Origin of the sequence: Vibrio sp. NFR (assembly GCF_027587095.1) — a bacterium.
GTDB lineage: Bacteria > Pseudomonadota > Gammaproteobacteria > Enterobacterales > Vibrionaceae > Vibrio > Vibrio harveyi.
Genome location: NZ_JAPPTN010000002.1, coordinates 57,672 through 288,357, shown reverse-complemented (window position 1 = coordinate 288,357; position 230,686 = coordinate 57,672). Strand labels below are relative to the sequence as shown.

The 230,686-nt window shown below is 46.1% G+C and carries 214 protein-coding genes and 1 pseudogene (2 of these 215 only partly in view); 90 read left to right on the top strand and 125 right to left on the bottom strand.

The window, feature by feature from the left end; translation table 11 throughout:
- Positions 1-248, top strand: partial view of a GGDEF domain-containing protein gene (locus tag OH463_RS04905; protein WP_050907266.1) — the 3' portion only. Its footprint begins 907 nt before the window's first position; 248 of the gene's 1,155 nt are visible here — the last part of the coding sequence; its start codon lies off the left edge, out of view; the stop codon is at positions 246-248.
- Between the two features lie 88 nt (positions 249-336).
- Here OH463_RS04905 and OH463_RS04900 read toward each other — a convergent pair whose 3' ends face one another.
- Together OH463_RS04900 and ppnP are read right to left on the bottom strand one after the other, a co-directional pair.
- A complete protein-coding gene (locus OH463_RS04900) occupies positions 337-618 on the bottom strand; it encodes a hypothetical protein (RefSeq protein WP_005448987.1) in 282 nt (93 codons plus the stop codon).
- Positions 619-759: 141 nt separating this feature from the next.
- The gene (gene ppnP / locus OH463_RS04895) at positions 760-1,044 is read right to left on the bottom strand and encodes a pyrimidine/purine nucleoside phosphorylase (protein ID WP_005448986.1); all 285 of its coding nucleotides are present in this window, start codon (positions 1,042-1,044) and stop codon (positions 760-762) included.
- A 220-nt stretch (positions 1,045-1,264) separates the two neighbouring features.
- Between ppnP and OH463_RS04890 the strand changes: the two genes are divergently transcribed.
- Positions 1,265-1,768, top strand: coding sequence for a DUF2850 domain-containing protein (locus OH463_RS04890; protein ID WP_005448985.1), 504 nt, complete (start codon positions 1,265-1,267; stop codon positions 1,766-1,768).
- 348 nt (positions 1,769-2,116) lie between these two features.
- On the top strand, positions 2,117-4,657 hold the full coding sequence (locus OH463_RS04885; RefSeq protein ID WP_269990683.1) for a glycosyl hydrolase family 18 protein: 2,541 nt from the start codon (positions 2,117-2,119) through the stop codon (positions 4,655-4,657).
- A 119-nt stretch (positions 4,658-4,776) separates the two neighbouring features.
- Here the strand turns inward: OH463_RS04885 and OH463_RS04880 are convergent, their stop codons facing one another.
- A complete protein-coding gene (locus tag OH463_RS04880; protein ID WP_017818347.1) occupies positions 4,777-5,631 on the bottom strand; it encodes an alpha/beta fold hydrolase in 855 nt (284 codons plus the stop codon).
- Positions 5,632-5,753: 122 nt separating this feature from the next.
- A complete protein-coding gene (locus OH463_RS04875) occupies positions 5,754-6,344 on the bottom strand; it encodes a TetR/AcrR family transcriptional regulator (protein WP_005448982.1) in 591 nt (196 codons plus the stop codon).
- Positions 6,345-6,597: 253 nt separating this feature from the next.
- Here OH463_RS04875 and OH463_RS04870 point away from each other — a divergent pair, with 253 nt between their 5' ends.
- Both OH463_RS04870 and nhaD read left to right on the top strand, forming a co-directional pair.
- Positions 6,598-7,623 carry an acyltransferase gene (locus OH463_RS04870; RefSeq protein ID WP_050933250.1) on the top strand — a complete coding sequence of 342 codons (1,026 nt, stop codon included), beginning with the start codon at positions 6,598-6,600 and terminating at the stop codon, positions 7,621-7,623.
- A gap of 420 nt (positions 7,624-8,043) precedes the next feature.
- Positions 8,044-9,474: a sodium:proton antiporter NhaD gene (gene nhaD, locus OH463_RS04865; protein WP_009696610.1), complete on the top strand. Its 1,431-nt coding sequence runs from the start codon at positions 8,044-8,046 to the stop codon at positions 9,472-9,474.
- Between the two features lie 26 nt (positions 9,475-9,500).
- Here nhaD and OH463_RS04860 read toward each other — a convergent pair whose 3' ends face one another.
- A complete protein-coding gene (locus OH463_RS04860; RefSeq protein ID WP_050934874.1) occupies positions 9,501-9,896 on the bottom strand; it encodes a GFA family protein in 396 nt (131 codons plus the stop codon).
- A gap of 107 nt (positions 9,897-10,003) precedes the next feature.
- Between OH463_RS04860 and OH463_RS04855 the strand changes: the two are divergent.
- Positions 10,004-10,344, top strand: a pseudogene (locus OH463_RS04855) (transposase); the annotation flags it as partial.
- A gap of 117 nt (positions 10,345-10,461) precedes the next feature.
- Here OH463_RS04855 and OH463_RS04850 read toward each other — a convergent pair.
- Together OH463_RS04850 and OH463_RS04845 are read right to left on the bottom strand one after the other, a co-directional pair.
- The gene (locus tag OH463_RS04850; protein ID WP_269990681.1) at positions 10,462-12,195 is read right to left on the bottom strand and encodes a hypothetical protein; all 1,734 of its coding nucleotides are present in this window, start codon (positions 12,193-12,195) and stop codon (positions 10,462-10,464) included.
- Between the two features lie 9 nt (positions 12,196-12,204).
- A complete protein-coding gene (locus OH463_RS04845; protein WP_269990680.1) occupies positions 12,205-12,669 on the bottom strand; it encodes a CesT family type III secretion system chaperone in 465 nt (154 codons plus the stop codon).
- Between the two features lie 541 nt (positions 12,670-13,210).
- Between OH463_RS04845 and OH463_RS04840 the strand changes: the two genes are divergently transcribed.
- Positions 13,211-13,819, top strand: coding sequence for a YitT family protein (locus OH463_RS04840; RefSeq protein WP_005448966.1), 609 nt, complete (start codon positions 13,211-13,213; stop codon positions 13,817-13,819).
- 151 nt (positions 13,820-13,970) lie between these two features.
- Here OH463_RS04840 and OH463_RS04835 read toward each other — a convergent pair whose 3' ends face one another.
- The gene (locus OH463_RS04835) at positions 13,971-14,420 is read right to left on the bottom strand and encodes a DUF302 domain-containing protein (protein ID WP_005448963.1); all 450 of its coding nucleotides are present in this window, start codon (positions 14,418-14,420) and stop codon (positions 13,971-13,973) included.
- A 212-nt stretch (positions 14,421-14,632) separates the two neighbouring features.
- Between OH463_RS04835 and OH463_RS04830 the strand changes: the two genes are divergently transcribed.
- Both OH463_RS04830 and OH463_RS04825 read left to right on the top strand, forming a co-directional pair.
- On the top strand, positions 14,633-16,624 hold the full coding sequence (locus tag OH463_RS04830) for a peptidase U32 family protein (RefSeq protein WP_269990679.1): 1,992 nt from the start codon (positions 14,633-14,635) through the stop codon (positions 16,622-16,624).
- Positions 16,625-16,656: 32 nt separating this feature from the next.
- Positions 16,657-17,052: a hypothetical protein gene (locus OH463_RS04825; RefSeq protein ID WP_050934878.1), complete on the top strand. Its 396-nt coding sequence runs from the start codon at positions 16,657-16,659 to the stop codon at positions 17,050-17,052.
- Between the two features lie 123 nt (positions 17,053-17,175).
- On the opposite strand, the gene OH463_RS04820 is transcribed toward OH463_RS04825, so the two are convergent.
- The 10 genes from OH463_RS04820 to agaR (OH463_RS04775) all read right to left on the bottom strand — a co-directional run bounded on the left by OH463_RS04820 (position 17,176) and on the right by agaR (OH463_RS04775) (position 26,353).
- Complete coding sequence (locus OH463_RS04820; RefSeq protein ID WP_005448957.1) at positions 17,176-18,030, bottom strand: tagatose bisphosphate family class II aldolase; 855 nt, start codon at positions 18,028-18,030, stop codon at positions 17,176-17,178.
- On the bottom strand, positions 18,021-19,226 hold the full coding sequence (gene nagA, locus OH463_RS04815) for an N-acetylglucosamine-6-phosphate deacetylase (RefSeq protein ID WP_269990678.1): 1,206 nt from the start codon (positions 19,224-19,226) through the stop codon (positions 18,021-18,023). Before nagA ends, OH463_RS04820 begins: the two co-directional genes overlap by 10 nt.
- Positions 19,216-19,656, bottom strand: a complete 441-nt coding sequence (gene agaF / locus OH463_RS04810) for a PTS galactosamine/N-acetylgalactosamine transporter subunit IIA (RefSeq protein ID WP_005448952.1) — start codon at positions 19,654-19,656, stop codon at positions 19,216-19,218. Before agaF ends, nagA begins: the two co-directional genes overlap by 11 nt.
- 59 nt (positions 19,657-19,715) lie before the next feature.
- Positions 19,716-20,600: a PTS N-acetylgalactosamine transporter subunit IID gene (gene agaE, locus OH463_RS04805; protein ID WP_005448950.1), complete on the bottom strand. Its 885-nt coding sequence runs from the start codon at positions 20,598-20,600 to the stop codon at positions 19,716-19,718.
- The gene (gene agaW / locus OH463_RS04800; protein WP_005448948.1) at positions 20,590-21,366 is read right to left on the bottom strand and encodes a PTS N-acetylgalactosamine transporter subunit IIC; all 777 of its coding nucleotides are present in this window, start codon (positions 21,364-21,366) and stop codon (positions 20,590-20,592) included. The genes agaE and agaW overlap by 11 nt, the downstream gene beginning before the upstream one ends.
- Positions 21,367-21,382: 16 nt before the next feature.
- Positions 21,383-21,856 carry a PTS N-acetylgalactosamine transporter subunit IIB gene (gene agaV / locus OH463_RS04795; RefSeq protein ID WP_005448946.1) on the bottom strand — a complete coding sequence of 158 codons (474 nt, stop codon included), beginning with the start codon at positions 21,854-21,856 and terminating at the stop codon, positions 21,383-21,385.
- 22 nt (positions 21,857-21,878) lie between these two features.
- Positions 21,879-23,036, bottom strand: coding sequence for an SIS domain-containing protein (locus tag OH463_RS04790; RefSeq protein WP_005448944.1), 1,158 nt, complete (start codon positions 23,034-23,036; stop codon positions 21,879-21,881).
- Complete coding sequence (locus OH463_RS04785) at positions 23,033-24,343, bottom strand: D-tagatose-bisphosphate aldolase, class II, non-catalytic subunit (RefSeq protein WP_050921774.1); 1,311 nt, start codon at positions 24,341-24,343, stop codon at positions 23,033-23,035. The genes OH463_RS04790 and OH463_RS04785 overlap by 4 nt, the downstream gene beginning before the upstream one ends.
- An 8-nt stretch (positions 24,344-24,351) precedes the next feature.
- Positions 24,352-25,128, bottom strand: coding sequence for a transcriptional repressor AgaR (agaR, locus tag OH463_RS04780; RefSeq protein WP_005448941.1), 777 nt, complete (start codon positions 25,126-25,128; stop codon positions 24,352-24,354).
- Positions 25,129-25,582: 454 nt separating this feature from the next.
- Entirely contained in the window at positions 25,583-26,353 is a 771-nt protein-coding gene (gene agaR, locus OH463_RS04775; protein WP_009696595.1) for a transcriptional repressor AgaR, read from the bottom strand.
- Between the two features lie 235 nt (positions 26,354-26,588).
- Between agaR (OH463_RS04775) and OH463_RS04770 the strand changes: the two genes are divergently transcribed.
- From OH463_RS04770 to OH463_RS04740, 7 genes are all read left to right on the top strand, one after another.
- Complete coding sequence (locus OH463_RS04770) at positions 26,589-26,834, top strand: DUF3297 family protein (RefSeq protein ID WP_005448935.1); 246 nt, start codon at positions 26,589-26,591, stop codon at positions 26,832-26,834.
- A gap of 225 nt (positions 26,835-27,059) precedes the next feature.
- Positions 27,060-27,770, top strand: a complete 711-nt coding sequence (locus OH463_RS04765) for an ABC transporter ATP-binding protein (protein ID WP_005434248.1) — start codon at positions 27,060-27,062, stop codon at positions 27,768-27,770.
- Positions 27,757-30,282 carry an ABC transporter permease gene (locus OH463_RS04760; protein ID WP_269990915.1) on the top strand — a complete coding sequence of 842 codons (2,526 nt, stop codon included), beginning with the start codon at positions 27,757-27,759 and terminating at the stop codon, positions 30,280-30,282. The genes OH463_RS04765 and OH463_RS04760 overlap by 14 nt, the downstream gene beginning before the upstream one ends.
- Positions 30,282-31,406 (top strand): lipocalin-like domain-containing protein, encoded by a 1,125-nt coding sequence (locus OH463_RS04755; RefSeq protein ID WP_269990673.1) that lies wholly within the window; start codon positions 30,282-30,284, stop codon positions 31,404-31,406. Before OH463_RS04760 ends, OH463_RS04755 begins: the two co-directional genes overlap by 1 nt.
- Positions 31,407-31,488: 82 nt before the next feature.
- Complete coding sequence (locus OH463_RS04750; RefSeq protein ID WP_269990671.1) at positions 31,489-32,340, top strand: helix-turn-helix domain-containing protein; 852 nt, start codon at positions 31,489-31,491, stop codon at positions 32,338-32,340.
- An 86-nt stretch (positions 32,341-32,426) separates the two neighbouring features.
- Entirely contained in the window at positions 32,427-33,779 is a 1,353-nt protein-coding gene (locus OH463_RS04745; protein WP_269990669.1) for an MATE family efflux transporter, read from the top strand.
- A gap of 66 nt (positions 33,780-33,845) precedes the next feature.
- Complete coding sequence (locus OH463_RS04740; protein WP_005448923.1) at positions 33,846-34,112, top strand: DUF2999 family protein; 267 nt, start codon at positions 33,846-33,848, stop codon at positions 34,110-34,112.
- A gap of 189 nt (positions 34,113-34,301) precedes the next feature.
- Here OH463_RS04740 and OH463_RS04735 read toward each other — a convergent pair whose 3' ends face one another.
- From OH463_RS04735 to OH463_RS04725, 3 genes are all read right to left on the bottom strand, one after another.
- The gene (locus OH463_RS04735; RefSeq protein WP_050907250.1) at positions 34,302-35,123 is read right to left on the bottom strand and encodes a hypothetical protein; all 822 of its coding nucleotides are present in this window, start codon (positions 35,121-35,123) and stop codon (positions 34,302-34,304) included.
- 108 nt (positions 35,124-35,231) lie between these two features.
- On the bottom strand, positions 35,232-35,714 hold the full coding sequence (locus tag OH463_RS04730; RefSeq protein ID WP_269990666.1) for a methylated-DNA--[protein]-cysteine S-methyltransferase: 483 nt from the start codon (positions 35,712-35,714) through the stop codon (positions 35,232-35,234).
- Positions 35,711-37,078 (bottom strand): DNA-3-methyladenine glycosylase 2 family protein, encoded by a 1,368-nt coding sequence (locus OH463_RS04725; RefSeq protein ID WP_269990665.1) that lies wholly within the window; start codon positions 37,076-37,078, stop codon positions 35,711-35,713. The genes OH463_RS04730 and OH463_RS04725 overlap by 4 nt, the downstream gene beginning before the upstream one ends.
- 203 nt (positions 37,079-37,281) lie before the next feature.
- Here OH463_RS04725 and OH463_RS04720 point away from each other — a divergent pair, with 203 nt between their 5' ends.
- Complete coding sequence (locus OH463_RS04720; RefSeq protein WP_005448910.1) at positions 37,282-37,485, top strand: hypothetical protein; 204 nt, start codon at positions 37,282-37,284, stop codon at positions 37,483-37,485.
- A 349-nt stretch (positions 37,486-37,834) separates the two neighbouring features.
- On the top strand, positions 37,835-38,278 hold the full coding sequence (locus tag OH463_RS04715; RefSeq protein WP_005448907.1) for a DoxX family protein: 444 nt from the start codon (positions 37,835-37,837) through the stop codon (positions 38,276-38,278).
- A gap of 159 nt (positions 38,279-38,437) precedes the next feature.
- On the opposite strand, the gene OH463_RS04710 is transcribed toward OH463_RS04715, so the two are convergent.
- On the bottom strand, positions 38,438-39,331 hold the full coding sequence (locus OH463_RS04710) for a LysR family transcriptional regulator (RefSeq protein WP_009696587.1): 894 nt from the start codon (positions 39,329-39,331) through the stop codon (positions 38,438-38,440).
- Between the two features lie 148 nt (positions 39,332-39,479).
- Between OH463_RS04710 and OH463_RS04705 the strand changes: the two genes are divergently transcribed.
- Complete coding sequence (locus OH463_RS04705) at positions 39,480-39,833, top strand: DUF413 domain-containing protein (RefSeq protein WP_009696586.1); 354 nt, start codon at positions 39,480-39,482, stop codon at positions 39,831-39,833.
- A 146-nt stretch (positions 39,834-39,979) separates the two neighbouring features.
- Here OH463_RS04705 and OH463_RS04700 read toward each other — a convergent pair whose 3' ends face one another.
- Positions 39,980-40,231 carry a DUF3081 domain-containing protein gene (locus OH463_RS04700; RefSeq protein WP_009706732.1) on the bottom strand — a complete coding sequence of 84 codons (252 nt, stop codon included), beginning with the start codon at positions 40,229-40,231 and terminating at the stop codon, positions 39,980-39,982.
- 375 nt (positions 40,232-40,606) lie between these two features.
- Here OH463_RS04700 and nagB point away from each other — a divergent pair, with 375 nt between their 5' ends.
- The gene (nagB, locus tag OH463_RS04695) at positions 40,607-41,407 is read left to right on the top strand and encodes a glucosamine-6-phosphate deaminase (RefSeq protein WP_005448902.1); all 801 of its coding nucleotides are present in this window, start codon (positions 40,607-40,609) and stop codon (positions 41,405-41,407) included.
- A 117-nt stretch (positions 41,408-41,524) separates the two neighbouring features.
- On the opposite strand, the gene OH463_RS04690 is transcribed toward nagB, so the two are convergent.
- From OH463_RS04690 to OH463_RS04655, 8 genes are all read right to left on the bottom strand, one after another.
- Positions 41,525-42,391, bottom strand: coding sequence for a glycerol kinase (locus OH463_RS04690; protein WP_269990660.1), 867 nt, complete (start codon positions 42,389-42,391; stop codon positions 41,525-41,527).
- Positions 42,392-42,542: 151 nt separating this feature from the next.
- The gene (locus tag OH463_RS04685; RefSeq protein ID WP_005434695.1) at positions 42,543-42,971 is read right to left on the bottom strand and encodes a hypothetical protein; all 429 of its coding nucleotides are present in this window, start codon (positions 42,969-42,971) and stop codon (positions 42,543-42,545) included.
- Positions 42,972-43,154: 183 nt separating this feature from the next.
- Positions 43,155-44,036 carry an L-ribulose-5-phosphate 3-epimerase gene (locus OH463_RS04680; protein ID WP_199481754.1) on the bottom strand — a complete coding sequence of 294 codons (882 nt, stop codon included), beginning with the start codon at positions 44,034-44,036 and terminating at the stop codon, positions 43,155-43,157.
- Positions 44,037-44,044: 8 nt separating this feature from the next.
- The gene (locus OH463_RS04675; protein WP_005434690.1) at positions 44,045-44,692 is read right to left on the bottom strand and encodes a 3-keto-L-gulonate-6-phosphate decarboxylase UlaD; all 648 of its coding nucleotides are present in this window, start codon (positions 44,690-44,692) and stop codon (positions 44,045-44,047) included.
- A gap of 5 nt (positions 44,693-44,697) precedes the next feature.
- On the bottom strand, positions 44,698-45,519 hold the full coding sequence (locus tag OH463_RS04670) for a Cof-type HAD-IIB family hydrolase (protein WP_005434688.1): 822 nt from the start codon (positions 45,517-45,519) through the stop codon (positions 44,698-44,700).
- 4 nt (positions 45,520-45,523) lie between these two features.
- Positions 45,524-46,216 (bottom strand): L-ribulose-5-phosphate 4-epimerase, encoded by a 693-nt coding sequence (locus OH463_RS04665; protein WP_269990656.1) that lies wholly within the window; start codon positions 46,214-46,216, stop codon positions 45,524-45,526.
- A gap of 9 nt (positions 46,217-46,225) precedes the next feature.
- On the bottom strand, positions 46,226-46,702 hold the full coding sequence (locus tag OH463_RS04660) for a PTS sugar transporter subunit IIA (protein ID WP_009696580.1): 477 nt from the start codon (positions 46,700-46,702) through the stop codon (positions 46,226-46,228).
- A gap of 121 nt (positions 46,703-46,823) precedes the next feature.
- On the bottom strand, positions 46,824-48,584 hold the full coding sequence (locus OH463_RS04655; protein WP_269990654.1) for a PTS ascorbate-specific subunit IIBC: 1,761 nt from the start codon (positions 48,582-48,584) through the stop codon (positions 46,824-46,826).
- Between the two features lie 386 nt (positions 48,585-48,970).
- Between OH463_RS04655 and ulaR the strand changes: the two genes are divergently transcribed.
- Positions 48,971-49,726, top strand: a complete 756-nt coding sequence (gene ulaR, locus OH463_RS04650) for an HTH-type transcriptional regulator UlaR (RefSeq protein WP_005448893.1) — start codon at positions 48,971-48,973, stop codon at positions 49,724-49,726.
- Positions 49,727-49,850: 124 nt separating this feature from the next.
- A complete protein-coding gene (ulaG, locus tag OH463_RS04645) occupies positions 49,851-50,918 on the top strand; it encodes an L-ascorbate 6-phosphate lactonase (protein ID WP_005448892.1) in 1,068 nt (355 codons plus the stop codon).
- A 282-nt stretch (positions 50,919-51,200) separates the two neighbouring features.
- Here ulaG and gltS (OH463_RS04640) read toward each other — a convergent pair whose 3' ends face one another.
- Positions 51,201-52,427, bottom strand: coding sequence for a sodium/glutamate symporter (gene gltS, locus OH463_RS04640; RefSeq protein WP_005448891.1), 1,227 nt, complete (start codon positions 52,425-52,427; stop codon positions 51,201-51,203).
- 447 nt (positions 52,428-52,874) lie between these two features.
- Between gltS (OH463_RS04640) and OH463_RS04635 the strand changes: the two genes are divergently transcribed.
- The 4 genes from OH463_RS04635 to OH463_RS04620 all read left to right on the top strand — a co-directional run bounded on the left by OH463_RS04635 (position 52,875) and on the right by OH463_RS04620 (position 55,651).
- Positions 52,875-53,246 (top strand): GntR family transcriptional regulator, encoded by a 372-nt coding sequence (locus tag OH463_RS04635; protein ID WP_269990651.1) that lies wholly within the window; start codon positions 52,875-52,877, stop codon positions 53,244-53,246.
- A complete protein-coding gene (locus OH463_RS04630) occupies positions 53,243-54,100 on the top strand; it encodes an ABC transporter ATP-binding protein (RefSeq protein WP_269990649.1) in 858 nt (285 codons plus the stop codon). Before OH463_RS04635 ends, OH463_RS04630 begins: the two co-directional genes overlap by 4 nt.
- Positions 54,100-54,930, top strand: coding sequence for a hypothetical protein (locus OH463_RS04625; RefSeq protein WP_269990647.1), 831 nt, complete (start codon positions 54,100-54,102; stop codon positions 54,928-54,930). Before OH463_RS04630 ends, OH463_RS04625 begins: the two co-directional genes overlap by 1 nt.
- Before the next feature lie 202 nt (positions 54,931-55,132).
- A complete protein-coding gene (locus OH463_RS04620; RefSeq protein ID WP_005448887.1) occupies positions 55,133-55,651 on the top strand; it encodes an RNA methyltransferase in 519 nt (172 codons plus the stop codon).
- A gap of 90 nt (positions 55,652-55,741) precedes the next feature.
- Here OH463_RS04620 and gltS (OH463_RS04615) read toward each other — a convergent pair whose 3' ends face one another.
- Complete coding sequence (gene gltS, locus OH463_RS04615; protein ID WP_005428854.1) at positions 55,742-56,977, bottom strand: sodium/glutamate symporter; 1,236 nt, start codon at positions 56,975-56,977, stop codon at positions 55,742-55,744.
- Positions 56,978-57,537: 560 nt separating this feature from the next.
- A complete protein-coding gene (locus OH463_RS04610) occupies positions 57,538-58,170 on the bottom strand; it encodes a CatB-related O-acetyltransferase (protein ID WP_269990645.1) in 633 nt (210 codons plus the stop codon).
- Positions 58,171-58,368: 198 nt separating this feature from the next.
- Here OH463_RS04610 and OH463_RS04605 point away from each other — a divergent pair, with 198 nt between their 5' ends.
- The 4 genes from OH463_RS04605 to OH463_RS04590 all read left to right on the top strand — a co-directional run bounded on the left by OH463_RS04605 (position 58,369) and on the right by OH463_RS04590 (position 62,024).
- Positions 58,369-59,142, top strand: coding sequence for a DUF4344 domain-containing metallopeptidase (locus OH463_RS04605; protein ID WP_269990644.1), 774 nt, complete (start codon positions 58,369-58,371; stop codon positions 59,140-59,142).
- 41 nt (positions 59,143-59,183) lie between these two features.
- Positions 59,184-59,570: a thiol-disulfide oxidoreductase DCC family protein gene (locus tag OH463_RS04600; RefSeq protein WP_114092943.1), complete on the top strand. Its 387-nt coding sequence runs from the start codon at positions 59,184-59,186 to the stop codon at positions 59,568-59,570.
- A 175-nt stretch (positions 59,571-59,745) separates the two neighbouring features.
- Positions 59,746-61,407, top strand: a complete 1,662-nt coding sequence (locus OH463_RS04595) for a methyl-accepting chemotaxis protein (protein ID WP_269990641.1) — start codon at positions 59,746-59,748, stop codon at positions 61,405-61,407.
- A 122-nt stretch (positions 61,408-61,529) separates the two neighbouring features.
- Entirely contained in the window at positions 61,530-62,024 is a 495-nt protein-coding gene (locus OH463_RS04590) for a peptidylprolyl isomerase (RefSeq protein ID WP_053052521.1), read from the top strand.
- Positions 62,025-62,141: 117 nt separating this feature from the next.
- Here the strand turns inward: OH463_RS04590 and OH463_RS04585 are convergent, their stop codons facing one another.
- The 9 genes from OH463_RS04585 to OH463_RS04545 form a co-directional block, all read right to left on the bottom strand.
- Positions 62,142-62,792 carry a DUF2268 domain-containing putative Zn-dependent protease gene (locus OH463_RS04585; protein ID WP_269990639.1) on the bottom strand — a complete coding sequence of 217 codons (651 nt, stop codon included), beginning with the start codon at positions 62,790-62,792 and terminating at the stop codon, positions 62,142-62,144.
- 68 nt (positions 62,793-62,860) lie between these two features.
- The gene (locus OH463_RS04580) at positions 62,861-63,652 is read right to left on the bottom strand and encodes a LytR/AlgR family response regulator transcription factor (RefSeq protein ID WP_269990637.1); all 792 of its coding nucleotides are present in this window, start codon (positions 63,650-63,652) and stop codon (positions 62,861-62,863) included.
- A gap of 15 nt (positions 63,653-63,667) precedes the next feature.
- A complete protein-coding gene (locus OH463_RS04575) occupies positions 63,668-64,690 on the bottom strand; it encodes a sensor histidine kinase (protein ID WP_114320358.1) in 1,023 nt (340 codons plus the stop codon).
- On the bottom strand, positions 64,691-66,037 hold the full coding sequence (locus OH463_RS04570; protein ID WP_269990636.1) for a hypothetical protein: 1,347 nt from the start codon (positions 66,035-66,037) through the stop codon (positions 64,691-64,693).
- Positions 66,038-66,082: 45 nt separating this feature from the next.
- Complete coding sequence (locus tag OH463_RS04565; protein WP_025768721.1) at positions 66,083-66,868, bottom strand: outer membrane lipoprotein-sorting protein; 786 nt, start codon at positions 66,866-66,868, stop codon at positions 66,083-66,085.
- Complete coding sequence (locus tag OH463_RS04560; RefSeq protein WP_128812358.1) at positions 66,861-68,129, bottom strand: ABC transporter permease; 1,269 nt, start codon at positions 68,127-68,129, stop codon at positions 66,861-66,863. Before OH463_RS04560 ends, OH463_RS04565 begins: the two co-directional genes overlap by 8 nt.
- Positions 68,117-68,815 carry an ABC transporter ATP-binding protein gene (locus OH463_RS04555; RefSeq protein ID WP_269990634.1) on the bottom strand — a complete coding sequence of 233 codons (699 nt, stop codon included), beginning with the start codon at positions 68,813-68,815 and terminating at the stop codon, positions 68,117-68,119. The genes OH463_RS04560 and OH463_RS04555 overlap by 13 nt, the downstream gene beginning before the upstream one ends.
- 9 nt (positions 68,816-68,824) lie before the next feature.
- A complete protein-coding gene (locus OH463_RS04550; protein WP_269990633.1) occupies positions 68,825-69,493 on the bottom strand; it encodes a hypothetical protein in 669 nt (222 codons plus the stop codon).
- Positions 69,494-69,577: 84 nt separating this feature from the next.
- A complete protein-coding gene (locus tag OH463_RS04545; RefSeq protein ID WP_269990632.1) occupies positions 69,578-70,498 on the bottom strand; it encodes a LysR family transcriptional regulator in 921 nt (306 codons plus the stop codon).
- 119 nt (positions 70,499-70,617) lie between these two features.
- Here OH463_RS04545 and OH463_RS04540 point away from each other — a divergent pair, with 119 nt between their 5' ends.
- The 3 genes from OH463_RS04540 (at position 70,618) to rodA (ending at position 74,348) form a co-directional block, all read left to right on the top strand.
- Positions 70,618-71,667, top strand: a complete 1,050-nt coding sequence (locus tag OH463_RS04540; RefSeq protein WP_017818313.1) for an HlyD family secretion protein — start codon at positions 70,618-70,620, stop codon at positions 71,665-71,667.
- 10 nt (positions 71,668-71,677) lie between these two features.
- Positions 71,678-72,688 (top strand): DUF2955 domain-containing protein, encoded by a 1,011-nt coding sequence (locus tag OH463_RS04535; RefSeq protein ID WP_050908377.1) that lies wholly within the window; start codon positions 71,678-71,680, stop codon positions 72,686-72,688.
- A 577-nt stretch (positions 72,689-73,265) separates the two neighbouring features.
- Positions 73,266-74,348, top strand: a complete 1,083-nt coding sequence (rodA, locus tag OH463_RS04530) for a rod shape-determining protein RodA (protein ID WP_005428884.1) — start codon at positions 73,266-73,268, stop codon at positions 74,346-74,348.
- An 83-nt stretch (positions 74,349-74,431) separates the two neighbouring features.
- Here rodA and OH463_RS04525 read toward each other — a convergent pair whose 3' ends face one another.
- From OH463_RS04525 to OH463_RS04515, 3 genes are all read right to left on the bottom strand, one after another.
- Positions 74,432-75,148: a YebC/PmpR family DNA-binding transcriptional regulator gene (locus OH463_RS04525; protein WP_017189799.1), complete on the bottom strand. Its 717-nt coding sequence runs from the start codon at positions 75,146-75,148 to the stop codon at positions 74,432-74,434.
- 135 nt (positions 75,149-75,283) lie between these two features.
- The gene (locus OH463_RS04520; protein WP_005448858.1) at positions 75,284-75,493 is read right to left on the bottom strand and encodes a DUF3283 family protein; all 210 of its coding nucleotides are present in this window, start codon (positions 75,491-75,493) and stop codon (positions 75,284-75,286) included.
- Positions 75,494-75,587: 94 nt separating this feature from the next.
- Positions 75,588-77,513: an ATP-binding protein gene (locus OH463_RS04515; protein WP_269990631.1), complete on the bottom strand. Its 1,926-nt coding sequence runs from the start codon at positions 77,511-77,513 to the stop codon at positions 75,588-75,590.
- Between the two features lie 68 nt (positions 77,514-77,581).
- Here OH463_RS04515 and OH463_RS04510 point away from each other — a divergent pair, with 68 nt between their 5' ends.
- Complete coding sequence (locus tag OH463_RS04510) at positions 77,582-78,337, top strand: substrate-binding periplasmic protein (protein ID WP_017189801.1); 756 nt, start codon at positions 77,582-77,584, stop codon at positions 78,335-78,337.
- A gap of 95 nt (positions 78,338-78,432) precedes the next feature.
- Here the strand turns inward: OH463_RS04510 and ribA are convergent, their stop codons facing one another.
- Together ribA and OH463_RS04500 are read right to left on the bottom strand one after the other, a co-directional pair.
- Positions 78,433-79,491 (bottom strand): GTP cyclohydrolase II, encoded by a 1,059-nt coding sequence (gene ribA / locus OH463_RS04505; RefSeq protein ID WP_009696533.1) that lies wholly within the window; start codon positions 79,489-79,491, stop codon positions 78,433-78,435.
- Between the two features lie 166 nt (positions 79,492-79,657).
- Complete coding sequence (locus OH463_RS04500; RefSeq protein WP_005448843.1) at positions 79,658-79,855, bottom strand: PA3496 family putative envelope integrity protein; 198 nt, start codon at positions 79,853-79,855, stop codon at positions 79,658-79,660.
- A 361-nt stretch (positions 79,856-80,216) separates the two neighbouring features.
- Here OH463_RS04500 and OH463_RS04495 point away from each other — a divergent pair, with 361 nt between their 5' ends.
- From OH463_RS04495 to OH463_RS04485, 3 genes are read left to right on the top strand one after another with little or no spacing between them, the layout of a single operon-like run.
- On the top strand, positions 80,217-81,071 hold the full coding sequence (locus tag OH463_RS04495; RefSeq protein WP_038898413.1) for an ABC transporter ATP-binding protein: 855 nt from the start codon (positions 80,217-80,219) through the stop codon (positions 81,069-81,071).
- Entirely contained in the window at positions 81,068-82,000 is a 933-nt protein-coding gene (locus OH463_RS04490) for an ATP-binding cassette domain-containing protein (protein ID WP_029790507.1), read from the top strand. The genes OH463_RS04495 and OH463_RS04490 overlap by 4 nt, the downstream gene beginning before the upstream one ends.
- On the top strand, positions 82,000-82,467 hold the full coding sequence (locus tag OH463_RS04485; RefSeq protein ID WP_239211269.1) for a transcriptional regulator: 468 nt from the start codon (positions 82,000-82,002) through the stop codon (positions 82,465-82,467). The genes OH463_RS04490 and OH463_RS04485 overlap by 1 nt, the downstream gene beginning before the upstream one ends.
- Before the next feature lie 323 nt (positions 82,468-82,790).
- Here the strand turns inward: OH463_RS04485 and OH463_RS04480 are convergent, their stop codons facing one another.
- The gene (locus OH463_RS04480; RefSeq protein WP_005448836.1) at positions 82,791-84,761 is read right to left on the bottom strand and encodes a replication initiator protein RctB domain-containing protein; all 1,971 of its coding nucleotides are present in this window, start codon (positions 84,759-84,761) and stop codon (positions 82,791-82,793) included.
- A gap of 1,239 nt (positions 84,762-86,000) precedes the next feature.
- On the opposite strand from OH463_RS04480, the gene OH463_RS04475 reads away from it, so the two are divergent.
- The 3 genes from OH463_RS04475 (at position 86,001) to OH463_RS04465 (ending at position 90,337) form a co-directional block, all read left to right on the top strand.
- Positions 86,001-87,218: an AAA family ATPase gene (locus OH463_RS04475; RefSeq protein ID WP_005448834.1), complete on the top strand. Its 1,218-nt coding sequence runs from the start codon at positions 86,001-86,003 to the stop codon at positions 87,216-87,218.
- A gap of 7 nt (positions 87,219-87,225) precedes the next feature.
- A complete protein-coding gene (locus OH463_RS04470) occupies positions 87,226-88,200 on the top strand; it encodes a ParB/RepB/Spo0J family partition protein (protein ID WP_050937310.1) in 975 nt (324 codons plus the stop codon).
- A 115-nt stretch (positions 88,201-88,315) separates the two neighbouring features.
- Entirely contained in the window at positions 88,316-90,337 is a 2,022-nt protein-coding gene (locus OH463_RS04465; RefSeq protein ID WP_269990630.1) for a GNAT family N-acetyltransferase, read from the top strand.
- A gap of 105 nt (positions 90,338-90,442) precedes the next feature.
- Here OH463_RS04465 and OH463_RS04460 read toward each other — a convergent pair whose 3' ends face one another.
- The 10 genes from OH463_RS04460 to OH463_RS04415 form a co-directional block, all read right to left on the bottom strand.
- Positions 90,443-91,261, bottom strand: coding sequence for an energy transducer TonB (locus OH463_RS04460; protein ID WP_269990629.1), 819 nt, complete (start codon positions 91,259-91,261; stop codon positions 90,443-90,445).
- The gene (gene exbD, locus OH463_RS04455) at positions 91,258-91,689 is read right to left on the bottom strand and encodes a TonB system transport protein ExbD (protein WP_269990628.1); all 432 of its coding nucleotides are present in this window, start codon (positions 91,687-91,689) and stop codon (positions 91,258-91,260) included. Before exbD ends, OH463_RS04460 begins: the two co-directional genes overlap by 4 nt.
- A 3-nt stretch (positions 91,690-91,692) precedes the next feature.
- Positions 91,693-92,553 (bottom strand): tonB-system energizer ExbB, encoded by an 861-nt coding sequence (gene exbB / locus OH463_RS04450; protein WP_017818307.1) that lies wholly within the window; start codon positions 92,551-92,553, stop codon positions 91,693-91,695.
- Between the two features lie 154 nt (positions 92,554-92,707).
- Positions 92,708-94,186: a porin family protein gene (locus OH463_RS04445; RefSeq protein ID WP_269990627.1), complete on the bottom strand. Its 1,479-nt coding sequence runs from the start codon at positions 94,184-94,186 to the stop codon at positions 92,708-92,710.
- A 64-nt stretch (positions 94,187-94,250) separates the two neighbouring features.
- Positions 94,251-94,976, bottom strand: coding sequence for a Slam-dependent surface lipoprotein (locus OH463_RS04440; RefSeq protein WP_269990626.1), 726 nt, complete (start codon positions 94,974-94,976; stop codon positions 94,251-94,253).
- Positions 94,977-95,182: 206 nt separating this feature from the next.
- Entirely contained in the window at positions 95,183-96,595 is a 1,413-nt protein-coding gene (locus OH463_RS04435) for a PKD domain-containing protein (protein WP_009696523.1), read from the bottom strand.
- Between the two features lie 149 nt (positions 96,596-96,744).
- A complete protein-coding gene (locus OH463_RS04430; RefSeq protein WP_269990625.1) occupies positions 96,745-98,064 on the bottom strand; it encodes a PKD domain-containing protein in 1,320 nt (439 codons plus the stop codon).
- Between the two features lie 179 nt (positions 98,065-98,243).
- A complete protein-coding gene (locus OH463_RS04425; RefSeq protein ID WP_269990624.1) occupies positions 98,244-101,372 on the bottom strand; it encodes a TonB-dependent receptor in 3,129 nt (1,042 codons plus the stop codon).
- A gap of 69 nt (positions 101,373-101,441) precedes the next feature.
- A complete protein-coding gene (locus OH463_RS04420; RefSeq protein ID WP_009703531.1) occupies positions 101,442-102,380 on the bottom strand; it encodes a FecR domain-containing protein in 939 nt (312 codons plus the stop codon).
- A gap of 1 nt (position 102,381) precedes the next feature.
- Positions 102,382-102,900, bottom strand: a complete 519-nt coding sequence (locus tag OH463_RS04415; RefSeq protein WP_005450041.1) for a sigma-70 family RNA polymerase sigma factor — start codon at positions 102,898-102,900, stop codon at positions 102,382-102,384.
- Between the two features lie 530 nt (positions 102,901-103,430).
- Here OH463_RS04415 and OH463_RS04410 point away from each other — a divergent pair.
- Positions 103,431-105,110 (top strand): DUF342 domain-containing protein, encoded by a 1,680-nt coding sequence (locus tag OH463_RS04410; RefSeq protein WP_005450044.1) that lies wholly within the window; start codon positions 103,431-103,433, stop codon positions 105,108-105,110.
- Between the two features lie 75 nt (positions 105,111-105,185).
- On the opposite strand, the gene OH463_RS04405 is transcribed toward OH463_RS04410, so the two are convergent.
- Positions 105,186-105,839, bottom strand: a complete 654-nt coding sequence (locus OH463_RS04405; protein ID WP_172581247.1) for a CatB-related O-acetyltransferase — start codon at positions 105,837-105,839, stop codon at positions 105,186-105,188.
- A gap of 92 nt (positions 105,840-105,931) precedes the next feature.
- Between OH463_RS04405 and OH463_RS04400 the strand changes: the two genes are divergently transcribed.
- Together OH463_RS04400 and OH463_RS04395 are read left to right on the top strand one after the other, a co-directional pair.
- On the top strand, positions 105,932-106,831 hold the full coding sequence (locus OH463_RS04400; protein ID WP_009696518.1) for a LysR family transcriptional regulator: 900 nt from the start codon (positions 105,932-105,934) through the stop codon (positions 106,829-106,831).
- Positions 106,832-106,986: 155 nt separating this feature from the next.
- Positions 106,987-107,526, top strand: a complete 540-nt coding sequence (locus tag OH463_RS04395) for an outer membrane beta-barrel protein (protein ID WP_005450047.1) — start codon at positions 106,987-106,989, stop codon at positions 107,524-107,526.
- 84 nt (positions 107,527-107,610) lie between these two features.
- Here OH463_RS04395 and mpaA read toward each other — a convergent pair whose 3' ends face one another.
- The gene (gene mpaA / locus OH463_RS04390; protein ID WP_080994945.1) at positions 107,611-108,321 is read right to left on the bottom strand and encodes a murein tripeptide amidase MpaA; all 711 of its coding nucleotides are present in this window, start codon (positions 108,319-108,321) and stop codon (positions 107,611-107,613) included.
- Between the two features lie 171 nt (positions 108,322-108,492).
- Here mpaA and OH463_RS04385 point away from each other — a divergent pair, with 171 nt between their 5' ends.
- Positions 108,493-110,118, top strand: a complete 1,626-nt coding sequence (locus OH463_RS04385) for an ABC transporter substrate-binding protein (protein WP_079325254.1) — start codon at positions 108,493-108,495, stop codon at positions 110,116-110,118.
- 62 nt (positions 110,119-110,180) lie between these two features.
- Here the strand turns inward: OH463_RS04385 and OH463_RS04380 are convergent, their stop codons facing one another.
- The 8 genes from OH463_RS04380 to OH463_RS04345 form a co-directional block, all read right to left on the bottom strand.
- Positions 110,181-110,765 carry a flavodoxin family protein gene (locus tag OH463_RS04380; protein WP_009696515.1) on the bottom strand — a complete coding sequence of 195 codons (585 nt, stop codon included), beginning with the start codon at positions 110,763-110,765 and terminating at the stop codon, positions 110,181-110,183.
- 135 nt (positions 110,766-110,900) lie between these two features.
- Entirely contained in the window at positions 110,901-111,488 is a 588-nt protein-coding gene (locus OH463_RS04375) for a mechanosensitive ion channel family protein (protein WP_005450053.1), read from the bottom strand.
- A gap of 391 nt (positions 111,489-111,879) precedes the next feature.
- Entirely contained in the window at positions 111,880-113,994 is a 2,115-nt protein-coding gene (locus OH463_RS04370; RefSeq protein WP_005450056.1) for a type I secretion system permease/ATPase, read from the bottom strand.
- A 16-nt stretch (positions 113,995-114,010) separates the two neighbouring features.
- Entirely contained in the window at positions 114,011-115,924 is a 1,914-nt protein-coding gene (locus OH463_RS04365; RefSeq protein ID WP_026000294.1) for a bifunctional diguanylate cyclase/phosphodiesterase, read from the bottom strand.
- A gap of 5 nt (positions 115,925-115,929) precedes the next feature.
- Positions 115,930-116,613 (bottom strand): transglutaminase-like cysteine peptidase, encoded by a 684-nt coding sequence (locus OH463_RS04360; RefSeq protein WP_017189818.1) that lies wholly within the window; start codon positions 116,611-116,613, stop codon positions 115,930-115,932.
- A 115-nt stretch (positions 116,614-116,728) separates the two neighbouring features.
- The gene (locus OH463_RS04355; RefSeq protein WP_005449876.1) at positions 116,729-118,120 is read right to left on the bottom strand and encodes an HlyD family type I secretion periplasmic adaptor subunit; all 1,392 of its coding nucleotides are present in this window, start codon (positions 118,118-118,120) and stop codon (positions 116,729-116,731) included.
- A 113-nt stretch (positions 118,121-118,233) separates the two neighbouring features.
- Entirely contained in the window at positions 118,234-119,460 is a 1,227-nt protein-coding gene (locus OH463_RS04350) for a sigma-54-dependent transcriptional regulator (RefSeq protein ID WP_009696510.1), read from the bottom strand.
- Positions 119,453-121,381 (bottom strand): sensor histidine kinase, encoded by a 1,929-nt coding sequence (locus OH463_RS04345; RefSeq protein ID WP_269990623.1) that lies wholly within the window; start codon positions 121,379-121,381, stop codon positions 119,453-119,455. Before OH463_RS04345 ends, OH463_RS04350 begins: the two co-directional genes overlap by 8 nt.
- Before the next feature lie 128 nt (positions 121,382-121,509).
- Between OH463_RS04345 and pdxH the strand changes: the two genes are divergently transcribed.
- Entirely contained in the window at positions 121,510-122,145 is a 636-nt protein-coding gene (pdxH, locus tag OH463_RS04340) for a pyridoxamine 5'-phosphate oxidase (protein ID WP_005449881.1), read from the top strand.
- A gap of 68 nt (positions 122,146-122,213) precedes the next feature.
- Here the strand turns inward: pdxH and OH463_RS04335 are convergent, their stop codons facing one another.
- On the bottom strand, positions 122,214-122,933 hold the full coding sequence (locus OH463_RS04335) for a helix-turn-helix transcriptional regulator (RefSeq protein WP_009696508.1): 720 nt from the start codon (positions 122,931-122,933) through the stop codon (positions 122,214-122,216).
- Positions 122,934-123,707: 774 nt separating this feature from the next.
- On the opposite strand from OH463_RS04335, the gene OH463_RS04330 reads away from it, so the two are divergent.
- The 5 genes from OH463_RS04330 to OH463_RS04310 all read left to right on the top strand — a co-directional run bounded on the left by OH463_RS04330 (position 123,708) and on the right by OH463_RS04310 (position 131,091).
- A complete protein-coding gene (locus tag OH463_RS04330; RefSeq protein WP_005449884.1) occupies positions 123,708-124,520 on the top strand; it encodes an AraC family transcriptional regulator in 813 nt (270 codons plus the stop codon).
- Positions 124,521-124,920: 400 nt separating this feature from the next.
- Positions 124,921-128,052, top strand: coding sequence for a bifunctional proline dehydrogenase/L-glutamate gamma-semialdehyde dehydrogenase PutA (gene putA / locus OH463_RS04325; RefSeq protein WP_269990622.1), 3,132 nt, complete (start codon positions 124,921-124,923; stop codon positions 128,050-128,052).
- A gap of 11 nt (positions 128,053-128,063) precedes the next feature.
- Positions 128,064-128,771 (top strand): 1-pyrroline-5-carboxylate dehydrogenase, encoded by a 708-nt coding sequence (locus OH463_RS04320; protein ID WP_269990621.1) that lies wholly within the window; start codon positions 128,064-128,066, stop codon positions 128,769-128,771.
- Between the two features lie 137 nt (positions 128,772-128,908).
- A complete protein-coding gene (gene putP, locus OH463_RS04315; RefSeq protein ID WP_005449887.1) occupies positions 128,909-130,402 on the top strand; it encodes a sodium/proline symporter PutP in 1,494 nt (497 codons plus the stop codon).
- Between the two features lie 179 nt (positions 130,403-130,581).
- Positions 130,582-131,091 (top strand): MerR family transcriptional regulator, encoded by a 510-nt coding sequence (locus OH463_RS04310; protein ID WP_005449888.1) that lies wholly within the window; start codon positions 130,582-130,584, stop codon positions 131,089-131,091.
- 95 nt (positions 131,092-131,186) lie between these two features.
- Here the strand turns inward: OH463_RS04310 and OH463_RS04305 are convergent, their stop codons facing one another.
- Positions 131,187-131,717 carry a GNAT family N-acetyltransferase gene (locus tag OH463_RS04305; RefSeq protein ID WP_005449889.1) on the bottom strand — a complete coding sequence of 177 codons (531 nt, stop codon included), beginning with the start codon at positions 131,715-131,717 and terminating at the stop codon, positions 131,187-131,189.
- Positions 131,718-132,130: 413 nt separating this feature from the next.
- On the opposite strand from OH463_RS04305, the gene OH463_RS04300 reads away from it, so the two are divergent.
- Positions 132,131-132,370 (top strand): RNA recognition motif domain-containing protein, encoded by a 240-nt coding sequence (locus OH463_RS04300; RefSeq protein ID WP_005449890.1) that lies wholly within the window; start codon positions 132,131-132,133, stop codon positions 132,368-132,370.
- An 18-nt stretch (positions 132,371-132,388) separates the two neighbouring features.
- On the opposite strand, the gene OH463_RS04295 is transcribed toward OH463_RS04300, so the two are convergent.
- The 3 genes from OH463_RS04295 to OH463_RS04285 all read right to left on the bottom strand — a co-directional run bounded on the left by OH463_RS04295 (position 132,389) and on the right by OH463_RS04285 (position 133,909).
- Positions 132,389-132,835 (bottom strand): GNAT family N-acetyltransferase, encoded by a 447-nt coding sequence (locus OH463_RS04295; RefSeq protein ID WP_085319666.1) that lies wholly within the window; start codon positions 132,833-132,835, stop codon positions 132,389-132,391.
- Between the two features lie 275 nt (positions 132,836-133,110).
- Positions 133,111-133,560 (bottom strand): hypothetical protein, encoded by a 450-nt coding sequence (locus OH463_RS04290; RefSeq protein WP_009696503.1) that lies wholly within the window; start codon positions 133,558-133,560, stop codon positions 133,111-133,113.
- Positions 133,547-133,909 (bottom strand): hypothetical protein, encoded by a 363-nt coding sequence (locus OH463_RS04285; protein ID WP_005449894.1) that lies wholly within the window; start codon positions 133,907-133,909, stop codon positions 133,547-133,549. The genes OH463_RS04290 and OH463_RS04285 overlap by 14 nt, the downstream gene beginning before the upstream one ends.
- A gap of 533 nt (positions 133,910-134,442) precedes the next feature.
- On the opposite strand from OH463_RS04285, the gene OH463_RS04280 reads away from it, so the two are divergent.
- Entirely contained in the window at positions 134,443-134,691 is a 249-nt protein-coding gene (locus tag OH463_RS04280; protein ID WP_005449896.1) for a hypothetical protein, read from the top strand.
- A gap of 7 nt (positions 134,692-134,698) precedes the next feature.
- Here OH463_RS04280 and OH463_RS04275 read toward each other — a convergent pair whose 3' ends face one another.
- Entirely contained in the window at positions 134,699-134,866 is a 168-nt protein-coding gene (locus tag OH463_RS04275) for a hypothetical protein (protein ID WP_005449897.1), read from the bottom strand.
- 322 nt (positions 134,867-135,188) lie between these two features.
- On the opposite strand from OH463_RS04275, the gene OH463_RS04270 reads away from it, so the two are divergent.
- Complete coding sequence (locus OH463_RS04270; RefSeq protein WP_005449899.1) at positions 135,189-135,665, top strand: Lrp/AsnC family transcriptional regulator; 477 nt, start codon at positions 135,189-135,191, stop codon at positions 135,663-135,665.
- A gap of 100 nt (positions 135,666-135,765) precedes the next feature.
- Here OH463_RS04270 and OH463_RS04265 read toward each other — a convergent pair whose 3' ends face one another.
- On the bottom strand, positions 135,766-136,473 hold the full coding sequence (locus tag OH463_RS04265) for a DUF445 domain-containing protein (protein WP_005449901.1): 708 nt from the start codon (positions 136,471-136,473) through the stop codon (positions 135,766-135,768).
- A gap of 640 nt (positions 136,474-137,113) precedes the next feature.
- A complete protein-coding gene (locus tag OH463_RS04260) occupies positions 137,114-138,952 on the bottom strand; it encodes an ABC transporter ATP-binding protein (RefSeq protein WP_069217864.1) in 1,839 nt (612 codons plus the stop codon).
- A gap of 407 nt (positions 138,953-139,359) precedes the next feature.
- On the opposite strand from OH463_RS04260, the gene OH463_RS04255 reads away from it, so the two are divergent.
- Entirely contained in the window at positions 139,360-140,361 is a 1,002-nt protein-coding gene (locus OH463_RS04255; RefSeq protein WP_050902713.1) for an arginine deiminase-related protein, read from the top strand.
- A gap of 75 nt (positions 140,362-140,436) precedes the next feature.
- Here OH463_RS04255 and OH463_RS04250 read toward each other — a convergent pair whose 3' ends face one another.
- The 5 genes from OH463_RS04250 to OH463_RS04230 form a co-directional block, all read right to left on the bottom strand.
- A complete protein-coding gene (locus OH463_RS04250) occupies positions 140,437-141,144 on the bottom strand; it encodes a 3'-5' exonuclease (protein WP_269990620.1) in 708 nt (235 codons plus the stop codon).
- Between the two features lie 3 nt (positions 141,145-141,147).
- A complete protein-coding gene (locus OH463_RS04245; protein WP_188014433.1) occupies positions 141,148-143,019 on the bottom strand; it encodes a DUF294 nucleotidyltransferase-like domain-containing protein in 1,872 nt (623 codons plus the stop codon).
- 96 nt (positions 143,020-143,115) lie between these two features.
- A complete protein-coding gene (locus tag OH463_RS04240) occupies positions 143,116-144,861 on the bottom strand; it encodes a DUF4955 domain-containing protein (RefSeq protein WP_269990619.1) in 1,746 nt (581 codons plus the stop codon).
- 15 nt (positions 144,862-144,876) lie between these two features.
- On the bottom strand, positions 144,877-146,028 hold the full coding sequence (locus OH463_RS04235) for an anaerobic sulfatase maturase (protein WP_172581257.1): 1,152 nt from the start codon (positions 146,026-146,028) through the stop codon (positions 144,877-144,879).
- A gap of 75 nt (positions 146,029-146,103) precedes the next feature.
- Positions 146,104-147,351 carry a carbohydrate porin gene (locus OH463_RS04230; RefSeq protein ID WP_009696492.1) on the bottom strand — a complete coding sequence of 416 codons (1,248 nt, stop codon included), beginning with the start codon at positions 147,349-147,351 and terminating at the stop codon, positions 146,104-146,106.
- A gap of 328 nt (positions 147,352-147,679) precedes the next feature.
- Between OH463_RS04230 and OH463_RS04225 the strand changes: the two genes are divergently transcribed.
- The 7 genes from OH463_RS04225 (at position 147,680) to OH463_RS04195 (ending at position 154,479) form a co-directional block, all read left to right on the top strand.
- Positions 147,680-148,840, top strand: coding sequence for a glycoside hydrolase family 88 protein (locus OH463_RS04225; RefSeq protein WP_269990618.1), 1,161 nt, complete (start codon positions 147,680-147,682; stop codon positions 148,838-148,840).
- An 11-nt stretch (positions 148,841-148,851) separates the two neighbouring features.
- The gene (locus OH463_RS04220) at positions 148,852-150,609 is read left to right on the top strand and encodes a sodium:solute symporter family transporter (RefSeq protein ID WP_005449920.1); all 1,758 of its coding nucleotides are present in this window, start codon (positions 148,852-148,854) and stop codon (positions 150,607-150,609) included.
- 14 nt (positions 150,610-150,623) lie between these two features.
- Positions 150,624-151,457: a 5-dehydro-4-deoxy-D-glucuronate isomerase gene (kduI, locus tag OH463_RS04215; RefSeq protein ID WP_005449922.1), complete on the top strand. Its 834-nt coding sequence runs from the start codon at positions 150,624-150,626 to the stop codon at positions 151,455-151,457.
- 9 nt (positions 151,458-151,466) lie between these two features.
- Entirely contained in the window at positions 151,467-152,219 is a 753-nt protein-coding gene (gene kduD / locus OH463_RS04210; RefSeq protein WP_005449923.1) for a 2-dehydro-3-deoxy-D-gluconate 5-dehydrogenase KduD, read from the top strand.
- A 97-nt stretch (positions 152,220-152,316) separates the two neighbouring features.
- Positions 152,317-153,264, top strand: coding sequence for a sugar kinase (locus OH463_RS04205; RefSeq protein WP_269990617.1), 948 nt, complete (start codon positions 152,317-152,319; stop codon positions 153,262-153,264).
- A complete protein-coding gene (locus OH463_RS04200; protein WP_005449927.1) occupies positions 153,257-153,898 on the top strand; it encodes a bifunctional 4-hydroxy-2-oxoglutarate aldolase/2-dehydro-3-deoxy-phosphogluconate aldolase in 642 nt (213 codons plus the stop codon). The genes OH463_RS04205 and OH463_RS04200 overlap by 8 nt, the downstream gene beginning before the upstream one ends.
- Positions 153,898-154,479 (top strand): DJ-1/PfpI family protein, encoded by a 582-nt coding sequence (locus tag OH463_RS04195; protein ID WP_009696489.1) that lies wholly within the window; start codon positions 153,898-153,900, stop codon positions 154,477-154,479. The genes OH463_RS04200 and OH463_RS04195 overlap by 1 nt, the downstream gene beginning before the upstream one ends.
- 73 nt (positions 154,480-154,552) lie before the next feature.
- Here OH463_RS04195 and OH463_RS04190 read toward each other — a convergent pair whose 3' ends face one another.
- Positions 154,553-155,365, bottom strand: a complete 813-nt coding sequence (locus OH463_RS04190) for an AraC family transcriptional regulator (protein WP_269990616.1) — start codon at positions 155,363-155,365, stop codon at positions 154,553-154,555.
- Between the two features lie 136 nt (positions 155,366-155,501).
- Here OH463_RS04190 and OH463_RS04185 point away from each other — a divergent pair, with 136 nt between their 5' ends.
- The 4 genes from OH463_RS04185 to OH463_RS04170 all read left to right on the top strand — a co-directional run bounded on the left by OH463_RS04185 (position 155,502) and on the right by OH463_RS04170 (position 159,065).
- Positions 155,502-157,073, top strand: coding sequence for a sulfatase-like hydrolase/transferase (locus tag OH463_RS04185; RefSeq protein ID WP_230674918.1), 1,572 nt, complete (start codon positions 155,502-155,504; stop codon positions 157,071-157,073).
- A 55-nt stretch (positions 157,074-157,128) separates the two neighbouring features.
- Positions 157,129-157,485, top strand: coding sequence for a YidH family protein (locus OH463_RS04180; protein WP_005449936.1), 357 nt, complete (start codon positions 157,129-157,131; stop codon positions 157,483-157,485).
- Positions 157,469-157,786 carry a DUF202 domain-containing protein gene (locus OH463_RS04175; protein WP_005449939.1) on the top strand — a complete coding sequence of 106 codons (318 nt, stop codon included), beginning with the start codon at positions 157,469-157,471 and terminating at the stop codon, positions 157,784-157,786. The genes OH463_RS04180 and OH463_RS04175 overlap by 17 nt, the downstream gene beginning before the upstream one ends.
- Positions 157,787-158,435: 649 nt before the next feature.
- Positions 158,436-159,065: a putative adhesin gene (locus tag OH463_RS04170; RefSeq protein ID WP_005449940.1), complete on the top strand. Its 630-nt coding sequence runs from the start codon at positions 158,436-158,438 to the stop codon at positions 159,063-159,065.
- 55 nt (positions 159,066-159,120) lie between these two features.
- Here the strand turns inward: OH463_RS04170 and OH463_RS04165 are convergent, their stop codons facing one another.
- From OH463_RS04165 to OH463_RS04125, 9 genes are all read right to left on the bottom strand, one after another.
- Positions 159,121-159,516 carry a hypothetical protein gene (locus OH463_RS04165; protein WP_005429015.1) on the bottom strand — a complete coding sequence of 132 codons (396 nt, stop codon included), beginning with the start codon at positions 159,514-159,516 and terminating at the stop codon, positions 159,121-159,123.
- A 67-nt stretch (positions 159,517-159,583) separates the two neighbouring features.
- Positions 159,584-161,635: a glycoside hydrolase family 3 protein gene (locus tag OH463_RS04160; RefSeq protein WP_269990615.1), complete on the bottom strand. Its 2,052-nt coding sequence runs from the start codon at positions 161,633-161,635 to the stop codon at positions 159,584-159,586.
- A 319-nt stretch (positions 161,636-161,954) separates the two neighbouring features.
- On the bottom strand, positions 161,955-162,479 hold the full coding sequence (locus OH463_RS04155; protein WP_010453753.1) for a YgjV family protein: 525 nt from the start codon (positions 162,477-162,479) through the stop codon (positions 161,955-161,957).
- Between the two features lie 323 nt (positions 162,480-162,802).
- Positions 162,803-163,432 (bottom strand): bifunctional 4-hydroxy-2-oxoglutarate aldolase/2-dehydro-3-deoxy-phosphogluconate aldolase, encoded by a 630-nt coding sequence (locus OH463_RS04150; protein WP_005429019.1) that lies wholly within the window; start codon positions 163,430-163,432, stop codon positions 162,803-162,805.
- A gap of 9 nt (positions 163,433-163,441) precedes the next feature.
- Positions 163,442-164,419 carry a sugar kinase gene (locus OH463_RS04145; RefSeq protein ID WP_058666343.1) on the bottom strand — a complete coding sequence of 326 codons (978 nt, stop codon included), beginning with the start codon at positions 164,417-164,419 and terminating at the stop codon, positions 163,442-163,444.
- 3 nt (positions 164,420-164,422) lie between these two features.
- Positions 164,423-165,835: a glucuronate isomerase gene (gene uxaC, locus OH463_RS04140; RefSeq protein WP_104027294.1), complete on the bottom strand. Its 1,413-nt coding sequence runs from the start codon at positions 165,833-165,835 to the stop codon at positions 164,423-164,425.
- A 12-nt stretch (positions 165,836-165,847) separates the two neighbouring features.
- Positions 165,848-167,311 carry a mannitol dehydrogenase family protein gene (locus OH463_RS04135; protein WP_017818276.1) on the bottom strand — a complete coding sequence of 488 codons (1,464 nt, stop codon included), beginning with the start codon at positions 167,309-167,311 and terminating at the stop codon, positions 165,848-165,850.
- Between the two features lie 95 nt (positions 167,312-167,406).
- Positions 167,407-168,708, bottom strand: a complete 1,302-nt coding sequence (locus OH463_RS04130; protein WP_005449959.1) for a TRAP transporter large permease — start codon at positions 168,706-168,708, stop codon at positions 167,407-167,409.
- An 11-nt stretch (positions 168,709-168,719) separates the two neighbouring features.
- On the bottom strand, positions 168,720-169,235 hold the full coding sequence (locus tag OH463_RS04125; RefSeq protein WP_005449960.1) for a TRAP transporter small permease: 516 nt from the start codon (positions 169,233-169,235) through the stop codon (positions 168,720-168,722).
- 321 nt (positions 169,236-169,556) lie between these two features.
- Between OH463_RS04125 and OH463_RS04120 the strand changes: the two genes are divergently transcribed.
- The 3 genes from OH463_RS04120 (at position 169,557) to uxuA (ending at position 172,756) form a co-directional block, all read left to right on the top strand.
- Positions 169,557-170,540 carry a TRAP transporter substrate-binding protein gene (locus OH463_RS04120; protein ID WP_005449968.1) on the top strand — a complete coding sequence of 328 codons (984 nt, stop codon included), beginning with the start codon at positions 169,557-169,559 and terminating at the stop codon, positions 170,538-170,540.
- Between the two features lie 107 nt (positions 170,541-170,647).
- On the top strand, positions 170,648-171,439 hold the full coding sequence (locus tag OH463_RS04115; RefSeq protein WP_005449971.1) for an FCD domain-containing protein: 792 nt from the start codon (positions 170,648-170,650) through the stop codon (positions 171,437-171,439).
- 129 nt (positions 171,440-171,568) lie between these two features.
- Entirely contained in the window at positions 171,569-172,756 is a 1,188-nt protein-coding gene (gene uxuA, locus OH463_RS04110) for a mannonate dehydratase (RefSeq protein WP_269990609.1), read from the top strand.
- A 109-nt stretch (positions 172,757-172,865) separates the two neighbouring features.
- Here the strand turns inward: uxuA and OH463_RS04105 are convergent, their stop codons facing one another.
- Together OH463_RS04105 and OH463_RS04100 are read right to left on the bottom strand one after the other, a co-directional pair.
- The gene (locus OH463_RS04105) at positions 172,866-173,081 is read right to left on the bottom strand and encodes a helix-turn-helix domain-containing protein (protein WP_005429033.1); all 216 of its coding nucleotides are present in this window, start codon (positions 173,079-173,081) and stop codon (positions 172,866-172,868) included.
- Positions 173,082-173,092: 11 nt separating this feature from the next.
- Positions 173,093-173,620 carry a DUF2975 domain-containing protein gene (locus OH463_RS04100; RefSeq protein WP_005449975.1) on the bottom strand — a complete coding sequence of 176 codons (528 nt, stop codon included), beginning with the start codon at positions 173,618-173,620 and terminating at the stop codon, positions 173,093-173,095.
- 163 nt (positions 173,621-173,783) lie between these two features.
- Between OH463_RS04100 and OH463_RS04095 the strand changes: the two genes are divergently transcribed.
- The 5 genes from OH463_RS04095 (at position 173,784) to OH463_RS04075 (ending at position 178,364) form a co-directional block, all read left to right on the top strand.
- Complete coding sequence (locus OH463_RS04095) at positions 173,784-174,128, top strand: hypothetical protein (RefSeq protein ID WP_017818274.1); 345 nt, start codon at positions 173,784-173,786, stop codon at positions 174,126-174,128.
- Positions 174,129-174,287: 159 nt separating this feature from the next.
- The gene (locus OH463_RS04090; RefSeq protein ID WP_269990606.1) at positions 174,288-175,463 is read left to right on the top strand and encodes a MalY/PatB family protein; all 1,176 of its coding nucleotides are present in this window, start codon (positions 174,288-174,290) and stop codon (positions 175,461-175,463) included.
- 167 nt (positions 175,464-175,630) lie between these two features.
- Entirely contained in the window at positions 175,631-176,191 is a 561-nt protein-coding gene (gene sigZ, locus OH463_RS04085; RefSeq protein ID WP_005449981.1) for an RNA polymerase sigma factor SigZ, read from the top strand.
- Between the two features lie 236 nt (positions 176,192-176,427).
- Positions 176,428-176,970: a peroxiredoxin-like family protein gene (locus OH463_RS04080; RefSeq protein ID WP_038897660.1), complete on the top strand. Its 543-nt coding sequence runs from the start codon at positions 176,428-176,430 to the stop codon at positions 176,968-176,970.
- A gap of 155 nt (positions 176,971-177,125) precedes the next feature.
- On the top strand, positions 177,126-178,364 hold the full coding sequence (locus OH463_RS04075; RefSeq protein WP_269990603.1) for a DEAD/DEAH box helicase: 1,239 nt from the start codon (positions 177,126-177,128) through the stop codon (positions 178,362-178,364).
- A gap of 77 nt (positions 178,365-178,441) precedes the next feature.
- On the opposite strand, the gene ompV is transcribed toward OH463_RS04075, so the two are convergent.
- The 5 genes from ompV to OH463_RS04050 form a co-directional block, all read right to left on the bottom strand.
- Positions 178,442-179,218, bottom strand: a complete 777-nt coding sequence (gene ompV, locus OH463_RS04070; RefSeq protein ID WP_009695852.1) for an outer membrane protein OmpV — start codon at positions 179,216-179,218, stop codon at positions 178,442-178,444.
- A 200-nt stretch (positions 179,219-179,418) separates the two neighbouring features.
- Positions 179,419-179,628, bottom strand: a complete 210-nt coding sequence (locus tag OH463_RS04065; RefSeq protein WP_050904149.1) for a hypothetical protein — start codon at positions 179,626-179,628, stop codon at positions 179,419-179,421.
- Between the two features lie 119 nt (positions 179,629-179,747).
- Positions 179,748-180,254: a GNAT family N-acetyltransferase gene (locus OH463_RS04060; RefSeq protein ID WP_047514706.1), complete on the bottom strand. Its 507-nt coding sequence runs from the start codon at positions 180,252-180,254 to the stop codon at positions 179,748-179,750.
- Between the two features lie 200 nt (positions 180,255-180,454).
- Entirely contained in the window at positions 180,455-181,147 is a 693-nt protein-coding gene (locus tag OH463_RS04055) for an MOSC domain-containing protein (protein ID WP_050939193.1), read from the bottom strand.
- Positions 181,148-181,202: 55 nt separating this feature from the next.
- Positions 181,203-181,445, bottom strand: a complete 243-nt coding sequence (locus OH463_RS04050) for a hypothetical protein (RefSeq protein ID WP_269990598.1) — start codon at positions 181,443-181,445, stop codon at positions 181,203-181,205.
- Between the two features lie 84 nt (positions 181,446-181,529).
- Between OH463_RS04050 and OH463_RS04045 the strand changes: the two genes are divergently transcribed.
- Positions 181,530-182,345: an AraC family transcriptional regulator gene (locus tag OH463_RS04045; RefSeq protein WP_050904147.1), complete on the top strand. Its 816-nt coding sequence runs from the start codon at positions 181,530-181,532 to the stop codon at positions 182,343-182,345.
- A gap of 44 nt (positions 182,346-182,389) precedes the next feature.
- Here OH463_RS04045 and OH463_RS04040 read toward each other — a convergent pair whose 3' ends face one another.
- Positions 182,390-182,869 carry an Lrp/AsnC family transcriptional regulator gene (locus OH463_RS04040; RefSeq protein WP_069687944.1) on the bottom strand — a complete coding sequence of 160 codons (480 nt, stop codon included), beginning with the start codon at positions 182,867-182,869 and terminating at the stop codon, positions 182,390-182,392.
- Between the two features lie 121 nt (positions 182,870-182,990).
- Here OH463_RS04040 and OH463_RS04035 point away from each other — a divergent pair, with 121 nt between their 5' ends.
- Positions 182,991-183,590 carry a LysE family translocator gene (locus OH463_RS04035; protein ID WP_005429054.1) on the top strand — a complete coding sequence of 200 codons (600 nt, stop codon included), beginning with the start codon at positions 182,991-182,993 and terminating at the stop codon, positions 183,588-183,590.
- Between the two features lie 95 nt (positions 183,591-183,685).
- Positions 183,686-184,696 carry a zinc-dependent alcohol dehydrogenase family protein gene (locus tag OH463_RS04030; RefSeq protein ID WP_269990591.1) on the top strand — a complete coding sequence of 337 codons (1,011 nt, stop codon included), beginning with the start codon at positions 183,686-183,688 and terminating at the stop codon, positions 184,694-184,696.
- A 105-nt stretch (positions 184,697-184,801) separates the two neighbouring features.
- Here OH463_RS04030 and OH463_RS04025 read toward each other — a convergent pair whose 3' ends face one another.
- From OH463_RS04025 to OH463_RS04015, 3 genes are all read right to left on the bottom strand, one after another.
- Positions 184,802-185,887: a methyl-accepting chemotaxis protein gene (locus OH463_RS04025; protein ID WP_269990590.1), complete on the bottom strand. Its 1,086-nt coding sequence runs from the start codon at positions 185,885-185,887 to the stop codon at positions 184,802-184,804.
- Positions 185,888-186,077: 190 nt separating this feature from the next.
- The gene (locus OH463_RS04020; RefSeq protein WP_005450004.1) at positions 186,078-186,467 is read right to left on the bottom strand and encodes a VOC family protein; all 390 of its coding nucleotides are present in this window, start codon (positions 186,465-186,467) and stop codon (positions 186,078-186,080) included.
- Between the two features lie 60 nt (positions 186,468-186,527).
- Positions 186,528-186,932, bottom strand: a complete 405-nt coding sequence (locus tag OH463_RS04015; RefSeq protein ID WP_269990589.1) for a helix-turn-helix transcriptional regulator — start codon at positions 186,930-186,932, stop codon at positions 186,528-186,530.
- A 275-nt stretch (positions 186,933-187,207) separates the two neighbouring features.
- On the opposite strand from OH463_RS04015, the gene OH463_RS04010 reads away from it, so the two are divergent.
- A complete protein-coding gene (locus tag OH463_RS04010) occupies positions 187,208-189,241 on the top strand; it encodes a TonB-dependent receptor (protein ID WP_009695861.1) in 2,034 nt (677 codons plus the stop codon).
- Between the two features lie 95 nt (positions 189,242-189,336).
- Here OH463_RS04010 and OH463_RS04005 read toward each other — a convergent pair whose 3' ends face one another.
- Complete coding sequence (locus OH463_RS04005) at positions 189,337-190,032, bottom strand: VC0807 family protein (RefSeq protein ID WP_005450007.1); 696 nt, start codon at positions 190,030-190,032, stop codon at positions 189,337-189,339.
- Between the two features lie 473 nt (positions 190,033-190,505).
- Between OH463_RS04005 and OH463_RS04000 the strand changes: the two genes are divergently transcribed.
- Together OH463_RS04000 and OH463_RS03995 are read left to right on the top strand one after the other, a co-directional pair.
- Entirely contained in the window at positions 190,506-191,894 is a 1,389-nt protein-coding gene (locus tag OH463_RS04000; protein ID WP_199478893.1) for a carbohydrate porin, read from the top strand.
- Between the two features lie 95 nt (positions 191,895-191,989).
- On the top strand, positions 191,990-192,901 hold the full coding sequence (locus OH463_RS03995; protein ID WP_017189850.1) for a MalM family protein: 912 nt from the start codon (positions 191,990-191,992) through the stop codon (positions 192,899-192,901).
- 62 nt (positions 192,902-192,963) lie between these two features.
- On the opposite strand, the gene OH463_RS03990 is transcribed toward OH463_RS03995, so the two are convergent.
- The 4 genes from OH463_RS03990 to OH463_RS03975 form a co-directional block, all read right to left on the bottom strand.
- Positions 192,964-195,738: an amylo-alpha-1,6-glucosidase gene (locus OH463_RS03990; protein ID WP_017189851.1), complete on the bottom strand. Its 2,775-nt coding sequence runs from the start codon at positions 195,736-195,738 to the stop codon at positions 192,964-192,966.
- A 63-nt stretch (positions 195,739-195,801) separates the two neighbouring features.
- Positions 195,802-196,980 carry a maltose/maltodextrin ABC transporter substrate-binding protein MalE gene (gene malE, locus OH463_RS03985; RefSeq protein WP_005450011.1) on the bottom strand — a complete coding sequence of 393 codons (1,179 nt, stop codon included), beginning with the start codon at positions 196,978-196,980 and terminating at the stop codon, positions 195,802-195,804.
- Between the two features lie 255 nt (positions 196,981-197,235).
- Positions 197,236-199,041: an alpha-amylase family protein gene (locus OH463_RS03980; RefSeq protein WP_269990588.1), complete on the bottom strand. Its 1,806-nt coding sequence runs from the start codon at positions 199,039-199,041 to the stop codon at positions 197,236-197,238.
- Between the two features lie 41 nt (positions 199,042-199,082).
- The gene (locus OH463_RS03975; protein ID WP_050918585.1) at positions 199,083-200,717 is read right to left on the bottom strand and encodes a glycoside hydrolase family 13 protein; all 1,635 of its coding nucleotides are present in this window, start codon (positions 200,715-200,717) and stop codon (positions 199,083-199,085) included.
- Positions 200,718-200,835: 118 nt separating this feature from the next.
- On the opposite strand from OH463_RS03975, the gene OH463_RS03970 reads away from it, so the two are divergent.
- The 4 genes from OH463_RS03970 (at position 200,836) to OH463_RS03955 (ending at position 203,760) form a co-directional block, all read left to right on the top strand.
- Positions 200,836-201,756 carry a LysR family transcriptional regulator gene (locus OH463_RS03970; RefSeq protein WP_009695866.1) on the top strand — a complete coding sequence of 307 codons (921 nt, stop codon included), beginning with the start codon at positions 200,836-200,838 and terminating at the stop codon, positions 201,754-201,756.
- Positions 201,757-201,811: 55 nt separating this feature from the next.
- A complete protein-coding gene (locus OH463_RS03965) occupies positions 201,812-202,264 on the top strand; it encodes a GNAT family N-acetyltransferase (protein WP_009695867.1) in 453 nt (150 codons plus the stop codon).
- A 144-nt stretch (positions 202,265-202,408) separates the two neighbouring features.
- Positions 202,409-202,948 (top strand): CAP domain-containing protein, encoded by a 540-nt coding sequence (locus OH463_RS03960; RefSeq protein WP_047514724.1) that lies wholly within the window; start codon positions 202,409-202,411, stop codon positions 202,946-202,948.
- A gap of 194 nt (positions 202,949-203,142) precedes the next feature.
- Positions 203,143-203,760, top strand: coding sequence for a hypothetical protein (locus OH463_RS03955; RefSeq protein ID WP_005450025.1), 618 nt, complete (start codon positions 203,143-203,145; stop codon positions 203,758-203,760).
- A gap of 80 nt (positions 203,761-203,840) precedes the next feature.
- On the opposite strand, the gene OH463_RS03950 is transcribed toward OH463_RS03955, so the two are convergent.
- The 5 genes from OH463_RS03950 to OH463_RS03930 form a co-directional block, all read right to left on the bottom strand.
- On the bottom strand, positions 203,841-204,260 hold the full coding sequence (locus OH463_RS03950; RefSeq protein ID WP_009703428.1) for a VOC family protein: 420 nt from the start codon (positions 204,258-204,260) through the stop codon (positions 203,841-203,843).
- A gap of 1,314 nt (positions 204,261-205,574) precedes the next feature.
- The gene (gene ahpF, locus OH463_RS03945; RefSeq protein WP_005374617.1) at positions 205,575-207,143 is read right to left on the bottom strand and encodes an alkyl hydroperoxide reductase subunit F; all 1,569 of its coding nucleotides are present in this window, start codon (positions 207,141-207,143) and stop codon (positions 205,575-205,577) included.
- A gap of 172 nt (positions 207,144-207,315) precedes the next feature.
- On the bottom strand, positions 207,316-207,873 hold the full coding sequence (ahpC, locus tag OH463_RS03940; RefSeq protein ID WP_005374632.1) for an alkyl hydroperoxide reductase subunit C: 558 nt from the start codon (positions 207,871-207,873) through the stop codon (positions 207,316-207,318).
- A 302-nt stretch (positions 207,874-208,175) separates the two neighbouring features.
- Positions 208,176-208,313, bottom strand: a complete 138-nt coding sequence (locus OH463_RS03935; protein WP_005449646.1) for a YHYH domain-containing protein — start codon at positions 208,311-208,313, stop codon at positions 208,176-208,178.
- Positions 208,314-208,447: 134 nt separating this feature from the next.
- The gene (locus tag OH463_RS03930; RefSeq protein WP_005383518.1) at positions 208,448-208,906 is read right to left on the bottom strand and encodes a MarR family winged helix-turn-helix transcriptional regulator; all 459 of its coding nucleotides are present in this window, start codon (positions 208,904-208,906) and stop codon (positions 208,448-208,450) included.
- Between the two features lie 137 nt (positions 208,907-209,043).
- Here OH463_RS03930 and OH463_RS03925 point away from each other — a divergent pair, with 137 nt between their 5' ends.
- Positions 209,044-209,466: an organic hydroperoxide resistance protein gene (locus tag OH463_RS03925; RefSeq protein ID WP_101960611.1), complete on the top strand. Its 423-nt coding sequence runs from the start codon at positions 209,044-209,046 to the stop codon at positions 209,464-209,466.
- A 78-nt stretch (positions 209,467-209,544) separates the two neighbouring features.
- On the opposite strand, the gene OH463_RS03920 is transcribed toward OH463_RS03925, so the two are convergent.
- From OH463_RS03920 to OH463_RS03910, 3 genes are all read right to left on the bottom strand, one after another.
- Positions 209,545-210,642 (bottom strand): YdcF family protein, encoded by a 1,098-nt coding sequence (locus tag OH463_RS03920; protein WP_053052266.1) that lies wholly within the window; start codon positions 210,640-210,642, stop codon positions 209,545-209,547.
- 202 nt (positions 210,643-210,844) lie between these two features.
- The gene (locus OH463_RS03915) at positions 210,845-211,801 is read right to left on the bottom strand and encodes a hypothetical protein (protein ID WP_269990587.1); all 957 of its coding nucleotides are present in this window, start codon (positions 211,799-211,801) and stop codon (positions 210,845-210,847) included.
- 225 nt (positions 211,802-212,026) lie between these two features.
- Positions 212,027-213,913 (bottom strand): methyl-accepting chemotaxis protein, encoded by a 1,887-nt coding sequence (locus tag OH463_RS03910; protein ID WP_005449641.1) that lies wholly within the window; start codon positions 213,911-213,913, stop codon positions 212,027-212,029.
- A gap of 320 nt (positions 213,914-214,233) precedes the next feature.
- On the opposite strand from OH463_RS03910, the gene OH463_RS03905 reads away from it, so the two are divergent.
- Positions 214,234-216,984: a M16 family metallopeptidase gene (locus OH463_RS03905; protein ID WP_269990586.1), complete on the top strand. Its 2,751-nt coding sequence runs from the start codon at positions 214,234-214,236 to the stop codon at positions 216,982-216,984.
- Between the two features lie 57 nt (positions 216,985-217,041).
- Here OH463_RS03905 and OH463_RS03900 read toward each other — a convergent pair whose 3' ends face one another.
- A complete protein-coding gene (locus OH463_RS03900; protein WP_050940871.1) occupies positions 217,042-217,368 on the bottom strand; it encodes a 2Fe-2S iron-sulfur cluster-binding protein in 327 nt (108 codons plus the stop codon).
- Positions 217,369-217,725: 357 nt separating this feature from the next.
- On the opposite strand from OH463_RS03900, the gene OH463_RS03895 reads away from it, so the two are divergent.
- The gene (locus OH463_RS03895; RefSeq protein ID WP_050935374.1) at positions 217,726-218,154 is read left to right on the top strand and encodes a Spy/CpxP family protein refolding chaperone; all 429 of its coding nucleotides are present in this window, start codon (positions 217,726-217,728) and stop codon (positions 218,152-218,154) included.
- Between the two features lie 98 nt (positions 218,155-218,252).
- Here OH463_RS03895 and OH463_RS03890 read toward each other — a convergent pair whose 3' ends face one another.
- The 3 genes from OH463_RS03890 to OH463_RS03880 all read right to left on the bottom strand — a co-directional run bounded on the left by OH463_RS03890 (position 218,253) and on the right by OH463_RS03880 (position 220,184).
- Entirely contained in the window at positions 218,253-218,639 is a 387-nt protein-coding gene (locus OH463_RS03890; RefSeq protein ID WP_005449637.1) for a DUF2541 family protein, read from the bottom strand.
- A 247-nt stretch (positions 218,640-218,886) separates the two neighbouring features.
- Complete coding sequence (locus OH463_RS03885) at positions 218,887-219,327, bottom strand: bactofilin family protein (RefSeq protein ID WP_074051870.1); 441 nt, start codon at positions 219,325-219,327, stop codon at positions 218,887-218,889.
- Entirely contained in the window at positions 219,231-220,184 is a 954-nt protein-coding gene (locus OH463_RS03880; protein WP_005449635.1) for a M23 family metallopeptidase, read from the bottom strand. The genes OH463_RS03885 and OH463_RS03880 overlap by 97 nt, the downstream gene beginning before the upstream one ends.
- Positions 220,185-220,641: 457 nt before the next feature.
- Between OH463_RS03880 and OH463_RS03875 the strand changes: the two genes are divergently transcribed.
- From OH463_RS03875 to OH463_RS03865, 3 genes are all read left to right on the top strand, one after another.
- On the top strand, positions 220,642-222,375 hold the full coding sequence (locus tag OH463_RS03875; RefSeq protein ID WP_050925714.1) for a hypothetical protein: 1,734 nt from the start codon (positions 220,642-220,644) through the stop codon (positions 222,373-222,375).
- Between the two features lie 247 nt (positions 222,376-222,622).
- Complete coding sequence (locus tag OH463_RS03870; protein WP_269990585.1) at positions 222,623-223,636, top strand: HlyD family secretion protein; 1,014 nt, start codon at positions 222,623-222,625, stop codon at positions 223,634-223,636.
- Positions 223,637-223,641: 5 nt separating this feature from the next.
- The gene (locus tag OH463_RS03865) at positions 223,642-225,174 is read left to right on the top strand and encodes an MFS transporter (protein ID WP_269990584.1); all 1,533 of its coding nucleotides are present in this window, start codon (positions 223,642-223,644) and stop codon (positions 225,172-225,174) included.
- 110 nt (positions 225,175-225,284) lie between these two features.
- Here OH463_RS03865 and OH463_RS03860 read toward each other — a convergent pair whose 3' ends face one another.
- From OH463_RS03860 to OH463_RS03840, 5 genes are all read right to left on the bottom strand, one after another.
- Positions 225,285-225,887, bottom strand: coding sequence for a TetR/AcrR family transcriptional regulator (locus tag OH463_RS03860; RefSeq protein ID WP_009695906.1), 603 nt, complete (start codon positions 225,885-225,887; stop codon positions 225,285-225,287).
- A gap of 143 nt (positions 225,888-226,030) precedes the next feature.
- On the bottom strand, positions 226,031-226,792 hold the full coding sequence (locus tag OH463_RS03855) for an iron ABC transporter ATP-binding protein (protein WP_005449633.1): 762 nt from the start codon (positions 226,790-226,792) through the stop codon (positions 226,031-226,033).
- Between the two features lie 11 nt (positions 226,793-226,803).
- Complete coding sequence (locus tag OH463_RS03850) at positions 226,804-227,754, bottom strand: iron chelate uptake ABC transporter family permease subunit (protein WP_009695905.1); 951 nt, start codon at positions 227,752-227,754, stop codon at positions 226,804-226,806.
- A complete protein-coding gene (locus OH463_RS03845; RefSeq protein WP_269990580.1) occupies positions 227,747-228,703 on the bottom strand; it encodes an ABC transporter permease in 957 nt (318 codons plus the stop codon). Before OH463_RS03845 ends, OH463_RS03850 begins: the two co-directional genes overlap by 8 nt.
- A 91-nt stretch (positions 228,704-228,794) precedes the next feature.
- A complete protein-coding gene (locus OH463_RS03840) occupies positions 228,795-229,715 on the bottom strand; it encodes a siderophore ABC transporter substrate-binding protein (RefSeq protein ID WP_038898035.1) in 921 nt (306 codons plus the stop codon).
- Positions 229,716-229,918: 203 nt separating this feature from the next.
- Between OH463_RS03840 and OH463_RS03835 the strand changes: the two genes are divergently transcribed.
- Positions 229,919-230,686, top strand: partial view of a LysR family transcriptional regulator gene (locus OH463_RS03835; RefSeq protein ID WP_005429183.1) — the 5' portion only. 174 nt of this gene lie beyond the right edge of the window; 768 of the gene's 942 nt are visible here — the first part of the coding sequence; the start codon lies at positions 229,919-229,921; its stop codon lies off the right edge, out of view.

Sequence of the window (230,686 nt, the reverse complement as noted above, 5' to 3'; positions counted from 1 at the left end):
GCATCGTCAATCTATTTAAAACTGGCTATCAATCGGAAGACACGATTAATGAGCTTACAATGAGCATTGGCGTTGCCATCTATCATCAGGATGCGAATGACCTATCTGAACTGACTCGTTGTGCGGATAAAGCCATGTACGCGGCAAAGCACACGGGTAAAAACCAGTACGCCTATTATGAGCATTGCTCGCATGCAGAAGAGTTACGCCATCAAAGACATTCGCTTGTTGGCGCAATGGGGAAGTGAAAATGTGACCTCGTTACAACGCGATGCCAGTTTATAACGACCAATTGCTTAGCATCATGGCAAGTGCAAATGGTCGTTATCACACATGTTAAGCAAACATGTACATCGCCCATAAACCGCCGAGCAAAAACGTAATCAACCAAATCACTTGGCGTGTTTTACTTGGTTTATCCTCTCTAGGACGAATAACGGGTTTCAGTGCCCGTTCCTTAATTTTTCCGACTAGACTGTTTTCAATCGCTCTTTTATAGAAAGCACGACGCTTTTGTGCCGCATTCGCAACTTTCGTGAAACGGTGCCTTTGCTCTGTCGTAAATTCCGTCGCCTCAAAGCGAGGAGGGAGATCAGAATGTTTAGGTTGTACTGCCATCACTTCCTCCTTGTTGATGGTTGCACCTGTATTAAGTATATACAAAGTTATCAGTTTGTTGTTAAAAAACGTTTGTATCTGAACAACATGCATGAAAAAAGCCACCCAAAAGGTGGCTTTTATCTCAATTCTATTTAGTGCTTAGAGGTACTCACATAAGTACGCGGTCGCGTCTTTCACTTGCAGTTCGAATGATGAATTACCTTCAACTTCGAAGAACTCACCACTATTGTAGGTGACCCAATCCACTTCACCCGCTTTCTTTACGATCAACGCACCTTTAACAACACTCATACGCTCCGGCGCTTGTGTACCGAACGTGTATTCACCTGGTAGCATCACGCCAACACTGACATCCTGCCCTTGTTGACTAAAACCTAGTGACTTTACGCCACCAGCAAAATAACTGTTTTCCTTAATACTCATTATTGGTTTCCTTATCAAAAATCAGCTCTTTTTTACCCTGTTTCGGTTTACGACTCAAGTCTCTAAATGGGTCTTTGTTGAAAGAGCAAATTCTCAATAACTGTGTTTCGGAATGTAAAAGTGGACATCAGATCATAGTTTCACCGTCTCAAAAGCTAGATTGTTTGTTTTTGTAGCTCAAGCTTCTCACCATAATAAAAAAGGAAGGTAAGTAGGAATCATGACCACCACTGCGCGCAGGAAAAGGAAACAGAAGCCAGAACCGCAACCCTCATTTTGGGCTCGTCATCAGTTCAAAATCATTAAAGGGGGCTTTGCTGTTTTCGGTTGCTCGTTGATTAGTGTGCTTGGTTACCAGTTGTACGCATCTTACTTAGATTACATCGACCCAAACAAAATCTACGGTGAATGGATAGAGATCGGTGCGCCACCTTATCAAACCGAACAGCTTTCTTTTACACCCGAAGGTGTCTTTCGCAACCATCGCCTTATCGCCACTCAATTCGAGTTTGATGGCAAAGTCGTCACACTGAACACCGGGCTTGGCAAAACTGAGTACCAAATCTCAGGGTCTCATCTCTCTCCACAGATACGACGCATTGAGCCTCGACTCCCTGACCAACGCTTTATCCTAAAAGGCTTCGAACACACGGTTCAGGGCTCAGAAACTGGCGCAGCTTCCAAACGCAGAGCAGCGTTGAGCGAACACTTCAGTCGCAAATAACCTCCTTTTCAACGCTACCTCTATGTCGTAACTCTTTCTGTTTCATCAGAAAAGTTTAATTTCACTCGCAAAATAACCCCTACGGACTGAGTAAGCGATTAATTAAATACATGCAAAATATTTATAAAATCTTGGCTCAATATTGTATTTTCTATGCAAAACTATGTTTCTTGTAGTGAGTTTTGTGTAACACGGTCGAATCTTGATTTATTTTTTTTTGAAAAAAAATAAGCCTCTGAAATGCTCAAAGGGATGCTTTTGCACAGTGTGTGAATTGATTGTCTTTTCTGTCGCAAGAGCAGCTTATGTTCCTAAACGAGCATGAATTCAAGGATTGAGAGAGAAGTTATGATTCGATTTAACCTATGTGCAGCTGGGGTTGCCCTAGCACTATCTGGCGCTGCAAACGCGGCTCCAACCGCACCAAGTATCGATATGTACGGTTCCAATAACCTTCAATTTTCTAAAATTGAATTGGCAATGGAAACCACATCTGGCTACAACGACATGGTCAAATACCATGAACTGGCTAAGATCAAAGTGAAATTTAACCAGTGGAGTGGCACATCTGGCGACACTTACAACGTCTACTTTGACGGTGTAAAAGTGGCAACAGGCGCTATCACTGGCAGTCAAACCACAGCTTCGTTTGAATATGGTCAAGGCGGCTTGTACCAAATGGAAATCGAAGCGTGTGACGCAACAGGTTGTTCTAAGAGCGCTCCGGTAGAAATTACCATTGCAGATACAGACGGCTCACACTTGAAGCCTCTGACGATGAATGTTGATCCGAACAACAAGAGCTACAACACCGATCCAAGTATCGTGATGGGTACTTATTTTGTTGAATGGGGCATCTACGGTCGTGATTACACTGTCGACAACATGCCAGTTGATAACCTAACTCACATCCTTTACGGCTTTATCCCAATTTGTGGTCCAAACGAATCAGTAAAATCAGTTGGTGGTAACAGCTTTAATGCACTGCAAACGGCATGTCGTGGTGTGAATGATTACGAAGTGGTTATCCATGACCCGTGGGCTGCTTATCAGAAGAGCTTCCCTCAAGCAGGTCATGAATACAGCACGCCAATCAAGGGTAACTACGCAATGCTAATGGCGTTGAAACAACGTAACCCGGATCTAAAAATTATCCCATCTATCGGTGGTTGGACACTTTCTGACCCATTCTACGACTTCGTTGATAAGAAGAATCGTGACACGTTTGTCGCGTCAGTTAAGAAATTCCTGAAAACTTGGAAATTTTACGACGGCGTAGATATTGACTGGGAATTCCCTGGCGGCGGCGGCGCTGCAGCAGATAAGGGTGACCCTGTAAACGATGGTCCTGCATACATTGCATTGATGCGTGAATTACGTGTAATGCTAGATGAACTTGAAGCAGAAACAGGTCGTACTTACGAGCTAACTTCAGCAATCGGTGTTGGTTACGACAAGATTGAAGACGTAGATTACGCAGACGCGGTTCAGTACATGGACTACATCTTTGCGATGACTTACGACTTCTACGGCGGCTGGAACAACGTTCCTGGTCACCAAACTGCTCTTTACTGTGGCTCATTCATGCGTCCTGGTCAGTGTGATGGCAGCGGCGTGGATGAAAACGGCGAACCGTACAAAGGTCCAGCATACACTGCAGATAACGGTATCCAGCTTCTTCTAGCGCAAGGTGTTCCTGCAAATAAACTGGTTCTTGGTACAGCGATGTATGGTCGTGGTTGGGAAGGTGTAACACCTGATACGCTAACAGATCCAAATGACCCAATGACCGGTACTGCAACAGGCAAACTGAAAGGCAGCACAGCTCAAGGTGTTTGGGAAGATGGCGTAATCGACTACAAAGGTATTAAGTCATTTATGCTAGGTGCGAACAACACTGGCATCAACGGCTTTGAATACGGCTATGATGCGCAAGCAGAAGCACCTTGGGTGTGGAACCGTTCGACTGGTGAGCTAATCACATTTGACGATCATCGTTCTGTGTTAGCGAAAGGCAACTACGCAAAATCTCTAGGTCTAGCAGGTCTATTCTCTTGGGAGATTGATGCAGATAACGGCGACATCCTTAATGCAATGCACGAAGGTATGGCTGGCGGCGTCGTTACCCCACCAAACCGTAAACCAACGGCAGCAGCAGGCGCAGACCAAGCAGTAACAGGTCCTGCAAGCGTTGTGCTTGATGGCAGCAACTCAACTGACTCTGACGGTACAATCGCAAGTTACGCTTGGGAGCAAGTATTAGGTACTGCAGTCGTTCTATCTGGCGCGAACACAGCAACAGCAAGCTTTGATGCGGTAGAAGTCGCGGCAGAAGAGCAACTAACGTTTAAGCTGACCGTAACAGATAACGAAGGCGCAACGGCTTCTGATCTTGTTGTAGTCACCGTTAAGCCAGCAGGCGTGATTGATCCACCAAACACAGCGCCAGTTGCACAGGTTTCTGCACCAGCAACGGCAAGCGCAGGTGACGTGGTTGTGATTGATGCTTCAGCTTCTAGCGATGCTGACAACGACACACTAACGTTCGATTGGACGCTACCACAAGGTCTAAATGCTACGGTCAACGGTGCGAAAGTAACGTTCACAGCAGCAGAATACCCACAAGACACAAGCTTAAGCTTCACGGTAAGCGTAAGTGATGGTCAAGCAGTATCAACTGCAAGTGCAACCGTTGTTGTAGCGAAGCACAGCACAGGCGGTGGTACTTGTACTAACGCATGGGATGCAACGGCAGTTTACACTGGTGGTGATCAAGTGACTTACGCAGGTAAAACTTGGGAAGCGAAATGGTGGACTCAAGGTCAAGATCCTAGCAAGTCTGGCGAATGGGGTGTTTGGAAAGAAGTTGGTCCAGCTAACTGTAACTAAACACTGCTAAGGTGTTGTTATTCAGCACCTACCGCTATCAAAATTGTAAAATAGAAAAGGACAGCATCAGCTGTCCTTTTGTTATTCTAGATTTTGATTCACAAGCGCCATCGCTACGATCAACGAGCGTCAACTAAACGATCAAAACTCTGGAATACCTCATCACACTTCATGACACGACCATGACCCTGCCCTTGCGTCGTCACCAATTCGACTCGCTCAATCTCATTAGCAGCTTTCGCAGATACACCGTGTTTGGTGAATTTGTCTTGTTCATCATGAACAATGATAGTTTTTGCTTTTCGCTCAGCGAGACGCTTTTCAGGGTCAATGGATTGCAAAGGGTAACCAAACTGATCTTCCACTTCCGAAACCACGGCTTTGAATAGCTTCATTGAATAACCCGAACGCGCAATACTGCCAAACAAGTTTTCTACGTAGTTAAGCACAGGCGCAATCAACAGCAATGGCTTGTTTTCCAATTTGCTGTGACGACATTCTAACGCCGACGCAGTACCCATACTGTGCCCCACCAAACCTGCAACATCATCAACAGAATCCAACACGTCCTCTAGACCACGAACAAACCCCGGGATATGCCCATACTGACCATCACTTTCACCATGAGCAGGGTGATCGTAAGCCAAAGCGGTGTAACCCGATGCGGCGATGTGCTCCATCAACGGATAGAACTGACTTGCTGTCCCCGACCAACCGTGAGTCAGCACCCATACCGGACCATTACCAAGCTGATAAGTTTTGATTGCACCAGCATGACCTTGTACTTCACTTTTAATCAGCCCCTGTGGCTCTGCATTTTTAGGCTGAGTACGTGCTGGGGTGAGCAACAGCTTACGCGCGGTCTTTTTTGCATGTGACGGTGCCAACGTATGGTGCAAACGCGTACTGATATTGACCAAGCTACGCTTAACACTGAAGCGCTGCGAAGTATTGAAGTAGATTTTCTCACTCATGATCTTTTCCTTAACTATCAGCTTTGCACAAAATAGAACGGTCGTGCTTTTTATACTGATAAGAAAGAGCGCTCTATGTCGCTCTTCATTATGAATCTCGTACTATGCCCGTTACCGCGGGGCTAGCGCTTCCATCGAATAAATAAATTATCGATGCCTTGCCAAAACAATCTCTGGCTCTCTTCTTGCCCTTTAATCGAATAAAACACGTGCGCACTTAAATACTGCCCGTATAAATCAAAGGTCGCTTGTCGCGTATCTAAATCGGCGACAAACTCTTGGTTCTCTTTGCCTTTCTTGATTTGAATTTCGAGATAATTCAGCCAAGTATCAATCGATTTACGTAATGCAGCTTGCAACGCACAGCCTTCTTCTGCGGTGTCGTTCCAAGCATCAAGGAACATACAGCTACCTTGAAAAGAGTGATTCCACGTCATCCAAGTGTCCAACAGACCACGTACTTTACGTTCGATATTGCTGTCACCCAACTCACGCGCAGGCGCAATAACCCGCTCTGCGAATACTTGATTGGCAAACTCCAACACCGATAGTTGAAGGTTCAACTTGGAATTGAAGTGAGCAAACAAGCCACTTTTCGACATGCCACACTGCTTCGCCAACTCACCTATAGTGAGACTTTCCAACCCGTTTTCACTCGCCAGTTGGAATGCACGCTGCAATATCAGCTCTTTGGTTACTTTTCCTTTTTTCATAAATACATTTTTAGCACGGTCGTACTTTTTTACAATCTAAAGTTTACTGGTCAAACCAATGTATACCCTCTGACACACTCACGATCGCAATACATTGAGCAACTCAATGAATACGAATTTTCGAAATTTGAGATGGGTCTGATTTTCACAAACTGGTTACTATCAATTGCACATGAGTTGATTTTTTACCGCGATGAGTAAGCTATTAGCTGTTAATTTCTCAGCGATTTTTCACTTTTTTAGGTAAGTATTTATGGCAACCACAAAGAAAATTGCCAGTTTAGAGTTCGCCCGCATCATCGCAATGTTCGCGATCGTTGGCCTTCACTGTCAAATGGCACTCACGTACTGGCAATGGGATGAGGTACCTTGGGTTGGGTATATGCTTAACCAATTGGCTCGCTTTGCTGTACCACTGTTTTTCCTCATCTCCGGTTATCTAATCCAGCCTAAACTCAGCGCAAATCCCGTTGAAACACTGAAAAACTACGCTAAGCCCTTGCTTAAGATATGGCTGGTTTGGAGTGCGATTTGTCTGTTAATGCCGTTCCGTTGGCAAGTGGTTGCGGAGGCAGGCTATCTCGCTGAGCGACAAGGCTATTTGGGCTACCTGATGTCGAACCCAATTAACTCGCTGTTAGAAGGCGGCTTAGTTCATTTGTGGTTCATTCCTGCACTTGTGATTGCCGTCGCTATCATTGCATTGCTGGTTCGCGTTGGCATGGCGCAGTTGCTGCTCCCGACGGCAATATTGTTGTACGTCTATGGGGTACTCGCAGGCAGTTACATCACACTGACTGAGCTACCAGCGCCCTTCTTTACTCGCAATGGTCCGTTCTTCAGCACATTGTTGGTTGTGCTTGGTTACTTAGCGAGACAACACCAGTGGCAATGGTCTCGTAATAACACCATTCGCTTGATTTTGGTTGGTATGGCACTGCACTTTGCCGAAGCCTATTATTTGATGAACGACGAGATCGCTTTTAATTCACACGACTTCTTATTTGGCACTGTGATCTGGTCTTTAGGCGTATTCATGTGGCTTCTTGCCCATCCAAACTTTGGCAATATGCCATGGGTGTTTAAGTGGTCACCGAGCATTTTAGGTATCTACGTGAGTCATTTGCTGGTGATCATCATCATGATGAACATGGCAGGTATATTAGGGCTAGAAAACTTAGCTAAAGACGCCTTTATTTACCCAGCAACCATTGTGGTAACCCTGCTGCTTGTAAAAGGCATTGAAGCTACGCCGCTGAAAAAACTATTACTGCGCTAAATCCATTCAGCACTATGTATGGTCTGCACTACCACTTTTTGGCTAGTGCAGACTTTATAAAAATGAGAGCTCTCTCTCACTCGCCAAAATTATCATTTCTAATACTTTGTAATTTGCTTTCACTCACAAAAAACATTGTTCATTTACTTTAAATTTATCCGACATCAACAAAATGCTCATTAAACGGAGGCGGTATGTGGGCAGGTCAGGGACTCGTTCCTTTTTTAGAAATTAGCCATTGGTTAACCTATGGTTTATACGCTGCAGTAATCCTATTTGGCGCGGCGAGCATTGCGTCACTCAGAAAGTAGTGGCGCAAGCTACATCAATTCAAAACTCCTACCGTTAATTCGAGCTTACTCACACTTAACCTATTAATATGTGGCTAAAATTTCTCCAGTCAGACAAGGAGAAATGTCTATGCCAATCTACCCAATTGTCGCGTTTTGCTGTTTGATATTTTCTAGCTCCACGTTTGCAGCTGCGACCAGTGAACTTAACCTCGTCAATTCCACCGTCGGCTATGCCGCACTGATTTTCTTCACCATTGCCTACATTCTGGTAATGCTGGAAGAATACCTACAAATGCGAAAATCCAAGCCTGTACTGCTCGCCGCGGGATTAATCTGGATTTTAATTGGCTATACCTTTGCCCAACACAACCAAGCTGACGTTGCTAAAGCCGCACTGGAACACAACCTTTTGGAATACGCTGAACTTTTATTGTTCCTATTAGTGGCGATGACCTACATCAATGCGATGGAAGAACGCAGACTGTTTGATGCACTGCAAGCGTGGATGGTTGGCAAAGGTTTTGATTTCAAAAAGTTATTTTGGCTCACAGGTAGTCTTGCATTTGTGATTTCTCCTATTGCCGATAACTTGACCACAGCGCTATTAATGTGTGCAGTAGTGATGAAAGTTTCTGGCGACAACCCAAGATTTGTCAATCTTGCCTGTATTAACATCGTCATTGCCGCAAACGCTGGCGGTGCATTCAGCCCATTTGGCGATATTACGACTCTGATGGTTTGGCAGGCAGGACACGTCAGCTTTGCTGAGTTTATGCCGTTGTTTGTACCTTCTCTAATCAACTACGTCATACCTGCATTCATCATGTCGTTGTTTGTACCAAACACAAAGCCAGATACGGTTCATGAGCACATCGAACTGAAACGTGGTGCAAGACGTATCGTTGGCTTGTTTATCCTGACCATTGCAACAGCGGTTTCCTTCCACGCCGTTTTACACTTCCCTCCAGTGGTCGGCATGATGATGGGGCTCGCTTATCTGCAATTTTTTGGCTACTTCCTGCGAAAAACACTCAAACATTCTCTTGCCAAAAAAGCCGCAATGGCGATTGCCAACGGGGACGACTACGCGCTGAAACGTCTGGGTTCTGTTGTACCATTTGATGTCTTCCACCGTGTGTCTCGCGCCGAGTGGGACACCTTATTGTTCTTCTACGGCGTAGTGATGTGTGTTGGCGGTTTGAGTTTGCTTGGCTATCTCGAACTGGTTTCCAACGTGATGTACACCGAGTGGAATCCAATCTGGGCGAACGTCATGGTGGGGATACTTTCTGCCATTGTCGATAACATTCCAGTGATGTTTGCTGTGTTAACGATGGACCCAAGCATGTCGATGGGTAACTGGTTGTTGGTGACACTAACAGCAGGCGTTGGCGGTAGCTTACTGTCGATTGGTTCTGCTGCTGGCGTGGCTCTCATGGGCGCTGCGAGGGGGCAATATACTTTCTTTGGTCATCTCAAATGGGCACCAGTGATTGCTCTTGGGTACGCAGCGAGTATTGCCGCGCACCTTTGGATGAATGGCAGCTTGTTCACTTAAACTGCCTTAATCCATCGGAATAATTCTTATCGGTCTGATGGATGGTTCACGCCATCCATCACCTCTATCTCTCCCAGTTCATACGGATTTACGCCCTCTAAGCAGCCAACGTTATAGCCATATTCACTCGGATTAGAGCGGCGCTGATGGTGAGTGTAGATGCCACATTCTCCACAGAAGAAATGCTTAGCTGTGTTGGTATTAAACTGATAAAGCTTGAGTACTTCCTCACCTTGAGTGATACGAATTCCGTTCAACGGTACCGATGCGACAATCGCACCGCGACGTCGGCACATGGAACAGTCACAGCGTCGAGGCTTCTTGATTCCATTCGGTAATGACAGTTCGATTTGCACTTTTCCACAATGACAAGAAAGCTTATGCAAAGGCTGGATTGTCGTACTACCCACTTGTTTAATCATGATTTTTCCTTGTTCCTTCCCTGTTCACCTAAAGTGTGTTGTTCTTTCATGATGTTTTCTTGAACTGCATGGTAAGGAGGTATCATGAGCAAAAAACACTCCAAATCATGCCTAGACTAATGTAACTGATAAGCGGTGGGAAAAACCACTTCAGCTTATGAAGAGCACCGACCGTGTATACAACAAGCCCAAACATAGAATGACCTTCGAAGACTATACCGACTTCACACAGGCATTCCCTAGCGTGATTTATCTGCAGCGTTTAGTGAGTGGAGCACTGTTTATCGTCACTCCAATCACTGGTCCAACAACGGTGTTTTAACCCGCTTATTCAATGAATTAGCCAAGAATCCAGATTACGAGAGGGGTTGCTGATGGCTGGATTGTTAAAGCTCATCAACACAGTACTGGTGCGGTACCAAGGGGCAGTGAATGTATTGGAAAAGCCGAGTGTATGGTTCAGCGAAAGTGACCTGGGTATAGATTTCGGGAAGGTTGCCCGAGCTAGAAAGAAGAGGTAGAGCGTGCTGACCATATAAAGTTCAACACGCTCAAGGGGGTTCAGTTACTTAGTGAGCATCTCAGCCTTAACAGCCTGCCACGCTTTATGCTCGGGTGTGGTCAGGTGGATAGGACCAAAGGTACGCTCTGGGATGATTTTATCACTCAGCCTTTCTACCTCTCTGGCCACAAAGCTGCTAAACCAGATCTGATTAGGCATTCCGGGCCAATACTCGGTGAGCTGCTGACGCAGATTATCCAGCTCGTTCAGGCGACCTTTGATCTCGTTCAGCGCCTGATGCTGTGGTTTAAACAGCAACCGGGTGAACCAGTTTGAAGAAGCCTTCTCCATGTTGGTGACTTTATCTCTAAGTTCTGTCAGCGCCTGCTTAACAGGAAGCCGGGTAACCGGAAGGCCTTTCTCTCTGATCTCTGCTGTTATCGGCAACTGCTCTAGGTTGAGTTCTATCTCTCCGGCAAGACCGCGGTTTTCTCCGCTGACAGCTTTGACCATATCCCGCAGTTGCGTTAGTGATTCGTCACCGTGCAGCGGGGCGCTGGTCATTCTGGTTATAGGGACCGAGCGGAACTCTAGCTCCGGCCAATTTGTTCTGGCGTGCACCTGCAGATGACGGGCGAGTTTAACCCGAGCCATCAAAGCGGGCTGTTGATCCCGAGAGAGTTTGATCTCTTTGGTCAGCGCAGCTTTTTCACGGTTCTCAAGTATCAGAAGCTTTTGTTGTTCGGCCTTTTCTGCGGCTTTAATCGCCTCATCACTCGGCGCGCGAGTTGTCAGCCGGTTGCTGCTGTCCCACTTCAGGTAGTGGCGCAGTGCGCCAGTTTCACTCTGCACCGCTTTTTTGACCAGATTTACCAGGCTGCTTGAGCCAGCAGAAAAACGGGTATCAAAGCCCCGGTGACCTTTAAGCAGCGCTTCGAGAAATCCTTTCAACTCCTGGCGATCTTTAGGACAACTCAGCTTCATTTCGCCGTTTGCCACATTTAAGAAACGGCTGAGCATGGGATCGCCTCTTTCCAGTTGCGTTTTCAGTTTCTCCTGGTGTGAGGCCGCTTTCTTGCCAGTGAGCAGGTAGTCGGACAGTATCTGGTTGATACCGTCTGAGATCATATTACGTTCACTGGAAGTAAATTTAATCTCAGTTTTCGGTGGCTCGGCAGCAGGAGCCGGCGCGTTTTTTGGCGCTGCTTCAGCTTTTGTTTCCTGAGGCTTAGCTTTGGTTGTCTGCTCCGCTTTAGTCACCGCTTCGGCAGGCAGTGTTTTAGCGGCTTTTACCTTGCCGTGAGAAAGGCGCAGGTACGAGCCCAGAATATTGTCTTTGCTCTCTAAAGGTCGGGTTAACGCTTTATACATAGAGCCGAACCTTGAGTGACCTTCTAGCATCAGGTTAAACATTTCTGCCAGTTTTTGCGGCGAGCGGGGCAGTCTGATGACCCTGACTTTTTCCTGATCATCTATGGTGATCCGTCCCTTGATCTCTTCCATCTCACAATATCCGCGCAGAAACTCGCCATGCTTCTCCGGTTTATTGTCTACATATTGTTGCAGTGCGCTGCTAAAAGCTTTGGCAAGTGGCGTGAGATCCTCATCATGGATGCGAGGCGCACTCTGCAAACCTACAGGGTTCTGGCTTAGCGGCTCACTCATACTCTGTGTTGAATGCGCAGCCCCCGGAAGTTCTGATTTAGATTTTTCCAGTTTCGGCGCCTGTTGCGGTGCACTCTGATGTACCTGAGAGACACCTTTAAACAAGGTGTTGAGAAGTTTAGTTACCGGCATAATGACTCCTTAACCTTTTAACAGGTGCGCGTCGCAAAACAGAGAAGGTGCTTTAGCCTCTTCCTTTAAAGGGGCTTGAAGAGCATTTCTGGCATCAGTCGCTGTGGTTATAAAGTTGCCAAGCAGGTTCGCCAGTAGTTCCAGCTCCAACCCTTCAATCGGGTGCTGGTAGCGCAGCAGAACCTGATCGCCTTGCGGACTCAGGGCGTAGTGTGCCTGACGCAAGACGGGATTTTCAAAGTTGTGCTTAAGAAGACGGGTCAGGTGACGCTCTCTCTGCACCTCCGACATAGCCCCTAATTCTGCAAGAAACTGAAGGTGGTTGCTTCCCGCTGCCATATCGATTGCCAGCTCGATGCCTTCTTCAGTCAGCAGTGCACAACGTCCAAAGTTATCAAGCTCTAAGCAGTCCAGTTGCCAAGTGTTACCCAACTCGAGAAGCAGGTTGTTCAGAAAGGTTTGGTCGGCCGTCATCAGCACCTCCAGATACAGTCGGGGAATGAGTGTTCAGACTACCGCGCATGCAAGGGGAATTTCTTTCATTATTAGGCAAGGTTTTTTAGGTTTATTAAGCAAACGCTGATGCCAGTGGGCACGCTATTTGACCGTTTATAGCAAGCCTTCTGTTGCGCTGGATACATAATATTGCGGCTCTGCAGCTTGGTACTTACCTCTATTCACCCTGGATATCAGAGACGCTGGCTAAAGGCGTGTTAGTTCTTGTGCTGGTGCGCAGCGGACTTGTAATGCGGAAGCAAGGAAAGGTAGTAAAGTGGTTGCCGATGCGCTGTTGAACAAAATACGTACAGCAAAGAGCAACATGCCCTAGCTTAATGTGTAAAGTCTGTTAAACAGTTAACACCCACGCAATCTAGGTCGAAAACTCGACATCAATCACTTTTCACGACATTTTATTCAGCGATTTATCACTATTTGGTTGGCGTTTTGCTAACCGCATCCGTTTTGGTTTCGTACTTACAGCTAAAACGGCTTTAATACCAAGGAAAATACTTTTATGGATAAAGATCATAGCCTTAGAGAAAACCTCTTGGCCTTGACGCTCGGTAGTGCGTTGGTGTCACTTGGGGTTATCTTCTTCAGCAAGGTGGGATTGCTCACTGGCGGAACGGCCGGTTTGGCGATCTTCCTTACCAAGGTCAGTGACTTCAGTTTTGGCCAGATATTCTTCGCACTGAACCTGCCGTTCTACATTCTCTCTGTGATGCGCATGGGTTGGCGTTTTACCATCAACACTTTTATTGCGGTTTCGATCGTGTCTTTTGCGGTAGACCATTTGCATCATGTGATTGAGATTTCTCGTATTGAGCCCGTGTACGCAGCGCTACTCGGTGGTGGTTTGATTGGCATGGGCATGCTGGTAATTTTCCGCCACAAGATGAGTTTAGGTGGCTTCAACATCTTGGCGCTTTTTCTTCAGGAACGTTTTGGTATTCGAGCAGGTAAAGTACAAATGGCTCTGGACTGCACCATCGTAGTGATGTCGCTGTTTATCGTTGATGTTTACTTGATTGCTCTTTCTGTACTTGGCGCTGTGGCGACCAACTTGATCTTGGCGATGAACCACAAACCTGGGCGTTATCAGCCCAAGCCGCAGCCAGTATAAACGCAATAAACGACGAACTTAGTCTTAGCGTTCAACAGCAGCTAAAAATAAAATCCCCGAGCAATATCTCGGGGATTTTTGTTTTCAAAATTAATTTAGATGATAGCGTCGTAAGCTTAGATAGCGATGATAAGCCCCTATTCTTCAAGCACTATTTTGCCGCTGCACCGGTTAGCTTACTGAGTACACCACTCACCTTCGTCAGCACTTCATCACACCCTTCAATACCGTGGCGCTCTTTTAGATACATTGGGTTGTTGTAAGCAAGCCATGTCTTACCTTCTGCATCCTCATAAACCAGCACTTTTTGCGGTAAATCAATCGCCACTTCTTGTGCACATTGCATCAATGGCGTCCCTACTTTTGGGTTGCCAAACACGATCACTTCTGTTGGTCGTAGCGTCATATCGACCTTCGCCGCATTCTCTTGATGGTTCACGCGAGCAAACACATTCAACCCTTTACCCTGAGCAATCTGAACAAATTTATTCGCTGTATCTTGTACCGAATGTTGGCTTGCAACGCGGATAACACTCTCTTCTGCGAGGGTCGAAAATGACGCCAGAGCAACAACCAACCCAACTGTGATTACTTTTACCATCTGCAAGTTCCTTATTTTTACTATATCCAAAAATTATATACCCAAGTCACCGACTCGCGAGCATGTGGACTCAGGTCATGACTTCCCGTAATCACAATAGACCGACCAACTGGCAATAATTGATTCAGATTAATAAAGCGTTAATCAATCCAACATTAAAACTGTGAAGCACATAAAATACGCAACCTATTTTATTGAGTAAGAGTTAACTAGTGACACGCGATCAATTTGAGTTATTAGCGCCAGGTGGCGATTTAGATTCCATTAAAGCGGCCATTGCTGCAGGTGCCGATGCCATCTACTGCGGACTTGACCGCTTTAATGCACGTAACCGCGCAACCAACCTCACCTTAGATAACTTGAACGGCGTATTACAGTTGGCGCATCAGCACAATTGTAAAATTTTCCTCACGTTGAACGTGTTAATTTTGGAAAGCGAAATTCCTGCTATCGTTCGCTTACTTAGCCAGTTGAACAACACCGCGATTGACGGCGTAATCGTGCAGGATCTTGGTCTTGCTTACATTCTCAAGAACCACTTCCCAGAGTTAGATGTACACGCTTCAACCCAGCTCAACACTCACAATGAAGGACAGATTCTGTTCCTCAATCAGTTGACAGCGAGCCGCGTGAACCTCTCTCGTGAACTCAATATCCATGAAATAAAACACTTGGCTCAGTTCGGTCGTCAGCACAACGTGATGATGGAAGTGTTCGTTCACGGCTCTTACTGCATTGGTTTCTCTGGCATTTGCTACATTAGCTCAGCGCGTAATGGTGCATCGGGCAACCGTGGACGCTGTAGTCAGCCTTGTCGTGAGCAATACGAGACAACCAAGACAGGCAACAGCTACCCGCTCAACATGAAAGACAACTCAGCTTTTGGCGATCTAGAAGCGCTTGCCGATGCAGGTGTGTATTCATTGAAAGTAGAAGGTCGCATCAAGAAATCCCACTACGTATACACCGTCGTCGATAATTGGCGTAAGCAGATTGATCGCTTATGTGATGGCGTAGAGCTGTCGAGCGACACCACAGAGTTGTACACCGTATTCAACCGTGATTTCTCCAACGCATTTTTGCAAGGCGACTTCGGTAAAGCGATGTACATCGACAACCCACGCGACCATGCGGTGAAACACTTCTCAAAGATATACAAATGTGAATCCGCGGACGATGTGCAAACAGTGAAGAAGAAGCTGTACGACGACAAAACCGCAATCATCGAAAAAGTCGCCGAGAAGACGCAAGACTTCGACGTCACGGCAACACAAACCTCAGGCAGTAGTTTAAAAGGCGCAATTGATGTACCGAGTTTACCGACGCTACCTCAGCCACAAGAGCGTGAAGGGACAGCAAAACTATCGGTACTGATTTCGTCGCTAGAAGATGCTTCGCTGTGCAAATATCGCGATGTCGATGTGTACTTTCAACTACCAATGGGATTGGCGAGCGAGTTAAACGCTATGGTCGACTTATTCCAAGAAAACACGGCGTTGAAGCCTTGGTTCCCTGCAATTTTGATTGGTGACGATTACCAAGCTGCACGCAAGTTCTTAGACATTATCCAACCAGAGCTGCTGATCACCAACAACTCTGGCGTAGGCTTACTCGCTCAAGAGTTTGGATTAGGTTGGGTTGCAGGTCCACAAATGAATACGGTGAACTCATACTCGTTTAAGTGTTTGCAAGAAGAATTCGCGGCACGCGGAGCATTTATCTCAAACGAGCTGAACATGAAGCAAATGCGTCATATTAAACGCCCACACAACATGCGCAGTTACTACAGCATTTACCACCCAAATACGCTCTTAACCAGTCGCCAATGTTTGTTCCAACAAACCGAAGGTTGCCGCAAAATCAAGGTTAACAAAGGTTGTTTGAAGCGTTGTGATAAACGCACATCAATCATCAACCTCAAAGACAACCCATATGTGGTACAAAAGCAAAAAGGCAGCCATAACGCAATTTACAGCGAACATAACGTGCTGAACCTGCAAGTATTGCAAGATTTGCCGCAGCTGTTTACAGACGTGTTGATTGACCTACGTGATATCCAGACAGAAACCAAAGTCACAATCACCAAACCTGAGCTAATAGAGGCTTTTTCAACGCTGCTTGATGAACACATTGAGCAGAATGTAGACGCTCTGAATGTTGCGATTCACCCTACTGCTAATGCTCAGTATTTAAAAGGCTTATAAGCGAATAGAGCAAGATTGCACTCGCACAATTTATGGAAGACTTATACCCAATGAAGCAAGAAACGCTCAGCTACTTTGATGATCTGAATTACAGCGTTGTGACGCAATCAGAAGACGTCTATGAGCTCACGCAAAACCGCACGGGGTTGACGGTAGAGCTCAACTTCTCTGCTCTTGGTAAAGGCAAATTGCCCACAGAAAGCGCGCAAAAAACTGATAAGAAACTTTATTTTATCGATATTGATGACATCGAAAACATCGGTTTTGAAGCACTCGAATCTTTTGTCATCAGGCTGAATGAACATTGTTCCATGGTGGTGTTTGAGGAAGAATTCTTTGAACAAAGCATGAAAGAGATGTGGATGTTCTTATCGAATGATCCACGTGATCGTGACGTGTTCAACGACAGTAAATTCTATCGGGCTTAATACCCACATCATAACGGTTGAAATGCCATAAAGATAAAAAGGTGCTAGAAGACCTAGCACCTAGGTAAACATGTCATCGGGGGGAGTTTACCAAATATAATCAGTTGTTAGGGTCAACAGACCCTAGAGCTTTCCTTCACTTCCGCACATATGGATCTTATCCATCACCACCTGTTTCATCGCCGCTTTACCAGGCGTGATGTATTTACGAGGGTCGTTTGCGTCAGGGTGATGCGCAAAATGTTGTTTGACAGCATTTGAGAACGCGATCTTCAGCTCAGTCGCCACGTTCACCTTGCACACGCCAAGGTCAATACAACGACGAACCATTTCATCAGGAACACCTGATGCGCCATGCAGTACTAACGGAATATCGACAACACCACGGATTTTATCTAAGCGGTTAAAGTCGAGTTTAGGCTCCGCTTTATACAAGCCATGAGCTGTGCCAATTGCCACAGCTAACGAATCAATACCAGTACGACGAACAAACTCTGCGGCAGAAGCTGGGTCGGTCATTAGTGCATCGGCACTGTCGACAATCAGATCGTCTTCTTGACCGCCTAAACGACCTAACTCAGCTTCGACACTTGCGTCGAATCGGTTACAGTATTGAACCACCGAGCGCACAATCTCTATGTTCTGATCAAACGCATAATGCGAACCATCAATCATTACAGAACGAATACCGTGATCGACCTTAGTACAAATGTCTTGTAGGTCTTCATGGTGATCAAGATGAAGAACCAACGGGATTGAATGCTTATGTGCGGCTTCTTTACAAATACTGATCAGGTAATCGGTGCCCGCATAATCAAAAGTTCCCGGCGTGCCTGCGAGAATCACTGGGGAGCCCATCTCTGAAGCGGTTTCAACAATGACTTGGACCGTCTCTAAGTTATGAATATTAAATGCAGGCACCGCATAACCAGCTTGTTGAGCACGTTTTAGCATTTCACGGGAAGAAATTAGATACATAAAGCCTCCTGACTTGGTACGGATGCATCAAACACAAGACGCCCATTGACCCAAGTTTTTACAATTGAGAAATCTGATTTAACAGCGACCATAGATGCGCGCTTTCCGGCTTCTAGGGTGCCTAATTGGTGTTGCAAACCTAACGATTGAGCCGGAGTTAACGATGCCATCAACCAAGCTTGCTCTAGTGGGATGTTTAGCCATTTATGAATATTTTTAACTGCTTGCGGCAAGGTCAAAGTGCTGCCTGCCAAACTTCCACTTTCTGTAGTAACGACGCCGCCTTTCATTTGCACTTCATATTCACCAAGCGTGTAGCGACCATCAGGCATGCCTGTCGCACTCATAGCATCGGTAATCAGCGTCATGCGTTGACCACAGCAGCGATGCGCGACATCTATAGCAGCAGAGTGAACGTGATGCCCATCGGCAATCATTTCGACATAGCTATTGGGGTGGATAAGCCCTGCCCCAACGACTCCTGGATCTCGGTGATGTAGACCACGCATGCCGTTGTAGCAGTGGACAATGCCATTTGCGCCCGCATCCAACGCCTGTTTCACTTGGTCGTAACTCGCATCAGTATGCCCAAGCATCACTTTAATACCCTGTTTATTCAGGTAACGAATCGCATCGATTGCCCCGTCTTTTTCTGGAGCCAGTGCGACGGTGACGAGCTGGTCATCACAATAAGAAATCCACTGCTCCAACTCTTCGAGCGATAAATCTCTAAACCATGTCGTCGGGTGCGCGCCGCGATTCTTCTCGGTGAAATAAGGTCCCTCTAGATACGCACCTAAGATCTCAGCACCATCAACGCCATGTCGTTTACTCACAGCAACTTGCTTTAACGCGGCACGAATTTTTGCCACAGGAGCGGTTACGGTTGTGGCAACAAATGCGGTAACGCCCAAGCTCGCGAAATAGCGAGACATCGTATTGAGGCTGTCATGCTCGGCATCCATAACGTCACAGCCTTTGGCTCCATGCACATGACTGTCAATCAGACCGGGTAGTATGCTCACCTCACCTAAGTCAATAAAATCAATATGTTGATGAGAGTTGAATGGCTCAACAGAATCAATCACTCCATTTTCGTTGATGCGAATTAGCCCATCATCAAGCCATCTATCACCTTGCAATACACGCTGAGCTCGGTAGCAAGAATGTCTTGCACGATCTTGTTCAGATGCCATCTTCTTCTACCGTTCCCACATGTTTGGCTTTCTCAGCCATTTCAGCACTCAACGAGGTAATGCCACGATGCCCACAAGCCAGCGCTTGATCGCGAAACTCAGCGAGATCGAGTTCATCGCGTTCCAAAAGCATCTCAGCCGCCATCTGCATGTTTGTTCCCGTTACAACCTGGACATCGTCACGCTCTTGACTGATCAGTGATGCAGTACGAAAAGGTGTACCTCCCAACAAATCAGTCAGGAAAACAATACCTTCGCCAGAATCAACTTCATTAATCGCCTCGCGCATTGACACTTCCAGTTGCGGAGTCGTTGCCTCTTCTGGAAAGTCGATAAACTTAAATTGAGGTTGCTCCCCAATAACCTGAAACACCGCTTTGGCAAGACCGGAAGCAAACCCTCCGTGACCAGATAGAATTACAGCAATCATTTACGTTTCCTTAATGGGGCAGAGTACTCTACCCCAATGTTTTGTGTGTCCAATGTGATTTATAAGAAACCCATAAAACGCCCAACAACGCCTAACACCACGGTGATACCAATAAGTTTTAGCGGGCTCCAACCACGCTTGACGAGCGCGTACATAGCTAGGGTGTAGACCAATGGAAGAAACGCTGGCATGAGTTTATCGATCACATCGCCTTGCAGTTTCACCACGGCATCACCGGCGGTAATTTCTGCGGTCGTCGATAGACGAACATAAGTCGCCACCAAAGCACCTATCACCGTCATACCTACCATCGAAGCCGCGTGTCCGACTTTCTTCGTGTTGGCTTTGATAACAGGGATAGCAGCAACCCCCATGCGATACGCATAATGTGCGAGACCAAATCGCAGACCAAAATGCACCACGTTAAACAGCACAATAAAGAACACCGCACCCATGATGGAGCCTTGCAGCGCAAGGTCTGCACCGATACCGCCGCAAATAGGAAGAAGAGTCAGCCAGAACATCGCATCACCGATGCCACCCATTGGTGCACCAACCGCAATCTTGGTGCTCTGAATACTGCTGACGTTTTGCTTGGAGCGTTCCATCGCCAGAACGATCCCCATGACAAATGTCACCAAGAACGGGTGAGTATTGAAGAACCCCATATGACCTTGCATTGCTTTAGATAGGTCAGCTTTATTGGTGTGAATCTTCTTCAGCGCAGGCAGTAGTCCGTACAACCAACCAGAAGCCTGCATACGTTCGTAGTTGAAAGACGCTTGGAGTAACAGCGAGCGCCACGCCATACGATTGATGTCTGCTTTGGTTAGATCTGCACCAATCTCTTTATTTTCATACTCATCTTCAGCCACGCCAGGAGCTGGCTGCACATCAACATTTTGGCTACGAAGGTCGAGTTCGTTACTTACATTAGATTCCATCTTCAAAGTCCTCAGCAGGTGCAGTTACAGGAGTGGGTTCCGTTTTACGCATGAAGTCGATAATGGCCATGGCCGTCGCAGCCGCGGCAATCGCTAAGATTGGCAGTTGAAGCCAAGCTGCAGCGACGAAGCCAAGGATGAAGTAAGGAATGTAGGCGTTCTTCATCATGATTTTCATCAAGACAGCAAAGCCTATTGCAGGCATGATGCCACCAGCGACGCCTAAGCCATCAATGAGATCTTTCGGTAGTACTTCAACGATTTTCCCTGCATGTTCAGCCCCAAGATAAACGGGTAAGAATGCACACAGAAAGTAGAAAGAACCGAGTACAGCAAGTGCCATATAGTTCACGCGTTCAATACCATTGGTATCCGCATTTTGTGCGTACTCGTCACACTTAGACATGACCGCAGACATCGCAGAGAAGAGCAGCGTAATGCCCATCTGTACGGCAACGGCGAAAGGCACAGCGACACCAACCGCAACATTTGGCTCGACTTTGGTTGTAATCGCGAAAGCCGTACCCACGATGGTGCCGATGATAACGTTTGGTGGTTGAGCCCCCGCAAGAGGGGCAAGTCCCATCCAAATCAATTCAAGCGTACCGCCGACCAAGATACCGGTTTGCAAGTCGCCTAAAATCAGACCAACAAGTGGACCAAGCACCACCGGACGGTGGAAGTGAGTAAGACCATTAAATAAATCTAGGCCAGCAAAAAAGGCTAAGATGCCGAGCATCAAGGCCTGTAAGAGTCCTATTTCCATGATTTCTTTCCTATTGTTAGATAAGAGTAAAGAGGTCAGTCGCACTTTCAGTTGGCACCCCTTGGATCGTGCATTTCACCCCTAGTGCTTTTAATTTTTCAAACTCCGCAACGTCTTCAGTTCCAACTGAAACCGTCTTGGCAATTTGCTTTTTCCCCTCAACGTAGTGCATGTTTCCGACGTTGATATTGCTAATTGGCACACCACCTTCCACCAATTGGCGGAAATCTTTTGGTGTGCGACAAACCATTAGAATTCGTTGGCGTTCAGCCGCTTTATGGATGGTGTCGATGGTCTTTTTCACCGTCCAAAATCGGATTGCGATGCCATCTGCTAGCACCATCTCCATTAAGTTCTGTTGAATGGTGTCTTCTGCTACCTCATCGTTCACAACGACAATAATGTTGGCATCCGCAAAACCTACCCATTGCACACCCACTTGCCCATGGACGAGGCGCTCATCAATACGACTTAACACGATATTTGGCATGATCTATTCCTTTTCGAATCCGTTACTTGTTGAATGGGTAGATGGTGACACCTTGCACCACACGATTGACTTCACCGGTTGGGCACGGATTGTCCGGTCCAAATCCCAGTTGAAGTGATTTTTCAAATGCCAACATTTGGCAGAAGAGAATGAATGGGAAGCACAGCCACTGATCGCCCAAGTCCAATCTCCCAAATTCAAAAACATCGTCTTCGTTGAGAGACAGTTCTGTGAGAGCAATATGAGCTAATGCTTGTTTGTCGCGGCGGATCTCATTGAATAAATCCAGATCGTACCCACGGGTATAAGCGTCACTTGATAGCAACTGGATCACGACCGCTTTATCGTTAATGGTGAATTTAGGACCATGGCGGAAGCCAAGAGATGAGTCGAAAGCCGTCATCACTTTACCTGCACTTAGTTCAAGCGATTTGAGTGATGCTTCACGGGCAAGCCCTGCAAAACCACCGCTACCAATTACGATTAAACGCTCATAAGGCTGGCTGGCGAGCGCCTTAATAGCAGACTCCCATTGCTCTAACTTGGCTTCGCAAAGTGCTGCTACCACTTCAATTTGTTCATGCCATTGCTTTGGAGATTGACCGCCAAATAACGTCAGCGTAGACATCAACATACAACTAAAGCTTGATGTCATCGCAAAGCTCTTATCATTTGAGCCTTCAGGCATGATCACGCAGCAAGCATTTTGTGCAGTTCGAGCGTAATGAGAGAGTTCCCCGTCACGGTTACACGTCAAGAACAAGTGATGACAATGAGGAACAAGCTGATCGACAAGAGCAACAGCAGCAACGCTTTCCGGGCTATTACCAGAGCGGGCGTAAGAAACGACCAAGGTCGGACGACTCGGGTCCAGATACTGTTCCGGGTTTGACACTAAATCCGTGGTTGGGATGGACTCAACTTGAAATCTCAGCCCCTCTTGAATAAATGGTGCTGCCGCATCGCCGACAAATGCAGATGTGCCCGCACCAGTCAAAATAATGCGTAGGTCTGGCTGCTCAAGCAGAGGCGTTAGAAAATCGCGGATTGCCTCATACTGCTCTTCTAAAATGGTAGAAAGTGCTCGCCATAACTGAGGTTGATGACTGATTTCTTGAGCCGTATGAACACCATTACGTTGTTCTAACCATGGCAACTCATAGCCTAAAACTGAACTCATTTGGTCGTCTCCTTGCTAGCCACTGAATTGGCGTAACAGGCTTCGGAATAGACTTGTGTCACTTCCATAATCTTGTGCACGACAATCTCAGCAGGTTGATTTTGAATTTGATGTTGAGAAATTGCCTTAGCTTGGTTGGGTAAATATTGGCTAAGGATTGTGATTGGCAGAGGGTGAGCAGCTAAGTTGTCAAACAGAGCTTGCTGCGCTGCTTTAACCTCTGGATGATTCCAGTAGTAACGGATGCGATCACTCAAGCTGTAGCTGCAATCGAGATATTGTTGATGCCCTTTGCTGGAGTAGTGAGAACGCCAATAATTAGGTTGCTCTCTCATCACTTGTTCTATGGTTTCGCGTAAGTGAGAAGCATGATGAGCGCCTAACCACTCTTTCTCCGCAGAGTCCAGACCATACAAGGCTTCACGCAAAGCAAATGTGAGAGCTGGACCGACTTTGAGAATCGCAAAATGATCGCGAATCAGTTGGTGATATGCCTCTGGGTTTTGGTAATCCGTAGAATGCGCTTCGAAGACCAGATTTGGTTGGCTGTCGATCATATTGCTTAACGATCGCGCTGCCGCACTGTGGTAGTGATGTACTGAGTGGTGATCAAATTCCACTCCTGGTTGCACCACTAAGCCAATCACACGAGGCCAAACATAGCTAAGCCCGATATCACTGAACGTTTGATGATGAGCATTTAGCGTTGCCAATGCTTCTTCCGCTTTCGTCACTTGAATACCTTCTTCTTCAAGCGAATCAAGAGCACCACCTGGCGTTGGAACTTCCGTGCCAACCACATACACTGGCGCTTCACCACCGACCGTTTTCCATGCTTGCTCTGCCACCAAACATAACTGGGCAGCACGCTGCGCCATTAGCTCTTCACTCAGCGGTACCTCGTCATCGGCACAAGGCATTGAACAATCGAGATGAATCTTCTTAAAGCCCGCGCAAACATAGTCTCGAATCATTTGCGCTGAATATTCCATTGCTTGGCTTGCTGGCAAGTGCTGCCAACAGTTAGGACCAAGATGATCGCCACCCAATACCACGTTCTCAGCGGGAAAATTAACCCGCTCAGCCAAATCAAATACGTGGCTCGCGAAATCTTGTGGCGTCATTCCGGTGTAGCCACCAAACTGATTAACTTGATTTGACGTTGCCTCAATCAAAACCAGTTGCTCATTTTGCGCAGCCTGCTTTATCGCAGCTTCAAGTACTAAGGGATGAGCAGAACACACAGCATAAATACCGGTAAGCTGACCTTGTTTGTGTTGCTCGATTAGAGAAAGTAACGCTTTCATTTTGATTCCTAGTTAACGATTTGATCCGCAATGACGACATCTACGCCAAGTTCAATAAGGGATTGGTGCGTGTTATGGGGAATGTTGCGATCTGTGACCAAGACGTCGATCTGGCTTGCAGCTCGGATCATGCAAAAGCTTTTGCGCCCAAATTTGCTTGAATCGGTGACAGCAATGACTTGGCGAGCAACCTCACACATGGCGCGATTTACTTGAGCTTCTTGATTGTCCGGCGTAGTCACGCCAGCAAGCAGGTCGAATCCGTCCACGCCCAAAAACAGCTTGTCAAAAAGGTAAGATCGAATTTGCTGTTCACCATGGTTACCTATCAGTGAACAAGAAGCGCGACGCAGGCTACCTCCAACCACATGTAACTCGACGTTTTCCATCTTGCTAAGTTGGTAGGCGGTATTGAGGGCATTGGTCATCACAACCAATTGCTGTTTATTGACCAAGTACTGCGGCATAAGACCTATCGTGGTACCGGAATCCAAAATGATCGCTTCACCATCTTGAATAAGGCTCGCTGCAGCCTGTGCTATCGCTTGTTTCGCACTGCGATTAAGTTGATCTTTGCGGTAGAGCGGTTGGTCAAAGGCAAAGTTAGGGTTGAGTGTTGCGCCACCATAACAGCGAAAAACACAGCCTTCTTTTTCTAGAAGATTGAGGTCGTGGCGAATGGTGACAGCCGATACATTGTAATGCTCGACAAAGTCGTCCACTTTTCCTGAACCATGACGACAAATATGAGCCATGATTTGCTGTCTTCGTTCTGCACTGTTCATTCACCAACTCTCCTTTCGTTCCATTTCGCTTTCCGTTAGAAATGTTTCGATTTTCTTTTCGTTGGTATTAAAACAGGGCGAAGTTAGGAAAAGTGAAAGCTAGATCACAGTCATTTTTCTTTCGTTTTCACCCCAAAAAACCTTTCACTTCATGAAAAACGAAAGACTTTTCTTTCGTTATTAAATTGAAAGCAATCACAAAGGGGCGCATAAAAACTCACTTTCGACACAAGGAAAGTGAAAGGCAGGATGAAATAGAGTTAACAGTTGTCGTTTCGAACTACAGCCTGCGCGAGATCACAAAATGCAATATCGGTTATTTCTGTGAAGGTCGATGAAGTCGTTAGAAGGCGTTTTTTTGATGCTGAAGTTGCACAAAGGTTTAAGTCGATCAGAAATAATCTTCACGATATTGATAGAAAAACCAATATCACTAATCACTAATCACTAATCACTAATCAACAATACGTACATCAACGCCCATTGAAGTGAGATGTTCAAGGTAATCGGACGGGATGCCACTGTCAGTAATGAGCATATCAAGTTGCTCTGGTCGGGCAATAAGGCAAAAACTCTGACGAGAAAACTTTGATGAGTCAGTTACAGCAATAACGACTTGTGCTGCGTCAAGCATTCTTCGATTAATGTCAGCCTCACCCTGATGAGGAGTCGTGACGCCAGTAGATTTGTCAAAGCCATCCACACCTAAAAAGAGCTTGTTAAAGCGATAGCCTGCGAGGAAGTCCTCACCACTCAAACCGTGGACGGAATAAGAATTCTCACGCATGGTGCCTCCAGTGACCATAACAGAGACATTACTTTGATTGGCAAGGTGATAGGCGATGTTAATGCCATTAGTCATGACGACAAGATCATTCTTACCTTTCAAGTGATAAGCAATTTGCTCTGTGGTTGAACCAGAGTCGAGAATGATTTTATCGCCGTCCGCAATCAACGAGGCAGCATACTCTCCGAGCTTCGCCTTGATATTACTGTTGAGCTGCTTTTTATCATTGAGAGGACGTTCAAACGCAAACTGATTATTCAACAGTGCTCCGCCATAACAACGTTTGACGCAGCCTTGTTTCTCTAGATAGTTGAGGTCATTTCGAATGGTCACTTCTGACACATCATATTGCTTGGCAAAGTCACTCACTTCACCTCGCTGGGCGTTCTGGATGAACCGCAAAATCTCTTTGCGCCTTAATGATGCGTTTAATTTCATAAAAGTTGATCACCGGTAACAAGCTATAGATGTAATGATAGGTACTCGTATCTGTTTATAATGCAACCTTTCTTTAATGCTATCAAATTGAAATCGAGAGCGTATTCACGCCAAAAAAGACGATAGCATGGCTGTGAGTGTTATACGCTTCAAACTCACATCAACATTTCTTGAACACTCGCCTTGCACTGACTACAATGGCGCACTTTTTTTACGGACTTCAAGGTCACACAAAATGACAGATACAGCTAAACCAGCTCTACCAGATCGCCTAGCGGGTAACCCACGTAGCCCATTCTTCATCAAAGAATGTTTCGATCACCAAATCGGTATCCGTTTTAACGGCAAAGAGCGTACTGACGTAGAAGAATACTGCATCAGCGAAGGTTGGGTAAAAATTGCTTCTCCTAAAGCAAAAGACCGTTTCGGTAACCCAATGCTTATCAAACTTAAAGGCGAAGTTGAAGCGTACTACGTGTAAGCTGACCACGCTGAATTTCTTTGAAAGCTCGAGTCTGACTCGGGCTTTTTTAATGCCTGCCATATCCCCTCCTCGTTTAATCTAATCCCTCTTCTTTTCAGTACAAGTTATTAAGAAATCGATGTAAATCGCTGTTTTTATCTTATTGTTGTCTAAAGTTTCTATAGAACTTACTGTAATAACCATTGCCAAAAGAAACGACACCTTTGAACACAAGGAGAGGAAATGGAAAGCCCACTTGTCACACTTAAACATGCGAGTAAAAGCTTTGTCGATGGTAAAGAGACACATCGCGTGTTGGAAGGCGTCGACTTTACGTTGAACACAGGAGCGAGTGTTGCGCTGACGGGCGCCAGTGGTAGCGGCAAAAGTACCCTACTCAATATCATCGCTGGCTTTGAGCCGCTTTCCGAAGGTGAGTTGTGGTTAGATGGCGATAACACGGCGACTTGGAAAGACCCACAATGGAGCCGATTTCGACACCAAAAGCTCGGTGTTATCTTCCAGCAATTCAATCTGTTAACGCCGCTCAACGTGCAGCAAAACATCGCCTTCCCTCTGCATTTGAATCAACAGAAATGGAACGACTGGTGCGATTACTTGGTCGAGACTCTGGGCATCAGCCAACTGCTCGATAGACATGTTTCTGCCCTTTCTGGTGGTCAACAACAACGAGTTGCGATTGCGCGCGCATTAGCCCACAAACCTAAACTGCTGCTTGCTGATGAACCCACAGGTAACCTCGACCAAAAAGCCGGCTTGGAAGTGATGAAACTACTGAGTGAAATCACCACCCAAGGCAATACGGCAGTGCTGTTAGTCACCCACAGTCCTGACTGCGCTGAGTTTATGAAAACACGGCTGCGATTGGATAATAATCAGCTACAGAACAGTCATCAAGTAAACAAACATGAGCTTCACCATGAAGCAAGCTAAGCTCCAAAACACCAGATTCACGCATACTCGACTCGCCCTGAATCTGTTTGCGGCGCACTATCGGCAGGCACCACTGCAAGCCGCCGCGATTCTGATCGGTATCGTGTTGGCTGTGACCTTGTTTGTTGCGGTACAAGCCATCAACCTCAATGCCAAGCGCAGTTATGCAGAGTCTACCGAGCAGCTTAGCGCACAAGCTCAGAACTTAATTATTCCACCAGCAGGGCAAAACTATCTGCCTGAATCACTCTACTTCACCCTTAGACAAAACGGGCTCAGTGCAGTACTACCTGTAATCGAAGGGCGAGTGAGAGATGAACAAGGGCGTCGCTGGTCAGTACAAGGTAGCGAGTTGATTGCCGCCATCTCTTCGCGTTCTCGGTATTCTGCAAACGGAAAGTCAGCAGAAAACCAACAGAACGTCTCTTTGTTCGACAGTGCTTTACCTTTGCCTGAGCTTTTAGCCGGCAAGCCAATCGTGATGATGAGTCAATCTCAACATCAAAACTTAGGAGAGGTAGAAACCCTAACTCTGGACGACATTCCAACCCAAGTGGTGGTGCTACCCGACGAATGGCAGTTAGGTAGCCGAATGTTGATGGACATTGGTTTTGCCCAGCAACTGCTCAATAAACAAGGACAGCTCAGTTACATTGCGGTTTTCCATTCGGGTGATAAAGGGAATAAAGACATGCAAGCAAATTGGCAGAAGCTGATTGGCGATCAAGGGCAATGGATTTCCAACAATCAAAGCACAGACCTTGGCTCGCTGACCGACAGCTTTCACCTCAATCTCACAGCAATGAGCTTACTTGCCTTTTTAGTCGGGCTGTTCATTGCCTACAACGGCGTAAAATACAGCTTGCTGAAACGCAATCGTCTGTTAGTACAAATCCAACAGGCGGGCGTTGCGCCGAGCATTGTGTTCTCTGCGCTTTTAGTTGAACTCTCTCTTCTCGTTACCATCGGCGCTTCCCTCGGTTTTGTATTGGGCATGCAGCTTAGCCATTGGTTACATCCGACCGTGGCACTAACGCTTGAACAACTTTACGGCGCGACACTGCTGCCCGGCACTTGGCAGTGGCAATGGTGGGCGCAAGCCCTGCTGCTCACGTTAGCCGCCACCCTATTGGCATGTTGGCAGCACTTTAAACAGCGAGTGCGTCAGCCGCTTTCCTCTCATGGCGGATTTTATCAAGCACCTGAAGCTTCTAACGAAAACCAATTGTTCGTGATAGGTGCTGCGTTGACGGCTCTCGCACTCGCAGGGTTATGGCTGAGTGAGCATCACCGCTTCACCATGGCGTGGCTCGGCGTGCTTGTGGTGTCGATTCCTTTGTACTTGCCCAAAACACTCAGCGTATTAGCCAATTGGTGTGAAAAGCGCACCACTTCCGGTTTGATGCAGTATCTGTTTGCTGAGCTGCGCGAGCTGATTTCTCCGCTTTCTCTCGCCATGATGGCACTGCTACTCGCTGTTACAGCCAATATGGGGATGAACACCTTAGTGGGCAGCTTTGAATCCACCCTAAAACAGTGGTTAGAACAAAGGTTGCACGCCGATATTTACGTCAGCCCTGCCCAAGGGGAAATCGCAGATGTAGAGCGCGCATTAGGACAGTTCGACAAGGTTGAGACCGTCTACAAGCAATACTACGTCGACGATAACCTGCAAGGCTTACCGATTTTACTTGGCACCAAAGACAAAGACACCTTAGAGCAAACCATGGTGTTCAAATCGCATTTGGAGAACTTCTGGCAGCGTTTTTACCAAGGTGAATTAGTCGCCATCAGTGAACCAACCGCGGTCAAACTGGGTTTATCACTGGGTAGCGAGCTCACACTTGATGCTGTTCCAAATAAGAACCTGCTTGTGGGGGCGATATTTCACGATTACGGTTCACCCAATGGTGAAGTGTTATTGGCACCCAAATTATGGCAAGAGAGTGGCTTTACCGACCTGCCAACAAGCCTTGGCATTAAAGTATCTGGTGACCCACAAATCGTATACGACCAACTGCGCGAGCAACTGAATCTGCATCCAAGTCAGCTCTACGATCAGGCGCAAATCAAATCCATCGCGTTGGATATTTTCTCGCAGACCTTCGCCATTACACGCGCACTCAACGGCGTGACGTTGATGGTCGCAGTGATTGGCTTGTTCAGTGCTTGTTTTATGTTGCTCGACGCGCGCAAAGCCGCCATTGCAAGGCTGTATGCACTTGGCGTCAGCCGTCGTAAATTAATGACCATGGTAGTCGGACAGATCGTTGCTTTGGTCAGTTTTACTCTGGTTATCGCCCTGCCCCTCGGTGCGATGGTGGGTTACGTGCTGACAGACATCGTCACCTTACGAGCTTTTGGTTGGAGCTTAAATTATCTGTGGAATTGGAGTGACGCGCTGAGCATTGCGGCGATCACCATCTTGGTGGCAGTGATTGCAACCTTGATTCCGCTGTGGCGATTGGTCAGTAAGCCTGTCGTGTCCAGTTTGCAAAGCGAGGTGTTGTGATGGTTCGATTGGCAAGCAAACTTACTCTGTTCATAGGCAGTTTGATCCTATTTGGATGTGAAGATCTCCAACAAAAAAATATGAGCACACAAAATATGGGCGCATTGTTGGGCAGTGGAGACACGCAAAGCGAGAGCAACCCATTCACACCCGTGGAAAAAGGGGTTGAACTCACCTTCCCAGCAGACCATCAAGCGCACCCGAATTTTCGTCATGAATGGTGGTACTTAACCGCTAACTTAATTGATGAAGACAGCAACCCACTTGGCGTCCAATGGACACAATTTCGCTTTGCTACTGCACCGCCTACAGGCGAAGATGACGTGAAGAAAACCGAATGGCAGACTCAGCAAATCTTCATGGCACACAGCGCGGTCACCACAACCGACAAACACTACGCCGATGAAAAATGGTCACGCGATCAAGCCTCTCTAGCCGGCGTCGACACTTCACCATTTCGGGTTTATCTCGATGATTGGCAGTGGACTTCTTCAACCACCGATCTCTTCCCTGCCACATTGAAGGCGAACTCCGAACAGTTTGGCTATTCGTTGACGCTTACTAGCCACGCACCTTATCAAAAACAAGGCGAGCAAGGTTACAGCACCAAAAGTGCCGATGGTCAGGTGGCTTCGTATTACTACAGCCAACCGTTTATTGATGTCTCCGGTGAAGTCACGATCGACGGCAAAACTCATCAAGTGTCGGGCAAAGGTTGGATAGATCGAGAGTGGAGCTCGCAATTCTTACTCGACTCACAACAAGGCTGGGACTGGTTTGCCCTAAGATTGAGTGACGACACCAGCTTGGTGGTGTTCCAATTGCGCGATTCCAAAACCGGACAAGCCAGTTACTCCAGCGCAAGGCTGATGCAGCAAGATGGTTCTGGCATCGCTATCCCACAAAAAGACATTCAGTTAGAGGCAACCAAGCAAACAGAAATCCAAGGGCGAAAGTATCCAACCCAGTGGCAAGTGTCGATTCCTAAGCAACAAATCGAGCTAACCGTTTCTGCACTCAACCCGAACGCGAAAATGCCGCTTTCAGTGCCTTATTGGGAAGGTCCGGTGCGTATTGATGGTTCTCATTCTGGGACTGGTTATATGGAACTCACCGGCTACTGAGCACAAAAATTTCCGTGCACAACCTTGGTTATTCGATTCATAATGATGACATCCTCATCCCCAAGAGCTGTTGAATGCCCTAATGAGCAATATGATTTCGCCAATTCGACAAGTGCGACTCATTTTAGGTGAGCCGTGTCGAGCACTTGAATTTTCGGACATCCAAGAAGACCCATACATCGAACCACATCGTCACGAGTACTGGGAGATTGTCTGGTGCTTGGATAATAGTGGAACGCAGAGCATCGATTTCGTCGAATACCAAAACCGCCTTGGTCGCTTATTTACCATTTCACCAGGGCAGGTTCACCATTCCGAGTTCATGGGTAAAAACATTCGCATGTTGATATTCCGTCCCGGCTTTGCTGAAACCAATCCACGCTGCACGCAGTTGGTGAATAGCGTATTTTCTACGATTGATCGACCGCCGTACCTCGATTGTAGTGAAGAGAGTTTTCCCTACCTAGAATCGATTTACACCCTAATCAAAGAAGAATGTGAAAGAGAGGATTGTGATTGGGATCTTGTCGAATCACTCATCAACAGCTTTCTACGCTATGCATTGCGCTTTGCTAAAACACCATCTCAAAAAGGTGAGCAGAAAGACGCTCGCATCGTACAGTTGACCGAATTAATTGAGCTGCATTATCGCGAACAAAAGAAATGCCAGTTCTACTCCGATGCCTTAGCTCTCACCAGCAAACGTCTAAACGAGTTAGTGAAAGCCGACAGAGGCAAGACGGTCACGCAACTGATTCATGACCGAATCATATTAGAAGCCAACCGAGAACTGGTGTTTTCGACGAAAACCGTCAAGACCATAGCATTTGAATTAGGCTTTGATGACCCTGCCTATTTCAGCCGCTTCTATCGGAAACAAAAAGGAGAAACACCAGCGGAATTTCGTCTCCGATGTTTAGATAGTGCAATATAATGGGCGGATAATCCCTTTTCGCCACGCTTGAATGTACTGATAATACCCGAACATAAATCCACCACATTCGGGTATTTTTCTATTCCATGGCTATCAATCTAAAAACTGATCCCATTTCAAAATCCTTTTATCAGTACCTGTGGCCTGCTCTCACTGGCATGGTGATCAAATCTTTGTTCATCATGGGCGATGCGTTATTTATCGGTTTGGGCGTTGGTCCCGATGGACTTGGTGCTATTGCCTTAGTCATTCCACCGTTTTCGATTTTTACTGCCATCGCCATGATGGTTGGCATTGGTGGCGCCGCAAAAATGTCGATCGAAATTGGTAAAGGCAACTCCGAGTCCAGCCAGATGTGGTTTAGCCAATCCATGTTGGTTACCACTTTGCTATCCACTATCACGGTGACGCTCGCTCTCATTTGGTTAGATGAATTGATTGCCTTGATGGGCGCTTCAGGCAACTTGGCTCAGCTTGCTCATGATTACCTTGTTGTACTGTTGCCGTTTTTTACTCTCTATTCCCTCGCTTGGGTACTGTCTTGCTTTGTGCGTAACGACACCAACCCCAAATTGGCAACCTATGCCATGTCGATTGGTGCCATTACTAATCTTGCATTTGATTACCTATTTATCATCGAGATGAACATGGGGATGAAAGGGGCGGCTTACGGCACCGCCATAGCTCAAGCGGTCATCGCACTGATTTTGTTGACTCACTTTGTGCAAAAGAAAGGCGCTTTGGTACTGAGCTTAAAAGGCATCGGATTCAGCAAAACCAAAGAGATTTTAAGCATCGGTACACCGACATTCTTTATCGAAGTCACGTCTGCAATGACCATTGTTTTGTTTAATTATGTCTTACTGACTCAATTTGGTGAGAGTCATATCATTGCCTACGGCTTGACTACGAACGTCGGTGTGTTCGCCCTCTTTGTCATGGTCGGCATCGCGCAAGCGTGTCAGCCAATCATCAGCTTTAACCACGGCGCAGCTCGCCCAGAGCGCATTGATGAGATCTTAAAACTAGGGTTAAAAACGGCAATTGGTAGCGGCACCGTCTTCCTAATGGGGATTTGGTTATTGGCACCCATAATTGCATCGGTGTACTTAGGTAACAGCAACGACTTGCTCCCACTTGCCGCGACTGCACTCACCTTCTACTTCTTCGGCGTGCCTTTGATGGGGTTAAACATGGTGATTGCTAATTTGTTCCAAGCCATTGCCAAACCAAAGCAAGCAACACTCATTTCATTGAGCCGAGGGTTTGTTTTTGTTGCGTTGGGTGTTTTGATACTGCCTAAGTTCTTCCCCCACAACGGTATTTGGGCAAGCATTCTCTTTGCAGAGTCTTTCACCGCGGTGATCAGCTTGAGCATGTTATTCAATTACCGGAAACGCGCGGTAGAACCAACAAATGCTTTCGCGAGCAGTTCTTAGTTCAACCAAACCCAGCCAAATGATAAACTCGGGTTCTATTTCATTCTGTGATTAAAAGGAAATGCGATGAACCCGATTATTGCGCTGTTGAAAGAGAACAATATCAGCGACGAACAAATCAACGAGATTTTTCAGACTCTGACCCAAAACCCTCTTGCGGCAATGGCAACAATCAGCCAGCTAGGTCTACCACAAGACAAACTACAAATGCTGATGGCGCAAGTGATGCAAAACCCAGTGCTAATCAAAGAAGCGGTGGATGAGTTGGGATTGGATTTCTCAAAAGTTGAAGAAGCAAAAGAGAAGCTTCAAAGCCAAAATCAAGGCAACTAATTCCTTGTATACCTAGGTCACCTCGGATGCTTAGTTAAGTGAGAATCACTTGATTTGAAACCTGCGTTTGAAGTCGCTTGGGCATAGTAGAAAACAGAAGGCAGTTAATCCCAATTGAGTGGGCTTAACTGCCTTTTTGTTATTAGGTTCAAGCCGTTATTTGCTACTTTCTATTCTCACGTATTCTAGCTACGCCAATGGTGAGTTCTCACAATACTTCTGGTCATCCGCAGTCAGTTTTTGCTTACTCGCTTGGCTTAAGTGGTAGTGCACCACCATCAATAAATCATGCGCGTAGAAAAGCTCAAAAGCGTCCTCTCCATTTTGTCGACAGATTGCTTCACAGCGATCAGCGTGCACTTTAGCTTTGAGTGGGTTTCCTGCTTTGAGCAAACTCATGGCTAAGCGATATTCTGCACGCTCTTCTTGCATCCAACCTCCCGCTACCTTCCAATACTCCAGCGCCAATGTAGCAGCCTCTAGCATGTGTTCTGCTTGCGCTTCAGAGCGTGTTTCAAGCTCTTCATATTGGCAGGCAAGGTTGTTACCCGTAATGGCAATTGAACGCGCTAAAGGCTCGGCAGCTTGATCTGAATCTATACCGTTGGCTGCTTTTGCTAACCACGTGCTCGCTTGCTCTAGTTCATTCATTGCTGACAGCTCGTTAGCAATTTGAGCAAACACGCGACGCTGATCGACATCATCTAGATCCGTAATCGGGTCTGTATTTTGATCAACGAAGTACTGTGCAACGGCTTTGGCTCTCTGACGCGCTAGACACTGAGTCGCTACGCCATTTTCGAGCTTATCTAAACTGGAGAGAAACTGGCTTGGGTCGTGCAGATGACCGATTGAAGTGTGCAGCATCAAGGGTAAGATGCGCTCAGCATGGTTAGTGTCTTCCACCTCGCCAAGCGCTTGTTCTAATTGAGTGTATGTTTGTTGTGGCTGCGCTTCATGCTGCTGCCAACTTTGGTTTATGAATGCATCAAAATCCGTATTGAAAGACATATCCTTATTATCCTTTTTCATTGCTCTGGATTGTTTATTAGCACAACAACCCTACACAAAATTTAGCCAAATAAGATAAACCTTGCCGGATTCTGAGAATGGTCTCACTTAAAGTGGCGTGCCCTTCTCCAATGCGAGTAATCGTTGCTTTCGCTCTACCCCGCCTGCATAGCCCGTAAGCTTGCCACTTTTGCCGATCACACGATGGCACGGCACCACAATCGAGATTGGATTTTTACCATTCGCCAGCCCCACCGCACGTACCGCTTTCGGATTACCGATGGCGTTCGCCAGATCTTGGTAACTCCATGTTTCACCATAAGGAATGGTCGTTAGTGCGTGCCACACTTGAGTTTGGAAATCCGTACCTGTCGCAGCAAGGGGCAAGTCAAAATCGTTACGCAGCCCAGCAAAGTATTCTTCCAATTGAGTAACGGTTTGGCTGAGCACGGCATGTTGATCATCACGCTCACCCAACTCGTCTGGTTTGGTGGTACACGTTTCAAACCAAATTCCCAGCAAACCTTGATCGTTAGCTTGAATGGTCACAGCGCCTAACGGACTTGGCATTACCGTATAAAGTGATTTCATGATTGATTCCATAAGTGAAAAGTCGCGTAACTGCCCCAAGGCGACGCAGTATGAGCATTCAATGACGGATAGTTTGGCATGGCTTTCTTCACCACCAAGTCTTTATCTAAAAAACAATCGGGCTGAGATTGGCCACGCAATTGCGCATAGCTCACCGTCCACGGACCAATGCCTTTTAATTCCAGCCATTGCTGCGGATCGGCTTCTGGGTTTTGCTGCATGTACTGAGCAAATCGCACGAGTGTGTCTTTACGGCTTTGCGGCATACGCAAGAAGCTAACATCGGCATTCGCAATGGCTTCTGGCGTTGGAAAGTGGCGCGCTTGCTGATCGTTACTGAGCGTTTCTACCAACAAATTAAGTTGTCCGATAGCCGCTTTGACCGACACTTGCTGCCCCAACACAGCGCGTACACCGGCTTCCCACGCACTCCAGACGCCCGGAATGCGAATCCCTTGGGTTTTCACCAACCCTGGCGCGATGTAATTAAGGTGCTGCTCCACCATGCAAATATCCGCATCAAGGTCGAACATGCGACGCACACCAGACACCAAATTCTGCAATTTAGTGACGTCTTCAATATCGAACTCCATCTCAAGGTAACCCTCCCCTTGAGTGACCTTAAATCGTGCATGGCAATCATCGAGTAGAACATTGCGCTGGTATGCGTCTTGTGTAACTTCTTCCATTCCCTCAATCGCACGCAGACGATAAAAGTCGAGCATGTGTTGCCAGTTCAAAGCGCCGCGATAAGGTAGCACGATTCGATTCGTCCCTACGCCATCAAACTCTTTTCTACGCACTTGAGAAGGCGTTAGCTGAAGGATCTTTTTGAACGCATCATTGAAGCGTCGAGTGCTGTTAAAACCCGCGGCAAAACCGACTTCGGTGACTGACATCGAACTCGAATGCAGAAGCTGCTTGGCAAACATCAATTGCTGATACTGCGCATATTGCTTAGGTGACATCCCCAAATATTGCTCGAACAGCATGCGCAAGTAACGATCCGAGATCCCAAGACGATCGGAGAGATCTGCAAGGGAGTGATGATGTAACTCGCCTTGATCGATCATTTTGATCGCACGTTGGAATGTGGTTTCAACCCCTTTCCAAGCCCATGATCCTGGCGCACTGTCCGGGCGACAACGCAAACACGGACGATAACCTGCCTTCAAAGCTTGCGTCTTGTCAGTGAAGTACTCGACGTTTTCCTCTTTGGGCAAATTGGCTGGACAGATCGGGCGACAGAAGATCCCTGTGGTTTTCACCGCAATGTAAAAACGCCCATCAAAACGGCTGTCACGTGCCATGCGTGCTTTTTGGCATTGTTCGAAGGTCAACGATGTGTGTGGGTGGATGAGCATAGTGCTGTCCTTGCGTACACAGTGGGTGTTTAACGAGTGGGCAACTTGCTCGCCACTCGATCGGTATAACTTCATTGTAGAACGAGGAGTTACTGTAGATTAGCCATTTTCGGAACTCAATATTGAGAAATTTTGGCATTAGTAAATTTGTGCACTAAAGTTAGATCAGAACAACACAACAACGTCGGCTAAAGGGAATTGGCATGGACTTACATACGTGCGTGATTGTACTTAGAAATCACAAGGTTATTACCAGTAAATCAGTCGAGCACTCGATAGGGATTATCGAACGCGACTCTGATAACGAGATTTCAGAAATTCAAATCAATGCGACTGATGGTGTGAATATTCGCACTTATCACTACAGTAGTGTGGAAGACTCGCTTGAAAGCTTAATGAATCTATAAAAACTCCTTTCTCCCTTGTTAATCGTAAAAGCAAAAGAGCACAGCCCCCTGTGTTCTTTTTTTTTGCCCGTAGTACACAGACGCCCTTCCAAAAGACCAACAAAAGTAAAGAATGTCATTCAAAATTTTACCAATTCCTTGATCAAATCCAGCACGTATGAGCACTAAAAACAAATACTTTTAACATTTTAAGTTAATGTATTTAAAAACAAAAAAACGTTCCATCGAATTTATCGAACGAGAACATCAAATTGCCCCAATTTTTTCTTTCTCTCCTCCTACCTACACTGGTTTCAACAGTAAGGGAGTCAGCACTCCTCATCAGAAAAATTCGAGAAAGGATAAAGTCATGAAAGCACTACTACAGAAAATCACCACTTCAAACGCGGGTTACAGCGCACTCGCTCTTCGCATTCCAGTCGGCATCATCTTTATGGCGCACGGCGCACAAAAACTTTTTGGCTGGTTTGGCGGTTATGGTCTTGAAGGTACAGGTCAATGGATGGCATCGATTGGTTTAGGTCCAGGCATGCTGATGGCATTTTTAGCTGGCAGTGCAGAGTTTTTTGGCGGCTTGTTCATCTTGCTTGGTCTACTTACTCGCCCAGCAGCCGTGGCTTTAGCATTCACCATGGTGATCGCCATTTTCTCGGTTCACTTTGAAAACGGTTTGTTTATGTCGAATAACGGTTACGAGTTTGGTCTAGCACTGCTGGCAGCAAGCGTTTCTCTCGCTTTCTCTGGCGCAGGCAAAGCCGCATTGGATGAAACACTTCGTCAGAAACTGGCATAAACGGGAGCAAAAACGACCTTCACAGTGCCACAACTCTCGCTTCAAGAAGGCGACTTATTTATAAACATATCGGCATTTCCGGAAACCCATACAAAAAACCCCTTGGCATCACACCAAGGGGTTTTCGTTTAATTTTGCACTGGATCGCAAAAGCAGAAATTACTCGTCTGCAGGAATGTCCGCAATTTGCTGCAAGCTGTACGCCGTTAACGGGTCAATCTCTTTTACGATTTCTTCAACCTGCTTAATCGCTTCTACAGACGTGCTGGCTTTGCGATAGCTCAAATAGATAGGACGGTACCAATCTTCTACGCCAGACACCTTGTGGAGCTGCCCGCTTGCAATAAACGGCTCTACCAGAGACGCTGGTAGGTATGCGCTGCCACCTTTCTCTAAAACGAAGTCTAACGCGATACGAGCGGTAGAAGTGCGAAGGTAAGGCGCTGGGATTTTCGGGTGACGTTCCGCGTGCTCTGAAGCGAAGCGCGTACCCCAATCAACGTAAACGTATTTCTTGTTAAACACCGTATCAAGAGAATCTTGTTCGGTAGACACAAGCACCAACACCACGTCAGCAACTTTTTTGCAGTTAAGCTCATCCGCTTTGATTTGATCGAAGGCGAATGCCATATCGAGTGTGCGCTCAAGCAGGCTGCGGCTGAGCATCTCACGCCCCATGACTTCTGCCATAAAGCCATAGCCACCAAATGAGTCTGTTACCACACTCAAACAGTTTTGCAGATAAGCATCCCAAATGTTCGGCGTACCACCCATGGTGAGCTGCAACGCTTTGCCATCTTCGAGGGATAATTCGAGTTTGGCTTGCTGCAAGGTGGTCACCATCACCTCGGCATAGCCTATTAAACGTTCACCTGCGGAGGTCAACTTTATGTTATTTCGATCACGAATAAACAACTGCGTATCGAAATAACTTTCGAGTTGTTTGATGCGTGCGCTCACAGCGGCTTGAGTAATGTACAAGTTCTCAGCAGCTCGTCCGAAGTGACGAACCTTTGCCAGCTCTAAAAATGTTCGAAAGACCTTTACATCCATAAACCATCTCCTGGTCAATATAAAACCAGATTAACAACTAATTAAAATTTTGACGACAAAAAAGTTTTGTTTTTCTTTTGTTAGCTTTGCGCCTAATTTTCGCCGTAATTCATCACATTCATCAATAACGGTTACAGAGGCTGTTGATATGTCTGACACTGAATTTCGTCATGGCAAAAAACGTTTTTACGACAACGTAAAATTCCCACGCGGCTTTGCAAAGTCTGGCGATTTTACTCTTTCAGAAGAGGAAATCCTAACAATTTATGGGGATACTATGCTTGGCCTAGAGTCAGGCGAGTTGACACCTGAGAACAGCGAAGAGAAACACTTCGTAAAAGTTCTGGAAAACCCAGGCAAAGCGAAAACTAAGATCGAGCGCACTTGGTTAAAATACACACAATTAGCTCGTGGTCGCAAACGCTTCCACACGCTAAATGGTCGTAACAAACCAGAGGCGACAGATGACTACGCAGAAGAGAGCCTAGCAGAAGACGATTAACCGACTCTGCCAAGCCTTAATGCTTGGTTAATCCCCAGAATGTTTCATTCTGTGGAGTTGCAAAAATTTTTCTTTTCCAAAAGCCCAGAGGTGTTTCACCAAAGGGCTTTTTCATTTTTTAGTAAACCTATTTATCCGGCGAGCACTCACTTCGCCAGCATGGCGACCTTCTTCAAGAAGCTGTCTTTAAGATGCTCTTGGTCATACTCCAACTGATAGGTGTTGTGGAAACCCACTTTGAGCTCCACGCCATTGCCTCTCAGAAACACGTTATAGCCGTCGTAATCAGAAAAGGCTTCTACCCCTTCATACATCTTGCCAAACTCGGTAGGAGTGCCGTTGTTCATCACACATTCGTATGCTTGCAGCACTTTGGTTGCGTCTAAGTCGTTTTTCATTGCGATTCCCTCAGCAATAAACACACTTTAAGTATGGTTAAGGAAGAAACGCCGTGCCACACCATAGATTGCGTGAGATCATAACTTCGGCATTTTTCTTCCCTTTCTCCTACGCAACTCGGTTCAATTTGGCTCGCTCATTCAGCCCAAAAACTTAATTTCAGTCATAAATTTTAAACGCTAATCAACTAGTCTGACGCCCTCTATATAAGAGGGTAATTGCAAGAAGCAAACGTGAAAACTGTTGAGAAAAGCAACATTGGTTAAAGAAAAAGCAAAATTTTGACCTAAAACAATAGCAGATCGTCATTACTTATTTTATAATGCGAATTAATGTTTCAGGACATCTTAAATTCCAATAACTAGGGGCACAAAATGAGACTTATCCCGTTAGCTCAAGCAGCACAAGTAGGCAAGTGGGCAGCAGCACACATCGCTAAGCGCATCAACGACTTCAAACCAACTGCTGAGCGTCCGTTCGTTCTGGGTCTACCTACTGGTGGCACTCCTCTAGCAACTTACAAAGCATTGATCGAACTTTACCAAGCAGGTGAAGTGAGCTTCGAACACGTTGTGACTTTCAACATGGACGAGTACATCGGTATCCCTGCGGATCACCCAGAATCATACCGTTCATTCATGTACAACAACTTCTTCAACCACGTAAACATCCAAGAAGCGAACATCAACCTTCTTAACGGTAACGCGGAAGATCACGAAGCGGAATGCCAACGTTACGAAGACAAAATCAAGTCTTACGGCAAGATCAACCTATTCATGGGCGGCGTAGGTAACGACGGTCACATCGCATTTAACGAGCCAGCATCTTCTCTGTCTTCTCGCACTCGCATCAAGACACTAACTGAAGACACTCGTATCGCGAACTCTCGTTTCTTCGATGGCGACATCAACCAAGTTCCTAAGTACGCACTAACTATCGGTGTTGGCACGCTACTAGACGCTGAAGAAGTGATGATCCTAGTAACTGGTCACAACAAAGCACTTGCTCTACAAGCAGCAGTAGAAGGCAGCGTAAACCACCTATGGACGGTTTCTGCACTTCAACTACACCCTAAAGCAGTGATCGTTTGTGATGAGCCTTCACAACAAGAGCTTAAAGTGAAGACTGTTAAGTACTTCTCTGAGCTAGAAGCGGAAAACATCAAAGGTTTCTAATCCTTCGGGTAACAACCAAAGATAAACGCTGAATCCACAAAACCCGTGAGTCATCACGGGTTTTTCGTTTTTAAAGACTGGAAGGTTTAGGAATTTAAACAACCGCTAGCGAGGCGTTTAATAAGCTTGAATACCAAACTGGCGCAGACGTTTTGGCAATACCTCATCGAGTTTATCTAACTCACTCGGTTCGACCTCAATGAGGTTGAAGTTATGCTGCTCGTACACCGCACGAATCTTCTCTCGCTCCGCTTCTAACATCTCACCGGTGTCGCTGCCCCAAAACTGCAGATAGACTTTGCCACCCGGAAGGTAGAAATCGCTTGTCACCTCTTGGTCGATCGGCAGCTGACGCTCATAAGCGTGTACTACCCCTGCCAAATACAGCCAGTTATCGATCAGCAGTTCTCCTTTAGAACGAACATAATGCCCGTCTAAAGTGCGATGCTTAGCTTCAAACTTCTGGCGAAAACTAGAAAACGACTTATCTGTGGAATGGGACTCGGCATCTTGACCTAAAAACTCAATCACAGACTGCTTGAGTCGCTTGTTACGCAGCACTACGTCGTGCCACACCACAAAGGTATTCTGCGACTCTTTATCGGTTCTCTGCTGCCCACCAGCGCGGATTCCGGCTTCGGTTAAGCTCCAACCCTCTTCGGATTTGCTTATCCAACCTAATTCACTTAACAGCTGGTTCATGCGTTTGGCATTGAGCTTCAGCTTCTCACCCAACTGGGTTGCGCTGTAGGTTTTGCCAGACGTTGCGGCAAGCTCGATGTGCAAGTTGGTCGGCCAAACAATGAACTGCCCAAATTTAGGGTGATCGACATACTCACCGCCAAACTTGGCGCCCTCTTCGGTCAAAATCCATTTCTCGTCTTGGCGAACGATGTAGCCTGCGCGTTTCAGATCAGTAAACAGCAGCTTGGCTTCTATCTGACGCATTTTTGCCAGCGCCGACGTCGATATTTTTTCAGACACGATTCATGCCTCCTGCTACTGTTTGAAATAAGGTAATGACTTGGATATTAACGCATTGATTTCATTGCTTGAAGTAAGAATAGTTGGGATTTTCTATCCACAACAAAAAAGGAGCACTTTGGCTCCCTTCTCTACATCGAATTGAATCGGCTTAATTATTCGCGAGTTTGGCAAACTTGCTATAGGTACTGATTTTGCCGTTGATGTACTCGATACCACTGTGCACATTGTTTTCGGTGTGACCAACAATTTGGTATTCGACGATGAATTCACCGCTGATGACTTTGATAAACAAGAAGCCGTCGCTGACCTTCCATAAGCCCTGTAAACCGCGCTCACTGAACAAGTCTTTTTCCACCAGCGTGCCATTTGGTTTGAGCTCTAAAATCGATGAGAAACCGTCGACATTCACTTTTACCCAAGGTTGTTGATGCACTTCGTAGCTGAGGATTTTGCGGCGTGTTTTCGCCCACTCACGCAGTTCTTGCTCTTGCGCTGGGGTAAGAATTGGCAGGTCTTCCATCTCCAATAGGGTGTGATGTTTTTCGTACCAGAAAAGTTGCAGATGGAGTAATTTCATTCAGATTAACGGGGTTTCATAACGACAAAGCGCAACTTTGCGCCAACCCTGATGGTAAGTCAACCAATGAAACGAAAGAGTGCAGTTTTCACGAGGGTCAAAAACTGCACGTTCCCACGATGGGAAAACGGTGCCCAATAACGAGCACCGGAGCATGTAAGTGTCTATACGACCCAGAAAGAATTATGCGGCAAACAACCTAGGTAATTCCGCATGATCACACGCTTGATTTAAGCGCTGTTGGGCGGTTTGAATGTGCGCACGCCAATGTTCATCTTGCGCCCACATCTCAATCACCAGTGGCACGACGCAGTCTGTCTCTTTGAGTGTGCGGAAGATGGCATCGAAGTTTACTTCACCATCGCCAATCACCAGATCGCGGAACTGACCTTTGTATTCCGGCGTCACACGATAGGTGTCTTTAAGGTGGATTTGGGTAATGTGTGGCTTACTCAATTTCAGTTCGGTGCACACGTCGTAATTCCAACCCGAGATGTTGCCCACGTCTGGATAAGCGGTGAAATACGGCGAATTCACTTCGCGATTGAGCACCTCAAACTTACTCAATGAATTGAGGTAATCGGTGTCCATGATTTCGACAGCAAGCATCACACCTGCGCGCTCTGCCAGTTTCGCCGCTTCCTTCATACCTTCAATAAAACGCAAGTGGGTAGCACGGTTTGCTGGCTCGTAATACACATCGTAGCCAGCCAATTGAATGGTACGGACGCCAAGTTTGTACGCCAATGCGATCGCCTTTTCCATGTGCAGCACGGCTTGCTCGCGTATCTTCGGATCAGCCGAGCCAAACGGAAACTTACGGTGCGCGCTCAAACACATTGACTGCAATGGCATGCCGTAGCGTTCACACTGATGACGCAGAGTGTAAATCGTCTCGTCGTCCCAATCTAAGCGGCTGCGGCGCTCGTCTGATTCGTCCACCGAGATTTCAAGAAAGTCGAAGCCCAACTCTTTGGTCACGCTGAGCTTTTCTTCCCAGCTTAACTCGTTCGGCAACGCTTTCTCATACAAGCCAACACGATGACGTTGTAGGTTCTGATACATGTCGCCCCCTAGTTCCAGTAACGGTCGATTTGCGCTTTCAATGCTTCTGCAGTTTCTTGCCCTTTGTCGCCAGCCAATGCGCGACCTGCGATAAAGGTTTTCGCTTTGATACCTTCAAACAGGTAGATGTCTTCTGGCACGATACCGCCCGTGATAGAGAGCTCAATACCTAGCTCAGAGAGTTGGCGCATCTTGCTGATGTCAGCGTCTGTCCAACCAATCCCTGCCAACTCTGCATCGCGAGAACGGTGGTAAATCGCTTGAGTGATACCGAGATCCACCCACGCTTGCGCATCTTCCATCGTCCAGTTGCCGTAGATTTCGATTTGGATTTCGCCACTAAATTCATCCGCGACTTTTTTACATGCTTCAATGGTCGCAATGTGCGCTGCGGCTGAAACCGTAATCCAGTCAGCGCCTGCTTCAAACGCCATACGAGACAAAATCGCGCCGCCGTCAGTGGTTTTCATATCGCACACTAGAATATGGTCTGGGTGGTTCTTGCGTAGCGTGGAGACAGCATTCATCCCCTCTGCGAACGCGAGAATAGTGCCCACTTCAATCACATCGACGTAGCTGTGCACATTGCTTGCAACCGCCACGGCGTCAGTTAGGTTAGTTTGGTCTAGAGCGATTTGAATCATTGGTTTGGTCATGATGCTTATCCTTGAATTTTTTCACGTATCAGACGAGCTAAGCCGTCGTTATTGTTATCGGTTTCGCACACCAAACGGGCGCTTGAACGTACCGTCTCGTCTGCGTTATTCATGGCAACGCCTAATCCAGCGTAACGGAGCATGGAAATATCATTGTGGTTATCGCCCACGGCAATGACATGATTCGGGTGATAACCCAGCTCAGAAACGTATTCCGCCAGTCTTAAGCCTTTGCTGTTACCTTTTGCTGCGAAGTCGATGCGATTCGACCACGAGCGTTCGCCGTTAAATTTCTCTTTCACCCATGGGTTTTCAATCAAGCGTTCTACCGAGCTTGGTAAGCCTTCCACCACAAATTTCCACACGAACTCGGTATTGCGCACTTCTTCGCTGAACGAGTCGATTTTGTAGATCTTCGGTTGAAGGTGCTCAGGTGCGGTTTTCGCCCACTTTTCCAACGCTTCCATGTAGTGAATTGGGTTGTAGTTTGAGTACGTCATGGCATCGGTTACGTACATCACCATCTTGACCTGAAACTCCTTCGCCAAGGCGATGAACGTCAGCGCATCTTCCTTATCGATGGAGTTGTGCTTGAGCACTCGGTCATTGTGGTAGTCATAAACATAAGTGCCGTTGCAGCAGATGATAGGCGTGGTAAGACCCAACTCATCGTAATACGGACGTGCCGCGGTGTGATGGCGTCCGGTGACAATCACCACGTGACACTTCTGCTGCGCTTCTTGAATCGCTTTTTTCACCTCAGGGTGAATGCTGTGGTCATCAGTGAGGACGGTTCCGTCTAAATCTAAAGCAAGCACTTTGTACATGTCGTTACCTCTGCCCGTAGTAGGCGTTTTCACCGTGCTTACGCAGGTAGTGTTTGTCTGAAAGCTCAGGCTGGATCTTGATGCCGCTGTTGAGTGAACGCGTTGCTAATGCCATGGCAGAAATCTCTTCCAATACCACTGCGTTGTGCACGGCATCGTCAGCGTTGGTTCCCCAAGAGAAAGGCGCATGCCCTGCTACAATCACGCTTGGCACAGCCATTGGGTCGATGCGGCGTTGACGAAACTCTTCCACTATCACTAAGCCAGTGTTCTTCTCGTACTCTTCGGCAATTTCGCATTGTGAGAGCTTGCGAGTACATGGAATGTCGCCATAGAAGTAGTCGGCATGAGTCGTGCCCAGCGCTGGAATATCAATCCCTGCTTGTGCCCAAATCGTTGCGCTGCGTGAGTGGGTGTGCACCACGCCACCCACTTGTGGGAACGCTTTGTAAATCTCAATGTGGGTCGCGGTATCGCTGGATGGATTCATGTTGCCTTCCACCACATTGCCGTCTAAGTCGACCACCACAATGTGCTCAGCGCGCATGCCATCGTATTCCACCCCCGACGGTTTAATCGCAATCACGCCGCGCTCGCGGTCAATCTCAGACACATTGCCCCAGGTGAAGGTCACCAAGCCGTATTTCGGCAGTTTGAGGTTGGCTTCGAGCACACGTTGTTTCAGTTCGCTGTACATGATTTCTCCTTAGGCAGTGACAGCCAGAGCTTCATCAATCACGTTGAATACATCGGTTTTGCTGCGGCAACGGCGAAGCTTGTCTAAATCCACGCCCGTTTCACTGTCTTCATCATCCAACACTTGGGTCACTTCCATCAGACCTTCCATGTGCTCGTCCGAAGAGCTACCCGCTAGCGTGATTAGCACATCAACTGGCTCGTCTTCGCCTTCAAAGTAGATTGGCTCTTCTAGCGTAACCAGTGCGAAAGCAGTACGAATTACGCCGTTTTCTGGGCGTGCGTGTGGCAGTGCCAAGTTAGGTGCGATGCAGATGTAAGGACCCAACTCTTCCACGCTACTGATGATGGCGTCATGGTAAGAAGGCTGAATCGCACCAGAGGCAATCAACATGTCCGTACCAATCTTGATGGCTTCACGCCAGTTAGACGCTTGCGCTTGCAGTTTGATTGAGTTGTTGTCGATCAGTGATTGTTTTAATCCCATTGTTCTATCTCCAGTTTGGGTGCCGTGACTTTGGCTGTCCGAAGCCCAGCACCACTGTTGTTATCCGCTGTTTGTTATTGGTTTCTCATCTCTTCATTGAGAGATATTTGGTCATGCTGTTTTATTTTGCTGGTGCAAAGTTTTTATTGATGATGTCGAGTAGCTCGTCACCGAAGGAGTTAGGGTTAAGCATGTTTTGCACCCCGAGTACAAACTTGCCTTCGCCTGGTTCCATCTCCGCAGACAGGTGCTTCGACGATACGATGATGTCTGTGCTCGCAAGCTTCGACTTGTAGTCCGACACTGCGCATGAGTCCATCACGTGAGGAATGCCTTTCTTCTCTAGGTATTTGCCGATCTTCATTTTCATCATCATCGATGAGCCTTGACCGTTACCACATACTGCTAGGATGCTTACTGGGCGCAGACCGTCGCTCGCTTTGATTGCTTGCTCTACCGCTTCAATCACTTCTGGCTCTTCACTGATTTCTACTGTGCCTTGCGCGTCTTCTTCAGCACGTAGCTTGCGAGAAGCGAAGAACATGTAAACCAGAGACAGACCAACAAGAACGAAGAAGAACATTTTCGATGCAGACAGACCTTGCATGATTGGTGGGAATACAAGCGCCCAGTCCGCCATGCCCATCCAGCCGTTGAACTCCGTACCGTGTTGGCTAAATAGGTGGATAGCCCAAGCAGAACCTAGTACCTCGATGATGCCCATCACGAAACAGATCTTCATCACCGCTTTCCAGCCACCGAAGTGGTTAGCAAATACGCCGATGGTCGCGTTAGAGAAGAACATTGGAATGAAGCCAGGAATGATCATGATTGGCGCATCGAATGCCAGCATCGCCAGTACTGCCGCGAACTGACCAAGCGCACCCCACATGAAACCAAATACCATTGCGTTAGGAGAGAATGCGTAGATAGCCGCACAGTCAATCGCCAATACCGCATTTGGAATCACGCGCTCAGAGATGCCTTTGAACGCTTCAGACAGCTCAGCAACGAACATACGTACACCGGCAACAATCACCTGAATCGCCACAGCGAATTTCAGACCCGTTTCTAGGATGTAGATAGTCCAATGTGTAGTGCCTGCCATTTCTTGAAGGTTATCAAGACCGAATGAAAGCAGAATGATGCCGAAGAACACCGTCATCACGATCGCCGTTGCTGCGATGCTGTCGTGGAAGATGTGTAGCCATTTAGGCAGTTCTAGGTGGTCAACGCTGTCGTTCTTATCACCCAGTTTTGGCGCTACTTTTGTTGCAATCCAAGACGCCACCTGTTGTTGGTGACCAATAGAGAATCCCGCCCCGCCGGTGACTTCTTCAGTTGGCTTGAACATGATGTTGGAGGAGATACCCCAGTACAGCGCCATTAACACCGCAGAGTAAATGATGGTTTCCCACATGCTTGCGCCAAGCACAAAGTAGAACACGGCGATCAGACCCGCTTGCTGGAACATGATGTGACCAGTCAGCATGATGGTGCGGATACCCGTGTAGCGGCGGAACAGTACCAAGAGGATGTTGATACCTAATGCCAATAGAACGGCGTAACCCACCCAAGAGTAGTTATCGCCCATCGCTTCCATGGTAGACATCATGGAGGTGTAAGGGTCAATGACCGAGCCGGTTAGCCCGTGGTATTCAGAAAGTTTGGAAATCACAGGTTTGAAGCCAGCAACTAGGGTGCCCGCACCCACTTGAACCAGCATGAAACCCACGATCGTTTTGATGGAACCTTTAATGATGGTGGTGGCGTCTCTTCTCAGCAACCAATAGCCAATGCATGTTACCAAACCCAGTAGTAGTGGGGCTTTGGTCATAACTTGGCTGTAAAAAATATAGAAGATGTCGTACAAGAACTCCATATCTTTACCCCTAGAGTGTTTTTTATTTGTAATCGTATGTAGGTCAGAGTGATTCCATCTGATGTCGTAGAATCTACTCAGTTTTTGCTCACGAAATAAACTCTAACAATCAAAAGTAATCACGCAATGCTCATTTGTGATTATTTTGATATTTATCAATTTTGCCCTCCAAAAAACCCTACAAATGGTAAGCGGATCACACACAAAAATTAAATTACCAATAAATACAACAACTTATAAATTCTTGTGATGAAGTTCAGATTTTCATCGGTCTTGAATTTGACAATCAAGAGCGTGATTAATAGAATCAAAACAAATCACAAGTAATCACCAAATAATCACTAGATACACATTTCGGTGAATTTGAATCAAATAGGGTGATGGGTATGAATGAAGTACAAAGACACAATGGCATTCTGTCTTTATTAGAAGAAAATCAGACGATTAACGTCTCACACATTATTGAGAGCTTTAACGTCTCTCCAGCGACGGCTCGCCGTGATATCTCTAAGCTGGATGAGCTAGGCAAACTACGCAAAGTACGCAACGGCGCAGAACGCGTCGAAGCAGAAAAGAAAAAGTGGTCACCGCTGAACATAAACAGCACTGAGCATTACGAAGAAAAATCCTTGATTGCGATGCAAGCCGCTGAGCTTTGTCAGCCTGGCGACAGCGTGGTCATTAACTGCGGTTCGACCGCTTTCCTACTAGGGCAGAAGTTGTGTGGGCAAGACGTGCAGATCGTCACCAACTACTTCCCATTGGCAAGCTACCTGATCAATGAAGACCATGACGATGTGATCATCATTGGCGGTCAATACAACCGTTCGCAAAAACTGTTCTTAAATCCGGCGCCCAACTCGCTTGGCAGTTACGCAGGCAATTGGATGTTCACCTCGGGTAAAGGGTTAACCGAAGCCGGACTCTACAAGGCTGACATGTTAACCGCGGTGGCTGAGCAGCAAATGCTTGAGCAAATCGACAAGCTCGTCGTCGTGGTAGACAGCTCCAAAGTGGGTCACAGAACGGGCATGTTGTTCTGTCCTACCGAGAAAATCGACATTCTGATCACTGGCAAAAACGCCAACCCAGAGGTCATCAAAGCGATAGAAGCAAAAGGGACACAGGTCATTCTGGTCTAACGCGCCCTAGCCTCTTTCTCAAATAAATAAAAATAATTCAGCTCAGTGCCTTAACCACAAATTAAGGCGCTCGGCTCCCTACATCCCAAATTTAATAAAAATTGTGAAACAAAAAGGTGTTGCTATGAGTAAAGTAAATGAAATCACTCGTGAATCTTGGATCCTAAATACATTCCCTGAGTGGGGTACCTGGTTGAATGAAGAGATCGAAAATACGGTGGTAGAACCAAATACATTCTCGATGTGGTGGCTAGGTTGTACAGGTATCTGGTTGAAGAGTGAGGGCAACACCAACATCTCTATCGACTTCTGGTGTGGTACGGGCAAAAAGACGCAAAAGAATGCCTTCATGAAGAACCAGCACCAAATGATGCGTATGGGCGGTGTCGAAGCGCTGCAACCAAACCTACGTACCGCTATCTTCCCGCTTGACCCATTTGCTATCAAAGAGATCGACGCTGTGATGGCATCCCATGACCATGCTGACCATATCGACGTGAACGTCGCGGCAGCGGTACTGCAAAACTGTGGTGACCACGTGAAGTTCATCGGTCCACAAGCGTGTGTCGATTTATGGATGGGCTGGGGCGTACCAGAAGAGCGTTGTGTTGTCGCGAAAGTGGGCGATGTACTTGAGGTCGGCGACATGAAGATCCGCGTACTGGATTCATTCGACCGTACTGCACTTGTCACACTGCCAGAAGGCACTTCATCTTACGATAAAGAAATCCTCGACGGCATGGACAAACGCGCGGTGAACTACCTGATTGAAACTTCAGGCGGGTCGGTTTACCACTCTGGTGACTCGCACTACTCGAACTACTACGCAGCGCACGGCAACGAATACCAAATCGACGTGGCACTGTTGTCATTCGGTGAGAACCCTCGCGGCGTGACTGACAAGATGACGTCTTCTGACATCCTACGCGCAGCAGAATCGTTGAACTGTGATGTCGTGATGCCATTCCACCACGATATTTGGGCGAACTTCCAAAACGACCCACGCGAAATCGAAGTGTTGTGGAACATGAAGAAAGACCGTCTGCAATACAAGTTCGCACCGTTCTTCTGGCAAGTTGGGGGCAAATACACCTTCCCAACCGATAAAGGTCGCATGCACTACCAACACTTCCGTGGCTTTAGCGACATCTTCAAAAACGAACCAGAATTGCCATACAAAGCGTTCTTGTAATTCCGTCGCAACGTCCGTTTGGCAGGAATAAAAAAAGCCCGTCGCGATGATGGATGCGACGGGCAATTAGCTAGAGTCTTATAAGGAGAAAAGGAAATTACTGATGATAAATGTCCGACGATTTCGCATCAGTAACGTCCTCAACAAACCGAATAATAGTCATTGATAAATTTAAAGGACATGGCTCATTCCAGTAATCTAAATTGTTGATGCCTATTGCTCTAAGCCGATCAAAAAAGCCAGTCTCTCGGGACTGGCTTTTGTTTTGTGAAGCGAGGCTGATTACTTAATAAATGAAATACAGCCTTGCAGAATCACTAGGTTGACGATGTCGATAAAGAACGCGCCAACGATAGGCACCACCATAAAGGCTTGTGGTGATGGACCGAAGCGGTTAACGATGGAGCCCATGTTCATTACTGCCGTTGGGGTTGCGCCCAGACCAAAGCCACAGTGACCACTTGCGATGACTGCGGCATCGTAGTTGCTGCCCATCACACGGAACGTTACGTAGTAAGCGAAGACCGCCAGAATCACCGATTGCACCGCCAGAATGATGAGGAACGGAATTGCCAAGTCGAAGATGTTCCACAATTTTAGGCTCATTAGCGCCATCGCTAGGAACAGAGACAGCGAAACCGTACCAAGAATATCGACTGTCTCAACATCCACTTTGCGTACTTTGGTCACTTCCATAATGTTGGTGATCACCACACCGATAAACAGCGCGTAAACGAAGTCTGGAATCATCAACCATTTGATGCCAAAACTGCTCACCCAACCTTCTAAGTAGCCAGCACCCGTGACACACAGCAGGATGATCGACAAGCTCTCGACCACTTTCTTTGCGGTTACGCGGTCTTCTTCGTGCTCGTTGTAGGTCACCAATTCAGGGAAACGTTCATGAGTCTGGTTGGTGCGTCCGTATTCAGATTCAAGGTTGTGCTTATCTATTAAACGCTGCGCCACAGGACTGCCGATGATGCCACCAATCACCAAACCAAAGGTGGCGGATGCCATTGCCACTTCTAGTACGTTGTGCAAGCCGTACATGTCTTGGAAGGTTTGTGACCATGCTGCGCCCGTACCGTGACCACCAGACAGCGTAATCGAACCTGCAATCAAGCCCATTAGCGGGTCTAAGCCGAGTGCGGTTGCCAAAGATACACCGACCGCGTTTTGGATAAGGATGTACACCGATGCTACAGCTAAGAAGATAAATACCTTAGCGCCGCCTTTAATCAACTGGGTGTAATTCGCTGCTAAGCCAACGGTAGCGAAGAACATCAACATGAAAGTGTTTTGCAGCGGTAAATCGAAAACTAAGTCCACGCCATTGAAATGCATCGCGGTGATCGCACATGCGACAATCAAACCACCCACAATTGGCTCGGGAATATTGAATTTCTTTAAGATCGGTAATTTAGCGTTAACGAATTGTCCCAAGAACAACACACAAATAGCGACGAGAAACGACTCTTGTGGACCGACAGAAATGACCTGATTCATAAAACCTCTTTGCCTCCTTTTTCTCATCCTTTGAGTAACAACTCGCAGGTTGAGCGGTATTTAGGCAGGTCAGAGTGCCTACTGAACGTGTGGTTTTCTAGGGTCCAAACCCACTAAATTCTCATTAAATAAGAAAGCAATAACTCGGATATTCACCCAATTCTCACTCAATGAAAAAACACACTTTTTCACCAAGTTTTGTAGCGCAATTTTCTGGTTTTTTTCGCTCTTCTCAACTTATGAGAAGTGAACAATTTTTTGCCAGTTTTTGAAGGCAAAAACGTATGCGATTGCGTGCAAATTTTGCGTGAAACTCTGGTGCAAACTGTGTCGAATTTTCATCGACAAAAGTGATTGAGAAAACAGCGCAAGAAGATTGGCGCTTTCTATCCCATCGCCAAGGTGTTATACATATATATAACACCAACTCAGCCAAGGAAACCAATCATGACGCATTGGCATGATCGCCAACCGATTTTCCGTCAGTTGGCTGACCAGATCACCCAGCAAATATTGCAAGGCATCTGGCAAGAGGGCGAAGCTTTGCCTTCGGTACGCAGTGTCTCTGCGGATATGAAGATCAACCACCTGACGGTCATGAAAGGCTATCAGTTATTGGTTGATGAAGGATTGGTTGAGAAGAAACGTGGGCAAGGTATGTTTGTCGCCCAAGGTGCAAAAAAACAGCTGCTTGCTGATGAAAAAGTCCGTTTCCTTGAACAACAAATTCCGCAGATCGCCGGCACACTACAACGTCTGGATATGTCACTTGATGAATTTATCCAACAAATCCAAACACATATTGAAGGTGACCAATGAGCGCATTAGTCAGTGTAAAACACGTCTCCAAGCAATATCGTCAGCAGGGTGAAGCGCTGCATGACGTGAGCTTTGATCTACAAGCAGGCCAAGTGCTTGGCTTGTTAGGTCATAACGGTGCGGGTAAATCGACTCTCATTAACGCCCTACTCGGTGCACACGAATATCAGGGCACCATTCGCATCAACGGCTTTGAGCCAATTATGCAACGCGACAAAATCATGCAGAGCTTGTCTTACATCTCAGATGTGAACGTTCTACCAAACTGGATGACGGTTGCTCAGCTGCTCGATTACACCGAGGGCGTACACCCAGGTTTTAATCGCAGCAAAGCCGATAGCATGCTTCGTCAAACCGACATCAAACCGCGTGCACGCATCAAATCCCTATCGAAAGGCATGAAGGTGCAATTGCACTTGGCTGTCGTCATCGCGACCAATACGCAGATTCTGATTCTGGACGAGCCAACGCTTGGTTTGGATTTGGTTTATCGCGATACCTTCTGCCGTCATTTGCTGGAATGGTTCCACGATGGCGAGCGTGTGCTGATCATAGCGAGCCATGAAGTATCGGAAATCGAACACCTACTGACGGACGTGCTGATCCTTAAACACGGTCGACCTGTTCTGCAAACCTCAATGGACAGCATCAGCGAAGATTACTTCATTCTCGATGCCAGTGATGAGCATCGCGCACAAATCGAAGCGCTGAAACCACTGTCATCGCAAAAAGGCTTAGGCACGACTAAATGGTTGCTGTCATCTCAATACGCAGAGCAAGTTGCAGGGCTGGGTGATGTGTATGGCGTCAAGCTTGCGGATCTGTTCTTGGCATTACAGAAGGAGGCAGCATAATGAAATCGATTATCGCGATGTTGCGTAAAGAATGGCTAGAAAACCCATTGGTTACGCGCGTGCCATTATTTATGTTTGCCTGTGGCGTGCTGCTGTTTATCAGCTTAATGGGTAGCTCGACACTGCAACACAATATGTTCTTCCAAATGAGCCTTGGTGGTGATGTCAGTGACATCCACAAAGAGCTAGGCGATGACGTCAACATGCTGATCACAGGTGGCATTGGTTTATTGTCTATCCTGCTTGGCACTCAGTACTTCCCGAGAACGCTGCGTAAAGAGCGCTCAGAGGGCAGTATCATGTTTTGGCGCAGTATGCCCGTCAGTGACGTGAAAACCCATCTGGTGAAGCTGACGTTTGGTTTATTGGTGATTCCGTTAGTGTGTTCGGTATTGGTTTTCGCTGCCGACTTTATGCTGTGGATGTTGAATGTTTCAACTGACCACCAGCTGGCGTTGTTGTATCGCCAAGCCTCATTAGGTTTTGTGCTGCTGAACTGGATTGAATTCTTGCTTCGAATGGTGGTGGCAGGCGTGTTGTTATTGCCGCTCGCACTAACCGCAATGGCAATCTCACAGAAAGTGAACTCACCACTATTGGTCATCTTGATTGGTATTTACGCACTACGTTGGATGCCAATTGCGATGTTCAACTACTATGGTCTGGATGATTTCTTCTCAGCAATTTTCTATCTACCACTGCACGCGATTCTTGCGCCAAACCCGTTCAGCGCGATTCCAGATGCAGGTTGGATGAACGTTGGGATTTACGCTTTCATCGGTGTGCTTGCTTGGACAGCTAGCATCAAATTTAGCCGCACTGTGAACTAACAAGCACAAGCGAAACCACACAAAAAGCGAGGTACTGTCCTCGCTTTTTTCATTTTCAGCACCATCAATCTTCACTCTGTTTGCTTCAACGCAAAAATAATCAGCCTATAGCAATAGCGCTTCGGCGTGGTTAAGTTCATAATCCCCCGCTTAATGCGCTCAGCGCTGTTATCTAGAATTTTTGAAAAGCAGAACACCAACCATGACCACCAAGCCAACAGCCATTATTGGACTGTACAACCCAAAGAGTCCAACCAACGTTGGCGCTGTATTACGAGCCGCAGGCTGCTACGACGCTGCGCAAGTTCGTTACAACGGTACACGCTACAGCCGCGCAGTAAAGTTCCAAACCGACACTCAGAACTCACAAGAACGCATTCAATTAGTGGAGATGGAAGACCTTACGGCTAATGTTGCCGACGATGTGGAAATTGTTTGTGTTGAGTTAGTGGTCGGCGCAACGGCACTGCCGCACTTCACTCACCCAGAGAACGCGATTTATGTGTTTGGACCGGAGGACGGTTCACTGCCGCAAGAGATGGTCGATAAGGCACATCACGTGGTGTACGTCCCGACTCACGGTTGTATGAACCTAGCCGCGACAGTCAATGTTGTGCTTTACGATCGCATGGCGAAAACACTGGGGACGATTGATGACCACCAGCAAGTCCTTGCTAATCGCGACAACAAGAACCGCTTGAAAATGAAAGCGTGCGTATAGACTGACGAAGTTCGTCGTTGGCAAGCGCCAGAAACAAAAAAGGTCACAGCAATACTGTGACCTTTTGTTTTATTTGGCGTCTTAATCTATCTAGCCAAGGAACGAGATGTAACCTTGTAGAATGATCAAGTTAACGATGTCGATGAAGAAGGCACCAACAATCGGCACAACCATGAACGCTTGTGGTGACGGACCAAAGCGGTTAACGATTGACCCCATGTTCATTACCGCCGTTGGGGTTGCACCCAAACCGAAACCACAGTGACCACCTGCGATAACCGCAGCATCGTAGTTGCTACCCATCACCTTGAACGTTACATAGTAGGTGAAGATAGCCAGAATCACTGACTGCACGCCTAGAATCACCAAGAATGGGATCGCTAGGTCAAAGATGTTCCATAGTTTCAAGCTCATCAGAGCCATCGCTAGGAACAGAGACAGCGACACCGTACCTAACATGTCGACCGTTTCGGCATCCAACTTACGAATCTTGGTCACTTCCAAGAAGTTAGTGATGATCACACCAATGAACAACGCATAAACGAAGTCTGGAATCATCAGCCATTGAATGTCGTAAGTGCTCACCCATTGCTCTACGTACTTAGCACCTGTTACACAGATCAATAGGAAGAACAGTTTCTCAACCACTTTTTTCGCGGTTACTTTGTCTTCTTCGTACTCGTTGTACGTCACCAACTCCGGGAATTTCTCGTGGGTTTTGGCATCTCGACCACCACGACCATACTCAGATTCGATGTTGTTCTTTTCGACCAGACGCTGCGCAACCGGACTACCGATGATACCACCGATGATCAAACCGAATGTTGCTGACGCCATCGCGATTTCCAATACGTTATTCAAACCGTAAACGTCTTGGAAAGTTTGTGACCACGCCGCCCCCGTGCCGTGACCACCTGATAGAGTAATCGAACCAGCGATAAGCCCCATCAGCGGATCTAAACCCAATGCCGCTGCCAGTGAAACACCAACACCGTTTTGAATGATGATGTAGAACGACGCGACTGCTAAGAAGATGAAAACCTTCGCGCCCCCTTTCATTAACTGAGTGTAATTTGCTGCCAAACCAACGGTAGCGAAGAACATCAGCATGAATGTGTTTTGCAACGGTAAGTCGAACTCCAAATCGACGCCGTTAAAATGAAGAGCAGTAATGATGCAGGCAACGATTAAGCCCCCTACAATCGGCTCAGGTATGTTGAATTTCTTTAAGATCGGTAGCTTAGCATTAATGAAATGCCCCAGGAAAAGCACACTGATCGCAACCAAAAAGGACTCCAGTGCACCTACAGATATTAAATGATTCATATCGCCTCTTATTATTGTTCTCTTCATCCTCCGTAATGATTGAGTGTTAGTTTAACCTTCGCTCAATAGCAAATTTTCTCGCTATATTTTTCCGAAAATACTCAAAAGGTTGTGTTAAATGCGCCTTAGGCTAGTTTAAGGGACGGTCGTTAAGCGATGTTCTGATTTACGCGCTATTCGCAAGCCCTAAAATGTAAAAGGAGCCTGTTAAGCTCCTTCTTATCCTCTTCATAGACAAACAGAAATGACTGCTTGCAGGAGATGGATATCGTGTTGTGAGTATTGTCCGAGTGACACTTTCTGAACCGCTATCGGGCTCCCTTACTTAAACAGAATGTGATCATCACTATCGAGCAAAGTTCCTTCCCGTCATAACGAATAGAGCGCCGACGTGGCGCTCTAACATCTGGGTTTGCTTGTATCCCATCGTAGTTAAAAACTCTGACTCATGGTGTTTGGAACGAGCCGAATCCCGGGAAATTCTCAAGCTTGCAACAAGCGTTCTCGTTACAACGGAGCGAGATTATAACATATCGCTGAAAATTTTCCTCATTTCAGTGCTATTCGCCACTTTCATAGTTTGCTTCTGCAATGATCAACTGTTCAATATCATTACTGCAGATGAAAGCGCGAAGTGCCTCGAACTTGGCTTCATCCCACGTGTAGATTTGCAGGGCGAGCAGCTTATCAATGATGTCTTGCTTAAAGCGAAGCTTAACGGGTTTTGCCGGAGATCCTGCCACCACAGTGTAAGGTGGGACATCTTTAGTCACGACGCTGTTTGCGGCAATCACTGCGCCTTCCCCAATGGTGACACCGGGCATGATCATCGCGCGCATGCCAATCCAAGCTGCGTCACCAATCACGGTATCGCCTTTGCCTTGGTAAGATTGCTCGATGTCATCAAGGAACGGATACAGACAGAACCAGTCCGTCCTGTGATTATGGTTGCCGCCCATCAAAATCACCGCTTCAGCCGCGATACAAACGTAATCACCGATGTAGAGCTGATCGACTTCCCACCTCGGTTGCCACGCTTTACTGACTTCATCGCCATGCAGATAACGCACGACAGAATCTTCGAAGCCATTATCCCAACAATCGCTGTAATAACTGTGGGAGCCTTTGATGTGGATGTTTTGGTTTTGCACCACTTGGTGCAGGTACTGAAATTTGGACCAATGTTTTTTCATGGCAATTACCTCAATAGAGTAAATGTATGCCACGGAACGATTTCTCGTGGCGTTGTTGCTGCGTTCTCAGTCAACGACGCCTATTGGATGCGGGGTTGCAGTAGTAATGGATTATTCATGAATGTGCCCTCCAGCGCGCACACTATAAAAAGCATGTATAATTTTCAAGCAAACCAAACAAATAACAAGATTCCGAAAATGAAAAGTCACTCTGCCTTTGCCTCTCTGCTGCTGTTTTCTGCCACAGCGTCTGCGAGCGAAAACATTAAAATCGAATACCGCCCTGCGGAAACTGCCGACGATCGCTTTGCTGCGCAAGTGATTGAAAGCAGTGAAGTGAACGACATATTTGTCCAGCTTTCTGATGATTACTTCCCGTTTGATAACCCACTAACACTGACCTACGGTGGCGAAGACGGTCCGCTTTACGATCCAGAAACCCACACCATCCATATCCCCTACACCTTCTATCTGGAATCATTTAACTACTTCACCAACAACAAGTACCAAGAACGTTACGGTAAAGCACCGAAAACGGGCGCGCTCGATACTTTGCTGCACACACTATTGCACGAAGCCGGACACGCTTACATTGCGGATCAAAACATTCCAGTACTGGGTAAAGAGGAAGATGCGGTCGATAACTTCGCCACCATTTTGTTGATTGATTACGTTGATGACGGTGCCGATGTGGCGATCAGTGCTGCGGACATGTTCGCATTCGAATCCGACGACAGACCGGACTACTACGATTTTGGCGAGTACATTGACGAGCACAGTTTCGATCTACAGCGTTACTTCTCTACCCTGTGTCTGGTCTACGGCAGCGATCCAGAGCAATACAAAGCCTTGTTAGATGAAGTAGAAAAAGATTACTTACGCGATCGCAAAGAGTTCTGCCAATTCAATTACGGCAACATCCGTGATAATTGGCTGCATTACTTGCAAGACAATGAACTAAAAGAAAAATAATCGCGTAAAAGGGATAAGAACCGCCAATAATGAGCTCAATCATGACCAAACTGACCGTATTTTACGATGGCACTTGTCCCTTGTGCGCCAAAGAGATGAGTGCGCTAAAACAACGCGATGCCGAGCAGCAAATCAAAACCATCGACATCTACAGCGAGGCATTCGCTGATTATCCGCAGATCAATCCTGAACAAGCCAACACCATTTTGCACGCTCTCAATGAAAAGGGAGAACTTCTACTTGGCTTGGACGTGACTCATCGTGCATGGCAACTGGTCGGTCGCGGTTGGTTGTATGCACCATTGCGTTGGCGCATTATCAAACCTGTTGCGGACTGGCTTTACCTCAAATTTGCCAAAAACCGCTACCGCGTCTCCTACTGGCTAACGGGCACTTCTCGCTGCAATAACGGTTCGTGTTCACGTTAATTGTGATCCCGCTTAAAAATGCTACGACCTTAGTCTAAATTTATAAACTTCCTGTACTTCTGATTGATTAACTCGGTTAATCTCTAAGCATTACAACAATAAGTATTAATAATTTTATCAGGCAGGCTTATTCAGCTTGTCACTTGTAACGCTGCGCCGAGAGAAGGACGTCTCTATGAATCTGACGATCAGAAAACGACTATATATCCTTTCAATAATTCCAATTCTAACCATGGCAATAGGCATGATGTGGTTCACCTACCTACAAACCACTGCCTACAACGAACACGAGATTGAGCAGACTCGAAGTCAAATGATGGAGATGAAAAAAGCTGAGCTCAAAAACTACGTCCAAATGGCGCGTTCCGCTGTCGAGCCACTACTCGCTCAAAACGCCCCACTTGAAGAAGCACTGCCTATCTTGAAACAGCTGGAGTTCGGTCAATCCGGTTACATCTTTGGCTACGATTCAAAAGGCGTGCGTGTCGTGGTGGGAAAAAACACCAAAGGCATCGGAGAAAACTTCTATAACTTGCAGGACAAGAAAGGCAATTACCTGATTCAGGATTTGATCAAAAATTCCAAAACTGGTGAGTTCACGACTTATTACTTCCCGAAACTCGGTCAGAACGAAGCGCTACCGAAATTAAGCTACTCGGTCTTCATTCCTGAATGGGATTTGATGTTGGGTACAGGCTTCTACACTGATGATATCGACGCCATTGTGGTAAACATGGAAGAAGCTGCGCATCAGGCCCTCAACACCACACTGACGGCAATTGCTCTGTTCTGTGTTTCGATTGCAGCTATCGTTGCGGTCTTCGCGGTGTTTGTTAACCGGAGCATCATGAAGCCTATTGAACAGTTTGATGCTTCAATTCACTCTTTCGCGCAAGGCGATGCCGACTTAACCGCACGCATGGAAGAATCAAGCGTACCGGAGTTCACCCAGCTTAGCCGTAACTTCAATATCTTCGTTGAAAGCCTGCAGGGTATCATCAAGAGTGTTAGCCATGTTGGGCAAGAAGTGGTTTCAGAGACCAACGACATGTCACAGCGAGCGTCGCAAGTGGACGAATTGGCTTCAGGTCAACGTGAAGAAACCGAACAAGTCGCTGCGGCAATGACCGAGATGACAGCAACGGCGCACGAGATTTCCAGCAACGCTAACCAAGCGGCGCAATCCGCCAAAGACGCCGATGATAACTCACAGCAAGCGAAACACATTGTTGATTCCGCAGCGAGCTCTGTCGAAGCGCTCGCGCTAGAAGTGTCGGAAGCCAGCACGGTAATTTCTCGTTTAGAGAGCGATGTACAAAACATTTCTTCTTCGCTAGAAGTGATTCAAGACATTGCCGAGCAAACCAACCTATTGGCACTAAACGCAGCCATTGAAGCAGCACGTGCAGGCGAACAAGGTCGCGGCTTTGCGGTCGTTGCCGATGAGGTTCGTAAACTGGCGAGTCGCACTCAAGACAGCACAGGCGAAATTCACCAAATGATTGAGCAGTTGAAGTCTGGCTCGGATGCAGCAGTGAAAGCCATGGGTTCAAGCCAAGCGCGTGGTGAAGCAACGGTTGAGGAAGCACGAGCAGCCTCTGCCGCACTGCAAGAAATCCAAGCCGCAATTGCTAACATCATGGACATGAACACCTTGATCGCAACGGCAACCGAAGAGCAAAGCCAAGTTGGGCAAGAGATTTCACAACGTATTGAAGTGATCTCTCAACAAAGCAGCCAATCGGCACACCTTGCCAACCAAAACCGCGCAGGCAGTGGCAACCTTAACCACAAAGCTAACGAGCTGTACGACTTGGTCGGTCGCTTTACGGTTTAACGCTTTCCTCACCCATTCACTATGCAAACAGCGACGCCAAAACGTCGCTGTTTTTATTTCTGCTATCCTCAGAAGTCTTAGCTATAATGCCGCCAACTAAGCACCTACAAGGGCAAAACCAGATGATTATCATGACCACCAATTTCGGTGACATCGAGATTGAACTGAACCTAGAACGAGCGCCAGTTAGCTCAAAGAACTTCAAAAAATACTGTGAAGATGGCTTCTACAACGGCACCATTTTCCACCGCGTTATCGACGGCTTTATGATCCAAGGTGGCGGTCATACCGAAGACATGGCAGAAAAGCCAACACGCGCCCCGATTGCGAACGAAGCAAACCGTGGTCTAAAGAATCTTGTTGGCACTATCGCAATGGCGCGTACCGATGCTCCGCACTCTGCAACGGCACAGTTCTTCATTAACTTGGAAGACAATGATTTCCTAGACCACACCGCAACTACCAACCTAGGCTGGGGCTACGCCGTGTTTGGTAAAGTGACTGCGGGTATGGATGTCGTAAACCGCATCGCGAAAGTGAAAACGGCCTCTAAGCTTGGTCACGATGATGTGCCATGCGATCCAATCATTATTGAGAAAGTGACAGTCAGCGAATAAGCCCATTCGCCTCTTGGTAGAAATCGTCGCTATAAAACGACAAAAGCGCCTAACGTCTTATGACCTAGGCGCTTTTTGTTTTTATGACACAGCCTATTAGTTTGGCTTGTGCCAGAGTTATTGATAGAAAAGCTCGGCTTTTGCTCCGACTAAATCAAGCTCAGAGCCTTGAAAATCAGCCAGATATTCAGCAACAAGATTATACCCAACCCAATATCCCATGTATTTCGGCCAGCGGCTTTCATCGCTGCCAAGAAAGTAAGCGTCGAAGTTGTAATCTAAGCTGGTCAACTTGTCTTTCATCTCAGCATAGAAAGGGCGCCAATCTTGATCTTTGATTTGCTCAAACAAGCTCGGAGTGACGCCGCCATTCACCTTACGTTCGAAATGACAAGCTAACCCTTCCATAATAAGCACATCACCAAGCGCAACGCCATTCTCTCCCGCTCGCATACGAAACAGGTGATGCAACTCATGCGCTAACACCACAGCCAGTTCTTTCTCAATAACGTTTTTAATATCAGCACGTTGAGTATCAAGCAGAATCTCTACACGATAGGCACTTAAGCAATAGCCACCAATGCCCGTCTGCGGTACGTCATTGCGATCAAACGGGCTAACAGTCAGGTCGACGTTACTTAAATCGTTGTTACTTAAATCAAAGTAACTAGAAAGTTGTGAGCTCAGATCATCAAGTTTCTGATGTAAATACTCAGCGAGTGGAGACAACTCTCCCGTCGCATTTAACAGGGTTACGCGATAACTCATTTATCTTCCTTGATAATTTGGGTTAGGAGCAGCGAGTTTACAGTGTAAAGAGTGAGCAGTTCTAGCGATTACATTCCTTTGAACAAACTTTGAGATGCACGGCTCACAGGGAGCTTGTTTTCTCCAACGTGAACAAACATCCTTCCAGCAAAGTCTTTGTTTACTTTGCTAATTTTGCACACTTGCACCACGCTTGAACGGTGCACTTGCCAGAACTGTTCTGGGTTAAGCTGCCCTATCAACTCTTTCAACGATGTACGAATCAAATACTCCTGCACTTTGCCTTGTCCTTGTTGTGCATACACAGAAACGTATTTTTCTTCCGCTTTGAAATACAACACATCAGACGTGGCAATCAGATGAATATCTTCCCCTTGCGTCGCTTTGATCCACTGAAGATATTGCGGCGTTTGTGGCGCGGATAATTGTTGTAACTGTTCTAACAGGCTGCTCATCTGCACATTACTGCTTTCTTGCTCTCGCTTAGCAAGGCGTGCTTTCACTCTTTTACACGTCGTCAGCAGGCGCTCATCCGAGATAGGCTTGAGCAAATAATCGGCGGCATTTTGTTCAAAGGCTTTGATGGCGTAATCATCGTACGCAGTGACAAACACAATCAAAGGTGGATTGGCGAGTTGATTGAGTTTTTGCGCTAGTGTCATGCCATCCAGAACTGGCATACGAATATCAAGAAACGCAATGTCAGGCTGGTTTTGCTCAATGACTTGCAACGCTTGTTCACCATCGGCAACTTTGGCTATTACCTCTAGCTCTGGCCACACTTCAGCTAGGCTTTTATCAAGATGACGCCTCAATAGCGGTTCATCATCAGCAATAATGGCAGTAAACCCTGTATTCATTCCTTTCTTCCTTGATTACGATTCCATTGGCCAGCTCAGGCGAACACATACGCCCCCCTGAGCAGACTCACTGATAGAAACCTCTCCTTGCCCGGCGAACAAAGCTTCAACTCGCTGCTTAAGATTACTTAAACCGACGCCTGACCCCATGTGCCCACTCACGTGATTTAAGCCAACACCTGTGTCTCTGACTTCAATCAGCAAGTTCTGTTGTTCGCGCTTAATCAGCAAACGGACTTCACCGCCTTCTCGCTTCGGCTCAATACCATGGATGATGGCGTTTTCGATTAAGGGTTGAAGCATCATCGGCGGTAACTCGGTTCTACCTAGTCCCTCTTCTACCTCAATCTTGTAACTGAGTCGGTCACCTAAACGGGTTTGCTGGATGCCTAAGTAAGCCTCAATTAACGCCGTTTCATTGTCTATGGTAGTTTGCTCTTCACGTGAGCTTTTGAGCGTTGCACGCAGCAGCGCGGTTAACTGTTCTAGCATCAGCTTAGCTTTATCAACATCTTGCGACATGAGCGCACTGATATTTGCCAAGGTATTGAATAAGAAATGCGGTTCAATCTGGCTTTGCATCTGCTTAAGCTGACTCAGCAACAGCGCACGATCTTGCTCTGCTTTCTCGCGTTTGATGGCTTCCAACTCTCGTTGAGCGATTGCATGTTGCTCGCGTGAGTAAAAATAGAAAAAGCACATGGCACTGAATAACAACCCCATGAGTCCAACCGATAGCATACCTGAGATGCCGAAATATTCTCCGAGCCAAAACTGGGCGTTTACCACACCGAACAATAAGCAAGCCGTCAGCGAGATAGCCACTTCCGCCAAACGAGGAATGGTAGGAAACAGGCGGTCGACAAGCCATGAGAAGAAGATAGCCGAATAGCCAAATCCAAAACTCACCATAACATGAACGTAGAATGAGCCCCCCCAAACAGAAAGCGTCATTGCTGCGATAAAGAGACAAAATGCCGTGGTCACTAATAAGCTACGCGACCATCCACTTTTCACCACTGATTTTGCTGAACACATTTAGAATTTCCCTTTGATGTTAAATACAATCATATGCTTATCATTGATTTGTGCGTAAGCAGATTGGTCGTCTCCGGTTAAAAAGCGTGCGGCAACTTCCACTTCTACACTTTGATCGCCGGTATCAATCCATTGGTAGTTAAGCCACTGCGTGACAATCACACCACCATCTTGTGGCGCCAACATCACATCCAACGTAGGGGTTACATCACTTAGCCAGCCCATATCCGCTTTACCGTTCCATGCAGCCCACGCTTCCACATCCCAACTCCAGTGCAGCATTACGTTATGCTGAACGATATTGGCATGCTGAAACCCTTGGGCGTAGCTTGTCGCAAGTAGAGCGCTGCTAGCCAACAGAGAGTTGTTAGGTTCAGGGATCTGAGAGAGTAATTCGCCACGCTCTATTGCTTGTTGCCATTCGCTTTTCGACCATGCACGACTGTCGTACCAATATTCAGCGATCACGTTGTGTCCAGCTTGGTTTGCCCAGTTCACCCCAACTAAAGCTTGGAATGCGCTTCCCTGCTCCTCAACTGAACCGGGTTGGTAAAGATCATCCTGCTGAAACTGATAGCCGACACTTTGCTTTTGCCACAGCATGGAACCGTGCATGGCGATGGATTCATCCCACACGGCAATGGCACTGGCTCCGAGTAAACCTCGGCGCACATCATCGTAATAACCAATAAGTTGATACTCGGTGTCTCCCACCAGCGCATAACGACGAATACCAACACCTTGTTGCTCTGCGGCTTGATCAAGTGCACTTTGGTCTTGTTGCCCCCAGCTTGAATCGGTCGCAATGACGGTCCATTCGCCGTCCATATCATAGTGTGAAAGTGAAAACACGCCCGCGCCCTCTTCTGCGACTAAGCCAACCGGGTTTTGTCGATAAGGCTTAAACAGATCCAAAGGTCGGTAGCCATAACCCACGCCCCAATCCACGCGCAACTTACCTAAACTCACATCAAGGGTGGTATCACCGACTTGCCACTCCCCTAGCCAAGCCAGCTCTCGAATCAACAGTTGATTATCTGCTTCACTCCACCAGTCACTCTCCCCTTGTTGATTGAGGTACAAACCTTGGCTATACAGAGCAAACAAGCCACTGAAGTTGTGATAATTCACCTGTACATCCAACAGTGCATTAAGTGAATCACGAGAACTGCCCTGCGCTTGCATAAATGCGCTATCACGCTGCTTGGCAGTTTCGTAGCTGACAGCCCAATCCCACTCAAAACTCAGCTCATCATTGGCAAAAACTGGGGCTGCTGTGCCCACACACAATGAGGCAGCAATCAACAAACTGGTGCTTTTGTTAAGGTTAGGCTGGTGCGGTTTCATGTGACTTCCTTGCTCGTTTTTATGGTTCTATTTACGAAGCTCAGACTAAAGCTGAGTCGTGTTGGCTTTTGGCAAATAACTTGGGTTGTAGAACTTGTTATCCAGCTGCCAAGGCACGATTTCTTGGTACTCGATAACGGTCTTTTTGCTCGGCTGAATGCTATCAAGCAAGGTCATCTCACTGACGTAGTCTTCACCGTTGTCGCTTGCACGTCCGTATTGCGCTTGCTTGGCGAGTTTGCCCGAGCGCAAGTAAAGATCAGCTTTGATTGGAAACGCATCTTGCTCAGACAACCACAAGTCGATCTTCTGATAGCTCGCCCCTTTGGTTTTCGCGGTTAACGCAAGGTGATAAGCCGCGACACTTTCTCCATTCACCGAAACAGTTTCTGTCGCTCTCCATTCACCTTGATAATCTTGGCTCCACGTCAGGGTTGAGATGTCGCCGATAGACGCTTCACCAAGAAGCTTCTGCATCGGCGTAATGCGAATCGGACGGCGGCTCTTTGGCATTTGCAGCCAGTAGTTGTCGCCCATCATCAGCATCTTTTGCCCAGCTTCGACTGCCGATTTGAACACCACCAACGATTCACGATTTGGACGCGTGTACACGTGGTAAAGACGGGTTTTATCTAACTCTTGGTCTTGATATAAGCGCACCAGTGACACCACTTTGGAGGAATCATCTTGCAAGCGGTAGCTGTCGGCTTTTTCAATCAATTGCGCAACTTGCTGTGCATCTAGTGCTGTTTCATTCGCACTGACATTCATGCTTGCAACGCCAGTTACCGTCAGCAATGCAATTGGTAATAGTGATTTGAAATTAAACATAAATCAGTGCCTCCGTAATTGGCTTGTTCACCCCTTTGCGTGCCGAGAAAAACGCCGCAACCAAACAAATCATCAATACTGCGAATCCTGCGACAGCTACCAACTCCCAAGAGAAGTAAATCGTCAATGGGTAACCTTCTGTGCGTCCTGGCGGTGGCGGCATTTGTACATCCACGACCATCAGTAAAATGGTGACTAGTGCCGTAAACAAAGCGCCGATTAAGCTGCCAATCACCGCAAGTAACCCTGCTTCGCGCAAGAACCCAGCGATGATTTCGCTAGGGTAGCTACCAAGAGCCGACAAGGTGCCGATTTCACGGGTGCGCTCAGTGACCGACATGGTCATGGTGTTGAACAGCGCAACAAAGACCACTAGCGCCATCACTGCCCCCATGATGCCGAAGATACGGTCGTACAAATCTTTCACTTTGAGATAAAAGAACGCACGTTCTTGCCAAGGCGTAATTTCAATATCTTGATCACCAAAGTTCTGTTTTTGCTTACTCAGAACCGAAGCAACTTGTTGCTCGACTTGGTTAGTTAAACTGGTATCGAACAGAAAGACAGATAACGCGCTGACTTTGTCTGAACCGAGCAGCGATTGCGCGCTGTTGATGTGCACGTACAACTGGCGTTTATCAAGCTCAGGTACGCCGGTTGAGTAGATGCCACGTACTTTGAAGTCATACGCATTCAATGCGCCATCGGTAGTGGTCGCCAGCAAGGTAATCCAATCGCCAACGTGCACGCTTAGGTTGTTCGCCAAATCAACGCCGAGCATCACTTCTGGCTCTGCTGGGTCATAACGTGATGCATGAATGTTCGAAAGTGTTTGCCCTTCGCGCACATCCAAAAACGGTCCTTTCATATCGAATTCGCGCTCGTTCACACCAATGCCGATAAAGATCGATGATTTGTTACCATTGGAAATCAACCCACTGAACTCAACTCGTGGCTGCACGCCTCGCACTTCGTTTAAGCCAATCAATTGCTTGGTAATGTCGTCTGCATGAGTTAACCCGTTACTCAGCGGCATCTCTTCTTCTTTGGCGAAGTAACCCGGCGTGGTTAACGTCAGATGCCCCGTGTCACGCGCTGTCGATTCTTTCAAACTGTCATAGGTGTACAGACCAAAACCGCCCGCACTGGTTAACGCAAACACGGCAATAGCGATGATCAGCATCGACAACAGACTGCGACGGCGATTGCGTTGCAGGTTCAACCAAGCAAGACGAACCGAAACAGGAATTAGCTTGCCCATGAAACCTCCTCCACACTTGCGTGCGTTTGGGTAATTTTGCCATCCACCAATTCAATGGTGCGATCACAACGGGATGCCATGCGAGGGTCGTGAGTGGCGACGATAAAAGTGGTGCCTAGCTCGTGTCCGAGCCCTTTCATAATGTCGATGACCTTGTTGGCAGTTTGGCTATCAAGACTTGCGGTTGGCTCATCAGCAATCACCAATGCTGGTTTGTGCACTAAGGCGCGCGCAATTGCCACGCGTTGTTGCTGACCGCCTGATAGGTTATCGGGCATGTGATGAATAAACTCGCCCAAGCCAACGTGTTCTAGCATTTGTGTGGCGAGCTCGGTTTGTTCAGCTTTTGAAAAGCCGTTGAGGTGTAACGGATACACCACGTTCTCTAACGCTGTCATCACGGGGACAAGATTGAATTTTTGGAACACAAAACCAAGCTTTTCACGACGCATTTTCGCCGCCTGCATTTGCCCGGTTGGGTATGGGCTGCCTGCAAACGTCACCTGACCTTGGTATTGAGTATCCAGCATACCAAGCACGTTAAGTAAGGTGCTTTTGCCTGAGCCAGACGGTCCACACAGAGCCACCATTTCGCCAGCAAACACTTCACCAGACACGTCTCGCAATGCACGCACCGTTTGGTTGCCAAGGGCGTAATCGCGGCTAAGTTGATTAAAAACGATCATGACTCCTCCCTAATATTTCGCTAGCAGCGCTTTTGCGGTTTGCGTTTCTAAATTGCTGTCACCCAACTGCTCCATTTGCGCTAACCATATTTTGGCTTGTTGAACGTCTTCAGCGCGCAGCGCTGCTTCAATGGCATGACGGTAAATCCATGAAGTAGCCGCAAAAGGTTGCTGACTAAAACTCGGTTCATCGAGCAGAGAAAGGTACAGCTCGTAGCCGCGCTCAAAGTGATTGAACATGTCTGGCAGAGAGGTAAAGGTAGTGGCTGCCATGGCGGTGGCTAATTGGTATTCCGGCAAGCCTTGTAAGCGCTGTTGCTCTTGCAGTGGTACTGGCTGATTCGCCATTAAATCCAAACCTTTTTGGATAGTGGCAAGACCACGCTCGGTGAACTTCATCTTGTTCCAAGGCATAAACGCCTCACGACCTTGCAACGTCTCCGCACTACCCAAGTAAACCAAGGTCACCGGCGTTGCGCCCTGCTCTTCGAGTTGTTTGGATAGTTCGCCATAAACAGTATCAACTAAGCCAGAGTCGCCCTGCGCTGCTTGGTTGAATTGACTGAGTGTGCGCTCGCTTGGATTAGCCAGCGCCAGATTGCTGCTGAGTGCAAATGCCACGATAAACGTACTTGCCAGTTTAAGAGCTTTGATTGAGCGAGATTGAGAAACCATCATGTACTGTCCTTAGTTGAACGTGATTTGATGGTTTCAGATTAAGGGAGAAGATCGCACGCTGCTTTTGCATGCGACCAATGGCAGTTATGCGGAGTGAATGGTATTGAGAGAGGATGAATGGTTTTGCGTTTCGGCAGCCTGCAATATTGCCTCAATCATTAAGCTGAGAGCTTTAGGCTGGTAGTTGCGTTGGCGATAAACCAAATAGGCTTGGCGATCCCCACGGCTGTAGGACTGCGCGACCTGCACCAGATTCAGCTCAGGCTTCACATGACGAATGGGAATCGAGGCGATCCCCAAGCCGTTTTCCACCGCTTTGATCACGGCGGTTATGTCATTGACCACTAAGCGCGGCTTACAGTTGAGCATGTCCACCAGCTTGTCTTGTTGGTAAATAGGCACTTGCGTGGTGTGCGTGCTGGCAACCCAATCTTGCTTGGCTAAATCCTTTAAGCTTTCAATGCTACCGCCCGCTTGCACTAAGTACTCAGGGCTAACAAAAAAGGCATGCTCCGCTTTAAACAACGGGCGAGCGATCATGTCATCTAACCCATCCAATTCGAATGTCACCACCAGATCGCGATCGGTTTCTGGAATCGAATTCACTTGGCTAAGCAGTAGATCGATGGTCACTTTTGGGTAGGTTTTGATGTAGTCCTCAACCACCTTGTCAACCAAGTCATTGTAGAAGCGGCTTGGCATCACCAATCGAATTCGCCCTTCGACTTGTTGGCTTTGTTGGTTGAGCTGCAAGATGCCGGATTCAATCTGCGCCATCGCACTGCTGAGCTGATCAAACGCCTGTAAGCCTGTCTCGGTTGCCACCAACTCACGTCCTTTCTTCTCCAACAATCTGAGTCCTAGACGCGCCTCCAGTGCCGATAAACGACGAGACATGGTAGAGACTGGCAGTTCGAGCTTTTTCGCTGCCGCGAGCAGAGAGCCTTGCTCAACCACTGAGCAAAACAGGTACAAATCATCAACATTTCCAAATATGGAATTCATACTTCTTCCATTGGTTATTTTTTCCAATTTTAGATGAGTATAACCTAGCCCACGTAGAAAAGAGACCCGAATATGCCGTGAACGCGGCGCTTAATAACGAATGAATACTAGGTACAGACGTGAAAGAAAATTTTTATAAATACGCTATATACACTGTTTTTTCAGCGGCAGCTTTGTTCTCCGCTTTTTTAGTCACCTCAGATAATGTTTCCCCTTTCACCACCCAAGCGACACTGCATCGCAATGTCGCAACCATTGCGCCGGAGGTATCTGGCGTGATCACAGATGTGATGGTGAATAACGGCGAATTGGTTGAAAAAGGTCAGCCACTGTTTGCTATCGATGCCAGCAGCTACCAATTGAAAGTGGCACAAGCGAAAGCCGAACTGCGCCAAGCACGTGAATCAGATTCCGCGAAATGGCAACAATTGGCAGCAGCGAAACAAACCCAAAGCCAACGCGAGTTCGAATACCACAACGCGAAGCAAAAACTGACGCGTAACCAAAAACTGCGCAACAAAGGGCTGGCAACTGAGCAAGAACTTGATGACGCGATCACCAATACACAAGTCGCCAGCAGCGCGGTTGAAGCAGCGAACGCAGAAGTGAAACGCATTGAGGCAGAGCTTTCTACTCAAGACCGCACAGCGGCTATTGAATTGGCAGAAGCAAAACTTGCCAGTGCGGAGCTCGACTTAAGCCATACCCAAATCGTGGCGCAAACCGAAGGCGTGGTAACGAACTTGCAACTGCAATCAGGTAGCTACATCACACAAGGCACAGCTTCGTTGCTGCTGGTGGACGAAGCTCATGCGTGGATCAGTGCGGACTTCAACGAAAAAGGCATTGATAAGCTAACTAATGGTCGCGAAGTGTTGGTGTCCTTCGATGCGCTACCAGGCAAAGTATTTACTGGTGAAGTCAGCAGCCAAGAGCGTGCGATTTACGATACCAACAATGCTAATGGGCAGCTTTCTAGCGTGACCAATGATACTCGTTGGATCCGTGAGCAACAGAAAGTGCGTACTCGCATTACAGTTAACGAGTTGGATCCTTCTATGATTTCTGGTTCACGAGCAAGTGTGATCGTTGAAAGCGGCAATCCAATCATGGATGTCATTGGCTCAGCTTGGATTCACTTGGTAGCGATGTTCCGCTACATCTACTAGGGGGTGAACCATGTGGACCTTCGAAAGCCTGTTTCAAAGTCGTTCTGAGCGTAATGAAGCACTGCGTGTCGCCCTTACTGTGACAATTTGTATGGTGCTGGGCAAACTGCTGAACCTTGATTCTCCAGTTTATCTGGCGCTGTACCCAACCATCATCATGACCAAGAACAAAGACTATTCTTGGCTTGGTCTGCTTCGCACCTTGCTACCTACGTTATTAGCAGCAAGTGCAGCATTAGTGGTGACCGAAGTGTTTTCGCAGCATCCGTTTGTGGTGTGGACCATTAGCTTGTTCTTCTTCGATTTCATGCGCCGCAGAGCGACCACACCGCCGAAGAAAGGTCAGATGCTAATGCCAACCTTCAACTGGATTCTGATTGTGGTGTTTGCTCAGCATACCACCATGGACATGCCAATGCGCATTCATGAAATCTTGCTGTCGATGCTGATTACCATGGTCGTCGCAAAAACCATGGTAGCTCTATTCCCTGTTGAACGTGGCGGCAAACCACCAGCATTTGAAGAAGAGCCTGTTACGTTTGAGAACCGAGCGATTTCACTTGCGTTGATTGGTCTTGGTGTGGCGTTCTTGATGATTGTCGACATCATCTCAGCAACGTTTTGTTTGGTGCCAGTGATTGCCGCAGCAACGCAAACCACACACAAAAGCTTTATCGACGTGGTTGACCGCCGTTTTCAAACTCAGGTGGGCGGCTGTGCATTAGCTGTAGTGTTCACCTTACTAATGGCTGGGCATCAGTCCACCTTCGGTTACTACACCATCGTATTGGGTCTGCTTGCCTTTATGATTACCGCATCAATGGCAAAAGCAAAAGGTCCAGCCAAAGATGTCCATGCCGATGCGTTATTGGCGACCATGTTGCCGATTCAACTCTACATGACCAGCAATGAACTGGGCTTGGAGAGCACCTTCCTCCGAGCTTGGGAGCTCACCGTGACTTTGTTTGTGCTGTGGGCGTTGTACCATTTCACGCACAAACCAGAAAAAGCCCAAGCCTAATCATGCCATCGCCTTAAGTGCTCAATACTTAAGGTGATTCCTTTTATACCCAAGTAACCTCAAGGTGCTAGGTTCAGCGAGAATGACTTGGTTTGAAGGCGAGGCAACAATTTGAAGATCTAGTGGTTCTAAATCAAAAATTGTTAACGAAGCATACGAACCAAGGCAACTCGCCCTTTGGGAGCGTGTCACTGACGCAATTTCATCGTCAAACAACTTGGAAAGAAATGGTTATTACGCTGCGTTGTTTTCCTTGAACTTGAATCAGTGACAACGCTCTGAATCCTGCATCTTGAAGTCACTTGGGTATATCTGCTCATTTCATTGCGCTGTCTGTACCAATTTCCATTTCAACCTTATAAAAAGTGTGGCGTAAAACCTCAGCCTGGTGTATTTATCCATCCCACGGCTTTCCAGGTCAGCTTACCCATAACAGGCGGCGTCGCACACTCCTCTCTTGCACACCTTTGCGTGGTGTCTGTTATCTCCAAATTGGATTCTTAGCATCGGAATAGTTTGAGCTCGCAGAGTTCTGGTTGTTTTCGCCCCGCGTTGGGGCGTTTTTAGGTTGTAGAAGATGAACAAGCGTTTCTTCCCTAGGATTGATTTGCCATTGTTGATGGCGATCATTCCGATCATGCTATTGAGTTCGCTCACTCTCTGGAGTGCCAGTGGATTCAATGAAGCTATGCTATTTAAACACCTCGCTCGATGCGGTTTGACGCTGGTGTGTATTTTGGTGATGTCGTCGATTCCTGCGTCCAGTTATCAGCGTTCAGCGCCTTATTTGTATCTGGTTGCGGTTTCTCTCTTGGCGGCCGTTGCCTTATTTGGCGATAGCACCAATGGCTCACAGCGTTGGCTCGATATCGGCTTCTTCCGCTTTCAACCCTCTGAGCTGATCAAGCTCTCCATTCCCATTATGATCGCGTGGATGCTGCATCTAGAAGGTGGGCGACCAGACATTCGAAAAATTGCTTTCTGTTTGCTGATCACCTTTGTGCCTGCGGGCTTGATTGCCTTACAACCTGACTTAGACGGCGCTATCTTCACCGTGATTTACGCGTTGTTTGTACTGTTCTTTGCAGGCATGAGCTGGAAGATCATTGGCGGCTTTTTGGTGAGCATTCTAACGCTGGCACCAATACTTTGGTTCTTTGTGATGGAAGCGTATCAAAAGAGCCGTGTAACGCAGTTCTTGCATCCAGAGTCGGATCCACTGGGTTCAGGCTACCAAATCATCCAATCATTGATTGCGATTGGTTCTGGCGGCATGAAAGGCAAAGGCTGGATGAATGCTACTCAAGGTACGTTAGGGTTTATTCCAGAGAGCCATACCGACTTCATCTTTTCGACCTACGCAGAAGAATGGGGATTTATTGGTTGTGTGGTGTTGTTAGCGTTGTATTTATTCATTACGGCGCGTGTGATGCTGCTAGCGTGCCAATCTGAGCATTTCTTCAGTCGCTTAGTAAGCGGTGCATTAGCAATGAGCTTCTTCCTCTATGCCTTCATCAACACCGGCATGGTAAGTGGCTTGTTACCAGTAATGGGCAGTCCACTGCCGTTCTTTAGCTACGGTGGTACGGCGATGCTGACTCAAGGCATCTGTTTTGGCGTGATCATGTCGCTGTGTTATTCCAAGTACCGAAACACTTAAACGCTAGTCACGATAGAAAAGACAAACAACACGATCAAAAAAGGCTTCCCTCGGGAAGCCTTTTTTACAACTAGAGAACCGAATTATAGTTCGCCGTTGTGGTATACCTGCTGAACGTCGTCACAGTCATCTAGAAGGTCTAGGAACTTCTGGAATTTCTCTGCGTCTTCGCCTGTTACTGGCGTGTTCGTTTGCGGTACGAATGTGATTTCTTCAACGTCGATTGTTAGATCTGGGAATGCACCGTTAAGCGCAGTTTTTGTTTTGAAGAACTCTGTGTGAGGTGCGAATACAGTGATAACACCATCTTCTAGCTCAACGTCAGTAACGTCCACATCTTCCATCATCAGCGTTTCTAGGATGATTTCATCATCTTCGCCTTTGAACTGGAATACCGCTTGGTGATCGAACATGTGAGAAACAGAACCTTCAACACCAATTTTCGCACCCACTTTAACAAAGCATTGGCGAACGTCTTGGAATGTACGGTTACCGTTGTCTGTTAGACAGTCTACGATCACGCTTGTGCCGCCAGGGCCAAAGCCTTCGTAACGTGCTGGAGTGTAGTCTTCACCACCGCCGCCGTTCGCTTTGTCGATCGCTTTATCGATAACGTGTGCAGGAACTTGGTCTTTTTTCGCTTTTGCGATCAGGTGCTTCAGAGACAAGTTCATGTCTGGATCACCACCACCGTTTTTCGCGCACATGTAAATTTCTTTACCGTATTTGGAATAAACTTTAATTTTTGCGCCTGCAGTTTTCGCCATAGAGGCTTTGCGCACTTCAAAACTTCTTCCCATCGGGATGTCTCTCTAAATTCAAATTTAATGCGAAGGATTTTAGCAAAGAGTGAACAGTTTTACCTTTCACCTTGCAAAGGAATGGGGAGGAAACCTCATTCGCCGCTGTGGTTTACACCAGAGCCACGGTTCGCTTTATGCGACACCCATTACTCGTTTGTACTTATCGACCGCCTGTTGAAAAAACACTTTCTCGTCAGCGTCGTTAATCTTAGACAGCTGTTCGTCTATTACCTCAGGACCAGATTTCGCTTCTTTAAGCTTCCAAACCAAAAACGACGCTTGTTTATCAAGCTCGACTTTGTTTTTCTCGTCAGGCGGCAACAGGGATAGATTGAACGACATTCACAGCCTCAAGGTACTTTAATAAATACTAGCCGCGCACTATAGCACACAGATTTGACTTTTAAGAAGTGAAACGCACTTTACTTGATCAATTTCAAGTTGCATGTTTTGGATTCGATCGTGTTTGCAAGGAGTCTGGTAGATATCGCTCAAAGATTTGCTGTAACCGTTCTTTCGTCACCGGCTTAGCAACAAACTCATTCATACCAACATCAAAACAGCGCTTTTGATCTTCCTTGATGACATTCGCACTCAAAGCAATGATCGGCACTTGCTGTCCCCACTCGTCCATCTTGCGAATGTTTTCAGTGGCAATAAATCCATCCATCACTGGCATTTGACAGTCCATCAATATCAAATCGAATTTATGCGCTTGGCATTGCTGGAGCGCTTCTTCACCGTGTTCGGCAACATTCACCTGCATTCCGAGTTTTTCTAGCATCATGCGTACCACTTTCTGGTTCACTGCCGTGTCTTCCACCACCAGAATCCAAGGTTTCCCCTCGTCTTTGGCTGAGTTAATACACTCAGAAGTGATGGCATTACTCTCACCATTCGGAAAATCGAACACATTTGGTGTCTGAGGAGAAATAGCCTTTTCACTGACGATATTGAGTGGAATAGTAAATTCAAAACAACTGCCTAGACCGGGTTCACTGGTCAGACGGATTTCTCCGCCCATCACTTCGACCAAACTACTGCAAATCGCTAAACCCAAACCAGTACCGCCGTACTTACGAGTGGTACTGCCATCAGCTTGCTGAAACTTCTCAAACACCGCTTGTTGGTTCTCTTTGGCAATCCCAATACCCGAGTCCACAACACGAAAATGCACGCTGGCAACACCCTCTTCTCGGCTCACCTGCGACACCATTAACTTAACATGCCCGCGCTCTGTGAACTTCACCGCGTTACTGAGCAGATTGCTTAGCACTTGTTTGAGTCTGCCAACATCCCCTTCGACTTCTAAAGGTAACTGAGGGTCGATATCACAAACCAGTTGAAGACCTTTTTGCTGCGCTTTGACAGTATGAAGACGCCCGACCTCGTGAAGTAAATCGAGTAGATTGTAGGTCGTGGTTTCTAACTCAATCTTACCCGCTTCAATTTTGGAAAAATCGAGGATGTCGTCGATGATGACCATCAACGAGTTTGAAGAACTGTTAATGATAGAAACGAAATCTTTTTGTTGATCATCGAGTTTGGTATCTCCGAGCAACGAAGCGATACCGATAATCCCGTTCATTGGCGTACGAATTTCATGGCTCATGGTGGCAAGAAATTCGCTTTTCTTACGGTTTGCCACTTCAGCTTTGTCACGCGCCTCTTCGATTTCAGCTTGGTGTTCTTTCACACGCTCAACACTTCGGTTGTATTTGCGTTCCAACAAACTCACTTCATCAAAGAACCAACGTTGTGGCAATGTCACTTTACTTGGTACATGACCGCCACTGAAATCGCTCACCGCACCGGAGAGCAACTCTAGTGGTTTCACCATCAAACGAAATGCCACCCATAAAACACCAATGATGAGTAAGAAGATCTTGATCGCTTCCGCGATCACGAGAAAAAAGAAGGTTTGCCATAACCCTTGATAGATCGGGCTAAGATCTGATTGCACCGTCACTTCGGCAAGATCATAAATTTTCGTCCCCATTTCGTATTTCAACGGCCATTGACGCTCGATCCGATCTTCCGTTAATGCGCTACCTAGTTCGAAGATCACTTCATCTGGGGTGGCAATTCTTAGATAGTCCACAGAGGGTAGGCGCATTGCGCCTTCAGCCTGAGTGCGTAACAGTTCTCTATCTTCAACCCACAAACTGGCAGAGAAACTGGAAAGGTAGCTGGTTTTTACCTGTTCAAGTTCTACATCTAGGCGAGCGAGATCATCGTTGAAATCACGATAAAGGCTGATCGAAGAGATGATCACGGTAAAGATTAAACTCAACGCAAAAATCGCCAGCATCAATTGATTTCCGATACTAAATCGGCGTTGAGCTCGCTCTTTTATCTCCATATGAAATCGCTCCCTTAAACTTGCGCTACTATAAATATAGTCACGTCACGACAATAATCGAGGTTAGGATGAAAGGACTCTTACGTACATTAGGCTTTAGTTTTATGGCCTTAAGCTCATACTCTATGGCAAGCGAAGTGAATTATTACGTAATTGCTGAGCAAGCCCGCCCATTTCAAATAGAGCAGCAAGGAGAGCAACACTCCGGAATTGTGACTGATATCGTCAGTGCCATCTTTGCGGAATCCGATTACGAAGTGAAATACCACACCTACCCATTCAAGCGCATGATTTCGGTACTCGAAGCGGGCGGCGAGGAAAACTGGGTCACTTATGGCAGCCCGAATTGGGGGAAAGTGCAATCGGAAAACCTCTCTGAACAGCCTATTTACACTGTAAAACACGTACTCGTGTCCAGCAGCAAAGCGCCATTCAAATTTAGCGATATGCAGCATATGCAAGGTCGTTCTATCGTGCTGCTGCTTGGCTTCGATTATCCTAACCTTAGCCCATTCTTTGAAAACGGCACCGTCAATGAAATGCGCGTCAAAGACTACGACGCTGCTTATCGCGTTCTGCAACGTACTCCTGGTGATACCGCCTTCGTCGAAATGGAATCGCGCGTGGTATACAACATCAAACGCCTAGAGTTGCCAATGGGAGACTTCCAGATCCAATCTTTCAGTTCAATCATCCCTGACTACTCCATTTATTTGGCTTTCTCTCCAGAGATGAATCCAAAAGTACAAAGCTTCATCAATAAACGCTTAGCGGAGCTTAAAAATTCAGGAAAAATCGACGACATCATCAAAAAATACATCTAGTCACTCACGCCTTAGCAATCATAAAAAACCGCCAGCTTGTATGAGCTGGCGGTTTTATTTTTATTTCATATCTGCAACTAATCTTGTTCGAGCGCTTAATCTTGTTCAACAAATTTGGGGTCGAACATGTGGCCGAGCTTATTGGCTTTGGTTTGCAGATAATGTTGGTTATGCGGGTTATTGCCCTCTTGCAGTGGCACTCTTTCTATCACGTTGATGTTCACCTTCTTCAGCGCTGCAAGCTTACGTGGATTGTTGGTCATCAAACGTACTTCATCGATTCCAAGATGCTCCAGCATCCCTCTGCAAAACGCGTAGTCACGCATATCTGCGGCAAAGCCAAGACGTTCATTGGCTTCGACCGTGTCTGCGCCTTCGTCTTGCAAGTGATACGCACGAATCTTGTTGATTAAGCCAATCCCCCTGCCCTCTTGGCGCAGATAAAGCAGCACACCGCAGCCTTCTTCGACAATGTTTTGCAATGCACGGTTAAGCTGGAAGCCGCAATCACAACGCGTACTGAACAGCGCATCACCAGTTAAGCATTCCGAATGCAGGCGAATCAGCGGCGCTTTACTGTTTTCAGGGTCGCCATACACCAAGGCGAGATGTTCTTTTCCTGTCGCGTTCTCGATAAAACCATGCATGATAAACGTGCCCCATTGAGTTGGCAGTTTGGCTTTATCGACAAAGCGAACCAGACTATATGGCTCTACATGTTTTAGTTCAGCACGTACGTTCATCAGAATCTCCCCTAAATGGTTTTCACCAGAGCCATCACCGCCATCGCCCCAGAAGGCATCTTTGTGCGAATGTTCGGTAAGACAGGCGTTTCCTGTCTGCATCAACTGTTTGGCAAGCTGAGGGTTTTGCAAAAACTTCTCACGGACGATAAACGCCATCACAGAAAGTTTGTCGTTATCCCAATCTTCTCGGACTAGGTGCTGATACTTGCGGCTTAAAGCAAAGGCTTCGTCGGGGCTTTTCGCTAAGAGGATTTTGTTTTGCAGTTTAAGGTCACTGAATTTTTGAGCTTGATAATAATGTTCGCTGGTGGGCCAAGATTGGGTGGAAACTTTGATTGGAGCTTGGCAAAAGTTGGAGAGAAAACCGTGGGATTCATCGGGCTCATAGAAAAGGATCTGATCAACCATAATCGTACTCCTGACGTTGCTGTTTAATAGTCAACAAAAAGCATATTGCTATTGATATAAGCTTTAGTAACGCAGGGTAAGAAAGTCAAATAATTGGTTGTAAATCAGAAAAATGAAAAGGGCAGCCCTATGACTACCCCATGGTTTTTATACCGCAGTGTGAGAATTAGTGAATTAAGCCAAGTTCCCTTGCTTCTTCGATGCTCAAGCCGCTTTCACGGATTTCTCGAAGTGCTTCAATACGACGTCTTGCTTCGGCAGACTTCACGGTTTTCTCGGGTCTCACAACGGCTTCTTCTTCTGGGAGTTCCCATTTGTGAGCGATGTTGCTCATCTCTTCATGGTCGATAGAATTAATGGACATATTTCCTCCGAACACACCATGTTTTCGATGGGTAATCTATAGCAAACCCCCAATGCAGAGGTAAGAAAAACAGTGGGGAAATGTGACCCCTTTCGACCTTTCATTAACTCTTTAATAGATTCATCATTTAGTTTTTGCAAACCACGTTTTTAGCGTTTAGATTTGAAGAATTCCCCCTACGAAAAGTGAGCTGATCCAGCTCTCATTTTTCCTTCATAAATTCACACTTCCATAACGGAAAAAAATCTTTTTATTACACTCAACTTTCGAGTCACTTCACTGATTAGACGGTTTTATCTTTCGCAAACCTTACACACCTGATAATGATAATAATTATCTTTTGTATTGGTAAGGTGTAATTATGAGTGAACTTAACCTGAACCAGGCATTCCACTCTGATCCTGTTATTCAGATCAGAGACTTATGCGTGGACTACATCACTGATAACGGTGACTTCAATGCTGTTAAATCAGTGAGCTTTGATATTGGCAAGGGCGAAATATTTGGTCTGGCTGGAGAATCTGGCTGCGGCAAAAGTACCATTGCTTTCTCTATCAACCGTCTACACAAGCCGCCCGCGTTTATCTCTGGTGGACAAATTCTATTTGAAGGCAGAGACATCCTTCGCCTACCTGATAATGAGCTAAATACGCTACGCTGGAGCGAGATTGCGATGGTGTTCCAAAGTGCCATGAACTCGCTGAATCCGGTACTCACGGTTCAGGAACAATTTGCCGACGTATTACGCCACCACAAAGGGTTAACCAACGAGCAAGCCAAAGACCGCGCAGAGAAGCTTCTCGACTTGGTCAACATTCCAAGAAACCGTCTGAGCGAATATCCACATCAGTTCTCCGGAGGTATGCGTCAGCGCTTGGTGATCGCAATAGCCTTATCCCTCAACCCAAAGCTGATCATCATGGATGAGCCAACCACAGCACTTGATGTAGTGGTTCAACGCGAAATCTTGCAGCAAATCTATCAGTTGCGTGACGAATTTGGTTTCTCTGTGCTCTTTATTACCCACGATTTAGCGCTCATGAGCCAATTGTGCGACCGCATTGCCATCATGCGCCACGGCAAGATTGTCGAAGTGAATAGTTCATACGAAATCCGCAATCATCCTCAACATGAATACACCCAAAAGCTATGGGCTTCATTCCCAAATATCCACGATGTACACAAACAACCGCAAACGGAAGGAGCACCAGCATGAGTGAACCGATCATCCAAATGAAAAACGTGATCAAGGAATTCAAAGTCGGTGGTGGTTTTGCCAAAGAAGAAACCTTCCGCGCGCTTCAGGGCGTGAGTTTTGATCTTTATGCAGGAAAGACCCTTGCTCTGGTAGGCGAGTCTGGTTGTGGGAAAAGTACCTGTGCTCGATTAATTACCAAAGTGTATCCAGCCAGTGATGGTGAAATCCTATTTAACGGGAAAAACGTCAACGATATTACCGCTCGCGCTGAAATTCAGGATTATCGCAGCAAGGTCCAAATGGTGTTTCAAGACCCGTTTGGCTCTTTAAACCCAACCCATACAATTCGTCATCACTTAACTCGCCCACTGAAGATTCATAAGCAGGTGAAGAGTGACAAAGAAATCCCAGCCAAGCTGTTAGAACTGCTGGATTTGGTCGAGCTGCCAGAGGAAACTCTGAACAAGTTCCCTCATGAACTTAGTGGCGGTCAACGTCAACGCGTCAATCTCGCGCGAGCTCTGGCGGTAGGCTCACAACTTATCCTTGCCGATGAGCCAACATCGATGCTGGATGTGTCGATTCGTTTGGGTGTGCTCAACCTAATGCAGCGCATGAAGAAAGAGCTTGGAATCGGATTTCTGTATATCACTCACGACCTTGCAACCGCACATTACATCGCCGAAGAAACCGCAGTAATGTACAAAGGACAGATCGTGGAGTGGGGAGACACTCAAGCGATCTTAAAGAACCCACAGCATCCGTACACTAAGTTGTTGATCTCTGCGGTGCCAGATCCTGATCTGCCGTTTGGCAACCTAGTGGAAAGTGAACCAAACTATTCAGTAGATGCCGATGAGATCCGTAATCGCAGCAGTGTTATCGTTGAAGAATTCGATCAAATCGGACCAAACCACTTTGTAAAACAATGGACTGAGGCAGCTTAATGAATTTGATGACCTGGCAAGATCATATTTCAGATTGGTACGATAATCGGAAGCATGATCAAGTAGAAAGATTAGAAGCGATCTTATATCAAGCACCTGTTTCTGTATTTGGTCCAGAATTAACGGACGAACAGAGTAAAGCCATCGCTTGTTGGCTAGATGGCTGCCTAAGAGTCTTTCAATACGCTAGGCATCACGACCATAAAAAAGCGTTTCAAATCCTACAGTACACCAGTGCAAAGCTAGAACACGCGGCTTGCCAACCGATGACCGATCTTCTAATCAAGGATTGGTGCCTCAAACGATTGCAACATTTGACCGTTCTGGCGTTGGAGTTTTGCAATCAACAGCACGATCAAAATGAGTGGCAGCAACAAGCAAGCAGCTTGATCGAGTCACACGTTGCGTTGATGCGATCGTTAAATTGGAATGAAACTAGGAAGCATGATCAAGGATTACGTCATTAATCCGGAAAGATGATCAAGGTTGCTTGTTTGTTCCGAATGGATTTTGTGGATACAAAAGACAGGAATTTTAGATAAAAAAAAGCGAGTTTCTTGAGGAGAAACTCGCGAAGTCTATTCAGAATGAATGTAACAATATGAGCCAATCTATTAATCATCAGAAAGGACAAAAGGTTGTCTATTCGGGATAAATCTTAGTCTGCGCTCAGCGTTGCAATGTCAGTGGTTTGTAAGAGTTAAGTCTGATTTCCATCAGTGCAATTCATTGTTACATTCTGAATCAATTACTCATGCTTATCACTCGATAAGTATCCGCTTGGTTGATATCAGATCGCCATCTCATCAAGTGCTCTGAATACCATTTCATCCATATGACCTTCAAAGATCTGACGGCATACCTTACGACGGACAGCTAAGCCCGCAATTAAACGTTCAATGGTGAGATGTTTGACATCATTTTGGCTATTAAACAGTTCGACTGTCTTACTTAATGTCTCGTATGGAAGCGGTGCATCCCCTACTCTCAAGAAATCAAGCTTCTCAATGAAGTCAGAACACTCTTCTTTGATCGAGGCATACGAATGCCCTGTCATCGCCGATAAAGCCGTTATACTGCGTTCTAGAGCCTCTGGAGAGGTATATTTAGATAGAGTTATGGTTATCTCGTCAGCATTGATCTCTACCAAGTGCTTTTTCTGTTTCACTCGGCGACCTAAATTGCCACGTGGAGACGGGGCTTTACGCTGAATAGGCTCAAATTCGCCGTCTATGATACCTGAGAGCTCATCTAGCTGCTGCCTGGTCACCATCTCATTGCGAAGTGGGTTTGGCAGTGTAGGCGCCATATTGCGCTTTCCTGCGTTGGTTGTACGAGCACGAGAATAACGCAGCACCTCTTCCACATCGCATTTGATGTCGATTTGGTAATCCATCACCTTGTCGTTTTCGATCATCGCTTCGATCGTCAAGTGATATCCCCAAAGATTCACAACAAAATGATCATCGCTCCCGGCCCCTTCCGATAGTCGTTTTAATTCACGGATCAGATCCATGGAGAAACGACGCCACTCAATATTGCGCGCTAATTTCTGGTTCAATTCGCTCAGCAACATGCAGTCCGTATGTCTACGTACCATGCGGCTACGGAAGAATGAATACAGTTGGAACACCAAAGTGTGCTGCTTCAGAATTTCTGGTGGGAACAGGAAGAAATAATCTCGCGTAAGCAGTTCTTCGTAGAAGGATGGCTCCCAAACCAAGATATACAGATTTGGTTTAATACGAATTTCGCCATCAGCGCCTTCTGTTGGAGCCTCCTCCGATGCCGTGATAGTACGCGCTAAGAAACGGAAACGGTCACTCTTGAAGCCTTCAGGCATGTTCTCGCTAAGCCAACGCCCTGTCAGCTCATGCAATTGAAAATCGGTAAACTCGATACGATCGATGCTGTCACGAATGGAATCTCGTGCCGGACCGCTGTCTTTTTTGCCACGTAACGACAGAATATCAGTAATGTACAGAGGAGTTTTGTTTGGAACATGCGCCGCATCCATGTGGTACTGATCTTTGTGATGATCATGGTACTGCACCGTTAGAGTAAACAGAGCAAACAAAGTCATCAGATCATCTACCGTCATGATATTTTTAGACGATCGAGTTTCAATCACCGCTTTTGTGCCAGAGATCGACACCATGGATTTTTGATAACTTTTTCGAGTACGCGGTGGCGCGAGAGCTTGGTCGATGATCCCTGCCCAATTGGTTGGTGAAACAACAAATTGATCCGCTTCATCTTTCATCATCGGCGGAGTATTTAAACCATGTTCGTTCAGTAAACGTTTATTCACTTGAGTTTGTGCTAGCGCTTTAGAACGTTTTTGCTTTTCGTTTTGACGAACTTTTTCAGTTACTAAGCTGGTGGCACCTAGGGCTGAAATAAGTTGATTCGGGTTAACGAACTTATGCAGCATGGTTTTACCCGCGAGACCTTCTTCAAAACGCACTGGTGTTTGAGTAAACAAACCAATGTTAACGGCAGCACGCAGGCGCTGTTGTAATGCCGCTCTGGTCAATTGACCGTCTGTTGCTTCAACAATTTCAGTTGTAGATACCAAACCATCTTTGCTGCTGAACCCTCTTAAAGAGATCAGATTAAGTAACTCCAAGATGCTTTTGGTTACCCCTTTGAAGTGTTGGTATTGCTCTACCCAATCTGCAGAAGATTCGTGTACCTCAAAAAGGTGCCCATCCTTATGGCTTCTTGGCGCTTTAATCAGAATTTTTTCATCAGCCGTCATTTTAGATCCAGATCACACTAGCCGTAGTTTTGCTATGGTTCCGAAGGATAAAGAAAAACAGATCATAAATAAAGAAAAAATCTTGGGTTTTTAAATAACTGATCTTTCTGATTATTCTGATCTTAATTGATTATATGATCTAATGATCTGGAGATTTTTGGCTCTGTAAGTTTTTGTTTTATAATGATATTTAAAAGTTCATTAACGGAACTATGATCATGATTATATCGAAACGATGATCAACATGAGCCGGAAAGCATGATCACAAAACGTCGTAAGCATGATCATTAAGTTTCTGAAAAGATGATCAAAACAGCCTTGAAACGATGATCATGATGTTTGTACAACTTATCCACAGATCCTAGCGGTTCAAATGGAAAACTTTCGGTTTCTGCATATTGAAACATTGGTATTTTACACTCGGATCGATGATCAAGAGAGAGGTTTTTTATCGTTCTGTTCATTGAGTTGGATATTATTTGCGCATGTGATGAAAACTTACTCTACTTTGCTGGTTGCGCCTCTTATTAATGATTAGCGTTAATTAAACGGAAGCATGATCATCAGATGAGTTTCTACATTTTGCATTCGCTTTGTTTTCATCGTTCCGTGATTTTATATTCGTTTTTGCCTCTATCCCCCAGTCTGTCTGCATTCTTCCGTAAATTAGCTTGAGAATTACATGCTTCCGAGTGGTTAATTCACTTGATCATTTTTCCGGTAAATTGATCCGTTTGAAAAAACGAGCTGCAATGTAAATGATGCGTTGATTTCCTTGATCATGCTTTCGATTTTGGTGTGAGTACCGGAAGTATGATCAAGAACTCCCCTTGATCATACTTCCGCTTCATTTCACTTAAATATACGTTCTAACGTACTGGATGCATGATCAAGGTGTGGTTTTTTTCCATTTCTTTAAAGAGACACTGAAAATCATCCAACATAAGATTCATCTCACACTATCCGTAATTTAGCGTTGTTTTATAATCGTTCCGAGATTAATGCTATTTACATTGTAAATAAGTGACAGTGTGACATTTTAAATCTAGTCGAGTTTGAAGCACTTTATTCGCAGGGTTTTGATTAAATTTTGTGATGTTTTGATGGTGAAATCATAAAACTGGCGTTTGTGAGTGTTTTTTATGTGATGGTTATTCAAAATGCTTGTGCACCTTTTTGTTGTTTTTGTGTTGTAGTGCTGTACAATGAAATGCAGATATCCTTCCAACGGAATTTGGCATGAAAAGAGAAACAACGATTGAAAATCTCCAGGAATTAGCAGAGCTGACGCAACAAGTTCAAGCTGACCGTATTGAGATTGTTTTGGAAGAGCGTAGTGACAACTACTTCCCACCAATGTCTAAGGCAATGATGGAAACCCGCTCTGGTTTAACTCGTCGTAAACTAGACGATGCTATCGGCAAGATGGAAGCAGAAGGTCATCAATTTACAAAGAATAATGCTAACCATTATTCAATCACGCTTGAAGAAGCGCACATGCTAATGGATGCGGCGGAAGTGCCAAAATTCCATGAACGCAAAAAGAATTCTGAAAATAAACCATGGATCATCAACGTACAAAACCAAAAGGGTGGTACGGGTAAATCGATGACCGCGGTTCATTTGGCGGCGTGTCTGGCTCTAAACCTAGATAAACGCTACCGTATTTGTTTGATTGACCTTGACCCTCAAGGCTCTCTGCGTCTGTTTTTGAACCCACAAATTAGCGTGGCAGAACACGACAACATCTATTCTGCTGTCGATATCATGTTGGGTAACGTGCCTGATGGTGTTGAAATTGATCGTGAATTCCTTCACAAGAACGTACTGTTGCCGACGCAATATCCGAACTTGAAGTCGATTTCTGCTTTCCCAGAAGACGCAATGTTCAACGCAGAAGCGTGGCAAACACTCTCTGAAGACCCATCGCTAGATATCGTTCGTCTGCTGAAAGAGCAGTTGATTGACAAGATCGCGAATGACTTCGACGTAATTATGATTGATACCGGTCCACACGTTGACCCGCTAGTATGGAACGCAATGTACGCATCGAACGCGCTATTGATTCCTTGTGCGGCGAAGCGTCTTGACTGGGCTTCGACAGTAAACTTCTTCCAACACCTACCAACGGTTTATGAGATGTTCCCTGAAGATTGGAACGGTCTTGAGTTTGTTCGTCTGATGCCTACTATGTTTGAAGACGACAACAAGAAGCAAGTTTCTGTTCTAACTGAAATGAACTATCTTCTAGGTGACCAAGTTATGATGGCTACCATTCCTCGCAGTCGTGCATTCGAAACCTGTGCTGACACCTACAGCACTGTGTTTGACTTAACCATAGGCGACTTTGAAGGTGGTAAGAAAACACTCGCAACTGCACAAGATGCGGTGCACAAGAGTGCATTAGAACTAGAGCGCGTACTGCACTCTAACTGGCCGTCATTGAATCAGGGGTAATGAATAAATGGCATTGAAAACGTCTGAATTAAACGCGAAATTATTTGGTAAAACCAATAAGCGTCGTGTTGCGACACCTCAAGAAGCGCAAACGGCGGCAAAAGACAAAGCACAAACTATCGAACTAGCAGTCGCTGGTGAGAATACTGTGCAATTTGAATTGGTACGAATCCCTGCGGATAAAGTGGCGACAGACACGAGCGTATTTGCAGAAAACGCTCGTGAGCAATCTTTCCTAAACGAACACGCTTTATCGGATGTGTTGGTGACGTTGAAAGAACGTGGCCAACAATATCCAGCAGTTGGTCGTCGCACGCAAGATGGCAAGATTGAAGTATTAGATGGTAGCCGCCGTCGTATGTCTTGTATCTTAGCGGGTCAAGATTTCTTGGTTTACGTTGGTGACGGCATCAACACAGACCACGCGAAATTCCTTTCTGATGTTGCAAACGCGCACAAGCCACTGTCTCTCTACGAGAAAGGTAAAGAGATGCAGGCGAAGTTAGAAAGCGGCGAAGCAGAAGACCAAAAAGCACTGGCAAAAATGTTCCAGTGCAGCGAAGCATTGGTGAGTGGTGCGTTAAAAGCGGCGGCATTGCCGTTAGAGCTTCTTCAAGCGTACCCGAATGTTGGCGATTTAGGTCGTCCAACGATAGTGAAGCTGCACAAGCAATTCTCATCGCTAACCGGTGAACAGCAACAAAGTCTGCTGGATAAATGCCGTACGTCTGAAGGCTACCTGTGGCAACGTAGCACAGCTCAAGGTGTTGCTCGTCTGACAAAAGAAGTGACAGAGAGCATTGAAAGCTGGATTGAAGAATTAGCACCAGCGAAGCCAACTAAGAAAGCTGAAAAAGTTGATCTTGTTAAAGGGCGTGCAAGCTACAGCCGCAAAGGCAATAACCTTGCTCTTAACTTGAAGAAAGTTGACGACAGCTTGATGGAAGAAATTCTTGCTTTCGTTGAGAGTAAAATGAAGTAAATATCTTCTTCTTTGAAACCGCCTTCGGGCGGTTTTTTTATGTCTGCAATTTGGCAAAGTCTCCATGAATCGAGATGTGATAACATGGCGTCAGTTTAATGCTCGGATATACGTAATGCTCGCTCAATCTGAATTCCTTTCTCAACTTCAAACTCAATCTCATGATGCGTTTCAACGTCGTGGCGTGGCTATCTATGGTGAGCCCGAATGGCAAGATGCGCTAATTGCTGACTTTTACAAACATCAATCGGATCAGACTTGGTTCTGTGTTGGTGATTGGTCCCTCGAAGGGGCTTTTTGTGTGTCTGGCAAACAAGGCAATATGTTGCTTGGTCGTGAGTGCGATGTTTTATTGTTTGATGCGAGAAAAGGCGTCGATGCCAACAGTTTTACCGCTGCTCTTGGGGCTTTAGTTGGCGGTGGATTGCTGCTTGTTATCGCCAATAAACAAGAGCAACCAAGCGAAGCTGATTTGTGGATGCAAATGCATTGGCAAAAACTGACTGTGATAGACCAGAGTCTTCCGTTGCCGACACTATCGAGCGTACAATTTGGCGCGAAGGAAAACCAGTTTGAGCAACAAACTGAAGCGGTAGCATTAGTTGAGAAAGTAGTAACGGGACACCGCAAGCGTCCATTGGTGTTGACTGCTGACCGTGGTCGTGGAAAAACCAGCGCTTTAGGTATCGCTTGTGCACAGCTTCTTAAGCAAAAGACGCTGCGTATCTTAGTTACCGCACCAAGCATTAAAGCTGTTGAACCCCTCTATCAGCATGCATTGCGATTACTTTCAACAGCGCAACGAGTTAAGAAAGATCGATTGGAAGTAGGGCAGGGGTACATCCAATTTATTGCCCCAGACGAGCTGCTTTCGTCTATGCCGGAATGTGACTTGTTGTTAGTGGATGAAGCTGCGGCGATCCCTGTACCAATGCTCAAGCAAATTACGGAACATTATCATCGTTTGGTTTTTTCGAGCACGATACATGGTTATGAAGGGTGTGGTCGAGGGTTTACGCTTAAGTTTATTGAGTGGTTGAAAGAACAAAGACCAGGAATGAAAAGCCACCACCTTCAACAGCCTATCCGTTGGAGTACAAATGACAATCTAGAGTCGTGGCTGTATGAGACGTTTTTGTTGAATGCAGAGCTTGAACCGTTTGAGCGAATAGAGCTTGGTGAAATTGCATTGGTCAATCTCCGTAAGTCCGAGCTGATTTCTAATCCTTCCGTATTGAAAACGTGCTTTGCGCTATTGGTCAACGCGCATTATCAAACGGCGCCTAATGATTTACTTCACTTGCTGCAAGATGAAAACAGTCAGGTTTATGTTGCTCAGTACCAAGGTCAAATCGCCGGTGTGATTTTAACCGTGGAAGAAGGCAACTTTGCCGAAAACCTAATTAAAGATATCCAGCTTGGCAAGCGTCGTCCAAAAGGGCATTTAGCTCCCATTACCATTATTAACCAGCTTGGCTACTCAGAAGTCGGCGCGCTTTCTACATTACGTGTGATGCGTATCGCTGTTCATCCAGAGTTGCAAGGGCGAGGAATTGGTCAACATATGTTGTCATTGCTGGAGCAATCAACGCCATCTCACATTTCCTATTTGTCCACCAGCTTTGGTGCAACGGAAGAACTCATAAAGTTCTGGCAACGCTCGGGCTATGAGTCGATTCGACTTGGAACGATGCGTGACGCTGCGAGTGGCTGCTATTCACTTTTGATGGTTCGCAATTGTAACGCCCAACAGCAGTCTTGGATTGAAGAGTCTAAGCATCTATTTGAAGAATTATTGTCGTTGAGTGCTTCTGCGATTTATCCACGACTTGAGCCGAGTTTAATGCGTACGTTGTTATCCCAACCAATTCAAGCTGTCTCGCTGAGTAAGGCGAAGCTTACTTTGGTGGAGTGCTATGCTCAAGGTGGTAATAGCTTTGAATCTGTGTCGACATGGCTTCAACAATGGTTACTTCAATTTGGTTTGGTTGATGTTTCTGATCTGCTGATCAGTAAGTCACTCTTAAACAAAGATTGGAATGAGTGCGCAAAGCAATTTGGATTGGCGGGACGTAAGCAAATCGAAGCTGAGATACGCAAAGAGCTTCAAGCTTTAATCGCTAAATTTACAGTGTAAAACGATACGCGGTTTTGTAATTTACACTGTAAAGTGGAATAGATAGGAATTTAGATAGAGGAGAGAGTTTACACTGTAAATTCTCTCCTTTGTTTTTCAGGCTGGCTAGAACGAAAAATTGATAGGAAGAGTTAGTGTCAAGCGAGCGCCTTTGACACTTGAAGGTGGTTTTACTAACGGTTGCGCTCGTCCTACAAGCTCAATCGCTTCTTTATCTAATGATGCTGTTCCTGAGCTTTTTACGAGTTCCACATCGAGAACATTTCCCTCCCTGTCCATGGTAAAGCGAATCACTGGCATCCCTTTCTTCTTAAGTCGACGTGCTTGCCTTGGATAGCGTTTCTCTCGTTCTAGGTGTGCATGCAGAGCTTGTTGCCAACTTACCTTTGCCGCTCGTCCTGCTTCGGATTGCTGACCCTGCCTTAATGCGCTGATTTGTTTGGATTCACGTTTCGTCTCCAAGCTAGGTTTTGAACTGGCGGCTTGATTGATTTCAGGTTGTTTTTTCTTTGACTGCTTTTCTGGTTCTGGTTTTGATCTGTTCGGTTTTGGTTTCTCTGTTTTTATTGGCTTTTCAGTGTTTGCGGTGATCGTGCTCGGCTGTTTGGATTTGACTAAAGCTGGAGACTGCTCTTGTTCGGGCTTATGTTTTACGGATTGCTCTTGACGGGCTTGTTGAATTAACTCTTCTTGTTGCACTGTACTTTCAACCGCTTTCACCGTGTTTTTGGGGGCAGCCATTGGTGCTACGATACTCACTGTAATCGGTATCGCTTGTGGCGGAGAGGAAAAGTCATACTCAGGTGTCCACATGTAAGCGATGGCTATTAAGGCGTGAAGAGAGGCGCTCAGTAGTATAGCCGTTAAAACAAAACGTTTTTTCCTATAGCTATAACGAAAAGATGGTCCTGCTAGAGCATTCATTGTGGCGCTCCCGACGCTTGCTCTACACCAACTAATGCAATTTGGTTGTAGCCGCTAGCGACCATTGCATTCATCACTTTCATTAAATCTTGATAACTCAGAGATTTGTCAGCTCGAAGAAATATCCGAGTGTCTGGTTCAACCTTGGCTTGTATTAGGGCTTGCTTCAAATCGGCAAGCGAAGTCTCGTGCTTTTCTCCCACAACTAAGGTTAGGTCTTTTTGAATCGTGAGATAAACTGGTTTATCAGGTTGAGGCTGAGGCTCTGCAGATGACGTCGGCAAATCGACTGCAACGTTGACTGTCGCTAATGGGGCGGCAACCATCACTATGATTAAGAGCACCAACATGACGTCAACCAGAGGTGTCACGTTGATCTCATGATTCTCAACCATATCATCGCTGTCTGAGGCTGGCTTAAATCCCATGGCTTAACCCACCTTCTTTAGCACTGTGTCGTTGTGTTCTTGGTGAGATTGCATTCGCTTTTGATCCAAATCTCGGCTAACCAAGATCATCAATGCTACGGAGACATCGGCGAGTTGCGCTTTGTAGCCAGAAATTTTACGTGTGAAGTAGTTATAGATGACCACTGCTGGAATTGCTGCCACTAAACCAATTGCCGTGGCAAGGAGGGCTTCTGCGATCCCCGGAGCGACCACCACTAGCGTCGTGTTCTGAGATTTTGCGATTCCGATGAAAGCATTCATGATGCCCCAAACTGTGCCGAACAATCCAACGAAAGGACCGACGGAGCCGATGGTCGCGAGGATGCCGGTCAGTGAAGTCATGCTTCTCCCTAATTCAGCTTGCACTCTTTCTAAGCGCAGTTGTACGCGTTCTTTAATGCCATTTTCTGAAGCAGAACCTAGAGAAGAGAGTTGCAATTCATGCTGCGTTGCTGAAATTAGTGAGGATTCTACGCCTTTAAAAGGCTGAGTGGTCTGTTTGGCATTTTCCAATGACTCTGCATCAACAAGCTCAGTAAGTAGTTTTTGTGTGCGTCGTGTTGCTTTCATCAGTTGTACTTGTTTAAAAAGAAAAACTGCCCAAGTCAAAATGGATGCGGCAAGCAGTGAGAGCATCACTCCCTTTACCACCCAATCAGCAGCGTGGTACATACCCATTGGGGATAAATCGTGGGTGATGAGCGGGTTAGAAGGTGGTGCTATTTGTGTTTCGGTGACTGAGTTATTTATAGAAGTACCAGTTGACTCAGTTGCAGAAGAAGAAAGGGGAAGAAGTGCCAGACTAAAAGATGCCGACACTAGGAGAAAAAAACGCTTATTCATTATCCATTGCTCGTTGTGAAAATGACTGATGGCGCAAATAACCTTTTCGCGCCTGCTCTATCCACTACACCGAATGAAGTAACGAAATCCGTAAAATAAATTTAAATATTTGGGTCAATTTACACTGTAAAGCATGTTTGCCGTGATTTTAGAGTCAAAAACGCTTTTCAAATTTTACGCTCACCTCATTTTGCTGATAGGTGTACAGCCAATCAACGTTGCTGTTTACCCGTTTATGAGTCCACTCTAGAATGGGTGTCAACGTCCAAAAAACCAACTTTGGAGAGGAAAATGTGACAGTATAGTTTTGCTCTGTGTCTCTTCTCTTTGCATCGAGTAGGGCGTTATATCCCTCGTATTGCCTTTCTCGCAGTGATGCAAACAGGTTAGCGTCAAGCCAACCTTCGACGCTTTTCACGACTCCGATTCGTCCACCATAGAGCTGGTAAGCATGTACATCTTGATCATTTTGTTTATGCGTCCAGTCTATGCCACCGAATGCGAGCCATTGTTGTGGCAACTGGTGCCAATAGTTGATGCTTGCATTCCATTGCCAATCTGATTGATAGTCGAGCTTTGTTGGACGGTAATCTTGGTATTCGCCTTTTAGTTCCCATCTCAATGCGCTTTTCGAGTCTAAGCTATGGAATCCATTCAACTTTAGACCTGTTGACCAATACAAACTCTTATCCGCGTATGTGCTGTACTCGATCAACGGCGCAACCAAGATACTATGACGCTGGTCTTGAAAGCTGTAACCAAAGCTAACATTCGCTGTTTGCTCGTTGTATTCACTGTGATTGTTGTAACGAGAACCATACGTCAGCGCTTGCAAACTCATACCATGATGACCTTTGAAGCTAATGCGCTTATTCGCACTTGCGTTAAAAGTTAACCCTGCTGCTCTCTGTTTTTCCGGTGTGACTCGATCAAATAAACACTTTCCTGTCTCATGACGGACTAAGCAAGTATAGGTTTCTGAGCTGCTATTGAGATTGTCATTGAAAGTTGGACCAAAACTGATCGCACCTTGCCATGCATCTCTGTGTTCTAGTGCTGATATAAAAGCATCGAGAGTACGTCTGACACCATCAGCCCTTGGGTTATCAGTAGGGAGAGTGGATTTGATTTGTGAGAAAAGGGTGTGTGCGTCTTGGTTTTTCTTACGCTCAAACAAAACGCGAGCAAGCTCTAACTGAGCGGGAAGAAAATTCGGATTTAACGATAAAAGCGAGCGGTATTCTGCCTCTGCATCACTTAAACGACCTAAATAGCGTGATAGACCGCCTTGGGCATAATGGATAAGTAAAGGATCTGCATAGGGTGAAGATTGATACTGGTTCAATAGTACATCTACTTGTGACCATTGCTTTCCTTTAACTGCTAGGTAAAGCGCTTGCCCTAAGTTGTCGTTGCTTTGATCTGACGAGCTTTGTTCCTGAGCTTGCTTCGATCTCTGTAATTCGAGTTCTTTTTCTTCTTGCAGGAGACGCTTTTCTTTTTCTTGTGCTGATAGCGCATCTCTTTGCTGAATGCGAAGATTCGTATCTTGGTCATTGGCTACAACGGGAAAAGAAAACAACGGCACTAACAGGGATGTCAGAGCGATGGTGTAAGAGGTTCTAACCGCCATAAATATTCCATATAAAAAGAAGCAGCACGGGCTGCTTCTTGGTTATCACTCATTGAATCGAGAGTTATTTTTTCTCGCCGCCAAAAGCAGTGTCTAGATCGCTATTGTTGGTAAAGGTGGCGATACCAGCCAAGCCAGCAGCATTCGCACCAAAGAAGTGACCTTGAGAAGCGCCATTCGTGGTTGTACCATTCTGTACAGCTTGAGCAGTACCATTAAATGCTGCGGTTGCTGCATTAATCGTTGCGTCTACACTTACCGTTAGGTTGCTATTGTTGATTGAACCGTCTAGCGTTTTGGCTCCGAAGTCAGCGTTAAACGTACCTGAAAGTTTGTTTGCGCCAGAGAACTTGTTAATACCAGTAATGTTGTAGGTCGCCTTGCCGCTGGTTGGTACAGTCGTTCCTGCATCATTACCGACGTAGTAAACGGTACGGCTGTTAAACTCAGAATCTTTCTTACCTTCGTACCATTCTCCAAACCACACATCTTGATTCGCTACTTGGACAAAACTGTAAAAATTGTCTTGAAAATGTTTGCTGCCTGATGTGTGAACACCATTTCGCTCGTCATCAAAAATACCACCAGCTAGACCTTCAAAGTCCACTCGTTTGCCACCTGTTTTACCGATGCCTGCATTGCCTTTAGAGTGAATAAATGGGACCCAAACTTCTGATTCTCCTACTTGGCGAAGCGAATCATCACTGATCGCGCCATCAAATCCTGCATGAACAAGTGGGCTTAGACCAATCATTGCTGCTGCAATCCATGAAAGTTGAAGTGGTTTCATTGTCTCTTCCTTTTGTTGATTGAAATAGTTAAAGAAAGAGACCATGCCAGTGCATCCGGTGCGCGCGACAGATGACTAACACGGTCTCATTTAGTACACCGAAATAGGAGACAAAACCCGTAAATAAGTTTGTGATTTTTTAAATTGTTAGCGAATAAAAAACAAAACGCCCACAACTGTGGGCGTTTTTGATAGCTGCTTGTGTTTTAACGGCTGGTAAATTCAATCGTTGTGGAAATTCTTTCAACCATACTAAAGTCATTAGGACCGTTAAGACTCCAGCTGAAGCCCATTGAGGCTTTTGCCACTTTGCCGTTGGTCGGTGGACTTTGTAGTTGGAAGGTTAAGCTGTCACCAGCGGGGATAACAATAATAACATCGTTATCTTGGAGGTCTTTACTAAAGTAGCTTTGAGAGCCAACTAATATCCTTGGTGTTACATCGTCGCTGCTACTACTAAGCGTATACTTTCCGAGAGTAATGGTGATTGGCTTTCCTACTGCTTCAAAAGTATAGCTATCGAGAGTGTAATAGTTAGGAATAGGACCCGTATCGGATGTTTTATCGATGACGTCATTTTGCTTGTGAGGCAGTCGCAAAGGAGTGGTATCTGAGCCGCGTGTGAGTTTGGTGTGCGGTTGGGATTCAGAAATCGCTCTTACTCTAACTCCCACAGAATGGCTATCTGAAAACTCGCCATCATTTACGGTTAAACTGACGACGTAATCCCCGGAGATATCTGGCGAAAATGAAGTTAGCACAGCATAAGGATCATCGATGACGGCGGATGAGCCGTTTGGTTTTTTAGTGAAGTGCCATTCATAAGTGAGTACATCGCCGTTGGCATCACCACTGGGTGTGCCATTCAATGGGACACTCATGTTATCAAGAACCCAAAACATTGAACCATCTACCTCCGCATGTGGAGGGACATTTTTATAAAAAAAGGAAGCGGTGGTCGTAGCGGAAGCTTCAGAAAAGCCATCGAATGCAGTCACTTTAACCACATAATTGCCCTCCGTATCAGCCTTGATTGAGTTGAAATCATACACAGTCGATTTCGCTATAGAGTAATTGCTACCTTGTGGGTGGGATAACACTTCCCATGTAAACGACAATTTATCGCCATCAATATCTTGAGGTCTTGTGTTTAGGTTAATTTGCTGAGTTAGGTTACCGGTGTACTTATCTTTGGTAAATTTAATCGTTGGTGGTGTATTTTCGTCTTCCCTGATGACTTCTATCTTTACTTGGTTAGGGCGGCTGTCTGTTTTGCCATCGTTAACCACCAATTCTACAAGGTAAGTGCCTAATAAGTCTGGTTCAAAGCGCGGAGTTCTGGATTCTGGATTAATGAGCTCCGCTTTACTCTTGAAGGGTTTCGATACCATTTTCCAAGAGAAGGCTATTGAGTCTTGATCGTAGTCGACGCTACCCGTGCCATCGAGATGCACCACTTTTTCACTCAGCTTTACATGTTGATTGATCCCAGCTATCGCAATAGGGGGGTGATTGTTAGGCGTTTGGGGTTCAGAGGCATCATTCCCACCGCCACCATTACAACCATTAAGAAGTAATAATAGCAATGGTGTGAGAGTATATTTCGAGCTTAGACTCATCTTAGTTCATCCTAATTGATTAGAAGCGCGGTCCATAACGCGGCGCGGTAAAAGAAAGGCTTTATCTGATACACCGAATGAGATTTGAATATCCGTAAAAAAGCGCGGAGAGACCGCGCTTTTTTATGTGTCATTGTTGTGCAGGACGATCAGTTTGTTTGGAAGTGGTAGCCAAGACCTGCATAAAAGTCTGTTTGATCTTTGATCATAAAACCGTAAGACAATGTAACAGTATTTCCTTGCGTTGGCGCCGACCAAAGCTTAACAACTATTTCATCGCCGACAGGTAGCACGCTACCATCTTCAATGCCGCTTAATTTAACGTCGTGAGTGAGGCTGACTGCGTCCATTGCAAAGATCTGCTGAACCTCATAATCGTGTCCAACGGCTTCAAGAGTTAATGACCCTAGGAGTACGTATTTGGGCGCTTCACCTTTAATTTCTTCATTCAGAGTAACCTCCTCTGCGAATGGCCATTGTTTTTTCTCACCGTTGAAGTGCAATACGAGGTCGCTTGTTCCTGCTTTCGATGCCGTTACTCGAACAAAATCTTTTTCACTGCTTAGAGCACTATCACTTACGGTTAGAGCAAGCGCATAATCACCCTCGACATCGGGGGTGAATGTTGGTTTTGCTGACGTAGCATCCGACAATTCTGCAGTACTTGCCGAAGGCTTGGACACAAATTCCCACTGGTACGTGATACCTGAATCATTGCCATCAATGCTTGCGCTAGCGTCTAAGGTTGCGGTTCCACCCAATTCGAATGTGGTATCTCGTCCTGCCATGGCAACCGGTGCTACGTTATCGGCAGAGTAGTTGATGGTGATCTCTTTAGTTGTCTCTTCTTTACCGTCTGAGACGGTTAGAGTTAGTTTGTATTCACCTGCAACGTTTGCTTTTAGCGTTGCTTGTTTTGTGCTTGCGTTGCTCAACGACATCGTGGTGTTTTTTGGTGCTGAGTTGAGAGCCCATTGGTAGCTGAGCATATCATTATCAGCGTCGTAAGCTTTCGCGTCTAATTTCAGGGTTTGATCAAGCGCTGCCGTGTAGGTTTCCGATGCATAAATAACGGGCGCCACGTTGGTATTTACTTCTGTTGCGGTGATAGTCAGCGATTGTGCGCTACTGTCTTTTTTGCCATCGTTGGTTACCAACTGAACGGTGTAGTCTCCGGCCACGTCTGGTGTGAAGTATGGAGAGACTGCATTAACGTTATTTAACTTGACGTTACTGCCTTGTGGTTTTTTGCTGATAGACCAAGTGTACGTTGCGATACTGGCATCTACACCGTAGCTACCCAGTCCATCTACACGAATTCTGTTTCCGACTTTTGCTGTTTCGTAACCAGAGACAACGGATACAGGCGCTTTATGTGAATCTGCAGTGTTTGAGTCTGAACCACCACCACAAGCGATAAGCGAAGGAATGGTGATAGCAAGAAGCGTCCATTTCATGTTGGGTTTCATTAAATCATCCTAAATATACGGTTCTATAGGCTTGGTGGTGTTTGGGACACCAAGCCTATATTGGGCTTTATGAAGTTTCATCCACTACACCGAATAGCAATTGGAAATCCGTAAAAATAAAATGAAAAAAGAAAACGCCTCGGGTGAGGCGTTTTCTTTTTAAGGGGCGTTCATAAGGTTTAGAAGCGTCCGTTTAACTTGAGTCCTATCGTTCTTCCTGGTGCAGGCATCCCAGATACCGATCCAGCTTCAAGATAATAAACATCGGTGATGTTGCTTCCGATAAGCTCTGCAGATAGGTGTTCGTTAAATGCATATTTAATGTAAGCATCAAATGTTGTTACATCGGTTCGTTTAATTTGTTCATCTTCGTGGCTGCCAGAAACATAGTTGGTGCGTAACCCGCTTTCTAATGCTTGATTAAAGAACCTTGCTCCGACTAATAAGCTACCCGAATACTCTGGTGCCGCTTGTGCTGCCAGATAGCTTGCTGCTGTGAAGCCACCGCGAACACACGTTTCTGTTGATGGTGTGGTTTTATCGACAAGAGCTGGGACGAAGCCTTGAGCTGCAGAGTTTTTGTCACACACCTCATTGCGGAAGTTATAAGCCAATGATGCATCGGCAAAGTACAGTTGGTTATCGAACATACCGTTGATTTCAATACCACTGGTGCGTTGGCTATCCAGATTGGCAAATGAAAAACTGGATCGATCGCGATCCATTACATCATCAATCGTTTGATCAAAGTAAGTGAGCTTTGCACTTGCGTTCTCAAAGTAGTGAATGTACGCGACCTCGAAGAGTTTCGCTCGCTCTGGTTCAAGGGGTACTGATGCTGATGGGTTACCAGAAAATCCACTGGTACTCTCAAATAAGCTTGGGAATCGCAGTGTCTCTGCATATCGAGCATACGCACGGCTGTTTTCGTTGATTAGCCATGTTGTGGTAAGAGATGGCATCCAACCACTGCCGCTGTTCTTGTAGCTGAGGTTACGGTTGTCCTTGCCATCAATTTGTCCTTTGGTTTTACAGCTGCCTTCAACAAAGTTGTCTTTCTTTTGCGCAATCAAACAAGGGTTGTTAGCAAGATCCAGTTCGTTTTTACTGTTGGTTCGCCATTCAACTAGGTGATCCTCAACGAAACTGGTTTTGTTTTTGGCTTCCGTTGTTTTCTCTTCTACCTTTGCAGTTAACAGTGAATCAAAGTTGTTGATCTCATTTTGACGCAGTTTTAACTCTTCACGGTAAGTATCCGCTTGGGTGGGATCGGTGGTGATCAAATGTTGCAAGCGATTGATTTCTCGGTTTATGTTCTTTTTTGTGAACGTTGCACGAACTTCATGCTCAGCATTCGCGACGTTTTGTGCGATTTCTTCTGGGGCGTAAGTTTCAATGGTTTGAAATGCGAGACGATAACCATCTTTCTTGTATTCTTTAAGACCAACATCGTCGCTATTGCCCGTTTTGATGCGATTCTCGATGTAAAAATCGGTGGCTTCATAACTGATATAGCGCACGCCTGCGTTGATAATAAAGGCATCTAGTGGACGCCATTCGATGACCGCGGCTCCGTTATATTCTTCTCTTTCTCCCGAGCGCACAGGACCACCGTAGAAATCAATGAGGTATTCCAAACCTTCTTTTGGGGTCAATTCATGCTTCATGTAGCTGCCGGAAACCGTGACATCCAAGTTATCGAGCAATAGCATTTTGTTCTTAAAATCAAAGCCAAAACGGTTTTCATCACGATTGACAGTCGAGGTGTTGATGATGATATCTGGTGTCTCGCTACGAAAGTTCACAAAATTGGGAAAGCCATAGCCAGTATTGCTTCTGGAATCCGTTAACGTTGTCCATAGGTTAGTACTGAGGTCAATGTAGCGGCTTTCTGGGTTTGCTCGAAACTTGATGCTGTAAGCTTGCATCTTGGCATTCGCTAGCGGCCATTGAGGCAGACCGTCACTGTTTCGATAATCTGAACGACTCGCGAGGATTTCCCCGTGAGTACTCTCTGTATAGCGCGCGTTCAGCTGTAACTTATAGTAATCGCTAAAATTAATGGTTGTTTTTAATAGGAACGATTCCATCTCAGAGGATGTATTTGGTACTTCGTGCCCAGGGATATGGCTCAATGCAATGTGTTCCGGGTTCAAATATGGGTTTCTGCCCGCAACGATCTCGCTACCGCTACCATCTCTTGATTTGGAGTAGAAACCCGTTTTATTTGTGCCTGAGTAGTAGTTACCACGATTACGATATGCATACGCGCCAAGCCATTCAATTTTTGGTTTTACGCCCGCAATAGCTAATCGATAAGCTGTATCCTCACCGTTTAGCGGATTGTCATCTTTATCATCTCTAGTTTGAAAGCGTACTTCTGGGTCGTCATATAATGGTACGCCGCCTAACTCATTGTATACTGGGACATCTTGCCATCGTTTACCTGTATGCAAGCGAGCTTTATTAGGCTTTACTGAGTTGCTGCTGCTTTCCGCCACGAACTCCATACCGAAATTATCACCCTCAGACACAATATCTTGTGGCTCCAATGTCGTGACTTGTACTGCGCCCCCTACAGAGGTATTCACGTCCGAACTGATCTGTGCGCCTTTGTAAACTTTCAGACCACCAATCAAGTTTGGATCAATGTAGTTTCGGTTTGAAGCGCCTCGGTAACCGTTATAAACGGAAATGCCTTGTTCTGTGCCATCTATGACGACAGGGACTCGTCCAAAACCTTGTACACCACGAACATTAGGATCAATGCTTCCACCGCCATTACGAGCCTCACCACTAAAGGTATTTGCCATTCCGGTAAACAGATCGGCAGCGCTTGCGCCTTTGAAGCGTTCTATTTCTTCTTTGCCCATGTAGGCACTGGCAACATCGGCGTCATAGATCGCCATCTCACCATCACTATCGCGATAATAAGCATCTTCAAAACTCGTTCTTACCTGAATTGCGTCGAGTGTCATTTCAGAGGAAGGAGAAAGTTGATAAACACCATCAGCCTGCTTCTCGGCATTCAATCCCGTGTTTGCCAGCAGCAATGTCAATGCTTGTTCGGGGTCATAGTTACCTGTTAATCCAGGACTTTGCAGGTTTTCTGAAAGTGAAGCATTGAGATAAAACTCAACACCAGACTCTACCGCAAACTGGTTTAATACATGGTCAAGATTACCTGGTGGAATATCGTACTGTACTGACTGTTCTGCCCATGCGGCAAAAGGAGTGATGAGAGAGGCTAATCCTAGATTGGCTTGAATCATTATCGCCAATATCTGGCGTCGTTGAGGGAGCGGCACCTTGCTTTCCTTAATCGGTCTACTAACTGCTCTTTACACCGAATGAGATGTCTAAATCCGTAATTTTTTTTATGGTTTTGCTTTCACACTGACCCACATTGGTGTCCGATAGCGGATTTCGATTGGTAATATTTGGCTGATGTTAAAAAGCGTTTTGTCGACGTTTTTTGTCGAGAATACCCCGGTGAGCTTCAAAGAGGACAACTGTGGATCGACTGAGAGAATACCGCGACGGTATCGACTTAGCTCCGTAATAAACTCTGTGAGTGGCATCCCTTGTGCCATGATTTTTTGTTCTAACCATAGGGCGTCGTCACTGAGATTCTTTTGTATGTTCGAGGTTTCACGTTGCGTGAAGTGGGCGTTTTCACCAGCAAGCAAGTGCTGTGCTCCCATACCAAGTAAAGGGTAGAGTGCTACTTCGCCCTCATAAACGGAAACTAGCGTATCGTCGTCTCGTTTTTGTACGGTGAAACGGGTGCCTATTGGTACGACTCGACCTTGCGGAGTAGTGACATGGAAAGGGGTGAGATGGTGAGAACTGGTGACCATAATCTCACCTTCAAGCAGGTGTAAACGTCGTTCTTGCTGGTTAAAGTCGACAAATACGCGGGTGGCGGTGTTCATTGCCATTTGAGTGCCATCAGAAAGCAATATGTCTTTCACCTCACCCGTCGCTGTAGTGTACTCCGCACCATTGGGAAGAGAGGTATGAGTAGACATCATCAAACTTAACGTGCCAAGAGAAAGGCCACCAAGCATCAAGACTTGTCGGCGGTTCAAACCACGCTGTTTTGGAGCAAGCACTTTGCGGCTGATCGGGGAGTTTGGAATACCAGTAAACTTTCTTTGCAGCTCTTCTAACTGCTGCCAAGCATAAGCGTTATCAGGGTGGGCGCTTCTCCAGCTATCAAAGGCATCTCTGTCTTGTTGTGTTACGTCATCGGCCCACAAGCGCGCCATCCACAAAGAGGCTTGCTCGATGGATTCACGAGAAACTTGCTCCATGTTACTCGTTCTCACTCAGCATGGTCATCATGCAGCCCTGCAGTGCTTTCGCTACGTATTTCTCGACAGAAGACACTGACACGTCGAGTGCGAGTGCGATTTCTTTATAGCTCTTGCCTTCCAATTGGCGCATCAAAAGTGCTTGGCGAGCTTTAAGAGGTAAACGATGCAGAAGGGCATCAATTTCGACCAGAGCTTGCACAACGACAGCTTGGTCTTCAGGAGAGCCAGCGACTTCTACAGGTTCTTGTTCGATGAGTTCTAAGTAAGCGGCTTCGATTCGACGACGTCGGTAAAGATCAATGACCAAGCCTTTTGCGATATGAGTAAGGTATCTTCTCGAATCTTTCGCTTCAGGTAATTTGCCTCGGGTAAGGAGTCTTAAATAAGTGTCTTGAACTAAATCGGCAGTTGCTTCAGGACACCCCAAACGACGTTTAATAAACACAGATAACCAACTGTGGTGCTCTTGGTACATGTTACCGATACGAGCTGCGCTTGCTGAACTGATAGCCGCCATGATTTGATACTCCTTCCCTAACCAACAGTAATGATAATAATTATCATTACGACAGTTGGCGGAATATAACAGAAAAATAAATAGGTTCCAGAGGAAAAATTTATAAAAATTATTAATGATAAGACTATCGTCACTAAATCAATGACTTTAAAAGTAAAAAAAGATGTGAATAAACCAGGGTGTTGCCAGCGCGACAGGTAGAAGAAAACGACCGTATACAAGATTTTCTGAGCTATATAAGAAACATTCTATTGTCGAAGTTGATTCGGTATTGATAAAACTCTTTTCGTTATTTTCTTTGCTTGAAAACGGCTGGAGGTAAATCAATTTTACGACCTTTTCTAAACCAAATTGCATTTTGTCTAAGATGGCTTTGTTGAAATGAGTTTTATGCTCAATGCTTTATATACCTGAGTTTTGAGCCTGTTAATGCTTTAGTGATGTGAGCCTGATTCTTAGAATTGAGAGGTTTGTTCAGAAAATGATTTTGGTTAGACTGAAGGTGGTGATGGGTAGCAGATGGATTGGTTATGTGGAAGATATGCCTGGAGTGGTCAGAAGATAAAACAAAGGTTTTTGCCCGCTTACCGGGAGATGTGGATCTCGGAGGTGAGCTAAATCAAAAGGAATTGCCTGAGCAGCTTCAGATGATGGAAGCTGACAAAGCGTTTGTCGATGAAACTGAGGTGGTGCGATTCATTAATTGCGCGCGTGAACGTAAATCAGAAGCCTATGAAGGGATCGTGATTGCACAGATCAAAAACGCTCAGGTGGAAGTTGAACTCTCCAACAATGACATGCTTGCCAGCATGAATGTGACGGGCGCTTATGGAGGACGAGGACTAAGAGGTCCTGAAATTGTTCAAGCACTCGCGCATGCTCGTGTTTCCAAAGGCATCAATAAACTTGCGTTGAAAAAAGTGTTGGTTGTCAGTACACAGCTAAAACCCGGAGAAACCTTCACCCAAGCTGTTGCGGTTGGCAAGCAACCTGTAAAAGGCAAAGACGCTATCTTCACGCCACTTGTTAAAGACATCACCAAGCGCATCCTTAAGCCGAAAGAAGGTCAATCCTCTAGTGACAAAATCGATCTACGCAATTTAGGTGAAACCATCGCTGTCGATATTGGGGATGAAGTGATGCGCCGCACTCCGGCGACCAGAGGCATCCCGGGCTTCACCGTTCAAGGGCGCGTTATTCCGCCACAAGCGGGCAAAGACAGTCCAATTAAACCCGGTAAAGGCACTGAAATCAGCAAGTCCGATCCAAACCTTCTGCTTGCATCTGTTTCAGGTACACCACTGATCAAAGAAAAAACCATCGAAGTCGACAATGCACTTTGCCTCAATAGTGTCGGAGTAAACACCGGTCACGTGAAATTTAAAGGTAACGTCATCATTGGCGGGAACATCGAATCGGGCATGATAGTGAAAGCGACGGGCTCAATTACAGTGGGTGGTTTTATTGAATCTGCCGATGTACAAGCTGAAGGGGATATTCAAGTTGCTAAGGGCATCATTGGTCATACAGTGAGCGATGGTCAGCCAAAAAGCTGCCATGTGCGCACCAAAACATCGATTCGTGCCAGTTATGCCCAATATTGTGAATTGCAATCTGGTGAAGACATAGAACTTGCTGTCCATAGCATGAACAATGACATTGTTTGTGGGCGCAATTTAATCGTGCTTGATGCCAGTGGCAAGAACGGCACTTTAAGTGGCGGTGATGCAAAAGTGGGCAGTAAGGTTTCCTGTTCGCAATTGGGTGTAGAGGGAGATACGGCGACCAAGGTTGAAGCCTTTGCAAATTATTCTGTCTTTAAGGAACGTATTGCAAATCTAAAGGACGAGTATAAATCCGCGCAAGAAGGCACCATGGACGTTATCCGAAAGGAACTTGAGTTTAAGAAACGCCCTAAAGCAGAGCGCACAGATGAAGAGCAAGCGCAGATAGAAGTATTGAAGGCGCAAAACAACACTCGTTTGGAAGACGTAAAGCAGAAGCTTGAGCAAACTGAACAAGATTTCGAAGTCGCATTAGCAGAGAATATTGTTGAAGCAACTGACCGAGTCTTTACTCGGGTGACGGTTCAATTTGGTGATGAGCAAGTCACCACCAAACGTACCCATGGCGGCTGTGTATTTAGCTTTAATCAATACGAGATTAAAGTCTCTGCAACCTTGGAAGAAGAAGATCTGGCTGCTGTTTAACTTTAGGAACGAAAGCCCATTTATCTGGGCTTTCGCTTCATTTTGCCTTAACAAATCAGACCCAATGCTAAGTCGTTAAGCGATGTGTTCACGGTAGTAGTCACCTAATGCGAAGACGTCACCACTGCACATGATTTTCATCGCTTGTTTGATGTGCTCAATTGACCAATCCCACCACTGAATCTCTAGTAGCATCGATACCGCTTCTTCCTCAAAGCGCAGGCGAACCACATGATTATTACCAACCACAATGGAATACGGTTCGACATTTTTAGTGATCACTGAACGCGCACCAATCACTGCACCATCACCGATTGTCACGCCCGGCATTATCATGGCTTCACTGCCAATCCAGACATCGTTGCCAATAATGGTATCGCCGGCACGTTCAAAGCCGCTTTGTACCCCATTGCCAAACTCTTCTGGGGAAAAGGGAAAGGTGGAAATCCAATCAATACGATGTCCCTGATTACCCGCCATCATAAAAGTCGCACCAGAGGCAATCGAACAAAATTTCCCAATGATCAGTTTATCGACTTCGCCATATGCGCCGTTTTGCCATTCTTGTTGTGTCACGCTGTCGCCCATCAAATAACGAACAGCCTGATCTTCGAAAGTTTTGCCATGGTAAAAGCCGGAGTAGTAGCTGTATTCACCCACTTCAATGTTTGGGTTGGTGACATGATCTTTAATGATTTGCCCTTTCAGCCAAGTATCGAAAGCGTTCATCTGTATTCTCCATGCAAAAATTTAAGTTGTGCGCAGTGTAGAGCCTTTCTATTATTTCCAGTAGGTTGATTTTAGAGATTCATAATTACTATATGGAAATAAACTGGCTCAGTTACGTACCGATTTACATTGCACTGTGCGAAGAGAAAAGTATTGCTGGTGCGGCTAAAAAGCTGCGCTGCTCCAATGCCCATGTGAGTCGTCAACTTAGGCAGTTGGAGGCGATACTTTCTGTTCAGCTTATCCAACGCACCACGCGACAATTTAACCTTACTTATGATGGACAGCGTTTCTACCACCAAGTGAAAGGCTTAATGGAAAATGTGGAACAGATTAATGAACAAGTGATGGAGACCGATAAGGTTGCTGGGCATTTACGTATTGCTGCTTCTGCCTCATTTGGTGCGGAGTTACTCAACCCTTCATTAATTGCATTTCGTCAGCAGTTCCCCGACGTTACGTTTGAGGTGATTTTCACTGAGACACCGCTCGATTTGATTGAGTCTGGGTTTGATCTTGCGTTCTTTTTTACCGACTCACCCCCTGAAGGGTATGTCGGACACCATCTGCGTTCTTTACACTGTAAACCATTCGCGAGCAAAGCGTATCTAGCGACAAAACCATCACCAAACACACCAGAAGATTTGCATCTTTTAGAGCACATTACCTATCGCAATGCTGAATTGAATCTGGATACATGGCACTTTCATCATCAGCAAACTCAACAAGACATTAAGGTTACGTTATCCAGCGTGTTGTGCTTTAATCTTGTCCAATCGATGCTTGATGCGACAGTAGCTGGTTGCGGTGTCGCGATGTTGGATGAGTTTGCACTAGAAAAACTGAGTCCCCAAGAGCGAGCGCAACTTGTCACTTTACTCCCCGATTGGCGCACTAAAGCGATACTTCCACTCTACCTGCTTTACCCTAAACGTGAACATCTACCGAAACGAACACGAGCATTTATTGATTTTTTTAAAAACAATAGATGATTCGGTGGTTTTTTGTTCAATAACAACATGTTGTGGTAACAATAAGTGAGTTTAGTTGAAGGGAGCAACTTGTTGCCTATAATTCGCACCCCTTAAATATCACGTTTTGTGAATATCGTTTCAGTGCATCGCACGCATATTTGGGTTTTTATTATATGACACGTTCAATTGTTGCTCTTTCGTTAGCTACTATTTTTACTTCAACTTTTGTTTCTGCAGAAACAATTGAAGGCTCCTCATACGACCGCTCTGGTTTTGGTGTAAATATTGGCTACGCAATGACTTCCCTTGATAATGTTACAGCGGCGACGGAAAGCGGTGTATCTTTCGGTGTTTCGTACACTTTTAACAATGGTCTTGTGATCGCTGGTTCTTATGTTCCAACCATCGTTGAAGACAGTGCATCAATCGGCTATCTAGGTGCGCATGTAGAGGCTTCGCAAGCAAACCTTATGGTTGGTTATGAGAGCATGAGCGGTTGGCGTATTTTGGGTGGTCTAGCTGCTACTGATACGGAAGCGACAGTGTACAACGCATACACATCAGTTAGTGACTCAGACTCTTCGACTGGTTTCGCTGTGCAAGGCGGTTACGTGTTCCAAAATGGAATTACGTTGGATGCTCAAATCTCAGTTGTAGATTTTGCTGGTATCGATGCAACAACTTCTAACCTTCTAGTTGGCTACAAGTTCTAATTCTTATAGGGGACATGCATTTTGTGTCCCCAGTTCCCCCTCTATTATTCGTATGCAACAGCAAACTGACGTCTTGATGAGAAATTAAAAGTCTGGTTGGTGCTGCAGTAGAGCGATAAATGCGTCTAGGTGCTGTTCAATTGTCAGATCAGCAGAGATCGCGGGTAGTTCAACCGTAATGCATGGCAATGCGCGCTCGTTACACCAAGTTCCGAATGATCCCGGAGTTTCGTAATCTACGTCATCGACGAGTGGTAGCTTGAACAGCTCTCCAAGCCACTTCGCCAGCACTGAATGGGCTGGATCATCAACAAACGCAAGGGGTTCATGAAAAGAGACCACGAACTTTGGATTGCGTTTCTCAATCAGGTTAATTAATGCGTCGACTTCGGGTTCAAGCGATTTTTTGCTGCCTGTTTTGACTTTGACATCCCTCACGGGTGTGTGTGAACTCCAACGATAGACGGTGCCGTGTTCTGTCCAATTTTGTGTGGGGAAAGCACGGTTTAAGTCGACTTGATTGGCGTTTGCTCGTGTACCCAACTGGTTGGCGTCTGGGTTCATCGATAAAATAACGTCATGCTTTAAATCTTCAGCGGGCAAACTTCTCAGCGCGCAAGATAGCCCTGCGATAGACGCTGTCTCATCACCGTGTGTGCCTGCTAAAATCAAACCTCGGGAGTTACTTTCTACTTGCGCAGGGAAGTACAGCAATGGCGCGCCCAACACCGATTTTCCATATGATATCGGCGAAATTAAAAAAGCCGCTCTTTCCGTTCTTGGAATTAGACTCACCGTAATCTCCTGATTGTTCGATTAGTATTTGGATATAACTCAAGTTATGGTTGCTGAAACTAGCACTTTGAGATTACTTGGGTATAAACCGAACACTTAAAGTTCGTCAATGCTTGTATTATCAATTGTGGTACTTGCTTCAAAAGACGTGTTAGGAGAACGAAGAACGATATGGATTTTAAAAAGCATTCTACAGCGTTAGTGATTTCCTCTTTATTGACCCCATTTTTGTCCGCAGCTGCGTTTGCAGACTCTCTACCTGATGGCGTGCAATTGGCATCTGAACAACATTTAGTGCGTGCAAACGATGCCGAAGCAGCGACACTAGATCCGGCAAAGGCTGAAGGCTTACCCGAGATGCACATCATTCGCGATTTGTTCGAAGGCTTAGTCATCCAAGATCGTGATGGCAACATCGTTCCCGGCGTTGCAGAATCTTGGCAAACGGAAGATAACCAAACTTTTGTGTTCCATCTGCGTAAAGATGCGAAATGGTCGAATGGCGATCCTGTGACAGCGGATGACTTTGTTTATTCGCTGCGCCGAGCTGTGGATCCTAAAACGGCATCACCGAATGTTTGGTATCTCAAACTCACCAAGATCAAAAACATTGCTGATGTTGCGGAAGGTAAGAAGCCGCTGGATAATCTCGGTATTACCGCTGTCGATAAACATACGCTACGTTTCGAGCTGGATAGCAAGGTGCCTTATTTTGTCGCAATGACCGGGCATACCTCCATGATGCCAGTGCACAAAGCGACGGTTGAGAGCAGCAATAAACCGTGGAGTGATCCTAAGCAGTTTGTTGGCAATGGTGCATTCGTGCTAGACAAGTGGGTGGTGAATGAGCGTATTGAACTGAAGAAGAACCCAAACTATTGGGATAGCGCAGACGCTCACCTCACTCAGGTGACCTATATTCCGTTTGAAAACCAAAATGCCTCGATCAATCGCTATGCCGTGGGTGAGGTTGATATTACTTCAGATGTACCTACACACATGGCGCAAAAGCTGAAGAAAGAATACGCACAAGCTTACACCGCGGTGCCTCTGCTTTGTACTTACTATTATGCGTTTAATACCACTCGTCCTCCGTTTGATGATGAGCGAGTTCGTAAAGCTGTTTCTTACTCCATCATGCGTGATGTGATCACCGATGGTGTGACTCAAGTGGGTAACTTGCCTGCATACACATTTGCTCATCAATACACGGCGGGCTTTGACGCAACTCAGCCAGAATATAGCGCATGGACACAGAAACAGCGTGATGCAAAGGCGCGTGAACTGTTGAAAGAAGCAGGATACGGAAGCGGTAAGCCTTTGGATTTCAAATTGCTGTACAACACCAGCGAGTCCAACAAAGCCATTGCAGTGGCAATTGCTTCTATGTTGAAGAACAATTTGGGAGCCAAGGTTGAGCTAGAAAACCAAGAGTGGAAATCTTACCTGGTCGCACGTAAGCAAGGGGATTTTGATGTCATGCGTGCCTCGTGGTGCGGAGACTACAACGAAGCGTCCACTTTCTTGAGTCTGTTGCGCTCAGGCTCGTCAGGTAACTTTGCTCGCTACAGCAGTGAAGCCTATGACAGCGCGATGAACAGTGCATTGGCTGCCACCGATGAAAAAGCGCGCCAAGGTTTCTATGACCAAGCAGAGCAACTATTAGCTATGGATATGCCAATCGCGCCGATTTACTACTACATGCAAGCGCGTTTGGTTCGCCCTACGGTGGGTGGTTTTGCCAAAAACAACGTAGAAGGTCGTATTTACTCGAAAGACCTCTATATCAAGAAATAGCACCTAACCAACCAGTGCTAAAATCTAGCCCCGAAGAGGTGTCTTACGGGGCTTCTTTTCTCTTAGCGGGTGGAGAGCTTGTTGACTAGCATTGCGACTCGTTTGCCAAGATATTCGGCTGTCGCGAGATCAGAAAGAGATAATTGACCATCTTCACCACCTTGAGCAACAATGCCACCTTGCACACCGTAGCGATTAAGGTTTTGCTCACCAGAATTGCTGATCTTGTCCAAGCCGACCCACATCATGCCGTGTTGGTTAGCGAGCGTTTGTAGGTATTGCAATGTGCAAGATTGGTCACCATTCATAGCCCCACCACTGGTAAAGCCGGCTGCGATTTTCCCTGCCCATTTTTGGTAACACCAAGATTCACTGCTTGCATCGGCAAATGCTTTAAACTGTGCTGCCACACTGCCCATGTAGGTTGGAGAGCCAAAGATAATCGCATCACACTCAGCAAGTTCATCCATTAGGTTAGGGTGCACAAAACGCCCCTCAATAATCTCACTGCCTTGAATACGGTGAGAGAGAATTTCAAATCCACCTTGCTGTTCAATGCCCTGTTGTTCAGCGCCAGCAGCAATTGCGCGAGCAAGCTGACCTGTTACGTCGGTTTTAGAGAAATAAATAATCGCAATTTTAGCCACAATGGTTCCTTTTTCATTGTTGATCTTGAATCGTGCGAATAAGGCTAAAACCTCAAGCATGGTTGAGGTCAAGAAGGTATTTAAAAAAACCGAGGAAACAAAAAGCCGATGTAGATACATCGGCTTTTTAGTGGGCTATTTCTTTCTGCGGGTATAAATGCGTGAGGTGGTTTTTGGCTCCTCAACCTTGGCTTTCTCTTTCGCCAGTTTGAGTACCGCTTTTTGGAGCATCAAGTTGTTCGGGTAAGTGATTAGGTTGCCGTTGTCGTGCTTGATCAACACATGGAACATACGGATTTCCTGAATCTCACCGCTAATGTCTTCGTCTTTGTCCACGACTTTAATTCGGTCACCGACACGATATGGGAAGACAAAGAAGATCAGAAAGCTTGCCGTGATGTTACTAAGAATCGACCATTGAGCGATGAAAGCCACCCCCAATACCGCGAAGATAGACGATAGGAATAGCGACACATCGCCATAACCAATACCGGTCACGATGGCGAATAGCGAAGCAAACAGGAACAAAAATGCGACGTTGAAGCAACGTTGAATAAAGCTCAAGCGTGCTTTGTTTACGCCTTTAGCTTCTGCCAAATTCAGAATCGCGCGGTTGGCGATCTTCTTTAGCAAGCGATAAGCGATCACAATGATGACGCCCATCAACACTTTATAACCGATAGAGCCCGCCGTGAAATACTGACTGATTTGCTCTAAATGCATCCAATGATTCATTTCTTCAACTCGAGAATATTAAGAAGGCGCGTGTTATAGCCGATTTTGACTCGCAAGTAATTAACTATTTTCACTGCGGAATGAGATTTATGTTGAACAAATTTTGACCTTTATCCCAGTTCCGGATTGAGACGTAATGAACCTTGCTCTTTGTTGTGTTCGCTGCTGCTAATCTAGACAAGTTGATTGCGCTATGGAAAGTGGAGGGATGTGTGGAAGAAGATGAAAGGGCTATCATGGGACTTGTCGCCATTGTTGGCTTTGTGTTGGTTTGGATACTTCTCGAAGAGTTTGGCTATTTTGGTTTACTCACCTTCAATAAATAAGCCCCGCGAAACACTCAGTTCAACGGGGCTTTGATTTTTTGTGCGGTTTAGTGCTAGCTGACGGCGCGAACCTTACCTTGCTTCAAGTCGTTAAGCACTTGCGCCTTCGGACCATCTGCAATCACACTGCCTTTTTCCATGACTATCACGCGATCAACAATGTCGAGCATTGAGGTTTTGTGTGTAATCAAAATCAGTGTCTCACTTGGTTTTAACTGCGCTAACTGATGTTTGATGTGCATTTCCGAACGGTTATCCATTGCACTGGTTGGCTCATCCATCAATAGCACAGGTGGGCGACCTAAAAACGCTCGCGCAATGGTTACCGCTTGACGCTGACCACCTGAAAGCATCGCACCACCTTCACCGACCTGACGCTCAAGACCTGCTGGATCTGATTGAGTAAAGGCTGTGACGCCCGCTCGGTTTGCTGCATCTAATACATCGCGATCATCGGTTAGTGGACGACCTAGTGTAATGTTGTCGCGAATCGAGCCGAAGAATAGATTCGAATCTTGCGGTACGCAGCCGATATTGCGTCGTACGTCCACGTGGTGAAGCTGTTCAATATCGGTGTCATCAATACGCACATGACCTTCTGTTGGCTTGTACAGACCCATTATCAAGCGTTCTAGCGTGGTTTTACCCGAACCAATACGACCGATGATCGCCACTTTCTCACCAGGATTGATGGTCAGGCTCAAATCACGAATCGATGCTACTGGTGCATCTGGGTAATGGAAGGTTACTCGGTCAATTTCAATCTTACCTTGCACGATAGGGCGGTGAATGTAGCGTTTACCTTCTTCTTGCTCGTCTGGCATTTCCATCACTTGATTAATGATGGTCATCGAAGACTTCGCTTGGTTGTATCGGGTTGAAAGCAAAGAAAGCTGAACCATAGGACCAATCGCTCGACCACTTAGCATGGTTGCAGCAATCAAACCACCCATGGTGAGGTCCCCATTCGCAATTAAGTACACGCCTAAAATGATCATGCCGACGTTACTACTTTGCTGCACAAAACCTGCTGCATTTTGAATACTGTCGGTGATACGACGGCTCTTGATGTTCCAGTTTGCCATGTGTGCAACGGCTTCTTCCCAGCGGTATTGGAATTGGCTTTGTGCACTCAGCATTTTCACCGTTTCTAAGCCAGATAAGCTCTCAATCAAGTTAGCGTATTTCTGTGAAGCAAGACGTGAACCTTCTTCAATCGAGCGGCGCAATGGACCTTGGATCAACGCGGAGTGAATCATCAGAATCACCACGCCCACCATAGGCACGAATACTAAGTCGCCAGCCATTAACCAGATGATAATCAGGAAGAGAATCGCGAAAGGTAAGTCAATCAACGCACTTACCGTGGCAGAGGTAAAGAATTCACGAATGGATTCAAACTCTTGCAAGTGGCGAGCAAACGCACCCACAGAAGGCGGCTTGGATTCCATACGGATGCCCATCACTTTGCTAAACAGCTTAGAGGAAATCAGGATGTCGGATTTCTTACCTGCAACGTCGATGAAGTAGTTACGCAGTGATTTGAGCAAGAAATCAAACAAGAACACCACAAAGATACCGCTTGCCAACACCCATAGCGTCTCAAACGCGAGGTTTGGTACTACTTTGTCATACACCAAGCGAGTGAACATTGGTGCAGCGATAGCAAAGATGTTGATAAGGAGAGAAGCGATAAGCACATCGCGGTAGATGCGTTTAGATTGCCACAAGGTTGACCAGAACCAGTGACCTTCTTTGGTTTTGAGCACTTCGGGAGAGCGCTCGTCATAACGGAATTGCTTTTTAACTAAAAAATAGCGACCAGTGTACTGCTCAAGTAGGTCTTCTAGAGGAATGGAGATAGGCACCATTCCGCTTTCTAGGGTGGTGATTTCAGCTTCTTGCTTCTCAACGTTAATGCTATTGAGAACGCAAGAATCACCACCTTTAAGAAGTAAGATAGCCGGCAGAATTAGGCTAGAGATCTTGTCTAAATCTGCACGGTTTTCCTTGGCAACCAATCCGGCCCTTTCCGCCGCTCTTGGTAGCAGAAACGGGGTAAGCTTGCCATCAGAGAGCGGAAGACCGTTAATCAGGGCTTCCGGTGAGTTGGCTAGTCCGTAGTATCGGCTAACGTAAATGAGCGAGTTCAGTAAAGGGTCTTTCATCCTTGGTATACCTTTCTTATTCCTTGTCGACGATGAAGCCTTGGAAGACTTCCACAAAGTGTTCGGTTAGGAAATCCAACTGAATCTGTGTTTCAACACGAGATGCGATCGTGGTAATACCCAAGTTATGAGCAGTACGTGAGATCGAAGTCAGCGTGAACTTCTGCTTCTCGTCGTGCAAGTTGTGCGTGAATAGGTAATCCAGTTTTACGTAATTCGGGCGGAATTCCTGAATGTACTCAAGTGACTGGAAGTTACGACCATAGTTATCAACACCGAACTCTGCTCCAGTTTGACGAATCGCGTTACACAGCAGGGCTGTATGGTGCGGATGGTCAATGAAACACGCTTCTGGAAGCTCAAAGTGGAGCATAGGTGCAACTTTCGGGTGCTTCTCTAGCATGCTGGTGGTCCAACGAATGAACGATGGTTGAGACAAGCTGCTTTGTGCGATGTTGATTGCCACTGGCTCTTTTAGCTCGCCGCTTTCTAACATCTTAATCATCGACTCAATGACGTATTGGTCGAAGATGTTGGTTGCGTCTAGCTGCTCAAGAGCAAACAGGTATTGGTTTGCTCGGTAAGTCTCGCCATCTTTTTCGATGCTTGAGAACACCTCGTTGTGGAACACTTTACCCCAAGTATTCTTCGCAGACTGGAAGCGGAATTTAATCCAATCGCTGTGAATCGCTTCTTCAACCAACGCTTTCCATTGCTGTTTACCCATAAGGTTAGAAGTATTTTCACCACCAACGAAGCCGTACGCTTTGTCTGGTTGCGCTTTCGCTTTCGACAAGGCGTTATCCACCATCGATAGCACTTCAGTGCGCGTTTTCTGATCTTTACTGTGTGCAACACCCAGTGATGCTTTTGGCTTCGCAAGACCGGTAGGATCGGTATTCAGACCATTTACACAGTTAACGATACTGTCAGCTAGAATGCGCAGTTCGCTCTCATCCATGTGTGGGAATAATAGACCGAATTCGTCGCTAGATAGACGAGCAATGGTCGCTCCTGGTACATCGATAGTGTTTTTCAGACGTTGAGACAACTCTTTCACGTGGGCATCAGCGCGTTGATAGTCTTTCGTCTCGTAAATATCGCCAATGTATTCAGCATGGAGTAGCGCGATACCCCCTTGCGTTTGTTCTGCAAGCCATTGGTCAACTTGGTTAATGTAGAACGAGCGGTTACCTAGTTTGGAGATTGGGTCTAGGTAAGCTTGAGCACGCAGACGCTGTGCTTCTTTGGCTTGTTCTTTAAATGACAGTTCGATTTGTGCCGACATTGAGTTGATGCCATCAACCACTGCAATTAGGTCCTTGGTTTTTGGACGCGCCAGTGGGTCACCAAACTGGTTGTTGGCGATCTCGTGCATTTTCTTCACGATGGCAGCCAGCGGTTTTAATGAGCGACGTAGAATGTAAGAAATCGCAATCAGACCCACTAGGAAGATAATGCCAAATGCCGTAAGTAAGCGAATAAAGCCTTGCCAAAGTTGCTCGTAAGCAGCTCCTGGGTGGCTGATGATTTCAACTTCTGCAAGTTGCATCCAACCACTGGTTACCACGCGTTTATCATGAATCGCTTTGAACAAGTTCAAGTCGATGAACCATTGTGGAACATGGCTTGGTTTGACTGGGTACGAGCGTACGATTTGGTAATCCGAATCTAACGCGGTGAGACGTACGACAGAATAAGTACTGCCATCGAACAACGCATTAATCACGGATTCTACCGCCACCTTATCCTTGTCTTTTAAATAAGGTGCCAGTGCCAAACCAACGGTGTTAATGGTGTTGTTGACCTCTGAACGTTGCTGCTGCTCTAAGCTGTCTCGAGTAGTGTTGAACTGGATTACGAATACTGATGCCATCAAGAGTATAAAGACCGTAACCATTCCCACTACAAGCTTCTTATATAGGGTCATGTTTTTCACTCGTCATAGTTAATTTTAGGTTTTTTTAACTGCAACTTACGTTCGCGCGAGCGTAAGTCATTCCAAAGGCTCAAACGTGAGGCTTTTCCTGCTAGCTCTCCAACGCTAGCAGAAGACTTCATTAGCCATAGGTTTGAACCATTAAAACTGTAAATCGGTAGCAAATCGCTACGCTTGGAGGCTCGGACAATTTCTGGATTGATGTTGTCGAGAATGAGCGGCTCTGAACTTGGGGTTGGGTAATAGGCGAGTACCATGTGAAACTGATTCAATTCGATGGCTTTTACGTAGATCAAACGCATCTTTGAATCCGGTACGCCAAGCTCGAGTAAAGAGAAGTATTTGGCAATAGTGAAATCTTCACAGTCACCGGCATTGCTGCCTAAAAACTCGAGTGGTGTTGCCCAGTAGTCTTTTTTGCCCCATAGGTCTATGTCGTCAACGAAGTAAAGTTGATTGAAAAAGTCGTTAACGCCTGCCAGCTTTTCATGAGTCTCCAATGTTTTAAAAAAGTCGATATTATCTCGCCAGGTTTTCACGCGCATTCCAGCGCGTTCACCATAGACTGAAGTGACCGTATCGACCCATCTTTGTTCTTTGTTGTTCAAGGCACCAATTTGGAACGAAAAACAACTAATGCTGATTAATAATGTAACTTTACGCTTCAATCTGGGTGGCATATTCGACTCACATCACAAGTGTACTCTTCCAATGGGCTCGACAGTGAGAAATAAGTGCTTTTTATTTAACCACTTATCAACACTTAAATATACATTGGAGAGTCCTTGCTGACACTTACTCCTTAAGTGCGTTGGTTTTGGCGCTCAAAATTGGTTTAAGCAGGTATTCCAAAACGGTTCGCTTACCTGTGATGATATCGACTGAAGCCGTCATACCTGGAATGATTGGCAAGTCTGCATCCTGTCCAAAACTGGTTTTCTCAGTTCGTACACGCACGATATAGAAGCTGTTGCCTTCCTCATCTTGTGTTGTGTCGGCACTGATGTGCTCCAGTTCCCCTTCAAGACCGCCGTACTTGGTAAAATCGTACGCGGTGAATTTCACGATGGCATGAAGGTCAGGGCGCAAGAATGCGATATCCTTCGGTGCAATTTTGGCTTCAACCAAAAGGGTATCTTCAGTTGGGACGATTTCGACGATGTCCATACCCGGTTGAATAACGCCGCCAACGGTGTTGACGTTCAATGTTTTGATAGTGCCTGTCACTGGAGAAACCACAACGGTACGATTTACGCGGTCTTCCAAGCCCACAGCCGATTCCACGAGCGCAGAAAGTTGGTCTTGGGTGCTATTGAGCTTCTCTTGTTGTTCAGAACGGAATTTCAGAGCAACATCAATACGATTAAGCATGGATTCGCGGATACCAGATTTGATTACGGGAATCTTCAGTTCACTGGATGTCATTTCGCGGCGTGTGTCGTTCACCTGACGCTGTAGTTTCAACAGTTCGATTTTAGGCACAACGCCTTCATCTGCGAGCGGCTTGGTAATGTCTAACTCTTTCTTGGCAAAACGATAGCTCTGGCGCAAGTTACTCACACGTGCTTGGATCTCAACCAGGTCTTGCTGCTTCTGCTTTACTTGCTGGTCGATAACTGAAATTTGGTTACGCAGATTATCTAGGTCTTCTCGGTATTCCGCTTTTTGGCGTTGCGTTAGGCGAGGTTGATTTTCTTCAAGCGTTGGTGGGAATGTCAGTTTTCCGTAATCAAGAACGACATTTTGTTCCCAGTTGCTGTCATCGAAATCGCGATTGACTTCGACGCTACTGATCGACGCAGAAAGTTGCAGTACGGAAGCCGTCAAGTTGGCAACTTGTTGTTCACGTTCACGGAAGTCTGAGCGGAAACGCGTGTCGTCAATCAATAACAACTGCTGACCTTTTTCGACTCGTTGACCTTCCTTCACCAAGATCTCTTTGACCAAACCACCTTCGAGGTTTTGTACGACTTGGATTTGAGAGGAAGGGATAACCTTGCCTTGCCCTACGGTTACTTTATCGATTTGCGCCCACGACGCCCAAGCGATAGCCGCAACAAAGAATAACACCATCACCCACAGCATTAAGCGGGCACTATTTGGCGTATTTAGAAGCAATGCAGCGGTTTTGTCGTCAACAAAATCCAGCTCTTCGCTGCTTAGTTTGTTGTAGTTGTCTCGGCTCATCACATTCCTTGTTTTATAAAGACGGTTTATCTTTTTGATCTTATTATTATTAACGGAGCATGTCAGCATACTCAGCTAATAAAAATGTGTGAAAGGGGTAAGTCCCCCCTCATTTACTGTGCCTTGAACTTTGTTTTGTCCAACTGATGTTTTTTTAGTTTGTCGTACAAGGTTTTGCGCGACACTTGTAATTCTAGTTGAACCTCTTTGAGTCTGCCTCTATGTCGTTGCAAGGCATCAAACAACAAGCAATATTCAAAGTGTTCTGTGCGTTGGGTCATACTTTGGATTTCAATGCTTTTTTCGCTGTTCCAATCCTCCATACGAAACGCGTCCGGTTTCAATGCCCTTAATTCGGCAAACTGTCTCAATTGTTTGATGTTTTCTGGCCAATCGAGTTCCGTAATCCGCTTCACTTCATTCAGACTAATCTGAGGGGGTTGGAGCTGATAGCGACTCGCTGCATGACGCACGAAGTGTTTGTATAAGGGACCGATGTCTTCTTTACGTTCATTCAAATTCGGCATCCGAATCATCTTCACTGAGCTTTCAATGCCTTTATCGACGGTGTTTGCAGCACCAAATACGCGTTGCAGTTTCGGGTGGTTAAACAAGCATTGCCACTGTTTTTCCGATATATGCTCGGCGCTGTGTAAGTACAAACTGCAATGGCTTTTACCGTCTGTAAGATGATGTATGGTTTTGTCTAATGCTTCATGTGAAAGCTCGTATAAGTCTTCACCGGATGCGGCAATCAACTCACTTTCTGCGGTCGCATGGATATCGTGAGCAAACTGAGCAGCGAGTCTTCGCCCTGTGCCATCTTCACCGACAAAAATGAGCGGCTGGTGGAGTGGGGCGCTTATCAGCGCACGGCGAATGTCGACCATAGCTTGACTGTGACCAATCATTTTTGGACCGACATGGGTTTGCATGTCGAGCTCTTTCTTTAGCCAGACGTTTTCTTGCAATAAGACCAGTTTATCGCCGGCATTGTTGAGCGATTTTAATAGTTGCTCGGTAGAGAATGGCTTTTCAAGAAAGTCATACGCACCGCTCTTCATCGCTTCGACCGCGGTTTTTACATCACCATGCCCAGTTAATACGATAAATTGAAAGTGATTATTTTTGCCTAACAGGGTGCGCATGAACTCTAACCCATTCATCACTGGCATGTGGATATCGGTGATGATCAGTGCTGGCGTATTGGGATCAATCACGCGCAGCGCTTCAACTGCATTTGGGAAGCAAGTGACGTCAATTCCTTCAATCAATAACGCTTGAGTAACCGCATCACGAATATGCGGCTCATCATCGACAAAGAAAACAGGGTTATGCATGAGAGTCTTCCTCTGCTGGATGAAGTGAAACGAGAGGTACGCTGACGACAAAAGTCATCCCACCTGATAGCTGAGATTGTGTGTCCATTTGATGGCGAGCGTGACGGGTATAATCGGCATCGTTATCAGCATCATGATTATAAGCGCTGAGTGAGCCTTGATAGCTCTCCAAAATGCGTTTTGAGATGGTTAAACCCAGTCCGAGCCCCTCTGGCTTGGTGGTGTAAAACGGGTCGAAAATCTTAGCTAAGGCGTGTTCTGACATGCCGGGGCCGTTGTCAGAAACCAAAATATCGCAGTTACTCTGGTCACACTGCACGGCAATCGAAATCTGTGGGTCGATACAATACCCTTCCATAGCTTGAGCTGCGTTGTGGAATAGATTGATCAGCACTTGCTCAAGCTCGACGCTGTGAATCGCGAGTTTTACGTCGTATTCAATGGCTGGCACTTTAAGCGTCACTCCCTGTTTGATCAGCTTACTGCTCAGAATACGTGTCGCGTTGTGCACCGCATCGTGTAGAACCGATACCTCACTGTGTAGGTTGTCATCCGTCTTACGCGTGAAGACCTTTAAGCGTGCAATGACTTCGGCCATGGTATCGTTGAGCGACAGCATCTTATCCAGATTGTCCGCCACCATTGGGTAACGCTCCATTGTCATTAAACGCTGCGAGTTTTCGGTGTAAGTCCGCAGCGCAGCCAGTGGCTGATTGATTTCGTGATTAATGCTTGCAGACAGTTCACCAAGTAGCGCTAACTTTGCCGCTTGAGTTAGCTCTTGTTGCGTTTGCTTCAGTTCTTGTTGGCTCTGCTCATATTGATGCACGGTTTGTTGTAACTTGTGGTTGGCTTGGCTGAGGATGAAAGTTCTCTCTGTTACCTTTTCTTCCAAGCTGGCATTGACATTGGCAAGACGTGCTTTATTGACCAGCATTTGGAACCATGCCAACGCAATTAACCCCACAAGCGCATACAGCAGCAGATAAACTATGTCGGCTTGCAATACAGCGGTGAAGACTTCTTGTTGGCTAATCAGTGCAATGACGCGAAAACCTTTGTCAAACAGATTGGTCGCGTAAGCAAGGTAGTTGGGTGACACCAAGAGTTGGTTGTTTTCAAACTGATTGACTCCGCTTTGCCCAGTGAGCTCGCCACGATATTGAGGAAGGGTATCACCGTATTGTTGAGTTTGATTGAGCTCTTGTTTTGCTTGTTCAGATAATGGGAACAGAGCACGATAGCGCCAATCGGGCAAGTTACTCATGAACACCACGTCGTGCACACCCGCAACCAGTAAATCGCCATCATCTTGTGCCAAGCGCTGTTCTAGCTGCTCCAAATTGACTTTAACTGTTATTACGCCTTCGACTTCGCCATCGACCCAAAGTGGTGATGAGAAGAAATATCCGCGCTTATTGGAGCGAACCCCGAGGGCAACGTATTGAGCCTTCTCCCCATTTAATGCGTGTTGAAAGTAAGGACGAAAGGCAAAATTAGAACCGACGAAACTGTCGTCTTGTTGATAGTTGCTCGATGCGATCACCAAACCGGTTTTATTGTGCACGTAAATAGTGTCAGCTAGGCTTTGTGCTAACCAATCAGCGAGCAATAAATTGAAGGATTCTGACGGTTTACCCTCTTTGACTGCTGCGAGTAATCTTGGGTCATGGCTAAGCAAGTTCGGGATTTGTTCAAACTTTGCCAGTTCATAATCGATTTCCTGTGCAACCTGCGAAGCTTGAGTTTGCAGCTTATTTTGCCACTGATCATGTTGATGCTGGGTTGCGTATTTATGAGTCAACATCAGCCCGACCAGACCGATGGTGAGCAAGACCAATAAAAAATGGCGCAGAGCTTTGGGGTTAAGTAGGTTCACGATTGGCTCACTAGTTTTTAACGCCATGTTATCAAAAGGCATTTAGTGATGCTGTGAGCTGCTGCGACAACGTGACATAACACAAAACCGCAATCAGGGTTCTCGCTTGCTTTCCTTGAATTTCCCTATCATCGGGCGCACAATCGACAAAAACGAGTGAAGGAGTGAAGATGGAACTTGCTGATATTCGTCGTGAGTACACAAAAGGTGGCCTGCGTCGTAAAGATTTAAAAGCAGATCCGATTGATCAATTTAACCTATGGTTAGAGCAAGCGGTACAAGCAGGGTTGACTGATCCAACCGCAATGACGGTCGCGACAGTGGACGAAAATGGCATGCCGTTTCAACGCATTGTGCTGCTGAAAAACGTCGATAAAGATGGCTTTGTGTTCTACACCAACTTGGGCAGCCGTAAAGCGCAGCAGCTTGAGCACAACAGCAACATCAGCCTGCATTTCCCATGGCATCCACTTGAGCGTCAGGTTCACATCACAGGTGTGGCAGAAAAGCTAACGCCGATGGAGAACATGAAGTACTTCACTTCTCGTCCGAAAGACAGCCAATTGGCTGCGATTGCGAGCAAACAAAGTAGCCGTATTTCTGCACGTGGTGTATTGGAAGGTAAATTCCTAGAGTTGAAGCAGAAGTTTGCCAAGGGTGAAATCCCGATGCCATCCTTCTGGGGTGGTTTCCGCGTCAAGCCGCAAAGCATTGAATTCTGGCAAGGTGGTGAACATCGTCTGCACGACCGTTTCTTGTTCTCAAATCAAGAAGGCGAGTGGGACATCGATCGCCTTGCGCCGTAATGGCTTTGACAAAGAGATAAAAAACACCGCCTCAATAGGCGGTGTTTTTGTGTTTACCCAATGGCGAATCAACGTTCACCGTTAAGCACGACAGAAAGCTGATGTTTAAGCAGGGTTTTCGGCACAATCGATCCGTAGCCTGCCTCCATGGCTTTGTCGATAAGTTCGTTCTTACTGTTGGCTTCAAACTTAGTACGCAGACGAGCAACATGCCCTTCTACGGTCTTGGTTGAAATCCCCATGACCTGTGAGATGAATTGCGGCTTTTTGCCATACAGCAACAAGAACAGAGTCTCTTGCTCACGGCAGGTCAGCTTTTCTGGCTCGGGTTTCAGGTTAGAAAAACGAAAGATGGACTGCTGGTTGGGCGTGCCACCGATGGCTCTGCATACCCAATATCCCACTTCGATGACGGCGGTATCAGTAAGCTCGCGACCATAAAATATGGTGCCAATGATGTTGCCGTCGTCGTCTCGCCAAGGCGTCTTAGTAAAAATGTGCGCTCGCCAATGACCATCTGGATAAGGGTGGATATCAAGGATCTTTAGCGACTCGCCTGTTTCAATCACGTGCTTATCTTGTTCTTGAAACTCTTTTGCACATTCAATGGTAGGGCTTGCGACCTCAAAGTCTGTTTTGCCTATACAGACTTCAGGTGAATCGTAGCCTATCAATTCTGCGTATTCCTGATTCACATAGCGGAATACCGAATCTTTATCTTTGCATCCCCAACAACCCGGTAGCTGTCGAAGGAGCGACTGTTCTATGGTATTGACTGGAATATTCACAAGGGACTCACTACTGCTACATATCGCCTGCTTGATTGCAGGTCAGTATTCTCACTTCGCTTATCCCGCGTTTTTATTACAACACTGCCTTGATCATGCTTTCGAGAATCGCGCCAGATGGAACTGGAAGAGAGAAGGTCGATCAGGATAACTCAGCGTGATGATTAACGTCAGGATACGGTGAGATGGTCGATATATTATCAGCTTATGCCATTGTTTTCATTGGCGTGAGACAAAAAAAAGCCAGCCTGAAGACGGGCTGGCAACACAAGATATAATCTTGTCGACGTGTAGAAGAGGTTCTAAATTACATAGCGAGGGTCTGCTAAGTAAGTTAGAGGTATCAAGTAGATACCGATGAGCTCAGGGTCGTATGCATCCTAGAGCTCGAGGTCTAATGTATTGAATTGTGAGCATATTAGTAAGGGGGGAAATCCCTCTATGCCCCTGTTTTTCGGGCATTTCGTGCGCTTTCGATCGTAGTTTTTACCTTGTTGCTTACATTGGTGTGCATTTCAACCCCAAAGATCTTTGCTATTGGCTTGTCTCATCTTTGGTAATTTTGGCTATCTGTCCGTTTTTGTTAAAAAAATTGGTTGCACATTGACCGTAAGTTTCTCTTACATGATCATCGTTCCGGAACTATGATCATGTAGAGCGCAATGATCGTGTTGATTTGATCTTGTGCGATTGGATTGGGGAAGATTTGCAACCCAACAGAGAAGGTATATGATGCCAAGATATAAGCCGACTGTGTAAAGACGACTGTTTGAAATGAGTGATTCAGATAACCCGAAAGCCCCGCTATATAAAGAGATCATGCTGCCTAAACCAGCAGAGTTGATCACGCTTCCGTCTTATATGGATTGCCATGATCATGCTTACACACAGATCGTGATCGGTTTAAAGGGACAAGCAGAATTCGAAGTTCGTGGTCAGGGCAATTTGGTTGGTCCGGGGCAAGGTTGCATCGTAACGGCATCTTCTGATCATGCTTTCGGTGGCGTGATTCATCAATCAGACATCTTGGTGCTTAATATGCCAAAGCCTGCCAACGATGATCCTGAGATGTTGCAAAAAATCAATAACCTAGAACGCTCTCATCTTTACTTCCAATTGGATGGTCAGATTCAAAAGCTGATTCAAATGCTGGTGCAAGAGATGCGTAATCATCCAGACGATTTACTGCTTAGCCGTGCGTGTAATGACACCGTGATCGCTCTTATGCAGCGTCATATATCAGCATTTGAAACCTCAAGGAAAGAGTCACGCTTTGATCTGGAAGCGATTGACCGTTACATCGAACAGCACTTGAGCCACAAAATCAGCGTGGCGCAATTGGCTGGCAGCGTATTTTTGGGTGAAAGCCAATTCCATAGCTTATTCAAAGATCAGATGGGCATTACGCCGCATCAGTACGTGCTCGGCAAACGCATCGATATGGCGCGCGATTTGATTGAACAAGGTCACTTAACGTTGGGGCAAATTGCCGAATTCACCGGTTTCTCAAGCCAAAGTACTTTCACTCATACCTTTACTCGTTTACAAGGATTATCACCTTCTCAGTATAAGAAACAGGTTGGCTAACACTGCTCATCAAGTTGCTTATTTGAGCGAAGCCGCGTATGAGTCGCGGCTTTTTTGTGCTTGTGTTTTGCACAGGAAAGTCGAACTTTTTTGCGTAATTCTCCGGAAAATTTCAATGTTTTTGTCCATTCCTCACAAAAGCGCAATCTAAATCCTTCTTATTCAAACAGAAATTGCTCAAAACCCGCCTGCTTTTGTTGTAAATGACATGCAAAGATGAATTTTTACAACACAATATATTATGTATTTGCGTGTGACTATGTAGGTGTTTTGTTATAAAAGCGAGTTTTTAGCAAAAAGCTCGGAGTTTTTGACAAGTATTCTTCTCGGGCTCAAAATACACTGCCAGCCATTGATGATCCTCGAAGCGGTTTTCGAGGAGAGAGATTGAGGAAAACGCATGTTTACAGCAACGAACGTGTTAACACCGGAATTTATCGAGCAGCCGCTTGATAAATTGTGGTCACTGATCTCGCCATTGTACATGGTGGACGAGTCTCAATGGCTAGAGCAATTATTGCCACTAGCAACGCCGACAGCGGAAGAAAAATCGGCAATCACGACCCAAACAACCCAGCTTATCGAAGCCATCCGTGCGGATAAAAAGTCAATTCAGATGATTGATGCGCTATTGCTGGAATACAGCTTAGATACTCATGAAGGTATCTTACTGATGTGTCTTGCAGAAGCATTGATGCGTATTCCTGATTCAGCAACGGCGGATGCACTGATTAAAGATAAGTTAAGCGTTGCTGACTGGAAATCTCACCTTAAGAGTTCTGATTCTGTCTTCGTTAACGCTTCAACTTGGGGCTTAATGCTAACAGGTAAAGTGATTGGTCTTGGTGAGCAGGAAACCCAGAGCCCAGGTCAGGCTGTAAACCGTCTGGTAAATAAATTCTCAGAACCTGTGATTCGTAAAGCCATGTATCAGGCAATGAAGATCATGGGTCATCAGTTTGTACGTGGTCGTACGATTGAAGAAGCGCAGAAGAACGGTCGCCCAATGCGCGACAAAGGTTTCACTTACTCATTTGATATGTTGGGTGAAGCGGCGCTGACCACAGCAGACGCAAGCAAGTACTTCAAAGACTACCTAATGGCGATCGAAGCCGTTGGTCGTGAAGCGTACGGCAGTGACACAAGCCCTGCACCTTCTGTTTCTATCAAGCTTTCTGCACTTCACCCACGTTACGAAGTGGCGAATGAAGAACGCGTGATGACAGAGCTTTATGACACCTTAACGCAACTGCTTAAACGCGCTATCGAAGTGGATGTTGCCATCACGATTGACGCAGAAGAAGCAGACCGTCTTGAGTTGTCACTCAAACTGTTTGAAAAACTGTACCGCAGCGACCTAGTGAAAGGTTGGGGCAAGTTTGGTTTAGTAGTTCAAGCCTACTCGAAACGTGCACTACCTGTGCTCGTGTGGCTAAACGGTCTAGCAAAAGAACAGGGTGATCTGATCCCACTGCGTCTAGTAAAAGGCGCGTACTGGGACAGTGAAATCAAATGGTCGCAACAAGCGGGTTACGAGAACTACCCTGTTTACACGCGCAAAGAAGCGACGGATGTGGCTTACCTAGCGTGTGCGCGTTTCCTACTGAGTGAAAGTGTGCGCGGTAATATCTTCCCGCAGTTTGCTAGTCACAACGCGCACACTGTTACTGCGATTGCTGTAATGGCAGAGCACAAAGATTTCGAATTCCAACGTCTGCATGGTATGGGTGATTCGCTTTATAACCATGTAATGGACACTTATGGTCAGCCAGTACGTATTTACGCGCCAGTTGGTAGCCATGCGGATCTACTGCCTTACTTGGTTCGTCGCTTACTAGAAAACGGTGCGAACAGCTCGTTTGTACACCGTTTGGTGGACGCGCGTTGCCCAATTTCAGAGCTGACGCATCACCCTGTTGATGTGCTGACCTCTTTTGAGACGCTACACAACGGTCAAATTCCAATGCCAACCGGCATCTTCCCAGAGCGTAAAAACTCATACGGTGTGAACGTTGATATCGACAGCGAAGCGAAGCCGTTTGAAGCGCAGGTTGAAAGTTTCCTAACCCAGAAGTGGACAGCGGGTCCGATCATCAACGGCGTGAAACATGCCGAAAGCATGATCAAGGAAAACTCCGCAGAGATCATTACTGCCCCTTACGATCGTCGTATTGAAGTGGGTCAGGTGGCTTTCGCAAGCCTTGATCATGTTTCCGCTGCAATCGAAGCGGCTGATGCTGCATTCCCAGAGTGGAAAGGCACTGCAATTGAACAAAAAGCGGCGTGCCTAGATAAGCTTGCGGATTTGATGGAAGAAAACTTGGCTGAGTTGGTGGCGATTTGTCACCAAGAAGCGGGTAAGACGATTCACGATAGCATTGATGAAGTGCGTGAAGCGGTCGACTTCTGTCGTTACTACGCGAAACAAGCGCAAAATCTTCAGCCGTTTGAACTAGAAGGTTTTGATGGCGTGAAACGTATGTCTAGCCGTGAAGGGTTAGGTGTATTCGTTTGTATCAGTCCATGGAACTTCCCATTAGCGATCTTCCTTGGTCAAGTCACAGCAGCATTGGTTGCGGGTAACACCGTTGTGGCTAAGCCAGCTGAGCAAACCAGCTTAATTGCGTCGCGAGCGATTGAACTGATGCTAGAAGCCGGCTTCCCTGCTGGCGTGATACAGCTATTACCAGGTCGTGGTGGTGAAATTGGTCATGCACTAACGTCTCACGATGCGATTGCAGGCGTGGCATTTACTGGTTCGACAGCAACGGCGCAGCGCATCAATGTGACGCTTGCCGAGCGTAGCGCGAAGCCAGTACCGTTTATCGCTGAAACTGGCGGTCAAAACGCCATGATTGTGGATAGTACGGCACTACCAGAACAAGTTGTGCGTGACGTGATTCGTTCCGCTTTCGCTTCTGCTGGTCAACGCTGTTCCGCTCTGCGCGTTCTATTTGTTCAAGAAGACGTGGCGGATCGCATCATCAACCTTATCCAAGGTGCGATGAATGAACTGCATGTTGGTATTCCTTACCTACACAAAACGGATGTGGGTCCGGTTATCGACAGCAATGCAAAGAACAAACTCCTTGCTCACCTAGAGCACATGACAAGTACGCAAACCAAAGTTGCTCAATTGCAGTTGGATGAAGCGTGTCAGCACGGTGATTTTGTATCACCAAGTGCGTTCGAAATCTCGGGCATTGATGTTCTGAAAGAAGAGCAATTCGGTCCTATCTTGCACATTGTTCGCTTTAAAGCGTCTGAGTTGCCAAATGTGGTTGAGCAAATCAATCAAACCGGTTTTGGTCTCACAATGGGCATCCACAGCCGTAACGAAACCACTTACCGTTGGATTGAAAAACACGCTCGTGTGGGTAACTGCTACATCAACCGTGATCAGGTTGGCGCGGTGGTTGGCGTTCAGCCATTCGGTGGTCAAGGTTTGTCGGGTACGGGTCCGAAGGCTGGTGGTCCTCACTACCTATACCGCTTTACTAAACAACATCTTGTTCAAGCTGAGAAGGCGTAAGGAGTCGCATTATGGTTCATCAGATCACGTTTTTTAAAGATGCATTCTCTGCGTGGGAGCAGTGGAATCTGACCGATTTTGATTACAAATGTGAGCATTTGCTGGCATTTAAATCTGCGATTGAAGAGCAGCATAGCGTGGTTGGCAAAGTGGTGTCTTACCACTTGCAGCAAGCGTCTACTCTGTTAGCAGAAACTCATCAGTTAGTGGGGCCTACGGGTGAAACTAACGAGCTGTACGCAGCGGGTCGCGGTGTGGCTTTGGTTGTTTGTGAAAACAATCTAGCAAATACCGAGAACGCTCTGAACAGCACATTTGCAATGATCACCTGTGCTCTGATTGCAGGCAACAGCGTGGTGATTTGTAGTGACAATACAGAGCTTACTCAATTGGTTAAGCATGCTGTGGCGTCAGCAAACTTCCCATCTAACTTAGTCCAAGTGGTTGCGTACGATGCGTCTTCCCCGTTGTTAGACAGCGACGTACGTAGTGTGGGTTATATTGGGCATTCACAGGTTGAGCATGCGCTTAACCTGCAACTGGCTAAGCGTGACGGTGCCATCGTCGGCTTAGTTTCTGAAACGGATTTAGAGTCACCGACATTGACTCATGATCCTCATCTGTCGTTGCGCTTCATTACCGAGCGTACTCGAACGATAAATATTACAGCGGTGGGCGGTAACGCGACTCTACTCGAGTTGGGAAGCGACTCCCACTAACCTGACTTGTGATACCAATCTGAACCAAAAGAGCCCGAGAGCTTACTCGGGTTGGTATCTCTTACTTTGATGTATTGCTGCGATGGCAAAATATCAAAGCAGGCAAGGAAGGAAATAATTATAACGAGGACTATCAAATGATAGAAAATAGCTTTGCTATCACGACCACTTTTGTGGCGTACTTACTAATTATGGTTGCCATTGGCGTTTACGCGTATAAGAGGACTTCCAATTCATCAGACTACTTCCTAGGTGGTCGTAGCCTTGGTCCATGGCCAGCGGCACTTTCTGCAGGCGCATCAGACATGAGTGGCTGGTTGCTACTTGGTCTTCCGGGGTATGCATATGCAGCAGGTATTGAAGCGTTCTGGCTAGCAGGTGGTCTGCTTGTGGGGACATGGCTAAACTGGTTAATCAGTGCAAAACGTCTACGTACGTACAGCATTCAAACTGATGCGCTAACGCTGCCTGAATTCCTGTCGCGTCGCTTTAACGATAAGTCGAAACTGATTCAGACAATCTCTGCGTTCTTCATTCTTCTATTCTTCCTTTTCTACACCAGCTCAGGCTTGGTAGCAGGGGGCAAACTGTTTGAGACCGTATTCGGCTTGGATTACAGCATTGCCGTTATCATTGGCACGGTGTGTGTGGTTTCTTACACGCTATTCGGTGGTTTCTTAGCGGTATCTTGGACGGACTTGGTGCAAGGTCTATTGATGGCAGCTGCACTAATGATCGTGCCAGTTGCTGTGATGGATGGTGGTCTAGGTCAATTGGCGACGGACATGCACAACATTAACCCAGAGCTACTAACGCTATGGAACGATACGAAAGGCGAGCCTCTATCAGCTATCGCGATCATCTCGTTGGTGGCATGGGGTCTAGGTTACTTCGGTCAGCCACACATCCTAGCGCGTTTTAAAGCTTCTCGTTCGAACAAAGACCTAACAACAGCGCGTCGTATCGCTGTAGGTTGGACTGCGCTTTCTATGGCGGGCGCAATGCTAGTTGGTCTTGTTGGTCTAGTGTGGGTAACAGGTCACCCTGGTACGCAACTAGAAGATGGTGAGAAAATCTTCATGCTATTGGTGAACACGGTATTCCACCCAGTGATTGCCGGTATCCTATTGGCGGCAATCCTAGCGGCGGTAATGAGTACTGCGGATTCACAACTTCTAGTATCGTCATCTGCTCTAGCAGAAGACTTCTACAAGCAAGTGATTAAGCCAGATGCAACGTCTGAAGAAGTTGTAATGATTGGTCGTGTGGGCGTTATCGTGATTTCTCTTATCGCGCTATTCCTAGCAATGACGCCAGACAGCTCTGTTCTCGGTCTTGTATCTTACGCTTGGGCAGGCTTTGGTGCTGCGTTTGGTCCAGCAGTTGTGCTTAGCCTTTACTGGAGCGGTATGAACCGCAACGGCGCACTAGCAGGTATCCTAATCGGTGGCGTGACTATCGTGGTTTGGAAACAGCTAACAGGCGGTTGGTTCGATGTGTACGAAATCGTACCGGGCATCATCTTCTCAACGATTGCGATCATTGTTGTAAGTAAGTTGACTGGTGGTGCAGCGCAAGAAGTGCTTGAGCAACACAAAGAATACGAGAAGAAATTGGTTGAGCTAGACTAATTCCTCTCAATTAAAAACAAAGCCCGCGTTTGTCGCGGGCTTTTTTGTGCTTACTCGATGGTGATTTGAATGACCCGTAATACCTCAATTCGAGAATTTCTGAGGTATAGTAAAAAACGTGTTGACCCGTCTATCAGTGTAGGGCTGATGCTATGTCTGTACCGACAAAAGGAGCCACTATGCTAACCGTAACCCAACTGGCCAGAGAGTGTGGACTCTCTCGTACTACGATTCTTTACTATGAACGTGAAGGCTTGCTAGCGCCTGCACATCGTTCAGAAAACGGTTATCGCTGGTATGGAGAAAAAGAGATGCAGCGTTTAAAAACCATTTCGTCTTATCGTTCTTATGGGTTACCGATTTCCAGCATACGCACTTTGTTGGCACAGAAAGGCAAATCTCAAGCGGAGATCTTGAAAGACCATTTCAATGAACTCGAACGCGAGATTCAAAATCTGCGAGCGCAGCAAAAAGCGATCGTGGTGCTATTACAAGAACCACAGCTGATAGAGGATAATATTGTGACTAAAGAACGTTGGGTACAAATCATGCAAGCGGCGGGCTTCTCTGAAAGCGACATGGTGACATGGCACCAGAAATTTGAAGAGATGGAGCCTGCTGAGCACCAAAAATTCCTTGAATCTTTGGGTATTGAGCAAGACGAAATTGTGCGCATTCGCGCTCTATAATTAGCGCTTAAGCAGGACATTAAAAACCGGTTAAATAAAAATAAGCCTCTTCGTGAGGCTTATTTTTTATAACAGCTTACTTAATCATAAACTGCTTAGAAACGGATCTTTGAGTAAACCACAGTGTTACTCAATTCCCCTGAGGTAGAGAGGCGGTCGTGTCTCAACTCACCTTCAAAGTCATAACCACAACGCTCTGCGACAGCACGGCTTTTTAGGTTGGTTGAATCTGCCATAATCGCAATGCGTCTTGCACCGAGGTCTTCAAACGCGTAGCGCTCTAGCTCAAGCACCGCTTCGGAAATGTAGCCGTTGCCCACCGCGGCATCATCCAGCCAGTAACCGATTTCAAACGACGGCACTTCTTGATCACGAATCATTAAGCCTACTGCACCAATTAAACGGTCGCTTTCTTTTTCAATAATGAAGTAACGCAACTCCCCTTCAAAACTTTCAAAGTTGGCGATGGCTTTTTCTGTCCCCTCAATCATTGCTTCTAGTGTGAGCACATGTGGCACCCAAGGAAGATACACTTCGAGTGTCTTCTGGCTACGCAGTACTGCTTGGTGTGCTTCTTCTGCACGTTCTAAACAAGCAGGGATTAGCTTAAGACGTTTCGTTTCCATATCGGCTCTCCTTTGGGTGAAAAATGAAAGAAAAATCATTTAAGCAGATGTACTTAGAATGATCTAGTTGTTCGTATACCCAAATAACCTCGAGATGCTAGGTTCAGCGAGAATGACTTGGTTTGTATACGCGGCGGCGATTTAAAGGTCTAGTGGGTCTAAATCAAGAATCGGCAACAAAGTATACAAGCCAAGGTAGTTCGCCCTTTGGGAGCATGTCATTGACTCGATTGCTGCGTCAAATAACTTGGAAAGAGCTGGCTATTACGCTGCGTTGTTTTCCTTGACCTCGAGTCAATGACAACGCTCTGAATCCTGCATCATGAAGTCATTTGGGTATACAATATTATTCACTTGGTTTGTTTTGAAGAACCTGAGAGAATCGTAGGGTTATTAAAACCACTAGGTTCACTATGAAACTTTTAGTAAGAAACTTGGCTCGTCAAACGACTGAGCAAGACATGCGTGCACTGTTTTCTGCACACGGGAAGGTAGAGCTTTGTACATTGGTTCTTGATCAAGAAACCGGCTTATCAAAAGGCTTCGGCTTTGTGATCATGCCAGATGAAGCAGAAGCGATTTCTGCACTGGAAGCGCTGAACTTGACCAGCGTAGCGAAAAGCAAGATTCGCGTGAAAGTCGCTCAAGACTAAGAGAGAGAAAAGCCAGCATCACTGCTGGCTTTTTTGTATTTCAAGAGAGGAAACGAGCGCTAATCGCATTGGCACATAACGAATTCCTTCTTTCTCGCAGAGATCATCGGTAGGTTCAAAACCGTGCTTGTGATAAAACGAAACTGCGTTGGGGGCTGAACGAAGACGCACATAACTTCTTGGCTTATCATGGGTTGAGTCCAGTATCGTATCGAGAAGTTGTTTACCCAAACCATGGCCTTGAGCTTTGGTTGCGACGAATAAGTGGGTGAGATAGTTATCATCTTTTAAAGCGGCAAAGCCAACCACTTTACTGTCGTAGAACGCCGCTAAGGCAAAGAAGTCTGGATGCGTTATTGCTTGTGTCACATCTTGTCCGATTCTTGCGAGAAAGCGCCGTTTTCCTTCTTCGGTAAAGTGCTCAAGGATGTGGCGCTGTGTAACTTTAGAAACCAAATCCGCCACTCGTATATACCCAAGTAACCTCGAGATGCTAGGTTCAGCGAGAATGACTTGGTTTGTAGACGCGGCGACGATTTAAAGATCTAGTCACTCTAAATCAAGAATCGGCAACAAAGTATACAAGCCAAGACAGCTCGCCCTTCGGGAGCGTGTCATTGACTCGATTGCTGCGTCAAACAACTTGGAAAGAGCTGGCTATTACGCTGCGTTGTTTTCCTTGACCTCGAATCAATGACAACGCTCTGAATCCTGCATCTTGAAGTCACTTGGGTATAATGTCATTCGTTTGCGCTTTGACTATCTCTATCATCAATTTTCTCTTCGATCTGTTTCATTAATTGCGCTAATTGTAGTTTATCGAAGTTGTTGGAATTTGGAACCTGATAGGAATCTGTGGCGGTGTAGAGCATCAAGCAGTTATTACTGAAAGGTTCTTTCTCAATTTGAACCTTGCTGATTTCATTCAATGGAATACGAAAGTACACTGTAGAATCTTGATGGTACTTCAAACTGTTAGAAGCGGGCTCAATGCTGATCGATTTTGGCGTAAACCACTTACGCTTAGATAGATGTAATACGTACAGCAATAGAATAAATACAGCCAATCCTGCCCCTATTAACCATAGGTAACCGCCTATATAAGCAAAGTAGGTGAGTGATAGAAACCAAATGCTGAATAAGAACGGATTGTTCTTTGGTAGGTTTTGTGAGGTCTCATGAATGATCACTTCGAATTTCCTCGCTGCTTATGTTTGACAGTTTACGCAGAGCTTGTGTAAGCGGCTGAGATTTCACTTCAATTAAAATCAGGTTTATTAGCCCACCAACGGAGATAGCCGCAAGGACCGCGCTGATACCACTTCCTTTGGTTACTAAGCCATACAGACCTGTAATCAGCATAAGGATAAACGTCGCGATTTGGATGGTTAAATGGCGCTGAACCAAATAGTGACCAGTTTGGTAGTCCTTAATAACGTAAACGTATTGCCCAAAGCTACCGAGTTCTACTTTGACCTTTCGATCTAGCGCATGACAGCGGAACCCTTGTTGATTGAGAGATTTTGCGAGGCTTTCCATGCCAATGACTCCATGTTCTATCTAGTTATCTTTTGCACATTATAATGTCACGATGAGAGCCGCTTAGTTTCGCTGAACAACAAATCTAAGAGGCAAGTCCCACCGTATACTCAGTGCTTTCTTTAGTTTGCGGAACGCTTTCAGGTTTAGTTATTCGCATCAAATCCGCATTGAACTGCGCGAGGGGTACTGCGATTTTTTTGTGCACAATTCACACTGTAAATTACACGAGTCGGAAGAGAGGTATCCGTTCTCTCTCACCTGTCGGAATCAAGACGCTCTTTACTGCCGAATGTAAAAAATACACAGTGACAATTACTTATGCGTAGTATCTCGTAGTATTACATACATAGGCATTATTGTTCATAATTTGATACAAAAGTTGAGGTCTGACCAAGGTCTCAGTTTTCAGGCACGTGTGCGGAATTTTTTGGATGTGGGGCACAAAAAACTAAAGGGGCTTTTTAATTGTGGAATTATTTTGAACAAAATATGTCAATTGTCAGTAGCACAGAAAATCAGGGAGAAGAGAAATGCCGGATATTTATTGCTCAGTTTGTAGAAGATCAACGCAGCATAAAGTGATCATGAAGCGTTGTGAACCAGAGCATATCGCCACGCTAACTGGCAAAGTCGTCAGTTTTACTCAGTTGATGGCAAAGTTTGTATCGGGTGAGCATTACTACGAGATGGAACCGCAGTACTACTGCCGTTGTTGTAACCATCGCGCTATTGGTGAAGTGGTTCAGCATCCAGCGCGACAGACATCAGCAATTATGTAATTGACGCTTACGCAGCAAGATCTTTTTCTGTTGCGAATGGCAATCCGTCGATCATAACTGGCCAGCCGTAAGACGCATATTCAGACGCCAGAGACTTTGCGACTTCGTGTGAGACGGTCGTGTACGTCCATTCTCCAACGCCAAATGGTTTGTACGCGAGTTGTAGGGTTAACATTGCTTTCTCCTTAATATTTTTACCTATTATTGCCTTATCATTTGGCTCATTTCTTTTCTCTGCAGCTCATGTTTTTCTCTTCAAAGTTCATCATTCCATTATTTTGTTAACAAAATTATCTGATTAATAAAGTCGCCAATATTGGTGTGTTGATTTATAAATTATGCAGATGAATGTTTTTATTTTTTGACTATTTGATGAATTTTTGTGCTGGGCAAACGTTAAATGTATGCAGGTTTCACACGTTGTTGATATCACTATTTGCAAACTGAATAGTTACTATTACTCTGATGACTCCTGAGTTGTTACAAGGATGTGGTTAATGAGTTACCAATTAGACAGAATTGATTTGCAAATTTTGAGGGTGCTGCATTCTCGTGGGCGAATTCCGGTCGTAGAACTGGCAAAGCAGGTTAACTTAACCACATCACCATGCTCTGAGCGTGTCAAACGGTTAGAGAAAGAAGGCTACATAAATGGTTATCATGCCGAGCTCAATGCGGAGAAGCTTGGGTTGGATGTGCAGGTCTTCATCCATATTCGCTTAGATCAAACCAGCTTTTCGATTTTTGAGAAGTTTGCTAAAGCGGTAGAGTTAATGCCTGAAATAGAAGAGTGCTATTCGCTGTCAGGTGACTTCGATACCATGATCAAAGTGCGAGTGAAGAACATGAAGGCTTACCAAGAGTTTATGTCGAGTAAGCTTGGGACGTTGCCTGGTGTGATACAAACTCGTAGTGAAGTGGTCATTGAAGAACACAAGACGGGCTTTGGGGTGAATCCCGAGCTGCTTGGTTAAATTGCACAAAGTGTGCGAAACACAGGTACAAAAAAGGAGCCAATGGGGCTCCTTTTGAGTTCTTAATGCGAGTTAATCAGCATTAGTGATTAGATGGCCCTTAGGCACTGACGAAGGTTGTCAGTACGCCGATCAGACCACCAAATACCCCGCCCCAAACGACGAGCCAGCCAAGGTGTTCTTTAATCATCTTCTGTACGATCTCTTTTACCAGCGCTGGCGTCAATTCACTTAGGCGCTGATCGATGATGCTTTCAATATTCTGTTTGATTTCATCCATCATTGCTGGTGACTCTAACTGCTCTTTGAGTGCTTCTTTGATGCTGTCGCTCTTGCTCAGTTCGATGATGGACTCTTGCATCTTCTCAACAAATGGCTGACGCATTGGTTGTAGCGCTTCTGCGCCACCAAACATTGCGAGCATGCCGCCAAATTGAGAACCTTCAATGACTTCCACTAGAGAATCAAAGGCTGGGTTTAAGTCGACTTTCTCGATCACTGGTTCTAGGTTGATGTTTACGCCGCCAGCCATTTCCTTGTTTAGGAAACGATCGATGTTCGCTTCGGTAAAAAATTGCTCCATCATCAAGTTTTTGATTGCCAATTTAAACTCTTCGAAACGAGCTGGAATGACACCTGAACCGTACAAGCCGGGTACTTTTTCAAACAGCATGTGAATCGCTAACCAGTTGGTGATAGCGCCAGAAAAAGCGAATAGACCCGCGTACCAAAGGTAATCATTTTGAATGTGGTATCCCGCGCCCATCATGGCGATCGCGAGGATATTAGTCAGCAAACTTTTGTTCATAGTGACCGATTATGTATGAATTGATGAAGTAATAAGTGGGCATGATTCTATACCTAACTGGTAGAGAGATGCTAGGTTGAGCTTGATTGGGTCTGCTTTTAGGCGGGATGAAATAGGTTAGCGCTAAAAAAACAAAACCCGACATTCACTGCCGGGTCACTGCTTTTTCTTAGAAATTCTAAGTGTACTTTTATTGTGTTTTTAGAAGCGGAAGACCTTACAACAAAGTTGGCATTTCCAGCGCTCTGAGTAGCCGAATAATTTGTCTGCCCAACTTGGTTTTACTTGTACGATCTGCATTGAACCACATTTACACATAAGCTAATTACCTTATTATTAGATTAATAACTAAGCCATCAATTGAGTATAGCTGTTTCTCAAAAAGTGAAATTACAAATGAATCCAGCTTGCTACTCTGCGTTGTGTCCACTACTAACGATTACGCAACGGGACGCCATACTACCAGAAAAAGTGTGACTTTCACCCACAAAATTGTTTTATACCTGAGAAAGTAAGTGATCGCCATCACTATTTGTGTGGGGTGTCTTCTTGGGAAAGCGGCTCGACATAGCAAAATCGAATGAAAAAACGGCGCTTATTGCGCCGTTTTAGTTTGGTGATTTACTGCAATTTAAGAACGTTAACCCTCGAGCTCTTCCCCAAGGAAGCCACCTGTTTGGTGCGCCCAAAGCTGAGCGTAAATGCCGTTGTTGGCAATAAGCTCTTTGTGTGTGCCTTGTTCGACGATGTTGCCTTTATCAAGCACAATCAAGCGATCCATTTGCGCAATGGTCGATAAACGGTGCGCGATGGCGATAACGGTTTTGCCTTGCATCAGCTCGTTCAAGCTTTCTTGAATGGCGGCTTCAACTTCTGAATCCAGTGCTGAAGTCGCTTCATCCAGTACCAGCAAAGGTGCGTCTTTTAGCAGTACACGTGAAATCGCAATACGCTGGCGTTGACCACCAGACAGTTTCACACCGCGCTCACCCACTTGTGCGTCGTAACCCACGTTGCCGAACGGGTCGGTTAGGGTTTCGATAAACTCGTGTGCGTGCGCTTGCTTAGTCGCTTTAATCAGGTCTTCTTCAGTCGCATCTGGGTTGCCATACAAGATATTGTCGCGGATTGAGCGGTGTAGCAAAGACGTATCTTGCGTCACCATACCAATATTCGAGCGTAGCGAGTCTTGCGTGACGCTCGAGATTTCCTGCCCATCAATCTTGATGCAACCTTCCTCTACATCGTGGAAGCGCAATAGCAAGTTCACTAAGGTGGATTTACCCGCGCCAGATCGTCCAACTAAGCCCACTTTCTCACCCGGTTTGATATTAAGGTCGAGGTTGTTTATCACGCCCTTTTTCTCACCATAATGGAAGCTCACGTTATCGAAGTGGATGCCGCCTTGAGAAACTTGCAGATCTTTCGCATCGGCTTTGTCTTTGATGTCGATAGGTTTAGATAGCGTCTTCATGCCATCTACGACAGTACCCAAGTTTTCGAATAGGGCACCGACTTCCCACATGATCCACATCGACATACCATTGATACGCAGGGCTAAGCTGATAGCAATTGCAATGGCACCAACGCTAATCGCGCTATCCAACCACAAGTAAATCGATAGCGCAGCCACCGAGAACACCAATAGATAATTGGAAATCTCTACTGCTACATCGAAGCCGGTCACCAAGCGCATTTGGCGATAGACGGTATGCAAGAAGCCTTTCATGCCTTCTTCGGCGTACTCGGTCTCTCGTTTACTGTGTGAGAACAGCTTCACGGTTTGAATGTTGGTATAGCTGTCGACAATGCGCCCTGTCATGGTGGAGCGAGCATCGGCTTGCTCAGTCGCCACGGCCTTTAATTTCGGAACAAAGTGGATCTGAATAGCGATGTACGCCATTAGCCAAACCAACATTGGGATCATCAAACGCCAATCAGCAGCGGCTAACATCACGATGATGCTGGTGAAGTAAACTAAGACGTAGACGAACACATCCATCGTCTTCATGACGGTTTCTCGCACCGCCAAAGAGGTTTGCATCACCTTGGTGGCGACACGTCCTGCAAAATCATCCTGATAGAAGTTCAGACTTTGATTAAGCAAGTAACGGTGCGCAAGCCAACGTACCGACATTGGGTAGTTACCTAGCAGGGTTTGGTGAATCAGCAGTGAGTAAACCACGACCAAAATCGGCATGACAATCAGCAATAAAGAGCCGTAGAAAATAAGGTCTGCTTTGTTGTCTTGCAAAAAGGTTTCTGGATTGCTGGTGGATAGCCAATCAACCAACTGACCCATGGCACCAAACAGAGATACTTCTACGATCGCCACAATCGTCGACATGATCGACATGATGATCAGCGGTTTCTCAAAGCCGCGCGTGTAATGGCGTAAGAACGCAAAGATCCCTGTTGGGGGTTGATCAGGCTGTGATTTGGGGAACGGCTCGGTAAAGCCTTCAAATCGTTTAAACATAACTCATCCTAAAGTTAAAGCATTGCCACGTCAGAGGGTGAATCCGTCAATTCTTCTTGCCTTGGACGAGGCAGAAATCCTGAACGTGGAGATAAGACATATTGTGGTCTGCTAGCCAGAAAAGCAGACGTATTTGCGTATGTGTGAGAGGCGAAAAAATAGTCTAACCGATTGTCTTTTAAATGTAACTAGTTGGTTATAAAGAATTCGCTAGTGCATTATTCTTGAGATGACCATTCACGCGTCACAAAACAGTAAATCGACAAAGTGACAATAAAAAGTCGGGTTAATCCGGTCTTATACCAAAATATTTACTTTTGGTTGATGGATTTATTATTAAAAACAGCAAAACTGCGGTTAACAATAAATTTACAATCTCATCATTCTAGTGAAAAGGAATGTATTGGATGCTATTACACGAATCAGTGCCTCAGAATGCACATGGAAAAGAAGAAAGCACGCAAAGTGCTCTGCGTCATACCGCAAATTGCGTTGTGATGGTGCCACCTAAAGAGTTTCGTTTTAACGAAGAAACTGCGCAAGACAACGAGTTTCAACACCAAGTTTCGCTAACTCAAGAAGAAGTCTCACGTAACACCATGGCTGAATTTGCTGCGATGGTTGAGATCTTGCGAAAAGAGGGCGTGCAAGTGGTTGAGTTTGACTACCCTCAATCAGACACAGCAACGCCAGACGCCGTGTTCCCAAATAACTGGTTTAGCACTACCCCAGAAGGCACTTTATATACCTTCCCGATGGCGTGTGAAAACCGTCAGCATGAAGTTCGTCCGGATGCGTTGGTCGCTGCATTAGCGCACGCAGGTCGTGAAGTGCATCAACAAGACTCACTGATTGAATATCTGGATGAAGAAGCCTACCTAGAAAGCACGGGCGTGATGGTGCTCGATCACTTCAACAAAACCGTTTATGCCGCGCTCTCACAACGTTGCGATCGTCTGGTTTTAGAAGATTACGCCAAGCGCATTGGTTATGATCGCGTGATTTCTTTCCAAACCCGTTTGCCTTCTGGTGCTCCGATTTACCACACTAACGTGATGATGGCTGTAGGTGAGCAGTTCTGTGTGATTTGTGATGAAGTGATCCCTGAGTTTGAGCGTCGCTTTGTGCTTAAATCATTGGCGAAAGATAAACAGGTGATCTCGATTTCTCTTGAACAGATGAACCAGTTTTGCGGCAACATCCTTCAACTGGAAACGGTACGCGGCGATAAGGTCATTGCTATGTCTCAATCGGCTTACGATGCGTTCTCACCAGCACAAAGAAATCAACTGGCGACTCACGGTAAATTGCTGCCATTCGACGTTTCTACCATCGAATCGATTGGCGGTGGCTCTGTACGCTGCATGCTCGGTGAAGTCTTCCTGCCGAGTCGTAAAGCCGTGTTGTAAACCAACCCTGAATTTCCCCCAAAAAGCACCATGTTGAAAGATGTGGTGCTTTTTTATTGACGGGCTCTAGCGGGTTTACGACATTACCTTGTGTAGAGCGGCATTGGCGAGTGAAGCCGTTTTATGCACTCTGGCAATAAAAAGCTCGGCACATGCTAACGCATCACTTGCTGCGCTGTGGTTGTAGTAAGCTGGGAATCCAAGGTTCTCCCTGAGGTCATCAAGCTGAAAGCTGGCAGGGCTATGGGCAAGGTTTGATGATAAGAATCGTCGTTCGAGCTCCATCGTATCGATAAAGTAAAAGGGAAGTTTAACGATGCCAAACTTTTTGCTGAGGTAGCGCGACAGGAAGCCTTTCTCAATGAATGCTCCATGAGCTAACACCACTTTTCCTGCCAAGGTTTCAAAGAGTTTATTCATCGCTGCATCGATAGTGAGCCCTCGGCTGAGGTGCTTGGGGGTTAATTGGTTCACGCTGGCACTTTTAGCGGTGATGTATTGCCCGTGTGAAATAAAAAGCTCGTCAACGGTCGACAGTTCGATCTGTTGAAAACTGAATGGCACTAAACCAATAGACAAAATCTGGTCGTGTTTAAAATCGAGTCCACTTGTCTCGAAGTCAATAGCGACATATTTAAGCTGTTGAAGTGGTGACGTGACAGAGGGTAATGGAGTGCTGAGATAGGTTCCCCAACCGCCAATCCATTCACCTTGCTCTTCGATATGTTGTCGAAGTGTCTCGATGTTCTCCAAGTGGAACTTGTGTTTTAGACTCGTCAACATGGCTTATTGGTTTCCCTTTACAAACCTGAGCTTTGCGACGTCTTGCAAATTACCGATGATTTTAAACGCTTCTTTGAGGTGCTTTCTTTCAAAACTGCTGAATTGATCGGGTGCGATGTGGTTATCGGGTATATGCCCGTTTTGTATAGCATGCAATTGATGGCGGAAGCGAACTTGGCTGATGAATCGCAGCGCTTCAATAATGCTCTCGCAGGCATCTTCAGAAATGGCTTTATGAGTCATAGCATAACGAAATCGCTCCTCTGTGCCAGCAAGCTTGCATCCTACCGAGAGGCTGAAAATTCGCGCTAAATCTACGATGAGATTCAAGGCGTACTTTTTGATGTTTAAGGTATTGCTGTGCTCCCCACCTTTCTCTACCACCAAGTTATTAAAGATGCTCAGTGGTGGTGAAATGTTAATGGCATCTCGCGTCAAGCATGGCAAGAAGCTCGAATTGTGTTGAATACAATCGTTGAGGTGATCTTGTAACTCCTCGACTAACTCATAAGAGCCATAGATGGCGCGGGTCTCTAGGAACACACTGATATTCAATAATTGATTGTACTCCGGGCTAGAAACCCATTTATTGTAATAGTGCTTCCAACGTTGCAGAGGCTGACACCACCGAGGAGATGCCGCCATATATTTACCATCGCAAAGTGGGTAGCCACAAGCCGCTAGAGCGTTGCAAACTCGCATCGCAAGGTGGGCAAAGTACAGTTGGTGCTCTTGGAATTTGTCATCTTCAACGACGATGGCATTGTCTTGGTCAGATAAGAGATGCACTTCATTACGCGCATGAGAACCTGCCACCATCCAAGCATACTTACAGGGCGCAGGACCAAGTACCTTCTCCGTTAGTTCAATGATTCTGCGAGTAAACGCATCCATGATCATCGACATGATTTTGCCTTGTAGGTTTGAGGAGGTGCCGTTTTCAACCAGCGCCTGAAAAATCGATTCTTTCTCGTCGCGCAGCTTGGCAAGAGCTTCGATAGAATCAGCGTAGCGAATCTTCTCAATCAAAAACAACGATTGGGTACGGTGGTTGTGTACTAAGTGGGTGGTCGTAAGCAGTCCGCAGACTTGCCCTTTTGATATAACAGGCAGGCTCCGGATATTGTGCTCTAGCATGAGTGAAATGGCTTCAATGATCCGCTCGTCTTCATCGATCACGGTTACAGGAGAGGTCATGATTTGGTGAACTGGCGTCGTGAGTGGGAGCCCTTTCGCCACCACTTTCATGGTCATGTCTCGATCGGTAATGACTCCCACCAATTCACCGCTTTTTTCTACGACGGCACAAGAGCTTTTAGGGCGAGAACACATTCGTTCTGCTACGTCTTGGATTGGGGTGAGATAGTCCACAGACGTAATGTTTTCACTCGCGATGTCTTTTACAGTTCTGAAGAATAAACTTTTGTTTTCCTTGTGTTGCGAGTGATTGACAGCACTGTTTAGACGTCTTGGTGCTTGTGGATCAAAGCAATCTGTCGTTGCGCTTGCGCTGCTCATCACCTTACGCACAGCTTCGTAGGGGATGGAGTAAAGCAAGGTGCTGTCTAGTGCGTAGACCTGATAACGTTGTGATTGAAGGGAAGAGTCTTGAAAGAAGGTAAACCCAAACTGGTCATTTTCTCCCAATCGAGCCAACAAACCTCCTGTCGAGTCTTTTTGCTCAATTGCACCTGAGCGAATGAAGTACAAGTGCGCCGACTGACTTAGAGTTTCTTCGTCTATAGTTTCTCCCTTCGCGAGGTAACGCACCACTACGAGTTCGGCGAGCTGCTCAACGATCTCTGTGGGGAGCTTATCAAAAGGGTCGAGCTTCTCTAAGAAGTGCAGGATATTGAGTGTTGCGGAGGTTTTCATAAGGACAGCTTCTGGTTGTTATAGGAGGCTCGACTTGAGCCTCCTGTCGATATTATTAAGTGACATCGCCTTTCGGCTTTACCTCGAATTCATCGGTTACTTAGCATGGCGTAAATTCAACTGTGCATCGAACAGTGATGCTGGTTCAACCGCCGTACCGATAGACTCCAAATGTGCTTGCTTAAGGCTTTCATCGGGTACTTCGGAGTAGTTCGCAGTGCCGTTTTCGATCATGGTATTGATGTACTTGGCTTGTGGTGCGACAGAGAATTCTGAGCCCGTCATCCCGATGATGTAAGGCATAATCACACGACCGTAAATGCCATCATCCTTCATAAACATAAATTCATTTGCGCTTACGCCAGTGTTGACAGGATTCCAGAAAGTGAGCCCTTTTAGATGGTTTGGTTGGTTGCCAGAACTCGCGCCCCAGCGACCATAAATCCATCCGCCCTTCATGTTATCGAATAGGTTGTGCATGGACTGCTCACCGTGCAAATCAATAGAGGAGTCAGCGGCGTATTGGCTGTTTTTGTACACATTGGCAATCGAGTATTTCGATACGCCAGGCGCATGCCAAGCGTGAGAGTTGTCGGTAATGTTTTCAATTAAGTTGTAGTTGCCGTACATGATAGTGAAAGCAAGGTGTCCCGGCGTTCCGGACAGCGTGACGTCATCAACCGTCACATTGTAGGTATTCCATAGCACGCCTCCTTGGTTGAAATCGCGTAGTTCAATGTTTCTTACCCAGCTGTCATGAACTCGATTAAGTGCTAACAAGCTATAACCACTGTCGTGCAAGGCACTTTCATGATGGACAAATTCTTCGTGCCAGTTGCCAGAAATCGTCATGTTCTCAATCCCGACGTTTTCATAAGAGGTGACTTTTTTCACTTGCCAGGTGTCGGCTTGCTCGAGCGTATGTGCAACTGGGGTAGAGAATGTCAGAACATTGCCATCAATAGCTGCAATGGTATGTTTCTCGCGTTTATCGAGCCCTTTAACCAGATTTGCCCAAACTGGCGTGTCTGGTGCTGAGGCTTTGTACTCGATGAGGTACGGTGAGATTGCGTCGTTGATTGCTGGCTCGCGTTGAATCAAAGCAGAAATTTGAATACTGTCGCCGACAGAAAAACCTGCACTACTGTCTACCTGAACAGAAAAGCTTGAGCCGCCTTCAAGCGTTTGTGAAAGCTCAATAGTTGCGGCTGTGGTTTCGGTGTCGCTTCTTGCTCCGAGTTGAAACATGTGTGGCGTCGTCCATTTTTTGGATGGATTTTCTGGCTGCAAATAGGTGTCCATTTTGAGCACGGTTTTACCAACGCCATCGCCTTTCACCACAACATTATCCAGATCGACGAAAATCGGCTGCTTGTTCTTAATATCATCCACGTTATCTGGATCGATGAGGGCATCATCTGCGGCATTATTGATGATGTAAGTGCCTTCAGGAAAATAAAGCACAGCGATTTTTGACTCAGCGGGATTCGTCGTACGGCTTTGTTTCATCGCTTCAATAGTGGCTTTTATCGCAGCTTTATCGCTGATTGAATCATTCGGTATTGCCCCAAAATCTTGGACATTAAACACATGGTATAGAGCATCCGTTTCTGTTGGGGCGGGTGCCGGTAATGGCGTATCGCTGAATTTATAACCAGCAAAGGAGTAGTCTTGAAGAATGCGCTCTTCAGGTAGTGTTGTTGAGGTATCCAACAGACCTGATGCTGAATCTCGGCTGGCAACAAAATCCGTCCAGTATTGGCTGGTGTTTTCGACACTCGACTCGCTATTACAAGCGACAAGCAGCAAAGCGACAGAGAGAGTTCCTATTTTGTATCTCATGGAATCATTTCCTTGTTATTGGGGGTACACGTTTTTTATGCGTTGTTTTAATGCTGGAATGGCGTGCTGGTAGAAAGCGCGCAATCCTGAGCAGAGGTAATTTTGCGGAGAAGATTCTTTGTTTGAACGCACCCTGTCTTTAGGGCAACCGCCAAAACAGAACTTAAGGTATGGGCATTGCTGGCATTGTTGAGAAAGTGAGTGGGTCTTATCGAGACCAAAAGATTGTTGTTTTGGGTCGCATGCCATTTGCGCCAAGTGTGTATTTTTGACATTACCTAAGCGGTGGCTATCTTCGATGTAGTGATCGCAACTGTAGACGGAGCCTTCCTGCATTATCGCAAGAGCACGACCACAATATTGGCTTGTCACACAGGATGAAGAGGGATGATTCAGTAGAACGGCGAGGCAGTCCTCAACGGTTGGAATGTAAACCTGACCAATATCGTTTTCCAGCCATTCATCAAAGACGGTTGTCATGAATTCGCCCCAACCTTGCGGTGAAACAGAATAAGGTTCTTGAGTGGTGACAAGGCATGAAGAGCGCATTTCTAGCTCGGCTTTATCCACGATCGGGATAAATTGCATTTGTTTGGTTTTCACTTCATCACGCAGGAAGCGATAAATCTCTAGTGCAGAGAGTGTGCTTTGGTGAGTCACACAAGTGAGGGTCGCAAAAGGGATGTGGTATTTATGAAGCAAAGCCGCCGCATTGAGCACCTTTTTATGTGTACCTCTACCTGAGCGTGTGTGGCGATAATGATCATGAACCTCTTGGGTTCCGTCGATGCTTAACCCGACGAAGAAACGATGAGTTTTAAGAAACTTACACCACGGCTTGTTGAGCAACATTCCGTTGGTTTGCAAATCGTTATGAATGGTTTTACCAAGTGGGTTGTGTTTTTTTTGCAGCTTGATGATGGTTTCAAAGTAGTCGAGACCGAGCAGTGTTGGTTCACCACCTTGCCAACTGAAAACCACTTGTTCGGTGGGTTGAGCTTCAATGTATTGCTTAATGTAGAGTTCTAATGTTTCGAGCGGCATTGAGTTCGCAGTCACTTCTTTCAGCGTTTCTTCACGACCGAGAAAATAGCAATAGTCACACTGAATATTGCAGGTAGATCCTGTCGGCTTTGCCATGATGTGAAAAGGGTAAGATGACTGCATTCCGTGTTTCCTTTATTTCTAGACTTATTGTTGTTTCACAGAAAAAGACCTGCTCCCGAAGGAGCAGGCTTTGTCTTATTTGAACCAGCCTTCAACTTGAATACCGACTTGGAATTCGGTGTCGTTGTTATCACCGAATGCATGATCGTCTTCATAGTCTTGGAAGTAAGTCGCGAATACGCGCAGTTCAGGGCGAGCCCAGAAGCTCTTAGATGGCGACCAAGTTTGAGCAAGTGTTACCTTGCTAGCTGATTGAGGGGTGTCATCGGCAGTCGTCGCATCGAAGTAACCTAATTCGAGTACGGTTTTATTGTTGTCGTCCCAGCTGTATTCAGGGCGAATAACCGCTGAAAAAGTCGTTTGTGTTGTGGTCTGGTTGATCTCGATATCGTCAATTGAAGAGGTCCAGAACAGAGAGTGAGCAAGTACAACGTCGTCGGTCAGTTTCAACAAGCCATAGTTCATTACTCGGTAAGCGGACGCATCTTTTTGCACTTCTGCGAAGTAGTTTTTACCTGCATGGTCGTTAAACAGCGCTTTGGAGAAGCCGTTGGTACCGTATTGGAAAACCGTATTGTTCTTACCCCATTTACCGCCGTAGGTAACCAAGCCAGTAGCCATCACACCATCTTCGGTTTGCAACGTAAATTCATCCGACTCATTTGGCATACCGTAGTCAAGACCGACTTCCAGCTCAGCGTTTTCCCATAGTTTGATGCCTTTATAGCGAATGTCGAAAATGTTGACGTTGAGCTTGTTGTTCTTTGTGCCTGGATCATCAAAATTTTGGCTTTTACGATCTGAGCGGATGGCAGAGACAGACAGCAGACCGTCACCAACAGGAATGTAATCAATACCGCCACCAGTACCAGACACATTCCAGTAGTAGGTATCAATGATGTGGTTATCGTGACGTTGGTTGTAGCGCTTACCTGCCCATACAGTAGATTCTGGTAGAGAAGGTATCAGTCCTTTCACCGCTACGTTTACTTCTTTGAACATGAAGTCAGTATCGCTGTCATCCATGGCTTCCCAATCGTTTGAACCATCTGACTGGTAAACAAAACGAGATTGGAAATAGACATCGTATTGATCGGTTTTCGCAAGCTGGGTCCCCAAGCCTAAGCCCAGATAAATGTCATCTTCGTTGCCGAGGCGACCAAGTTTCTGTTTGTTGTAAGACACCATCGCACCATTGCTTGAGCTAGAACCTGCACCTGCACGAAAATATCCAGAAAAATCGATATCTTGCGCAGCAACACCTTGGCTGCATAAGGCAATTGATGTCATGAGAAGAGAGGTTTTGATCGTAGAGTGGTTCACATTAATTTCCTTGTTCTATTTATTTTTCAAAGACGAAAGTCACAACAGAAATTAAGTGATTATTTTTTTTATTTGAATGAAGAAAATTGCTGAGGGATGCAAAAAATGAAACTCTATTGATTCATATATTATAAGCGTGATCGCCCTCAATTATTGGCTCTGTGACATTATTCACAAATTGTTACCTAAATAAGGAAAATTACCGAAGTAGTTTCTTTTTTTTCATTTTTGCATGTTTTTACACATTGAATGAAGCTCTCATATCTTCATAAACTGGCTCCAGATAAAAAATACGTGAAATAAAATAATCAACCTGGAACGAGTCGCAATGATAGAATATGCATATCCCTCAAAAAGGTATAAAAGCACTAATTTTGAAGAGCAATTAACAAAGGCTGTTTCTTCAATTAAAAATAATATCCCTCGTATTGGCACTAATAACCCTAAGATCGGCAATGAAGATGGTACATGGCGATACTGTGGTCCTTCAGATTGGGTTTCTTCATTTTGGACGGGTCAGTTGTGGCTTTGCTACCAGCTGACAGGTGATGAGACGTTCAAAAATAGCGCAAATATGCGTAAACCTTATTTTAAAGAATTACTTATCAACCCAAATTGGCATGATCATGATTTAGGTTTTCAATATTCATTAAGTTGCGTTGCTGGTTATATGTTAACCGAAGATGAAGAATATAAATCAATGGGTATAGAAGCTGCTCATAGTTTATATCAACGCTACCGTCGACTTGGTCAATATATTGTTGCATGGAATGAAACTCACATTCTTGGTCCTGAAAAAACTCAGGGAAAAACAATTATCGACTCGCTACAAAATACGGCGCTGCTTTTTTGGGCAGCAAATCAAACCAATAGTGATGTATTAAAAGATGCAGCAATTAATCACTCAAAAACAATGGCTAAGCATATTGTTCGTGATGATTTCTCTACTTTTCATACCTTTAACTTTGATCCGCTGACTCAAACGCCAATCAAAGGTGAAACCTTTCAAGGATATGCAGATGACTCTTGCTGGGCTCGAGGTCAGTCGTGGGCTATTCATGGTTTTGCTCAAACCTACCTTTATACCAAGAATCCTGAGTTTTTGGCGCTTGCGAAAAAGCTAGCGCTGTTTGTCACGCCTTACCTGCAAGATGATGCGGTTCCTGTATGGGATTACCGTTTACCAGAGTCTGAGCACCCATACAAAGACAGTTCGGCGGGGGCTATTACAGCAGCAGGCTTCTTGTTGATTGCGAGCCTTTGTGAGGACGAGCAAGAGCGTGATTTCTTCGAGCAATGGGGCATGCATTTAGTTCAAGGATTGATCGAACAATGCGATCTAACGGCAGACCCTTCTGCTCATGGCTTACTTTCTCAAGGCGCATCGTTTGTCGCAAAAGACATGGCAAACAACATGCTGCCGTACGGTGATTACTACTATCTCGAAGCATTGATGCGTATCTGCGGTCATCAACGCTACTTCTGGTAAGGAAACTGATAATGATTTCTGGATACGATATTAGCGCGATTGTTTTTTATTTTATTTTCATGGTCTTGCTTGGGTTTATTTTCCGTAAGCAAGTTGCCAATACCAGCGATTATTTCCGTGGAGGCGGCAAGATGGTCTGGTGGATGGCGGGCTCTAGTGCCTTTATGACTACGTTCAGTGCTTGGACCTTCACTGGCGCGGCAGGTAAAGCTTACATTGATGGTTTTGCAGTCGTTTGGATTTTTGTTTTTAACATTATCGGCTATCTGATCTGTGCGCGTATTTTCGCCCCTCGTTTTCGACAGCTTAATGTAATTACACCGATGGAAGCGATTCGTCAGCGTTACGGTGCGAAGACAGAGCGTTTCTACACGTTTATCTACATGATCACCGGTTTGATGGGGGGGGCAATTACGCTGTATGCAGTTTCAATTTTTATCTCTGCGGTGATTGGTATCAACATTCAATTGGCTATTGTGATCACAGGTGCAGCCGTTGTTTTCATGACCATTACAGGTGGGGCTTGGGCTGTTGTTTCAAGTGACTTCTTACAGGCGTTATTGATTGTTGCCATCAGTGTTGTGACCTTTATTGCGGTGATGAACAACGTAGACAGCGTTACCGATATTACTGATCACTGGCAGGGGGCTGCGCTTTGGACGGGTAATGGCATCCACTACCAAGAAATCTTCTTACTGTGGATTGGCGCAATTTTTATTCAACGTGTCATCGACATGAACAACATTGGTCAGTCAGTTCGTTTCTTGTGCGTGAAGGACTCGGCTCAAGCTCGAAAAGCGGCTTACCTTACCGCACTGTTGTTCGCATTTGGTAGCGTGATGTGGTTTATCCCTCCAATGTGGTCGGCAAGTGCAGGTCTTGACCTCGCGGGGATGTACCCACAACTAGGTGCAAAAGCGAATCAAGCGGCTTATCTATCAGCAGTTCAGGTTCTTCTTCCTGCGGGTATGGTGGGGTTAGTGGTTTCGGCAATGTTCGCCGCAACAATGTCGACACTGGATTCACGCATTAACTTTGTTGCTGCATCGTTTGTGAAATCTATCTACAAGCCAATGTTGAACAAAGATGCGACGGAAGAGCAAGAGTTGCGCGCAAGTAAGATTTCGACTGGTGTGATGGGGTTGATTGTCATTGGCTTCGCGCTGTTCCTTAACGAATTACGTGGCATCAGTTTGTTCTCCATGATGATCATCTTTGCGGGTCTTGTGAATATTCCGATGATGATCCCTCAAACTCTTGGCATGTTCATCAAACGTGTTCCTGATTGGGCAGGTTGGGCGACCGTTTGTTTCGGTTTCGTGGTTAGCTTAATCAGTAACAATGTCTTTAACGCTCAATGGGTATCAGAAACGATTGGCGTAGCGCTAACAGGACGTGAGCTTGGTGACTTGGGTGTGGTTATTACCCAGTTTATGCACGCCATTATCACGGTTGGCTTCTTCCTTTGCACAGGCTTGTTCTACAAAGCGCCTGAAGGGGAAAGAAAGAGTGCGATCGAACAGTTCTTTACGAATCAAAAGACACCAATTGTCTCGCCAGCAGGCATGGAAGAGTCTGATGTGATGCAGTGTCGAATTTTGGGTCGCTTAACGCTGATCTTTGGTGGCGTCATCACTGCATTCTTCTTAGTTCCGAACGAGCATGCTTATTACTTCTTAATCTGTGGTCTGTTCATCATGACCGTCGGAGGCTTGATTTACTCTCAAAGCCTTGGAAATAAACAAAAAATCGCAAGTGTTACACAATGATAGGTGAAAGAAATATGAACACACGTCAAGGCATTCATAAAGCACACGCAAAAACGCTAGACACTCAACAGTTACGAGAGGAGTTCCTTGTTGAGAGCATCTTCGAGGCTGACAGCTACACCATGACGTACAGTCATATCGACCGCATTCTGTTTGGTGGTGTGATGCCGCAGCAAGAGAAAGTTTCTTTCGATGGTATTGGTAAAGATTTCGGTGTGGATTACTTACTAGAGCGCCGTGAGATGGGCATCATCAACATCGGTGGCTTGGGCTACGTTGACGTTGATGGTGAGGTTTACGAGCTAGAAAACCAACAAGCGTTATACATTGGTAAAGGTGCAAAATCGGTGTCATTTGGCAGTGAAAGCGAAAGTCAGCCTGCGAAATTTTACTACAACAGTGCACCTGCTCATGTTGCGTACCCTACACGTAAAATCACTCAGGCAGATGCGATGCCAGTAACGCTAGGAGATAGTGAAAGCTGTAACGAACGAACCATTTACAAATACATTGTGCCAGATGTGGTTGAGACCTGTCAGCTAGTGATGGGGCTAACCAAACTGGAAGCTGGCAGCCTATGGAACACCATGCCTTGTCACACACATGAACGCCGTATGGAAGTGTACTTGTATTGTGATATCCAGCCGGAGCAAGCTGTGTTCCATATGATGGGTGAACCAACAGAGACTCGCCATATTTTGGTTCACAACGAGCAAGCGATCATCTCACCGAGTTGGTCTATCCACTCTGGCGTGGGGACCAAAAACTACAGCTTTATTTGGGGAATGGTTGGTGAGAACCAAACGTTCGACGACATGGACCACATTAAAACCACCGATCTTCGCTAGGAGCAAAACATGGAATTTAAACTGACAGATAAAGTCGCGATTGTGACAGGTTGTGATACAGGCTTAGGGCAAGGCATGGCTTTAGGGCTAGCCCAAGCGGGGTGTGACATTGTTGGTGTGAATATTGTTGAGCCGACAGAAACCATCGAAAAAATCCAAGCAACAGGTCGCCGATTCATCGATATCCGAGCGAACTTGATGAAAACGGATGACATTAGCTCGATTGTAGATCGTGCTGTGACAGAATTTGGTCGTGTCGATATCTTGGTTAACAATGCAGGCATTATTCGTCGCAATGACGCGTTGGAATTCTCTGAGCAAGATTGGGACGACGTAATGGACATTAACGTTAAGTCGGTGTTCTTCTTGTCTCAAGCGGTTGCGAAACAATTTATCGCACAAGGCACCGGCGGGAAGATCATCAACGTGGCGTCTATGCTCTCTTTCCAAGGCGGTATTCGAGTGCCTTCTTATACAGCATCGAAAAGTGGCGTTATGGGGATTACCCGCTTAATGGCGAACGAGTGGGCAGCACACAACATTAATGTGAATGCGATTGCCCCAGGCTACATGGCGACCAATAATACCGCTGCATTGCGCGCCGATGCAGATCGAAATCAAGCCATCTTAGAGCGTATCCCTGCACAACGTTGGGGTTTGCCTGAAGACTTGGCGGGTCCTGTGATTTTCCTAGCATCACCAGCGTCTGATTACGTGAACGGTTATACATTAGCTGTCGATGGTGGCTGGCTCGCTCGCTAATCTCGTACTCCCCAAATGCCTGCACTCGCAGGCATTTTCTTTCTGATTTTATTCCCGAGCTTCTTTCGGAATTGTTACGTTACTTTCGGTGTTTTCGATGAAAAAAATAGCCTTGATCGGCGAATGTATGATCGAGCTCAGTGGGCAGCCTTTTGGGCAAATGACTCAGAGCTATGGTGGTGACACATTAAATACTGCGGTTTATCTCAGTCGCCTAAATCCTGATTTAAAGCCAGCCTATATCACGGCGCTAGGTGAAGATTCGATTTCTCAACACATGGCAGAAAAATGGCAAGTAGAAGGGATTGATACTCAATATGTATTGATTGACCCAGCACATCCAACCGGGCTTTACATGATCCAATTAGATGATGCTGGAGAGCGCAGTTTCGCTTATTGGCGACATCAATCGGCGGCGTCTCAATTACTCAAGCATGAGCAATTTTCAAAGATTGAACAAGCGCTTATGTCCTTTGATTTTCTTTATCTATCGGGCATTTCTCTTGCCATTTTAGATGACGAGGACCGAGCCAAACTTATCTCGATTTTGACAGATGCTCGCCACCGTGGGGCTCGAGTTATTTTCGATAGCAATTATCGTCCGAGTTTATGGAGCAGTAGGCTCGATGCTCAACATTGGTATCAAGCCATCGTCAACATCAGCGATTACTTATTGCTAACCAGCGATGATGAACAGGCACTGTGGGGCGATAAAAGCCTCGAGAGCACCATTCAACGACTCAATCAGCAAAGCAAAGCGGTCGTCGTTATCAAGCAAGGAGCGGACGGTTGCAGTCTCGGATCTTTAGCAAACTGGAACAATTCTGTGATCCATCATCCTGCTAGCTCGGTGGAAAAAGTGATTGATACCACCTCAGCTGGTGACTCGTTCAATGCAGGCTTTATTTGGGGAATAAGCGAAGGTTTAGAGCTCGGCACGTCATGTCAAATTGGTAACTTATTGGCTAGCAAAGTCATTCAATATAAAGGTGCCATTGTACCGTCACCAATAACTGATCTATTAAGAGACAAATTGTATGAATAATTTAGGTGCAAAACTTGCGTCTTATAAAGTAATTCCTGTAGTCGCGATTGAGCGCGCTGAAGATGTACTCTCGTTAGGCAAAGCCTTATCTGACAATGGCTTAAACGTCATTGAAATCACGTTTAGAACCCCAGCTGCGGCGGAGGCTATTGCACTACTGAGCGTTGCTCAGCCTGATATGTATATTGGTGCTGGTACAGTTTTGGATGCAGAGCAAGTCGAGCAAGCGACTCTAGCTGGGGCGTCATTTATTGTAGCGCCGGGCTTTAATCCAGATACTTTGCAAGCGTGTGCTGCTAAAGGCATTCCATTTATTCCAGGCGTTTGTACTCCGAGCGAGTTGGAGCAAGCACGACAGCAAGGCGTTCGTTTAATGAAGTTTTTCCCTGCAGAGGCTGCAGGTGGTGTTGCCATGCTCAAAGCCCTTTCTGGTCCTTATAAAGATGTGCAGTTCATGCCAACTGGCGGGGTGAACGAAGGCAATATCAATCAGTACTTAGCGTTACCGAATACGGTGGCATGTGGTGGTACATGGATGGTGCCCCAATCATTAATTGAAAACCAAGACTGGGAAGAAATAGGGCGCTTAACGAGAGAAGCCGTGAAGGTGGTTAATCAACAGGAGAAGCAGTAATGGCGGAGACTAAACGTGTTGCCGTTTTATTAGCGGATGGTTTTGAAGAGGCAGAAGCGGTGGTCTTTATTGATATTATGCGCCGACTCAAAATTGAAGTGGACGTATTATCAATCCACGATCGCAAACCATTGAGCTCCTATTTCAAAACGTTGATTTCTGCAGACTACTTGCTGTCAGAAAAAAGTTCAGAGCTGTACGATGCGGTGATGATGCCGGGCGGTCCAATGGGCACGGACAATTTGACGTGCAGCAGCAAAGTGATTGAGTTTCTAAAAATACATATCGCAGAAGATAAGTGGATCTGTGCACTGTGTTCATCCGGTGCCAAAGTACTGGCAGCAAACAAGCTTCTAGGGCAGCACCATTACACAACGGGTGGTGGTCTAGAGAAGAACTTTTCTGATGGCGTATATGTTGATCAGCCTGTGGTTGTCGACGCTCCTTTCATCAGTGCGAAAGGGTTAGGGGTGAGCTTTGAGTTTGCTTTTACGGTTGCTGCGAAGCTGTTCCAAGACAACAAAGACGTTGATTGGCAAGCGGATCATATTTATTTCTCAAACTGGCCACTAAACCATTAGTGTCTGTTGACCTTTCGAATAGCCCCTAGTCATCCACGGTTAAGAGCTTAATACTCCACAAAACCTTTGCCCATCAGACTTCGTTTGCTTTTGATGGGCAAACACCAAACTGTTTTTTAAACGCGCGACTGAAATGGAAACTGTCGTTGAAGCCGAGTTCGAAAGCGACGCGTTTTACATTGGTTCCGGAGCGTTTGAGCATCATCATGCTCGCGTCGAGTTTCAGCTTCAGGTAGTACTGCTTTGGGGTCACGTTGAGGTATTTTAGAAAGAGTTTTCTTAAGTACTGTTCTGTATAGCCTGCTTCCTGCGCAAACTGCTTTATCGCAATATTCTCACCGATATTTTCACTCATTTTTGCCACGATTTCATGGACCGTTTTTTCTTGACTGGTCATAGATTTCGATTGGTCAATTAAGGTGAGCCATTTATAGAAAACAAACCCAAAGCCTGCGACTGCGGCATTGAGTTTTATCGGTGACTTAGAGGCAATAAGCGCTTTCACTTCCGAAAGAATGCTTGGGTAATCGTCGTTCTTTAATGCGATAGACTCTTCAAAAGGAATCGGGGTTACGCCCTGCATCAAAAACTCGAACCAGTTTAGATTCCAAACGATTCCATTTGTCCAGTAACTATCGATGTTTCTACTGTCGATGAAGGTCACACTTGGTGCAGAAACCGTGAGAATTTTTCCGCTCTTCATCTTGATGCATCCACTGCCTTGGATGGTGTATACCGCCACAATAGCATTCGGAAGCATAGGCAACATACGGTCTCTTGGCCATTTGATGTGGTAGTTCATGTCGGCATGTACATCCCACATTGAGCGCAGCGTAATGCCACATGAATCTGCAGATTGTTCGATAAGGAGCGGCTGATTTTTCATTGTTTCGCTTTTTACATTCAACAGGGATTTTTACTATGGTTTATAGTACCAATCACGACTAACTTTAGGAATCAGTAGTCCGTGATAAGGCTTGAATAATAGAGCTCTATCACCTTTGCATATTTTTGAGGCCTAGATGATTTCTGATTTCTTAAACCCAAAAGAAAGAAAGGGCGCTTTCTATAGAAACGACCAACAACAGCCCAATATCGTGTTCATTACTGTCGATATGATTTCTGCGGATTGTTATCACCCCCAACGTCCGCTTTCTGGCGTGATCAATACGCCAAACATCGAGTCCATTGCCACGGAAGGTACTTCATTTAGTTCGGCATTTACTCCCAGCCCTTTATGCGGCCCGGCAAGGGCCGCTATTTTTACTGGCATGCACCCTCCCTATCTTTCAAACGGTGAACGTACGCCGGTAGGAATGAAGGTGGATCTCGAACTCGATGACATCATTTTCCAAGATTACCTAAAACGTGTCGGTTACTCCCTCAAACACTCAGGTAAATGTCACGTAGGTGTAGAGAAATTCGTTCGCACCTTTGGTGAAAACGTGCATGCTTGGGATCGCTGGGGACCACCAGTAGAAGACGATGATCGCTACCTAGCATACCTCGCGAATATGGGCGTACAGTTACCAAGATACCGCAAAGAGCTCCGTGGTTTACAGATTGATAAGTTGTCTCCTGCAAATTCATTTGGCGGTTGGATTGAACAGCAAGATGGCAGCGATTTCCCGTTAGATGCGCATTACTCAGTGTTCTTGGCGAAGTTGGCTGTGGAGCAAATAAAAGCATCGAAAATCCAAGCGCCAGCTAAGCCAATTTTCACTCAATTAGAATTCTTCGACCCTCATCAGCCTTATTCTGTGCCAAGTGGTTTAGAGGCGCGTTACGAGCAAATCAAAGCCGCCATTACCTTGCCTGACAGCTTTACCATGCAAGAAGAGGGCAACCCAATTTATGCACTCTACCAGCAATATTGGGGCATGTATGATGCTGAAGTGGCGAAGGACTATATTGCTTGTCATTTATTGCAAGTAGAGGTGGTGGATCACGCTATCGGTCACTTAACACGCTTCCTCAAAGAAGAAGGGCTATGGGATGAAACTGCAATTGTGTTCTCTGCTGATCATGGTGATATGAATGGTCGTATGGCGATGGCGGATAAAGGCTCGTATTTTCAGCCAGATATCTTCCGTATTCCATTGGTGATTAAGCCACCTAAATCTCAGCAAACCATGTTGAAACAATCCGATGAGACTGTTTCTGCGATTGATGTGGCGCCAACCATCCTCGGATTTGCAGGTATTGAAATTCCATCACAAATGGAAGGAGATAACTTGCTGAACGTGATGCAAGGTAAGGCTCGCCGTCCATTAACGCAGGTTTACCAAACGGGTGTACATGTCGGGTGTAATTACGGCTTTGGTTTTCAGGTAATGCTAGAAGGTAAACCTTATTTCTACGGTTATAACGCAACCACGGGTTTTGAAGAATTGCATCATTTGGATAAAGATGATCAGTCCAACTTGTTCGATTTGGATGAGTATCAAATCCATAAAGAAGCGATTGTGTTGCAAGCGGCTCAGTTGTTGCAATCTGACCCTCGTTGGTCTGGCTACTGGTCGTCATATCGTCTGCATAACGCCCGTTACCTGCCATCGGCTGGTGGCGATATGCAAATGCTGAAACCACAATAAATAACTAAATGAGTGAGAGAGTGAGGAGGTACTCACTCTCTCTGATGCTTTGAGTATGTCTTGGAAAAAACAGGGGGAAGACCCCGACTATCGTTTTACACTTGCCAATGAGCGAACGTTTTTGGCTTGGGTACGCACCGCACTTGGCTTTTTTACCGCAGCTATTGCCGTAGACCAACTAGCCACAAGCCTTAACGATACCCTGTATAAGCCACTAATTTGCTTATCTTTATTGACGATTTCTATTCTTTGCTCAATTTTCGCTTACGCAAATTGGCGAGGGAATGAAATCGCCATGCGGCTAAATAATAACCTGTCTTATTCTCATGCCATTAAAGTAATACCGATCTTAATGGTGGTGGTGATTACCTTCTTGCTGAGCAGTATCTATCACGATGTCTTTGTTGGATGAGACCCAATTAAAAAGCGATGCCGGCCTGCAAGTTGAAAGAACGGTTTTATCTTGGCTGCGCACTTTGTTTGTGTCGGCTTTGATCGTGTTGTCGATCGCTAAGATATTGCATGGCTCAATTTCTTGGTTATTGGCAGTTTCTTTGGTTTGTGCCTGTTTAGCTTGCCGTTATGTCTATGCATCTGGTCTTTGCGTCGCGACTAGAGGAACTATTTGGAAAGCGGGAAAGCATAAAGTGATTGCCACTTCTTTAGTTTTATCGGCGTTTTTCTATGGGCTCCATTTGCTTGAATTGATCTAACCTTTGCTGTCCTTTCGATGTTGAAAACAATCAAAAATGCCACTCGATGTTGAGTGGCACTCTTTAACGGGTATTCTTGAGGTACTTATTCCAGTGTGACTGCCTCGGCATCATGTGCACTATTTCGTTGATCATGACAGCAATGGGTGTGGTGTTCCTCATAACCATCATAAGCGCATTCACCGATACTGTTTCTCGGACACACAGAATATTGGCTTCGACCAATGAGCTCTGTTTGACATATTGGACAGTACTTTTCCATAGCAACCTCCCACAACTAACGATTGAAAATTTCGTCCGTAGACACGAGTACAAGAGTAATTTTAGACCCTAGATTATGACCGTGATGTGAAGGTTTTGTGTGCGGATGAGAGAGTATTCGCTGTCCTGACAGCACTCTGACAGAGTGCTGCGTAAGGTAAATTTTCATTTTTTGACCAGGATTCTGATTTCAAAAGAGAAAAGGCAATTTGAACTATGCTTATATACTTGATGCTTGGCTGTATGCCGCTCTATTTTTGCAGTGACTTTTAGAAGCCATATCACAAACATAATTATCCTCGTTCTGAACCAACCAGTTGGGTTATTTTCGCTGCTTATACTTAAGCTTCAATCCGTTGGTTGAACTAGTGAATATGGAGATAATAATATGCCAATGAAGGTACCTAAAAACGCGACATTTAAGAAACACGGTATTGGTAATCACCTTTACTTATGGTCAAAAGAGAAGGGAAAGCCAACCTCGGAACATTTGATCATTAGTGCCCATGGACGCACCTCTAGTAAGAGCCCAATCAAATTAGCCGCCAATGAGAATCTCCAGTTCTACTGTGAACATGGATACACGCAAGGCGGCAGCATGGATATTCGCAGGCTCGCTTCGGGTTATGTGAAGCCAAGGCAAATTATTACCAGCACTGATCTGGATAAAGATTATGACCTGACCAAGTATCAAAGTGCGGACGAGGCGGAAACTTACGCTTACATTGCGCAAGGCATGCATGACCTTGAATCGTATTATCGTGACGTGTTAAAGCTGAACGATGAGGTCGTTGAACAGTTTCTGATGCAGCACAAAGGCACCGTTCAAATGGATGTATTGACCATTCGTAACCGTAGCTGCGGCACTCCACCAACCTTATTTGAAGCTCTCAAATTGCTCCAAGATAATGACATCAAATACAGCACCATCCATTGCTCGTTTTGTCGTGGATTACAAAACGGAACCAATTTTGGGCAGCAAAACCCTGTTCCTTTGGGTAAGTCGATCTTTGATTAGAGCCAAACAAGGTTTTGATAAACGTAAGGTCAGCTGTAGAGCTGACCTTTTTGGTTTAACAAGCCTCAGCGTGATGCTCTTGTTGAAAGCGAGAATCCTGTTTTGAATGTTTAGGTACAAAACAGAGTTTGTCTGCGGACATCTTCAAACCATTTTGCATCTTGATATGAGTGACTGCCCAAATCACGCAACCGTGAGGGAGGTTGAACAGTGAACGGGTTTGAGTGAAAAGTACGCCATCATCATAAGCAGGTGTAACGTTGATAGCTTTACCTTGCCATGCCTGACGAACGCTTTTCACATCAATGTTCGGCACAATCAGTGAGAGCATTTCTGGCTCAACATCCTTGACGACTTTGAGGCAAATGCGGCAGCCGTCGTAGTATTGCTCCACCCAAACTTTATGGGGAATGCTTTGGTCAACCCAGTCTAACTGCAGTATGTGTTCCATGGTTTATTCCTAAAGTAGATCCAACAAAGGCAGCGCCGAGACACTGCCTTGTTAGGTGGGTAAAAGGTTATTCGTAACTTAGCCCGTGACCGAATTCGTACAAGGTGTCTGCTTCGTCATAACCTGGGTAGTCAGAGTGCTGGTTCAAAATCGCTTGCGCGCTGTTTGCCAGTGCAAATGGAAGCTTGCCTTGTGGCGCAAAGTTACCTGAAAGGACTTCCATTAAGTTGCTGTCTGATACACCGAAGGTGGCTAAGATTGCGCCCGACTTTTTCATGTTACTTGCGTCATCCAGTACAAACGGTTGACGGAAGTTAATTGAAAGCACGGTATTCTCTGCGCCAATTTCATTCATGACAGCTTGGATATCGGTCAGGCTTGGCTCAATTTTCCAAGATGCAGCGGTTGCCATTTGGCTGAATGCCAGCAGGTCGAGTTCATCTGGGTTTGCACCGCCAAAGATAAGCTCAGGATCCGCACCTTCATTGGAGACGCGCACGCGAATAACGGCGTAATCGGTGCCTGCTGGTACTGGTGGGCGAGCTTCACCATCTTCATAATCACCAGACGTCACATCAAAGCCGTAGCGCTCGTCGCCAGCGATGGTTTCATCCATACCCATCACATAGAGCGAAACTGCTTTGTCGGCGTTTGGTTTGGCGAGTGGCAATGTCTTGTCTGTGTTTTGCAGCAGAACCACGGATTTCTTCTGAGCGTAGTCTGCACGTTCTTGATGTTCGGCGTTGCCTAAAATTTCTTGGGCTTTATCGACGTCCACATACGTGTTCTCAAACAAACCAAGCTGGAACTGCTCTTTGACCAGACGAGTCACTGAAAGATCGACGCGCTCTTCGTCAATCAGTCCTTTGTTGACCAGATTGACGATGACGTCTTTATCATTAAAGCCAGAGAGAACGTCGACGCCTGCTTCGATTACCATCGCAACTTGTTCATCGATGGTTTTATCTTCTACACCCCATGCTCGGTCGCCGATGATACCAGTATCGGAGTTTACGTTGCCGGTATAGCCTAGCTCACCGCGCAGCAGATCGGTCACAATGCCTTTAGAGAAGGACATGCCCACATCATTTGGCATCCACTTTTGATCTACCGGTATGCCGTAATAAGGCATGATCGAAGAGGCGCCAGCATCAATCGCGGCAATAAACGGGATTAGGTGGTAATCAAAGTTGTCTTTTGGATAGACTTGGTTTTGCCCAAAGTTGTAGTGAGGATCACCACCGTTTTCTTGAGGGCCACCACCAGGAAAGTGTTTGATCGTAAGGGCGATACTGTCTTGGTCAATGGCTCCGCCACCTTGTAGACCGTTGATCAAAGAGCGCATGATATCTGCCGCAAGATCCGCGTCTTCTGTAAAGGTTTCATGTACGCGGTACCAACGAGGCTCTGTCGCCAAGTCCATCATGTAGCCATACATACTGCGCAAACCAATCGATGACCATTCTTCATTCATGATGCCCGCAAACTCTTCAATCAGTGCCATATCGCGAGTGGCTGCAAGTCCAGCTTCTTTTGGCCAAGCCGAGAATGCACCAGAAGAGACGTTGATACCCGCTTTTGCGGATGGGTCGATGTGGTTGCGTGCATTGGACTTAAATAGAGCAGGGATACCCATGCGGGTTTTCTCTCTCAGCTCTTGAACGCTATTCATGAAAGCCGCCGCTTCTTTAGGTGAAATCTGGCAGCCAGAGCGTCCGCTATCACAGTTTGGTGCGTTTTCTGGGGTCTCCACCACATTGTTACGGAAGATAAAGCGGGTCATCTGAGCATCGGCGATCATGTCTTGACCTTTGCTTGTCACTACACCGCCTTCACCGGAATTTAGTGTGTCGATAAGCATCATGCCGGCTTTCTCTTCAAGCGTCATTCGGCTAACAAGATCAGCGGCGCGCTCTTCTGGTGTGAGACGCCAATCTTCAAACGGCTCTAACGTTCCGTTGCCATTAGAATCTCTAAATTGATAACCATCAACGCTGAGTACGTCGTGTACGCGAGAGAAGACTTCTGGTTGAATATAGTTGTTGTCATCGTCGGATGAATTACACCCTGCGAGAACAAGCGCCACTGCGATAGGAGTGAGTTGGGTAAGACGTTTCATGTCGCTGTCCTAATGTTGGTATAGTTGTTTGTTCCAGACCAATATTAGTAATTAGTGTAATTTTGGTTAACCAAAATAAATTAAACTGAAGATTTGGATCACCATATTTTTTATTTAGGTGACTTAACTCAATATACAATTAAAAATAGGTTGACCAAATTAAATGTGATCTTGATTTTGTAGTTTATTTATTGGAATTTAAATTGTTTAAAATCAGTGCTTTACGTTTATGTTATGTCGCTTCCAAATTCTATGTAACGCTGTGGGTGTTATCGTTTACTCTAAAATTATTACCAGGTGAGAAAAAGGGCTAAATACATTAGCCCTGATTTAACGTTTGTGTCTGGTTATTATTTTTACTCGATTGATACAAGCGATATATGGTCAGTAAGTTGGTGATGATAAATGTACTCTCGACCAATGAACCACCGATAGAGCCAAGCCAAATATTGTGGCTGACCCAACAGAAGGAATTAAACAAAATTAAGCTACGTAGAGTGATGCCTTGTTTGGAAAAGAGCGCCCAAGTGGCGACGGACGATCCGATTACCGTGAGTAGCTCAAAAAAGTGGGTGATGTTTGGTAGGGTCATCAGCCACATAAGAGCAATGAAGAACCACATCACTTTGCGTGATTGGGTTTTGATTGAGGCGAAACTGCGAATGCCATTAATGATCACGCCAATGGCGGCTACGGTTGCACCCATCAGGGTAAAGTGAATACCCATGATGAAACAAAACGCCATCATCTGATAGCGAAAGCGCATGTCATCTTTCTGCCAGAATGCCATCACGCCAACCATAAACGCGATGCCACCAATGCCTTGTGCTAACCAGTTTTCCATTTATTACCCTAGAGTGTTGTTCTTTGAGTTATTTCCATTAAGTGAGTAAGCCCTGAACATCCTTCAAAGTAGCTGTCATTTTAGAGTTTGATTCACTCTGTGAGTAGATCTTGAATTACGCTCGTGCCTCGCTTTTCAGGATGGCGAATAGGGGATATTCGTCATTCCGACGAGCCTAGGCGAGATCAGGAATCTACTTATCGCGATAACCCAATCAATTGAGCCATGCTTTGAATGAATCAGCCCTCCACAAAGGGAGGGCTGGGCACTTTATCTAAATCGCTAAGGGGTTACCCAAGAGCCTTGAGATTACTAACCAATCATTACTCATTCACAAGCGCTACTGCTTCGCGAGTTAGGCGAGCAAGCTCTTCCCAGTTGCCCGCTTCGATCAGTTTCTTATCTACCATCCACGTACCGCCACATGCTAATACGCGTGGGATAGCTAAGTAATCTTTGATGTTCGCAGGGTTAATGCCACCAGTAGGCATCAGTTCGATGTCGGTGTATGGCGCAAGCAGTGATTTCACCATGTTGATACCGCCAGAGGCTTCGGCAGGGAAGAACTTCAAGGTGGTTAATCCCATTTCCAGTGCGGCTTCAACTGTGCTTGGGTTGTTCACACCCGGTACGATATCAATCCCGATTTCTTGGCACGCTTTAACGGTATTTGGGTTAAAGCCAGGCGATACGATAAAGGTTGCGCCTGCTTCTTTTGCTGCAATTGCTTGCTCGCGGTTCAGCACCGTACCTGCACCAATCAGCATGTCTGGCTGGGTTTCACGCAATAGGCGAATCGCTTCTGCAGCCGCTGCTGAACGGAAGGTGATTTCAGCAGCTGGTAGTCCGTTTTCTGCCAGTACTTTACCCAGTGGGATAATGTCTTCTGCTTTATCTATGGCGATAACAGGGATGACTTTAAGAGCTTTCAATTGTTCTTTAATACTAGACATGAGTGTTCCTTAAACGACGCCAAGCGCCGGTTGTGTGAATGCTTTGGGAATGATGGCACCGTGATGTTGAATCACAGAACCTGCCAGTGCGTTACCTCTTTGACATGAGGTCGCGAGATCGGCGCCAGCAAGGTATGCTGATAAAAAGCCACCATTGAATGAGTCGCCCGCCGATGTGGTGTCCACCACTTGAGCGACAGGTTGGGTTGGCACGGCTTGTGGAGCAAGAGCCGCGCTCGAACCCTGATTTGTTGAGTCTTGAACCAAGCAGCCATCTGCGCCGAGCTTGACGATGCATTTGACCACGCCAAGAGAGGTAAGGCGTTCAATGGTTTGCTCTGGTGCTTCGTCACCCCAGATCAATTGTTCATCATCAAAAGTCACCAAGGCAATGTCCGTTAGTTGATACATGGCTTGGTAAACGTTTTTGACGGTTTGATTATTGTCTTGAGGCCATAGTGCTGGGCGGAAGTTACTATCAAAAGCGATTTCAACACCTTGGGTTTTAAGTTCGACCAATAAGTTGAGCAGTGAAATTCGGTCTTCTTCTGGCAAGATGGCTAAAGAGATACCGCTGAGAAACACCGCATCCACTTGAGTTAATGCTTGCTTAACCAGGCTAAAGTTAGGATGTTGAAGTAAGTAACGTGCTGCTGATTGATTGCGCCAATATAGAAACGTACGCTCGCCTTGGTCATCAAGCTGAATCAAATACAAACCCGGCGTGCGAGTCTCATCGCGCAGCACTAAATCTGTTGAGACGCCTTCGTCTTCCCAGTGAGTCAGCATACCCGTGCTGATTGGGTCATTGCCAAGCGCCGTAACGTAAGAGACTTTGACTTCATCAGGTTTGCTATTGGCTTCGCAGCCGCGGCTCAAATAAACCGCAGCGTTGAGCGTATCCCCACCAAATGTTTGATGCATTGAGCCGAACGGTTTGCCATTCAGCTCAATCATGCATTCACCAATAATGGCGATGTGCTTCATTGGTTACGCCCTCTCTTCAAAGTAGCGTTTTGCGTTACCAAAACAGATGTCTTCGACCATAGGACCAAGCAACGATAGGTCATTTGGAACTTCGCCGTTCTCTGCCCAACGACCGACCATGTCACACAAGATGCGGCGGAAGTATTCGTGACGAGTGTAAGACAAGAAGCTGCGCGAGTCCGTTAACATGCCGACGAATTGGCTGAGCAAACCAAGTTGAGAAAGCTGTTCCATTTGGCGTTGCATGCCATCTTTCTGATCGTTGAACCACCAACCCGAGCCAAACTGCACTTTGCCCGCGATGCCGCCACCTTGGAAGTTACCAATCATGGTCGCCATCATTTCGTTATCACGAGGGTTCAAACAGTAAAGGATGGTGCGAGGCAGCTCATTGGTTTGGTCCATTTCATCCAATAGATGTGCCAGTTCAAAAGCAAATGGGCGATCGCCAATCGAGTCAAAGCCAGCATCAGCACCTAGTAGTTGGAACATGCGTGTGCTGTTGTTGCGTTGTGCGCCAATATGAAGCTGCATGACCCAGCCCAATTGTGCGTAGCGTTTGCCGAGCCAAACTTGAACTGCGGTAGAGAATTGCGCACATTCAAGCTCTGACAGTACTTCGCCACTCAAACGACGAGCCAGCAACGCATCTAAATCAGCTTCGCTTGGAATTGGCGCGTAACGGACGATCTCAATGCCGTGGTCTGCCGCACGACAGCCATGTGCATCGAAGTGTGCCAAACGTTTATCAAGCGCACTCAATAAATCATCAAAGCGGCGAATTTCAATGTCTGCTACTTCGCCCAGTTTGTGCATGTAATCCGCAAACATGTCCAATTCAATCTTGAACGCTTTATCTGGACGCCAACTCGGCAGCACTTTGACGTTAAAGGTGTCGTCTTCTGCGATCGCTTTGTGGTGTTCTAGTGAATCAATAGGATCATCGGTTGTGCCCGCCATTACGACGTTCATTTGCTGCATGATGCCGCGAGCTGTGAACTCAGGTGTCGCAAGCAGCTCATTACATTGATGCCAAATTTGATCAGCGGTGTCTGGGCTAAACAGCGTATTGGTAATGCCGAATGGGCGACGCAGTTCTAAGTGCGTCCAGTGGTAAAGCGGGTTGCCCAAGGTTTGAGGAACCGTCTTCGCCCACGCCATGTATTTGTCGTAATCGCTCGCATCACCCGTAATCAAACGCTCTTCAATGCCTGCCGAGCGCATGCCACGCCATTTGTAGTGATCGCCTTCAAGCCAGATTTGACCCAAGTTATCGAACTGACGATTTTGCGCCACTTCCGCTGGGTTTAGGTGGCAGTGGTAATCATAAATTGGCTGGTGGAACGCATGCTCATGGTACAAACGACGTGCAGTTTCGTTTGAGAGTAAAAAGTCTTCACACAAGAAATTCTTCATCGTTAACTCCTATTACAACGCAGCGACAGTGGCACGAGCACCGTTATCGATTAGAGATTGGTAAGCACTGCTCACCGCATCAATCACTTGTGGGTTTTGACCAAGCTCTGCAGGGAAGATGGCTTCAACCGCGAGCAACGCAGGCACAACAGAAACGTTCAAGCCGTGTTGGTCGCAAATCTGACGTAGTGTCTCTGCCATTGGATCGCGAACATCAATATCGTTGCCTTGCTCGTCCACGCCGGATACGTAGCGCATCCAACCTGCAATTGCTGTTGCCAACCAAGAGAAGTTAGAACCTTGAGCAAGATGGAATCGTAAGCTGCCACCCATGCGTTGCGGGATCTTCTGGCTGCCATCCATCGCGATTTGCCATGTTTTGTGTTTCAAGCTTGGGTTAGTGAAGCGCTCGATAAGCAGCTTGGCGTAGCCTTCTAAATCGGTGCCTTCTGGCATGGTCAGCGAAGGAGCTTGCGCTTGCATCATCATGTCGAATGCCGCTTTACGGTAGCCTTCATCTGTCATGGTGTCAGAGATGTGCGCGTAACCGCCAAGGTAGCCTAGGTAGGCTAGGAACGAGTGGCTACCATTTAGCATGCGCAGCTTCATTTCTTCGTAAGGCACAACGTCGGCAACAAATTCTGCGCCAGCCACGTTCCAATCCGGGCGACCTGCCACGAAGTTATCCTCGATAACCCATTGGCGGAATGGTTCACAAGCGATGCCACATGGATCTTCACAGCCAAGTAGCTCAGCGATTTCGGTTAGTGTCTCTTCGGTTGCTGCTGGCACAATGCGGTCAACCATGGTGCAAGGGAAGGTAACGTTGGTTTCAATCCAGTCACGCAATTCTGGGTCGAGCAGTTGAGCGAACTCAAGTACCGCAGCTTTTGCTACGTGACCGTTCTCCTGCACGTTATCGCAAGACATCACGGTAAATGGCGTCAGACCGCGTTCACGGCGCATCTTCAGCGCTTGCACGATGTAACCCAGTGCCGATTTTGGCTCCGTTGGGTTGGCAAGGTCAGCAATGACTAGCGGATTGTTTTTATCAAGCGTGCCCGTCGCTGGGTCGGCGCAGTAGCCTTTCTCGGTAATCGTCATTGAAACGATCGCCACTTGTGGCTCTGTCATTTTTTCTAACACCGCTTGAATGCTGTCGAGGCTTGGGTGGAGTGATTCGGTCACTGAGCCAATCACTTTTACCTCTGTCGATTCTGCGCCTTTTTCTGCCACTGTATAGAGGTGGTCTTGTGCGCGCAGCGATTGAATTAACTCTTCACCACCAAATAGGTTGATTTCGCAAATGCCCCAATCCGAGCCTGTTTTGCTTAGCATTTCATTGGTGAATAGAGCTTGGTGCGCTCGGTGGAATGCACCAAAACCAAGGTGAACAATACGGCTTTTAAGCGTTGAGCGGTCGTAGTCCGGAAGCAGAACGTGGTCATTCAGAGTGGAATTCGAAATAGTCTTCATTTTGGTATCCCTTTTCCCGCAGGCGAACCTGCGGGATGGTTTATTTTAATCATTCGAATCTAGAGATCGTAACTCTAGAGCTTGTCACTAAGCGCTTAGTAGCCAAGAACAAGGTTAGGCAAGAACAGGCTTAGTTCAGGAATAAAGGTCACTGCCATTAGTGCCGCAATCAGTGCAACGTAGAATGGAAGTAGAGGCTTAATCACTTTGTCGATGGCAACGTTCGCCACAGAACAACCGATGAACAACGCGCTACCTACTGGTGGGGTACAGATACCGATAGCCAAGTTGAACGTCATCATGATGCCGAAGTGCACTGGGTCGATGCCCATATCCAGCGCGATTGGTAGGAAAATTGGCGTAAAGATCAGTACCGCTGGTGTCATATCCATGAAGATACCAACAATCAGCAGAATGATGTTGATGATCAGAAGAATCATCAGAGGGTTATCTGAAATAGCCAGTAGAGCGTCTGCGATCATGTAAGGAATATCAGCGTTTGCCATTGCCCAAGACATACCCATAGATGCGCCAACCAACAGCAATACGATAGAGGTGGTGACTGCAGATTCTAGGATGATCTTAGGAAGGTCTCGCCATTTCACTTCACGGTAAATCAGTACTGCAAGGGCGAAGGTGTACACCACCGCGATAGCTGAGGCTTCTGTTGCGGTGAAGATACCGCCGATAATGCCACCCATGATGATCACAATCAGTGCCAGAGATGGCGCTGCTTTTAAGAACGTATCCCAAACCATTGCAAGAGAAGGGCGTGCTGCGATTGGGTAACCACGACGTTTCGCAATAATGCCTGCCACTACCATGATGCTCAGACCCATCAAGATGCCAGGAATGTAACCCGCTAGGAACAATGCTGCGATAGACGTACCACCAGACACTAATGAGAACACGATCAGTGTGTTACTTGGTGGGATCAACAAACCAGAAGGACAAGACGTAATGTTTACTGCGGCAGAGAAGTTTTCATCGTAACCGTCTTTCTTTTGCAGTGGAGACATAGTACCGCCAACCGCTGCAGCAGACGCAACCGCTGAGCCAGAAATAGAGCCAAACATCATGTTCGCCATCACGTTTACGTGTGCTAGAGAACCAGGAAGACGGCCACCTAAAACTTTAGCAAAGTTAATCAGGCGAAGTGCGATACCGCCTTGGTTCATGATGTTGCCCGCCAAGATAAAGAACGGGATTGCCAATAGGGCGAAGTTATCGAGACCTGCCGCCATACGCTGCGCCACAACGGCGATAGCAGGCTCTAACGGTAAGCTCATTAAAATGGTCGCTAACGACGACAAGCCGATAGCAAAAGAGACCGGTACACCAATCGCAAGCAGGACTGCGAAGCTACCGAATAGGGTAAGAATTAATTGCCATTCCATTGTGGAACCCTCTATTGATCAAGTTGGGTGTCGGTGAGTAGGGCTTCACCAGACGTCAATTGTTTGATGCGGTCAAAAGCAAATACCGCCGAGTAGAAGATCATCAGTGCGCCACTAATTGGAAGGCAGAAGTAGATGTAGCCCATTTCCAAGCCTAGTGCTGGCGTTAACTGACCCGTAGCCAGTGTTTTCATCGCCAGTTGAGTACCGCCGTGAACCAATACCACGTAAGAGAACAGGGCAATGGCAATTTGGATGACGATTTCATTGATGAGTTTGCGTTTGCCTTGCAGCTTCATTGTCAGCAAGTCGATAGCAAGGTGACGTTTCAGACCAGTGGTGTATGCGGCACCAATAAGGGCTACCCACATAAAGAGATAACGAGCAAGTTCATCGGTCACGGTACTTGGTCTACCAATAACGTAACGAGATAGCACTTGCCAGACCACGCAAAAAACGAGGAAGGTCGACAGAGAGATGGTAAAGGCGGCCAACCCTCTATTTATGTATTTGACCAATTTATTCATTTTAGTTTCCTTTCAGTAAATACGCGTATCTCATAACAATTGGTTTACCAATGTAAGAATGTGTTTCTGTGTAGGGCAGTAACATACGCTAATCTTTCTGGTCGGATTATAAGTTAGCCGATTTGGTTGTCACGTGAGCAGGTTCACAAATGGATTGGTTGACCAATTTAAGGGTTCTTATTGTGATTTTGGTCAATCAATTTGCTTTTTTGTTTTGACGATAGGTTTTTCGATCGCCAATAATGACCTCGAAACAAGAAATACCGTGAAAAATTAAAACTACCCTACATATTGGACAACCAATCCAAGGAGAATAGAACAATGATGACGCGTAAGACTCTTTTAAGCGCTGTAGTAGGTGCTGCAATGACCTTCGGCGCCACTGCTTCTGCTTATGCTGCGACCACTTTGAAGCTAAGTCACAACCACCCTCGTGACCATGCAGTACATAAAGCAATGGACTTTATGGCAAAAGAAGTTCGTGAAATGACAGACGGTGAAGTTCGTATCCGTATCTACCCTGATGCGCAGCTAGGCACTCAGCGTGAATCGATGGAGCTAATGCAAAACGGTGCTCTGGATATGGTGAAGAGTAACGCGGCAGAATTGGAAGCTTTCTCCCCAGCTTATGCGGCATTCAACATGCCTTACTTGTTCCGCGATAAAGACCACTACTACAAAGTGACCGACGGTGAAGTAGGTCGTGAAATCCTGAATTCTTCAGCAGACAGCGGCTTTATTGGTGTGACTTACTACGATGCTGGTGCTCGTAGCTTTTACACCAACAAGCCAATCAATACGCCTGAAGATCTAAAAGGTCTGAAAGTGCGTGTACAGCCGAGCCCATCTGCGATTGCAATGGTAAAAGCGTTAGGTGGTAACCCAACACCATTGGCATACGGTGAGCTATACACAGCATTACAACAAGGCGTGGTGGATGCAGCGGAAAACAACATCCCATCATTTAGCTTGAGCCGTCACAGTGAGGTATCGAAATACTTCAGCCTAGACGAGCACACCATGGTGCCAGACGTATTGGTTATTTCGACTAAAACGTACGACAAGCTAACACCTGAGCAGCAAAAAGCACTGATGAAAGCAGCAGCAGACTCTTCTGAATACATGAAGAAATTGTGGGCTGAGTCAGAAGCAAAAGAGCGTACAAAAGCTGAAAAGATGGGCGTAACTTTTGTTGAACCAAATAAAGCGGCATTCGTTGAAGCGGTTCAACCAATGTACGCGGACTTAGAAAAGACAAATCCTGAATTAAATGAACTGGTTGAGAAGATCAAAGCAGTTAAGTAATTCACAAAGTAATTAGTAATAAACAATCGAAAACAAGGTGTTACCACATTCTGGTACATAGAGGTTGACCAATTGTTATTGGTCGTTATGATGGCGTGAGAAGTTAGATGGAATATAGTGATAATATCATCATGATGCCTTTTGAACCGAAAAGACCGTATCAAGAGATCGGTTTAGTCCTTAGACAAGAACTTATCAATGGCCGTTACGTGGTCGGAGATAGGCTGCCGCCTGAGCGCGATATCGCAGAACGTCTCGACGTTAGCCGCACAGTAGTGCGTGAAGCGATCATCATGCTGGAGCTGGAAAACCTTGTCGAAGTGAAGAAAGGTTCTGGGGTGTATGTTATCAATATTCCATCTCAACCGAACTCCCGTGAGAACGTGATCAGCGATGATGCCGGTCCGTTTGAAATGCTCCAAGCTCGCCAGTTGCTTGAAAGTAACATTGCGGAATTTGCAGCGATGCAAGTAACGCCAGGCGACATCGTGAAAATGCGTGCAGCCCTTGAGTTAGAACGAGAAGAACTCGCCAGCGGCACCGCAGATTGTAACGGTGATGAGAAGTTTCATATGTGCATTGCAGAGGCAACTCAAAACTCTGTGCTGGTGGACATGCTGAAGCAATCTTGGGAGCGACGTGAGAGCAGCCCAATGTGGAATAAACTTCATTCTCACATTGCTGGTCAAGACTACCGTGAAGAGTGGTTAGACGATCACGCCAAAATCCTTGCCGCATTGCAGCGTAAAGATCCAATCGCTGCAAAAAATGCCATGTGGCAACACCTTGAAAACGTTAAACAGCGCCTGTTGGAGCTGTCTGACATCGATGACCCGAATTTTGATGGTTACTTATTCAGTTCCAACCCTGTTGTTCTGCAGGGCGCTGAAAACGGTTAACCACATTGCCGGCTTCGGTCGGCTCTAGTCAGCGCAGCTGCATTATCGTGGCTGCATATTAAGAAGTCGTTGTGCACTTAGCTTGATAAATTCGAGCGGGCTGAGTGCGTCTTAAAAAAGGTGAGTGTCATGGAACAAACTTGGCGTTGGTACGGTCCGAATGACCCTGTGTCGCTAGACGATATTCGTCAAGCAGGCGCAACAGGCATTGTGAATGCCTTGCATCACATTCCAAATGGTGAAGTGTGGTCTAAAGAAGAGATTTTAAAACGTAAAGCCATCATCGAAGAGAAAGGCTTAACGTGGTCGGTGGTTGAAAGTGTTCCTGTTCACGAAGAAATCAAAACTCAGACGGGCAACTTCCAACAATGGATCGACAACTATAAACAAACGCTGCGTAATCTTGCTGAGTGCGGCGTAGATACGGTCTGCTACAACTTTATGCCAGTACTCGACTGGACACGTACAGACCTCGAATTTGAAATGCCGGATGGCTCTAAAGCGCTACGTTTTGACCAAATCGCTTTTGCGGCATTTGAGCTGCATATTCTTAAACGCCCGGGCGCAGAAGCGGATTACACCGAATCTGAGCAAGCGCAAGCCCTTGAATACTTCAACAACATGACGGTGGATCAAATTCAACAACTGACAAGCAACATCATTGCTGGTTTGCCGGGCGCAGAAGAAGGTTACACGCTAGAAGAGTTCCAAGCACAATTGGACCGTTACTCGGGCATCAGCAAAGACAAACTCCGTGAGCACATGGCGCACTTCTTGGCAGAACTCATGCCAGTGTGTGAAGCGCATGGTTTGAAATTGGCGGTACACCCAGACGATCCACCGCGCCCAATTCTTGGCCTGCCACGCATTGTGTCAACCATCGAAGATATTGATTGGTTGACTGAAAAAGTACCAAGCAAAATGAATGGTTTAACCATGTGTACCGGCTCTTACGGTGTTCGTGGTGACAACGACCTAGTGAAAATGATTAAAAAGCACGGTGACCGTGTTTACTTCACTCACTTGCGTTCAACCAAACGTGAAGAAAGCAACCCGATGACATTCCACGAAGCGGCGCACCTTGATGGCGATGTGGATATGTACAATGTGGTGATGGCAATTTTGGATGAAGAACAACGCCGCGCAGAAGTGGGCGATCACCGTTTAATTCCTATGCGTCCTGACCATGGTCACCAAATGCTGGATGATTTGAAGAAGAAGACCAACCCAGGCTACTCAGCCATCGGTCGCTTGAAAGGTCTTGCGGAAGTGCGTGGACTAGAGATGGCACTAAAACGCGCTTTCTACACTAAGTAATTGAATTTATTAAGCACACCAGAGAGTGCCATCAAACCATATTAATAAAAGCAAAAAACCGAAGCGTAATGCTTCGGTTTTTATTTAAGTTGATTAGGGATGAAGGGTGTTAATCGTCGTCATCCGGCACAAACTCTAAAATATCACCTGGTTGGCAATTTAAATGCGTACATATGGCTTCCAAAGTGGCTAACTTAACCGCCTTAGCACGACCATTTTTGAGTACCGATAAGTTTTGTTCAGTAATACCAATGAGCTTCGCTAGTTCATTAGAGCGCATCTTCCGTTTTGCCAGCATTACATCCAAGTTGATTACAATCGCCATATACCATTCACTTAAATTGTCAGCTCACTTTCTTCTTGTAGCTCGACTGCTCTATCCATCACTACAGCGATGACTCGGACAATAAAACCGATGACCATCATAGTAATGTCGCTGTCGTCTACTTCCGCTGACACATTCCAATTCCCGTCATTGTACGACAAAGCCAAGCTAAGAAGCACGTCCATCGTGACTTCAATAAACGGTGTTGCGATCAGTAAGTAGCTGAGTTTCTTGAAACACTCCGTATTTTGGCGTTCAAAAATCTGCCCTTTCTCATACAAACGGAAAAGGACGATGAGCTGCCACAGTAAGGCCACTGTCAGTAGTGTTGAGATCATGCTTGGGAAGTAGCCAATTATAGAACGCGTAACGGAAAGAGGGAGCGCCACTTCAATAGGAAAGGTGGCGTGAAACCACTCCGCATCAAACATAGTTGCCCCAAACCAAAAGACGGTATTGAGCACAACCGTGAAGATCATAGAAAACCAAAATAGGATAAGTAGCTTACGACTAAAGTTGCTTATGGAATGTTGAGACATGACAAACCTCATATCAGATTTAATTTTCGCTCATCCTAATCAGTTAAAAATAATATCGCAATAAAAACTTATCGTTTTACGATAATTTTTTATTGCTTTTCTTAATGCGAGTATTTAATGTTGCCAAGTGGATTTATAAAATTGATGAATAAAGGTACGGGGAATGAATAAGGCGATTTTTTTTACAACGACGTTGCTAACGGTATCTGCTCCTAGCTTAGCTGAGGGTATTTTTTTGGATGATTTGTCCAAAGACTACAATCTCGAAGAGAGCAATACATGGGAGAGTTCTCCATACGCGCTGGATACAACGCCAAAACATGACGCGTTTACCGATGATAAATGTACGCGAGGGACAGAAGAGCAATTCACATCTCTTGCCGATGCGAACAAAAAGAAAAACGTCGAGTGCTACATCACGCATTTTCCAAACAGCAACATTAAAACCCGCATGCAGTCGAACGACGATGGCGATGTTAGTGTTGGCTTCTCATGGGATTTTGATTAACCACAGTTATTTATTGTGAATTTTTGCTCTTTAACACTATGATTCTTAGCGTAAAAAGTGATCGAAAGTCACTTTTATAATGAAGAGTTGCAAATAATCTGCGTCTTTTTCTTTGCGATGTCGTCTTATTAGACACAACTATTTTGACCGGAGAATTCCATGTTCAAGCCGCAACCAACGCGTTCAGACATTAAAGATAAATTCATCAAGCACGATAGCCAAATGCTCAACCAAGTGTACGGAACAGACCAAGTCGTACCGTATTGGATTGCCGATATGGACTTTCCTATTGCATCACCTATTTCGCAAGCGATTCAGCAACTTGTCAGCCGTGAAACCTTCTCATACGAGTTTGATAGCAAGACGGTCTTTCAGTCCATTGCTGATTGGAATAAGGATTTGCATGGTCTTGAGCTTAGCATTGATAACTTTGTTCAAGTGCCGGGCGTACTGAGTGCGATTGCGCTACTGATTCGCGAGTTCACCAAAGAAGGTGAGGGCGTTCTGATCCAGACACCGGTTTATCATCAATTCCGACGTTTAATTGAATCTGCGGGTCGTACTGTTGTGGGCAACACAATGAAAATTGAAAACGACTACTACGTGATGGACTTTGAGCTGCTTGAAAATCAGTTGAAAAGTGGTGAAGTGCAAATGATTTTGCTGTGCAACCCTCATAACCCAGTGGGGCGTGTATGGACGAAAGCAGAACTAGAGCGCATGGTGGCGTTAGCTGAGAAATACAAGGTGATGATCATCAGCGATGAAGTGCATGCCGACATTGTGTTTGAAGGTTCCACCTTTACCAGTATGACTTCATTAGGTTATGAAAACAACCTGACGATCATTGGCTCGCCGGCGAAAAATTTTGGTTTGAACAGCATCTCTAACGGTTATATTTACAGCGATAACCAAGCACTTTTCGAGAAAATCAAAGCGACGTCAGCTTCACTGTCTATCGATCATGGCAATGCGTTTACCACTTACGCGACGATTGCGGCTTACCAACAAGGTAAAGAGTGGTTTGAAGGTTTTTATGCCTACACGCAAAACAATCGTAACTGGATTATTGAGTTTATTGAGCACAACTTGCCACTGGTGAAAGCGTTCCCGCCACAAGGAACCAACCAAATTTGGTTGGATTTTTCTGGTTTAGAATTGGAACCTTCTCAGTTAAAAGCCTTGCTGACAGAAGAAGCCAAAATGGCGCTAACGCCAGGTACTTGGTTTAGTGAACCCAATGAAAACTACTACCGCATGAACTTCGCTTGTTCTTTAGAGCAAATTCAAACCTCGTTTGAGTTGCTTAAAGCCGCTGTCGATAAACGTAAATAAGTGAAGTGGTAGGAGAATAAAACGATGACACAAACCATCACTAAAGGTATCAAAGCGCTAGCAGATGGCGCGGTTGAGTCTGAGTCTTAGCGGTCTATGTCATACTTGCCATACGGTTTATATTTCGATTAATATCGAATTATCTTTTTATGTATAGAGACCGTCGTATGTTAGCAGAGTGGTTGACGCACAAAGAGCAGCTCAAAAACTACATTGTCAAACAGACCAGTGATCCAGATTTAGCCGATGACATTTTGCAAGAGGTGTACATCAAGGCGAGTCAAAAGATCGACCAGTTAGAAGCGCGAAGCAAAATTAAAAGTTGGTTATATCGCATCACGCACAACGCGATCATGGATCACTATCGTACGCAGCAAAGTTATGAAGAGCTGATAGACAATCAGATTGAAGAGGAAATGCCGATAGAGCTGGAGAATCTACAAACCATGGGGCATTGTTTGCGCCCAATGTTTGAGTGCCTACCAGAGAAATATCGCCAAGCCATGACTTTGTCTGAACTCGATGGTTTGCCTCAACAAATGGTAGCGGATCAGTTGGGGCTTTCGCTTTCTGCGACTAAAAGCCGAATTCAGCGCGGTCGAGTTAAGCTCAAAGCCTTGTTAGTTGAGTACTGTAATGTTGAAGCTGGGCGAGGAGGTATCGTTGATTTCTCACCAGAACCGCAGTGCCTTCACATGGCTCAAATGTATAGTGCTGAAGTGGCATAAAGCTAAAATATCCGCTCGATTTACAATGTAAAAGCGCAGAGTTTTGGTTCTGCGTTCACATTTTTTAAAAGTTGTGGTTATTGAACGTATTAATTCTGACAAATGTAACGAATACATTCGATGATAACTCCGGTCTCTTGATTAGGGCGCGACATGTGAGGGCAGAAATGCCCTCCACTCCAACCTGTGTCGCGCCCGCTTTACCGTGAACAATGTGAAGTAAATAGGACTGAATAATGACAACGACGAAATTTACCGCAGGTGATTTGTTTCCCTCTATCACTCTACCAACGTTAAATGGCGATACTATCGAGCTAGGTAAGCCTTCAGAGAATGTCGATTGGCGTTTAGTGGTGGTTTACCGTGGCAAACATTGCCCTTTGTGTACTCGCTATCTCAACCAACTAGAGACACTAAAAGCGCGATTCTTACAACTCGGGATGGATATCGTAGCGGTGTCCGCAGATAGCCAAGCACAGCTAGAGCAGCATATGGAGCAACTGACCGTCACGTTCCCAGTGGCTTATGGTTTGACAGTAGAGCAGATGCAAACGCTAGGTTTGTATATCTCGGAGCCTCGCTCAGAAAAAGAGACAGACCATCTCTTTGCAGAGCCAGGTTTGTTTGTGGTGAACAGTAAAGGACAAGTTCAGTTAGTCGATATTTCCAACGGTCCATTCGCTCGACCTGACCTAGAAGTCTTGCTCTCAGGGTTGGCGTTTATCCGTAACCCAGAAAATGATTACCCTATTCGTGGTACCTACCAAGCGGCAATCTAATCACTGTTTTGGTTTGAGGCATTAAAAACCAACAACGTTCGCAGACTTCCTCTTCTAAAATTGGATTGTTCGTCTCCTAGATTGTGGTAAAGTCCGCGCCTGCGATTTACCGCATCTTTTACTGCCTCTTCAATCAAAAGCACAAGGTTAAGCTAATGCCATTTTCTACTCTCTCTTTGAGTTCTGAGCTGATTCACGCACTGCCAAAAGACTTTAAGAAGCCAACTGATATTCAGGCTTTGGCTATTCCTGAGCTACTCAGTGGTAAAGATGTGTTGGCATTGGCAAATACAGGCAGTGGTAAAACCCTTGCGTATGGTTTGCCTTTGTTGGAAAAGCTAAGTGTAAATCCAGAGCAAAAAGCGCTGATTCTAGTACCTACACGTGAACTGGCGACACAAGTGAGCGAGGCGATTAACCAAGTTGGTCAATCTATTGGTCTCAACGCAGTGTGTTTGTGTGGTGGCGTTGATAAAGAGCAGCAACTACAAGCACTTGCGTCAAATCCCCACATTCTTGTGGCGACAACCGGTCGTTTAGTTGATCTGGTCAACAACGGTTTGGTCCTGAGTAATATCCATTATCTAGTGTTGGATGAAGCGGATCGTTTGCTGGATATGGGCTTTTGGCCAGATGTGCAAAATATTGCAGGGCAGATTTCAAACCAGCGTCAAACCGCGATGTTCTCAGCAACGTTTTCTGATGAGTTGAAGGGCAAAGCCAAGCAACTCATGCACGCACCAAAACAGGTAGCAGCGCATCAAGAAAACAGCACCAATCAAGCTATTGCCGAAACGCTGTATCTCGTCAACAAAGGCAGCAAAACCAAAGCGTTGATTGAACTGATCAAGCAAAATGTATGGGCGCAGGTATTGGTATTTATTGGTGCGAAAGAGAACGCTGATGGTTTGGCGAAGAAATTGAACAAAGCTGGAATCACAACCAATGCGCTGCACGGCAATAAGAGCCAAGCAGAGCGAGAAGAAGCGCTGGCACAGTTTAAGTCCGGGCAAACACAGGTGTTGATCGCTACCGATCTATTAGCTCGCGGTATTCACATCGAGCAACTACCAGTAGTGATTAACTTTGAGTTGCCAATGCACGCTGAGACTTACGTTCACCGAGTTGGGCGCACAGCCCGTGCGGGCGAGCAAGGTGTTGCAATGTCGCTGGTCTGCCATGGAGAAACCGAAGCGCTTACAGCGATCCGTAACTTGACGCAACGTGAATTGCCAACGCAAGACCTTGAAGGTTTCCCTGTAACGGATAAGCCATCAACAGGCGAAAGCAAGCGTGCTCCACGTGATAAAAAAGCCAATCGCCGAACCAATGCCAAAAAGAGCATTAAGCAGTTTCAAGGCAGACCGAAACGCCTAGCGCCTAAAGCTAAATGAGCAAAACCAAATAAAAAAAGCCATCGTAATGATGGCTTTTTAATTAAATGGAGTGTGTGTCTAAATAGGGGTAGTGCTTAGAAGTTGTAAGAAACTGTCGCGCCTACTGCCCATTGGTTTGCACTGTCTACGATAGAAGAATCGCTGATGCCACTACCTAGACGAGTGTATTGTGATACTTGGCTGATTTGCCAGTGCTCAGTGATTGGCACTACCAGTTTGTAACCTAAACCGTAGTTTACGGTTGCATCGCCTTTGTATGCTTTGCGGTTTGCACGTGCTTCTTTGTCTGTTACACCGAAGTAGTAATCAACGTAATCTTTGCTTTGGTAAGACACGCTCGCAAATGGTACGAAATCAACATTACCGATATTCATGATATGGAAGTAAGTAGCACCACCTTGGAAGCCTTTGTAAGCGCCTGATACATCATGTTGTAGGTAAGTTGAGATCACGTTGTTTGGATCAAGTCTGAAATCTGCGTTCAAACCTAGATCGATCGCAATATCACGTCGTTTCGTACCTTTTAGGCTTTTCGCTACATCGCTATCACGAGGTACACCGCTACCTACCACGTAAGCACTCATGTTAAGTAGTTCATCGTTGTCACCTAGGAAACGGTAGTTAATACCGCCTAAATCAGCGTTGAAGTCTTCACCATGGTAGCCACCGTTTAGAACTGGCGCAGTGTTGTGTTTTTGGTCTTTGAAAAGATCGCTCGCTTGTACTACGCCAGCTTCGACCATCCAGCCACCTTCGTTGTTGTAGATGTTACCGTTACGAATGTAAGTATCACCCGCTGTTGCTGTGCCTGCAGCCGTCAACGTTAATAATGCAATAATTGTTTTGTTCATTGTTCTGTCCCAGTTGTTTGGTTTTGAACACTGTACAAAATAAAATTGTAACCCTCTATCAGCAGAGCGTATGGAAGTGTAATGATGACTTTCAGAAATGTATGGTTTCGCCTAAAAAACGCTAGGAAGTAGAACCATGCCAGCTGTGAAGGCATGGTTGAGACATTGGTATAGATCATCTCTATCGCCGCTGAGATGGTTTAACTGGGTTTGCGGTGAAGGTACTTCATGACTTTCCCTTGCTTCCACATCATAACGCCTGTGATAGCAACAATGGGAACAAGTACGAATAACGTTAACGTCATGAACATTTCATTTGCCTTCAGCGGTGAATAAAGCGCTGCACCCACCAACAGTGCACACAATATATGCATCCATCTTAAAACCAATCTTACTAACTGTCCGCTCATTGCCTTTCTCCTTTGCTTTGTTTCAATACACGATACAGAGCAAAGTGATGACGGTTTTGGCTTTGAGATAAAACGCCTAATAGCGTTCTAAGTGAACGTATAGGATGATGAATGGTTTTTTAGGCTGAGCAGATAACTTTCGGAATGTATCTAAGACCCAACATTGAGCACCCGTCTTCCAAGTAGCTATCGGTGACAACATCGAAGCCGAACTTGCCGTAGTAGTCTTTCAAGTGCGCTTGTGCGGATATAAAAATGCTGTCGTTCGGGTAGATCTTCCTTGTGGCATCGAAGCTCACTTGCATCAATTGGTTGCCGATGTTTTTCCCTCTGTAATCTTCTGCGACGATAACGCGACCGATACACACGTCATTGGCATCAGAGTTCAGCAAGGGTAAAACGTCAACGGGGTATCCGAGTTTCGGAGGCATAATACGACTATAAGCCACCAGACGTTCGTTATCATATCCCATCACATGGTAGGTGTCGGGATGGTTATCCTTACCATCCAAATCGCTGTATGGCGTGTTCATGTCTACGATGAAAATATTGACTCTTTGCTGCAAAAAATCGTAAAGCTCTTGAACAGACAGATCTGCGAATTTCTTAATTCTCCATTCGAGCATCATGCTTCCCCTTGTATTATTTTGGGTACAACATAAAGAGTATTTGTACGGGATTCATTAACCTTTGTTAATTGCTAAGTTCCAGCTTAAATACAGATTTACGGTTTTGAACGGCTAAAAAGCAAACGCCCCACTGACTTGGTCGTGAAGCTAATATTGGAAGGGATACGCTTTGTTCTCTCGGGGAGTCAAAACGGGAATTAACCCGCAGTCGGACCAACCAAACGCATTTCCCAATCTTCGACTTCACCAGTTTCTAAGCGGCGTTCAACAAGCTTGCTCCAAGATTCAACCAATGGAAGTTCCGCTAGCTGGCTTAGCTCTGTTTTATCTAGGCAACCAGTAAACACAGCGCCCATGATGCGAGCCAATGACCAGTCTGGGTAAGGTCTTTCGCACAGAATAATCTCGTCACCTGCACCGATATCGCCTTCTTGCAACACTCTGAAGTACCAGCCTGTTCGAAGCGTATCTTGCAGTCTTCTCGCCATGTCGTTTTGCTCGAAGCGGACGTTGAGTTTCCAACAAGGCATACGCCCTTGTGACACTTCCAATAAGGTTGAGCCGATGCGGATTTTATCTTTCAAGCAAATGGACGCTTCTGTTATACCACTTGAGCTTAGGTTTTCACCGAACGCGCCAGCTGATTGGAAAATCGCTTTGTTGCCCAACTCTTGTTGCCAAATCGGATAGTGCTCGCTTGGGTAAATATGAAGGGCTTTTTGAATCCCACCATGAAAGCGCGGATCGCCTTGTTCGTCGTTGGTAAAACCCAGTTCTGTTGCGTGCTGACGCTGAGGTAGAACCTGTTTGTTAATCGCACTTTTCGCACCATGTGCAAAGGCAACGGTTTTACCTGCTAATACGCTGTTAACTACGCCTAACTTCTTCATATTTTTTCCTTATCACCTAAAACTGATTTGCCAAACGGTGTGAGACAAAATCACGTTATCGCTCACCCAATGATTTGAATACCGGAATCGCTGCCAGTACTTCAATGCGCTTTTCTGTGCTTTTTAAGTAACGCGTTTCGCTATCTGAAACCAACACATGACGTTGATAACCTTCCGCTTTAGGAAACTTGGTTAACACGTTTTCAAGCGATGCTTCGCACTTGTCTTGGTTGATGTTATCAATATTGACTTTGAATAAGAGTTGGTTTTCTTTGGATATTTCAACTTGACATCGCATACGTCGCACCTCACGGCTTCATTCACTTTGCCGAGCATGATAGCCTAGTGAACTTGTGTCAGAGTAGGGATGTAAGGACAGTTAATGATGCCAACCCGCCAAATCGATTCTCACTCCGGTGTCATGACCTCCAATGAGATGATGGCTGCCAATCCTCACTCTCCAGCTTTGGTTAAGACCATCGACATGCCGAAAGGTTACATTGATGCGCTGCACCAACACACATGGCATCAAGTCATCTTCCCGATCAAAGGGTTATTACAAACCAAAACCGATCACTACCAACACCTTGTGCCTCATACCTCTGCGCTGTTTGTGCCTGCGGGTATTCAACATGAATCCATCGCGCTAAGCCATACGACATTTGTCGGTATCTATCTGAACCCTGAGTTTGGCACTGAGTACGAGCATCAAGTTAGAACCATCACTCTCACGCCGTTCTTAAACGAGCTGTTACAGGAAATACGCCGCCAATGTGAAGGGGTCGTCAGTGATGAGGAAGTCTCTCGATTGCTTGGCGTGTTGCACGATCAAATCATGAAAGATAACGTGCAGACCTTTCAGTTACTGCTGCCAGAAGACAGGCGCTTAAAGCTGATATTCGAAGCGCTGACCGACACGCCAGCATTGGATTGGTCACTCAAACAGTGGGGAGAGACAGTAGGCGCATCTGAGCGAACATTGTCGCGCCTGTTCTCCAAAGAGTTCAACACCTCGTTTCAACTTTGGCGGCAACAAATTCGGCTGATTTATTCGCTCTCTTTGCTGGACGAAGAGCTCTCGATCCAAAGCATTGCCGATCAAGTGGGGTATCAAAATGACTCTTCTTACATCAAAGCGTTTAAAGCCTATTTTGATGTCACCCCACAACAGTTCCGTGTGAATGGTCGACGGGGATAGCGAGTGTAATCTCGTCCACAATATCAACCTCCACCATCACACTACTATAGTGGCAACTGGAAAGTACTCTTAATTTCCTTAACGGAGACGTTGGATTGAATGGCGCTGATGCCTTTTACGCGGCGAATCGCACTGATGCGGTCAAAGTATTCGTCTAAGTCTCGAGCCACCACTTGCACCATATAATCCGCGCTGCCTGCAATGCAGTGACACATTAAGATCCAATCGGTTTCTGCGACAAAGTCTTCAAAAGGCGTGGTGTTTTCTACCTCATGACTGCCGAGGGTAACCAGAGTAAAACCAGAAACTTGGAAACCGAGTTTTTTACGGTTCAGCTTTGCAGCGTAACCCTCAATGTAACCTTCCTCTTCCATTTTCTTCCAGCGTCGCCAGCAGGGTGTTTCACTCAGGTTGACGGTCTCGGCAAGCTTAGAATTGCTCATGCGACCATCTTTCTGAATATGGTCAAGGATGGCGAAATCGGTACTATCCAATTCGAAATTGGTGGATTCTTTCTTTTTCATAATTGTTTTAGAAATAGTCTGCTCAAATTGACTTTTATCGTAGCGCAGATAGCAATTTTCTTTCTACCCAAATCGTTAAACTGTTTCCCATATTCGTTGATTACTTTTTGGGAGAGAGTGCATGAGTGCTCAATTGCTAGCGGCATTTTTGTTGTTTGCCGTTTCTATTTCTTTAACGCCGGGAGCAGGTAACGTCGCGCTGTTAGGTATTTCAAGCCGATATGGGTTTTCTGCGACCGTGCCGTTTGTATTGGGCAATGCAGTCGGGGTGATCATCATGTTGGTTGGTGCAAGTGTGGGGCTTGTCAGTTTGTTTACCCTTTACCCTGATTTGTACACGGCGTTAAAGTGGATTGGTGCGGCGTACCTGCTGTATCTCGCATGGTCGATTGCCACAATGGAACTCGACAATGATTCGAATGCGAAAAAGTCCGGCTTTTTATCTGGCGTTTGGGTGCAAATTCTTAATCCGAAAAGTTGGGTTGCGTCACTGACAGTGTTCTCTCAATTCATCTCACCAAACAATGATTACCTGACACAGGTGGTGATCATTATCAGCGTAATGGTAGGAACCGGTGTGCTGGGGATGTTTGCGTGGGCGTACTTTGGCACCGTATTGAACCGCTTTATTCAGTCACCACAAAAGGTGGTGTGGGTAAACCGATGCATGGGCAGCAGTCTCGCTTTAGTGGTAGTGTTTATGCTGAGTCAGCCCGTTTAAGCTCTTATCCAATTTGACGCACGCGCCGAGAAAACGTTATATACCCGTTTCGCTATGGCGCGCCATATTCTCTCTAGCAATTCAGTGGTATCAAGATGAGCTTAACTAAGACCAACTCGACCAAGACAAACACTCGCGTTAATCAACTGAGCTTTGGCTCGCCAAGTGTGTCATTGGTGTTGGAGCATGTTGAGCTAGAGCCACTCGCTTTGGGCAAAGTGCGCGTGCAAATCGAAGCCACAAACATTAATCCAAGTGACCGATTGTCGATTCTGGGAGTAGGGCAGTATCGTCGTGTGCATGTACCGCCGCGAGTGCCCGGGTTTGAAGCGGTTGGACGTGTGGTTGAGATAAACGATCCGCATCAAACCGAATTTCACATCGGGCAAAAGGTGCTGGTGGCACAGAGTGGGACTTGGCAAAGCTATGTCGATGCGCCAGCGGAGAATGTCTTTGCAGTGCCGGAAGAGCTTGAGAATGGCTACGCGTGCCAGTTGTATATCAATGCCCTGACGGCTTGGGTGATCACCACTCACGTTGCCAAGTTAGGTAAAGATGACGTGGTGATCATCAACGCGGGCAATTCTGCGATTGGTAAGATCTTCGCTCAGTTGTCGCACTCACTTGGATTTACTTTAATTGCGATAAGCTCCGCGCCAGAGCGTTATCCATACGATTCCATTGCAGTGTTAGATAGCAAGCAAGATCTGCAATCTCAAATTGATGCCCGAGAGTTACCTCAACCCAATGTTGCATTCGATGCCATTGGCGGCAAGTTGGGTACAGAACTCATCCAAATTGTGCGTAATTCGGGAATATACATCAATTATGGAACGCTTTCACTCACCCCTTATGAGCCAGCTTTCTTCGCTTGTATGAAGCAAAACAATATCGACTTCAGCACGTTCTTTTTGCGCTATTGGGAAGAGTCGGTTGGTAAGACCGTTCGCAAACAAGTCTTTGCCGAGATGCTAGAACACTTTATGGAACACCAAATACAACTCGATGTGGATTGCTACCTTCCGTTAGAACAGTTCCAGCGCGCCTTCGAGCTGATAGAAGATGAGTCGGTCACGCTGCAAGGCAAAATCATTCTGACCATATAGTAACTGTATTCAAGCTCCTTGAGGCTGTTGGGTAAATTGAAGAACAAAAAAGGGATGGCATTCACCATCCCTTTTGGGTTCTAGCCAAGAGCAATTGAGGTGCCTTTAACTCGCGATGATTTCATCCATTAGGCGATCGATTTGTACTACGACTTGTTCGCTGGCGTCTTCCATGGCGTTAATTGCAGTCACCATGCCTGCCATGTTGCCAGATTTGGCTTGGCTCATTGCTTCACGTCCACCGTCATGCACGCCTTTGTGTGGCTCTTCAAGCAATGCATAGCTTCTTAAGTGGCTGTAAGCCTTGCCATCGCCACGGTAGTACCACTGACCCAAGCGACACTCAGAGTGGCTATTAACGGTTTCACCAAACGCGCCTTTTTGTAGGAGACGGTAGATATTGTTCTTCCAAATGGCGTGGTCGAGTTTGACCGTATCCAAGAAAGCGCGTGTGGAAGCAATATGGATCACCTGTTGCATGTGTTCCGATTTCACGACCACTTCGTTGACAATAGAACCAATCTGCGCAGAAGAGGCAGACACTTCCTCAGCACAAGTTTGGTTTTCATCAATCGAGGTTTTAATCGCGTTCACTTGCGTTAGTACTTGGTTCACCAAAGAATCAATCTGCTCACTGGCTTCGCTGGCTTTGCCGGCAAGGTTTCTTACCTCATCTGCTACCACGGCAAATCCGCGGCCTGCTTCACCGGCTCGTGCTGCTTCAATCGCTGCATTTAATGCCAACAAATTCGTTTGGTCAGAAATCTCTTGAATAGTCGATACAAGAAGGGAAATAGAGGTGGCAGTTTTATCTAATATTTGAACAGATTCAATGCTTTGTGAGGCTTGCGTACTGATCTTCACGGCTCGGTTATCAAGACGAGCAAGAGCTTGATGAGTCTGCTCAAACATTTCATCTAGTTGTTGCAGCTCTTGGTTTTCATGCGCCATAGATTGCGCACTCTCCACCATCTCTGTTCGAATGGTTTGGAGCATATCTCCACCTTTCAAACTGCTCGACATCAACTCATCACTATTGTGGTGTTCCTGTTGAGCGGAGCGAACAAGCTGCTGAGCCTCTTGGAGCTGATTTTCCAGAGCAGCAACGTCAGTTTGGTACTTCTGTTTGAGGTCTGCTAATTCTTGCTTTAGCAGCTCATTTTCTGATTTGATTCGTTTTAATCCAAACATAGGTTCTATAAATGTGACAGGATGTTAAAAAATCCATGCTAATCGAGTTGGATATCGAATACACGATCACTTTCATATCTTTGCTTGGTGTAATCACACTTTTTCGGTAGGGCTTTATACAAACAAGAGGTCTCAGATTTTGTTGCTTACCTGATAACCTCTGTTCTTTCTATCCGCTCATGAGCCGTTTTTAAAGCTCTTGCATCAATTGGATGTAGTTACCACAGGTATCGTCAAGTACCGCAATCATGACCGTGCCTGCTTCTCGTGGCTCAATTGAGAACTGCACGCCAAGCTCAGTTAATCTTGCATATTCTTTATTCAGGTCATCGACCGCAAACGACGTCCATGGGATTCCGGCTTCTTTCAACGCGTCTTGGTATATTTTTGCTGGACCAAATGCCATCGGTTCTAACAATAATTCCACGCCAGATTGCTCTTGTGGAGAGACCACTGTTAGCCATTTGTGCTCACCAATTGGTACTTCTGTTTTTTTAATGAAACCAAGGATATTGGTATAGAAATCGAGAGCTCTATCTTGATCGTTAACAGGAACGCTGGTTAGGGAAATTCTGATCACGGGTATTCACCTTTACTGTTTTGGAATAAGTAAAAGATAGCGAAAGCTTGGCTCAAAAACTTATTCTAGATTGCTTTTATATATTTTTTGAAACGCTTTGGGGGAGTAACCTGTGCTCTTTCTAAAGACACTCGAAAACGTGGTTAAGCTCTCATAGCCAACCTGAAAACAAGTATCCGTAATCGAGTGACCTTCCTTGAGCAGCACTTTGGCTTTTTTAATCCGTATATCCCTTAAATAGCTTCGCGGCGTGACACCATACATCTGTTTGAAAATCCGCACATAGTGAAAGCGTGACATAAAAGCCGCTTTGGCTAAGTCGTTTAGCTCGATGTTTTCTGAGTGATGCTTTTCCATAAATGCCTTGGACTGCCTGATCAGGAGGTACTGTTTTGGGCTCAACGGCATCTCGCTGTACACGCGATCGATTTCTTGTTCATAAAAGGTTTTTGGGCGAGATGGCATCGTATTTCACAAAGCGAAAGAGAGTGGTTTTAGTCTAACACTGGAAGCAGATTCGAGGAGGTTATCTACTTCTCACTTTACTCAAAACCGTCCAACACCCACTTCCTCGCACTTTTTTGCTCTTTTCTGCTGAGTGATTTACTGACGATGCCTGGTTCATTCTGAATAAAAATAAATCACTCATTAACGTAAAGAATGTAAATGAGATTAATTATCATTAATGTTGTGTATTATGCTTCGCACCACGTTGTTGTTTATAAAATATAAGTAGTATTATGAAACTGAAGTCACTATCAGCAGCCATCACCGTTGCCATTGCCTCTTTTGCTGCTCACGCTTCCGATGAAAATATTGTTGTTGTCGGTTCTGCCCTTGATCAACTTGTTCAAACTGAGATTAACGCTGAAACGTTAGAGCTCAAACAAGCGTCGGATATTAAAGACGTATTGAACACCATGCCGAGTGTTACGGTTGACGGTAACGCTCGTTACTCTCGTAAAGTTTACATTCGCGGTATGGAAGACAAATTCTCTGTCGTAACCATTGATGGTGCGCGTCAAGAAGGTCAGCTATTCCACCACTCGGGCGACCAAACGTTCGATCCTGCGATGCTTAAGTTAGCTGAAATCACGCTAGGTGGTAACTCAGTACTGTCTGGTGCTGGTGCGATTAACGGCTCATTTAAATACGAAACGAAAGATCCCAGCGATCTACTTTCGGAAGGCGAAAGCGTCGGTGCTCGCGTTAAAACGGGGTATCAAACGGCTTATGAGCGCTTCACGACGAATGTTGCGGTTTACGCGCAGTTGAATGATGAACTTCAGTTGATGGGTATCATCAACTACTCAGAAGACGGCGATCTTTACATTCCTGGTAAAGATGACGTGACTTCAAAGCAAGGTGAACTGAAATCTGGCTTGGTGAAGCTAGTCTTCGTTCCAAACGATGCTAATGAATTTAAGCTTACTTTTAACACCTACCAAGATGGCGGTAAGCGTCAGCTATCGGGTGAAAAAGCAGGCGCACTTTACCTGCATGATGATCACAACTACAACTCACTTAACCGTGATACCGTGACGTTCGAGCACCGTTTCGATAATGGAAGCGACTTGGTTAACCTAAAAACCAACTTGTACTACAACCGTCAATACATGGAACGCGACGCGTTAGTCGAAGAGTACGGCGATTGGAAGAAGGTGAACGGCGCTTGGGAATTCACCAAAGATGGTGACCTATCGATTCCTGATCGCGAATACAACGTGACGACCATTGGTGGTGACATCCGCAATATCTCTTGGGTTGGTGAACACGAGCTGACTTACGGCTTCGAAGGCTACAAAGCGGAGCAGTGGATCGACTCTGGTCTAGGTCACTACACCTCAGGTTCAAAGCAAGGTCAAACGAAGAACTACGACATGGATGGCGGTACTGTAACGGCTTACGGTATTTACGCTCAAGATGCGTTTGAGATTAATGACTTCCGTTTCGTAACTGGTCTTCGTTACGATGTTCATGAGCTGGGTGGCGTGTTTAAAGGTAAATACGATCAACTATCGCCTAAGTTCCAAGGTGAATACCAAACCACAGACAACCTAAAACTTCGTATTGGTTACGGTCGTCTATTCAAAGGGGCTTCATTGCCAGAAACGCTAACCATGAAAGCGGCGAGCGATGTTAAACAGTCTGATACCAAAGCGATGACGGGTAACAACTACGAAGCTGGCTTTGATTACGACATGTCTGGTTTGCTGATGGCAGACGATGCAATCCTTGGTTTTACTGCTTACCAGTATGATCTAGATAACCAAATGCACCCAACCAAAAACAACACAACTTTGGTAAACCAATACGATGTTGAAGTTTGGGGTGTAGAGACGGTATTCACCTACAGCATTGAAGACTTCGCGCTTTACGCAAACCATTCATACTCTGATGGTGAGCAAACGAGCCTGAAGAATGGCAAGAAGAGCCACATGAACAAAACTGGTATCCATAACATCAAGGCGGGCTTCAAGTACGATCTAACCAGCGAGTTTGTGTTCGGCTGGGATTCACGTTTCGTTCCGGGTAATGATTACAAAGACGAAGATGGTGACAAGATTGAACGTGCAGGTTTTGCAACGCACAACCTATGGGCGGCTTACGTACCAGATTTTGCAAAAGACCTATCACTTAACCTAGCGGTAGACAACCTATTCAACAAGCAGTACGCAGAGCATACAGGCTTTGGTATTTCTTGGGGTTCAGATAAGTACACTAGCTACGAAGCTGGTCGTAACTTCAAAGCGTCAGTGGCTTACAGCTTCTAAGTGATAAATTACTCTTAAAAACAAAACCCCGATAATTGGTTATCAATTATCGGGGTTCTTTTTATCTAACTTTGCCTATCAAGGTGCAACAAGCATTACTTGGTATGGAAGATCTGCTCGGTTTCTAGCGACGTCATCGCGCGAACTTGACGCCAGATGTAGTAGAAAATACCAAACATCATCAACATACTTGGGATAGCAATCATTGGGTAGCTGTAAAGGGTGAGCTTACCCAACTCTTCATTGAACGCCGCTGTGCCCGATGGGCTAGTCACAATCCAAGTTGCTAGAAAATAGTTCATCGCAGATGAGAAAGCGAACGTGCTAGCGAACAGATAGTTCGACGACATCAGGCAACGCTCAAATGCTTGCGTTTTACCATTCTGCTCTAAACGTTCGTTAATCAGTTGTAGGTTCAAGATGGTATCGTTCAATACAAGCTTTTGCATTAGCGGATAACGAGTGAAGGTTGAGCCTAACACTGCAATACCTATCAGACCTGGAATCAACGCCTCTTTTAACGCTAACCAACGTGTGTCTAGCTCTAACAAGCCAATACCACCGGTTAACAGCACACTGATAAAACCAAGTGCAGAAATGAAGTTGAATTTCTTGTTGCGGATAAGATCCATGCCGCCATAAACCAATGGGAACGCCAAGGCAACAACGAGTGCCATTGCTGTACCTAGGTGTTCTTCACCGCTGAACTTCATCAAAATGAAGGAAGGGATGATGACGTTAAACAGGACTTCGAATAATGGATTCGACTTTTTCGCCGTGGTGTTACTCATAATTTTACTGACTCTACTATGTCGGCTTGGGTTTTACTTTGTGAGAAGTGTTCTACTCCTTGCGCCAGATGTAAAGTCTTAAAGCCCCGAGTTGTGTAACGACTTATGAAATGGGACGGTAATATTGCTTTATTTCCGTAAGTTGTGTTTGGCGGGGCAAATATGTGCTGCATCGTGATCTCAAAACCGCCGTGCGCTTAAAACGCTAAATTTGGCAGTGTTCACAAATTCTCATCTTCCTTACTATTTACCGTGAATCATTCTTAGTTCGTTTAACGCGCATTACGTTGTAATTGATTCTATCAATGCTTTTAAAATCCATCTCAAACCGCTCTGATATAAAAATTAGCAATATCATCGTCAATTAAATCAATTTTTAGCCGCTTATTTTTCACTCCATCATACGTCATAGAAACAGCAATGCTTTCCGCAAGAGAAGCACACGAATTTAGTTGTCCGTATCGGAGTTTAGAATGAAAAAAGTAAGTGCAGTGGCTGCCGCAATTACATCTGTTTTAATGACAGGTGCCGTCTTTGCTGAGACCGAAGTGGCGTTAGATGTGATCGCTGGTGATGAAGCCGCACCCGTTGTTGAAAAAGTAAATGGTACCGATGTTATCGCTGATGGTTGGGAAATCTTCGGCTATGCGTCAATGAACTTTAGAACTGTTGATGGCAAATCAGTGGATACTGAATTTGGCAAACCAGATTACAAAACAGCAGGTACACACGGTAAGAGTACCAACCAAGTTGAATTCATCATCAAAAAGCATACTGAGCACGCGAACGGTGTTTGGTCTGACTTTGTTGTTCGCTCTGAATATGGCAACGGCAACTCTTATGCCTACTCTTCTGCGGGTAGCCAAAAAGACAATACCACTGCACAGTTTGAAGTGAAGGAAGCGTTTGTTGAAATCGGTGCGCTGCCTTACTTTGGGGAAGACACCTCGATTTGGGGTGGTCAACGCTTCCTAAATCGTGCGTCTGGTCTGTTATCTGGTGAGTTCTGGAAGCAGTCATCAGGTGTTGGTGCCGGTATTCAAACTAAGCTCGCTGGCAACACCGCAGGTATCGCGTATGTGATTGCCGATCCAGACGCAGGCGCTCCAGATGTGTTGGTGTGTGAAGACAACAGCAATGCGTCGACGTGTGAGATTGTTAAAGCCAATGCTGAGCGCACTACCGTTTCTACTTTGGATTTCTACTACTATGGCGTAGATGTGGGCTTCGGTAGCGTAGATTTCGACTTTAAATACATGCAGCAAGAAGGCAAAGACAATTCTTCAGATGATGGCTTTGGCGCTGCAATTACTTTGAACACGAGTTACTACGGCTTAGACGGTTGGACGCAAAACGCACTTGCCTATGGTAAAGGTGTCGCGCAAAACCGTGGCGTGAACTTTGGTGGTTGGTCTGGCGGTGACGATAAAGCTGAATCTCTATTCTTCACTTCTTACGGTGTGCTAAACATCTCTGAAAACTGGCAGATGGGTTCTGAAATTACCTATATCGGTGCACTCGACCAACTGTTTGGTGCTGATGACTTAAAACGCTACCTTGTGGCTGTCCGTCCTTCTTATAAAGTGAACGATAACCTTCGTCTTGAGATGACGGCGTCTTATGGTCATGAAGAAGGGGCTGAAGGCTACTGGGGACGTACAGGGGATGATGTCGAAAGTGATATTTACAACATCGAACTCGCGGCGGCGTTTTCTGTAAACGCAGACTACTTTGGTCGTCCTCAAATCAAACCTTACGTGAGCTACATTACCGCTGATGATGAAGCGAGCGCGCGTCAGATTGGCATCGAGGATGGTAAAAATGAAACCGTGATTGGTGTTCACACCGAAATTTGGTTCTAACCACACTTTGCAAAAGGCAGCGAATAGCGCTGCCTTGTTTGCTTTTGAATGATTGTTTAGCAGATCTGTTTTACCTTGAGAAAGAGAGATAAATCATGCAGAAAAACCGTGTAATCCTTGCCCTCATGTTGAGCTCGGCGTTAACCGCATGTGCGGCTTCTCCAACATTGGAAGCGACGACGTTGCAATCGGTGCCGGAAGCGGCAGTTTGCTGCAATAACTTCTCTGAATTTCCATGGTTAGAGCTCGGCACTAATGAGCAAATTGAGTTTTCGATTAATGCGGATTCGCCGGTAGGTCGCTTCGCTGAAGGGAACAGCTATTTTGCTGCGTTTAAGTTGCCAGCGCGTTCAAGCAAAGTGAATATTCAGCTTGCCAGCCATATGGTCAATGGCGAGGTTTTCGCGCCTAAGCTGATCACTTTAGATAAAGCGTTCAATATCGTGAATATCAATGATCATGATAGCTTTGATATCGAAACCACGGGCATGCTTACACGCACTCAATACCAGCTGAGCTTTACGCTCGACGTTGAGAAAACGCCTTACTTTATTGTTTATACTGATGAAAGCGAGCTAGGTGATTCGATTCAAATTCCTCATCCTGCCAAAGAGCGTGCTGTGGAGTTGGGTCAGCCAATGCCGATGGTGACCGACCCGAAATATACTTATGAAGCTTTTGGCTCTTTGGAAGTGGCGATCAAAACCTTATCGTTAGCCGCGCCTTCACGTACCACAGAGACACAGAAAGCGGCAGTTGTGGTGGATCCGGTAAAATTGTCAGCGCCAGCATCAGCAACCATGCAAACATCGTCAGCAGTAAGTTCGAACACGAAATCGGCATCAACGAGTGTTCATGCTGATACACAAGCCTATTATTTTGAATCTATTCGAGCAGCAGTGAAGAACAACCAAACATCAAAAGCGATGACGCTGCTAGAAGAAGCCAACCGATTGGGTATCGACGGCGCACAGAAAGTGTTTGTTGACGCCGTAGATAACAAGTAACTCCATTATTAAAGTGTCTATTTTTGGACCTCAGAGAGCGCTTTCGCGCCCTCTGAGTTTTTTTAGTCTCTAGCAATACATAGCTTTTCTGCAGAACGCTTGTTGAGCAAGTAGTTCTCTTCCTCAAGCGCTCGGTGCGATAGTGCTGGGTTAGGTTGAGTGAAGGTTAATCCCTCCAACAAAGTAACTGGTGCTAATGGTTTTAATCTGGTTTTTACACCATCACGATTACACTTCATTTGCCCAGATTCTGGGTACCATTCGATCTCAATTGAACCGTCAATCACATCGGCTTCAATGCCGACCTCATATTCCTGACCGCGCAGTTTCACGATGAACTGAACTTCAGGTTGAGGGCGTTCAAACTCAAATGAGAATCTGGTTTTCTCAGCTTGTTCGACGTCAACATGCAGGGCGTTGTTATCACCAAACGGCAGTCGAGCGCTTAGGTGTTTCCAAGTTGATGGTAAGCTTGGGCAAAGCTTGATGGTGTTGCGCGAGAGCTGTGGCGTAAAGCCGAGATAGTCTTGCTGAGTGTTACGAGCAAATTCCGACACTGACCACGCTTGAGCATAAGTTCCGCTTTGAATGACGGACGTCGCAGACGCTTGGTAAGCATCCAGGTTTTCGCTCATGGTGCCGCGATGTCCCTGATATAAAATCTGATGGGCTAAGTTTTTGCTCAGTTGATACGCTAAATCTTGTTGCTGGTAACGGGTAAGTGCGCCCACAGTGAAGCCTGCGTTCCAACCCCAAATGGTCCCATTATGGTATGCCGCATCTTTGTGATACTCAGGGCGGTTGTCATGATAGGGGTGGAATTCTGGGTGCTCTTGTTGCAAAGAGCAGATGCCCCAAGGGAAAAGCAGATGCTCGACGCTGTTCTTCACAATGTGCTGCCCAATATACTCTGGAATTAAGGCTTGGCTGGTCGGAATGGTCAACGTCATTAGCTGGTTTGGGCGAATACTGATGTCTTTCACATCGTCTTGCTTGAGATGATCCGCTAAGCACATGGATTCGCTATCCCAGAACTTGTCGATAAAGCTGGCTTTCACTTTGTTCGCCAAGGTTTGGCAATGTTCCGCTAAGGCGTGGTCACCATTCCATTTTGCAAGTTGGTTTGCCACTTGTAGACTCTCAAACCACAATGCTTCGATGTCGTTGGCTTTCGGGCCACGAGGTGACCATGGGATCTGACCGTTTATCTTGGCGTCCATCCAGGTATCGGGATCGCGATGTCGCATCAAGCCATCATCATCGAGATAGTGCTTTTCAACCCCTTCAATAAAGCGCTCTATGATGGGCAACATTTGCTGGGCGAACTGTGTATCACCGGAGTAGTTAATGTATTCGAAGATCTCGCGAATCATCCACGGTGTGCCGTCGGTCGTGTTGTAGATGATATTAGTTTCGCTGGTGACACGGTTTGGAATTCGACCATGATTTTTGTCTTTCAGATCATCTAACTGCATCGAAGCAAAGTTAGTGATGATGTCGCGGGCTTCGTCAAACTCGCCATTTACTAAACTGGTGCCGGGCAGCGCGATAAAGGTGTCTCTGCCCCAGCAGTCTTTAAACCATGGCAACCCCGCCCAAATGCCGGTACCCAGCTCTTTATTAACGAAGGTTCGGCTGGCTAATCGTGCCCACATAACGGCGCGGTTGTATTCCAGATCGTCACACCAAAAATAGTTTTTGGTCAAAAACTCAAATACTGCATTTTGATGTTTCAACTCTGCATGTTCGAGGGCTGCATTTTGTGCTTGTTGGATAGCATCGGCTTTGTTGTTGGAGAACGCAAAGTAGGCAGTGAAGCGGTTCGTTGTGGTCTCTGAACTGAGCTTAATTTGAATGTTTTGGCTGCCGGATAGTACGTTATCACTGACGTTCGAATCTCTCTCATTGAGCGTTTGTGCTCGGAAGCTTTGGTTTGCGCTGATCGCGATAAACAAAAGTGAGTCTTCAGGGCAGATGTCTGGATCGACAGAGATAAGCAGGCAATCTTCCAACGCTTCTACTTGGCAGTACGAAGGATTGAGGTTGAGTTCAGGAAACAGTGCCAACATTTCGCTGCTGGTGGATTCCACATTCAGTGCAGCAAGGCGTTGCCCTGCGATCAAGGACAAGCCATCTTTACTGGCATTCTCATAATGATGTTCGATTCCATATGGCATTAAGCAGGCATACTGCGCCTGTGTTTTGTCGTTGAATGCGTTGCCAATGCTTGAGGCGAAACCACCTAAATACCAACCTTGATGATGGCGATAACGTGCCGTGCCCAAAGCGCTGTGTGTTGTGCCTTCATAGTAGCCGTCGAGGTTATCACCAAACACAAATGGGAAAGGCGTTTCGCTCTTGATCGCCAACGCCTTGAACAACTCATCGAGCGGAAGGATTTTGGCTGTGCTTGGCAATGATTTGGCGGGGATAGGACCTGATTGCGAAGTGATGAGATGATCGAATTTCGATTGAGTGAGTAAGGAGGCGGTGTCTGCCATTGCGGGTTTGACGCTTAGACTTGGCGACGCTGTGCTGAAGTCGAGCGTCAGCAAATAACGACCTGATTGTTTTGGTTCAAACACCAAATCATTACCAATGCCTTGAGTTGGAATAAGCGAGAGCTTTTGATTCAAACTGATATTCACTGCTTTAATATCATCTGCGGCGAACGTCCATTCTTCGCTGCCATTCAAATCGGCGATTTTGAATTGGTGTCTATCGGCTGGGAAAACTACGCTAGCTTGTAGTTGGTGCTCATCAATTGGCTGGAAAGGCGTATCTAGCCCCCAACCATTTAGTGTGCCTTTCAGATATAACGTTGGGTATTGGGGCATATTCTAGAGTCTCATAAAATAAAAAAGGCACAGCGAACTGTGCCAAATACGAACATGAAAGAATTAGCGAACAATTTGTTTTGCCGCAGTGTCTAGGGCGTCTTTCACGGTTTGCTTGCCTTGCATCGCGTTATCGATAGCAGCACCTTCCGCAAAGAAGTAAGACGTCATTTGAGGTATGTTCGGCATGATCTCGCCGTTTTCTGCGTTGATCATGGTTGATTTAATGCGTTCGTCACTTTCCAGCACTTTCTGGAACGATTTTAGTGTCACGGCACCAAGTGGCTTGTCGTCATCCATGATTTTCAATGCGGCGTCTTGGTATAGGTAGTTTTCTAGAAACTCAACAGCCAGATCTTTGTTTGGGCTTGATGCGTTAATACCCGCACTCAAAATGCCAACGAATGGGTTACCTTTACCGCCGTTTAAGGTTGGCAACACGGCAACGCCGTAGTTCACATCCATTTTGTCTAGGTTGCCCCAAGACCACGGACCGTTGATGGTCATTGCCACTTCACCTTTGGTGAACGACGCTTCGGATACTGAGTAATCCATATTTGGATCGACGATGCCTTTGTTGACCATGTCGACAAGGAATTGCAGACCAGCCACACCCGCTTCATTGTTTACACCCGTGTCTTTAGCATCGTAGCCTTCTGCTGTTTTACCAAAAGCATAAGCGCCGCCAGCTGAAATCATTGGCCAAGTGAAGTAAGCGTTTTTCACGTCCCACATGATCGCTTTCTTGCCTTGTTTTTGCATCGCTTGGTGGATGGACTCCAGCTCTTCCCAACTCTTAGGTGGGTTTGGCAACAGGTCTTTGTTGTAAATTAGAGAAGGGACTTCGATAGCCAGAGGGTAGCCAAAGATTTTGCCATCTACAGTGACCGCATCCCAACTGAAATCGACAAGCTTATCTTTAAACTCTTGGCTCGGTTTCACTTCTTGCAGTAAGCCCGCTTGAGCGTAGCCACCAAAACGGTCGTGTGCCCAGAAGATGATGTCAGGACCACCGCCTGTCGCGGCGTGTTGTTGGAACTTTTCTTCTAGAGAATCCGGGTGCTGAACATTAACTTTAATCCCCGTATCTTCTTCGAATTGTTGACCAATTTGGCTCAATCCTTGGTAAGACTTATCACCGTTGATCCAAATGATGATTTCACCTTCCTGCATTGCAGAAACAGAAGGCGCTAAAAGAACAGATAAAGTGCAAAGCGAAAGTGTTTTTAGAATAGGTTTCATTGCGATAGATTCCTTGTTTCAAACCTAGTGACTGGACGTCAGCTGTTGTTTCACGGTTTGATAATACGGGGATGCACTTAGCGGTTAAAATTGATTTCTTTGTCGTTGGTATTACATTTTTCTATATCAATGCGTTGGAATGTGATCGGGGAAGCGCATTGGCTCGGGCGATACCCAGTAGCCAATGCTTTGTGGTGGTTGATGTAGAGAAGGGATTTGGAAGGTTTTGACTGTTTTTGTGAACAGCAGCCAAATTTAATCTGCGATGGAAGTGTCTATATCTAGTGTGAAAGCACTAGCGCACTGTGGCTCGATATTCAGTTGGCATTTACCGACACCATTTTCGACGCGTAAGGTGAGTGGAGAAAGACGATTCATAGCGTCTTTTAAGATGTACTCGCCATCGCGCAGTTCGAGTTTTTTGATCAGCTCAGATGGCATGACCAACTCTATGTTTTGAGGTTGTTCTCCCCTTAATCGTGCGACTGCCAAAATCAATTGCTGACTCGAATAGCGAGCAAAGCAGAATGACTCTTCCCCCAAGGCTTGTTGATTACTTGGATACAGGTCAAAGTAACCTCCCATTTTGGCTGGCGAGGTCAAAGCTAAGTTGAGTAAGCGTTGATAATAGGCTCTTACTTCTTTCTGTTGTTGCGATAACAAGCCCCCGTCGAACTTGCCATGATTCATCCACTTTTGGTGTTCTGGGACACCGATGTAATCAAAGATGGAGGTACGACTTGGTTGCCCAAAGCCTGCGTTTTCTCTTCCTGCTTCTCCCACTTCTTGTCCGAAATACACCATGGTTGGTGAGGTGCTAAGCAGGGTAGAAATCAACATAGCGGGCAAGCCGTTCTCTGCACTGCCCGCAAACTCAGGTGAGGCGAGACGCTGCTCATCGTGGTTATCAAGAAAGTGCAGCATGTGGTGTTCAATATCTATCATGCTTTCTTGAATCTCACTGATTTTGCTCACATGCCGTTTGCTGTGCATCACGTCTTTGAGGCAATCATAGAGGTCAACTTTGTCGTACAGATAATCCATCTTGCCGAGATGAATGTAGTCGCGATACAGGTGCGGTTGATACACCTCTGCCATCAAAAACGCCTCTGGATTGACCGCTTTGATGCTGGAATTCATAAAGCTCCAAAACTCGACAGGCACCATTTCCGCCATGTCATAACGGAACCCATCGACGCCTTTGTCTATCCAGTAAAGCGCGATGTCGCGGAACTTATACCAAGAGTTTGGCAGCGTTTTGTCTTGCCAGAATTGCAAATGCTCAGCATGGGATTTGTTTGCGTAATCGGCTGGCAGTTCTGGGAAATCTTTGCTGCCGTCTGGGCGCACGCCGTAATTGATTTTGGCGGTTTCATACCAATCATCAAATTGCGGCTGAGCAAGCCTGGAGCCGTTGCCGGTCCATTTGGCGGGAAACTCTTCAAAGGCAGGCAATTTTTCAAAGGAAGAAAGGTTCCTAATCAGCGTCGGGTCACCTAGCGGGGAAAATTGCTCAGGAATGTTAGGTAACTCAAACGCTTGATTAGGAACGTAATAGAAATTGTTGTCACGATGGTACTCAGCGCTCGTATCGTCATCGGCACCAAAATCTCGTACACCGACAGGGTTGTTCAAACCTCGGTAACGTCTGGCAACGTGGTTTGGCACAATATCGATAATGACCTTCATGTTGTGCGCATGCGTACGCTCGATAAGGGCTTCAAACTCTTCTAATCGATGTGCTGGATCATCCGCCAAATCGGGATTCACGGAGTAATAATCTTTCACCGCATAAGGCGAGCCTGCACGTCCTTTCACCACCGCTGGATGGTCGTTCTCAATACCAATGGCACTGTAATCGCGGATCACCGCATGGTGTGGTACTCCGGTGTACCAAATATGCGTAATGCCAAGCTGTTGAATGACAGTGAGCGCCTTTTCGTTAAAGTCACTGAACTTACCGACGCCGTTTTGCTCAATGGTGCCCCAAGGTTGATTGGTGGTGTTGGTGTTGCCAAATAGTCGGGTGAAAACTTGATAAACGTTCGCTGCGGAATTCATAGATATTTAAGGGAGCTCGTGGCTCCCATATCCTCCAAAAGTTATTTCAGTTTGACTGCGAAAGACTCGTAAGGTGCGAGGGTTATCGTCGCTGCAATCGCGCAAGGCGTCGCATAGTTACTGATTAAGCACTCTACCTGATCGGCTTGATATTGGGTTGGAACTTGCAGTGTTTGCTCGTGCTCTGAGAAGTTACTCACGATAAACAACAGTTCACCTTGGTATTCGCGCACGTAGCCAAACACGTGTTGATGCTCTTGCCATACTGGAGTGAAGCTTCCGTAGACGATGGTTTCATGACGTTTACGCAGCTCAATGAGCTTTTTGTAGTGGTAGAAGATCGAGCTCGAATCGTTAAGCGCCGCTTCCACGTTAATCTGTGGGTAGTTCGGGTTGACCGCAATCCAAGGTGCTCCGCTGGTAAAGCCCGCGTGCTCTGATGCGTTCCAGTGCATTGGTGTACGCGCATTATCACGACTGTTCTTGTGAATCGCATCCATCATGTGCTCGTGGCTGATACCGGCAGCGGTTTTCACATCGTAGAATTGTCGCGTTTCGATATCGCGGTAATCGCTTAGTTGGTCGAACGCCACGTTGGTCATGCCAATCTCTTCGCCTTGATAGATGTATGGCGTGCCTTTCAAAAAGTGCAGCGTTGTTGCTAGCATCTTGGCTGACTCGACTCGATAGGCTTTGTCATTGCCAAACTTCGACACTGCACGAGGCAAATCGTGGTTGTTCCAAAATAGGGAGTTCCAACCCGTGTCTTGCAGCTCGACTTGCCACTTGGTTAGCACGTCTTTGAATTCTTTAAGGTCGAGCGGAATCGGCTGCCATTTGTCGCCACCTTGCCAGGTTAGGGTAATGTGTTCAAATTGGAACACCATCGACAGCTCATGACGCTCTGGCGCGCTGTACAGCTTAGCGATCTCAGGCGTTGCCCCCCAAGTTTCGCCGACCGTTAATACATCTTTACCACCGAAGGTTTCTTTGTTCATTTGTTGCAGCAGCGGGTGCAGGCGATCGCCATTGCCCGTGATGCCTTTGTCGACTTCTTTTCCTATCAGATCAATCACATCCAATCGGAAACCGCCGATGCCTTTTTCAATCCACCAGTTCATCATCTTGAATACTTCTTGATGAACTTTCGGGTTCTCCCAGTTCAAATCTGGCTGGCGTTTTGAAAAGAGGTGGAAGTAGTACTGCTCGGTTTTCTCGTCCCATTGCCAAGCATCGCCACCAAAAATCGATTCGATGTTATTTGGTAGATTGCCTTCTGAGTCTGCATCACGCCAGATGTAGTAATCGCGGTACGGGCTATCCTTAGATTCACGCGCAGAAACGAACCAAGGGTGCTCATCCGAAGTGTGGTTAACCACCAAATCCATAACGATTTTGATATCACGCTCGCCAGCTTCTTTGAATAGCTGTTCCATGTCTTCCATGGTGCCGAACTCACGTGCGATGGCTTGATAGTCTGAAATGTCGTAACCGTTGTCATCCATTGGCGATTGGTAAACAGGAGAGAGCCAAATCACGTTGATGCCAAGGTTTTTCAAGTAATCCAGTTTGCTGATGACACCTTTTAGATCACCGATGCCATCATTGTTGGAGTCGTAAAAACTGCGTGGGTAAATCTGATAAACGACTGCATTATGCCACCACGTTTTTTCCATGTTGTTTGTGCCTTTTCAATCAAAAATCTAAGACAAAATATAGTGGCTTTTCCCCGCTAGTAGAAATTGAACTTTTTGCTTATGATATAGGAAAAATTGATACCTAAATGAGTGGGCGATGATGAATCGAGTGAATCGATATTTTCTGACCGTAGCCAGAACCGGAAACATCAAGAAGGCGTCTGAGCTGCTGCATGTAACACAACCAACCCTGACAACGGCGATCAAGAAGCTAGAAAGCGATATGGGTGTATCGCTATTAATACGTCGTTCTAAAGGCGTAGAGCTGACAGAATACGGGCAAGTATTTCTCCGTTATGTCGAGGAACAGCAAGAAAAGCACCTCGATTTGATGCACAAAATTCAAGACATGCATCAAAGGGAACACGGTAAACTGAAGATCGGTGTTGGTGAAGCGTGGTGGGAGCTTTTTGTGCGACATGGGATCACCAAATACCAAGAAGCGCATCCTCATAGCTCACTCTATATTGAATTTGGCAACAACCTTTCTTTGATGCAGCACCTGATTCAAGGTGATATAGATTTATTTATTGGTCACGAAATCGGCGGATTGAAAGATCTTATGCCGGTGGTGTTCAGACCGCTGTTCCAAGATCAAGAGTCTTTCTTTGTTCATCGAGACCACCCTCTACTTAATGACAAAATGTTTTTGGAATCACCATCCGAGGCGATGTCTGCTTATCCACTGATCCGCGTAACGCCGGGGCATTCTCGATACAGCTCAGTGCTCAACAACGCATTCGAGTACGATCAAATCTTCAATCAATCCAATGAAACTGCACCTGTGGTTTATGAAGTCGGTTCGCTACTTGCTAGCTTGGATTTGCTCGAAACGACCAATGCTATTATGCCTTACAGCGATAAGATGAACGGTTGGATGGAGAAAAACGGCGTGAAGTGTTTGCACACAGATACCAGTAAAATCGGTAATGTCGGTATCTATCACAAACGCCAGTTAGATAACGACAAAGCTCAGTTCCTTATCAATGAAATCCTGACCATGACGACAGAGATTTAGTAAGGTCTTACATACCCTCATAGTAAGCACGAATCGATTCTAAAGAGATAACTTTATGACCAACAACATAAATTTCAGAGCCTTCCTACCAAGTGATAAAGAGGATTGCCTGCGCATCTTCGATGAAAACTGCCCTGAATATTTCGCAACTAATGAAAGAGAGGATTACGCGGAGTTTCTTGATAGTGACCCACAAGGTTATGAAGTGTGCTTTCTAAATGGTGAACTCGTTGGTGCTTATGGTTTGAGTGGCAAAACACAGGCATTTCATAGCTTGAACTGGATTTTAATCTCACCAAAAGCGCAAGGCATGAAGATTGGTCATGAGTTTATGAGCCGAGCGATTCACCGAGCTGAGCAGTTGAACATCCCCCAAATCAAGATCGCCGCAAGTCATTTATCTGCGCCGTTTTTTGCCAAATATGGTGCCGTAGAGCTGAACTACATCCCTGATGGTTGGGGTGTCGATATGCACCGTATCGATATGGAATTGAATCTCCAGTCGTAAGCAAATTCGAGCTATGAAAGCGTAGCGTGAGTATTTGGTTAAAACACCTTGCACCATATGGTGCTTTTATTGGTTTTTGTTAGGTTATTGGACTTGGTTATCGAAAGCGTTTTTTGCCTTTCGTCAAACAGATAAGGACAGACAATGCCAACAAAGATCTTAGTGCCTACTTTGGCGCTACTTCTCAGTGCATGTGGTGGCGATGGAGATTCGTCATCACCTGCAGACAGTGGCTCACAATCCCCTGATACACCACCTACAGCCACCACTTTTGCCGAGCAAATGCTTGCCGCAGTTAACGATGCTCGATCTAAAACTCAGCAATGTGGCTCAAGAGCTATGCCTCCCGTTGGAGCGCTTACCTGGAGTTACGATTTAGAAAGCGCAGCGTATGGACACTCTAGCGATATGGCAAACAGTGATTTTATGAGCCATACCGGTTCAAATGGCAGCACGCTTTCCAGTCGCGTCAATGCCACAGGTTATGCTTGGAGCAGGTTAGGAGAGAATGTCGCGAGAGGGCAACGTTCAATCGATGCGGTAATGAACTCTTGGCTATCGAGTGAAGGGCACTGCCTTAATATCATGAACGCCGACTTCGACCAGATGGGCTCATCCATGGTGGAGAACCAATCGACGAATTATCGCTATTACTGGACCCAAGTCTTCGCCAAGCAGCGTTGATGACGACAAATAGATCAGTCTGGACAACAAACAGATAAAGCCAGTAGAGGAGACTCAACTGGCTTTATTTTTATTTTGGTACAGTTGGTCTAAAAAATTGACAAGATAAGTTTTAATCGATTATTCTTTTTATAGACCGAGTGGTCTTAAAAGATTTGAAATGAATAAGCCGTTTAAATGAAGGGGATCGAATGATGTCTACGAGTAAAACTACGATAAAGAATGCGCATATCAATTGGGATTGTGAGGGTAAGTTCAACTTCACGACTGGGTTTGGTGCAACCAAAGCGGAATCCATGATCGCCAATTACGCAGCGTTTATTGCTCCAGTGATCCTCTACTTTTTTGCATGGCAAACCTTGGAGTGGAGTTGGCTTCAAATTATTGTCGCGTCATTGCTCACGTTAGATATGATTGGAGGTGTTCTGACGAACTCTTTAGGCTCGATGAAGCGATTTCTACATACCGACCAAAAACTTGAGCTGACTTGGATGGGCAAATTGGTAGGCAGCAAATTCTTGTTCCCTGCTATTCACTTTCAATTGTTTGCTGTGCCGTTATGTTTTGATGTCGCTTGGTCTTACGCGTTTTTCTGGTATGCCGTGATGATGGTATCGGTTGTGTTTTTGCACTTCCTGCCGCTTTATTTACAACGTCCGGTTGCGCTACTTGCAGTCATGTTATCCATCATTCTTTCGACATTAGTCCCGGCTCCGACTGGTTTAGAATGGTTAGCACCAATCTTCATTATTAAGTTAGTGCTCTCACACGGTGTTCGAGAAGAGCCTTACCGCCCGTCTCTTTCTCAATAGATACGAGCATCGTCAATTACGCCCCCTTGATAAACGAAACGCCAGCAAGGAATTCCTGCTGGCGTTTTTTATACTTGGTATTAACTCGTTAAGTTACGTAGTTTTGGATCATCGGTAAGGTATTCTACAAATTCGATTTCAAAGCCAGCTGGGTCAACAAAGTAAATGTTCTTACGGTATGGCTCTTTTGCGCCGGGTTGGGCAATTGGATAACCTGCTTCAATCAATCGTTTTGTCACACCGTCGATGTCATTAGTCACGTAGGCGAAGTGTGCGAGACCAACTTGGTGACCACTTAATTCTCGGTTGTTGCCTTCACCGTGGTCGCTCATTGCAATGTATTGGTATTCATCGCCAAAGTGCAGCCAGTTTCTCGGCTTTCCACTCCATTCGCCAGTACCTTCATCACGTATATACCAATGCGGAAATGCCGCTTGATAAAACTTCAGCATTTCTGGGATATCCTTTACCACTAAGTTCACATGTTCTAGTTGGATCATTGTGTGCTCCTTTCTGTCATTTCCTAGCCAACGATGAACATGCTAAAACCTCAAGTTAAGTTGAGGTAAAGAGCTTTTTTGGAATTTTTTATTGTAAGTGCTTTGGCTAATTATTTGGATCGAGTTTTTGGTGAATAGATTCCCAGTCTCACCTAGGTTCGCGGGAATGACGGAAAGAGAGAGCTAAACGAACAGCGTCATTCTGAAGGAGCCTAAGCGATTATTCAGAATCTAATTTCAGCGCGTTGTGATGTTGCATTGTGAATTGAATTATCCGCTAGCACAGAACCAGTCCCTCCCTTTAGAACTCGGTGCATTGAGAGCTTTGGAGTTTGACATAAGGGGAGGTTAGGTGAGGTTGTTGGTATGAGGTTTAAGGTTGGGTTAGGTGCTTGCAACCTTCTTTCACCTTTTGTTTGTCTGTGTTCTTGCTAATCATTTTCGATCGAGTTTTTGGTGAGTAGATTCCCAGTCTCACCTAGGTTCGCGGGAATGACGGGGAGAGAGCATGAAACGAACAGCGTCATTCTGAAGGAGCCTAAGCGATTATTCAGAATCTAATTTCAGCGCGTTGTGATGTTGCATTGTGAACTGAATTATCCGCTAGCACAAAACCAGTCCCTCCCCTTTGAACACGGAGTGTTGAGAGCTTCGGAGTTTGATACAAGGAGAGGTTAGGTGGGGTTAGTGCTTTGAATCTGAATGTTGGGTTAGGTGCTTGCGATCTTCTTTCACCTTTTGTTTGTTCGTGTTCTTACTAATTAATTTCGATCGAGTTTTTGGTGAGTAGATTCCCAGTCTCACCTAGGTTCGCGGGAATGACGGAAAGAGAGAGCTAAACGAACAGCGTCATTCTGAAGGAGCCTAAGCGAGTATTCAGAATCTATTTTCAGCGCGTTGTGATGTTGCATTGTGAATTGAATTATCCGCTAGCACAAAACCAGTTCCTCCCCTTTGAGCTCAGAGTATTGAGAGCTTCAGAGTTTGATACAAGGGGAGGTTAGGTGGGGTTAGTGCTTTGAATCTGAATGTTGGGTTATGCGCTTGCAACCCCCTCCAACTTCCCCTTTTCTCGACATGATTTGCCAAGCATTTGAATGTGGTTATCAAAGGGGAGGGCTGTTCTTTCTTGTTGTGTGCTCAGTGCTTTCGCCACAAACCAAAAAAAGCCAGCAGTAGTAGCTGCTGGCAAAGTCTTTGGGCTTCTAGGTTTTTGCTTTTATTTCTTGCCACTCCGTTCTACACAGTGCCCCGATTGGCCTTCTGGGGAAGAAAACACAGCACTGTGCGCTTTGTGTCCAAGAAATTTGGAGATTAACCTTGCTTACGGATTAGGTAGTCAAATGCGCCTAAGCTTGCTTTTGCACCTTCACCCATCGCAATGATGATCTGTTTGTAAGGAACGGTTGTTGCGTCACCGGCTGCAAACACACCTTCTAGGCTAGTATCGCCACGGCTACCGACTTCGATTTCGCCGCGCTCAGATAGGGCTACTTCTGAATCTTTTAGCCATTCTGTGTTTGGTACTAGACCGATTTGAACAAAGATACCTGACAGTTCAATCTCTTTGATTTCGTCTGTGTTGCGGTCTTTGTACTTCAAACTTGTTACGCGAGTACCGTCGCCCACAACTTCAGTAGTTTGCGCCATCGTGATGATGTCTACGTTTGGTAGTGAATTCGCTTTGTCGATAAGCACTTGGTCTGCGCGAAGTACGTCTGCGAATTCAAGAACCGTTACGTGTTCGACGATACCAGCAAGGTCGATAGCAGCTTCGATGCCTGAGTTACCACCACCGATAACCGCAGTTTTCTTGCCTTTGAACAGTGGGCCGTCACAGTGTGGGCAGTACGCGACACCTTTGTTGCGGTACTCTTGCTCACCCGGAACGTTCATTTCACGCCAGCGTGCACCAGGGCTTAGGATGACACTCTTACTCTTCAGCGTTGCGCCGCTTTCAAGTTGGATGTGAATCAAACCATCTTCTGTGTGTGCTGCGCCCATTAGCTTCTCAGCTTGTTGTTCAGTTACTACGTCTACATCGTATTCTTTTAGGTGTTCTGCTAGATCAGTTGCCAGTTTTGGACCTTCAGTACGTTTTACCGAAATGAAGTTCTCGATTGCCATGGTGTCCATAACCTGACCACCAAAACGCTTAGCAACAACGCCAGTGCGAATGCCTTTACGAGCTGCGTATAGAGCAGCTGCGCTACCACCAGGACCACCGCCGACAACAAGTACATCGTATGGGTCTTTTTCGCTCAGTGCTTTCGCGGCTTTCTCGCTTGCTCCGTCATCCACTTTGTTTAGGATTTCAGTCAGAGACATACGACCTTGACCGAATAGCTCGCCATTCACAAATACACTTGGTACTGCCATGATGTCGCGTTGTTTCACTTCATCTTGGAACAAACCACCGTCGATCATGGTTGCTTTTACTTTCGGGTTGATCGCCGCCATCATGTTGAACGCTTGAACCACGTCCGGACAGTTTTGGCACGACAGTGAAATGAAGATTTCTACGTCTAGATCTTTGTCTAGTGCTGCGATTTGCTCAATCACTTCCGGTTCTAGTTTGATTGGGTGACCGCCAGAGTGAAGCAGTGCCAATACTAGAGAGGTAAATTCGTGACCCATTGGCAAGCCTGCAAAGCGTAGTGCTGTGCCTTTTGCTGGGTTAGTTACCGCCATCACTGGTTTACGTGCGCTTGCGTTGTCGTCACGTTCAACGGTGATTAGGTCGCTCATCTCTGCGATTTGGTTCGCTAGAGACAAAATGTCATTCGATGCTTTGCTTTCATCTAGACTAACCACTAAACGAACTTCTTCTTTTACATTAGCCAGATATTGTTTGAGTTGTTGTTGGATCGCTTGGTCTAACATAGTTGTTACTACCTTAATTAAAACTAAAAAGTGGTTACTGTAGATAAAACCTGAGGGGGAGAGAGCAAATCAGGCAGAAGGTCGTCAAGGTATCTAACCTGAAGTGCTCTCTAATTCAGTTCTAATCAGAAAAAGGAAATCGGGAACTGATTAGAACTTAAATTTCAGTGGCTTAGATTTTGCCAACTAGATCTAGTGATGGAGCTAGTGTCTCTTCACCTTCTTTCCATTTAGCTGGGCAAACTTCGCCTGGGTGTGCTGCTACGTATTGAGCTGCTTTCACTTTGCGTAGTAGGTCTTCTGCGTCACGACCGATACCTTCAGCAGTGATTTCCATTGCTTGGATAGTACCTTCTGGGTCGATTAGGAACGTAGCGCGGTCTGCAAGACCTTGACCTTCACGCATCACACCGAAGTTGTTTGTGATGTTGCCTGTTTGGTCGCCAAGCATGTAGTACTGAATCTTACCGATTGTGTCTGAGCTGTCGTGCCATGCTTTGTGAGTGAAGTGTGTGTCAGTTGATACTGAGTAAACTTCTACGCCACGTTTTTGTAGCTCTTCGTAGTGGTCTGCTAGGTCGCCCAGTTCTGTTGGACATACAAACGTAAAGTCTGCTGGGTAGAAGAAGAATACTGCCCATTTACCTAGAACGTCTTGTTCTGTTACTTCAACGAATTCGCCGTTTTTGTACGCTGTAGCTGCAAATGGTTTGATTTGAGTATTAATCATAATTTACTTTCCTTTGAATGTTTTAAGCTGAGCTGTTGTTGCTTTCGGAAAGTATATTCTCATCGGAGTATGTTTAAGGAAAATCGCTTGTAACTATCCTATTGATAGTCATTTCCTATTTCACTTGATAGGCATATCCGATGTAGGTGAGTTTGCTTTGATAGGTTTTATTGAAGATGAATGCAGAGCGATAATAGATAATGTTGATTGAGAAGGGCGATGAGGGAGGATGGAGGTATAACGTGTGATTCCCGCTTAAAAAGGCGCGATAAGCCGCGCCTTCTCATATTATGCAAACGAAATTATTTGCGGTTGTGACAGTGGTACTCACCAGTTTTACTGTTTGTATGACAGCCATTTGCATCGGTGCCTCCAGAATGGGCAAACGCCGCAGAAACCATACCGAAACTAACAAGAAGAACGAATACTGCCTTTTTCATTTAATACTCCGAAATGTATGCCCAAACTTGAGCGCGCGGAGTTTTACATGAATGCTACTAGTTGAATATGATTTCAATCAACCTTTAACGTCTCATCGCCCACTTATTTCGTCAGTGGGCAAGATTTCAAAGGATTAGCTCAGATTGTCGAGCACTTTGCCACACAACTTCTTCAGCATGATCATTTCATCCAACTCTAAGGTGATTTTGCACATCATGGCGTTTGGCACTGACTTGGCTTGCTCTTTAAGGTCACGACCTTGTTCTGTTAGGTTGAGTACGCGAACGCGTTCATCGGTTTCACTGCGACCACGCTCTACATAGCCTTTTGCTTCTAAGCGTTTAAGCAGCGGCGTGAGTGTGCCTGAGTCCAAATGCAGTTGTGACCCCAGCTCTTTCACGCTGGCACCGTCTTTCTCCCACAGTACCATCATCACTAAGTACTGCGAATAAGTCAGATCAAGCTCGTCCAGCAACGGGCGGTAAGCTCGGATCACTGCATTTGCTGCGCTGTAGAGCGGGAAGCAAACTTGGTTTTCGAGTAAGAGTTTATCGTCGTCGGTCATGGTGTTGTCGGTGTAACACTGGCTCATTGGCGTTGCCTACCTGCTCATAGAGAAAGAGAGTCATAAAATAAATTGTGCACAATATAGTTGCAAACGATCTTTACTTCGATCTAAGATTGCGAGCAATTAAATTGTGCGCAACTTAAATTAAGAAGGATACTCGCATGACTACTCTATACAAAACTCAAGCTACCGCTTTGGCTGGTCGTAATGGTCAAGTAAAAACAGATGACGGTCTTCTCGATCTAGAGCTGTCGTATCCGAAGGAAATGGGCGGCACAGGCGCAGCAACTAACCCAGAACAGCTGTTCGCAGCGGGCTATTCGGCATGTTTTTCTAACGCGATTCTGCACGTAGCACGTGAAGGTAAAGTAGACCTGAAAAGCGCACCCGTAACAGCGGAAGTAGGTCTCGGTCCGAACGACAACGGCGGCTTCGCTCTAACAGTGAGCCTAGCGGTAGAGCTAGATATGCCACAAGAACAAGCGCTAGAGCTAACGCGCATTGCACACCAAGTTTGCCCATACTCAAACGCAGTTCGTGGCAACATTGATGTAGCAGTAACGGTAAACGGCGAAGCGATTTAAGCGGGTCTTACCACGGAACAAAGACAAAAAAGCCTGCAAGTACGCAGGCTTTTTTTGATTGGTATGAAGTGAGAATACTTAACGCGACTCTAGTGGGTAAGAGCGGTAGCTCCACATGCCGTAAGTACGCAGTGCATCGCGATAAATACCAAGTAGTTCGCCATCGCTGGCTTTGGCTAAGTCTTTAAGCGGTTTGTCTGGGTAACTTACGGTGTCGAAAGTGATGCCTTGTGGACCAGTTTGCCAGCTTGCGATTTCAAATAGCGTTTGACCACGGCGCACGTGGCTCGCTGAGCTGATGATGGTCGCGTGCTTGATGTTGTGACGTGCCAATGCGTAGCTGCTGAATAGGGCGTTACCTACCGTGCTGGTGGCATAGTTTTCTTCAATGATGCGATCTTTGCTGATGCCTTTTTCAATCAGCCAATCCGCCATTAACTTGCCTTCGGTTTTGTGGTTCTTTGGTACGCCGCCCGTCAATACGATCAACGCGTCTGGGTTTGCTTTTGCCATGGCTAGCGTGGTTTCCAAACGCTCAACCAAGATTTGGTGCATTGAACCATCCGGATTCAGTGCGTATCCCAGTGTGACGATCGCCCCCTTGTCATTTAGTTTGCCTTTGTCGGCTTTCTCTTTTAGTGGCGTTGCAAGTACGCGGTCTACGGTGTCGAAGATGCGTTGGATGTCTGCCGCTTTACCTGCATTGAGCTTCGTGAGCGTCGCCATATGTTTCGCTGATTCCGTTTGGTTGCCCTCAAAGCGTTGCCATACCGCTAAGTAAGCGTGCAAGTCCACATCGTCTGGTGCGACCGAAAGGGCTTGTTCGAACAGTTCAATCGCGCGGTCTGCATTCTTGTTGTAGATCTGCGCGTTTGCCGCAGAAATCAGCAGGTCAGTACGGTATGGCTCAAGTTTGTAGGCTTCTAGTAAGCGGTCGGTAACAATCTCCATGTTGCTCGGCATTTTGGCGGTAAAACCAGCGTGTGAGATACGCGCAGGGGATTTGAATGCCTTTACCGCGTCGTTGAGCAGTTGGTCGACAACCTGACGCTTGGTGACGATCTGTGAATAGTCGGCTGAAGATTGGATAGCAGCATCGTTTGCTGCAATGGAGTATGGAGCAGCCGTTAGCGCAATCACGCTACCAAGAGCAATAGCAAGTAAGTTCTTCTTCATGAAATGTCCTAGAGGTGCTGTAGTACCTAGTTTTTATCGTGCCTAACGTTGTTGTAGGTCGAACGAGTTCGATGGATTTTTTCAGTCTAGGTTCGCTTCATGAATAAACTGTGAAATGAATCCCAACTCAGCCGAACGAAGGGATTCAAGTGGTTAAAACGCGAAGTAGGATCACGAAAAACGTTGCCCACCGGCTGTTGTGTTAAATGGTTGGATTTAAAGACAATCGCGAGCTGGTTGCTCTCTTCATATGTGAACAGCACTCGACCAGCCATCCATTACGATGTGCGGCGTTGTATGCGCCTCGACAGCAGCGAAGCCAATCTTTCTTGGTCGAGAAGTAAGAGGCGCTGCCCTTACAGATTTTCAGTGTCCATTTGGCGCGAGCAGAGCGCATATGCTGGCAACACTTTTTCATCCATCCATTACGGTGTGCTGCGAAGTAAGCGCCACTGCAGCCTTCTTGCCATGCGGTTCGAGTCTTGAATTCAGAAGCACTTTTGATGCAGGCGTCGAGTGTCCATTTCTTTTGCGTTCTCGGCGCACCCATGTGAGCGCAGCAGTGCTCCAACCAACCTCGGTTTCGTGCCGCTTGATACGCACTTTTGCACGCGCTGATCCACTCGGTCCGGGTCCGAAACGCTCGAGCGCTTTTGAGGCACGCCGCGAAGTCCCATTTCAGTTCGATGGGCTTCATGTGAGTGCAGCATTCGTCTAGCCAACCATTACGATTTGCTGCGTTATAAGCACCGCTGCAACCGTGTTGCCAATCAGAACGGGTATTGTACTTCTTGGCATTTTTCGCGCAGTTTTCAAAGGTCCATTTTTTACCTGTACGAGAGGGAAGCATGTGAGCGCAGCAATCTTCTACCCAGCCATTTTTACGAGCTGCATGGTAGGCGCTTTTGCACGCTTGGTTCCACTCAGAGCGGGTTTTATATCGAGCGGCGCTGCGTACGCATTTTTCGTAGGTCCACTTAACGCCAACGCGTTGCATGTGGGCACAGCATTGGTCTAGCCAACCATTCCGATAAGCAGCACTGTAAGCCGCTTTACTCCCTTCGCTCCATGCGGTGCGAGTTTTGTATTGTGCTGCGCTTTGTTTGCACAGTTCGAGATTCCATTTCCCCCGTTTTTTGGGTAGGTCCATAAGATTCATAAGCGCACCTCTTCGAACGTATTCAGAATAAGGTTGAAAAGCCGTTTCCCTAAATGATGTCCTACCACGCTTTCTATGAAGCTTGCTCTCGGCGGTAGGTGAAAATACTGGTTGGGTATATGTACGGATTTTTAAGGCTTTGAGGTCAATTTAAGAGAGAAGTATCGGTGGGAAAAACAAACCCCGTAGCTAGGCGGGGTTTGATATTGAGCTTAGAAACGAGTACTACGCCAGTTTAAATGTCGCTACTTTCGAGTTGAGGTCTTCAGCTTGTGATTTCAGCTCAGAAGATTGGTTCATGGATTCTTCTGCACCAATCACCAAGTGATCGGTCACGTCTTTGATGGACGTAACATTCTGAGTGATCTCGTTGGTCACGTGCGTTTGCTCTTCTGCTGCTGTAGCGATTTGTGTCGCCATGTCGCTGATCAATGCAACCGCTGAATTGATTTCATCCAACGCTTGCGAAGCACGGTCGGCATCTTCTACCGAACCCATCGCCAGTTCTGAACTGCGTTCCATCAAGGTCACAGCGCGTTGAGTGGTGCGTTGCAGCGTTTCGATGGTGGATTTGATCTCTTCTGTTGAAGTGTGTGTACGTTGCGATAGTACGCGAACTTCATCAGCCACGACTGCAAATCCACGACCTTGTTCACCAGCGCGTGCCGCTTCGATTGCCGCGTTCAACGCAAGTAGGTTGGTTTGTTCAGCAATATCACGGATGGTCGACAGCACGGTGTTGATGTCTTGTGCGTGTTGGTTTAGTTCACTAATAACACCACTTGCTTGGTTCACTTCAGAAGACAAGTTGTTGATCGAGTCTTTCGTGTTTACCACAAGTGAGTGACCGTTTTGTGTACTTACTGATGAATCTTGCGCTACTTTCGCTGTTTGTTCAGCGTGAGAGGCGATCTCTTGAGTTGCAGACGCCATTTCTGTCACTGCCGTTGCCACAAGCGTGATTTCTTGTTGCTGGTGGTTTAGCTCATCAACTGATTGGTTTGCACGCTTAGTGCTTAGCTCAGACTGTTGGTTTAGGTCTTCGGCTTGATGACGAATATGACCAATAAGCTGCTGAAGGCTCGCAACGAACTGGTTGAAGTTCTCTGCCAGTTCACCTACCTCATCGCGGTTTTCTACTTTGATGCGTTGAGTTAAGTCACCACTGCCGTTAGCGATTTGCGACAGTGCATGAGAGACGTTGTAAAGCGGGCGGAACAGGATGTTACACAGCAAGTTAAACAACGCCACACAGATGATCACAACGATAGCCGTCGCGATAATTTGTCCCCAAACGGCATCGTAAAGTGGTGCAACAAGTGAGTCGCTATCCAGAACGGTTACTGTGGTTAGCTTGGTACCGTCGATGGCTTTTGCGTAAACCACAAAGTCTTTACCCTGAATAGACACAGTTCGATCCTGACCAGATCTTGCTGCCGCAACGATGTCATTGTTGCTCAAACCAAGCTTGCTCACAGGTTGATTAAGCAGTTTGCTGTCGTTGTGAGTGAAGATGTTGCCTTGGTCGTTCGCAATGAACATGTAGCCTTCGCCCGGTAAAATTACTTGGTTTAGGCTGTTTAGGATATCGCCGATTTCTACGTCAGCACCTAATACTGAGGTTTGACCGTGAAGCTGTATCGCTTTACCCAAAGACACCACGTTTGCGCCTGTTGCGGCGGCAACCGTTGGGTTATCCATAAAGACTTTGGATGGATTAGCAATGGCATTGGTGTACCAACCCCATTTGCGTGGGTCATCGTTACCTGGCGGTAGAACAACGCCGTTTGCGTTATCTTGCGAACCGTCTGGGTAAGCTAAGAAGACGTTATCAAACTTGGCAGAATCGCGAACTTGTTTTAGGTGCGTCACGATTGCCGATTTTTTAGCGTCTTGCGATAGTGAAGTCAGTGCTCGTTCTTTGGATAGAATCCAGTCACTTACATATTGGTTGTAAGATGCGCTTGTACTTTCTAAACGCTGTGCAACTTCAACGTCAAGTCGTTGCAAAGAGTCACGGAAAGACAGCCCCTCTACCAACACTCCCCCGAGGATGATGGCAGCGCTGGCAGAGATCGCCAGCTTGTTCTTCAAAGATAAGTTCTTAAACATATAGATATGATTGGCTCTTTATTATTTATAAAAATTTGTATTTCGCGCCGATATTATATTTTAGTGTTCAAAATAAATACCGATCTGTGTCGCGTATTTGATTCATACTCATGCTAATGCACACATTTTGTTCAAATTGTTTTGCTTTTTTGCGCTAACTTGTTTATTAGCAAACCGTTATTTACATCTTTGTAAATGATTCTTGTTTTTATAAAGTGTGATCAAAGTCTTACTATAAGGGCGTATATTGCATATTAAATATCAAGCATATGACGTGATCGATATATTGCCTCAATTATTCATTGTTAGGGACAATAGTTATGCGTAGCACGTTGTTATTACCCGCATTATTACTGTCAGGGTGCGCTCTGACTCCCCAATCAACACCTCTCCAAGCCGATACAAATTGGCATGTCGACCAACTTGCCAATGGGATGAAGTACCACATCTATCCGACTCAAGACGAAGAAGTCTCAGTACGTTTGATGATGAATGTCGGCTCTTTCCAAGAGGACGCCAGCCAAAAAGGCTACGCTCATTTTATTGAGCACATGGCGTTCAATGGCAGTACGCACTTTTCTGGCAATGATGTTGTAAAGCTGTTTGAAGCATCAGGCGGCAGCTTTGGTGCAGATATTAATGCCACGACAACCTATCAGCAGACGACGTACAAATTGGATCTCGCCAATCCAGACAAGCTGAGTGAGGCGCTAACGTGGATGCGTGACATCGGTGATGGCATTCAATTTGACCCAACGCAGGTAGAAAAAGAGAAAGGCGTGATTTTGGGAGAGTGGCGACGTTCTCGTCCGGATGATAAGCCGCTGTCTTTCACTGCGTACGAAGCCACAATTGAGGGGACGCCTTACGCAGAGCACGATCCAATTGGTACGCGTAGCTCGATTGAAAATACGTCATCACCCGCTTTAAAGCGCTTTTATGACAAGTGGTATCAGCCGCAATACGCAGAGTTGATCATCACAGGTAATGTTGATGTGGACTCGATCGCTAAGATTATCGAGAAAAAATTCTCAAACTGGGAGAGCACGTCTGACGTTGTGGTTGAGAAGCGACGTGATATTCGTGCGAATAACGCCAATCGCATTCTGCCAAGCAGCCAAATGGAATCGCCAAGTCTGCATCTGATCATCGACCGTGATTCTGTGATGCGCCAAACCTTGGCTCAACAACATAGTGCATGGCAAGACGAAGTCAGTGCTCAGCTTATCCAGCAACGTTTGCTTGCGGTGTTAAATGATGCGGCGGAATCTTTCCAATACGCGTATGCACAGCCTTACACGTCCAACTACCACAGTGTCATGTCTGCCGGTGTTTCTTTTGCGCCAGAGCGTCGTGACAATATTCAGAAAATCTTCCTAAATACGCTAACGTCTTTACGTGACTACGGAGTGACACAACAAGAGCTTGATGGTGTGATGTCTGGTTGGTATGGCGAGCTATCTAACCTTGATTCAGATTGGTCGAAACGTAAGCCAGCAGGTTATGCTGAAGCGCGTACTTACCAGTTAGAAATCAATTCGGTAAGCCAATCGAAGCAAGGGTATGAGCAAAGCTTGTCGAGCTTTATCGACAGCAACACATTAGATCATGCCAATGATGAGCTGAAAGCGCTGTTGTCTGAACCAGCAAACTTTGTAATTGGACTGGGTAAAAACGAAGACAAAGCACAGTTTTCAGGTCAATTTGCAGCCTTGAGCGCCGCATATGCACAAGCTGGTGAGAAGCCATTGGACATGTATGCGCAGACGGATGGTTTTATTCAACCAACCAAAGAAGGCACGATCACTAAAATGCGTGAAGAGAAGGGTGGATTCCAAGTTTACACTCTATCGAACGGCATTGAGGTGTGGTTCCAAAAAGACGAGAAAGCAGCCAATCGCGCATACGTTTATTTAGCAAGCCAAGGTGGTAAAGCGGCGTTAGATAAGTCGTTGTACCCTGCCTTTGATGTGGCAACGATGGCTGCTGCACGCAGTGGCTTAGGTGGTTTCTCTGGTTCTGAGCTCGACAGCTACTTGCGTAAAACGGATATTTCACTGTTTCCTATTTTGGGTGCAACCAATCATGGTGTAGAAGTGATCGCGCCAAAAGCACACCTTGCGAGTGCGCTAAATGGTTTGTACAACATCATGACGGAAATTAAAGTCGACGAGCGTCAACTTGCCGCTGTGAAACGCGAGTTTGTTCAGCAGCGTCGAGCGTTCTTTGAATCACCAATGGGTAAGTGGGTCAAAGCGGCAAATGAAAACGCTTACCTGCCGAACAGTCGTCAAGTTCTGTTAGCTGCAGATGGGGTTAAGGATATCACACCAGAGCAAGTTTTCGCTTTGCATGAGACGTTGTTTAACCACAACCGCGGCTACAAGATGGTGATGGTTGCAGACATCGACCCAGAGCAGATCACGCCGTTATTGCGTAAGTACGTTGCATCGATTGATCTAAAACCAAGTGAAGCAGTGGACTACCACATCGATTTTAATCCTAATGCGCAAAAACGCTTGGTAATGGCAGAAGGGCACGAGCCATCGTCGCTGTATTTATTGCGTTTAACGAACGGCAATGAACAGCCAAGAACGGCGCAAGAAACGGTTGTTATTGACATACTTCAACGCATTGCGGCAGCACGAGTGACTGATCAATTACGTGAAGAGGCAAGTTTGGATTACAGCCCAAGCATTTACCCAATCACGCAAGATGAAGAGATGGTGTCTGACTGGTTCTTTGAATCTCAAATCGATCCGAAAGACGTGAGTAAAATGGATGCGCAGCTTGGCAACATCATCGATGATTTGGCAACGAACATTACTCAAAAAGAAGTCGATATTGCGAAGAAACAGTTGGTGGTTGCAATGAAAGACATCGACGACAGTCCGGGTCAACGCAGTTGGGCATACACGCGTTACCTTGTTCATGACTATGGACTGGATGTATTGCTTGATATCGACAAAGCGGCGCAAAGTGTCACTTTAGAAGAAGTCAAAGCGTTGGCAAAACGTGCCTTCGGTAACAAAGCGAAACGCACGACGATCATCCTCAATCCAAAATCATAATTTGCAAAGGGCGACTCCATGGTCGCCCTTTTTATTTTTGAATGCCGCCGTATTCAGTCAGTTTTGCTCATTGGCGACAGACTCTTGCGCTTTAATCTTCTGCTTGTAAGCTTTTGCTGCCTCTTTACGCGCCGCATCTAAATCAGCACGACGCACGGTCACCTTCATGCCCGGCATGGGTTTTACCTTACACGCGTAGCGAGGCTGGCCATCCACTTCTACTTTACAAACATGACAGCAGCCTTTGATGCGTCTGTTCTTTAAACACGGTGCGGCGATATTCACTCTGACCTTACGAGCGATATCAACAAGGTTCTGGTCATCCGGTGAAATAGCGATTTTATGGGTATCAATCTCAATGATTGCGGGTTTAAAGGTAAACATAAGCTCTTAAATTAGGGTTAAACAATGATTATATCCAAGTGACTTCAAGATGCAGGATTCAGAGCGCTGTCATTGATTCCCTATTTACCGAAAGCAAGTAAGGAAAACAACGCAGCGGAATAGCCAGCTCTTTCCAAGTCATTCTCGCTGAACCTAGCATCTCGAGGTTACTTGGGTATAAGACGAATGATCACGAGAAAAGACGACGCAGTTATTGGAATTGTACAAGGTTCCTTCGGGCTTCAATCGAAAATCATTTTTGTGAAGGAATGCCTCATATTTACTAGGTACAGGAAACCATGTGGTATCGATTGAGTCTCATCTAATTCCAAATAGCAGTAAATGAAGGTTCCCCCAATGAAACGCTACCTATTGTCGACGATTCTACTACTAAGCAGCGCGAATGTATTCGCAGAATCCACACCAGCGCAGCCTGTTGCACCAAAACCATTTGGTTTAGAGAGTATGACTGCGGAGCAGCAAGCAAAAATTGAAGACATCCAGATTAAGCTCAGCAGCGAATTAGCGGGCAAACAAGATCCTAAAGCGGCTCAAGAGAGTGCAAAACAATTCGAGAAATTGGTTAAAGCATCATCCTTTGATGAAGCAAAAGCAAAACAGCTGATTCAGCAAGCAAATGCAAAACAGTTGGACAAACAACTTGCTCAACTTAAAGCGCAGCACGATATCTACAATGTGCTTACTGACGAACAGAAAGCAACGCTTGAGAAGCGCCAGCAAGAGCAGTTGAAAAAGTTTGAGTCAATCAAACAAAGCGCTCAATAAACACTCAGCTTAAACTCGTCACAGAACGAAAAAGACTCCCAAGCGGGAGTCTTTTTATGTATTTGTCTGCGATGAAAGGAACGATCGCACTCTGATACTTAATCGTTTTTCTCTTTGCCGTAAACGCGAACGCCCGCCTTTGAGCCTTCTGAGTTACCGTAAACTTCGATATGTTTTACGCAGCGACGGTAACCAAAGTAACGCCAATCTGTCATTTTGTCTTTATCAAGGTCACGATGGAAACGAATGGTTTTTTCGTCACCATTTTGGAATCGTACAACCACTTTTCGTAGTTCGATATCTTTCTCTGCTTTCACTTTGATCGCGTTGGTATTGCGGCAAACAATCATCGGGATTTTTGCTGCTAGGTTACCGTGCTCAAGCAAAATGGTACGACCCAAAGTGAATTTATCGTCCGCATGAGCAGGCGCGATAAGTGTTGTTGCAGCGAGTGCTGCCGTGATAATAGCGGTATAAATTCTCATTAAAATAATCACCAAAACACAGGAGCGCGAATCATAGTCGAGAGAAATGAAAATCTACTAGCGATATTTTTGCATGTGGATGAAGTTTCACAATCCGCTGACTTTGCCCGAATAAAAGTACTGGCTTCGCTTCTACCAAGTGCGAATCCGTTATCGAGGCTGTGTTCGAAACGATATGAAGGAGTGGGAGAGGTGATGAAGAGGATAAACAAAAAAGAGCACTTAAATGTGCTCTTTTGGTTTGTTATTAAGCGCTTTTAACCGCCTGTGGTTTATCGGCTTTTGCGGCGCCTTTCACTGCTGTGGATTTGTCTTTTAACGTCACCACTTCTTTTTCTGGTAGCTCTGCTGCCTCACCGAAGAACTTACCGCCCGGTTCGATGCTCAAGTTGTTGCTCCAGATCTTGCCGCTAACACGACCTTTTGCGAGCACTTGAATGTGCTCTGCATGGAAGTTGCCATCAAGGACGCCATTGATGACAAGTTGCTTCGCATAAACGTCGCCTTTGATGCGACCACTTTCTGCGACCACAAGGGTGCCTTCGACGTGCAATTGACCTTCAACAATACCATCAATCTGGATGTCGCTTTCTACTTTGAGTTCTCCGCTAACAGTACAGCCTTTGGCGATGAGAGTTGAAGCTGTTGGGCTACTCGTTGTTCCACGGTTTTGATTAAAGATTCCCATCGTATTCTTCGCTCCTTGGTAAAGATGTCTTCAAAATCATTGAGGTTCCAATCGACAAATGGCCTCGGGTTTAGGGCTCGTCCGACAAAACGCACTTCATAATGAAGGTGGGGACCAGAAGAGAGCCCACTGTTGCCGGAGATTGCAATGAGTTGTCCTTTTTTGACGAACTCACCGGTTTTGACTTTGAACCCTGTTAAGTGCGAGTAAGAGCTCGAAAAGCCGAATGAATGTTGTAAACGTAAGAAGTTACCCGAGCCTTTTTTACTGCGTCGAGTAACTTCAACAACGCCATCTGCTGGCGCGTAAATCTTGGTTCCAGTGTTTACGGCAAAGTCCAATCCTCGGTGCATCTTGACTTGCTTTGTAACGGGATGGACGCGTTTACCAAAACCAGAAGAAAAACGTGCCTTTCCTACTGGCGAGCCGTTAGGGATCTGATTAAGCATTGCCATACGTACATGTGAGGTAATGGCTGCGGTATCTAGTCGCGCATCCAAACTATCGCTGGAGGACTCTTTGGCAACACCAAGCACTTTTTCTAACTCACCTAAGCGTTCAGAAACGAGTTGAACGCGTTCTTCTCGTTCAGAGAGATCGTTCTCTAACTCGGATTTAAGATTTTTTAAATCATCGAGTTCTTGCCCGATACTACGCGAACGTTCGGTCAGTTCTGCCTGTTTAAGAACCGCATCATCCACTTGTGAGTAAAGGTGGTTTATCAAAATTGCAGTCGCCGCTAACGCCAGTACAAACACCACTACGCCAGTTTTAAAGTTGCGTTGCATGGTTTTACTGAAGTACCAATGCTTGGAACCGTTAATGGTGGAGATTGAAATCGTTAGCTGGTCTTTCATTGCGCTTAATTAGGTGTAGCTCTGCCGTTTATTTGTTGAAAAGCAAGACTTTAAGGAAAAGGTGCGTCGGCTTCTACTGATTATGTTGATGAAAATGTCAGATCGTGATCTGTTTTCACACAATCAATAAAAGTTAGGGGGTAGATTTAATCTTATCGCCGCTTTGGTCAGTGAGATAAGGGGAGCTTATCCTTTCGATTGAGTAAATTACCAATAGTATGATTGAGCAATTTAACTCACTTCACGTTTTATCTTATAAATGTTGGATATTTTAGTAATTTAGCATTTGGGAAATTGATAAGTCTGGTTGGGTGTTTATGATGGCGTTGCACGCGAATAAACGCCTGAAACAAAAAATGAAATTTTTCATCTTGTTAAAGCGTTCATTGAAGGCTTAATGCTCTCTCAAACCAGCTAGTTGGTTTGGGGAAATATAACCAAGACAACGGAGTTGGTCGTGAAAAAATTATTATTAGCTACTGCAGTGGTCGCAGCAGTTGGCGGTGCCGCTTATGTGTACCAAAACAACCTTGCCCAAGGTGAATCTTCAAACTCGCTACTCACGCAAGTTCCGGCAGATACACTTGTTCTGACTTACCAAACAGAACCATTCAATCATTACGAATACATGACTGCTTTCGGTGGAACACAACAGCCGCCTCTTGCTGATCTGTTCGTAGAAGAAGAGTTGACTCCAGGTCTCGAGTTTGCGGTTAACTTCTTCGATGCTTATGTTGCGGCATCTTCTTCACCTGAAAGTCTCAAATCTTTCCTAGGTACTGGCGATATGGTAAGCCCAATTATCTATACGCTTGGTTTTGTTCCAGTTTATAAGATGCAGCTTGAGACTCCTGCATCACTATGGAAAAGCTTAGATGAGCAAGAAAAATTAGCCGGTATTCAACACGAGAGCGTGAAATTGGATACGGTTGAGTTCCGTCGCTATGAGCTAACAGACTCACAAGATCCGCAAATGGGTGTTGGTCTTGCTGTGGGCGTAGTGAACAACGTGCTGACGGTGACGTTGGATATTCCTGAGCTAGGTGCTGAGAACCCGCTTAAGATGGCATTTGGTCTAGAATCGCCAAAGAACAACATTGCGGATTCTGGTCGCTTGGAAGCGCTGAAAACGAAATACGGTGCGAACAACAACTCGTTTGGCTTGGTTGATTTCCGTGAAATCATCAAAGGTTTCACTACGACGGATGGTAACCGCCTTGCTCGCCAACTAAATACGGCGGGTTCTGATCCAATGTTGGATGAACTTCGCACGCCAGCGTGTCATACCGAGTTTACTCAGATCGCAGAAAACTGGCCGCAAATGGTGGTATTTGGTGAATACTCAGTCCAAGACAGCAAGGCGCGCATTAATGGTAGCTTAGTCGTTGAATCGAAAAACCAAGTGATTTTGGAAGCACTGCAATCAATGCGTGGTGTACTCGCGGAATCAAACGGCGAGAAGAGTATGTTCAGTGTAGCGCTGGGCTTGGATGTTGCTACGCTTGCACCAGCAATTGGTAAGATCTGGACCGATCTAACTACGCCTCAATACCAATGTTCAATTTTAACCAAAGCGCAGCAAGATATGCGTGGTCAAAATCCAGCTCCAGCAATCAGCATGGGTGCAGGTATGGCGAATGGTCTGAAAGGCTTGAGCATGGAAATGTTCGGTCTTGATGTAGACATGAGCGGTCAATACGGCCCTGAGCTTGGTCAGCTAGACGCAATCTTCTCGATCTCTGCGGACGATCCAAACATGTTGCTGCAAACCGCGCAGATGTTTGTGCCTGAACTTGCTCAAATCCAAATCCAACCGGATAACCAACCCGTGAATATTGGTGGTTTGTTAGAACCGTACGCTGGCAAGCCAATTGATGTGTTTGCTCGTCTGAATGACAGTCACTTGACGCTTTACAGCGGTGATGCAGCAGCATCTGCAAGTGACAAGGTGATGGCACAACCGCTAACAGCGAATGGTCTATTGAGCTTCACTCTGGATTCAGAGCGTGTATTGGAAGTGATGGAAACGGCATCTGAAGTTTCTGGCGAACCAGTTCCAGAAGATCTGATGATGAGCCTTCAAGGCCAACTTGTTGGTGGTATGGCGGTGGATGTAACCAAAGATGGCATCACGTTCGACTTTGATTACACCGGTTCAACGAAACCACAAGTGAAGGTAGCGCAGCAATAAGCGTGATTCACTGGCTTCAATCTCGAAGTATTTTTTCATAATCAAAAGGCGACCTCAGTGTCGCCTTTTTTGTTTTTCTCAATATATGTACTTCAATTCTCTCCCTTTCATTCAAAAGTGGGCACCAAATAAGATCAATAAAAATCAGTGGGATGGATCTTTCTCCTTCATAAATGATCAAATGTATCTTTACTAAAACTGTACGGTACAGTACAGTTTGTGAAAATCATTAAGTTGGGTTTCAAAAATGAAGAAGAAAGTCATTGCGTTGTCGCTTGTTATTGGTTCGTTGTTCGCTGCAGGTTGTGCGTTATACCAACCTAATACGGTGACTACCGATAACGCTTATGTTCACTCGGATGTGACGGCGATTTCTCCGGAAGTCGGTGGGCAGGTAAGCCAACTTTTTGTCGAAGATAACCAGTGGGTAAGCAAAGGTGCGCCACTGTTTTCGATTGATGATGAAGATTTCATTGCCAATCAAGAAATTGCGAAGTCGGCGTTAGATGTCGCAAAAGCAGCGCTGACCGCAAACCAAACCAAAACTGAGATGCAGTTGGTAAAGATCGAGCAGGCGAAGCAGGGCATTCACAGTGCAAGTGCCAACGCGGAACATCAAGCGGCTGAGTTTAAACGTCTGTCTCGTTTGGTACAAAAGCAGTCGGTGAGTAAAAACCAATTTGAAGCGCAAAGAACGCGTTCTATTGAAGCGAACAGCAACCTTGAAACTGCCAAGCTAGCGCTAGCCGCTGAACAGAAGCAGCTTGACGCGCTCGTGACAGAAAAGATGCAGCTAACCGCGCAACGCAAACAAGCCGAAGCGAACCTGAGATTGGTGAATATCGCCCTTGAGCGAACTATCGTTCGAGCGCCTTTTGATGGCTATGTGGCAGACAGACAAGTGCAAGTGGGTAAGTTTGTTCAACCGGGCATGGGGTTGATTGTGATGGTACCGGATTACGTGTGGATTGAGGCAAACTTCAAAGAGACTCAACTAGAGAACGTCGTACAAGGGCAAGACGTGGAAGTGGTGTTAGACATGTTCCCTGATCATCCATTGCATGGTCGTGTAACTTCCATAACCCCAGCAACAGGCGCGCAGTTTAGTTTACTGCCACCGCAAAATGCGACTGGTAATTTCGTGAAAGTAGTTCAGCGTGTGCCAGTGCGTATCGAGTTGGATATCCCACAAGAGCTGAAACAGCGCATCTACCCTGGCTTATCGGCTGAAGTGTCGATTGAGACCGCAACTCAAGGTTAATCGCCATGAAAACACGTTCACCATTGCTGATTTTTGCGCTGTTCGCCATTGCGGCTTTTGGAATCAATTCGGTGATGTTTACCGAGTTGTCCCACGAGATGGCAGCCACATCCGGTTTGTCCGCAGATGAAGTCGAGTTAGTGAAAATCGGCTTTATGATCACTCAAGTATTAGGGTTTATGTTTACCCCAATCATGGTGCGTAAGCTTGGTACGTCATTGCCATTACACTCTGCATTGCTGGTGGGTTTGGGAACAAACCTTGCGCTCTATTGGACTGGTCAGCATGCGTTGTTGTTCACACTGACTTGGTTAGTAAGCGGCTTTTTCATGAGCATGTTATTGGTGGTAGTGAACCTTTATCTACTCAATACTTTTGAGCAGCGTTGGTTGCCTGCGATTATTGCGCTGACGCTGATCTTCTCAACACTGTTACCAATGGGCGCTTATCCGTGGTTGGTGGCAGAGATTGTTGAAGAGTTTGATTGGTCGTTTTTGAACGTTGCCTCGGCTTGGTTGTACTTTTCAGCTCTAGTGATGATCGGCGTGTATAAGCCTCAGGCGATTGAGATTGAAACTAAGCCAAAGTCTTCAGGTTCGGTGTACCTTGTACTCGCGTTAACGATGAGTTTGGTGGTGTTCCTACTGATGCGTGGCAGCTACTACAACTGGTTGGATTCAGACTGGTTTGTACAGGCTTCTTCTGTCACTGCAGCACTGGTTTTGTTGGTGGTGTATCAGTTGGTGAAAACGCGCCATTTGGATACTGCGTCGATGCAATTGCACGGCAAGTTAAAGACTAACGTGTTTATGTACAACGCCTTTCTTGCAGGCTTTGCCGTGATGGCAAGTACGGTGCTGTTTGCTAACTTCCTAAAAATGGCGATGCACTATAACAGCCTCAATGCGGGCTATGCGCAGTTGCCATCGTTTTACGCCATGTTGGTCGGCATGCTGGTGAGTGTGTTGGTGTATTACTTCCGCCGTCCACTGGCAGATGCTGTGGTGCCTTTTGGCGTACTGATGATTCTACTGTCGGTGCACGAGTTCAGCCAATTACCAAGCTTTGTTGGTACAGAGTCACTACCCATCCCAATGCTGCTGCGCGGTTTTGGTGTTGGTTTGTTGAACGTGTCGGTGACGATTGCTGTGTTGATGTATTTCCAAGTAGGCCAGCGCTTAGAAGGTATTGCTAACTTCTATCTGTTCCGAACCATGGGCGGGGTGATTGGCGGGGCGTTTTTCTCTCGTGTGATTCAAAACCACAGCGCGCAAGCATCGGGCGAAATCGGTCGTACTCTGGATGGTTCTAATCACGTATTCGTAGCTTACGAGCAGGCGTTGAGCGGCGCGATTCTAACTCATGGTCGCTTACCTAATCCGGCGCTCGGCATGAGCCAGATTAGTGCCGTTGTGAAGGAGCAAGCAACGACATTGGCGCTGAGTAATTCGTTGGTGATGTTTATTGTCTCTATTTTTGCCCTTGCGCCAATCTTGTTGATTGGTAAAAAGCTGGCAGCAAAACAAGAGGCACACTGAGGCTAAGTAAAATAGTACTAGTAGCCCAAATAGTTAGGTAACTAGGCAGCGCAGTAAAAATAACAAAGGGAGCCAATGTGCTCCCTTTGTTATTTTTAGGCTTGAGATTCTTATCGTTGATACAACGTGAGGAATGCTGCCACGGCTTTTTGTGTATGCGAATCCAATTCTTCGTCGCTTAAGAAATCAAAGCCCATCAGTGCCATATTCTGGTAATCCATTTTGATCAGCGCGAGTAGCTGACCACAGGCTAGATCGGCATCGTTGATGTGAAGCTGCTGGCTAATGGTGTCGGTTTTTAAAAACTCAATTAAGTATTGGTGAATACGCTGTGGTCCGGTTTGCCAAAACTGATTTGGAACCGAGTCGTGTTTATTAAAATCAGCAGACACGATGCGATAAAGCGATAAGATTGGGTTAGAGCAAATGCCACGTAGATACTTTTTAGCGAAGTCTTCTAAGGTTTCTCTTAGTGGTTCATTCTGTTTATCGGCAAGTTGGAAAACGGATTCTAGGCTGATCTTGGTGTTATGCGCGAGCACTTCAACAAACAACCCTTCTTTATTGGAAAAGTAACGATACAGGGTCTGTTTTGAACCTCCACAAATTGAAACGATTTGATCGAGTGACGTGTCCTTGTAACCCTGTTCAATAAACAGTTCGGTCGCGACTTCGATGATTCGAGTTCTTTTCTTTTCAGTAGATGCGCGCATAACTAAATCAGCCTAAATAAAACTGTTCAGTACAGTATCATTATTGCTGCCGAGACACACCGCTTTTCCGCGTTTAATGCTTCTTCATTGACCAAAATTAAAAAAGGCGACACGAGGCCGCCTTTGAAATCAAATTGGTTACGTTAACGTCGGTAGTACAACGAAATACGGTTGCCGTTAATCTCTTGCACGATAAATGGAATCTCATAAATATCGCTCAGCACTTCGGCATCAATCACTTCTTCAACTAAGCCCGCTTTAATGACTTCCCCGAGCTTCATCGCCACAATGTGGTCAGAGTAACAAGACGCAAAGTTGATGTCGTGAATTACGATTACTACAGCTTTGTTCTTCATTTCCGCAAGCTTACGTAGCGTACTCATGATGTCGACGGAGTGTTTAATGTCGAGGTTATTCAGCGGCTCATCCAAGAAGATGTAGTCGGTATCTTGTGCCACCACCATAGCAATAAATGCCATTTGACGTTGCCCGCCCGACAGTTGGTCGATAAAGCGATCTTTCAAATGGTCGATTTCCAGATGTTGCATTGATTCATCAATGATGCGGTGATCTTCTTCTGTCAGACGACCTTGTGAGTACGGGAAGCGACCAAACGCCACCAAGTCTCGCACCGTAAAGCGCATGTTGATATTGTTTGACTGACGCAGCACTGATAGGCGCTTTGCCAAGTCTTCGGTGTTCCATTGGTCAAGTGGCTTATCACCAATCACGACGCTACCAGCATCGCTTTCTGTTAGGCGACTCGCCATCGACAGCAAGGTACTTTTACCCGCGCCGTTCGGACCAATAATGCTGGTTACTTTACCAAGTGGAAAAAGGGCATCGGCGTTTTTTACCACGTATTTTTCGTTGTATTTTTTGCTAAGACCTTGAATACGGATCATGTGATAAACCCTTAATCGAATTTGTTTTTCATAAGCAGAAGCAAGAAGTAGCCGCCGCCGATAAAGTTGATGATAACGCTGATGGTGGTGTCGAAATCGAACAGGTTTTCAACCACCCATTGACCGCCTGACAGCAGCACAACCGACAAGACTGAGCTTGCGACAATCAATAAGCGATGTTGGTAACCAGTGAAGATTTGGCGAGTCAGAGCCACAACAATCAGACCAAAGAACAAGATTGGACCAATCAATGCGGTCGAGATAGACACCATCAAAGTGATGATGAACATGACTTGCATGGTCAGTTTGTGGGTATCCACACCTAGGCTTTTCGCGTTATCGACACCAAGCCACATTACGTCTAATTTGTGGGCAATACGCATTAGGTACGCGCCACACAGCAGCATCGGAACCACACACCAGTACACCAATTCACTGTTGATGTTGTTGAAGCTCGCGAACATCGAACTTTGGATGAAGGTGAACTCATCTGGGTCGGTGATCATGGTGAAGAAACCAGTGACACTGTTGAACAAGCTACTCAACACGATACCAATCAACAAAAGGGTGAAGATATTGCGCTGACGACCACGGAAGTAGAAGCTGAACAAAGTCATCGCACACACAATCATGATGCCAGTCGACAACACGAAGTTGAGCTTGCTGTTGATGACCAAAGCACTCAAGCCCCCAAACATCACCACAAGCAGCACTTGAATCATCACGTACATGGAATCGAAACCCAGAATCGAAGGGGTGAGGATTCGGTTGTTGGTGATGGTCTGGAAAATCAGTGACGAAGACGCAATCGCCATTGCTGCCAAGACAATCGCCAGTACTTTCGGGATGCGGCGTGACAAGAAGAACTGGTAGTTGTCTGGCGTTAAGCCCTTGCCGATGAACACCGCACAAATCAAAACCGCCGCGATTGCCAGCAGCGTTACTTTCATAGAATCACGCATTCGATTTGTCTCTAAGAACTAGGTAAATGAAGATTGAGCCACCCAAGATGCTGATGATCATCGAAATTGGAATCTCGTAAGGGAAGATGATGAGGCGACCGAGGATGTCGCAAGTAAGCACCAAAATCACACCTGCGTATGCGGTCCAAGGCAAGTTACGACGCATGTTGTCACCAATGAACAGTGACACAAGGTTTGGCACTATAAGCCCAAGAAACGGAATCATACCAACGATCATTACCACCGATGACGACAGTACAGCCACAAGGATCACACCAACCAGAACGATGCGTTGATAGTTCAAACCAATGTTTTTTGCAAAGCTTTCACCCACACTTGCCGCGCTAAAGCGGTTAGCGTAAGCGTAAGCCAGAACCGAGACCGGAAGAGCGAGATATAAGAATTCGTAGTTACCACGCAATACCGAGGCGAAGTTAGCCACAGTCCAAGAACCAAGAGTCTGTACTAGGTCGTACTTGTAGGCAATAAAGGTGGTCATGGATGACACCACGTTGCCATACATGATGCCGATCAGCGGGACGAGTACGGTGTTCTTAAACTTCAAACGTTGCAAGAAGCGCACGAAGATCACCGTACCAATCACAGAAAACGCGAAGATGGTGACCAGGTGAATCCAACTGCTCATGTCTGCAAACAGAATCAGCGCGACGATGTAGCCGAACATTGCCCAATCGACCGTACCGGTGGTGGATGGGGCAGCAAAGCGGTTTTGCACGATCTGCTGCATGATCAAACCAGCGATACTCAAGCCTGCTCCGGCTAAGACGATGGCAAGCAAGCGGGGTAAGCGACTAACCAGCAAGATGTTCAAACTGTGGCTGTCACCAGCCAAAATCTGCGAGAGTGAAACGTTCGCCACCCCAACCAACAAAGAGGCGCAGGCGAGTACGACGAGCAACAAAAAAGCCAAGATATGATGTAATTTCATGGTGTATTTATAGGGTGATAAAAACAACAATGACCTTTCGCACCGTGAAGCGGGAAAGGTCATCGATTAGAATGAGCAGGAACCGAATCTATTAGTTAGCAATGACTTGGTTCAGCTCTTTAATCATGGTTTGCGTCGATTGGTAGCCACCTGCGGTTAAGTACCAAGCCGCTGGGTCCATAAACAGCACGCGGTTGTTTTTCGCCGCTGGTGTCGACTTCACGAGATCGTTGTCGAACAGCTGTTTTGCTTTACCACTGCTCTGACCGATGGCTTGTTCGCGGTCAAGAATAAGCAGTACTTCAGGTTGGGCATCAGCGATGTATTCGAATGAAATCAGGTTGCCGTGAGTGCGTGGTACAGATTTCACGTTTTCAGAAGTCGAAGTCGCGAAGCCTGCTTCTTCATACACGAATGAGAAACGGCTATTGGTGCCAAACATCGCCAAGCTGTTACCACTGTTTGAGACCGTCAGTGCGCGTCGTGGTTGTTCTTCTACTTTTGCGTGAAGATGGTCGATTTGCTCTTGAACGTCTTCGATTAACTGCTCAGCTTGTTCTTCTTTGTCGAAGATGTCACCCAGCGTGCGCCAGTGTTCTTGGGTTGTTTTCCAGTAGTCGGTGGTGTCGATACGGAACATGTAAGTTGGTGCGATGTCGCTCAGATCTTTGTAGATATCTGCCATTCGACCTTCTGCGATGATCAGGTCTGGCTTGAGCATAAACAACGTCTCGAAGTTCACTTCTTTTACGCTACCCGTATTCACAAACGAGTCGATTTGGAATTTTTCAAGTGATTTTGGCAACAGTGTTTTTGGCATGCCGACAGGTGTTACACCCAAAGCATCAATGTAGTCTAAACTGCCGTAGCCTAGAACAACGACGCGTTGTGGAACGCCATCAATGTCTACTGTGCCCAAGCTGTGTTGGTAGGTTTTAGCCATTGCCCCGATAGGAGCCAATGCAAGCAGCAAAGCTCCCGTTGCTACGCGAAGAGAAGTTTTACCCAACATAATGATTTCCAAAAGGTGCGATGCAATCTCGCATTAGTGCCTTAAAAAACAAATAGTGCTTTAAAAAATAGAGCGCGAGATTAGTCGTAAAGCGGTATAACTAATTTGATTAAAATCAAATAAGAATGATTATTGATTGCAGACACATTAGCAGATAGTCTATATGCAGCAACAGAATTAGCGGAATAGTGAGTATTCAAAAAATGAATTTAGCTCAAGTCGACTTGAACTTATTGTTTATTCTCAAACACCTACTTGAAGAGAAGCATGTTTCCAACACAGCGGTATCGCTCAATATGAGCCAACCGTCGGTGAGCCGCTCTTTACAAAAACTCAGAAACTTGTTCAACGATGAGCTGTTAGTACGCACTGCACACGGCTACGAATTGACCCCAAAAGCCGAAGTGATCAAGCAAGATTTGAACACCGTTCTAACCGGGCTAGAAAAGCTGATGTACGGTCAGTCATTTGTACCTGAAAAGAGTAACGGGACGATCCGTTTTTACGGCTTGGTTCCACAGGTAATTTTCTTACTGCCACCGATTGTTTCGCGTATCCGTGAAGAAGCGCCGAACATGATTGTCGATATCGACTCCATCCCGAAGCGCCATTTCGATGCACTGATTGCAGGGGATGTACATTTTGTGCTCTCAACCGCCGAGCCGCCTAGCTCTGAGCAGAATTTGTACCGCATGAAAATTGCCAATCGCGACTACCGATTCCTGATGAGCGAAACCCATCCGCTTGCGCATGTTGAAGAGCTGACGGTAGAGATGCTGCTCGATTGCAATTTCGGTCAAATCTCACTTCAAGGAGGCAAAACGCTGTCGATTTATCATCGTTTTGTCGAGCTTGGTGTGGTGGATAAAAAGCGTCAATTATCGATTCCTGTCCAGCTTTCAAACTTCAATGCTGCACCAGCGATCGCAGAACAAACAGATGTGATTTTTCACTTGCCAACGCCCTTTGCG

Coding starts and splice junctions, on each gene's coding strand:
- OH463_RS04115 (WP_005449971.1), top strand. CDS start 170,648: ATGGAATATAGTGATAATATCATCATGATGCCTTTTGAACCGAAAAGA.
- OH463_RS04040 (WP_069687944.1), bottom strand. CDS start 182,869: ATGAAAAAGAAAGAATCCACCAATTTCGAATTGGATAGTACCGATTTC.
- OH463_RS04165 (WP_005429015.1), bottom strand. CDS start 159,516: ATGGAACACATACTGCAGTTAGACTGGGTTGACCAAAGCATTCCCCAT.
- OH463_RS03965 (WP_009695867.1), top strand. CDS start 201,812: ATGACCAACAACATAAATTTCAGAGCCTTCCTACCAAGTGATAAAGAG.
- OH463_RS03960 (WP_047514724.1), top strand. CDS start 202,409: ATGCCAACAAAGATCTTAGTGCCTACTTTGGCGCTACTTCTCAGTGCA.
- OH463_RS04025 (WP_269990590.1), bottom strand. CDS start 185,887: ATGTTTGGATTAAAACGAATCAAATCAGAAAATGAGCTGCTAAAGCAA.
- OH463_RS03995 (WP_017189850.1), top strand. CDS start 191,990: ATGCAGAAAAACCGTGTAATCCTTGCCCTCATGTTGAGCTCGGCGTTA.
- ulaR (WP_005448893.1), top strand. CDS start 48,971: ATGAATGAAGTACAAAGACACAATGGCATTCTGTCTTTATTAGAAGAA.
- OH463_RS03975 (WP_050918585.1), bottom strand. CDS start 200,717: ATGGAAAAAACGTGGTGGCATAATGCAGTCGTTTATCAGATTTACCCA.
- OH463_RS04385 (WP_079325254.1), top strand. CDS start 108,493: ATGGATTTTAAAAAGCATTCTACAGCGTTAGTGATTTCCTCTTTATTG.
- OH463_RS04250 (WP_269990620.1), bottom strand. CDS start 141,144: ATGTTGACGAGTCTAAAACACAAGTTCCACTTGGAGAACATCGAGACA.
- malE (WP_005450011.1), bottom strand. CDS start 196,980: ATGAAACCTATTCTAAAAACACTTTCGCTTTGCACTTTATCTGTTCTT.
- OH463_RS04365 (WP_026000294.1), bottom strand. CDS start 115,924: ATGACCCTATATAAGAAGCTTGTAGTGGGAATGGTTACGGTCTTTATA.
- OH463_RS04770 (WP_005448935.1), top strand. CDS start 26,589: ATGACAGATACAGCTAAACCAGCTCTACCAGATCGCCTAGCGGGTAAC.
- OH463_RS04475 (WP_005448834.1), top strand. CDS start 86,001: ATGAAAAGAGAAACAACGATTGAAAATCTCCAGGAATTAGCAGAGCTG.
- OH463_RS04245 (WP_188014433.1), bottom strand. CDS start 143,019: ATGAAAACCTCCGCAACACTCAATATCCTGCACTTCTTAGAGAAGCTC.
- nagB (WP_005448902.1), top strand. CDS start 40,607: ATGAGACTTATCCCGTTAGCTCAAGCAGCACAAGTAGGCAAGTGGGCA.
- ulaG (WP_005448892.1), top strand. CDS start 49,851: ATGAGTAAAGTAAATGAAATCACTCGTGAATCTTGGATCCTAAATACA.
- OH463_RS04005 (WP_005450007.1), bottom strand. CDS start 190,032: ATGAGTAACACCACGGCGAAAAAGTCGAATCCATTATTCGAAGTCCTG.
- OH463_RS04405 (WP_172581247.1), bottom strand. CDS start 105,839: ATGAACGCTTTCGATACTTGGCTGAAAGGGCAAATCATTAAAGATCAT.
- OH463_RS04585 (WP_269990639.1), bottom strand. CDS start 62,792: ATGAGTTATCGCGTAACCCTGTTAAATGCGACGGGAGAGTTGTCTCCA.
- OH463_RS04280 (WP_005449896.1), top strand. CDS start 134,443: ATGCCGGATATTTATTGCTCAGTTTGTAGAAGATCAACGCAGCATAAA.
- OH463_RS04875 (WP_005448982.1), bottom strand. CDS start 6,344: ATGAAAAAAGGAAAAGTAACCAAAGAGCTGATATTGCAGCGTGCATTC.
- uxuA (WP_269990609.1), top strand. CDS start 171,569: ATGGAACAAACTTGGCGTTGGTACGGTCCGAATGACCCTGTGTCGCTA.
- agaE (WP_005448950.1), bottom strand. CDS start 20,600: ATGGAATCTAATGTAAGTAACGAACTCGACCTTCGTAGCCAAAATGTT.
- OH463_RS04185 (WP_230674918.1), top strand. CDS start 155,502: ATGATTTCTGATTTCTTAAACCCAAAAGAAAGAAAGGGCGCTTTCTAT.
- OH463_RS04045 (WP_050904147.1), top strand. CDS start 181,530: ATGATGCCAACCCGCCAAATCGATTCTCACTCCGGTGTCATGACCTCC.
- OH463_RS04730 (WP_269990666.1), bottom strand. CDS start 35,714: ATGAAATCACTTTATACGGTAATGCCAAGTCCGTTAGGCGCTGTGACC.
- OH463_RS04700 (WP_009706732.1), bottom strand. CDS start 40,231: ATGAAAAACGACTTAGACGCAACCAAAGTGCTGCAAGCATACGAATGT.
- OH463_RS04840 (WP_005448966.1), top strand. CDS start 13,211: ATGGATAAAGATCATAGCCTTAGAGAAAACCTCTTGGCCTTGACGCTC.
- agaV (WP_005448946.1), bottom strand. CDS start 21,856: ATGCCAAATATCGTGTTAAGTCGTATTGATGAGCGCCTCGTCCATGGG.
- OH463_RS04105 (WP_005429033.1), bottom strand. CDS start 173,081: ATGGCGATTGTAATCAACTTGGATGTAATGCTGGCAAAACGGAAGATG.
- OH463_RS04500 (WP_005448843.1), bottom strand. CDS start 79,855: ATGTCCATTAATTCTATCGACCATGAAGAGATGAGCAACATCGCTCAC.
- OH463_RS04635 (WP_269990651.1), top strand. CDS start 52,875: ATGACGCATTGGCATGATCGCCAACCGATTTTCCGTCAGTTGGCTGAC.
- OH463_RS03910 (WP_005449641.1), bottom strand. CDS start 213,913: ATGTTTAAGAACTTATCTTTGAAGAACAAGCTGGCGATCTCTGCCAGC.
- OH463_RS04125 (WP_005449960.1), bottom strand. CDS start 169,235: ATGAATAAATTGGTCAAATACATAAATAGAGGGTTGGCCGCCTTTACC.
- OH463_RS03865 (WP_269990584.1), top strand. CDS start 223,642: ATGAAAACACGTTCACCATTGCTGATTTTTGCGCTGTTCGCCATTGCG.
- OH463_RS04880 (WP_017818347.1), bottom strand. CDS start 5,631: ATGAGTGAGAAAATCTACTTCAATACTTCGCAGCGCTTCAGTGTTAAG.
- OH463_RS04675 (WP_005434690.1), bottom strand. CDS start 44,692: ATGACCAAACCAATGATTCAAATCGCTCTAGACCAAACTAACCTAACT.
- OH463_RS04000 (WP_199478893.1), top strand. CDS start 190,506: ATGAAAAAAGTAAGTGCAGTGGCTGCCGCAATTACATCTGTTTTAATG.
- nhaD (WP_009696610.1), top strand. CDS start 8,044: ATGCCAATCTACCCAATTGTCGCGTTTTGCTGTTTGATATTTTCTAGC.
- rodA (WP_005428884.1), top strand. CDS start 73,266: ATGAACAAGCGTTTCTTCCCTAGGATTGATTTGCCATTGTTGATGGCG.
- OH463_RS04745 (WP_269990669.1), top strand. CDS start 32,427: ATGGCTATCAATCTAAAAACTGATCCCATTTCAAAATCCTTTTATCAG.
- OH463_RS04060 (WP_047514706.1), bottom strand. CDS start 180,254: ATGCTCGAATGGAGAATTAAGAAATTCGCAGATCTGTCTGTTCAAGAG.
- ppnP (WP_005448986.1), bottom strand. CDS start 1,044: ATGAGTATTAAGGAAAACAGTTATTTTGCTGGTGGCGTAAAGTCACTA.
- uxaC (WP_104027294.1), bottom strand. CDS start 165,835: ATGAAGAATTTCTTGTGTGAAGACTTTTTACTCTCAAACGAAACTGCA.
- OH463_RS04255 (WP_050902713.1), top strand. CDS start 139,360: ATGCTATTACACGAATCAGTGCCTCAGAATGCACATGGAAAAGAAGAA.
- OH463_RS04275 (WP_005449897.1), bottom strand. CDS start 134,866: ATGTTAACCCTACAACTCGCGTACAAACCATTTGGCGTTGGAGAATGG.
- exbB (WP_017818307.1), bottom strand. CDS start 92,553: ATGAATAAGCGTTTTTTTCTCCTAGTGTCGGCATCTTTTAGTCTGGCA.
- OH463_RS04515 (WP_269990631.1), bottom strand. CDS start 77,513: ATGGAGATAAAAGAGCGAGCTCAACGCCGATTTAGTATCGGAAATCAA.
- OH463_RS04680 (WP_199481754.1), bottom strand. CDS start 44,036: ATGTATCAGAACCTACAACGTCATCGTGTTGGCTTGTATGAGAAAGCG.
- OH463_RS04205 (WP_269990617.1), top strand. CDS start 152,317: ATGAAAAAAATAGCCTTGATCGGCGAATGTATGATCGAGCTCAGTGGG.
- OH463_RS03845 (WP_269990580.1), bottom strand. CDS start 228,703: ATGAAATTACATCATATCTTGGCTTTTTTGTTGCTCGTCGTACTCGCC.
- OH463_RS04725 (WP_269990665.1), bottom strand. CDS start 37,078: ATGCTCATCCACCCACACACATCGTTGACCTTCGAACAATGCCAAAAA.
- OH463_RS04545 (WP_269990632.1), bottom strand. CDS start 70,498: ATGAATTCCATATTTGGAAATGTTGATGATTTGTACCTGTTTTGCTCA.
- OH463_RS03990 (WP_017189851.1), bottom strand. CDS start 195,738: ATGCCCCAATACCCAACGTTATATCTGAAAGGCACACTAAATGGTTGG.
- OH463_RS03895 (WP_050935374.1), top strand. CDS start 217,726: ATGAAACGCTACCTATTGTCGACGATTCTACTACTAAGCAGCGCGAAT.
- OH463_RS04590 (WP_053052521.1), top strand. CDS start 61,530: ATGATTATCATGACCACCAATTTCGGTGACATCGAGATTGAACTGAAC.
- OH463_RS04300 (WP_005449890.1), top strand. CDS start 132,131: ATGAAACTTTTAGTAAGAAACTTGGCTCGTCAAACGACTGAGCAAGAC.
- OH463_RS04170 (WP_005449940.1), top strand. CDS start 158,436: ATGCCAATGAAGGTACCTAAAAACGCGACATTTAAGAAACACGGTATT.
- OH463_RS03980 (WP_269990588.1), bottom strand. CDS start 199,041: ATGAATTCCGCAGCGAACGTTTATCAAGTTTTCACCCGACTATTTGGC.
- OH463_RS04480 (WP_005448836.1), bottom strand. CDS start 84,761: ATGACGGCTGATGAAAAAATTCTGATTAAAGCGCCAAGAAGCCATAAG.
- gltS (WP_005448891.1), bottom strand. CDS start 52,427: ATGAATCAGGTCATTTCTGTCGGTCCACAAGAGTCGTTTCTCGTCGCT.
- OH463_RS04440 (WP_269990626.1), bottom strand. CDS start 94,976: ATGAAACCACTTCAACTTTCATGGATTGCAGCAGCAATGATTGGTCTA.
- OH463_RS04035 (WP_005429054.1), top strand. CDS start 182,991: ATGAGTGCTCAATTGCTAGCGGCATTTTTGTTGTTTGCCGTTTCTATT.
- OH463_RS03850 (WP_009695905.1), bottom strand. CDS start 227,754: ATGCGTGATTCTATGAAAGTAACGCTGCTGGCAATCGCGGCGGTTTTG.
- OH463_RS04890 (WP_005448985.1), top strand. CDS start 1,265: ATGACCACCACTGCGCGCAGGAAAAGGAAACAGAAGCCAGAACCGCAA.
- OH463_RS04860 (WP_050934874.1), bottom strand. CDS start 9,896: ATGATTAAACAAGTGGGTAGTACGACAATCCAGCCTTTGCATAAGCTT.
- OH463_RS04420 (WP_009703531.1), bottom strand. CDS start 102,380: ATGGAGCAAGTTTCTCGTGAATCCATCGAGCAAGCCTCTTTGTGGATG.
- OH463_RS04850 (WP_269990681.1), bottom strand. CDS start 12,195: ATGCCGGTAACTAAACTTCTCAACACCTTGTTTAAAGGTGTCTCTCAG.
- OH463_RS03920 (WP_053052266.1), bottom strand. CDS start 210,642: ATGAAGAAGAACTTACTTGCTATTGCTCTTGGTAGCGTGATTGCGCTA.
- OH463_RS04740 (WP_005448923.1), top strand. CDS start 33,846: ATGAACCCGATTATTGCGCTGTTGAAAGAGAACAATATCAGCGACGAA.
- OH463_RS03950 (WP_009703428.1), bottom strand. CDS start 204,260: ATGATCCAACTAGAACATGTGAACTTAGTGGTAAAGGATATCCCAGAA.
- OH463_RS04735 (WP_050907250.1), bottom strand. CDS start 35,123: ATGTCTTTCAATACGGATTTTGATGCATTCATAAACCAAAGTTGGCAG.
- OH463_RS04845 (WP_269990680.1), bottom strand. CDS start 12,669: ATGACGGCCGACCAAACCTTTCTGAACAACCTGCTTCTCGAGTTGGGT.
- OH463_RS04625 (WP_269990647.1), top strand. CDS start 54,100: ATGAAATCGATTATCGCGATGTTGCGTAAAGAATGGCTAGAAAACCCA.
- OH463_RS04080 (WP_038897660.1), top strand. CDS start 176,428: ATGACAACGACGAAATTTACCGCAGGTGATTTGTTTCCCTCTATCACT.
- putP (WP_005449887.1), top strand. CDS start 128,909: ATGATAGAAAATAGCTTTGCTATCACGACCACTTTTGTGGCGTACTTA.
- OH463_RS04520 (WP_005448858.1), bottom strand. CDS start 75,493: ATGTCGTTCAATCTATCCCTGTTGCCGCCTGACGAGAAAAACAAAGTC.
- OH463_RS04460 (WP_269990629.1), bottom strand. CDS start 91,261: ATGAATGCTCTAGCAGGACCATCTTTTCGTTATAGCTATAGGAAAAAA.
- OH463_RS04145 (WP_058666343.1), bottom strand. CDS start 164,419: ATGAAGCACATCGCCATTATTGGTGAATGCATGATTGAGCTGAATGGC.
- OH463_RS04445 (WP_269990627.1), bottom strand. CDS start 94,186: ATGGCGGTTAGAACCTCTTACACCATCGCTCTGACATCCCTGTTAGTG.
- OH463_RS04765 (WP_005434248.1), top strand. CDS start 27,060: ATGGAAAGCCCACTTGTCACACTTAAACATGCGAGTAAAAGCTTTGTC.
- OH463_RS04400 (WP_009696518.1), top strand. CDS start 105,932: ATGGAAATAAACTGGCTCAGTTACGTACCGATTTACATTGCACTGTGC.
- OH463_RS04435 (WP_009696523.1), bottom strand. CDS start 96,595: ATGAGTCTAAGCTCGAAATATACTCTCACACCATTGCTATTATTACTT.
- agaW (WP_005448948.1), bottom strand. CDS start 21,366: ATGGAAATAGGACTCTTACAGGCCTTGATGCTCGGCATCTTAGCCTTT.
- OH463_RS04395 (WP_005450047.1), top strand. CDS start 106,987: ATGACACGTTCAATTGTTGCTCTTTCGTTAGCTACTATTTTTACTTCA.
- OH463_RS04630 (WP_269990649.1), top strand. CDS start 53,243: ATGAGCGCATTAGTCAGTGTAAAACACGTCTCCAAGCAATATCGTCAG.
- OH463_RS04410 (WP_005450044.1), top strand. CDS start 103,431: ATGTGGAAGATATGCCTGGAGTGGTCAGAAGATAAAACAAAGGTTTTT.
- OH463_RS03905 (WP_269990586.1), top strand. CDS start 214,234: ATGCGTAGCACGTTGTTATTACCCGCATTATTACTGTCAGGGTGCGCT.
- ahpF (WP_005374617.1), bottom strand. CDS start 207,143: ATGTTAGACCAAGCGATCCAACAACAACTCAAACAATATCTGGCTAAT.
- OH463_RS04055 (WP_050939193.1), bottom strand. CDS start 181,147: ATGAAGAAGTTAGGCGTAGTTAACAGCGTATTAGCAGGTAAAACCGTT.
- OH463_RS03970 (WP_009695866.1), top strand. CDS start 200,836: ATGATGAATCGAGTGAATCGATATTTTCTGACCGTAGCCAGAACCGGA.
- OH463_RS04510 (WP_017189801.1), top strand. CDS start 77,582: ATGAAAGGACTCTTACGTACATTAGGCTTTAGTTTTATGGCCTTAAGC.
- OH463_RS04030 (WP_269990591.1), top strand. CDS start 183,686: ATGAGCTTAACTAAGACCAACTCGACCAAGACAAACACTCGCGTTAAT.
- ahpC (WP_005374632.1), bottom strand. CDS start 207,873: ATGATTAATACTCAAATCAAACCATTTGCAGCTACAGCGTACAAAAAC.
- OH463_RS04075 (WP_269990603.1), top strand. CDS start 177,126: ATGCCATTTTCTACTCTCTCTTTGAGTTCTGAGCTGATTCACGCACTG.
- OH463_RS04485 (WP_239211269.1), top strand. CDS start 82,000: ATGAATTTGATGACCTGGCAAGATCATATTTCAGATTGGTACGATAAT.
- OH463_RS04050 (WP_269990598.1), bottom strand. CDS start 181,445: ATGCGATGTCAAGTTGAAATATCCAAAGAAAACCAACTCTTATTCAAA.
- sigZ (WP_005449981.1), top strand. CDS start 175,631: ATGTTAGCAGAGTGGTTGACGCACAAAGAGCAGCTCAAAAACTACATT.
- OH463_RS04345 (WP_269990623.1), bottom strand. CDS start 121,381: ATGCCTTTTGATAACATGGCGTTAAAAACTAGTGAGCCAATCGTGAAC.
- OH463_RS04570 (WP_269990636.1), bottom strand. CDS start 66,037: ATGAAACCGCACCAGCCTAACCTTAACAAAAGCACCAGTTTGTTGATT.
- OH463_RS04120 (WP_005449968.1), top strand. CDS start 169,557: ATGATGACGCGTAAGACTCTTTTAAGCGCTGTAGTAGGTGCTGCAATG.
- OH463_RS03930 (WP_005383518.1), bottom strand. CDS start 208,906: ATGAGCCAGTGTTACACCGACAACACCATGACCGACGACGATAAACTC.
- pdxH (WP_005449881.1), top strand. CDS start 121,510: ATGGAACTTGCTGATATTCGTCGTGAGTACACAAAAGGTGGCCTGCGT.
- OH463_RS04525 (WP_017189799.1), bottom strand. CDS start 75,148: ATGGGAAGAAGTTTTGAAGTGCGCAAAGCCTCTATGGCGAAAACTGCA.
- OH463_RS04600 (WP_114092943.1), top strand. CDS start 59,184: ATGACCAAACTGACCGTATTTTACGATGGCACTTGTCCCTTGTGCGCC.
- OH463_RS04370 (WP_005450056.1), bottom strand. CDS start 113,994: ATGAAAGACCCTTTACTGAACTCGCTCATTTACGTTAGCCGATACTAC.
- OH463_RS04575 (WP_114320358.1), bottom strand. CDS start 64,690: ATGTGTTCAGCAAAATCAGTGGTGAAAAGTGGATGGTCGCGTAGCTTA.
- OH463_RS04150 (WP_005429019.1), bottom strand. CDS start 163,432: ATGTCTAGTATTAAAGAACAATTGAAAGCTCTTAAAGTCATCCCTGTT.
- OH463_RS04375 (WP_005450053.1), bottom strand. CDS start 111,488: ATGCATTTAGAGCAAATCAGTCAGTATTTCACGGCGGGCTCTATCGGT.
- kduD (WP_005449923.1), top strand. CDS start 151,467: ATGGAATTTAAACTGACAGATAAAGTCGCGATTGTGACAGGTTGTGAT.
- OH463_RS04555 (WP_269990634.1), bottom strand. CDS start 68,815: ATGATCGTTTTTAATCAACTTAGCCGCGATTACGCCCTTGGCAACCAA.
- OH463_RS04415 (WP_005450041.1), bottom strand. CDS start 102,900: ATGGCGGCTATCAGTTCAGCAAGCGCAGCTCGTATCGGTAACATGTAC.
- OH463_RS03935 (WP_005449646.1), bottom strand. CDS start 208,313: ATGAAAAAGGCAGTATTCGTTCTTCTTGTTAGTTTCGGTATGGTTTCT.
- OH463_RS04285 (WP_005449894.1), bottom strand. CDS start 133,909: ATGGAAAGCCTCGCAAAATCTCTCAATCAACAAGGGTTCCGCTGTCAT.
- OH463_RS04220 (WP_005449920.1), top strand. CDS start 148,852: ATGATTTCTGGATACGATATTAGCGCGATTGTTTTTTATTTTATTTTC.
- agaR (WP_005448941.1), bottom strand. CDS start 25,128: ATGAACAGTGCAGAACGAAGACAGCAAATCATGGCTCATATTTGTCGT.
- OH463_RS04175 (WP_005449939.1), top strand. CDS start 157,469: ATGTCTTTGTTGGATGAGACCCAATTAAAAAGCGATGCCGGCCTGCAA.
- OH463_RS04760 (WP_269990915.1), top strand. CDS start 27,757: ATGAAGCAAGCTAAGCTCCAAAACACCAGATTCACGCATACTCGACTC.
- OH463_RS04670 (WP_005434688.1), bottom strand. CDS start 45,519: ATGTACAAAGTGCTTGCTTTAGATTTAGACGGAACCGTCCTCACTGAT.
- OH463_RS03900 (WP_050940871.1), bottom strand. CDS start 217,368: ATGTTTACCTTTAAACCCGCAATCATTGAGATTGATACCCATAAAATC.
- OH463_RS04155 (WP_010453753.1), bottom strand. CDS start 162,479: ATGGAAAACTGGTTAGCACAAGGCATTGGTGGCATCGCGTTTATGGTT.
- OH463_RS04470 (WP_050937310.1), top strand. CDS start 87,226: ATGGCATTGAAAACGTCTGAATTAAACGCGAAATTATTTGGTAAAACC.
- ompV (WP_009695852.1), bottom strand. CDS start 179,218: ATGAACAAAACAATTATTGCATTATTAACGTTGACGGCTGCAGGCACA.
- OH463_RS04240 (WP_269990619.1), bottom strand. CDS start 144,861: ATGAGATACAAAATAGGAACTCTCTCTGTCGCTTTGCTGCTTGTCGCT.
- agaR (WP_009696595.1), bottom strand. CDS start 26,353: ATGAAATTAAACGCATCATTAAGGCGCAAAGAGATTTTGCGGTTCATC.
- OH463_RS03880 (WP_005449635.1), bottom strand. CDS start 220,184: ATGAAAGACCAGCTAACGATTTCAATCTCCACCATTAACGGTTCCAAG.
- OH463_RS04595 (WP_269990641.1), top strand. CDS start 59,746: ATGAATCTGACGATCAGAAAACGACTATATATCCTTTCAATAATTCCA.
- OH463_RS04560 (WP_128812358.1), bottom strand. CDS start 68,129: ATGGGCAAGCTAATTCCTGTTTCGGTTCGTCTTGCTTGGTTGAACCTG.
- OH463_RS04465 (WP_269990630.1), top strand. CDS start 88,316: ATGCTCGCTCAATCTGAATTCCTTTCTCAACTTCAAACTCAATCTCAT.
- OH463_RS04330 (WP_005449884.1), top strand. CDS start 123,708: ATGAGTGATTCAGATAACCCGAAAGCCCCGCTATATAAAGAGATCATG.
- OH463_RS04610 (WP_269990645.1), bottom strand. CDS start 58,170: ATGAAAAAACATTGGTCCAAATTTCAGTACCTGCACCAAGTGGTGCAA.
- OH463_RS04565 (WP_025768721.1), bottom strand. CDS start 66,868: ATGTTTAATTTCAAATCACTATTACCAATTGCATTGCTGACGGTAACT.
- OH463_RS03915 (WP_269990587.1), bottom strand. CDS start 211,801: ATGAATCTTATGGACCTACCCAAAAAACGGGGGAAATGGAATCTCGAA.
- OH463_RS04100 (WP_005449975.1), bottom strand. CDS start 173,620: ATGTCTCAACATTCCATAAGCAACTTTAGTCGTAAGCTACTTATCCTA.
- OH463_RS03855 (WP_005449633.1), bottom strand. CDS start 226,792: ATGATCCGTATTCAAGGTCTTAGCAAAAAATACAACGAAAAATACGTG.
- OH463_RS04870 (WP_050933250.1), top strand. CDS start 6,598: ATGGCAACCACAAAGAAAATTGCCAGTTTAGAGTTCGCCCGCATCATC.
- OH463_RS04135 (WP_017818276.1), bottom strand. CDS start 167,311: ATGAAGACTATTTCGAATTCCACTCTGAATGACCACGTTCTGCTTCCG.
- OH463_RS03955 (WP_005450025.1), top strand. CDS start 203,143: ATGTCTACGAGTAAAACTACGATAAAGAATGCGCATATCAATTGGGAT.
- OH463_RS04825 (WP_050934878.1), top strand. CDS start 16,657: ATGGAAGACTTATACCCAATGAAGCAAGAAACGCTCAGCTACTTTGAT.
- OH463_RS04320 (WP_269990621.1), top strand. CDS start 128,064: ATGGTTCATCAGATCACGTTTTTTAAAGATGCATTCTCTGCGTGGGAG.
- OH463_RS04260 (WP_069217864.1), bottom strand. CDS start 138,952: ATGTTTAAACGATTTGAAGGCTTTACCGAGCCGTTCCCCAAATCACAG.
- OH463_RS04430 (WP_269990625.1), bottom strand. CDS start 98,064: ATGAAACCCAACATGAAATGGACGCTTCTTGCTATCACCATTCCTTCG.
- OH463_RS04265 (WP_005449901.1), bottom strand. CDS start 136,473: ATGAACAAAAGTTTGCTGACTAATATCCTCGCGATCGCCATGATGGGC.
- OH463_RS04180 (WP_005449936.1), top strand. CDS start 157,129: ATGTCTTGGAAAAAACAGGGGGAAGACCCCGACTATCGTTTTACACTT.
- nagA (WP_269990678.1), bottom strand. CDS start 19,226: ATGGCATCTGAACAAGATCGTGCAAGACATTCTTGCTACCGAGCTCAG.
- OH463_RS04095 (WP_017818274.1), top strand. CDS start 173,784: ATGAATAAGGCGATTTTTTTTACAACGACGTTGCTAACGGTATCTGCT.
- OH463_RS03885 (WP_074051870.1), bottom strand. CDS start 219,327: ATGGGAATCTTTAATCAAAACCGTGGAACAACGAGTAGCCCAACAGCT.
- OH463_RS04130 (WP_005449959.1), bottom strand. CDS start 168,708: ATGGAATGGCAATTAATTCTTACCCTATTCGGTAGCTTCGCAGTCCTG.
- putA (WP_269990622.1), top strand. CDS start 124,921: ATGTTTACAGCAACGAACGTGTTAACACCGGAATTTATCGAGCAGCCG.
- OH463_RS04550 (WP_269990633.1), bottom strand. CDS start 69,493: ATGATGGTTTCTCAATCTCGCTCAATCAAAGCTCTTAAACTGGCAAGT.
- OH463_RS04620 (WP_005448887.1), top strand. CDS start 55,133: ATGACCACCAAGCCAACAGCCATTATTGGACTGTACAACCCAAAGAGT.
- OH463_RS04710 (WP_009696587.1), bottom strand. CDS start 39,331: ATGGATGTAAAGGTCTTTCGAACATTTTTAGAGCTGGCAAAGGTTCGT.
- OH463_RS03925 (WP_101960611.1), top strand. CDS start 209,044: ATGACTACTCTATACAAAACTCAAGCTACCGCTTTGGCTGGTCGTAAT.
- ribA (WP_009696533.1), bottom strand. CDS start 79,491: ATGGTTGATCAGATCCTTTTCTATGAGCCCGATGAATCCCACGGTTTT.
- OH463_RS03890 (WP_005449637.1), bottom strand. CDS start 218,639: ATGAGAATTTATACCGCTATTATCACGGCAGCACTCGCTGCAACAACA.
- OH463_RS04835 (WP_005448963.1), bottom strand. CDS start 14,420: ATGGTAAAAGTAATCACAGTTGGGTTGGTTGTTGCTCTGGCGTCATTT.
- OH463_RS04655 (WP_269990654.1), bottom strand. CDS start 48,584: ATGGAGTTCTTGTACGACATCTTCTATATTTTTTACAGCCAAGTTATG.
- exbD (WP_269990628.1), bottom strand. CDS start 91,689: ATGGGATTTAAGCCAGCCTCAGACAGCGATGATATGGTTGAGAATCAT.
- OH463_RS04270 (WP_005449899.1), top strand. CDS start 135,189: ATGAGTTACCAATTAGACAGAATTGATTTGCAAATTTTGAGGGTGCTG.
- OH463_RS04685 (WP_005434695.1), bottom strand. CDS start 42,971: ATGAAATTACTCCATCTGCAACTTTTCTGGTACGAAAAACATCACACC.
- OH463_RS04090 (WP_269990606.1), top strand. CDS start 174,288: ATGTTCAAGCCGCAACCAACGCGTTCAGACATTAAAGATAAATTCATC.
- kduI (WP_005449922.1), top strand. CDS start 150,624: ATGAACACACGTCAAGGCATTCATAAAGCACACGCAAAAACGCTAGAC.
- OH463_RS04305 (WP_005449889.1), bottom strand. CDS start 131,717: ATGGAAACGAAACGTCTTAAGCTAATCCCTGCTTGTTTAGAACGTGCA.
- OH463_RS04355 (WP_005449876.1), bottom strand. CDS start 118,120: ATGAGCCGAGACAACTACAACAAACTAAGCAGCGAAGAGCTGGATTTT.
- OH463_RS03860 (WP_009695906.1), bottom strand. CDS start 225,887: ATGCGCGCATCTACTGAAAAGAAAAGAACTCGAATCATCGAAGTCGCG.
- OH463_RS04195 (WP_009696489.1), top strand. CDS start 153,898: ATGGCGGAGACTAAACGTGTTGCCGTTTTATTAGCGGATGGTTTTGAA.
- OH463_RS04200 (WP_005449927.1), top strand. CDS start 153,257: ATGAATAATTTAGGTGCAAAACTTGCGTCTTATAAAGTAATTCCTGTA.
- OH463_RS04495 (WP_038898413.1), top strand. CDS start 80,217: ATGAGTGAACTTAACCTGAACCAGGCATTCCACTCTGATCCTGTTATT.
- OH463_RS04885 (WP_269990683.1), top strand. CDS start 2,117: ATGATTCGATTTAACCTATGTGCAGCTGGGGTTGCCCTAGCACTATCT.
- OH463_RS04665 (WP_269990656.1), bottom strand. CDS start 46,216: ATGTACAGCGAACTGAAACAACGTGTGCTCGAAGCCAACCTCAAACTG.
- OH463_RS04160 (WP_269990615.1), bottom strand. CDS start 161,635: ATGAAACGTCTTACCCAACTCACTCCTATCGCAGTGGCGCTTGTTCTC.
- OH463_RS04360 (WP_017189818.1), bottom strand. CDS start 116,613: ATGCCACCCAGATTGAAGCGTAAAGTTACATTATTAATCAGCATTAGT.
- OH463_RS04580 (WP_269990637.1), bottom strand. CDS start 63,652: ATGAATACAGGGTTTACTGCCATTATTGCTGATGATGAACCGCTATTG.
- OH463_RS03840 (WP_038898035.1), bottom strand. CDS start 229,715: ATGTTGGGTAAAACTTCTCTTCGCGTAGCAACGGGAGCTTTGCTGCTT.
- OH463_RS04190 (WP_269990616.1), bottom strand. CDS start 155,365: ATGAAAAATCAGCCGCTCCTTATCGAACAATCTGCAGATTCATGTGGC.
- OH463_RS04790 (WP_005448944.1), bottom strand. CDS start 23,036: ATGAGTTCAGTTTTAGGCTATGAGTTGCCATGGTTAGAACAACGTAAT.
- OH463_RS03870 (WP_269990585.1), top strand. CDS start 222,623: ATGAAGAAGAAAGTCATTGCGTTGTCGCTTGTTATTGGTTCGTTGTTC.
- OH463_RS04750 (WP_269990671.1), top strand. CDS start 31,489: ATGAGCAATATGATTTCGCCAATTCGACAAGTGCGACTCATTTTAGGT.
- OH463_RS04010 (WP_009695861.1), top strand. CDS start 187,208: ATGAAACTGAAGTCACTATCAGCAGCCATCACCGTTGCCATTGCCTCT.
- OH463_RS04350 (WP_009696510.1), bottom strand. CDS start 119,460: ATGCATAACCCTGTTTTCTTTGTCGATGATGAGCCGCATATTCGTGAT.
- OH463_RS04820 (WP_005448957.1), bottom strand. CDS start 18,030: ATGTATCTAATTTCTTCCCGTGAAATGCTAAAACGTGCTCAACAAGCT.
- OH463_RS04900 (WP_005448987.1), bottom strand. CDS start 618: ATGGCAGTACAACCTAAACATTCTGATCTCCCTCCTCGCTTTGAGGCG.
- OH463_RS04785 (WP_050921774.1), bottom strand. CDS start 24,343: ATGAAAGCGTTACTTTCTCTAATCGAGCAACACAAACAAGGTCAGCTT.
- OH463_RS04015 (WP_269990589.1), bottom strand. CDS start 186,932: ATGCCATCTCGCCCAAAAACCTTTTATGAACAAGAAATCGATCGCGTG.
- OH463_RS04715 (WP_005448907.1), top strand. CDS start 37,835: ATGAAAGCACTACTACAGAAAATCACCACTTCAAACGCGGGTTACAGC.
- agaF (WP_005448952.1), bottom strand. CDS start 19,656: ATGATTGCTGTAATTCTATCTGGTCACGGAGGGTTTGCTTCCGGTCTT.
- OH463_RS04065 (WP_050904149.1), bottom strand. CDS start 179,628: ATGAGCGGACAGTTAGTAAGATTGGTTTTAAGATGGATGCATATATTG.
- OH463_RS04705 (WP_009696586.1), top strand. CDS start 39,480: ATGTCTGACACTGAATTTCGTCATGGCAAAAAACGTTTTTACGACAAC.
- OH463_RS04490 (WP_029790507.1), top strand. CDS start 81,068: ATGAGTGAACCGATCATCCAAATGAAAAACGTGATCAAGGAATTCAAA.
- OH463_RS04660 (WP_009696580.1), bottom strand. CDS start 46,702: ATGGGATTAAAACAATCACTGATCGACAACAACTCAATCAAACTGCAA.
- OH463_RS04310 (WP_005449888.1), top strand. CDS start 130,582: ATGCTAACCGTAACCCAACTGGCCAGAGAGTGTGGACTCTCTCGTACT.
- OH463_RS04235 (WP_172581257.1), bottom strand. CDS start 146,028: ATGCAGTCATCTTACCCTTTTCACATCATGGCAAAGCCGACAGGATCT.
- gltS (WP_005428854.1), bottom strand. CDS start 56,977: ATGAATCATTTAATATCTGTAGGTGCACTGGAGTCCTTTTTGGTTGCG.
- OH463_RS04605 (WP_269990644.1), top strand. CDS start 58,369: ATGAAAAGTCACTCTGCCTTTGCCTCTCTGCTGCTGTTTTCTGCCACA.
- OH463_RS04225 (WP_269990618.1), top strand. CDS start 147,680: ATGATAGAATATGCATATCCCTCAAAAAGGTATAAAAGCACTAATTTT.
- OH463_RS04720 (WP_005448910.1), top strand. CDS start 37,282: ATGGACTTACATACGTGCGTGATTGTACTTAGAAATCACAAGGTTATT.
- OH463_RS04755 (WP_269990673.1), top strand. CDS start 30,282: ATGGTTCGATTGGCAAGCAAACTTACTCTGTTCATAGGCAGTTTGATC.
- OH463_RS04535 (WP_050908377.1), top strand. CDS start 71,678: ATGTGGACCTTCGAAAGCCTGTTTCAAAGTCGTTCTGAGCGTAATGAA.